The organism is Pseudomonas wenzhouensis, from assembly GCF_021029445.1.
Taxonomy (GTDB): Bacteria; Pseudomonadota; Gammaproteobacteria; order Pseudomonadales; family Pseudomonadaceae; genus Aquipseudomonas; species Aquipseudomonas wenzhouensis.
This window is the reverse complement of sequence record NZ_CP072610.1, coordinates 1,776,207-2,005,733: the sequence shown is the minus strand read 5'-3', so window position 1 is coordinate 2,005,733 and position 229,527 is coordinate 1,776,207. Positions and strand designations below refer to the sequence as shown.

Genomic DNA, 229,527 nt, shown 5'->3' with positions numbered 1-229,527 from the left:
ATCCAGAATCTGGGGGTCAAATACATCCACCAGCAGGATGACTGGAATCTGCAACTCGGCTACTACCTGAGCCCGGCCGATCAGGGCCAGGGAACCAGTCGTGGCGGCCGCACCTACTCGACCAGCGTGGCCACCGCCGACGACTATGTGGTCGATGGCAGCGACAACCACGAGCACGACATTTTTGTGGCGCGCCTGGCCCACAACGTGGCCCTGGGTCCCTGGCAATCGGAGATCGGCGCGTCATTGCTGAGTTCCACACTTGAAAACCAGGACACCCGCGACAGCGGTCGACGCAATGCCTTAGCGGCGCACTACATGGGCAAAAACGGACCGTGGGGCATTCAACTCCAGGCCACCCGGCAAGTGATGTCGCCGGACAATCCTGGCCGTGACGATCTGGTTAGCTTTGGCAGTTTCGACGGCACCTTTAACGTAGCGGCCAAGGGCAACTTGTATGTGGCCGACCTGAGCTACGACATTGCCGGCAACTTCGGCTGGGTCTCCGGCGTTAAGGTCTATGGCAACTACAGCCTCTTCGACAAGGACAAAGCCCGCTTTGAGGACTCCCAACGCTTCATTCTCGGTACGTCCTTCTCGGTGAAAGACCTGTGGATCGCCGTCGAGTGGCTGCATGGCAAACACGATCCCTACATCGGTGGCGGAAGTTACACCCAGAGCCTCGGTGAAGGCGGCAGCGACCGTTGGGAAAACCAGCTGTACGCCAACATCGGTTACTACTTCTGAGGCCATTGACCGGCATTCATGCCTCCTGATGCTCCTGTTTTGGCCAGCCTCGCGCTGGCTTTTTTATGTTGCCGCCGCCAATAAAAGCGCTTGGCTCCAATGCTTGCCACGGCTGCAGCGCAGATCAGCCAGCACGCCACAGGCCCCCGCTTTCATCATCGTCACCCCGCCGGATCAGTGCACCACACAGCAATAAACAGTGCGCCAGGCGACAAGCCAGTAATGCCCGCGCGGCGTAGTTTTAGCGGCGTGGGCAAGACATCCGTCACGGCCCTCACACGGACAAAAACAAGATTTGTGGTGACCCATGAGCACAGTAGATCCGATCACCCTGGCAGTCGTGCGCGGTGCACTCGAAACCGCCCAGCGAGAAATGACCCTGACGCTGGAGAAGACCAGTCGTTCGAGCGTGTTCAACCTCGCCCACGACTACTCCAATGCACTGTTTGACCATCTGCCGGAAATGATCCTGCAGGGCCAAGACATCCCCATTCACCTTGGCTCGCTGATTCCAGCCATGAAATGTGTGGCCGGCTTCTTCGGCGATGACATTGCCGAAGGTGACGTCATCTATCACAACGACCCCGCCTATAAAGGCAGTCACATCCTCGACTGCTGCATGTACAAGCCCGTTTTTTACAAAGGCGAGTTGGTATTCTGGACCGTCTGCAAGGGCCACCTGACGGATATCGGCGGCCCTGTGCCTGCAGGTTACAACCCGGATGCCAAGGAAATCTACGCTGAAGGTCTGCGTATTCCGCCGGTCAAGTTGTGGTCGCAGGGCAAGCGCCGCGAGGACGTGGTCAACCTGCTGCTGACCAACATGCGGGCGCGTGCTTATCAGGAAGGCGATCTGAATGCCCAGTACGGTGCCTGCAGCGTGGGTGAACGCCACCTGATCGAGCTGCTCGACCGCTATGGCGTTGAGCAGGTCCGCGCCTGCATCAGCGAGCTGAAGGACATGGCCGACCGCCATATGCGTGCCCTACTGCGCGAAGTACCGGACGGCTTCTACTCAGGCACCGCCGTTCTCGAAGACTCCGGGCATGGCCTGGGCGAGTTGGCGATCACGGCGCGTGTCGAGATCCGGGGTGATGAAGCCCATGTGCTAATCGAAAGCCCGCCTCAGGTGCCCTACTTTATCAACTCCTATGAGGGCAACTCCGTTTCCGGTGTTTATCTGGGCCTGATGATGTTCGCCCAGGTGCCGCCGCCGTATAACGAAGGCCTGTACCGCTGTGTCACGGTTGACCTAGGCCAACCCGGTACGCTGTGCAATGCCCAAGAGCCAGCGCCGCATGTCAACAGCACCACAACACCGATGGAAACCCTCGCCGACGCCGTGCGCCAGGCACTGGAACAGGCAGCACCGGAACGGGTCACGGCATCCTGGGGCCATGCAAGCGGCATCAACATCGCCGGTCACGACCCGCGCAACGGCAATCAAGAATACGTGACCATGGTGCTCGCCTCGATCATCTCCGGCGCCGGTGCCAACAAGGGCATGGATGGCTGGCCGGCCTGTGGTCCGCTGTGCTGCTTCGGGGCGCTGATGTCCGGGGATATCGAACTGCTTGAGTACTCCTACCCCATCCTGATCCATCGCTACAGCCTGATGGCCGACAGCGGCGGTGCCGGCGAATACCGCGGTGGCTCCGGTACCCGGCTGGAAATTGAACCGCTGCAACATGCCATGACTGTGGTGGGCTTCGGTGAAGGTCGCCAACTCCCGGCCGCCGGTGCTGCCGGTGCCAAGAACACCCTGATTGAACCCAAACTTGGCCGTCTGATTCACCAGCGTGCCGATGGCGAAGAAAGCCACTTCATCCAGAACACCATGCTCACCGCGCAACCGGGCGAGCGGGTTATCAACATCAACCCGGGCGGTGGTGGCTATGGCAACCCACTGCGACGACCGGTTGCTGCGGTACTCAATGATGTGCGCAACGGGCTGGTTTCACACGAAGGCGCTCGCCTGGAGTACGGCGTGGTCATCGACAGCCAGGGCCGTTTTGATGAACTCGCCACCCACGTCCTGCGCACGGCGCAGTGAGCACAGCAGAGGATAAGAGCATGACTAAACAACAATATCGCCTGGGCATCGATGCTGGCGGCACCTTTACCGATTTCATCCTCGCTGATCGCAGTGGCAATGTGCAGCTGTTCAAGGCCCCCTCCACCCCGCACGATGGCACGCTGGCAATCCGCAATGGCCTGGCTCAGATCGCCGATGCCATCGGCCGCAGCCCGGCTGAAATCATTGCCGACTGCGATCTGTGCATCAATGGCACCACGGTGGCGCTCAACGCCCTGATCGAAAAGACCGGGGTCAAGGTTGGCCTGCTGTGCACCGCCGGCCATGAGGACAGCCTTGAAATCCGCCTGGGCCATAAAGAAGACGGCCACCGCTATGACGCCACTTACCCACCGGCTCATATGCTGGTACCGCGCCACCTGCGCCGCCCTATCGGTGGGCGCATCCTCAGCGATGGATCCGAACACAGCGAGCTGGACGAAGCCGCCATCATGGCGGCCATCGATTACTTCCGCGAACAAGCGGTTGAAGCGGTCGCCATTTCCTTTGTCTGGTCAGTACGCAACCCCCGCCATGAACAACGCGCAATGGCCCTGGTACGTGCGGCACTGCCAGACGTTTTTGTTTGCTGTGGCCACGAGATATTCCCGCAGATACGTGAGTACACGCGCACCTCGACGGCCGTGGTCAACGCCTACCTGAGCCCGGTAATGGCTCGCTATATCGAGCGCATCGACTCGCTGTTCGTTGAGCTGGGCGCGCAGCAACCCACGCGTTACTTCCAATCCAACGGCGGTTTGGCGCCGGGTGTGGTGATGCGCACGCGCGCGGTCAACGCGATCAACTCCGGCCCCGCCTCCGCACCACAAGCAGGCCTGTGCGTGGCGCAGCCATTCGGTATCGATAACGTCATCACCGTGGACATGGGCGGCACCTCGTTCGACATCACCCTGAGCAAGGGCGGACGCACCAACTTCAGCAAGGACAGCGATTTCCTGCGCTATCGCATCGGTGTGCCGATGATCCAAGTGGAGACACTCGGTGCGGGGGGCGGCTCAATTGCGCATTTGGACGACTTCGGCATGCTTCAGGTCGGCCCACGCAGTGCCGGGGCGACACCCGGCCCGGTTTGCTATGGCAAAGGCGGTACAGAGCCGACCGTCACCGACGCCAATCTGGCGCTTGGCTACCTGCCTGACGGTGCCCTGCTCGGTGGCAGTATCCGCCTCGACCGCAAAGCCGCGATTGATGCCATTCGCAGCAAAATTGCCGAACCACTGGGTATCAGTGTCGAGCGAGCGGCAATTGGCATCATCACCCTGGTTAACCTGAACATGGTCAGCGGCATCCGTCGGGTTTCCGTTGAGCGTGGCTATGACCCGCGAGACTTCGCCCTGATCGGTGCCGGTGGCGCCGCCGGCATGCACGTGATGCGCCTGGCTGAAGAAATCGGCAGCAAAGTCGTCCTGATCCCCAAGGTGGCTTCCGGCCTATGTGCCTTCGGACAAATTCTTTCGGATATCCGCTACGATCAGCTGACGACTCTGCCGATGCTGCTCGATGACGCCCATGTCGATCTTGAGCTGCTGAACAAGACCCTGCATGACCTGCGTGAGCGCGGCTTGGCAAATCTGCGTGATGATGGTTTCAGCACCGGCAACCAGGTGGACTGCCAGTACACCCTGGAAATTCGTTATCTCGGCCAGATCCATGAATGCAACGTCGAGCTGAGCTGTGAGCAACTGGACCGCAACAGCCTGGCGGCACTGCGCGAAGCCTTCCATCAGCGGCATAAAGCGCTGTTCTCGTACAGCGAACCGGATAGCCCGGTTGAACTTGTCAACCTCGAATGCTCGGTTATTGCCCGCTTGCAACGACCGCCCCTACCTGAGCTGGAAGTTCCAGCACTGACCTGTGAAGCGGCGCCTGAAGGCCACAGGCCCATGTTGTTCAGTGCTGACGCCCCGTGGCAGGACACCCCGGTCTACAACGGTGATCGGTTGCGTGCCGGGCAAAGCATTCAGGGGCCCTGCGTGATTGAAGAGCCGACGACCAACATCGTCGTTCCGCCTGGCTGGCGCGCAACCCTGGAGCCCTCGGCAACCTATAGGCTGACACCCGGTGATTGACCCCGTCTAAGCACTGGGAAATGATGGCAAAACAGCGGCGCCGAGCCCATTAAGGCTCGGCGCTGTCCTCACAATAACAACAGACGAGGACTGGCCATGGCACATCAACTCTCCACCCGCTATTGGCCTGATAACGAACGCCAACCGCGTTGGGCAGAAGTCATCCGCCGTACCTACTTCCCGCTTTCGCTGGAATTTGCGCCCAATACGTCGTTCAGTGGCAGCCTGCAGATCTGGGAAACCAATAGCACAGCCCTGACGCTCTCACGCCTGCGCTCCAGTCAGCTCGGCTATTCGCGTAGCAAGGCCCAGGTCAGCAATGACCATGAGGCCTGCTATCTGGTCACGGTTCCAAGGCGCACCGAAGTGCACTTTGAACAGGATGGCCGTGAACTGCACTGCCAGCCGGGTGGCTTTATTTTCGAACGGGGTGACGCGCCCTATCGCTTCCACTACACCAGCGATAACGACCTCTGGGTATTCAAACTTCCCGAGCGTGCATTGCATGGACAACTGCGCGGGGCAGAACGCTACACGCGCTTCTGCTTTGACGCCAAAAGAAGCCTGGGGCGAATCTTTGTCGACCAGCTGGCGATGTGTGCTGCACGCTTTGACGAATGCGACCAAGCGGCTCGTCATATGTTGCTGGAACAGGCGCTTTCAACACTGCTGATGGCCCTAAGGCAAGATGAGCGGGTACTTAACAGCGAAAGCTCGAACCTGGCCGCCCTGCACCTTCAGCGTATCGAACACTATGTTGAGCAAAATCTGTGTTCGCCCGACCTCAGCCCGCAACAGGTAGCCAGCGCCTGTGGGCTTTCAGTACGTTATGTACACAAACTCTTCACAAGCACGCCGTACAGCCTGGGGGAGTGGATTCGCTTACAGCGCCTTGAGGCCATCTACCGCCGCCTACATGATCCGCAATGCCATTTTTCGATTGGTGATTTAGCCCTGCAATTGGGCTTTAGCGATCAGGCCCAGTTCACTCGCAGCTTCCGCAAGCATTTTGGATGCACGGCAAGTGAAGTGCGAGCAAGCATTTCGGCTAGAAAGCACGCTACACCAAAAGCAACTTAGTACTATTGCCCCTTCCGTGCTGAACTTGAGTTGAATCTGAAGCATCATGCCGCTTAGCCATGGCCTACTGCATCAGCTCACTCTTACCTTCGATGAGGCACTTGAAGTCAAGTGCTTACGCGGCCGTTTGTTCTGTTGTAATGCATCTGTGCCCTTGGGCAGATACTGGCGGAACAGGCCATTTATGTTTTCGTTGCTGCCGCGATACCGAGGACAGCGATGCGGACGCCACTTATGAGTTCAGAGGCCGCTACAAGCCATCCACGGATGGCAAGACCTACCTGGTGATTGAACACGATAACGGTGGTGGCTGCGGGTCGCTCTCGGTAGATGGCAATCGCTGGCCTCACCGGCTTCACGAGGCTGGGGAAGTCATGCCGGGGACGCGTACGATCCAGTGCGGCGGGGAGATCGATATCGAGATCAGACCCGGCAATATCTACTACTTCAATTATTGGGGGCCGTAGTAACCGGAGACACTAGCGCTGACGACTCTAGGTATCCGTCCGGCCAACACACCTTCCTGCCCCGACGCCAAAGGCGATGGTGTCCACCTGATTTAAGTGGACACCATTTCTAGGGTCTGTTGCCGTTTCGTGCTAACCAATTGATATATATGAGCAAACTCGTATCTTTGAAGCTCTGACCCAACATCGATACGAGTTTGCAATGCCCCGATTACTGCTCAGTGATGAGCATTGGTCGAAGCTGCGGGAAATTCTGCTGCACAAGGCCATCTACAACAAGCGTGATCTACGAATGACCGTGGAGGGCATGCTGTACCGCATGCGTACGGGATGCCCCTGGAGAGATCTACCCAAGGCGTTCGGGAACTGGAATAAGGTCTACAAACGCTTCAATGCGTGGTCCGCAACTGGAAAATGGCTCAAGGTTTTCAAGGTGCTTGTGGCGCAGCCTGACATGGAATGGGTGTTCATTGATGGCAGCTATGCCAAGGCTCACCAGCACAGTGCAGGTGCTGCCAGTGGCAACGATGAGGCCATAGGAAAAAGTCGAGCTGGCAATACCAGCAAGATTCACCTGGCAGTTGATGCTCATGGACTGCCCATCGAGTTTGAAATTACGGGCGGTCAAATCAATGATTGCACCCAGGCTCCCGCATTGATTGCCAAGCTCCCGGAGGCAGAAACCATCGTCGCGGATAAGGGCTATGACAGCGAGAGAGTTCGGGAGCAGATTGAGCAACAAGGGGCCAAGGCCGTGATCCCGAGAAGGCGTAACTCCGTGAAAGGCAACGCGGATCTGGACAGAGGTCTTTACCGCAATCGGCACTTGGTGGAGAACGCCTTCGCCCGGCTAAAGCACTACCGGGCTGTGGCATCTCGGTTCGACAAACTCAAGAGAAATTACGAAAGCGTCGTGGCCATGGCCTGTGCCTTTCTCTGGTTACCCATGTGAAACGGCAACAGACCCTAGCCTTTTAAGCGGGTCTTTCATGCAGCCACAACGCCGTTCCTACTCCAGATCCTTCAAGGCCCAGATTATTCAAGAGTGCGCCCAGCCCGGGGCCTCGATTGCCAGCGTTGCGCTGAGCCACAGCCTCAACGCAAACCTCGTCCATAAATGGATCCGAGTGCACACGCAGAAAGCCATGGCGCTGCAACCTGCTTTCATTCCTCTGTCTTTGCAGGCTATCGGGGCAAAGTCGGACTCCGCGTCATCGACTATCTGTCTGGAAATCCCACACCCGCGCGGTACCATCAAAGTGAACTGGCCGACCGAAAGCGCCGCTGCCTGCGCGACCTTTCTGCGAGATCTGCTGCGATGATCCGCATCGACTCCATCTGGCTTGCCACCGAGCCGATGGACATGCGTGCTGGCACCGACACCGCAATGGCGCGGGTGGTGGCGGTGTTCGGTGCGGCGCAGCCGCACTGTGCTTATCTGTTTGCCAATCGCCGCGCCAATCGGATGAAAGTGCTGGTGCACGACGGGTTGGGTATTTGGTTGGCGGCGCGGCGCCTGCATCAAGGCAAGTTCTTCTGGCCCGGTTCTCGACACGGCTCTCAGATGGAATTGGGTGCCGAACAACTACACGCCCTGGTGCTGGGTTTACCCTGGCAACGACTTGGCCCGGATAGCGCAATTTCTATTCTGTGATGCCTGCCATGGCCTGCCTGACCGTGCAATTGTCCGATGAGCCTCTCGTCGGGTTTAGCCTGCTCGGGCAAAATCGGCGGCATGACTTCGCTGCCCAATCTAGACCAACTGACCCCTGAACAACTGCGCGCTCTGGCGGCGCAGTTGATGCAACGTGTCGAGAGTCTCGATCAGAAAGTCGAGACAATGGGCAAGAAGATCCACCGCGACCAAACGCTTATCGAAAAGCTGACCCACGAGATTGCACAGCTCAAGCGCTGCAAGTTTGCCAAGCGCAGCGAGCAATTGAGCCCGGATCAAGTCAGTCTGCTTGATGACCTGGTCGACACCGACATTGCGGCCATCGAAGCAGAACTTGAAGCGCTGAAACCTGCTCCCGCTTCGACTGAGGTTCGGCAAAAACCTAAGCGCACCGCCTTGCCGCCACAGTTTCCACGCACTCTGATCCACCATGAACCCGATAACAGCCACTGCCAGTGCGGTTGCGCGCTCAAGCGTATCGGTGAGGATGTCAGCGAGAAACTCGACTACACACCGGGCGTGTTCACCGTTGAGCGGCACATCCGTGGCAAATGGGTCTGCGATCAGTGCGAAACCCTGATCCAGGCACCGGTTCCGGCTCAGGTGATAGACAAGGGCATCCCAACCGCCGGCCTTCTGGCTCACGTGATGGTGGCCAAATTCGCCGACCACTTGCCACTATATCGGCAAGAGAAAATCTTTGGCCGTGCCGGCCTGGCCATCGCTCGCTCGACACTGGCGCAGTGGGTCGGACAAACCGGCGTGCAGCTCCAGCCGCTAGTCGATGCCCTGCGCGAAGCCGTGCTGGGCCAACGCGTGATCCACGCTGACGAAACCCCGGTGCAAATGCTCACCCCAGGCGAGAAGAAAACCCATCGGGCTTACGTCTGGGCCTACAGCACCACACCCTTCGCCGATCTGAAGGCCGTGGTGTACGACTTCAGTCCCAGCCGTGCCGGCGAGCATGCGCGCAATTTTCTTGGTCAGTGGAATGGCAATCTGGTCTGCGACGACTTCGCAGGCTACAAGGCCAGCTTCGAGCAAGGTGTCACCGAGATCGGCTGCATGGCCCACGCCCGGCGCAAATTCTTCGAGCTACACGCCACCAATAAAAGCCAGCTTGCCGAGCAGGCCTTGAGGTACATCCAGCTGCTGTACGAAATCGAGCATGAAGTCCGCGACCTAGAACCGGATTTACGCCGCCGAATACGACAAGAGAAAGCCGTACCGGTGATGGACGCTTTGCATGCCTGGATGATCACCCAGCGCCTACTTGTGCACGATGGCTCGGCCATCAGCAAAGCATTGGATTACAGCCTCAAACGCTGGACGGCGCTGTCGCGCTATCTCGATGACGGCGCCGTACCCATTGACAATAATTGGGCAGAGAACCAGATCCGGCCATGGGCGTTGGGGCGCAAGAACTGGCTCTTTGCAGGTTCACTGCGCAGCGGTAAACGGGCAGCGGCGATCATGAGTTTGATCCAGTCAGCTCGACTCAACGGGCATGACCCGTACGCCTATTTGAAGGACGTCCTCACGCGCCTGCCGACGCAGCGGGCAAGTGAGATTGCGGAGCTGCTGCCGCATAGGTGGCGACTGGTTTAGTTGCGCAAGACGGGATGCCCAGACGCATACGACTCTAGATCCTGGCGCCGCAAAGGCCTCGCCCCAGGGCGGGGCTCCTATGTATGGACTCGCCCCCACTGTCAAACCTGCTTTTCAACACTGCTACCCGGCTGCATCTATGTATCAGGCCTATTCGAGGAAGCTGTCATCAGCTTCTGGCCAACATTGTGTGAGCTTGCGGTATGCCTATTACATTCAGACCTCGAAGGCCAGTAGGAGCCAAGGCATCAATCCGCAACGGTCTTACCTGGGGTCAATGTTTTCTAGCAGAGGTTGGAGCGACTTCGCGCCCCGGTGGCAGAACTCGGTGGATCAGTGACTCATTTCCGCCTGCCTGTCATTAACTGGCTGGCGTTGATAAGTCTGTTCATTCTGTAGCAGCACCCAGGCGATCCGTAGGTTGCGGTTGGCTAACCTCACCGCCGCCTCTTTGCGCCCCAGGCGACTCAGCCAGCCCAGCAAGCGGCGATCATCCGGTTGCTGCGAATCAGGCCGTAGTTGTCGGAGGACCGCATGCGCGCCCTGGATCATCAGGCTGCGCATGTAGCCATCGCCTCGCTTGCTCATCTTGCCCAGGCGGATCTTTTCTCCGCTGCTGTGCTGATCAGGCACCATGCCGAAGTAAGCCGCATATAAGCGGGCATTGGCGAAACGTTCAGGTTCGGTTTGCTTGGCCAGCAGCGCGGTGGCGATGATCGGGCCGACTCCGCGCACCGTCATCAGTCGTTTCGCGGTCTTGTCCGCGTTCGCAGCAGCTTCCAAGCGCCCGCTCAAGACGTTGATGCGTTCGCCCAATTGCCGCCATTCACCCAGCAATTCGTCGATCAACTCCCGCAGTATCTCCGGCAGTGGCTGCGTTGCATCTTCCAGCACCCTCGGTATCACGTGGCTGATAGCCGCATCGCCTTGCGCCAGAGCCACGCCGTGCTCCAGCAGCAAACCGCGCATCTGATTACTCATCGCCGTACGCCGACGCACATAACCCTGCCGAGCGCGATGCAGCGCCTGCATGGCCAGCGAGGCAGCGCTTTTGATGGGCACGGCTGAAATCTTGCTATCGCGACCGGCGCGCAAGATCGACAGGGCATCGTTACGATCATTCTTCGCACCGCTGCGGTGACCCTCGACGAGACGAGCCGGAAGAATCCGCGCCAGGTTGCCTTGCCCCTGTAGCTGCCGTGCCCACGCCTGAGCACCTGGGCCAGTTTCAACCAGCACGACGACACTCGGCGGCAACTTGCACAGAAACTCGTAGAACGCCTCACGCGACTTGATCCGCGCCTCGTAACGCACCTGACCAAGAACGTCTTCTCCCGCCACCTGAAAGACCCGCTTGGCAAGATCGACTGCCACTGTCGTGCAGGCCGATAGATCGTTTAAGGCCTGGGATTGATTAGTTGCTGTATGCTTTTTCATGGACTCGCCCTCGCTGCCGTTGGCTTCTTAGACTGCCACCGTGGCGCATTGACGCCTCGGCGTGGGCGAGTCCATGTAATTACTGCATAGCAGTCCAACCATAGAAGCCGCGCCTCGAATGGGGATCAAAGTCCAGCCAGTTTCAGCCAATGCGTGTAGAAACCCTCGGCCACCTGGTTCAGTGCCCTGACCTTCTCGCTCAGGCCTTCGCGCATCTCGTCGATACGTTGCTGGCTGGGCTGGCTGGCATCGAGCAGGTGTGCCCAGTGGTCGAGCCAGAGCGCGATCAACTCCTCAGTCATCTCCGGATGCCCTTGCAACGCCAGTACCCTGTCACCCCAGGCGAAGGCCTGGTTGTCGCACCAGTGGCTGCTCAGCAGCGGCTGGGCGCCGTCAGGCAGGGCAAAGGTGTCGCCATGCCACTGGAAGATGCTGAACGACTCGGGCAGATGCGCCAGCCAGGGACTGTCCGTTGCCTCTGAACGGCGCTGCATGCGCTGCCAACCGGCCTCGGTGTAAGGCATGCGGCGGATGCTGGCGCCCAGCGCCTTGGCCAGCAGTTGGCCGCCCAGGCAGTGGCCGATGATGGGTATGTCGCGCGCGATAAAATGCTGCAGCGCCGCCACTTCCTCGGCGATCCAGGGCAGCGGGTCGTTGACGCTCATCGGCCCGCCCATCACGGCAACTGCCTTGGGCCGCGCCAGGTCGTAACCGTGCAGTTCACCCAGGTCGACGCGCAGCACGTCGAAACTGCAGCCACGCGTCTGCAGCACCTGCGCCAGGTGAGCGGGCGGGCAATAATCGATATGCGTCAGGATCAGAACATCGGCCATACGTACCTCCGCCGCGCAGTCTGCGCGAGAAGGATGGGCAAGTCGAGATGGGCTGGGAATTGAAGCCATCGGCCGGCTGGCCGGCCGATGGTCTGAGCTAATGGACGCAACAGCAGTCCCTAAAGCATGGCTGACGCTTTCACCTCCTGGGTAACGCCCCAGCCGTCCATCTTGCCGCCCAGCGGGACGACGATGGATTCCAGGTCATGTTCGAACTCGCCGATACCGGCATGGGTGGCGTACATCACTTTGCTGATTTGCAGGTGCCAGATGCCGTCCTCACGGGCGGATATCTGGGCGTTGAGCGACTCGCCGCGAAAGTTTCTGGCGGCCAGCCTGGCCCGTTCTTCGTCAGGAAAGATGGCGTAGAACTCGATCGGGTGAAACTGGGCGAAGTCGAATCCCCCTTCTTTCATGCGACGCAACACCAGGGTGCTGGAGTCTTCGTGGAAGGCTGTGCTCATAAACGACCCCTCTCAGGCTATGGATGGATTAACCGCTTTCCCAATGCGACCGCCCCAAGGACGGTGTCGCGGCGCCTGGCGGGAACCCCTGAAACGACCTGCGTTTCAAAGCCCCCTTTGGCGCCGCCCCGAGAATCGAGCGGGTGCTCGATGTGTCTACTGCAAGCGTATCGACGACTGTCCGGCAGAACGCCGAACTGAAACCGTCATCCGTAGAATAGCCGCTGTGCGAGAGATGCGCGCTATGCAGAAAGGCCTTGTGACAAAGCCGGCGACCAGCGGCCATTGGCCCGTCTGCAAGCAGCGCCTGAAGTCATGGGCGGCTGAGCCAGGCCATGAGCAACCGATTGATCCAGCCTGGGGTGATCTGCCCGAGCGTGTGCAGCAGCCAGAATTGCATGCCTACGGGACGATGTACCTTACTGGCATGAGCTTGCTGCCAGGCCGCTTCGGCGATCTGCTCGGCTTCCAGGCGTACGCCCAGGCGACGCATCACCGGCGGACGCTGCGCCTGACTGCGGACCATCGGCGTGTCGACGAAGGGCGGCATCAGGTCACCGACAAGGATGCCATGCTCGCGCCACTCCAGCTCCAGCGCCTCGGTCAGCCCACGCACGGCGAACTTGCTGGCTGAATAGCTGGCCAGTTGCGGTACCCCGTAAAGCCCCGAAGCCGACCCCATATTGATCACCTGCGCCTGCGGCGTGACCTTGAGATAGGGATAGGCCGCATGGCAAAGGTTGAGCACGCCGAGCACGTTGATCTGTACCAGGCGCGCATGCTGCTCCTGCTCGATATCGGCGAAGGCGCCGGTGCGCAGGATACCTGCGCCATTGAACAGCAGGCGCAACTGGCCACCGCTCTGCGTGCAGAAGCTGGCCAGCACGGCCTTCACCGCTGCGCCATCGACCACATCCAGCGGCGCATGCCAGGCGCCGTCCAGCTCGGCGGCCAAGGCTGTCAGCGCCCGTTGATCGACGTCGAGCAGGCCGACGCGCCAGCCACGTGCGTGAAACAGGCGTGCAGTGGCAGCGCCAATGCCCGACGCTGCGCCACTGATAAGAATGTTGTACATCACATGCCCCGCTCACGAAGAAAGCTAGCCACGCGCTCGAGCGCGCGATCCGCCGCGCGCAGCATGCCGACATGCGCCTGGAATACGTGCCACAGCCCCGGGTAACGCTCCAGACGCACATCTGCACCGGCTGCCTCGGCGCGCGCGGCCAGACGCAGGCTGTCGTTCAGCAGCAATTCGTCTTCGCCGACCTGGATCAACGTTGGCGGCAGGCAGCTGAGATCAGCGAACAGCGGCGATAGGCGCGGATCATTGCGCGGCAGGTCGGCTGGGCAGTACAACTGCGCGGCCTGCTCAATCCAGCTGGGGTGGAGCAGCGGATCACCGGCGGGCGGCTCATGCATCTGCTCACCGGTGAAATCGGTGACCGGCGAGAAGCACACCAGCGCGGCAGGCGGCAGCAGGCCGAGCTCGACGATCTGCAGGCAACCGACGAGGCTCAGGTTGCCGCCGGCCGAATCGCCACCGATGGCGATCTGTTCGGGCCTGTAGCCGGCCTCCAGCAATGCCTGGTAAGCCGCCACCACATCATCGCGCGCCGCCGGATAGGGATGCTCGGGGGCCAGGCGATAGTCCAGCGCGCAGACGTCGAGGGCCGCACGCTTGGCCAGGCTGGCGCAGATACTGCGATGGGTATCCGGCCCGCCGATCATGAACGCGCCGCCATGCAGATAGAGCAGTACGCTGCCGCTGCTGACGAGCGGGCGATGCCACTCGCAAGGGCGCCCGGCCAGAGTCGCGCTGTTGCGGCTGACGCCGCGCGGCGTCAGGTTGATGGCAGTGAGTACACGCAATATCCGGCGCTGCCCGGCTACCGGCATCGGCGGACGCACCAGGCCGCGAAAGAACAGGCGCAGAAAGCCCCGCAGCAGGCTGCGCAACAGCCTCTGCTCGGCAGTGGGGGCCTTGAATTCAGCGGACGCAGTCATAGTCGGCAAGCTCCGGGCTACGGGTCATCAGGCGATAGGTAAAGGTAAAGCCCGGCCAGTTGTTGGTGTGCTTGCCGGTAGCGGTCTGATACCAGCTGTCGCAGCCCTGCGCCCAGATCGTGCGTTGGGTCGCGCGCTGCACGTCATCGTTAAAGTGACGCTGCACGGCCGGGCGTAGATCGAGATAACGCAGCCCCTGCTCGCGCAACGCCCGCAGGCAGCCCAGCACGTAGGCGTACTGGCTCTCCAGCATGTAGAGAATGGAATTGTGGCCAAGGTTGGTATTCGGCCCATACAGCAGGAACAGGTTGGGAAAGCCGCTGACACTGATGCCTTTGTAAGCCTCGGCGCCCTCCTTCCAGGCCTGGTTCAGCTCCAGCCCCTCGAGGCCGCGAATACGCATCGGCGCGAGAAAGTCGCTGGCCGTGAAGCCAGTGCCGTAGATCAGCACGTCGCAGAGATGCTCGCGGCCATCGGCGCTCACCAGCGAGTGTTCACGGATTTCACGAATGGCCGACTCGACAATCTCGACATTGGCCTGCGCCAGCGCCGGAAAGTAGTCGTTGCTGATCAGGATGCGCTTGCAGCCCATGGGGTAGTAAGGCTGCAGCTGTGCGCGCTTGTGGGCATCGGGCATCTGCCGCCGCAGATGACGGGTGAAACTGTGACGAAACAGGCGCATCAGCCAAGGAAAGCGGATAAAGGCCACGGCACGCCCCTCGTGATGCAGGTACTGCAGCAGCCGCTCGGTACGCAGCAACAGCGGGAAACGCTGTTTCAGGGCAATCTCCCACGGGCGATAGACACGGTCTGGCTTGGCCAGCACATAAGCCGCCGAACGCTGGAACAGGCTCAGGCTGGCGACCCTGGGCTGGATCTGCGGCACGAACTGGATCGCCGAAGCCCCCGTGCCGATCACCGCCACACGCTTGCCCGTCAAGTCGATATCGTGCCGCCAGCGCGCCGAGTGAAAAGCCTCTCCACGAAAGTTCGCCAGGCCGGGCAGCTTCGGGTAGGCCGGTCGATTGAGCTGGCCGCAGGCGCTGACCAACGCCTGCGCCTCGATCACTTCACCCCCGGCCAGCTCGACACACCAGACACCACGCGCGGCATCGAATTCGGCACCGAGCACTTCGCTGTTCAGGCGGATATGCGGACGAAAGCGGTACTTGTCTACGCACTGCAGGATATAGGCGTGGATTTCCGCCTGCGGCGCGAACTTGCGCGACCAGTCGTGCTTGGCTTCGAAGGAAAAGGAATACAGATGCGAAGGCACGTCGCAGGCAGCGCCCGGATAACTGTTGTCGCGCCAGGTACCGCCGACCTCGGCGGCTTTTTCCAGCAGCAGAAAGTCTTCTTCACCGGCCTTGCGCAACTGCATGGCAAGGCCAACACCGGCAAAGCCATTGCCGATGATCAACACACGCCAGGGCGCATTCGTACGGGGGTTGTTATTCATTGTGATGACCCGTGTATGACGATGAAGCGATGCTACTTGTCTCGCAGCAGCCAGGTTATGGCATAGTCGGCCAGGATATTGTGATTTTCGGACAATCTATGTCAGCCCCCTGGCCCGCACGCCGCAGCATCATCAGCATTCAGTTGCTCACCCAGCTGGGGCTGGACCTTGGCCTGAGCCTGGACGAATGCCTGCATGCAACAGGCCTCAGCCCGGTGCAACTCACCCGCCTCAATGGCGACGTCGAAGCCCGCAGCGAGTTGCGCCTGATCGCCAACCTGATCGAGGCGCTGCCCGCAGTCGCAGACCTGGGCCTGCAGGCCGGTCGGCGCTACCACCTGACCACCTACGGCGCCTGGGGTTATGCCATTCTCAGCAGTGCCACGGTACGTCAGGCCGCCGAGTTGGGCTTGCGCTATCACGGCCTGACCTATGCCTTCACTGACATCAGCCTGAACCTCGACAAGACCGTCGCCAACCTGAACTTCGACGACGGCGCCCTGCCCCCGGCGCTGCGTGATTTCATCGTACAGCGCGACATGCTTGGCGCCATGGTGGTCGTGCGCGAGTTGCTCGGCACTCCGCTGCGGCTGCTGAGCGTGGAACTACGCCAGACCGCACCAGAGGATGTGTCGCCCTTCATCGCCGCCTTCGGCCAAGTGCCGCGCTTCGGTGCAGCGCGCAATCGCTTGGGCTTTGCCGCCGATCTGCTGGACAACCCACTGCCACGGGCCAACCCGCAACTGGTCAGCGCCTGCGAACAACAATGCCAGGCGCTGCTGACGCGTCATCAATGGCATCTGGGTCTGGCCGGGCGCGTGCGTCAGTTGCTGTTGCAGTCGCCAGGGCAGATAGCCGATATGGAGCGGATCGCAGAGCATCTGCACCTGAGCAGCCGCACCCTGCGTCGTCGTTTGCTCGATGAAGGCACCAGCTTCCGCGCTCTGCAGGACGAAGTGCGCCAGGCGCTGGCTGAAGAGCTGCTGGCAGGCGGTGGCCTGAGCCTGGAAGAAATCGCCGAGCGCCTGGGTTATGGCGAACTGTCGAACTTCATCCATGCCTTCAAGCGCTGGAAAGGCATCACGCCGGGGCGTTATCAACGTGGCACCTAAGGGTTTGCGATGTCCCTGGTGCGCGCGACGCACCCTAGCAAAAGCTCATCCGTCCGAACCTTGGCCCTCCGATACGCGCTTCATGTAGGGTGCGCCATGCGCACCGGCCAAGCCGTCAGAGTTTGAAAGTCATCTTCACGCTGACAAGGCCCGAGCGCCGCGCTAGGGTGCCAGCCATGAACATCATCACGCTGCTTCTGCCCTATCAACCGCCCTGGGACTGGCAACAGTTCCACGGCCATTTCGCTCTGCGCGCAATTCCCGGGCTGGAGTCGCTGCGCGCGGACAGCTACAGCCGTGGCTTCAGCCTCGATGGCGCACCGGGCTGGTTCAGGGTCGCTCCGCTGCCTGGGCAGAACGCGCTGGAGTTGCGCTGTCGTCTGGCCTCGCCCGCTCACCTTGACCTGCTCGAACAGCGCGTGCGGCGTATGTTCGATCTCGACTGCGAGCCCGAAGCCATCACCCGTCACTTGAGCACTGACCCACTGCTCGCCCCGCTGCTGCAGCGCAACCCAGGCCTGCGCCTGCCGGTGGCGTTCGATCCGTTCGAGCAGGCGGTTCGCGCCATCGTCGGTCAGCAGGTCACGGTCAAAGCAGCGGTGACCATCAGCGGGCGCCTGGTGCAACGTCTCGGCACGCCGATCGAGACGCCGCAAACGCTGGGTATCAACCGCCTGTTCCCGACGCCGCAGGCATTGGCCGAAGCTGATCTGACCGGTATTGGCATGCCCGGTAAACGCGTGCAGTGCCTGCAGTATTTTGCCGCGTGCATCGCCGAGGGCAGCCTGAAACTCGATCTTGAAGAAGGCAGCGCGGTGTTGATCGAACGCCTCTGCGCCCTGCCCGGCATCGGCCCGTGGACGGCGCAGTACATTGCCCTGCGTGCTTTCGGTGAGGCCGACGCCTTTCCGGACAGCGACCTGGGCTTGCTCAAGGCACCGGTATGGGGAACAGAGGGCATCGATGCACGTCGCCTGAAAGCACGCGCCGAAGCCTGGCGCCCATGGCGCGCCTATGCTGCGGCGCATCTCTGGCACAGCTATTCGGGAGGCTGAGCATGCATTACCGCTACCACGACAGCCCCGTCGGCCCGCTGCTGATTGCAGCTGACGACAGCGGCCTGCAACTGCTGCTGATGGAGCTGGACAGCCGGCCCTGGCGCATCGAAGAACATTGGCAGCCCGCTGGCCGTGAACTGGATGCCGTGTGCCGCCAACTCGACGAATACTTCGCCGGCAAGCGTCGTCAGTTCGAGCTGCGCCTGGCCCCCAAGGGCACGGCATTCCAGCAGGCCGTCTGGCAGGCGCTGCTGGCCATTCCCTATGGCTGCACCTGCAGCTATTCGGAGCTCGCCAATGTCATCGGCAGGCCGCAGGCCGTGCGTGCGGTGGGAACAGCCAATGGCGCCAACCCGATTTCCATCATCGTGCCCTGCCATCGGGTGATCGGCCGGGACGGCAGCCTCACCGGCTATGCCGGTGGCCTGCCGCGCAAACAGCTATTGCTTGAGCTTGAGGGTGCCCTGCAACCGGCACAGACAAGGCTGCCCTGGTAAATCAGGGCGCACGGACACGAGCCAGTGGCTTGGTTTGCGGGCGCAGTGGTAAGGGCAGGATCAACCCTTCGCCCGAGGCCGGAAAGATGCCGGTCAGGGCCGTGATATTGACCTGATGGGAAACCAGCACCAGGGGTGCGCCGTCGGCTAATGCGTTGATTGCACGGATCAGTTCGGCGGTCTGTGCGGCACCATCCTCGGGCTGGCCGAAGAACGAATCCAGCGCTGCGAAGGCTTGTACCGGGCCGCGCTGCATGCCACTGGCGGTGTCCAGCGCGCGGCACCAACGACTGCTGAGAAGACGCGGCTGCTCGATCCCCTGGCGCGCAAGCAACTCACCCCAGCGCCGCGCCTCGGCGCGCCCCTGCTCGTTGAGGTTACGCTGGGTTGCGCATTGGCCAAGTCGGAAACCAGCCGGATCGCCGGTACCCGGCGCCGTGGCGTGACGCATCAACAGCAGCGCGCGGCCTTCACGCAGTGCCTGCCAGGCGTCGGTAGCTTCACTGGCCAGCGCCGGCAGCGGCAGCAGCAACAGCAACAGCGCCATGAGCCATATCGACTTCGCCGCACGCGCCCTGACGCGCCTGATCAGCGCCTGGCCATGGCGCAGTGAACTGCCCCGGCCACACGCAGCAATGAGGCTAGAGCCCATGCCGACACTCCTGAGAAAGGCAACTGGGATCAACAGAATAGTCGCAGGCCGGCCTAATCGCCCAGCCGTGCGAAGCGGCTGGCGATAGCCTCACCCGTGCGCTCCGGAGCCTCATCGCTGGTGCTCAGGCGCAGCGCCAGCACATGCGGTTCCTCGCCCAGATCGAACCAGTGCCGGGTGCCGGCCGGCAGGGTCAGCAGATCACCACGCTCGCCCTGCAGCACGTACACGTAGCCATCCAGATGCAGACTGAGCTGAGCGAAGCCGCCGATGAACAGCCAGGCACTCACGCTCTGCTGCGATTGCTCGTCCAGGTAACGCGCGCGCAGCTCCAGTTTCTGCGGGTGGTTACGCTGCAGGTTGAACAATTCCTGCTGCACATACCCTCCCTTGCCCATCAAGGCCTGCAGCCACAGACCATAAGCGGCATCGAACTCGGCCTGCTCGCAGCCGGGGCGCAGCGTGGCGGGCAACTCCAGCCGGCGATAGTCGATGCCTACCGCCGCCAGGGTGCTGGCGATGTCGTCGGCGTGGTTGAGTACCTTGTTCGGCAGGTCCGGTGAGGTATGCAGATGGACGGCGAGGCTGCTCATGACGGGTTCACTCGATTCAGGGCCGCTCGGGCGGCAGACGGGTGGCAATGATGAAGGCTGCGAGCAAGGCTACCAGACTGGCGATGGCGAAGGTCCAGGCCGGGCCCAGCCCCTTCCAGCTGTAACCGGCATACAGCGCGCCCACGGCACCACCAATGCCGGCCAGGCTGGCATAGAGCGCCTGCCCCTGGCCTTGCTGGCGGTCGGCGAAACTGCGCTGCACGAAATGAATACAGGCGGCATGAAAGGCACCGAAGGTGGCAGCGTGCATGCACTGCGCCAGCAGCAGCACGGGCAGATACTGCGCCAGGTTGCCCAGCAGCAGCCAGCGCAAGGCGGTAATCAGGAAGCTGGCCAGCAACACGGCGCGTAGCGAATAACGCTGTAGCAGGCGCGCCATGACCAGGAACAGCAGAATCTCCGCCACCACCCCCAGCGCCCAGAACAGCCCGATGGCGCTGCGACTGTAGCCAACACCCTCCAGGTGCAAAGTGAGAAACGTGTAGTACGGGCCGTTGCTCAGTTGCATCAGCCCGACGCTGACGTAGAAGGCCAGAATGCCGGGGCGCCGCAACTGGCGCAGAAAGCCGCCCTGCTCCGGCGTACTCGGTCGTTGCAGCGGCTGCGCATTGGGCACCCAGAAGCTGCCGGCGACGATACCCGCCATGATCAGCAGCAGCGCCGCCGGGTAGGCATCCAGGCTCAACCACTCGAACAACAGACCGAGGCCGACCACGGCGACGATAAAACCAATGCTGCCCCACAGGCGGATCTGGCTGTAGCGCGCCGCCTGTTCGCGCAGATGGGCCAGGGTGATGACCTCGAACTGCGGCAGCACCGCATGCCAGAAGAAGGCGTGCGTGGCCATGATCAGCGCCAGCCAGGCGTAGCTCTGGCTGATGAAGATGCCGGCGAAGCAGACCAGGGTACAGAGCGCGCCGAAGCGCACGATCAACAGGCGCTGGCCGCTGTAGTCGCCCAGCCAGCCCCACAGGTTCGGTGCCACGCAGCGCATCAGCATGGGAATGGCGATCAGCTCGCCGATCCGCGCCGGGGAAAAGCCCAGATGATCGAAGTACAGCGCCAGAAACGGCGCCGTACCCCCGAGCAGAGCGAAGTAGAAGAAGTAGAAGCCGGACAGCCGCCAGTACGGCAGGGCTGCGCTCATGCCGCCGCCCGGATCACAGCTGCGGCAGCACCGGCGTGGTGACGCGCACGTCGGCGTTCTGACCACGGTGACGCAGCAGGTGATCCATCAGCACGATGGCCATCATCGCCTCGGCAATCGGCGTGGCGCGGATACCCACGCACGGGTCGTGACGGCCTTTGGTGATCACATCCACCGGGTTGCCGTCGACGTCGATGGAACGCCCCGGTGTGGTGATGCTGGAGGTCGGTTTCAGCGCCAGGTGTGCAACGATCGGCTGGCCACTGGAGATACCGCCGAGGATGCCGCCGGCGTTGTTGGAGAGGAAACCCTCCGGAGTCAGCTCATCGCGGTGCTCGGTGCCGCGCTGAGCCACGCAGGCGAAGCCTGCGCCGATCTCCACGCCCTTGACCGCGTTGATGCTCATCAGCGCATGGGCCAGCTCGGCATCGAGGCGGTCGAAGATCGGCTCACCGAGGCCAGGCATGACGCCTTCGGCGACCACGGTGATTTTCGCGCCGACCGAATCCTGGTCACGGCGCAGCTGATCCATGTAGGCCTCCAGCTCAGGCACCTTATCCGGGTCGGGGCTGAAGAAGGCGTTCTCCTCCACCGAATCCCAGGTCTTGAACGGAATCTCGATGGGGCCGAGCTGGCTCATGTAGCCACGGATGACGATGCCCTGGCTGGCCAGGTACTTCTTGGCGATGGCCCCGGCCGCCACGCGCATGGCAGTTTCCCGCGCCGAGCTGCGGCCGCCGCCACGGTAGTCACGCAGGCCGTACTTGTGGTGGTAGGTATAGTCGGCATGGGCCGGGCGGAACAAATCCTTGATCGCCGAATAGTCCTTGGACTTCTGGTCGGTATTGCGGATCAGCAGGCCGATGGCGCAGCCGGTGGTCTTGCCCTCGAACACGCCGGAGAGGATTTCCACCTCGTCATCTTCCTGACGCTGCGTGGTATGGCGGCTGGTGCCCGGCTTGCGCCGGTCGAGGTCGCGCTGCAGGTCTTCCAGGGAAATCTCGACACCGGGCGGGCAACCGTCGACGATGGCGACCAACGCCGGGCCATGGCTTTCGCCAGCGGTGGTGACGGTGAACAGCTTGCCGTAGGTATTGCCGGACATGGGAAGACGCTCCGCGAAATTCAGCTCAGGCCCGGCGCTGTGCAGGCCCGATTCACAAGGTGGGCGAGTATACCTGCCGATAACGTGCAGTTCATCCCGAACCTTGCGATGCCAAACGCGTCAAAGATCAGTCTGCCACTACCCCTCTCTCATCATGCTGCGAGCCCTGCTCTTGTCTCTCACCCTGATTTCCGGCCTGGCTCAGGCCAACACCACCCGACAACTGCCCATCAGCCTCGATACCGACCAGGGCACCCTGTACGGCAGCCTGCTGGTGCCACAAAGCGACAGGCCGGTACCGGTAGCGCTGCTGATCGCCGGTTCCGGCCCCACCGACCGTGACGGTAACAACCCGGGAGGCGGGCACAACGATGCGCTGAAGAAACTGGCGCAGGTGCTGGCGCACAACGGCATCGCCAGCCTGCGCTATGACAAACGCGGTGTCGCCGCCAGCCGCACGGCCACCCCGGACGAAACAGACCTGACTATCGAGCGCTACGTAGCCGACGCCGAGGGCTGGGCCAGGCTGCTCAGGGACGATCCACGCTTCGACCGTCTGATTCTCATCGGCCACAGTGAAGGCGCACTGATCGCCAGCCTGGCTGCGCCGGATAGCCAGGCCAACGCCCTGGTGTCGATTGCCGGGCCTGCCTACCCCATCGGCCAGGTGCTCGACATGCAACTGGCCACACGCCTGCCGCCGCCGCTGCTGGCCGAGAGCCGGCACATCCTCGCCAACCTGATCCGCGGCACACTGCAACCGCACGTGCCCGAGGAGCTGCAAGCGATCTATCGCCCCAGCGTGCAGCCTTATCTGATCAGCCTGCTGCGCCAGGCCCCGGCAGAAAACTTCGCTGCACTGCAGATTCCCGCGCTGATCGTGCAAGGCACCCACGACGCCCAAGTCACCCCGGATAATGCCAACGTGCTCAAACAGGCCAGACCCGATGCCGAACTGGCGATGATCGCGGGCATGAACCATGTACTGCGCATCACCCCGGCGCCCTGGCACGAACAACTGGCGTCCTACAACGATCCGCAGCTACCCTTGGCGCGTGCGCTGGGCGAACGGGTCGTATCCTTTATCCGCTCCAGTGCCGAGGAAAGTGGCCGATAACGCATCCAAGGCCACCGAACAGCACACAGGACGCCCATGAGCGAACATCCAGCCCCGTCGACGCTAGCCACTGAAGGCGAAGCGGTGACAGACGAAACGTCCAGCGCGCCACATCCCTGGGCGGATCTGCCAGCCGAGCAGTTCAGCCTGCTGCGCCTGGCGCCGCTACCCGTAGACCGGGAAACCGGGCCGAGGCCGCTGCGCTTCGTCCAGATGGGCCGCGTGGAACGCCATGCCAGGGACATGAGCCTGCTGCGCCTGACCGTCCAGGTGCCCGGCCAACGCCTGCATCGTCAGACCAACCTGCTGGAAGTCTGGGCCGACCATCAGCGCAAGGAGGTTCGCTTCGGCCCGGACAAAGGCTTGAGCGTCGAGCCCGGCAATCGCGGCCTGGGGCGCTTTCTCATGGCGCAGGGCATCGCCTGGGCACGCAAGCAGTACGCGCATTACACCGTCGAGGACGCCGCCCTGCCGACCAAGGACAACTTCAACGAAGCCGCCCGCGCCCGCCGCGATCACGCCCTGAAGGCACAAGGCTTCACCATCGAATACAGCGACCCGTTACAGCTCAAGCCTTTCTACAGTGCACCGCGAGTCAGCTCGCTGCACGGCGACTGGCATGCCGAAAAGGTGCAGATCGTCGAGTTGCTCGACGCTGCGGCAATGCTGCAGCAGGCCGACCAGACGCTGCAAGAGCAGGATGTCAAACTGCGCAAGCTGGAAGACCGCGTCGAACGCTTCAAGCGCGAAGACAGCGGCCTGCGCTTCACCATCACCTGCCTGGTAGCGTTCAGCCTGTTTCAGGCGGGGTTGCTGATCTGGATCGCCACACGCTGACGGCCCTTGGTGCGCGCGGCGCACCCTACGTCAGCCGCAACTCCTGCAGGGGGCGCCGTGCGCACCGGCGAATCAGCCATTGATATGCGAACGAAACAACGCCTGATGCTCACGGCACTGCTTGGCCGCCAGCAGGAATACACCATGCCCGCCGCGCTGGAAGTCCAGCCAGGTGAAATCCACCTCCGGGTATAGCGCCTCGACGTGCACCTGGCTGTTGCCCACCTCGACGATCAGCACGCCATGCTCGGTCAGGTGATCCGCCGCTTCGGCCAGCATGCGCCGCACCAGATCCAGCCCATCATCTCCACAGGCCAGGCCCATCGCCGGCTCGTGCTGGTACTCGGCCGGCATGTCGGCAAAATCCTCGGCATCGACGTAGGGCGGGTTGGAGACGATCAGGTCGAAGCGCTGCCCCGGCAGCTCGGCAAAGCCATCGCCCTGCACGCAGTAGACCCGTTCCTCCAGCCCGTGGCGCTCGATATTGAGGTTGGCCACCTCCAGCGCGTCGAATGACAGGTCGCCCAACACCACTTCCGCCTCGGGAAATTCGTAGGCGCAGGCAATGCCGATGCAGCCGGAGCCGGTGCACAGGTCGAGAATGCGTGCAGGCTCGCTTGGCAGCCAGGGGGCGAAGTGACGGTCGATCAGCTCGGCGATAGGCGAGCGTGGCACCAGCACGCGCTCATCGACGACGAAAGGCAAGCCACAGAACCAGGCCTCGCCGAGCAGGTAGGCCGTGGGAATACGCTCCTCTATGCGACGCTTGAGCAGTGCCTGCAGATGAGCGTGCTCGTCATCTTCCAGGCGGCAATCGAGGTAGGCATCGGAAATTTCCCACGGCAGGTGCAACGCACCGAGCACCAGTTGGCGCGCCTCGTCCCAGGCATTGTCGGTGCCATGGCCAAAGAACAGTTGCTCGGCCTGAAAACGGCTGACGGCCCAACGGATGTAGTCACGCAGGGTACGTAAACGGGTAGTGAGAACGGTCACGGGCGGTCTCCGGCAGAAAAGTGCGGAAGTTTAGCCCAGTGCAGGTGGCTCGCGCATGAATGAAACGCTTAGGAACGCTCGCGCCTCTTGCGCAGCGACGCATCATCCGGACGGCGCAACTCACGCAGCACTGCGATGGACACGGCAAGCGAAAACAAGAACCAGAAAAACGGGGAAAACTGCGACCAAAGCGACATGGCAACTCTTTTTGCGTACGACCCTGAATCCCGCAGGGCAGTTTCGATTCTGCTCCCGAGCAACGCACTGAGCAAGCATTGGCGCAGATAGAGGTTCACAGAGCGCGCTGGCCAGCGGACAATGGCACATCATCACCATCAGCCAGGAGCCCGAGATGTCCCATCCGCAAACCATGTTCCAGCTCACCGGTCGTGGCCACGCACCGGCCAGCCTGAGCAATGCGACCCTGCTGATCATCGACGCCCAGGAAGAATACCGCAGCGGCGTACTGGTGCTGCCAGGCCTCGACCCGGCCCTGGAGCAGATCGCCAGCCTGCTGGCCGCTGCCCGCGCAGCCGGCACCGACATCGTACACGTCAAGCACCTCGGTATCCCCGGCGGCCTGCTCGACCCCAGCGGCCCGCGCGGTCGTCATCTACCGGAAGCCGCCCCGCTGGCGGGCGAAATCGTCGTGGAAAAACGCCTGCCCAATGCCTTCGCCGGCACCGAACTGCATGATCGCCTGCAGGCGCTGGGCCATCTCGACCTGATCGTCTGCGGCTTCATGACCCATTCCAGCGTCAGCACCACCGTGCGCGCCGCCAAGGACTATGGCTACCGCTGCACCCTGGTCGATGCCGCCTGCGCCACGCGCGACCTGCCGGCGCCGGATGGCAGCGTGATTGCCGCCGCCGAGGTGCACCGTATCGAGATGATCGCCCTCGGCGACAACTTCGCCACCCTGGTGCCGCACGCCAAATCCCTGGTGTGAAGCCGCCTGCAGTTACGCCAGCGCGCTGGAACCCGGGCGCAACCAGCCGGTCACACCAGCCATGACCTCGAGGAAATTGGCATGAGGCTGTCCGACGATTTCAATGCACGCCGCCTGCGCCCACGCCAGCCAGGAAACTGGCGCCTGCGCATCGGTGCTGGCCTGGGCGCTCTGTTCGCGGCCTTTGGCATTCTCCTGACGATGGCCGGGGTCGCCTCCCTGGTTGGTCGTGCTCCGGCGCTGGGTGCACTCAATGACTCCACTGGCGAAGCCATTACCCTGCTGTTGTTCGGCCTGTTTCTGTCCTGGGCCGGTATTACCTTCTGGCGTCGCTGCCGCAGGCGCCTGCGCCGCCCCAGCGATCTGAGCCTGTCGCCGTCACTGCTGAAAAAGCGCGACTGATCCCCACAAAACACACCACCCAATACCGTAGGAGCCGGCTTGCCGGCGATGCTCTTCGTTAATCGAATTGATGATCGCCCGCAAGCGGGCTCCTACAAATTCGTCTTTGTACGCTTACACCGCTGGCATTTGGGTAAAATGCCCGTCTGTTTCGCGGAGCCACCGATGCAAGACGACGATTTTTCCCTGTTCCAGGCCGAGCTGCGTGGCGTCAAGCCACTCCAGTACGACCGTGCCGACACCGGCAAACCCAAAGCTGACCGCAAGCAGTTCAACACCCTGCGCCAGGCTGCAACCATCAGCAAGGGCGAGACCAAGGTGGACGGGCTGTCCGACCAGTTCGTCATCGACGTCGGCGCCGAGGATGCCCTGTACTGGGCCGCCAACGGCATGCAGGAAGGCCAGATGCGCAAGCTCAAACTGGGCCAGATCCCCTTCGACGGCAGCCTCGACCTGCACGGCATGAGCGTCGAAAAGGCGCGCGATACGCTGTGGGAATTCCTCGCCGAGGCCACCAAGCTGGAGGTTCGCTGCGTACGCGTCACCCATGGCAAGGCCGTGCGCATGGACGGGCGCAAGCCGATGCTCAAGAGCCACGTCAACACCTGGCTGCGCCAGCACCCGCAGGTACTGGGCTTCAGCTCATGCCAGGCCAAACATGGTGGCACCGGCGCGGTATACATCATCCTCAAGCGCACCATGATGGATGGACGCGACGAGTAATGCGCATGCTCCGGCGCATTTGTCAGACACCTGACGATGCCCTACCCTGCGCCTCTCGATAGCCAACAGGATTTTCCATGTCCCTGGAACAACAGTACACCGCGATCCTTGGTCAGCTTGGCGAGGACGTTTCCCGCGAAGGCCTGCTGGACACGCCCAAGCGCGCCGCCAAGGCCATGCAGTACCTCTGCCGTGGCTACCAGCAGACGCTGGAAGAAGTCACCAATGGCGCGCTGTTCAGCTCCGATAACAGCGAGATGGTGCTGGTGAAGAACATCGAGCTGTATTCGCTGTGCGAACATCACTTGCTGCCCTTCATCGGCAAGGCTCACGTCGCCTACATCCCCAACGGCAAGGTGCTGGGCCTGTCCAAGGTGGCACGTATCGTCGACATGTACGCCCGCCGCCTGCAGATCCAGGAAAACCTCAGCCGACAGATCGCCGAAGCGGTCGAGCAGGTCACCGGCGCGCTGGGCGTGGCGGTGGTCATCGAAGCGCAGCACATGTGCATGATGATGCGCGGCGTGGAGAAGCAGAGCTCGTCCATGGTCACCTCGGTGATGCTCGGTGAATTCCGCAGCAACCCGGCGACCCGTGGCGAATTTCTCAATCTGGTTCGCTGAGCCCGCTCAAGACGATGGCCGCTCACTTCGCTGAACGGTCGTCGCCCTTTTAGCGTGAAAGTCGCACAACGACGCCCTCCTTGATGCCCTTCTCCCTCCGGGAGAAGGTGGCGCGAAGCGCCGGATGAGGGCGAGCAAGACCACCAAGACCCTCATCATTTGGTGTGCCGCCCACGGCATGCCCGTTCAGGAGTTAGAAATATGTTGCTCAAAGCCCTTCGTATCGGCCTGGGTCAGCTCGTCGTGTTCGTCGACTGGATCAGCCGTCCGCGCAGGCTCAAGCGCAGCCCCGAGGCGCAGGCCGAAGTCGAGCGCGCCACGGCCAATCTGGCGCTGTACCAGTTCCACGCCTGCCCGTTCTGCGTCAAGGTCAGGCGCACCCTGCACCGCCTCAACCTGCCGGTGCAGTTGCGTGATGCCAAGAATGACGCTGAACATCGTCAGGCCCTGGAACAGCACGGCGGCCGCATCAAGGTGCCGTGCCTGCGCATCGAGGAAAACGGCCAGAGCACCTGGCTGTACGAGTCCAAGGCGATCATCGCCTATCTGGATCAGCGCTTCGCGGGTTGAACCAGGCTTTTCGCAGGAGCCGGCTTGCCGGCGTGCCTCTGCGTAAAGGATCGCCGGCAAGCCGGCTCCTACAGGCTGAGAGCTCGACACCTACACTTCGTTCAGCCCTGTAGCCCGGATGCAATCCGGGAGCCTCAGAGCTCCTGCACCGGTCATTTCGCGGCTGAAGCCGCTCCTACACGAGCGGCGTACCTTCGCCTGACTCTTGTAGGAGCGAGCCCTGCTCGCGAACAGCCTATTAGGGTTCGATGCCGTAGACCTTGAGCTGGTCGAGGAACTGCGCTTCGTCCAGCACCTTCACCCCCAGCTCGCTGGCCTTGGCCAGCTTCGAGCCAGCGCCAGGCCCGGCCACCACGCAATGGGTCTTGGCCGACACCGAGCCGGCCACCTTGGCGCCGAGGCTTTCCAGCTTCTCCTTGGCCACGTCGCGGCTCATGACTTCCAGGGTGCCGGTGAGCACCCAGGTCTGGCCAGCCAGGGGCAGGCCTTCGGCGACCTTCTTCTCGCTTTCCCAGTGCATGCCGAAGTCACGCAACTGCTGCTCGATGGCGCGAGCCAGCTGGGCGTTTTCAGCGTTATCGAAGAACTCACGCACGGCCTTGGCCTGCTTCTCCGGCAGGGCCTGGCGCATATCCAGCCAATCGCCGGCGAGCACGCCGTCGAGACTGCCGAAACGCTCGGCCAGCTTCTGCGCCGCACCAGGACCGACACTCGGGATATTCAGCTTGTCGAGCATGCCGCCGAGCGTGGCCACGGCGGAGAACTCGGCGCTCAGCTCGCCCTCTTCCTGCAACTCAAGACCACACTCACCGAGCAAGGCGCTGATCACCTGCTGGTTGTGCGCATCCTCGAAAAAGCTGTGGATCTCGTGCGCAACTTCCAGGCCGATATCCGGCAGATAAGTCAGCACCTGCGGCTGCGCCTGACGCACGCGTTCCAGCGAGGCCAGGGAGCGCGCCAGCACCTTGGCAGTTTCCTCGCCCACATCGGGGATGCCAAGGGCGTAGATAAAGCGCGCCAGGGGCGGTCGCTTGCTGTCTGCGATGGCCGCCAGCAGCTTGTTGCTGGACACCTCGGCGAAGCCTTCCAGGCCGATGATCTGTTCGAAAGTCAGTTTGTACAGGTCGGCCGGTGAGGCGATCAGCTGCTCGTCCACCAGTTGCTCGATGGTCTTGTCGCCGAGGCCTTCGATGTCCATGGCGCGACGCGAGACGAAGTGGATGATCGCCTGCTTGAGCTGCGCCTGGCAGCTCAGGCGACCGACGCAGCGGTACACCGAACCTTCGCTGACCGACTCCTTGCCCTTGCTGCGCTTGACCAGTTGTGTGCGCTCCACCGCCGAGCCGCACACCGGGCAATGCTCGGGGATATGCACAGGGCGTGCATCGGCCGGGCGACGCTCCGGCACCACGGCCATCACCTGCGGGATCACGTCCCCCGCGCGGCGAATGATCACCGTGTCGCCGATCATCACACCCAGGCGCGCCACTTCGTCCATGTTGTGCAGAGTAGCGTTGGCCACCATCACGCCCGCCACCTTGACCGGGTTCAGACGCGCCACCGGGGTGACGGCGCCAGTGCGACCGACTTGGAACTCGACGTCGAGCAGCTCGGTGAGCTCCTCCTGCGCGGGAAACTTGTGGGCGATGGCCCAGTGCGGCGTGCGCGCACGGAAGCCCAGCTGCTGCTGGTCTTCGATATTGTTGACCTTGAACACCACGCCATCGATGTCATAAGCCAGGCTCATGCGCCGTTGACCGATATCGCGGTAGTAGTCCAGGCAGGCTTCAACGCCCTTGGCCAGCTTCAGTTCACGACTGATGGGCACGCCCCAGGCCTTGAGCTGCTGCAGCATGGCCACCTGGGTGCCCGGCAACTCACCACTGACCTGGCCGACACCGTAGCAGCAGAACTCCAGCGGACGGCTGGCGGTGATTTTCGGGTCGAGCTGACGCAAGCTGCCGGCTGCGGCATTGCGCGGGTTGGCGAAGGTCTTGCCGCCGCTCTCGGCCTGCCGCGCATTCAACTCCTCGAAGCCGGCCTTGGGCATGAACACCTCGCCGCGCACTTCCAGCACCTGCGGCCAACCCTCGCCCTGCAGCTTGAGCGGCACGTTACGGATGGTGCGCACGTTGCTGGTGATGTCTTCGCCGGTGCTGCCGTCTCCGCGCGTAGCGCCACGCACCAACTGGCCATTCTCGTAACGCAGGCTGACGGCCAGGCCGTCGAGCTTGGGTTCGCAGCTGTATTCGACCTCGGCGCCGCCACCGAACAAATCGCCGCCCTGTACGCCCAGGCCGTTCTGCACGCTGCGGTCGAAGGCGCGCAGATCCTCTTCCTCGAAGGCGTTGCCGAGGCTGAGCATCGGCACTTCATGGCGCACCTCGCCAAAGGCGCTGAGGGCCTCACCACCAACGCGCTGGGTTGGCGACTCGGGCGTGACCAGCTCCGGATGCTTGGCTTCCAGCGCCTGCAATTCACGGAACAGGCGGTCGTACTCAGCATCGGGAACGCTCGGTTCATCCAGCACGTAGTAACGATAGTTGTGCGCGTCCAGTTCCTGGCGCAGCGCGGCGATACGTTGGGCAGCGTCGGTCATGCTCGGTCTCTCAAACGAAAAGAGCAGCCTCGGCTGCTCTTTTGCAATGCACTGATGTTTCAGCGTTTCTGGGTCAACTGCCGGCGTTCGAATTCGACGATGCGCTGGCGATAGTGTTCGATGGTCTGCGCGGTCATCACGCTGCGCTGGTCGTCCTTCAGCTCACCGCCCAGTTCGTGGGCCAGCTTGCGCGCGGCAGCGACCATCACATCGAAAGCCTGCTTGGGATGGCGCGGGCCTGGCAGGCTGAGGAAGAAGCTCACCGCGCGTGTGCTGAAGCCTTCGATATCGTCCAGGTCGAAGGTGCCCGGCTTGAGCGCGTTGGCCATGGAGAACAGCACCTCACCGTTGCCGGCCATGCTCTCGTGGCGATGGAAGATGTCCATCTCGCCGAAGCGCAGGCCGCTTTCGAGGATGTTCTGCAACAGCGCCGGCCCCTTGAAGCCGAAGTCGTCGCGAGCGACCACGTTGATCACCAGCACCTCTTCCACCGGAGCTGCTTCGGCTGCCGGCTTGGCGGCTTTTTTCGTCTCTTGCGGTTGATCATCGACCGGGTTGAGCAGCGTCGGCACCGGCTCGTCGATGGCCAGATTGAGATCACCCTGCTGTGGCTCGTTGCGTACGCGGCGTGGCAGATCCTTGGCGCTCATCGATGGCAGGTCGTCTTCGTCCAGTTGCGGCCCGTGGTCGCGATTGACCACGCGCGGTGGGCTGAGCAGATCAGGGTCGCTGTCATCGTCCGGCATGTTGGCCAGGCTGCGATCGAGCTTGAACTTGAGCCGGCCCTTGCCGCCGCGCATGCGGCGCCAGCCGTCGAACAGAATGCCAGCGATAACGATGATGCCAATAACGATCAGCCACTCGCGCAGACCGAATTCCATGAAATACCTGACCCTTAACAATTCTGGTGAAAAAAAGATCCAATCGACCGGATCACAACTCGACTATAAAACGCGGCGCCAACTCCATGTTCTGTCTGACGTTTTCCGCGTGTAACAAAAGAGGGCAATAAGCTAGCACGACGAAAGGCAACTTTACACAGGGTCGCACACAAGGTTTTGCCTATGTTCAGTTAAATTCGCAGTGCCGTGCGTTACCCATCCACCATCGCCAACGCCTCCTCGACATCCACCGCCACCAGGCGCGAACAACCCGGCTCATGCATGGTAACCCCCATCAACTGATCAGCCATTTCCATGGCGATCTTGTTGTGGGTGATATAGATGAACTGCACGGTCGCCGACATCTCCTTGACCAGGCGCGCATAGCGCCCGACGTTGGCGTCATCCAGCGGTGCATCCACTTCGTCCAACATGCAGAACGGCGCCGGGTTGAGCTGGAAGATGGAAAACACCAATGCCAAGGCGGTCAACGCCTTCTCTCCACCGGAGAGCAAATGAATGGTGCTGTTCTTCTTGCCCGGGGGCCGCGCCATGATGGTCACCCCGGTATCGAGTAAATCTTCGCCGGTGAGTTCCAAATAAGCGTTGCCGCCACCGAAAACTTTTGGAAAGAGTGCCTGCAAACCACTGTTGATCTGATCGAAGGTGTCCTTGAAACGATTGCGCGTTTCCTTGTCGATCTTGCGGATGACGTTTTCCAGGGTTTCCAGCGCCTCGACCAGATCGGCGTCCTGCGCATCCAGATAACGCTTGCGCTCGGACTGCTGCTGATACTCGTCGATAGCCGCCAGGTTGATCGGCCCGAGACGGGCGATACGCGCGGCCATGCGCTCCAGCTCTTCTTCCCAGGCGCTTTCCGTGGCCTCGGCCGGCAGCGTGGCGATCACCCCATGCAGGTCGTAGTTGTCCTCGGCGAGCTGGTCGGCCAAGGCCTTGCGCCGCACGTTGAGCGACTGCCAGTCCATGCGCTGCTGCTCCAGCTGGCTGCGCAGCAGTTGCGCCTGCTGCTCGGCCTGGGTGCGGCGCTTCTCGGCATCGCGCAGTTCGCGATCGGCGTCCTCCAGGGCCAGGCGCGCCTGGCGCAGTTCGTCATCCACCGCCATGCGCCGTTCGAGCAGTTCTTCGAGCTTGATGCGCAGCTCTTCCAGCGGCGCCTCGCCCTCTTCCAGGTTCAGCGACAGTTGCTCGCGCCGTTCGTGCAGACGCTCGGCCTGCAGTTGCAGGCGCTCCAGCGCCTGGCGAGTGGAATCGTGCTGGGCCTTAAGCGAGCCGACGCGCACCGCCAACTGATGGGCGTGGTCCTTGTGCTGACGCGCTTCCTGGCGCACGCGATCGAGGCGTTCGCGCAGGCTGTCACGGCTGGCCAGTAGGCGTTCACGCTGCTCGTTATCCAGCGCCATGGCATCCAGTGCGTCCTGCAGTTGCAGACGCGACTCGCCCAGTTGCTCCTGCTCGATCTCGCGTTGTTCGGCCGCTTCCTGCAACTCGTCCTGCAGACGACGACGGCGCAGGCCCAGTTGCTCGGCTTTGGCCTGGCTGGCGGACAGCTTTGCCTTCAATTCGCTCAGCTGCCGCGCCAGCTCCTGGCCCTGACGGCGCTGCTGCTCGCGTAGCTCTTCCTGCCGGCGTTGATCATCGCGCAGCGCCAGCAAGCGTTCATCCAGTTGCGCCAGGGCCGCTTCACGCTCTTCGCGCTCCAGCTGCAGACGCTCCAGTTCCTGCCCCCGCGCCAGCACGCCGCTGTCAGCTTCGGCGGCGCGGCGCACACGCAGGAAGTGCCGGCCGACCCAGTAGCCGTCGCGGCTGATCAGGCTTTCGCCTTCGACCAGTTGCGCACGGGCGGCCAGCGCCTGCTCCAGCGACTCCACCGGGCGCACAGCGGCCAACCAGGGCGACAGGTCGTGGTTCGACTCGACCTTGTCCAGCAGGCTGCCGGGGCGGCGCGCACCGCCCGCAGGCGGGCTGGCCAGACGCAGTTCGCCCTGCTCCAGCGCCGAGAAATCCAGGCCGGCGAAATCATCCAGCAGCACGGCCTGCAGGTCGGCACCGAGCACGGTTTCCACCGCCAGTTCCCAGCCAGCCTCCACGCGCAGCCCTTCGGCCAGGCGCGGACGCTGCAGCAGATTCTGCTCGCGCAGCCACTCGCCGGCGCCCTGCCCCGGATCGAGCGCCGCCTGTTGCAGCGCCTCCAGCGACGCCAGGCGACCATTCAGGCGTTGCAGCTCACCTTGCGCCTGCTGCTGGGCCTGACCGGCCTGCTGCAGTTCCTCGCGCAAGTGCTGCAGGCGTTCGGCCTGTTGCTCTTCGGCCAGTTGCAGCGCTTCGTGCTCCAACTCGCCGACAGCCAGCTGTTCGTTCAGTTCGAGAATAGCGGCGTCTTCGGGATCAGCCGCCAGTTGCTGCAATTCTTCGTTCAAGCGGCGCTGGCGCTCGGCCAGGCGCTCCAGGCTCTGCTCCAGTTGGGCGATGCGCGATTGCTGCACTTCGGCCTGGCGGCGCGGTTCGGCGCTGCGCTGGTTGAAGCCGTCCCACTGCTCCTGCCAACCGTGCATGGCGGCCTCGGCCTCTTCCAGGCTGGCAGCGGATTCTTCGGCGGCAGCCGCAGTCATCTCCTGCTCGGGCAAGAGCATCTCCAGCTCTTCACCCAGGGTAGCGAGCAAGGTGCGGTCGTGCCCCAGGTGCGATTCGGTTTCCAGGCGCGCCTTTTCCGCCTCGCGCAGGTCGTCCTGCAACTGGCGCAGGCGCTGCTGGCCGTGCTGAATGCTCTGCTCGACGCGGGCGATATCGCCGCCCACCGAGTAGAAACGGCCCTGCACCAGGTTGAAGCGCTCGGAGAGTTCATGGTGACCATCGCGCAGGCGCTCGATGCTGGCATCGGCGCTGCGCTGCTCGGCCACTAGCGCCTCGAAAGCGACTTCCTGATCGCCGATCACCTGCTCGCGGCTACCGACCTGCTGGTTCAGGGTCTGCCAGCGCAGGGCCAGCAGTTGCGCCTTGAGCTGGCGTTCCTCTGCTTTGTATTCCTGATATTTCTCCGCAGCCTGGGCCTGGCGGTGCAGGCGTTCGAGCTGGCGTTCCAGTTCCTCGCGCAGGTCGGTCAGGCGCGCCAGGTTTTCCTGGGTGCGGCGGATGCGGTTCTCGGTCTCGCGACGGCGCTCCTTGTACTTGGAGATGCCGGCGGCTTCCTCGATGAAGTTGCGCAACTCCTCGGGCTTGGCCTCAATCAGCTTGCTGATCATGCCCTGCTCGATGATCGAGTAACTGCGCGGACCAAGACCGGTGCCGAGGAAGATATCGGTGATGTCGCGACGGCGGCATTTGGTGCCGTTGAGGAAGTAGGTGTTCTGCCCGTCGCGGGTCACCCGGCGGCGGATGGAAATTTCCGCGAAGGCCGCGTATTCGCCCACCAGCGAGTTATCGCTGTTGTCGAAGATCAGTTCGATGGACGCCTGAGTCACCGGTTTGCGCGTGTTGGAGCCGTTGAAGATGACGTCGGTCATCGACTCGCCGCGCAGGTTCTTCGCCGAGCTTTCGCCCATCACCCAGCGCACGGCGTCGATGATGTTGGACTTGCCGCAACCATTGGGTCCGACCACGGCCGCCATGTTGCTGGGAAAGCTCACCGTCGTCGGGTCGACGAAGGACTTGAAGCCCGCCAGCTTGATGCTCTTCAGGCGCATCGCGGCTTAGCGCTCGGCCAGGGTGGCCAGCACCAGCTGGCAGTTATGCTCACCGTAGGCCTGCAGCACCTCGCGGGCAAGCACGGGGTCGCGGGTGATGATCGCCTGCAGCAGACTGGCGAAGGTGTTCATGAACTGGCCCATCTCACCTTTGCGCCGTTCCAGCGCCAGGTGGTAGGTGCGGCTGATGGCCGGCAGCAGATTCTCCAGGGTTTCCTGCAGATAGGGGTTGTCGGCAAAGGGAAAGGCAGCGCGCATCACGTCGAAGCTGTTCTCGACAAAGGCGCTGATATCGTCGCGCTCAAGGCTGTCCTGCAGGCGATTTTTGATCTCGATGAACGGCGCCAGGTCGGCCTCCACCTGCCAGCGTTCGATCACCGCGCGGGCCAGCATGGCGTACAGCTCGATGCTCAGCGCATAGAGGCTGGTGACGTGGTGCGGGGTCAGTTCGCTGACCTGGGCACCGCGGCGCGGCAGGATCACGATCAGGTGGCGGCGCTCGAGAATGAGCAGCGCTTCGCGTACCGAACCACGACTGACGTTAAGGGCCTGGGTGACTTTCTGCTCCTGAATGCGCTCACGTTCCTTGAGCTCACCGCGAATGATGCGTTCGGCCAGGTAATGCGCGATTTGCTCGGCGAGGCTGTCCAGGGCCTTGAACGTCATGACATTCCTTATTTACGTCGATCCAGGGGCAGGCGGTCGAGTCTGAGAGCCGCGCCACGGCTGGGCGGGAGCAAGAAAATCTGGCGGCAAGTGTACCACAGGGCGTTACCGGGCCAAGCGTACGGCATGACACTTGCTGCACGAATCTTGGAGCGCCCTTCAGGGCGGAAGCCATCAAGCAGAATGCCCAGACTCACGGATCATGCTACCAAAAATAGACTGACTTTCAGGTCAGAAATTTATTGACCCAAAAGTCAGAAAACCCTAGATTGCCTCCATGACCAATCTCGCCCGGGCCTTGCAGTGCACGCAGATCACCCGGCGAGCCAACGATTCATAACAATAAAATGCCTGGAGGTCGTCCTTGATCCAGTTTTTACTCAACCGGGAGCTGCGCACAGAGCATGCCCTGGACCCCAACGTCACCGTGCTCAACTACCTGCGTGAGCACGTCGGAAAAACCGGAACCAAGGAAGGCTGCGCCTCCGGCGACTGCGGTGCCTGCACCGTGGTGGTGGGCGAGCTCGAGGGCGAGCGCGTACGCTATCGCACCCTCAATTCCTGCCTAACCTTCGTTTCCAGCCTGCATGGCAAGCAACTGATCACCGTCGAAGACCTCAAACACCAGGGCAAGCTGCACAGCGTGCAACAGGCGATGGTCGACTGTCACGGTTCGCAGTGTGGCTTCTGCACCCCCGGCTTCATCATGTCGCTGTTTGCCCTGCAGAAGAACTCCACCGGGTACGACAAGGGCCAAACCATGGAGGCTCTGGCCGGCAACCTCTGCCGCTGCACGGGCTACCGGCCGATCATCGACGCTGCCGAGCAGGCCTGCTGCCAGAAGCAGCCGGATCAATTCGATGCCTTCGAAAGCGCCACCGTCGCCCAACTCAAGAGCATCGCTCCGCGCGAAACCGCCGAACTCAACAGTGGCGACAAGCGCTGCCTGGTGCCGCTGACCGTGGCCGACCTGGCCGACCTCTATGCCGCCAACCCCGAAGCCCGCCTGCTCGCCGGCGGCACCGATCTGGCCCTGGAAGTCACCCAGTTCCACCGTGAACTGCCGGTGATGATCTACGTCGGCCATATCGAAGACATGAAACGCATCGACGTGACCGACAGCGCCATCGAAATCGGCGCGGCCGCCGCGCTGTCCGACTGCTACGCAGCGCTGTCACGCGAATACCCGGACTTCGGCGAGCTGCTACACCGCTTCGCCTCGCTGCAGATCCGCAACCAGGGCACCCTGGGCGGCAATATCGGCAACGCCTCGCCCATTGGCGACGCCCCGCCCCTGCTGATTGCCCTCGGTGCGCAGATTGCCCTGCGCCAGGGCAACACCCGCCGCATCCTGCCGCTGCAGGACTACTTCCTCGACTACAAGGTGACTGCCCGTCAGGAAGCCGAATTTATCGAGAAGATCATCGTGCCGCGCGCCCAGCCGAATCAGGCCTTCCGCGCCTACAAGGTGTCCAAGCGCCTGGACGACGACATCTCCGCCGTCTGCGCCGCCTTCAACCTGACCATCGAAGATGGCGTGGTGCGAGATGCGCGCATCGCCTTCGGCGGCATGGCTGCCATCCCCAAACGCGCAAGCGCCTGCGAGGCGGCGCTGGTCGGATCGGCCTGGTACCCGGGCGTGATCGAACGTGCCTGCGCGGCGCTGGCCGAGGACTTCACCCCGCTGTCGGATTTCCGTGCCAGCAAGGAATACCGCCTGCTGACTGCTCAGAACCTGCTGCGCAAGTTCTTCCTGGAACAGCAATCGCCCGAGGTCGAAACCCGGGTCACTGCCTACGCATAAGAGTTGGGGATAGAAAGATGTCCAGTCATATTCAGCACAAATCCCAGGAAGAGCTGGCCGAATTGTTCCGCGCCGGCATGACCAGCGGCGTTGGCCGCAGCGTCAAGCACGAAAGCGCAGACAAGCACGTCACCGGCGAAGCGGTCTATGTCGACGACCGCCTGGAATTCCCCAACCAGTTGCACGTCTACGCGCGCCAGTCCGATCGCGCCCACGCGCGCATCCTGCGCATCGACACCCGCCCCTGCTACGAGTTTCCGGGCGTGGCCATCGCCATCACCAAGGACGACGTACCGGGCCAGTTGGATATCGGCCCGGTGGTCGCCGGCGACCCGCTGCTAGCCGACGGCAAGGTCGAGTACGTGGGACAGGTGGTACTGGCAGTCGCCGCCGACAGCCTGGAAACCGCGCGCAAGGCGGCCATGGCCGCCATCGTCGAATACGAAGACCTGGAGCCGGTGCTCGACGTGGTCGAGGCCTACCGCAAGAAGCATTTCGTACTCGCCAGCCACACCCATCGCATCGGCGACTCGGCCAGCAAGCTGGCAAGCGCCCCGCGTCGCCTGCAGGGCACCCTGCATATCGGCGGTCAGGAGCACTTCTACCTGGAAACCCAGATTTCCTCGGTGATGCCGACCGAAGACGGCGGCATGCTGGTCTTTACCTCGACGCAGAACCCCACTGAAGTGCAGAAGCTGGTGGCCGAAGTGCTTGGCGTGCCGATGAACAAGATCGTCATCGACATGCGCCGCATGGGCGGTGGTTTCGGCGGAAAGGAAACCCAGGCCGCCGGCCCGGCGTGCCTGTGCGCAGTGATCGCCCATCTCACTGGCCGGCCGACCAAGATGCGCCTGCCGCGCATGGAAGACATGAGCATGACCGGCAAGCGCCATCCCTTCTATGTCGAGTACGACGTCGGCTTCGATGACGACGGCCTGCTGCACGGCATCGAGATGGACCTGGCTGGCAACTGCGGCTATTCGCCGGATCTGTCCGGCTCCATCGTCGACCGCGCCATGTTCCACTCGGACAACGCCTACTTCCTCGGCAACGCCACCATCAATGGTCATCGCTGCAAGACCAACACCGCCTCGAACACCGCCTACCGCGGCTTTGGTGGCCCGCAGGGCATGGTCGCCATCGAGGAAGTGATGGACGCCGTCGCGCGCAGCCTGGGCAAGGATCCACTGGAGGTACGCAAGCTCAACTACTACGGCAAAACCGAGCGCAACGTCACCCACTACCACCAGACCGTCGAGCACAACGTCATCCACGAGATGACCGCCGAGCTGGAGGAAAGCGCCGAGTACGCCAAGCGCCGTCGCGAAATCATCGAGTTCAACCAGAAAAGCCCGGTGTTGAAGAAAGGTTTGGCCATGACCCCGGTGAAATTCGGCATCAGCTTCACCGCCACCTTCCTCAACCAGGCCGGCGCGCTGATCCATATCTACACCGACGGCTCGATCCACCTCAACCACGGCGGCACCGAGATGGGCCAGGGCCTCAACACCAAGGTCGCACAAGTCGTGGCCGAAGTGTTCCAGGTCGATATCGAGCGCATCCAGATCACCGCCACCAACACCGACAAGGTGCCCAACACCTCGCCGACCGCTGCCAGCAGCGGCACCGACCTCAACGGCATGGCGGCCAAGAACGCGGCCGAAACCATCAAGCAGCGCCTGGTCGACTTCCTGGTGCGCGAGTACAAGGTCACCCCGGAAGACGTCGAATTCCGCAATGGCCAGGTGCGCGTGCGCGATCACTTCCTGTCCTTCGAGGAGGTGATCCAGAAGGCCTATTTCGGTCAGGTCTCGCTGTCTTCGACCGGCTTCTACCGCACCCCGAAGATTTTCTATGACCGGGACCAAGCGCGTGGCCGCCCCTTCTACTACTACGCCTACGGCGTGGCCTGCGTGGAAGTGCTGGTGGACACCCTGACCGGCGAATACCGCATGCTGCGCGGCGACATCCTGCATGACGTCGGCGACTCGCTGAACCCGGCCATCGACATCGGCCAGGTCGAAGGCGCGTTCGTTCAGGGCATGGGTTGGCTGACCACCGAAGAGCTGGTGTGGAACGCCAAGGGCAAGCTGATGACCAATGGCCCGGCCAGCTACAAGATCCCCGCCATCACCGACATGCCCATCGACCTGCGCGTGAAGCTGGTGGAGAACCGCAAGAACCCGGAAGACACCGTATTCCACTCCAAGGCCGTGGGCGAACCGCCTTTCATGCTCGGCATCGCCGCCTGGTGCGCGCTGAAGGATGCCGTGGCCAGCCTGGCCGACTACAAGGTGCAACCGCAGATCGACGCCCCCGCCACCCCCGAGCGCGTGCTCTGGGGCGTGGAGCAGATGCGCAAGTTGAAGGCCACGGCCAAGGCTGACAGCGCTGCCCAGGTCGAACCAGCCTGATTCGTAGCCCGGATGAAATCCGGGGAACTCTGCCCCCGGATTGCATCCGGGCTACGACCCAAAGCCAAGAGGTGTACAACAATGACAAAACACACCGAACCGAATAATCCACCCGCTCGCCCGGCGCCGGAGCCGATTCTCGATCCGTCGCCGAGCAACTGGCGCCTGCCGCGCCCGGGGCAGACCACGCCTTGCTGGAGGCTGAGCAAATGAGCTGGATCAGTGCCCTCGCCGACCTGCAGCAACAAGGTGAAGCCTGCGTGCTGGTGACCATCATCGAGGAACGCGGCTCGACGCCGCGCAATGCCGGTTCGAAGATGGTGGTCACCGCCGAACGCATCTTCGAGACCATCGGCGGCGGCCACCTGGAATACAAGGCCATGGAAATGGCCCGCGAGATGCTCGCCAGCCGTAGCCAGGACACCCGCCTGGAGCGCTTCTCCCTCGGCGCCAGCCTCGGCCAGTGCTGCGGCGGCGCCACCGTGTTGTTGTTCGAGCCCATGGGCCAGCCGCAGGCGCAGATCGCCGTATTCGGCGCCGGCCATGTCGGTCGCGCGTTGGTACCGTTGCTCGCCAGCCTGCCGTGCAAGGTGCGCTGGATCGACTCGCGGGAGAACGAATTCCCCGAGCAGATTCCCGCAGGCGTGGATAAGATCATCAACGACGAGGTGGTCGACGAGGTGGAGAACATGCCGCCCGGCATTTACTACATCGTCATGACCCACAACCATCAGCTCGACCTGGAGCTGACCGCAGCGATCCTCAAACGCGGCGACTTCGCCTATTACGGCCTGATCGGCTCGAAGACCAAACGCGTCAAGTTCGAGCACCGCCTGCGCGAACGCGGCTTCGCGGACACCCTGATGGCGCGCATGCGCTGCCCGATGGGCCTGGCCGAGGTGAAAGGCAAGCTGCCGGTGGAAATTGCCGTGTCCATCGCCGGCGAGGTGATCGCCACCTATAACGCCAGCTTCGGTCAGGACGTAAAGAAGGGTGAGTCCAGCGTCGCCAAGCTGCTGCCGGCCTCGCGTAGATCCTGACTATTGGTGCGCACAGCGCACCCTACGGGCCAAGATCGTAGGGTGTGCTGTGCGCACCGCCCCATTTTTCATGGTGCGCCCCGCGCGCCCACGTACGAGACTTTAATGATGAGCAACACCCGCAAAGCCTACCGCGCCGCCATTCTGCACAGCCTTGCCGACCCGGCCGTGGTCGGTGTCGAGCAGTCCTACGAATATTTCGAGGACGGCATGCTGCTGATCGAAAACGGCAAGGTCGCTCAGGTCGGCGCGGCTGCCGAGCTGCTACCGAAGCTGGCCGGCATCGAGATCCAGCACTACCGCGACGCGCTGATCACCCCCGGCTTTATCGACACCCATATCCACTACCCGCAGACCGGCATGATCGCTTCCTACGGCGAGCAGCTGCTGGACTGGCTCAATACCTACACCTTCCCCACCGAAAAACAGTTCGAAGACAAGGCGCACGCCAGCGATGTGGCGGCGATCTTCCTCAAGGAATTGCTGCGCAACGGCACCACCACCGCTCTGGTGTTCGGCAGCGTGCATGCGCAATCGGTGGATGCCTTCTTCGAGCAGGCCGAAAAGCTCAACCTGCGCATGATCGCCGGCAAGGTGCTGATGGATCGCAACGCCCCGGACTACCTGACCGATACCGCGGAAACCGGCTACGCCGAGAGCAAGGCGCTGATCGAGCGCTGGCACGGCAGGGGCCGCCTGCACTACGCCGTCACCCCGCGCTTCGCTCCGACCAGTACGCCGGAGCAACTGGAGCTGGCCGGCAAGCTGCTCCAGGAATATCCCAACCTGTATATGCACACCCACCTGTCCGAGAACCGCAAGGAAATCGAATGGGTCAAGGAACTGTTTCCCGAGCGCAAGGGCTACCTCGATGTCTACGACCACCACAAGCTGATCGGCCCGCGCGCGGTGTTCGCCCATGGCGTGCACCTGTGTGATGACGAGTGCAAGCGCCTGGCCGAAACCGGCTCGGCGGTAGCCTTCTGCCCGACCTCCAACCTGTTTCTGGGTAGCGGCCTGTTCGACCTGAACAAGCTGGAAGCCCATGGCGTGCGCGTCGGCCTGGGCACCGATGTCGGTGCCGGCACCAGCTTCAGCCAGCTGCAATCACTCAACGAGGCCTACAAGGTGATGCAGTTGCAGGGCAAGAAGCTCGACCCGTTCAAGTCGCTGTACCTGGCCACCCTCGGTGGCGCCAACGCCCTTTACCTGGACGACCAGCTGGGCAACTTCCTGCCCGGCAAGGATGCCGACTTCCTGGTGCTGGACTACAACGCCACGCCGCTGATCAGTTACCGCATGCAGCAGGCCACAAGCCTGGAAGAACGCCTGTTCGCCCTGACCATGCTCGGCGACGACCGCGCCGTGAAGGAGACCTTCGCCGCCGGCGTATCGGTGCATAAACGCGAGGCCTGACCGTAGGGTGCGCCGCGCGCACCAGCCATTCCCCGGTGGCCGTGGTGCGCACAGCACACCCTACCCGCAGCCAACGTAGCCCGGATGCAATCCGGGGCGATATCGCGACACCCCCGGATTGCATCCGGGCTACAGGCTGAAGCCGGCGATCTGCGTGCCCTCTTAGCCGCGGATTTATCCGCGATCAGGCTGTAGGCATGCCTGACAGCTTCGCGGCTGAAGCCGCTCCTACATAAACGCGCCTGGCCTTAGCCTCCCACATCGGGTAGGAGGCGGGGTCGCCCCGGCCGTCCTCCCACACCACCGTACATACGGTTCCGTATACGGCGGTTCCTGCCTACTGACAGACTGCGTCAGCGAGCTTGGTTCCGTTGATGTGTCGCCTGTGGTAACTAAGCGCCCAGACCGGCCCTCGGAGTTTCCGACTCCTACCTCCTGATGGTCTCGACCGCCGCTGTTCACGACGTTTCTGCTTTACGCTCCAACAGAGAGCACACCTGACTATCCACTCATGACAGGTTCAGCCCTTCATCGCTCCGGTTCCGAGCAACTACTACGGCCTCTGCTGACTTCTGTTCGCCCATCCCGCCACCTCTCGGTGCCGGTAGCACGTGGCAGGCCAAACAGATCTCCCAGGGTAATTCGCGCGACCTTCCTGCTTATGCCTGTCGGATTTACGTCGTAGCGTTCCGTGCAAGTATCGGGCTTTGGCAATCGTTGCTACCTCACCCCGCTACGCCGCCTCTATCCGCTTCCTGTTCGTCAGACCAGCATTTTGCCTCGGGCTTCCTTCAGATTCGCGGTCACCCGCGACACCCTTGCCTTCAGCTAACACTTCCCCTTGCCGGGTGTGTAGAGGACTTTCACCTCCAAATCGTCCGACTCACCACCACAGTGAGCCGAACAGCGCCAGTCACGGCACTACGCGCCATGCCTGGCGCACAACGAAAAAGCCCCGACGCGCGAGCATCGGGGCTTTCTTGTGACATGCAGGCTATCAGCGATTGGCGCCGTTGCGGCCTGGCTTCTTCTTGGTCTGCAACAGGTGCGAGAACACGGCGTGCAGGTCGTCCGAGGCGCTTTCCTCGTCGAGGTTGAGCTTGCTGTCGATGTGATCCATGTGATGCATCATCAGGTGCACCGCACGCTCGACATCGCGCGCCTCGATGGCATCGATCAGCTGATTGTGCTCGTCATAGGAGCAGTGCGAACGGCCGCTGCTTTCGTACTGGGCGATGATTAGCGAGGTCTGCGACACCAGGCTGCGCTGAAAGCTGAAGAGCGGCGCATTGCGCGCGGCCTCGGCCAGCTTCAGGTGGAACTCGCCGGAGAGACGAATACCCGCGCCACGATCACCCCGGGAAAAGCTGTCCTGCTCATCCCTGACCATCTGCCGCAGTTCGGCCAACTGCTCGGCTGTCGCGTGCTCGACGGCCAGTTCGGTGATGGCACGTTCGACCAGGCGACGTGCATAGAAGATCTGCCGAGCTTCTTCGACGCTCGGGCTGGCGACGACCGCACCGCGGTTCGGGCGCAACAGCACCACGCCCTCGTGAGCCAGACGCGACAGGGCGCGACGAATGATGGTACGACTGACACCGAAGATCTCACCCAGCGCCTCTTCGCTCAGCTTGGTGCCGGGCGCCAGACGCTGCTCGAGAATGGCATCGAAAATATGGGCATATACGACATCGTCCTGAGTCCCGCTGCGGCTGCTTTTGCCTGCACGCGGCTGCTTCTTCAGTGGCTGCAATTGATCGTTCATTCTGGCTCGCGTCAATGAGAGTCGGCGACACTGCGACTCTACTGTGTTCTACCCGGTAGCTGACAAGCACCGAGCGAAAAAACATCAGAAAAAAGTTAGGACAATTGTACACAAGTCAATCGACCGCCACATCACGAGTCGTATGACGTCCTGGAGCGATCTCGGGTTGCTCATCGGCTCAGCTCGAACGCGGCACGACCATTCCCTTGCTGATGGGCAGCTGCATTGCCAGTGCATTGACCACCCAGCACCTCATTTAACTGCTGGCCAGCCAAACAGGGGCTGTGCCTGGCAAACCGAACTCATCACCATCTCATTGTTTTAAAAGGATTTATCGCTATAAAAAGAAGGAGCAAAAAGCGCTCCGTACGCAATCTGAGCAAACCACCTGCGGCTTATGACGGCGTAAAACAAAAACATTAATTGCATTTTTTGTATACAACACCATAATCACGCCTGAGTGACTTCTTGACCGCTCGGTCAACAACTTAGCCAGGAAGCACTGCCAGAAACACCGCCTACCTCAGAGAGCATTGTCCTTGCGCAACGCTCTGGGCGGTACACAACAAGAGACATGAGGAGTACCCGCAGTGGAAAGCATCAAACAAGAACAACACGCGACTCAACTGGCAAGAGGAGGTCTGCTCGACCGCTTCTTCAAACTGACCGAGCACCGCACCACCCTCAAGACCGAACTGCTGGCCGGTCTGACGACCTTCGTCACCATGGCCTACATCATTTTCGTCAACCCCAACATCATGGCCACCGCCGGCATCGATCACGGCGCCGCATTCGTCGCCACCTGCATCGGTGCGGCGCTGGGCTGCTTCCTGATGGGGCTGTACGCCAACTGGCCGGTCGGCCTGGCACCGGGCATGGGCCTGAACGCCTTCTTCACCTACACCGTCGTCGGTGAAATGGGTTATAGCTGGCAGATCGCACTAGGCGCAGTATTCATCTCCGGCGTGCTGTTCATGATCATGAGCCTGTCGAAAATCCGCGAATGGCTGCTCAACAGCATCCCGATGAGCCTGCGCTTTGCCATGGGCGCCGGGGTCGGCCTGTTCCTCGGCCTGATCGGTCTGAAGACTGCCGGCATCGTCGTCGACAGCCCGGCCACCCTGCTGACCATGGGCTCGTTCGCCAACCCGTCGGCGCTGCTGGCCGCCATATGCTTCCTGCTGATCGCCGTGCTCAGCCACCGCAACGTGTTCGGCGCCATCCTCTTCAGCATGCTCGGCGTAACCGCCATCGGCTGGGCCCTGGGCCTGGTGGAATATGGTGGCCTGGTGTCGATGCCGCCGAGCCTGGCACCGACCTTCCTGGCCATGGACATCGCCGGCGCGTTCAACGTGGCGATGATCAGCGTGATCCTGGCCTTCCTCTTCGTAAACATGTTCGACACCGCCGGCACCCTGATGGGCGTCGCCCACCGCGCCAACCTGGTGGATGAAGACGGCAAGATCCAGAACCTGTCCAAGGCGCTGAAAGCCGACTCCACCTCCAGCGTGGTCGGTGCGATGGTTGGCTGCCCACCGGTGACCAGCTATGTGGAAAGCGCTGCCGGTGTCGCTGCCGGCGGCCGTACCGGCCTGACCGCCATCACCGTCGGTATCCTGTTTCTCGCCGCGATGTTCTTCGCTCCGCTGGCCGGCATGATTCCCGCCTATGCCACCGCAGGCGCGCTGATCTACGTGGCGATGCTGATGATGAGCGGCATGGCGCACATCGACTGGAAAGACCATACCGACACCATCCCGGCCATCGTCACCGTGGTGATGATGCCGCTGACCTTCTCCATCGCCAACGGTATCGCCCTGGGCTTTCTCACCTACGCCACACTCAAGCTGCTGACCGGCCAGCGTGACAAGGTATCGATCAGCCTGTACGTGCTGTGCGCGATCTTCATCGCCAAGTTCGCCTTCCTCTGACGGCAGAGACCACGAAGCCCCGGCCCTGTGCCGGGGCTTTTCGTTTGGTCTGGCAACGACAGGCAGACACCCTCGACCATGCCTATCGCCGGCCCCGAATTTCATCCGGGCTACGCGTCGCTCTACACGCGGACGAAAAAAAGCCCGCAGTGTGAGCGGGCATAGGGACTCAAACGAGTCTGAGGGTGACAAGCATTCGTCTGGCGGCTGCCCCGCCAGTCATCAGCTACCGCGATAGGTGGAGTAGCTGTAAGGCGAAATCAGTAGCGGCACGTGGTAGTGCTCCTGGCCGGCATCGATGCCGAAACGCAGCACCACAACATCGAGAAAAGCCGGTTCCGGCAGCGTCACGCCACGGGCGCGGTAATAGTCGCCGGCATGGAAATGCAGCTGGTAGACGCCCGTAAGGTAGTCATCGCCCTGCAGCACCGGCGCGTCGCAACGGCCATCGTGGTTGGTGGTAACGGTATTGATCAGCTCCAGCTGCGCGCCTTCGACGCGATACAGCTCGACCTTGATGTCACTCCCTGGGCAACCGTGTGCGGCGTCCAGTACATGCGTAGTCAAACGTCCCATGAGTCTCGGATGCTCGTGGCGATCAACGCCCGGCGAACACCACACCTCCTCTACTCTGTTGAAATCGGCTCGTCGCAGTGCTCCGACGCAATGGCAGGATAGCACGCAGCCAGAATATAAAACATTCCAAGCTGAAATTGTACACAATAAATTCAAATAAGGCGTTATAGATGCAGCCATTCAACCGCCATATGCGTTCATCGCAAGCCAGCAATCACGCACCACTCGGCGCGAATTACCGTCCACTCGGTCAACCTCTTCCGCGTTGCAAAGAATGCAGAAAATGATGAAAAGTCGATTTACAAACGGCAAACAACTTTGTATACAATTAGCCACCCCGGTCGCGCAGCCATTCATTGCCAGGCGCGCAGTGACCGCCACGCTCCAGATAGGAAGACTGCAGTGAATGCTGATTACCCACGCGATCTGATCGGCTACGGCGCAAACCCACCCCACCCCCACTGGCCGGGCGATGCCCATATTGCCCTGTCCTTCGTGCTCAATTACGAGGAAGGCGGCGAGCGCAACATCCTTCACGGCGACAGGGAGTCCGAGGCCTTTCTCTCCGAGATGGTCGCCGCCCAGCCGCTGCAGGGTCAGCGCAACCTGTGCATGGAATCGCTCTACGAGTACGGCAGCCGCGCCGGCGTCTGGCGCCTGCTCAACCTGTTCAAGCAGCATGACATCCCGCTGACCATCTTCGCCGTGGCCATGGCCGCCCAGCGCCACCCGGACGTGATCCGCGAGATGGTCGCCGCCGGGCATGAGATCTGCAGCCACGGCTACCGCTGGATCGATTACCAGAACATGGACGAAGCGACCGAGCGCGAGCACATGCTCGAGGCCATCCGCATCCTCACCGAGCTGACCGGCGAGCGCCCGCTGGGCTGGTACACCGGGCGCCTGGGCCCGAATACCCGACGCCTGGTACGCGAGGAAGGCGGCTTCCTCTATGACTCCGACACCTACGACGACGACCTGCCCTACTGGGACCCGGCCAGCACCGCAGAAAAACCGCACCTGGTGATCCCCTACACCCTGGACACCAACGACATGCGCTTCACCCAGGTGCAGGGCTTCAACAAGGGCGACGATTTCTTCGAATACCTCAAGGATGCCTTCGACGTGCTCTATGCCGAAGGTGAAGCCGGCGCACCGAAAATGCTGTCGATCGGCATGCACTGCCGCCTGCTCGGTCGCCCGGCGCGCCTGGCTTCGCTGGCGCGCTTCATCGACTACGTCAAAAGCCATGACAAGGTCTGGTGCGCCCGCCGCGTCGACATCGCCAGACACTGGCATGCCACCCACCCCTTCCGTGCGACCGAGCAAGAGAGCAGCAAATGAGCCGTTTCCAGACCCTGACCCCGTCCACGCTGAGCCGCGATGCGTTCGTCGCAGCCTTCGCCGATATTTACGAGCACTCGCCCTGGGTCGCCGAGAAGGCCTATGACCTCGGCCTGGACGAAAGCGTCGACGACATCGAGCGCCTGCAGCAGCGCATGGCCGATATCCTCCTGTCCGCCAGCCATGAGGCGCAGTTGGCGCTGATCAACGCGCACCCGGATCTGGCCGGCAAGGCGGCGGTGCGCGGCGAGCTGACCGCCTCCAGCACCGCCGAGCAATCCGGTGCCGGCATCCACGAATGCAGCGCCGAGGAGTTCGCCCGCTTCACTGAACTCAACGACGCCTACAAGGCCAAGTTCGGCTTCCCCTTCATCAAGGCCGTCAGGGGCAGCAACCGCCACCAGATCCTGGCAGCCTTCGAAGAGCGCATTCACAACACGCCGGAGCAGGAGTTCGCCACCGCACTGGCCGAGATCAACAAGATCGCCCTCTTCCGCCTGCAGCAGCTGTAAGCGCTGCAGCCCCTCAACTCGAACAAAACAAGTAGAACAGCCATGCGTAGCCTGACCATCGAGCCCCTGAGCAAAGAAGCCTTCGCCCCATTCGGTGACGTGATCGAAACCGACGGTAGCGACTTCTTCATGATCAATAACGGTTCCACCCGCCGCTATCACAAGCTGGCCACGGTGCAGACCGCGCAGCCGGAGGACCAGGCCATCATCAGCATCTTCAGCGCCGAAGCGCTCGAGATGCCCGTGACCATCCGCATGCTGGAGCGCCATCCGCTGGGCAGCCAGGCTTTCATTCCGCTGCTCGGCCACCCCTTTCTGATCGTGGTCGCGCCACTTGGCGATGCACCTGTATCAGGGTCCGTCCGTGCCTTCCTCAGCAATGGCAGGCAGGGCGTCAATTACCATCGCGGCGTCTGGCACCACCCGGTGCTGACGATCGAAAAGCGGGATGACTTCCTGGTGGTTGATCGCAGTGGTTCCGGCAACAACTGCGATGAGCATTTCTTCAATGAGGACGAGTTTCTTCTCCTCAACCCCCACCAATAAGAGAAGCCCGGGGCTGGCGTGCCTCCCCCGGGAAAAGAGGTACAGATCGTGGAAGCACATTTCACCGAATGGCTAAACCTGGGCATCCGCTGGATCCATATGATCACCGGTATCGCCTGGATCGGCGCATCCTTCTATTTCGTCTGGCTGGAGAACAACCTCAACCGGAGCAACCCACACGAGGGCCTGTCGGGCGACCTCTGGGCGATTCACGGCGGCGGCATCTACCACCTGGAAAAGTACAAGCTGGCTCCGCCGAAAATGCCGGAGAACCTGCACTGGTTCAAATGGGAGGCCTACTTCACCTGGCTGTCGGGCGTCGCCCTGCTGCTGGTGGTGTATTACCTCAACCCCAGCCTGTATCTGGTCAAGCCCGGCGTCGACCTGGCGCCCGCTGCGGCCATCGCCATCGGTCTTGGCTCGATGGCAGTCAGCTATGTGATCTATCACCTGCTCTGCGACTCCCCGCTGGGCAAGCGTCCGGCCCTGCTCGGCGCCGTGCTGTTCGTGCTGATCATCGCCGCCGCCTACGGCTTCAGCCAGATATTCAGTGGCCGCGCGGCGTACATCCATGTCGGCGCAATCATCGGCACCATCATGGTCGGCAACGTGTTCTTCACTATCATGCCGGCCCAGCGTGCACTGGTTAAGGCCATCGAAACCAACACCACGCCCGATCCGCTGCTGCCGGCCAAAGGTCTGCTGCGCTCGCGCCACAACAACTACTTCACCCTGCCGGTGCTGTTCATCATGATCAGCAACCACTTCCCGAGCACTTACGGCAGCCAGTACAACTGGGCGATCCTGGCCGGGATTGCGATCCTGGCGGTGCTGGTACGTCACTACTTCAACACCCGCCACGACAGCAGCAAGTACGTCTGGACCCTGCCAGCGGCAGCACTGGGCATGATCTGCCTGGCCTACGTCACGGCGCCGGCGCAACGCGCACCGGCCGCTGCTCCAGTCGCAGCCGTCGAGCAGCCGTCCAGCGCAGCACCGGCCAAGGTGGAAGAGGCAAGCCCGGCAGCCACACCTGCCGAGCAAGCCGCCAGCACAAACGGCACAGCAGCCGTCAGCGTCGGCGCGAGTGATTTTGCCAAGGTCGAAAGCGTGATTCACGAACGCTGCACCGTGTGCCACTCGGCCAGCCCCACCAGCCCGATGTTCAGCACGGCACCGGCCGGCTTCATGCTCGACACCCCCGAGCAGATGAAGGCACAAGCGGCAAAGATTCACGCACAGACCGTGGCCACGCAGATCATGCCCCTGGGCAATATCACCCAGATGACCCAGGACGAACGCGACCTGATCGGTAGCTGGATCGCCGAAGGCGCGCAGATCAACTGATTGCCACACATGTCGCGGCCGTGACTGGCCGCGGCATCTTTTTACAACCATGAACCGCCGGCAGCGTGAGCTGACCGGCGGTTCATCTTTTGTGCACAATCTACAAATAAATTGTTTTTATACATGTCTACAAATTGCTATAGTCAGAAAACCTGACCTGGCAGACAGACTTCTGTCACTCAGGACAGAGGCGCCGTGAAGCCTCGTGCAAGCCCATGACCGTATAAAAACAACTGGCAGGCTATGACATGACTACCGACCGTAACGCACCAGCTGCGCCCGATGCTCGCAGCGAACTGATCTACCAACTGGATGACACCCCCGACTTCCTCCCCGCCGTGTTCGCCGCGCTGCAGCATGTACTGGCCAGCTTCGTCGCCATCATCACCCCCACCCTGATCGTCGGCAGCGTGCTCGGCCTCGGCGCTCACGTGCCCTATCTGGTGAGCATGGCGCTGTTCGTCTCCGGCCTCGGCACCTTCGTCCAGGCCAAACGCATCGGCCCGGTCGGCTCCGGGCTGCTGTGCCTGCAGGGCACCAGTTTCGGCTTTCTCAGCGTGATCCTCAGCGCCGGCTTCATCGTCAAGGGCCGTGGCGGCAGCGAAGAAGAAATTCTCTCGACCATCTTCGGCGTGTGCTTCTGCGCCGCCTTCGTCGAGATCTTCTTCAGCCAGTTCATTGGCAAGCTGCGCAAGGTCATCACCCCGGTGGTCACCGGCACCATCATCTGCCTGATGGGCCTGTCACTGATCAAGGTGGGCATGACCGACTTCGCCGGTGGCTACGGCGCCGAGGACCTGGGCGCACTGCACCACCTGGCTCTCGGTGCCCTGGTACTGCTGACCATCGTCGTGCTCAACCGCGCCTCATCGCAGATGCTGCGCCTGTCTGCCGTGATCATTGCCCTGACGCTGGGCTTCGTCGTGGCCTGGCTGATGGGCCGGGTGGATTTCAGCGAGATGGCCGAAGTGCCGCTGATCAGCGTGCCGCAGCCGTTCAAGTATGGCTTCAGCTTCGACCTGGTGGCGTTCATCCCGATTGCGGTGATCTTCCTCATCACCCCGCTGGAGACCGCGGGTGATCTGACCGCCAACTCGATGATTTCCAGGCAGCCGGTCAAAGGGCCGCTGTACATGCAACGGATCAAATCCGGGGTGCTGGCCGATGGCTGCAACTCGGCGATGGCAGCCGTATTCAACAGCCTGCCCATGACCACCTTCAGCCAGAACAACGGGGTGATTCAGCTCACTGGCGTGGCCAGCCGCCATGTCGCGTTGTATATCGCCGCCATTCTGGTGCTGCTCGGTCTGTTCCCCATGGTCGGCGCGGTGCTGCAGCTCATGCCCAAGCCGGTTCTGGGCGGCGCCACGCTGATCATGTTCGGTACCGTGGCAGTGGCCGGTATCAAGATTCTCACCGAGGCTGGCCTGCATCGTCGCAACATGCTCATCGTTTCCATCTCCCTGGGTCTTGGCCTTGGCGTAGCGGCAGTGCCAGAAGCCCTGGCACAGATGCCGGAGATGCTGCGCAATATTCTCGGCTCACCCATTGCCATCGGTGCCTTCAGCGCCATCGCACTGAACATCTTCCTGCCGGAAGAACCGCTGGCCGAAGATGACTACGAGCCCGAGGCGCACCTGCATACCGTGCTGCAGAACCGCCAGGACGAGGCGAACGACGACAGCCTGAACACCCTCAGCCGCGACCTCGACCCGGCACCACGCTCCATCTGATCCCCAGCCTTGACCGAATACTCCCGGCGGCATTCTCCGCCGGGAGCAGATGCCTGCACCTCAACAATAAGGAAAAGCCATGAAACTCAAGCATCTACCCCACTGCCTCGCCCTGTCAGCCGGACTGTTCTCTGGTCAGCAGGCACTCGCTGGCGACCTGCTGCACTGGCAGGACAACAGCCTGTCATACCTGTACGGCGAAAACTTTCAGCGCATGAACTTCAATGGCGAAGAACAGCGTACCCAGACTACCTTTACCTTCGAGCACGCAAGCGGCTGGGCCTGGGGCGACCTCTTCTATTTCGTCGACTACATCCGTGCCGACAACGTGCAGTCGCGCGGCAGCTTCAACAACGGCACCTTCCGCCAGCATGACAAGGATTCCTTCTATTACATGGAATTCTCCCCGCGCATCAGCCTGAGCTGGCTGACCGGGCAGAAGCTGGCTGCCGGTCCGATCAAGGACGTCTACGCCGCCTTCACCTATGAAAAAGGCAATGGCGGCCCTGGCCCGGAGAACTACCTGTACGGCATCGGCCTGGACTGGGAAGTACCCGGCTTCACCTACTTCAAGACCAACCTGTACCAGGTCAAGATCAACAACCATACCTTCTTCGCCGACAGTAACAGCAACGGCTACGCCACTCAGCTGACTGTCAGTGCCGCCTACCCTTTCAGCCTGGGCGAACAGGATTTCGTCGTCGACGGCTTCATCGACTGGCGCTCGCCATCGCGCGATGCCGGCACGCAGACCTCGGTCGGCTCCTCGGTCCAGGTCAAGTGGGATGCGGGCAAGGCCCTGTTCGGCAAGGAGCGCCAGCTCTACGTGGGCACCGAGATCAACATGTGGCGCGCCAAATATGGCGTCAAACCAGTGGATGGCTCGGGTGATCGTTTCGACCAGACCGCCGTGCAGGCGCTGGTCAAGTATCACTTCTGACCATTGCCGCAATGGACCTGGCTGACGTCGGTAGGGACGGCGGCCGGGTAAAAAGGGGGATGGGCGTTCGCGCCCTTCCCCCCTTTTCCATGCGCGCAGCTTCTGTGTGGCGTCATCGTTGCGAACTGCGATGCAGTGCGTTGGCGCCAGCTCGACCTGTGCCGCCATTCACCGCCAAGGCCGCTCGCCCACTACTTCGATGCAGCTGGAGGCGCTAGGCGCTGATTGCCTTCGCCATCGGCTCGGCGCCCTCCATCACCCCGATCCAGGCGTCTGGCCCGAATCAGCTGCCCGACTCTACCTGGCAGATGGTCGCCGTGCCGCACCCTGGTCTGCTGCATACCCAGGTGCAGGCAGCGAAGCCTGCGCACGGCAACGTCCAGATCATCATCGATCGGAAGCAGTCGGCGCCTGGGCCTCGGCTCTGCCTTTCTGGCGTTCGAGAAAGTCCACCTTCCATTGCTCGAGCCCCATGTATTCGCTATCGAGATTGGCCTCGACCCGGTAGCTCGCCTTGAGCTGCGCCACCTGAGCCGCGCGCTCCGCAAGGAAGCGGTCGAAACCTGCGATAAGCTGTGGGTGACGCACGCTCGACAGGTGAAAGCTGCCACGGGTATGCGGCAGTTTGGGATCGAATACCAGCGCGCCTGGCCGAGCGCGAATGTTGTCCAAATAGTGCGTGGCCACTACTACATTGAAGTAAGCACCGTCAGTGTCATGCTTCAACGCCTGGCGGATCATCTGGCGTAAATCCTTGCTGTAGCTCAGCTGGATCAGCCCGCTGTCGATGGCCTGTTCATAGCCACGCGGCGTCCAGCCCTGCACCATGGCCAAGCGACGGATATTCTCCGGCGCCTGCCCCTGGCGCTGCGGCGCCACCAGCACGCCATCGACGTAATCGACTACCGCCTGGCTATAGTGCAGGGTCACGCCAGCCTTCTGAGCCGTGCCCCAGTGCGGGCTGTCGGGGTACTTGAAGTCGACCTCGCTGCGCAACAGGGCCGGCAGCAACTGATCCACCGGCAGCGGTTTGTAGATCAGGCTAATGCCGCTATTAGCAGCAAAGCTATCCAGCACTTCGCGGGCGAAGCCACGATAATGCCCTTCACTATCAAGACTGTAATGCGGTGCAAAGGCTATGTCCTCAACGCCAACCACATAGGTCTGGGCCAGTGCAGCTGGCGCCAGCAGAATGCTGGAACACAGGCACACGCATAACGGCTTCATACAGAGCCTCCCTATTGTTGTTATGGATATCCAGGTACCGGTCTATCCGCCGGTCATGCTCATGAAGCGCACCACCTGAACCTGCTCGTCGGTGGCAAAGTGGTGCCGCTCGGGCTTGAGGCGCAGCGCCTCAATCAGCGCCTGACGCAAGCGTTCGCCGTCACCGGGATGAGCACGCAACAGACGCTTGAGATCCAGTGCGTTGTCATGGCCAAGGCAGAGCACCAGCTTGCCCTCGGCCGTGACCCGCACACGGTTGCAGTCACCGCAGAAGTTGTGGCTGTGCGGCGAGATGAAACCGACCTGGGTCTGCGTACCGACCACCTGCCAATAGCGTGATGGTCCGCCAGTCACCTTGTTACTGCGCACCAGCGCATGGCGCTGCTCGATGCGTTGGCGCACCTCGTCGCTGGAGCAGAAGGTCTGCTCACGGCTGTGGCTGACCACGCTGCCCAGCGGCATTTCCTCGATGAAACTGATATCCAGGCCGCGCTCGATGGCGAACTCGACCAGATCCAGCACCTCGTCGTCATTGCGCCCGCTCTGCACCACGCTGTTGAGCTTGATACGCTCGAAGCCGGCCATACGCGCGGCTTCGATACCGGCCAATACCTGGTCGAGCCTGTCACGCCGGGTAAAGGCGGCGAAGCGCTCGCGCTGCAGCGAGTCCAGGCTGATGTTCAAGCGGCGCACACCGGCCGCACGCAACGCAACGGCCATCTCCGCCAGCTGTGAACCGTTGGTGGTGATCGCCAGATCATCGAGTTCGGTACGCCCTCCCAGGCGCTGCAGCAGGCTCAGCAAATTCTTGCGCACCAGGGGTTCACCGCCGGTGATGCGGATACGTCGCACGCCCAGACCGATAAAGGCGTCAGCCACCGCATACAGCTCTTCGAGACTGAGAATCTGTGAACGCGGCGCGAAGACCATGTCCTCGCTCATGCAATAAGTGCAGCGAAAATCGCAGCGATCGGTCACCGACAAACGCAGGTAGGTGATGCGCCGGCCAAAGGGGTCGACGAGTTGATGAGAGGGCACAGCAGGTCTCCTACAGCGTCAGGCGCCAGGACGTCTTGTCATGAAACTCGTTGCACAGGATAAAAACAGAAAAGCCATTTCCTGTATACAGTGATTTGACCCGCAAGTCAGTTAAACGCTGAACAGCCCGTAACCGCTGCCTTGAGGCTCGTACAAAGCCGATGCTAACATGCCCGTCCGCCGCCCGGCGGCAGAGGAAAACACAGGGCCTTATGACCAGCATTCGCGAGCGCAACAAAGAGCTCATCCTGCGCGCAGCCAGCGAGGAGTTCGCCGATAAGGGCTTCGCTGCCACCAAGACCAGTGATATCGCGGCCAAGGCAGGCCTGCCCAAGCCCAACGTCTACTACTACTTCAAGTCCAAGGAAAACCTCTACCGCGAGGTTCTGGAAAGCATCATCGAGCCGCTGCTGGCCGCCTCTGCGCCCTTCAACCAGCCGGGCCACCCGAGCGATGTGCTGAGCGCCTATATCCGCTCGAAGATCCGCATCTCCCGCGAGCTGCCGCACGCCTCCAAGGTGTTCGCCAGCGAGATCATGCACGGCGCGCCGCACCTGTCGCCGGAGCAGACCGAACAACTCAACGCCCAGGCCAAACACAATATCGCCTGCATCCAGCGCTGGATCGATCAACGCCTGATGGCCCAGGTCGACCCGCACCACCTGCTGTTCAGCATCTGGGCCGCGACCCAGACCTACGCTGACTTCGACTGGCAGATCTCCAGCGTTACCGGCAAAACCACCCTCGACGACAGCGACTACGAAGCCGCTGCTCAGACCATCACCCGCCTGGTGCTCAAGGGCTGTGAAGTCGCCCCTGCGCCATCGATGGCGTCCGAGCAGGTCAGCAGCGCCTAGCCATGATCCGCAGGCTGGGTCGCGCTTTACCGACCCGCCACCCCGCCGGATCTACCAGCTGATCTCCGCCCGACGCAAACCTGCAAATCGCGGCAGGCGCCGGACTGGCAATGCACGCCCCAGCGGTTCTTGCGCGGCGTGAAACCCTGGCCCGGGTGCAATCCGGGGCATGCTCCAACGGCGCTAAAGCCGGAACACACCCGAGCACCCACGATACCCTACGCCCCCGCATCCGCCCTCAACCCCAGTGACTCCAGGGCACTGACGGCACATTGCTCGTCAATGTCCGAGGTATCACCGGTGATGCCGACAGCACCGATCACGGCGCCGCGCTCGTCACGAATCAATACTCCGCCCGGTGCCGGCACTAGGCTGCCCTGGGCCAGATTGTTCACCGCACCGATAAAGGCCGGGCGCTGCTGTGCATCGGCAGCGATCAGACGCGACCCCTTGCCCAGCGCCAGCGCTCCCCAGGCCTTGCCGATGGCGATCTGTGGGCGCAGGAGGCTGGCGCCATCCTCACGCTGCAGGCTGATCAGGTGTCCGCGGCATCCAGCACCGCCACCGTCAGCGGCGCAGCACGCAGCTCACGCCCGACAGCAAGCGCGTGACGGGTAATGCTCACGGCAGTGGAGAGGTTGATTGCAGTCATAAGGATTCTCCGAAATCGAACAAAAAGTCGCCGCATGCGCCCATGGCGACATGCAACCTGAGAAAGCGCCTTATGCAATAGCTCAACGAATGGATTGTTTCAACAGGAAAACACAAAATAAAAATTAAATGTACACAATAAAATTATCAATTAAGTTCAATTCAGGTATCGAATAAACCCTCAAGCGCCTCGCCCATCCCAGTAGCCCGGCGTGTTGTAAATGGCCTTCAGGTAGTCGATGAAAAAGCGCACCTTGGCCGGTAGGTAACGCTGCTGTGGGTATACGGCCTGGATGTCATAGGCCGGGATCTCGTAGTCATCCAGCACCGTCACCAGCTCACCGGCCTTCAGCTCCGCCTGGATTTCCCAGGTCGAGCGCCAGCCGATCCCCAGCCCCTGCTTGACCCAGTCGTAGAGCAGCTCACCGTCGTTGCAGTCAAGATTTCCGGCCACCTTCACCGCCACCTGGCGACCATCGCGCAGGAAGGTCCAACCACGCTGCTGGCCGCCCTGCAGGTTGAACGCCAGGCAGTTATGCCGCGCCAGGTCTTCAAGGGTGCGTGGCACGCCATGCAGCTCGAAGTAACTGGGCGCACCACAGACCACGCGGCGATTGGGAAAGAGCTTGAGCGCGACATAGTTGGGGTCGGTCACCTCGCCGATGCGAATGCCCATGTCATAACCCTGGCGCACCAGGTCGACCAGGCTGTCGGTGAAGTTGAACGACAGCTTCAGATCCGGGTAGCGCTTGAGAAATGCCGGCGCATGCGGCGCGATATGCCGCCTGCCGAAGGCAGCAGGTGCAGACACCACCAGATGGCCTCGCACGGAGCGCCCGCCGCGAGCCACGCTGGCATCGGCCTCGTCGAAGTCCTTGAGCAGGGCGCGGGCGCGATCGAGGTACTGCTCGCCGAGGTCGGTCAACTGCAGGCCACGCGTGGAACGATGCATCAGCTTGACGCCCAGGTGGCGCTCCAGCGCATCCAGGCGGCGCCCCATGACCACGGGGGTAACGCCTTCGCTAAGGGCTGCTGCGGCGAAGCTGCCGTTATCGGCCACCAGAACGAAACTGCGGATGAGTGTATGGCGGTCCATTCGGTACTCCAAGTATCGACAGAACTGAAGTATCCACCAATTCCGTCGCATCGGTACAGCCGTCATCCTTGCTCCCAAGAAGAAAAACCACTGACTCGGAGAACAATGGTCATGGCCAGAATGAGAGCAATCGAGGCAGCCGTACTGGTGATGCGTCGCGAAGGCGTCGATACCGCGTTCGGCGTCCCCGGCGCTGCCATCAACCCCCTGTATGCCGCACTGAAAAAACTCGGTGGCATCGATCACGTCCTGGCCCGTCACGTCGAAGGCGCTTCGCACATGGCCGAGGGCTACACCCGCACCAACGCCGGCAACATCGGCGTGTGCATCGGCACCTCTGGCCCGGCTGGCACCGATATGGTCACCGGTCTGTACTCGGCCAGCGCCGACTCCATCCCGATTCTGTGCATCACCGGCCAGGCGCCGCGTGCGCGCATGCACAAGGAAGATTTCCAGGCGGTGGATATCACCAGCATCGTCGGCCCGGTGACCAAGTGGGCCACCACCGTGATGGAGCCCGGCCAGGTGCCGCGCGCCTTCCAGCGTGCCTTCTATGAAATGCGCAGTGGCCGCCCCGGCCCGGTGCTGATCGACCTGCCGTTCGACGTGCAGATGGCCGAGATCGAGTTCGATATCGACGCCTACGAGCCGCTGCCGGTGGCCAAGCCGAGCACCAGCCGCGTCCAGGCCGAGAAGGCCATCGCCCTGCTCAACGAGGCCGAGCGCCCGCTGCTGGTCGCCGGTGGCGGCATCTTCAACGCCGATGCGGCGGACAAGCTGGTGCAATTCGCCGAGCTGACCGGCGTGCCGGTGGTGCCGACCCTGATGGGCTGGGGCGCGATCCCCGACGATCACAAGCTGATGGTCGGCATGGTCGGCCTGCAGACCTCGCATCGCTACGGCAATGCCACCCTGCTCGCCTCCGATCTGGTATTCGGCATCGGCAACCGCTGGGCCAACCGCCACACCGGTTCGGTTGACGTCTACACCGAGGGCCGCAAGTTCATCCACGTCGACATCGAGCCGACGCAGATCGGCCGCGTGTTCAACCCGGATCTGGGCATTGTGTCCGATGCCGGCAGCGCACTGGATGCCTTCCTGGAAGTCGCCCGCGAGTGGAAAGCCGCCGGCAAGCTGAAGGACCGCAGCGCCTGGGTCGAAGCCTGCCGCGAGCGCAAGCGTACCCTGCAGCGCAAGACCCACTTCGATAACGTGCCGGCCAAGCCGCAGCGCGTCTACGAGGAGATGAACGAAGCCTTCGGCAAGGACACCTGCTACGTCAGCACCATCGGTCTGTCGCAGATCGCCGGCGCGCAGTTCCTCCACGTGTACAAGCCGCGTCACTGGATCAACTGCGGCCAGGCCGGCCCGCTGGGCTGGACCATCCCGGCAGCCCTCGGCGTGGTCAAGGCCGACCCGCAACGTCAGGTGGTGGCCCTGTCCGGCGACTACGACTTCCAGTTCATGATCGAGGAGCTGGCTGTGGGTGCGCAGTTCAACCTGCCGTACATCCACGTGCTGGTGAACAACTCCTACCTGGGCCTGATCCGTCAGGCGCAGCGCGGCTTCGACATCGATTACTGCGTGCAGCTGGCATTCGAGAACATCAACGCACCGGAGCTCAACGGTTATGGCGTCGACCACATCGCCGTGGTCAAGGGCCTGGGCTGCAAGGCGATCCGTGTGTTCGACCCGAACGAGCTGCAGAACGCCTTCGCCGAAGCCAAACGCCTGATGGCCGAACACCGCGTGCCGGTGGTGGTGGAGATCATCCTGGAGCGTGTCACCAACATCTCCATGGGCACCGAGATCAACGCCATCAACGAGTTCGAGGAACTGGCCGAGCGCGGCGTCGACGCCCCGACCGCCATCGCCCTGCTCGACTGACCCGCAGGGTGCGCCGCGCGCACCGCAACGCCCAACGCGTACCCCTGGTGCGCACGGTGCACCCTACGCAGACCGCAATTGCACCACGACAAGGAGCACACCATGCCCCGTTTTGCTGCCAACCTGTCCATGCTATTCACCGAGGTGGACTTCCTGGACCGTTTCGCCGCCGCCGCCGAAGCCGGTTTCAGCGGCGTGGAATACCTCTTCCCCTATGACTTCCCGGTGGAAGAGATCAAGGCCCGCCTGGACGCCAACAAGCTGGAACAGGTGCTGTTCAACCTGCCGGCCGGCGACTGGGCCAAGGGCGAGCGCGGCATCGCCTGCCACCCGGAGCGCATCGAGGAATTCCGCGCAGGCGTCGACAAGGCCATCGCCTATGCCAAGGTACTGGGCAACCAGCAGATCAACTGCCTGGCCGGCGTCCGCCCGCAGGGCGTCGACTGCGCCACCGTGGAGAAGACCTTCGTCGACAACCTGCGCTACGCCGCCGACAAGCTGGCCGCTGCTGGTATCCGCCTGGTGATGGAAGCGATCAACACCCGCGACATCCCCGGCTTCTACCTCAGCACCACCCGGCAGGCCCTGGACATTCGCGACAAGGTCGGCAGCAGCAACCTGTACCTGCAGTACGACATCTACCACATGCAGATCATGGAAGGTGACCTGGCGCGCACGGTCGAAAACAACCTGGCCGCGATCAACCACGTGCAGCTGGCCGACAACCCGGGCCGCAACGAACCGGGCACCGGCGAGATCAACTACCGCTTCCTCTTCGAGCACCTGGACCGCATCGGCTACCAGGGCTGGATCGGCTGTGAATACAAGCCGGCCACCACCACCGCTGCCGGCCTCGGCTGGCTGAAAAGCCACAACGCAGTCTGACGGCCGCACCTGTAGGAGCGGATTCATCCGCGAAAGCGACAGTGAACCCACCACTGCATTCGCGGGCAAGCCCGCTCCCACAGGCCCGCGTCGCTCCTGGCATCGAGACAGACAAATACAAAGAGGCAAATTCTCATGGCAAAAATCGGATTCATCGGCACCGGCATCATGGGCAAACCCATGGCGCAGAACCTGCAGAAAGCCGGACATACCCTGTTCCTCTCCGAGCACCACGACCCGGCTCCGGCCGACCTGATTGCAGCCGGCGCCATCGCCCTGGCCACCCCGCAGGAAGTCGCTCAGGAAGCTGAATTCATCATCGTCATGGTGCCGGACACCCCGCAGGTCGAAGACGTACTGTTCCGCGCCGATGGCGTTGCCGCGGGCGTTGGCGCCGGCAAGGTGGTGATCGACATGAGCTCGATCTCCCCCACCGCGACCAAGGCCTTCGCCGAGAAGGTCAAGGCCACTGGCGCTGCCTATCTGGACGCGCCGGTGTCCGGCGGTGAAGTCGGCGCCAAGGCCGCGACCCTGTCGATCATGGTCGGTGGCTGCCCGAACGCCTTCGAACGCGCCCTGCCGCTGTTCCAGGCCATGGGCAAGAACATCACCCGCGTCGGCGGCAACGGCGACGGCCAGACGGCCAAGGTGGCCAACCAGATCATCGTCGCGCTGAACATCCAGGCGGTGGCCGAAGCCCTGTTGTTCGCCGCCCGCAACGGCGCCGATCCGGCCAAGGTGCGTGAAGCCCTGATGGGTGGTTTCGCCGGCTCGAAGATCCTCGAAGTGCACGGCGAACGCATGATCAAGGGCACCTTCGATCCGGGCTTCCGCATCAGCCTGCACCAGAAGGATCTCAACTTGGCGCTGTCCGGCGCACGCGAACTGGGTCTGAACCTGCCCAACACCGCCAACGCCCAGCAGGTGTTCAGCACCTGCGCGGCTCTCGGCGGCAGTGGCTGGGATCACTCCGCCCTGATCAAGGGGCTGGAGCACATGGCCAACTTCAATATCCGGGGCGAGTAACAGAGCGCCCTCTCCCCCGGCCCCTCTCCCGTAAACGTGAGAGGGGAGACAAGCAGTTCGGCGTTACACGGATTTTCGGCGCACGCCGGACCAGTCCCCTCTCCCATTTATGGGAGAGGGTTAGGGAGAGGGGCTTTGCTTCTAGCACACCCTTTCGACCTTCCTGGCAGGAGGTGTCACGGCCCGATTGCCAGGTTGGTCGATTCCATTCCCCAGGTGCTGCCACGCGCCACCTGCGGACTGGAATCGACCCCCGAGAAAAAATTGAGGAGACGCCAGAGCGTCTCGCCAGGCGTTACCACGCGGAGCGTGGGAACGATCAGCAGCCAGAACAAGAGACCACCACCATGACCTTCGACCCGCAAAGCCTGCTGCGCGACCTGTTCGCCACCGCCATCGCTGCCGCGCATCCGCACCAGGTGCTGGCCGACTGTCTTCCCGCCGACCGCAGCGGTCGCGTCATCGTCATCGGCGCGGGCAAGGCTGCGGCGGCCATGGCCGAAGTGATCGAGCGGCAGTGGCAAGGCGAGGTCAGCGGCCTGGTAGTAACCCGCTACGAGCACGGCGCCGAGTGCAGGAAAATTGAAGTGGTGGAAGCCGCCCACCCGGTGCCGGACGATGCCGGCGAGCGCGTCGCCCGCCGCGTGCTGGAACTGGTGTCGAACCTCAGTGAGAACGACCGGGTGATCTTCCTGCTTTCCGGCGGCGGCTCCTCGCTGCTGGCGCTGCCGGCCGAAGGCATCAGCCTCCAGGACAAGCAAGCAATCAACAAGGCGCTGCTCAAATCCGGCGCCACCATCGGCGAGATGAACTGCGTGCGCAAGCACCTCTCGGCGATCAAGGGCGGCCGCCTGGCCAAGGCCTGCTGGCCGGCCACTGTGTACACCTACGCCATCTCCGACGTGCCCGGTGACGAAGCCACGGTGATCGCCTCCGGCCCCACCGTGGGCGACCCGACCACCTCGGCCGACGCCCTGGCGATTCTCGCTCGCTACGCCATCGACATACCGGCCAACGTGCGCAACTGGCTGCAAGACCCACGCTCGGAAACGGTCAAGCCCGGCGACCCGGTACTCGCCCGTAGCCACTTCCAATTGATCGCCACCCCTCAGCAATCGCTCGACGCCGCCGCAGCCAAGGCCGAAGCCGCCGGTTTCCCGGTGCTGATCCTCGGCGACCTGGAAGGCGAGTCGCGCGACGTGGCCAAGGTACATGCCGGTATTGCCCGCCAGGTGCAGTTGTATGGCCAGCCAATCAAACCGCCGTGCGTGATCCTCTCTGGCGGCGAAACCACCGTCACCGTACGCGGCAATGGCCGTGGCGGGCGTAATGCCGAATTCCTCCTCAGCCTCACCGAAAGCCTCAAGGGCCTGCCCGGCGTCTATGCGCTGGCCGGCGACACCGACGGCATCGACGGCTCCGAAGACAACGCCGGCGCCATCATGACGCCCTACAGCTACGCCCGCGCCGGCATCAAGGGCCTGAGCGCCCGAGATGAACTGGACGACAACAATGGCTATGGCTACTTCGCCGCCCTCGACGAGCTGATCGTCACCGGGCCGACCCGTACCAACGTCAACGATTTCCGCGCCATTCTGATTCTCGAGAAACCTGTCCAATGAACGCCGACAAGAAAGTGAAGATCCTCGCCACCCTCGGGCCGGCGATCCGCGACGCCGCACACATCCGCCAACTGGTGGAAGCCGGGGTCAACCTGTTCCGCCTCAACTTCAGCCATGGTGAACATGCCGACCACGCCCAACGCTACCAGTGGGTGCGCCAGGTGGAGCGCGAACTGAACCAGCCGATCGGTATCCTCATGGATCTGCAGGGGCCGAAGCTGCGCGTGGGCCGCTTCTCCGAAGGCAAGGTGCAACTGGTCAATGGCCATAGCCTGCGCCTGGATCTGGACGCCACGCCCGGCGACGCCAGCCGGGTCAACCTGCCCCACCCGGAAATCATCGAAGCCCTGCAACCAGGCATGAGCCTGCTGCTGGACGATGGCCGCCTGCGCCTGAAAGTGACTGCCAAGCAGAATGATGCGGTGATCACCGAAGTGATCGCTGGCGGCGAGCTGTCCGACCGCAAAGGGGTCAACGTACCCGAGGCAGTGCTGCAGCTGTCGCCGCTGACCGACAAGGACCGCCGCGACCTGACCTTCGGCCTGGAACTGGGCGTGGACTGGGTAGCGCTGTCCTTCGTGCAGCGCCCCGAGGACATCGTCGAAGCCCGCGAGCTGATTGGCGGCAAGGCCTTCCTCATGGCCAAGATCGAGAAACCCTCGGCGGTCACCCACCTGGAAGAAATCGCCAAGCTGTGCGACGCCATCATGGTGGCGCGCGGCGACCTGGGCGTGGAGGTGCCGGCTGAAAATGTGCCGCGTATCCAGAAGGACATCGTGCGCACCTGCCGCCAACTCGGCCGTCCGGTGGTCGTCGCCACGCAGATGCTCGAATCCATGCGCTTCTCCCCGGCACCGACCCGCGCCGAAGTCACCGACGTGGCCAACGCCGTGGCCGAAGGCGCCGATGCGGTGATGCTGTCGGCCGAGACCGCCTCCGGTGATTACCCGCTGGAAACTGTGCAGATGATGAGCAAGATCATCCGCCAGGTGGAAAACGGCCCGGACTACCAGAGCCAGCTCGACGTCGGTCGCCCGCAGGCAGAAGCTACTGCCAGCGACGCCATCAGCTGCGCCATCCGCCGCATCAGCTCGATCCTGCCGGTGGCGGCGCTGGTCAACTACAGCGAGTCCGGCGCCAGCAGCCTGCGTGCCTCACGCGAACGGCCGAAGGCGCCGATCCTCAGCCTGACGCCAAGCCTGAGCACGGCGCGCCGTCTGACCGTGGCCTGGGGCATCTATTCGGTGGTCAACGAGCGCCTGCGCAAGGTCGAGGAAGTCACCAGCACCGCGCTGGAAATCGCCCAGGCCCAGGGCATGGCCAAACGCGGCGAAACCGTGGTGATCACCGCCGGCGAACCCTTCGGCCAACCCGGCAGCACCAATAGCCTGAGGATCGAAACGCTGCATTGACTCGCCCCGTAGCCCGGATGAAATCCGGGCTACGCATATAGCCAACGCTGGATGTCGCGGAGCCGCCTGGGCCTTGCGCACCTGCTGATGCTGATTGCGCAACGCCGCGGCTACCCGCCTGCGGACATCGCCATCGGCCTGTACGGCTACAACGGCATCCTGCTCGGCCTGCTGCTCAGCCTTAAACTGCCGTGGACGCCGCTGCTGCCCGTGCTGATCATCGCCAGCGCCGCCCTCTCCAGCCTGCTGCTGGCGCCCTGGATGCGGCGCATGCGCCAGCATGGCTGGCTACCCGCCTTCACCTTTCCCTTCGTGCTGCTGAGTTGGCTGTTGCTGGCTCTGTTCGGTCAGCTCCAGCCGCCACTCGCTCCCCCGGCAGACATAGCCGCTACGCCTGAGCTGAACGCCCTGCAGTTATCGCTCGCCGTGCTATGCGGCCTGGGGCAGGTGATTTTTCTCGACTCACCATGGGCCGGCCTGTGCCTGCTGCTCGGATTGCGCCTGGCCGATGACCGCGCAGCGCTCTGGGCGTTGCTGGGTTCCAGCGACGGACTCATGCTGGCGATGGCCAATGGCTGGCCCACCGATGCCGCCCTGAGCGGCCTCTACGGATTTAACGCCAGCCTCGCGGCTATCGCCCTGAGCCAGGTGCATCGCTGCCCGCTGGCTCTCGGGGCAGGCGTGCTGCTCGCCCTGCTATTGCAATTCGGGTTCGCCAGCCTTGGCCTGTCCGTACTGACCCTGCCCTTTATCCTCGCCTGCTGGCTGATAAGAGTCGCCCTGCAAAGCTGGCATAGGGTGCTCAGGGACACCCCACCAACGGCCTAGAGTCGCACACGCAAGTGCCTTCATCGCGTTCCAGCCCGTTATTGACCAGGCAGCACCCTACGCAGGCACTTTTCTTACGGAACCTGACGGCCTTACTGAGCAACGCCATGCAGCCAGTGCTGCCCGTATTGCCGGCAACCACCCGCAATATGTGCAGCCGCTGCTCAGCAGAGCATTGCCAGGGCCATCGCCCTTCTGAAACAGGCTGAAGCAAAACCGGATAGCCATTGCGTGGTCATAAAGTCGCACCCTGGGCTATAAAGCCCGCCCTTTTGACAATAAGGAAGCGCGCCATGGCCGTTACCACCCATGAATCCACGGCTGCTGCCAAAGCCGCCTGGATTGGCCTGATCCTGGGTCCATTGCTACTGCTCCTGTGCCTGGTTACCGAACCACCAGCGGGGCTTTCCGAGACAGCTTGGGCCACCATTGGCCTGGCCTTGCTGATGGCAACCTGGTGGTCGACCGAGGCCATCCCGATTCCGGCCACCTCGCTGTTGCCAATCCTGTTGATCCCGGCGCTGGGCATCGACAGCCTCAACGCCGCGACCGCGCCCTATGCCAATCCGACCATCTACCTGTTCCTCGGTGGCTTCATCCTGGGCCTGGCCATGGAGCGCTGGAACCTGCACAAGCGCATCGCCTTGATGACGCTGCTGGCCATGGGCAGCAAGCCGAGCAGGCAGATCGCCGGTTTCATGATGGCCACTGCCTTTCTCAGCATGTGGGTGAGCAATACCGCCACCACCATCATGATGCTGCCCATCGGCCTGTCGGTGATCGCCATGCTCACCGGTGAAAATAAAACCAGCGAGACCGACCGTGAGCGCTTCGCCACCGCCCTGCTGTTGGCGATTGCCTATGCAGCAAGCCTGGGGGGGATCGCCACTTTGATCGGCACACCGCCCAATGCGCTGCTGGCCGCCTTCCTGGCCGACAACTACGACGTACAGATCGGTTTTGGTCAGTGGATGCTGCTGGGCGTACCGGTATCCGCGATGATGCTGATCTTTACCTGGTGGTGGCTGACCCGTGGCGGCTTCAACCTCAGCGGGCATGACAGCACTCAACTGATCCGCAGCGAGCTGGCCGAGCTGGGCCCGCTGAGCCGGGGTGAGAAGCTGGTGGCACTGGTGTTCGTGGTCACGGCACTGGCCTGGATATTCCAGCCGCTGATCGCCGACTGGGTATCGGGTGTGAACGACACCAGCATCGCCATCGCCGCTGCACTGGCGCTGTTCATCATCCCGGTAGACACCAAGAAACGTGTATTCCTGATGAACTGGGAAAGCGCCGGCAAACTGCCATGGGGTGTATTGCTGCTGTTCGGTGGTGGCTTGTCACTGGCCGGCGTGATCCGCAGCTCCGGCCTGGCCGAGTGGATTGCACAGAGTCTCGGCGCATTGGGTGCCCTGCCCGTGATCGCGATAATCGGCGTGGTGGTGCTGGTGATCATCTTCCTCACTGAAATCACCTCCAACACGGCGACTGCCGCCGCCTTCCTGCCGCTGCTGGGTGCGCTGGCCGTGGCTCAGGGGATGCCGGCCGAGCTGCTGGCGATTCCGGCCGCCATCGCCGCCAGCTGCGCCTTCATGATGCCGGTGGCGACACCACCGAACGCCATCGTGTTCGGTACCGGGCATATGAAGATACAGTCGATGATCAAGGCCGGCTTCGCCCTCAACCTGTTCGGCGTGGTGGTCGTCACGCTGGCCTGCTACCTGCTGGTGGGTTTGATCTGGGCGCATTGAGCCCGGAGCGAAGCTATCCGTCAGTCAAGCGTCAATGCGCCGCCCGTACAAGGGCGGCGCTGCACCGCGAATAGAGAGCGCCGCAACGGCAAAGCTTCGCCCCGGGGCGGGGCTCCTACACAGAAACCCGGAATACCCCCTACCCGTAGGAGCGGCGCCCCGCCGCGAATCGAGAGAATGCCGCAACGGCAAAGCTTCGCCACGGGGCGGGATTTCAACATGGATGCGGCACAGGAGCCTCGCCGCGCGGCGAATCAAGCACGGCGCAAAGCCACAATCTTCGCGCCGAAGCGCCTGCGAAAGACGACCTGAGAAGTCTTATCTGAAATGCGGCGGGTGGCTCCCGCCCTACCACGCGATCAGCGATTCTGATACTGGCGGAACAGCCCCGGAGGAATGCCGGAGCTGTTGGTATCCCGCCACGGCCCGCCGGCCTGTGGCGACCAGCTCCAGCCACCATCCCAGCGGTAGAAGATGCGCTCGCGGTAGTAGAGGTCTCGCGCGCCTTCGATCACATAAACCCCAAGCGCCGGGTTCCAGTGGCTGTTCACCCCGGGCGGCGGCGCGTAACGCGGGTGTGAGGGCTGTTGCACCGGTGGCAGATCACCGACCGGCGCACCCGGCGGCTGCAAGACGCAGCCACTCAGACCAAGGCCAAGCAGGCAAGTCAGTACCAGGCGTCTCACTGGGCCTGCCCGTCGCGGCTGTCGATCAGTAGCGTCTGTACATCAGTGGCCGTGTTGGCCACCGGACCGCTCTGGCCGATCCATTCACCCTGAGTGGCATTGCCGGCGCGCGATATACGTGCCACCAGTTGCACCTGGTCGAATTGGGAGATTTTCAGCTGTGGCATCATCGCGTCCACATCCGACAGGCTGACTTGCGCCGGCAGGTCGGAAACCTTCAGGCGCTTGACCGCCAACGGCATCGGCGGGCCACTGAGGGCACGGGCAAAGATGAACACGGCATCGTCCGGCTGCACGTTCTGCTGCACGTCGGGCGCCAGCGATACGCTGACCTGCAGCGCCTGAACCTTGGCGTCCGGCTCGGCTGCAGTGCTGGGCTGCTCGCCCTCAGCCATCTGCTGGCGGGCACGTTCGATACCACCGGCGATGGCCGCGCGGGACGGATCCTGCTCCGGCAACACGGCGACCAGACGCTCCCAGTAGCGCACGGCATCGGCATAGCGCTGGCTTTCGTAGGCAGCGATACCCAGCAGACCGAGACTGGTGACCTCTTCCGGATCAGCCTGCAGCGCTTCGTCGGTAAGCGCCTGCAGTCGCTCGTTCCACTGTTTGCCTTCGGCGAAATACAGCGCCTGCGCCCATTGACCGAGCAGCTCCGGCGCACGTCCGGCGACGTCCACGGCACGCCCGAAGGCCTTGGCAGCATCTGCGGCACGCTCCTGCGCCATGTAGGTACGACCGAGGAAATACCAGGCCTCGGCGGAGTCCGGCTGCTGCTGCACGGTCTGCTCCAAGCGCGCAGTCATCTCCTCGATGCTCTGCGGCTGCGCAGCGGCCAGTTGGCGCGCCTGCACGACTTCATCGGCAGCGCCCCAGTGCAGGTACAGAGCCACGCCAAGTACCGGCACCAGCAACGCCGAAATCAGCGGAATCTTGCCGCCCAGTACGCTGCTGCGACGCTGCACACCTTCGGTGTCATCGAGCAGTTCGCGCGCAGCCTCGGCGCGGCCGGCCTCCATCTGTGCATCGTCGAGCACGCCGGCCTGGCGCTGGGCTTCGAGCTCCTGCAGACGCTCCTGATAGAGCGTGACATTCAGAGCGGTACGGTCTTCCTCAGCCTGCAGCTTGCGAATGCGCAGCACGGGAATCAGTAGAAACGCCAGGGCAGTCAGCAACAGCAGCCCGGCGGGTAACCAGAAATCGATCATCGGTCTTTGTTGTCCTGAGAGTTTTGCTCGAGCAATGCGGCAAGGCGCGCCTGCTCATCGACGGAGAGACCAGCGGCTGAACGGTCTTTGTTCTGGCTGCGACGGCGCAGGAGAATCCCCCCCAGCACACCGAAGCCGATTACCAACATGCCGGCCGGGCCGTACCATAGCAGCAGCGTGCGGCTGGTCAGCGGCGGTTTGTAGAGGACGAAATCGCCATAGCGGGAAACCAGAAAATCGATGATCTCCTCGTTGCTCTTGCCCTCTTCGAGCATGCGGAAGATCTCGTTGCGCAGGTCCGTGGCGATCGGCGCATCGGAGTCGGCGATGTTCTGGTTCTGGCACTTCGGGCAACGCAGCTCTTCGATCAGGCTGCGGTAGCGCTGACGCTCGGCGTCGTTGGCGAACTCAAAGGTATCGATGGCGGCCTGCGCGCTGGCCAACAGCCCCAGCGCCAAACCGGCAGAAATCAACAGACGCTTCATGGCTGGGCCTCGTCAACCAATTGCTGGTAGATCGGCGCCAGCTTCTCACGCCAAACACGCTCGTCGATGGTGCCGACGAACTTGTGGCGAATGATGCCCTTGGCATCGACGAAGAAGGTTTCCGGCGCACCGTACACCCCCAGATCCAACCCCAGGCTGCCCTTGGCATCCTCGATATTGAGCTGATAGGGATTGTGCAGATCGCGCAGCCATTGCTGCGCCGGCTTGCGCTGATCCTTGTAGTTGACCCCATGGATCACCACGCCGGCCTCGGCCAGCTTGTTCAGCACCGGATGCTCGTGTCGGCAAGCCGGGCACCAGGTCGCCCAGACATTGACCAGCGCCGGCTTACCCTTGATGTCGGCCTCACTGAGCGTACGCTCGGGATCGTCCAGCGACGGCAGGCTGAAGGCTGGGAATGGCTTGCCGATCAGCGCCGAAGGCAGTTCGGACGGATCAAGGAACAGGCCGCGATAGAGAAATACGGCAATCGCCAGAAAGGCCAGCAGCGGCAACAGCAGCAGCAAACGTCTCATGCGCTGGCCTCCTGCATACCCAGGGCTTCCAGCACGCGGGTACGCACCTTGATCCGGTAGCGCTTGTCAGCGGCAGCCAGGAAGCCGCCCAGCGCCATCAGCAAACCACCCAGCCAGATCCAGCGGACGAAGGGCTTGATGTGGATGCGCACGGCCCAGGCACCCTGCTCCAGCGGTTCGCCCAGGGCGACGAACAGATCGCGGGTGAAGCCGGCATCGATACCGGCCTCGGTCATGGTGGTCTGTTGCACGGTATACAGGCGTTTCTCCGGATGCAGCACGCGCAGTTGCCGCTCACCGGCGAACACGCGCACCGTGCCCTTGTCCGACGTGAAGTTGGGGCCTTCGTGGTGCACCGCACCGTCGAACTGAAAACGATAGCCACCCAGCTCCACCGAATCGCCCGGCGCCATGCGCAGGTCGCGCTCGTAGCTGCCCAGGCTGGTCAGCACCACACCGACGGCGCAGACGGCAAAACCCAGGTGGGCGATCTGCATGCCCCAGTAACTGCGGCCCAAGCCCGGCAGCCCCTTGAGAAGGCCCTTGTGCCGGGTCTTGTCGAGAATGTCGCGCGCGCCTGCCAGGATTACCCAGAAGGCCAGCAGGCACACCGCAAGCACAGCCCAGTGGAAATCGCCATGCAGGAAGGTCGCGATCACCGCCAGCACCACGCTGGCCACCAGCACCGGCGCCAGCATGCCGGCCAGCCATTTCACCGGCGTATCCTTCCAGCGCACCAGTACGCCAACGCTGATCACCGCCATCAACAGCGCCATCAGCGGCAGGAACAGCGCATTGAAATAAGGCGGGCCGACCGACAGCTTGGCGCCCGTCAGGGCATCGAGCACCAGCGGATACAGCGTACCCAGCAGAATCATCGCCGCCGACACCACCAGCACGATGTTGTTGACCAGCAGCAGGGTTTCACGCGACCACAGGCTGAAGCCGACACGGCTCTTGACCACTGGCGCGCGCAGGGCGAACAGCGCCAGTGAACCACCGACCACCACCAGCAGGAAGGCGAGAATGAACACGCCGCGTTCCGGGTCGGTGGCGAAGGCATGCACCGAGGTGAGCACGCCCGAGCGAACCAGGAAGGTGCCGAGCAGGCTGAGGGAAAACGCGGCGATGGCCAGCAGCACTGTCCAGCTCTTGAACACGCCACGCTTCTCGGTGACAGCCAGCGAGTGAATCAGCGCAGTGCCCACTAGCCATGGCATAAAGGAGGCATTTTCTACTGGATCCCAGAACCACCAGCCGCCCCAGCCCAGCTCGTAGTAAGCCCACCAGGAACCCAGGGCGATACCGATACCGAGGAAAGCCCAGGCAACGGTAGTCCAGGGCCGCGACCAGCGCGCCCAGGCAGCATCGAGCTTGCCGCCGAGCAATGCGGCGATGGCGAAGGCAAATGCCACTGAGAAACCCACATAGCCCATATACAGCATCGGCGGATGGACGATCAGACCGAAATCCTGCAGCAACGGGTTGAGATCGCGGCCATCAGCCGGCGCATTCGGCAGCAGGCGCTCGAAGGGGTTGGAGGTGATGATCAGAAACAGCAAAAAACCAATGCTGATCATGCCCATCACTGCCAGTACGCGGGCCAGCATCTCCTCCGGCAGGTGGCGCGAGAAGATCGCCACAGCGAAGGTCCAGCCGGCCAGAATCAGCGCCCACAGCAGCAAGGAGCCTTCGTGCGCGCCCCATACCGCGCTGAACTTGTAGTACCAGGGCAGTGCCGTGTTGGAGTTGTTGGCCACGTAGGCGACGGAGAAATCGTCGACCATGAAGGCGTAGGTCAGGCAGATGAAGGAGAACAGCAGGAAGGCGAACTGGCCCCAGGCAGCGGGCTGCGCCAGGCTCATCCACTGGTGGTCACCGCGCCAGGCTCCGATCAGCGGCAGGGTCGCCTGCACCAGGCACAGGCACAGTGCCAGGATCATCGCCAGATGGCCAAGCTCGGGAATCATTGTGCGCTCTCCTGCTGATAGCCTTGTTTGGCGGCCTTGGCCTCATTGTGCTTCTGCATCATTCCGCTCTTTTCCAGGGCCTGCATGACTTCAGGCGGCATGTAGTTCTCGTCGTGCTTGGCCAGTACCTCGTCAGCCACCAGCACGCCCTCTGCATTGACACGCCCCAGAGCGACGATGCCCTGCCCCTCACGGAACAGATCCGGCAGGATGCCGCTGTAGCGAATGGTCACGCCATGGGCGCCATCGGTGACGACGAAGTCGACTTCCAGGGTATCGGGGGAGCGCTTCACCGAGCCTTCTTCGACCAGACCACCGGCACGAATGCGCGTGCCCTCGGGCGCCTCACCATTGGCGATCTGACTGGGGGTGTAGAACAGGTTGATGTTCTCCTGCAGCGCGGTCAGCGCCAGGGCGACGGCGATGCTGACACCACAGAGGATGGCCAGGACGATGTACAGGCGTTTCTTGCGAACCGGATTCACTTCGACTTCTCCCGGCGCAAACGACGCGCCTCGTCTTGCAGGTAACGGCGGCGCGCCAGGATTGGCAGCACCACATTCAACGCCAGGATTGCCAGGCTGATGCCGTAGGCACTCCAGACGAATACACCATGAGTGCCCATGGCGAGAAACTCGGAGAACGACGCGAAACTCATGCCTTGCCCTCCACCAATGTCTGCACTTCGGCTTTCACCCAACTGCTGCGCGCTTCACGCTTGAGCACTTCAAGACGCATGCGATAGAGCAACACGGCACCGAAGAAGCAGTAGAAACCCAGCACGGCCAGCAGCAGCGGCAGCCACATCTCGATCGGCATGGCCGGTTTTTCGGTGATCTTGAAGGTGGCGGTCTGGTGCAGTGAGTTCCACCATTCCACCGAGTACTTGATGATCGGGATATTGACCACGCCGACAATGGCCAGCACGGCGCAGGCCTTGGCGGCACTGTCGCGATTGCTGATGGCATTACCCAGGGCAATCACGCCGAAATACAGGAACAGCAGAATCAGCATCGAGGTCAGGCGCGCGTCCCACACCCAGTAGGTACCCCAGGTCGGTTTGCCCCAGATGGCCCCCGTGAGCAATGCGATGGCGGTCATCCAGGCGCCGATGGGCGCAGCCTGCTGCAGGGCGACATCGGCCAGCTTCATCTTCCACACCAGCCCGACCAAGCCGGCGATCGCCAGCGTGACGTAGATCGACTGGGCCAGGAAAGCCGCCGGAACATGAATGTAGATGATGCGAAAGCTATTGCCCTGCTGGTAGTCCGGTGGTGCGAAAGCCAGGCCCCAGACCAGACCGGCAACGATCAGCAACACGGCAGCGACACTGAGCCAGGGCAGCCAGCGGCCGCTCATCTCATAGAACCACTTGGGCGAACCCCACTTGTGAAACCACGTCCAGTTCATTCAGATCGCTCATCATCTACAGGTAGCCCGGCGGCAATCCGGGAGGCTATCGACAGCTCCCGGATTGCCTCCGGGCTACATCACGGTTCGTTTTTATTCGCCAACACTGATGGTCAGACCGGCGGCAATCGCAAAAGGTGTCAGGGTCACCGCCAGGGCAGTGAGGCTGGCCAGCCACAACAGGTGGCCGCTCGCCGGCAGTCCTTGCAAAGCCGCCTGCAACGCCCCGCTACCAAGAATCAGCACCGGGATGTACAGCGGCAGGATCAACAGCGCCAGCAGCAGACCACCGCGCTTCAGACCCACGGTAAGCGCCGCGCCTACCGCACCGAGCAGGCTCAGCACCGGCGTGCCGAGCAGCAGAGAAATCAGCAGTACCGGCAGGCAACGCCCGGGCAGACCGAGCATCAGCGCCAGCACGGGCGCCAGCAAAACCAGCGCCAGACCACTGAAAAGCCAGTGTGCCAGCACCTTGGCCAACACCAGAAGAGGCAGGGGGTGCGACGAAAGGACCCACTGTTCGAGCGAGCCATCCTCGAAATCACTGCGGAAAAGCCCGTCCAGCGAGAGCAGCACGGCCAATAGCGCTGCCACCCAGACCAGGCCGGGGGAAAGGGTTTGCAACAATTGCGTCTCCGGCCCTACCGCCAGCGGGAACAGCGCAATGACGATGGCGAAGAACACCAGCGGGTTGGCCAGATCGGAGGGACGGCGGGCAAGCAGGCGCATTTCGCGCGACAGCAGCTGAGTGAAGACGTTACTCATGCGGCGTGTTGCCCCAGATCCAGATCGCGGTAGGTAGCCGGCTTGTGCTGCAGGCTGTGGTGCGTGGTCAGCACCACGACGCCGCCGCGCTCGCAATGAGCGGCCAGGTGCGCTTCGAGTTGTGCCACGCCGCTCTTGTCCAGCGCGGTGAACGGCTCATCGAGCACCCACAAGGGCGGCGTGTCTTCCAGATACAGGCGCGCCAGGGCTACCCGACGCTGTTGGCCGGCGGACAGGGTGTGACAGGGAACGTCTTCGAAACCGCGCAGGCCGACCGCCTCCAGCGCCTGCCAGATCGCCTCGCGGCTCGCCGGACGGTGCAAGGCGCAGAGCCAGGCCAGGTTCTCTTCGGCGCTCAGCAGGCCCTTGATGCCGGCGGCATGGCCGATCCACAACAGGTTGCGTGCCAGCTCGCTGCGTTGCTCGTTCAGCGCCTGCCCCTGCAACAGAATATCGCCGGAAGTCGGCTGGCGCAGTCCGGCAATCAGGCGTAACAGGCTGGTCTTGCCGCTGCCGTTGGGGCCACTGATCTGCAGCATGTCACCGGGTTGCAGGGCGAAATGCAGCTGCTCGAAGAGCATGCGCCAGTCCCGCTCACAGCTGAGCGCCACGGCTTCGAGAAGGGGTACGGGACGGGTCATCGATACCTGGCAGGGTTAAAGTCGACGGTGCTCCGGCCGCTATACTGAAGCGGGCCGGAAGTGCGCTACGCAACGGGCCGTCATTATACATGGCGCATCACTGTCCCCGCAGTCAGCATTTTCGACAGGGTGTTAATCTGTGTCAGGTAAATCGACCATAGAGCCTGCTGGCATAGCGGTACGCCACAAGATACCCGAGAGCCCATGAGCGAAATCAGCAGCCCACGCCCGCTTCCCCCCTCTGCACAGGTGCTTCGCAACCCCGCGAACGCAGCGGATCTGGCCGTGCGACTGCTGCAACCGCTGGAGGGCATGCTGGCCGCTGGTGAGAGCGCCAAGGCCGAAGTCGTGGCGATTCGCGAGCAGGCGCAAAGCTTCCAGTTGCTGCTGAAACTGACGCTGGCAGGCGGCAAGCAAACCACGCTGCAGGCCGAAAGCGCCAGGCCGCTGGCTCAGGGCAGCGCGCTGGTGGTCACTGCGCTGTCCGATACACGCCTGGCCCTGGCCCTGCAGGCTGGCGGCGACAAGCCGCTGACCAGCCTCGATCTGCAGCAGTTACCGCCCGGCACCCTTATCCAGGGCAAGGTCATCAGCCGCGACGCCTTGCCGCCGCAAGGCGCGCAGACGCTCTATCGCTTGGTTGTGAACCTGCTCAATACACCACTGGCCGGCAGCAAACTGGCGCTCGACAGCCCCATGGCGTTGCCACTCGGCAGCCTGCTCAGCGCGCAGGTGCAAGGCAGTCAGAGCCTGAATTTTCTGCCGCTCAGTGGCCGCCTAGACCAATTGGTGCTGGGCCAGCAACTGGCCACCCAGCAGAATCGCCAGGCCTCGCTGGAGGGGCTGTTCAAAGGCCTGCAAAACCTCAACGCGGGCGACGAAGGCCTGCGCAACAGCATCGACAAACTGCTCACCGCGCTCCCCGACAGCAGCCAGCTGAGCACGGCCAAGGGCCTGGCCAAGGCTCTGGAAAGCAGCGGCATGTTGCTCGAAGCCAAATTGCTGCACGGCCAGACTGGCGCTCTGCCACAAGACCTGAAAGCCAACCTGTTGCGCCTGATCGCGCAGCTACTGCCGCAACTACCTGGCGCAGCCGGCACACTCGCCGGCTTGCAAAACGCCATCAACCAGAACCTGCCCGCGATGGCGCGACAGATGCTCGGCATCAGCAGCAACGGCTCAGCGCGGCAACAGGCGCTGAGCTTCCCCCTGCCCTCGCGCATGCTGCAGAACATGGAGGATGGTGAAGCCGATCTGGAGATGTTGCTGAAACTTGCCGCTGCGGCCATTTCACGCCTGCAGACCCACCAACTGTCGAGCCTGGCGCAAACCCAGGTCGATGCCAACGGCAATCTGCTGACCACCTGGCAACTGGAGCTGCCCATGCGCCATCAGCAGGACATCATTCCATTGCAGATCAAACTGCAGCGCGAAGAGCGCGAGGGCAACGCCGAAAAGGCCGAACCCAAAGAGCCGCTCTGGCGCATCGACCTGGCTTTCGATCTCCCCCACCTGGGCCCATTGCAAGTGCGCGCTCAACTGCTACGCGGCAGCCTGTCCAGCCAACTCTGGGCCGAACGTGCAGAAACCACCAGCCTGATCAATGCCGAGCTCGGTCACCTGCGTGAACGCCTGCTGGCTGCCGGCCTGGAAGTCGGTGAGCTGGCCTGCCGTCAGGGTATGCCGCCGCAGGGCCCGAAGACCTCGCTGGAACAACGCTGGGTGGATGAAACCGCATGAGCCGCAAGCCACAGCCCGAGCCGCGCCAGGCCATTGCCCTGAATTACGATGGACAAAGTGCGCCGGTACTCAGCGCCAAGGGCGACGACGAACTGGCCGAGGCCATTCTCGCCATCGCCCGCGAGTACGAGGTGCCAATCTACGAGAATGCCGAGCTGGTGCGTCTGCTGGCACGTCTGGAGCTGGGCGACGCGATTCCCGAGACGCTGTATCGCTGCATCGCTGAAATCATCGCCTTCGCCTGGTACCTGCAGGGCAAGGCACCACCAGGCTTCGAGACGGACACGGAGCGTGACGTCAGCCCTGCACTGCGCCAGCTCGAGGGGCCGGCGAACTGAGTGACGATGCGATTACTTCAGCCGCGCGCAGGCGAAAGCCAGTCTGGATGGGTGCCGGCGCGGAGAAAAGCCTGAGGGATCGGCACCGTAAGGGCTCTATTGCGCCTGGCCGGCCTTGGGCTTGTGCAGGCGACTGATCAGCTCGGCCTCGGCCTTGCTCAACCCACAGGACTGGGTCAGATCCTCGACGCTGGCGCCCATGCCCACCAGACGTGCGGCCTGCGTGAAGGACAGGCTACTGGGGTCGCGCTGCTCGATCTGGCTGACCTTGTCCGGCAGCGGCGCCACCACACGTCGCAACTCGTGCAACTCTTCGCCCATGCGAATGCTGCCGGTCAGGTAGGCATCCAGCCGTTTACCCAGCTCCTTGATCCGAGCATCGCGCACGGCATCACGCTTGGCCTGCTCAGCCAGCAGACGCTGCTGGTTGCGCTGCAGGCCATGGCAGACGATGCCCAATGCCACGCAGAGCAGCGCCACGAAGGCAAGGGCCGCAGCCAGCATGGCAAACTCGGACATGGCTCAGATGCTCTCCAGCTCCGACCACTCTTCTTCGGACATCATCTTGTCCAGTTCGACCAGAATCAGCAGCTCGCCGTTCTTGTTGCAGACGCCCTGGATGAACTTGGCCGACTCGTCGTTGCCGACGTTCGGTGCCGTCTCGATCTCGGACTGACGCAGGTAAACCACTTCGGCCACGCTGTCGACCAGAATGCCGACCACCTGCTTGTCCGCCTCGATGATGACGATACGGGTGTTGTCGGTCACCGGTGCCGAACCCAGACCGAAACGCTGGCGGGTATCGATCACGGTGACCACATTGCCGCGCAGGTTGATGATACCCAGCACGTAGCTCGGCGCGCCCGGCACAGGGGCAATCTCGGTATAGCGCAGGACTTCCTGAACCTGCATCACGTTGATGCCGTAGGTCTCGTTGTCCAGGCGAAAGGTCACCCACTGCAGAATCGGATCTTCGGCGCCTTGTGCAGAACTTTTCTTCATGTCCCTAGCCTCATCAAAAACCGCTCAGCGCGGCATGTGCGGGTCGACCCGCTTTTCATCAACTATAGAGCCCGTTGGCACGAACCCACCAATTCTCAATGCACTTTTCCGCCATGCAGGCGTTTCGCCGCGCCGCTGGCAATCAGCTCGGCCAGCGCCGCCACATCGAGCAAGGCACACATATGCTCGATCACCGTACCGGCCAGCCAGGGTCGCTGGCTGCGCTGGCTGCGCCACTTGACCTCGTCCGGATCCAGACGAATCGAGCGGCTGACCTGATGCACCGCCAGCCCCCACTCGTAGCCCTGCACCGAAATCACGTATTGCAGCCCTTCACGGAAGTCATCACGGTAACGATCCGGCATCACCCAACGCGCCGTATCCAGCACCTTCAGGTTACCGGACTGGCTGGGCAGAATACCGAGAAACCACTCCGGCTGACCGAACAGCGGCGTCAGCTCCTGGCCTTCGAGCGGGTAGATCGAGCCCAGGCAAATCAGCGGCACGGCCAGCGTCAGCCCCGCCACATCGAACAGCAGACACTCGAAGGGTTCCTCAGCCCAGGCCGGACGACCATCAGCCAGCAAGGCAGCCGGTTGCGGGGCCTGCCCGGCAGGGGTGGCGACCGCTGGCGGCGCATCTTCGATGGCCGGCGCCAATACGGGCGCAGGCAACTCTACCGGCACGGTGGCGACCTCAACCGGAGGCTCGACCACCGCTGCACGCATAACGGGCGCAACAGCAGGCGCTATCGCCTCGACCAGCCGGGCATCGCGCACCTGCTCCTCGAGCACCGCAGCTTCGAACTCATCGAGGCTGACAGACATCTCCAGTTCGGCAGCAGCCTCCTGCAGCAGGCCATCGAGATAGGACTGCAGAGCCAGCTGTGAACGTGTGGCAGTGGCGAGATCACGACTCATGACGGAAACCCGGGATAAGAGCTTGACAGCATATCGGCCGCAGCATGCCCAGACTTGAGACGAGCCAGTCGACACAGATGCTCATCTCAGGCCACCTGCGCTGCATTCTGATGGCTGAGCAGATGCTTGAGCAGTGCCCGATAGGCGATCACGCCACGGCTGCCCGCATCGAACTGCGAAGGCGTCCGCCCGGCCCGGCTGGCATCACGCAAGCGCGTATCCACCGGAATGTAGGCTGGCCACAGATGATCAGGGTAGGTATTGCGCAGCACCCGCAGGGTGCTCATGGAGGCCTGGGTACGACGGTCGAACAGCGTCGGCACGATGGTGTAGGGCAAGGCCTGCTTGCGCGAACGGTTGATCATCGCCAGTGTCGTGATCATCCGCTCCAGGCCTTTGACCGCAAGAAACTCGGTCTGCACCGGAATCACCAGTTGCTGGCTGGCGGCTAGTGCGTTGACCATCAGCACGCCAAGCAATGGCGGGCTGTCGATGATGGCGTGATCGAAATCCTCCCACAGCTGCGCCAGGCTCTTGGCGATCACCAGACCGAGACCACTCTGCCCCGGCGACTGGCGCTCCAGCGTGGCCAGCGCAGTGCTTGACGGCAGCAAGGCGATATTTTCATGGCTGGTGCTGTGCAACAGCTGCTTGGGCAGGCCTTGCGGCACGTTACCCTGGTGCAGGAACAGGTCGAAGCAACTGTGCTCCAGGGTATCGGGATCATGGCCGAAGTAACTGGTCATCGACCCATGCGGATCGAGATCGACCACGACTACACGCTTGCCGGCATCGGCCAACAGGCCTGCCAGGGCAATGGAGGTGGTGGTCTTGCCGACCCCTCCCTTCTGATTGGCTACTGCCCAGACTTTCATGTTCTCTTATCCTCCCGGCAAGAGGCGCTCAGGCCGAGAATGGCGTCACTGCCACGGAGCAAGCGACTGGAATTTGACGGCTTCACGACTGTGGAACCCCCGACGCAGACGGCGGTGCAGGTTGCGTGCCAGCCCCACTTTGCTGGGTCGCGGCAGGTCCATCACTGCGGCGTGTTTCGAGGTTGCGTGAAATCACCAGCACGACTCGGCGATTCCGCCCCCGGCCCTCGGCCGTGGCGTTGTCGGCTACCGGCTGGAACTCACCATAGCCGACAGCGGCAAGACGCGAAGGGTCGACACCATCCATCGCCAGCATGCGTACGATGCTCGCCGCCCGCGCAGCCGACAACTCCCAGTTGGTTGGATATTGAGCCGTCTGAATCGGCAGGTTGTCAGTGAAGCCCTCGACCTTAACCGGGTTTTGATAAGGCGCCAGAATCTTGGCCACCTTTTCGATGATATCGAACGCCTGGTTGTTCGGAATGGCATCACCGCTGGGAAACAGCAAGCTGGAACTGAGTTCGATCTCGATCCACATTTCGTTGCCGCGCACGGTCAGCTGATCGGCCTGGATCAACTCACCAAAGGCCTCACGCACGCTGGAGGCAATACTCTGCAGGGTCGAGTCCGAACTGGGATCGTCCATGGCGGTATCATCCGGCTGACTGGTACGCGGCCGCTCTTCGCCAACCGGAATTGGCTTGATCGAACGATCCGGCTGGTTGAACACGCCCGTCAGCGAATCGGAAAGAATCTTGTACTTGCCTTCGTTGATCGAGGAAATCGAGTACATCACCACGAAGAAGGCGAACAACAGGGTGATGAAGTCAGCGTAGGACACCAGCCAACGCTCGTGATTCTCGTGCTCTTCATGATGCCGCCTGCGTGCCATGCCATCCCTCCATCAGTCCATGAAGCCTTGCAGCTTCAGTTCGATGGAGCGTGGATTCTCTCCCTCGGCAATGGACAGGATGCCTTCGAGCAGCATCTCGCGGTAGCGCGACTGACGCATGGCAATGGCCTTGAGCTTGTTGCCTGCAGGTAACAGCAGCAGGTTGGCGAACCCCACACCATAAATGGTGGCGACGAACGCCACGGCAATGCCACTGCCGAGCATGCTCGGATCGGCCAGATTGCCCATCACATGAATCAACCCCATTACAGCACCAATGATGCCGATGGTCGGCGCGTAGCCGCCCATGCTTTCGAATACCTTGGCAGCCTGGATATCACGCGCTTCCTGGGTATAGAGGTCGACTTCGAGAATGCTGCGAATGGATTCCGGCTCGGCGCCGTCGACCAGCAACTGCAGCCCCTTGCGCGCATAGGGATCAGGCTCGGCATCGGCGACCGCTTCAAGCCCCAGCAGGCCTTCCTTGCGCGCCACCATGCTCCAGCCAACCACACGATTGATACCACCGGGCAGATCGATACGCGGCGGAAAGAAAATCCAGCGCAGGATCCCCATGGCCCGCTTGAATACCTGCACGGGCGCCTGCAGAAACGCTGCACCCAAGGTGCCACCGATGACGATCAGCGCGGCCGGGCCATTGAGCAAGGCACTAGCATGCCCACCCTCAAGATAATTGCCGCCCAGAATGGCAACGAACGCCAGGATGACGCCAATAAGGCTCAGTACATCCATGCGCAGGTTTCCGCATCAACACTGTTCACTGGCAGGCCTCGGTCAGATGCCGGCCAATGTCATCGAGGCTGTAGACGGCATCGGTCAGATTGGCCTTGACCACCGCCATGGGCATGCCATAAATCACGCAACTGGCCTCATCCTGCGCCCATACCTGGCTCCCGCCCTGCTTGAGCAGACGCGCACCCTCGCGGCCATCGGCGCCCATACCGGTGAGTACCACGGCCAGTACCTTGTCACCATAGGACTTGGCGGCCGAACCGAAGGTGATATCGACACAGGGTTTGTAGTTGAGACGCTCGTCACCCGGGAGGATTTTCACCGCACCGCGCGCATCGACCATCATCTGCTTGCCGCCAGGTGCCAGCAGCGCCAGACCAGGCCGCAGAATATCGCCGTCTTCGGCTTCCTTGACCTGAATGCGGCACAGCTTGTCCAGGCGCTCGGCAAAGGCCTTGGTGAACGCGGCCGGCATATGCTGGATGAGTACGATGGGCGCTGGAAAATTCGCCGGTAGCTGGGTCAGCACACGCTGCAGAGCCACCGGGCCACCGGTCGAGGTGCCGATGGCAACCAGCTTGTAAGCCTTGCGCTTGGGCGCGGATGACGTAGGGGCGGCACCACCGACAGATGATGCCGGACGCGCAGGAGCAGCGGGAGCCGGTGCAGCAGGTCGTGTCGAGACAGCAGGACGGCTAATCGGCGCCGCATTCGGGCTGGCCACAGTCGGCGCCGGCGCCACTGCAGCCGAGCTGAAACGCCGATTGCTGCGCGCGATGCTGTGCACCTTCTCGCACAGCATCTGCTTGACCTTCTCGGGGTTACGCGAGATGTCCTCGAAATTCTTCGGCAGAAAATCCACCGCCCCGGCATCCAGGGCATCGAGCGTGATACGAGCCCCTTCGTGCGTCAGCGAGGAGAACATCAGCACCGGCGTTGGACAGCGCTGCATGATGTTTCGCACAGCGGTGATGCCGTCCATCATCGGCATCTCGTAATCCATGGTGATCACGTCCGGCTTGAGCGCCAGCGCCTGATCGATGGCCTCACGCCCATTGGTGGCCGTACCCACGACCTGAATGCTGGAATCAGCAGACAGAATCTCCGAAACGCGCCGGCGAAAGAAGCCGGAGTCGTCCACCACCAGAACCTTGACTACCATACACACTCCTAAACGGCATGGGCCTCAGCCCATGCCGCGAAACATCAGAAACGTCGAGCGTAGCGCTTGAGCATGCTCGGTACGTCGAGAATCAACGCGATGCGTCCGTCACCGGTGATCGTGGCGCCGGACATGCCGGGCGTGCCTTGCAGCATCTTGCCCAGTGGTTTGATTACCACTTCTTCCTGACCGACCAATTGATCGACGACAAAGCCGATGCGATGGCTGCCCACGGTGAGGATCACCACATGGCCTTCGCGCTGTTCCTCCTGGAAAGCCTGCGGCACCAGCCAACGCTTGAGATAGAACAGGGGCAGCGCCTTGTCGCGCACGATCACCACTTCCTGGCCGTCGACCACGTTGGTGCGTGACAGGTCGAGATGGAAGATCTCGTTGACGTTGACCAAGGGGAAGGCAAAGGCCTGGTTCTCCAGCATCACCATCAGCGTCGGCATGATCGCCAGGGTCAGCGGCACCTTGATGATGATCTTCGAGCCCTGGCCCTTCTGCGAGAACACGTTGACCGTGCCATTGAGCTGGGAAATCTTGGTTTTCACCACATCCATGCCGACACCACGGCCGGATACGTCGGAAATCTCGGTCTTGGTCGAGAAGCCCGGAGCGAAGATCAGGTTGTAGCATTCGAACTCGTTCAGGCGATCAGCCGCATCCTTGTCCAGCAGGCCTTTCTCCACGGCCTTGGCGCGCAGCACGTCGGCGTCCATCCCCTTGCCGTCATCGGTGATCGACAACAAGATGTGGTCGCCTTCCTGCTCGGCAGACAGCACCACGCGCCCAGCACGGGACTTGCCAGCCTTCTCGCGCTCTTCCGGGGTTTCCACACCATGGTCGACGGCGTTGCGCACCAAGTGCACCAGCGGGTCAGCCAGCGCCTCGACCAGGTTCTTGTCGAGGTCGGTTTCCTCGCCCACCAGCTCGAGGTTGATTTCCTTCTTCAGGTTGCGCGCCAGATCGCGTACCAGGCGCGGGAAGCGGCCGAACACCTTCTTGATCGGCTGCATGCGGGTCTTCATGACCGAGGTCTGCAGATCGGCCGTGACCACATCGAGGTTCGACACGGCCTTGGCCATGGCCTCGTCGCCGCTGTTGAGTCCCAGGCGAACCAGACGGTTACGCACCAACACCAGCTCGCCGACCATGTTCATGATTTCATCGAGGCGTGCGGTATCGACCCGTACGGTGGTTTCCGCCTCGCTCGCCGCAGGCGCCTTGTCGGCAGCAGGTGCCGGCGCAGCAGGGGCACGGGCAGGCGCAGCAGGCTCGGCCCTGGCCGGGGCTGGCTTGGCCGGCGCGTCGGGCTTCGATGCCGCAGCAGGTTTGGCAGCAGCGGCAGCAGGTGCCGGAGCCGGATCACTCGGCGGCACGAACTTGCCCTTGCCATGCAACTGATCGAGCAACGACTCGAACTCATCGTCAGTGATATCGTCGCTCGCAGCGGCAGGCGTGCTGGCAACAACGTCCACCGGCTCAGCAGGTGCGGCCGGCACAGCGAACTGCCCCTTGCCGTGCAACTGATCGAGCAGTGCTTCGAACTCGTCATCGGTAATTTCATCACCGGCCGGGGCGGCAGCAGGCGCCGCAGCAACCTCGGCTGTGACGGTGAACTGGCCCTTGCCATGCAACTGGTCGAGCAGCGACTCGAACTCGTCGTCGGTGATCTCATCGGCCGCCGCACCTGACTCGGCCGTTTCAGCAGCCGGCGCCTCACCCAGCGCACCGAGCAGCTGTTCGAACTCACTGTCGGTGATGTCGCCCGATGCCACCGGCGCAGAGACCGGTTCAGCTTCGGGTTCCGCCTCAGCCGCAGCCGGCACTGCCGCCTCTGCCGCACCACCAGGCTCGGCAAGACGCGCCAGGGCTGCCAGCAGTTCTGGGGAAGCAGGCGTCGGCTCGCGGCGCTCACGCACCTCGCCGAACATGCCGTTGACAGCATCAAGAGCCTCGAGCACCACATCCATGAGTTCCGAATCGACGCGCCGCTCACCCTTACGCAGGATGTCGAAGACGTTTTCGGCGATATGGCAGCACTCCACCAACTCATTGAGCTGGAGGAAGCCCGCCCCGCCCTTCACGGTATGGAAACCGCGAAAGATGGCGTTGAGCAGGTTCATGTCGTCCGGCCGGCTTTCCAGCTCGACCAACTGTTCGGACAACTGTTCGAGAATCTCGCCGGCCTCTACCAGGAAATCCTGGAGAATCTCTTCATCGGCGCCGAAGCTCATATTGTGTGCTCCTTAAAAGCCCAGGCTGGACAGCAGGTCATCGACATCGTCCTGACTGGAGGCGACGTCATCACGCTTATCGGCATGAATCTGCGGACCTTCACCCCGCGATGGCTCTTTTGATTTTTCCCGTTCGGTACGCAGCGCTTCGTGGTCGTGCTGAATACCGGCAAAACGGTCGACCTGACTGGCCATGAGCATCAGCTTGAGCAGGTTGCTTTCGACTTCGGTCACCAGTTGCGTGACGCGTTTGATCACCTGACCGGTAAGGTCCTGGAAATCCTGCGCCAACAAAATGTCGTTGAGGTGCGCAGAGAGCTTGGCACCGTCGCGCTCGCTGCGGGCGAGGAACAGCTCGACGCGCTTGGCCAGCTCACGAAAACCGTCGGCACTGATTTCACGACGCATGAAGCGGCCCCACTCGATGCTCAGGCTCTGTGCTTCATCGCTCAGATCGTTGACCAGCGGGGCGCTCTGCTCGACCAGATCCATGGTGCGGTTGGCGGCTTTTTCCGTCATGGTCACGACGTAGTTCAGGCGCTCGGTCGCGTCGGCGATCTGTGACAGCTCCTGGGCATGCGGCATGCGCGGGTCGATTTGGAAATTGACGATGGAGTTGTGCAGCTCACGGGTGAGCTTGCCAACCTCATGATAGAGACCGTGATCACGAACCTTGTTGAGCTCGTTGATCAGCTGTATCGCGGCTCCGAAATTGCCTTGTTCGAGGCTATCTACCAGATCGCGGGCATTGCTTTTCAGGGTCGACTCGAGGTCGCCCACAGTGGAGTCATCGTGTTCCATAGCACCCTCGCGGCTGACATCAGCCGTTTACCCGCTCGAAGATCTTTTCGATCTTTTCCTTCAGCACCTGGGCAGTGAAGGGTTTGACCACATAACCGTTCACCCCGGCCTGGGCCGCCTCAATAATCTGATCGCGCTTGGCCTCAGCGGTCACCATCAGTACCGGCAGGTGCTTGAGGCGCTCATCGGCCCTCACCGCGCGCAGCAGGTCGATGCCAGTCATACCGGGCATGTTCCAGTCGGTCACCAGAAAATCGAAGCTGCCGCTTTGCAGCATCGGCAGTGCCGAGGTGCCGTCGTCGGCTTCTGCGGTGTTGGTAAAACCCAAGTCACGCAAGAGGTTCTTGATGATCCGTCGCATCGTCGAAAAATCGTCAACGATGAGGATTTTCATGTTCTTGTCCAAGTCGACCTCCGTACAGTCCCAAACGTATTGCGCGTGCAACTACGTTCTTTAATCGTGAAAACCGCTAATGCCTGAGAGCGTTGCCTTCAGCCTGTACGCCATTCACTCAGTCGCGAGCGCAAACGCGCCGCACACTGACTATGTATCTGACTGACGCGCGACTCGCTAACCCCCAGCACTTCACCGATTTCCTTCAAGTTCAGTTCTTCATCGTAATACAGCGCCAGCACCAGACGTTCACGCTCAGGCAGACCGGCAATGGCATTGGCCAAAGCCGCCTGGAAGCGTTCGTCTTCGAGGTCCCGCGAAGGTTCGAGGTGGGTATGCCCGGCGTCTTCGTGCAAACCGCCGTGTTCGCCGTCCTGCAGCAGGTCGTCGAAACTGAACAGGCGGCTGCCCAAAGTGTCGCCAAGGATGCCGTAGTAATCCTCCAGACTCAATTGGAGTTCGGCCGCAACTTCGTGATCTTTAGCGTCGCGTCCGGTTCTTGCTTCAACGACACGAATCGCGTCGCTGACCATACGGCTGTTGCGGTGTACCGAACGTGGCGCCCAATCGCCCTTGCGCACTTCGTCGAGCATGGAGCCGCGAATGCGAATACCGGCGAACGTCTCGAAACTGGCCCCCTTGCTGGAGTCGTATTTGCGCGAGGCTTCGAGCAGGCCGATCATGCCGGCCTGAATCAGGTCATCGACCTGCACACTGGCGGGCAGACGTGCCAGCAAGTGGTAGGCAATACGCTTGACCAGCGGCGCATAGCGCTCGATCAACTGGTGCTGGGAGTCCTGCGCCTGAGCCTTGTTATACATACGAAGTCCGGAGGCTGCTGTCATATGGCCGAGTCTGCAGTCGGTTGTTGCACCAGACGCTCGACGAAAAACTCCAGATGGCCACGGGGATTGGCCGGCAACGGCCAGGTATCGACCTTCTGAGCGATCGCCTTGAACGCCAGAGCGCACTTGGATCGAGGGAAGGCTTCATAGACGGCGCGCTGCTTCTGCACGGCCTTGCGCACACACTCATCGTAGGGCACGGCGCCAACATACTGCAGGGCGACATCGAGGAAGCGATCCGTCACCTTGGTCAGCTTAGCAAACAGATTGCGGCCTTCCTGCGGACTATGGGCCATATTGGCCAGAACGCGGAAGCGACTGATGCCGTGGTCACGGTTGAGCAGCTTGATCAACGCATAGGCATCGGTGATCGAGGTCGGCTCATCGCAGACCACCACGAGAATTTCCTGAGCGGCACGGACGAAGCTGACCACGGCATCACCGATGCCGGCGGCGGTGTCGATCACCAGCACGTCGAGGTTCTCGCTGATGTCGCTGAAGGCCTGGATCAGCCCGGCATGCTGCATCGGCGTGAGGCTGACCATGCTCTGCGTGCCGGAGGCAGCCGGCACGATACGGATACCGCCCGGCCCCTGCAGGAGGACGTCGCGCAGGTCGCACTCACCGGCAATCACATCGCCCAGGGTGCGTTTGGGGGTCAGGCCCAGCAATACATCGACATTGGCCAGGCCCAGGTCGGCGTCCATCAACATCACCCGACGACCAAGGTCAGCCAGGGCCATGGACAGATTGACCGATACGTTGGTCTTGCCAACACCGCCCTTGCCGCCGGTCACTGCGATCACCTGTACGGGATGCATACCCATGTTCTCTTTACACCTTGTCTAACTTCGACGTGGCCCTCGGGCCGTTCACTCCCACGCACCTGCGCGAGAGGGTGCAACACTGCCGCTATTTCAGCCGGCGCGCTGCGCCGGGTTGTGGTAGAGACCGGCGAACATCTGCGCCATGGCCTCTTCACTCGGCTCCTCGGCAGCCTGCAGACCGACTGCACGGCTGACCAGCTGATGACTGCGCGGTACCTGCAGATCGTCAGGAATGCGCGGACCATCTGCCACATAGGCTACCGGCAGTTGCTGGCCTATAGCCAGACCTAAAACCTCGCCCAGGCTTGCGGCCTCGTCCAGTTTCGTCAGTATGCAGCCAGCAAGACCGCAGCGCTTGTAACTATGGTAGGCGGCTTTGAGCACTTGACTCTGACTGGTTGCAGCCAGAACCAGATAATTCTTCGCCCTGATGCGCGGCGAGGCCAGGCTTTCCAGCTGGAGGCGCAGCGCCGGATCATTGCCGGGCAGGCCGGCAGTATCGACCAGCACCACACGCTTCTTGCTCAGGGGCGCCATTGCCTGCAGCAAAGACTGACCAGGGTCGATCTGAGTCACCGAAACACCAAGAATGCGCCCCAGGGTCTTGAGCTGCTCCTGCGCGCCGATGCGAAAGCTGTCCATGCTCACCAGGGCGACCTGTTGCGCGCCGTACTTAAGCACATAGCGTGCGGCCAGCTTGGCCAGTGTCGTGGTCTTGCCCATGCCGGCCGGGCCGACCAGTGCAATGACCCCACCCTCCTCCAACGGCTCCACCTTGGGTGTCTTGATCGCGTGTGCCAGGTGCGCCAGCAGCATGCGCCAGGCCTGGCGCGGTTCAGCCACGCCCGCCACCTTGCTCAGCAGGGCCTGCGACAGCTCGGCAGAAAGCCCCATGCGCTGCAGGCGACGCCACAGATTGGCCTGCTGCGGACGACGATTCTGCAGTTGTCCCCAGGCGATCGACCCCAGTTGCACCTCAATCAGCTCACGCAGGCCGTGCAGCTCGAAACGCATGGCCTCCAGGGCACGGGGATCGACCGCAGGCGCGGCAGGTGCGGCAACGTCTAGCGGGCGCTGCGGCTTGACCGGAGTTGCCGGCAGCTCGGGCGCCAACAACGACTCGTTGGCGAACAGTTGGCGATCCTTGCCGGCATCCTGTACTGCACGCGTGCTCAGCTCGGCCTGGGCACTGGCAATGCGTGCCTGGGTCTTGCGCAGCTCGGCTTCCAGCGCCGGGTTCGGACGCACGGGTGCCGGCACCTGATAATCCAGCGCAGCAGTCAGCTCGACGCCACCGGCGACACGGCGATTGCCGATGATCGCGGCATCAGCGCCCAGTTCGTCACGCACCAGTTTCATGGCGGTCCGCATATCGACAGCGAAGAAGCGTTTGACCTGCATGACCCTTTACCTCAGTTCTGGCCGACCGTAGCGACTATGGTGACCTGCTTGTTGTCCGGAATTTCCTGGTAGGCCAGCACATGCATGCTGGGTACCGCCAGCCGCGCGAAGCGCGACAACATCGCCCGGACGGGCCCGGCCACCAGCAGAATCACCGGCTTGCCGAGCATTTCCTGGCGCTGCGCCGCTTCCACCAGGGAACGCTGCAGCTTCTCGGCCATGCCCGGTTCGAGGAGGATGCCATCCTCGCTGCCCTGACCGGCCTTCTGCAGACTATTAAGCAATATCTGTTCCAACCTTGGTTCCAGGGTGATCACAGGCAGCTCCGGCTCTAGTCCCACGATGCTTTGCACGATTGCGCGGGCCAGCGACACCCGCACGGCGGCGACCATGGCGGCGGGATCTTGACTCTTCGGTGCGACGTTGGCGATGGCTTCGGCGATGGTACGGATGTCGCGTACCGGTACCTGCTCCTGCAACAGCGCCTGCAGCACCTTGAGCAGCGTCGACAGCGACACCAGGCCTGGCACCAGCTCTTCGGCCAGCTTCGGCGAACTCTTGGCCAGCAACTGCATGAGTTGCTGCACTTCCTCATGCCCGAGCAGCTCGTGGGCATGCTTGTGCAGGATCTGGTTGAGGTGAGTGGCGACCACCGTGCTGGCATCGACCACCGTGTAGCCGAGCGATTGCGCCTGATCACGCTGATTGGCGTCGATCCACACGGCCTCCAGACCGAACGCCGGATCCTTGGCGGCAATACCATTGAGCGGGCCGAACACCTGGCCGGGGTTGATCGCCAGTTCGCGATCCGGATAAACCTCGGCCTCGGCCACGCTGACGCCCATCAGCGTCAAGCGGTAGGCGTTGGGCGCCAGGTCGAGGTTGTCGCGAATATGCACCGAGGGCATGAGAAAGCCCATCTCCTGCGACAACTTCTTGCGCACCCCCTTGATTCGTGCCAGCAGTTGCCCGCCCTGGTTGCGATCCACCAGGGGAATCAGACGGTAGCCGACCTCCAGACCGACCATGTCCACGGGCGTGACATCATCCCAGCCCAGCTCCTTGACCTCCTGCGCCTTCTGCGCCGGAATCAGCTCCTGCTGCCGCTGCACCTCCTGCTGCTCGGCCTCCTGCGCCCTGCGCTTCTTGTTGGCGATCCAGTAGGCGGCGCCGCCAGCAATCAGGCCCAGGCTGATGAAGGAGATATGCGGCATGCCCGGCACCAGACCCATGACAATCAGGATGGCCGCCGCCACGGCCAGGGCACGCGGCGAAGCGAACATCTGCCGGTTGACCTGCTGCCCCATGTCCTCGGAGCTGGACACGCGGGTGACCATGATCGCAGCGGCAGTCGACAGCAGCAGCGAGGGGATCTGCGCCACCAGACCGTCACCGATCACCAGCAACGCGTAGATCTTGCTCGCATCGGCGAAGCTCAGGCTGTGCTGCAGCATGCCAATGGCCATACCACCGATCAGGGTGACGAACATGATCAACAGGCCGGCGATGGCATCGCCACGCACGAACTTGCTGGCACCATCCATCGAGCCGTAGAAATCCGCCTCCTGAGCTACTTCGCTACGCCGTTTCTTGGCTTCGTTCTGGTCGATCAAACCGGCATTGAGGTCGGCATCGATGGCCATCTGCTTGCCGGGCATGGCATCGAGAGTGAAGCGTGCGCTCACTTCGGAAATACGCCCGGCACCCTTGGTCACGACCACGAAGTTGATGATCACCAGAATGGCGAAAACCACCACACCGACCACATAGTTACCGCCGATCACCACCTCACCGAAAGCCTGGATGACCTTACCGGCCGCATGCGGGCCTTCCTGACCGTTCAACAGCACAACCCGGGTAGACGCCACGTTGAGCGCCAGACGGAGCAAGGTCGCGACCAGCAGGATGGTGGGGAATACCGCGAAGTCCAGTGGCCTGAGTGCGTAGACCGCGACCAGCAGCACGACAATCGACAGCGCGATGTTGAAAGTGAACAGCGTGTCGAGCAGCAGCGGCGGCACCGGCAGCGTGACCATGCCCAGCAACGCCAGCAGCAGCAGAGGAATGCCCAGACTGCCCTGGCGCAACCCTGCCAGGTTGCCACGAGCATCTCCGATGATCTGCGAGCGATTAATGTTGAATGCCACGTGACTACCCCAACCCATTCAATCTTTTGACGCGAGAGTGCGTCCTGAAGGGGTTATGGCAAGAAGCGTTCCACAAAGGCAGCTTTAAGCGGCAAGCCTCAGGTTGCCGCCTAAAACGTGGCACACCCGCGCTGACGCAGTGGTAACGCTAGGCGTCACGACGCAGATCCGGCGGGATGGGCAAATCCGGTAACGGGCCGGGGCGCTTGCCCTTGCCGGCCTGGTACTGACGCAACTGATAGACGTAGGCCAGCACCTGCGCCACCGCCAGATAGAGACCGGCAGGGATTTCCTGATCGAGTTCGGTGGAGTAGTAAACGGCCCGCGCTAGCCCCGGTGATTCCAGCACCATCACCTTGTGCTCCTGGGCGATCTCACGAATCTTCAGCGCCAGGAAGTCGCCGCCCTTGGCCAACAACAGCGGCGCCCCTCCCTTCTCCGGGTCGTACTTGAGCGCCACGGCGAAGTGCGTCGGGTTGGTAATCACCACATCGGCCTGCGGTACGGCCTGCATCATGCGACGCTCAGCCATTTCACGCTGCAACTGACGGATGCGTCCCTTGACCTCGGGTTTGCCCTCGGTGTCCTTGTACTCGTCGCGCACCTCCTGCTTGGTCATCTTCAGCTTCTGCTTGTGACTCCACAGCTGGAATGGCGCATCCACAGCGGCGATCAGGATCAGGCCACAGGACAGCCAAAAAGCGCTCCAGCCGACCACCTTCAGACTGTGCAGGATAGCCGGCTCGATGGGCTCATTGGCGATCGCCAGCAGATCATCTTCATCCACGGCCAGCACGACCAACGCTACCGCGAGAATCACCAGAAACTTGGCCAGTGCCTTGAGCAACTCGACCAGTGCCTGAACCGAGAACATGCGTTTGAGCCCCGCCAGCGGATTCATCCGGCTGGCCTTGGGCTGCAGTGCTTCCGTGGAAAATAGCCAGCCGCCCAAAGCGATAGGGCCGACGATGGAGGCGATCAGCAAGGCGATCAGAAATGGCTGCATCGCCAGCAGGGCTTCCTTGCCGGAAGCCAGCAGGTAAAGCGCCATACTGCGCTCGCTCATCAACACATCACGCGGCAGGCTGAAGTTGCCACGCATGATGTCCATCAGCACGTTGCCCATGTAGGCACCGAAGATGATCAGGGCCATGGTGCCGGTGAGGGTGACCGCCAGGGTATTGAGTTCCTTGGAACGAGCGATCTGGCCTTTCTTGCGCGACTCTTCAAGTCGCTTGCCTGTGGGTTCTTCGCTTTTGTCGGCACCGCTCTCGCTTTCGGCCATGGCTACCTCACCAGAGCGAATTCACCCAGCTGCTGCAAAGCATCGCTGGCCAGCGCCTGGAACAGGCTGCCGAAATCGGAAAGGCTTATCCAGTAGATCACCAGACCCAGGGCCAGCGTCAACGGAAAACCGATGGAAAAGATATTGAGCTGTGGCGCAGCACGCGTCATCACGCCAAATGCCAGGTTGATCACCAGCAACGCAGTCACTGCCGGCAAGGTTAACAGCAGGCCCGCGCCAATCACCCAACTCAGCTTGCCCGCCAGCGTCCAGTAATGGTTGACCATGAAGCCCTGGCCGTAAGGCAAGGTGACGAAACTCTCCGCCAGAATCTCCAACGCCACCAGATGACCGTTGATCGCCAGAAACAGCAGGGTCACCAGCATCAGCATGAACTGGCCAAGCACCGGCACCGACACGCCATTGGCCGGGTCCACCATGGAGGCGAAGCCCAGGCCCATCTGCATGGCGATAATCTGCCCGGCCACGGCAAACAGGTGGAAGAACAACTGCAGGATGAAGCCGAACATGGCGCCGATCAGCACCTGTTCAAGTATCAGCAACAGGCTGCGCAAGTTCAGCGCATCGACCTGCGGCATCGGCGGCAATACCGGCACCAGCACGATGGTGATGGCCAGCGCCAAATACAGACGCACACGGGTCGGTACCAGTTGAGTGCCGATGATCGGCATGACCATCAACATCGCGGCGATGCGAAACAACGGCAGCAGAAACTGGCCCACCCAGCTGCTGATCTGCGCATCGCTCAACTCCAACATGGCACCCTCAGCCGATCAGGTAGGGAATGTTCTGGATCAGCGTCTGGGTGTACTCCATCAGCTGACTGACCAGCCAGGGGCCGGCCCAGATCAGGGTAACCAGCATCACGATCAGGCGTGGCAGGAAGCTCAGCGTCTGTTCATTGATTTGCGTGGCCGCCTGGAACATGGCCACGATCAACCCAACCACCAGACTCGGCACCACGGCCAGACCGACGATCAGCACGATCAGCCAGAGCGCTTCACGAAACAGATCAACCGCAACCTCGGGAGTCATCATCAGCCTCGCTATAAGGTGCCGAAACTGGCGGCCAGTGTGCCCATGATCAGCGCCCAACCATCGACCAGGACGAACAGCATGATCTTGAACGGCAAAGAGATGATCAGTGGCGAGAGCATCATCATGCCCATTGCCATGAGGATACTGGCGACCACCATGTCGATGATCAGAAACGGGATGAATATCATGAAGCCGATCTGGAAGGCGGTCTTCAGCTCGGAAGTGACGAAGGCCGGCACCAGAATGGTCAACGGCACGTCTTCCACGCTGGCCAGGTCGGTGCGTTTGGACAGCCGCACGAACAGGGCCAGGTCGCTCTCACGGGTCTGCGCCAGCATGAAGTCGCGAATCGGCACCTCTGCCCGGCTCAGCGCTTCTTGAGCGATGATTTCCTCGTTCAGGTAGGGCTGCAGGGCATCGGTGTTAATCCGGTCGAAGATCGGCGCCATGATGAACATCGTCAGAAACAGCGCCAGGCCAACGAGAATCTGGTTCGAGGGGGTCTGCTGCAGACCCAGGGCCTGACGCAGAATGGAAAAGACTATGATGATGCGGGTGAAGCTGGTCATCAGCATGACGAACGCCGGGATGAAACTCAGCGCCGTCATGATCAGCAAAATCTGCAGGCTGACCGAATACTCCTGCTGCCCCTCGGCATCCGTCGACAGGGTAATAGCCGGGATCGACAATGGGTTGCTGCCCTGCTGAATCAGCGAACTGGTACCCGGCGGATCTTCGGCGAACGCCAGTGAAGCAGCCAGGCTCAGCAGCACTACCAGCAACAAACGCAACATCAGGATTTGTCCTTCTGATCCTTGCCCAGCAGCTCCATCAGGCGCTGGGCGAACTCCGGCGTAGCGGGCTCGGCATCGGCCAGGTGCACGGGCTCCTTGAGCACATGCAGAGGTGCGATACGCCCGGCAGACAATCCCAGCAGAATCTGCTCGTTGCCCACCTGCACCAGCACCAGGCGATCACGCGGCCCCAGCGGCTGCGTGGCCAACAGCTTGATCACCTGCCCGCTGCGTGGCGCCAGTTGCTGCACGCGGCGCAACAGCCAGGCCAGAACGAAGATCAGGCCGATGACCAGCAGCAACCCCAGCAGCAACTGCCCCAACTGGCCGGCCACATCGCTGCCGGCCATGGGCGTGGCGGCCTTGTCCGCAGGTTCGGCTGCCAGCGCAAACCCGGGCAGCGCAAGCAACAACGCTAAGAGTCGGGCCATGATCAGCGCAGCTTCTTGATACGTTCGCTGGGGCTGATCACGTCCGTCAGGCGGATGCCAAACTTCTCGTTGACCACCACCACCTCGCCGTGAGCGATCAGGGTGCCGTTGACCAGCACATCGAGCGGCTCACCGGCCAGGCGATCCAGCTCGATCACCGAGCCCTGGTTGAGCTGCAACAGGTTGCGGATGGTGATATCGGTGTTGCCGACCTCCATGGAAATGGACACCGGAATGTCGAGAATCACATCCAGGTTCGGCCCATCGAGATTGGCCGGCAGGTTGCTTGGCGGCGCACTGCCGAACTCTTCCATCGGCGCACGCGGAGCAGCCGGTGCCGCAGGCGCAGGAGTCTCCTGAGCAGCCAGCATCGCATCGATGTCGTCCTGCCCGGCATCGCCCGCCTCGGCCAGCGCTGCCGCCCACTCATCGGCCAGGGCCTGTTCCTCGCGAGAGGTATTTTCTTCGTCTGCCATCGTTTTTCCTCGCCTGGCTTCAGCTATTCGCTCACATCGGGCCTAGCAGCCCTGAAGCATGACCAGCACTTCAGCGCTGGCGTTCGATTGGTTCCAGCACCTGCAGGGCCAGATTGCCCTTGTGCGCCCCCAGCTTGACCTTGAAGGTCGGCACACCGTTGGCGCGCATGACCATATTCTCAGGCAGCTCCACCGGAATCACATCGCCCGGCTGCATGTGCAGGATGTCGCGCAACTTCAACTGGCGGCGCGCGACCGTGGCCGCGAGCGGCACGCTGACATCGAGGATGTCCTCACGCAGCGCCTTGATCCAGCGCTCGTCCTGATCGTCGACATCGGACTGAAAACCGGCATCGAGCATCTCGCGGATCGGTTCGATCATCGAGTACGGCATGGTGATATGCAGGTCACCACCACCGCCGTCGAGTTCGATATGGAAGGTCGACACCACCACCACTTCACTGGGGCTGACGATATTAGCCAGCGCCGGATTGACCTCGGAGTTGACGTACTCGAAATTGATATCCATCACGGCATGCCAGGCCTCGCGCAAATCGACGAAGGCCTGATCGAGCACCATGCGTACCACGCGCAGTTCGGTGGGCGTGAACTCACGGCCTTCGATCTTGGCATGACGCCCGTCGCCACCGAAGAAGTTGTCCACCAGCTTGAACACCAGCTTGGCGTCGAGGATGAACAGACCGGTGCCGCGCAGCGGCTTCATCTTCACCAGATTGAGACTGGTCGGCACGTACAGCGAATGCACGTACTCGCCGAACTTCATCACCTGCACACCACCAACCGCGACATCGGCCGAGCGGCGCAACAGGTTGAACATGCTGATACGGGTATAACGAGCGAAACGCTCGTTGATCATTTCTAGGGTCGGCATGCGTCCGCGGACGATGCGATCCTGACTGGTCAGGTCATACTGCTTGACGCTCCCGGGCTCCGCGGCGTCCTCGGTCTCGACCAGGCCGTCATCGACGCCATGCAACAGCGCATCGATCTCGTCCTGGGAAAGCAGGTCTTGCACGGCCATCTTCGGCTCCCGCTACTGCAACACGAAATTGGTGAACAGCACCTGCTCGACCACAGTGCTGCCGGTTTCTTTCTGCGCCAGCTCCTGCACGCTGGCCAGCGCCTGCTGCAAGAGCATTTCCTTGCCCAGCGGCGTTTGCAGCGCGGCAAAATCCTGACCGGACAGCAGCATCACCAGGCGATTACGCAGTACCGGCATGTGTACCTTGAGCTTCTCCATCCCTGCGGCATCGCGACTCATCAGGGCCATGCTCACCTGCAGGTAGCGGGTGCGATTCTGATAATTGAAATTGACCACGAAGGCCGGCATCAAGTCCTGGTAAATAGCTGGCTGGCGTACCGGAGCCGCTGGCGCGGCCGCTTCTGCCGGCTTGGCCTCCTCGCTCTTGTCACCCTTGCTGAGGATGAACCAGGTACCTCCCACGGAAAGACCGACGGCCAGCAGCAACCCCAGCACGATGAGGATGATCAGTTTGAGCTTGCTCTTGCCGGCGGGTTGCCCATCGCCAGCCGATGCCGCTTCTTTCTTAGCCATGCCAATAATCCGTCACTATCGGAGTTCATTCCGCATTCAAAGGGTTAGGAGCAAGTGTTATGCCAGCATATGAGCTGACTTGTCTAACTCCGGGCTGCGGATTTAACAGCGCCGCGCCCTTGCTGTCACCCAAAATACATACGCCCGGGCACCTTTCGATGACCCGGGCGAATGCAAGTCTAGCGGAGCAACGCCCATCGTCGGGCCATGCCGTATAACGCCATCCGGTGCGCGTGCCACTCAGGCGTAATAGTCAACCAGCCCACGACCGGCAACCAGTCGCTCGCCATGCACCTCCTGCTGAACACCAGTGAGCAATTCCTCACCGCCCAGTCGGTCATCGCGTCCAGCCGCACTGCCACGCCCCTCCTCGCCCTGCCCTTGCCAGCCGCGATTGAGCGACTGATCGGAAACATTGGCATCAGCCAGGTTCATACCCTGCTGGGCGAACAGCTCACGCAGGCGATGCATCTGACCTTCCAGCGCATCACGCACCGCGGCATTGGGGCTGGCAAACGTCACCTGGGCCTGATCCTGAGACAGATTCACCCGCACTTCGAGACGCCCAAGATCGGCAGGGTCCAGCTGAATCTCAGCCGACTTGAGGTTCTGACTGGACAGCCACATGACCCGATCCACCACCGCCTCGCTCCAGCCTGCCTGGTGCATGGCCACTGGTTGCCCCGGCACCAGCGGCATGCGCTGAGCTGCACCGACCTGATGGTTGAGCGCCTGGGTCAGAGCATTGAGCTTGCTGACGAACTGATCCGGGCGATTGGGCTGCACGCTGTCCTTGAGGCTTTCCAATGCTTCCTTGGCCAGGTTTTCCAGTGGCAGCTCAAGCATCGACTCTTCGCTGCTCTCAGCAAGCGGCTCGCCCTTGCCCATGGCTGCCATGGCGGCGGCGAAATCCGTACTGGTCGCCACTCGGGTACTTTTGACCGCTGCATCCTGTGGCGCCTGGGCCTTGCCTGCCTCCTCCATCGACTGCTTGAGCAGCGCCAGTGGGTCGAGCGCATCATTTTCCAGCACAGGTTCGCTCTGCTCGGCGGCAGCCGGGGCGACGCCGCTAATGATCAAAGCCGGCACATCCGGCGCCACTTCGGCTAACGGAGCCTCCTCCAGCGGAGCCTGAATACCACCCAGCGCCATCGCCAGAAGTGGATCGAGCTCTTCTTCCCCCCCTTCCTGGGCCGGCAAGGAATTGCCGGGCGCGGCAACCACAGGCTGCTCGGCGGCAGCCGGGGCAGCCTCGGTTTCTTCCCTGGCGGTATCAGCGCTCTGCTCCGGGCTAGTTTTTTCAGTGCTGCCAGCACCCTCCCCAGGCTTGGCCTGACGCTCCCTTGCATAGACCTCGGCAAAGCTGGAAGCACCGTTATTGCTGGGTTCCGGCGCTTTGGCCGGCTGCTTCGCTTTACTCTTCACCTCAGGCGTGGCCTGCAGGCGTAAATCGGGCAACGCGGACATGGACGCTCTCCGTCTGATTGGATCGTGACGGGATCAGAGCAAGGGACGGGCCAACTTTGGCAAAGGCCTCAGACGCGATAGCGCTGACGCTCGGATTTGAACAGGATGCGGACGATGGCGAACTCACGTTCGATCTGCTCGATCAGGGCCGGAGCCAGTTCCAGCGCCTCGCGCCGACCTGCATCCTCCAACTCCTTGCACAGGCCGGCCAACAACACCGCACCCATGTTGCTGCAACTGCCCTTGAAGCTGTGCGCAGCCAGGCGCAGCTCCTGTGCGTTACCCTCGTCCTGCGCCTGATGCAACAGACGCAAACGCTCTTCGGAGTCAACGACGAAGGTATCGAGCAATGTCGGGTATTCGTCTTCCATGACATCCTGCAAGGCAGCCAGCACAGCATCGTCGAGATGGATATCGGACACCGGGTCACTCCCTGAACATCAAGAGGCCGATTATGCCTCAGTGAGCCAGCAAAACTCCACGCGAACGCCACGGCCGTCGGGGTAAAGCTCGAGGCCATCGCTGAGCTCACGCACCAGAGCCAGCCCTCGCCCACACAGAGCATCGTCGGCCGCACTGGGAAGACCTGCCGGGTCGAAACCTGGCCCGCTATCCTCCACCTGTACGATCAGGCGGCCGCCCTGCTCCTGCGGCAACATCTGCAGGTGAAAGCGCACATACCCCTCATCCAGTGAGGCCAGGCGCAGACGCCGCTCCCGGTAGTACTCGGCAAAGCCACTGGCATCGCGCTTGAGCGAGGAATCCAGGTTCATCACCCCATGCTCCAGGGCATTGGAATAGAGTTCAGCAAGTACGGTATACAGCTCGCCGCCACGCGGGCGCAGCGCCCTGACATCGAGCAGCAGCTGCAACAGAAACGGCAGCGGATTGAAGTGACGAAGACTCAGCGCACGAAACTCGAAGCTGGCTGACCAGTCCATCACACTGACCTGTCCACTGTCGGCAAAGGCCAGCGGGCGGGGACGTTCCTCATCGTCGGCAAGCCCGACCTGAACCATGCTGACGTCGTCTTGCTGCTCGCCTCGAAAGGCCAGCAGTGCCTGCTGGATCTCATCGAACAATGCCTGCGGCTGCCGATTGGCTTGCAGCAACTCGAGCAGGCGCGCCTCACCGAACAACTGATCATGCCGGTCGCTGGCCTCGAGTACGCCGTCGCTGAGCAGAAAGATGCGATCCCCCGGCGCCAGTGGATAGACCTCGCAACGGTCACTGAAGGCTGCCTGTTCGAGAATCCCCAATGGCAGATGACGGGACACCAGCGGCTGCTGCGGGCGACCATCGGCATGCAGCAGGTAGCCATCGGGCAGCCCGCCGTTCCACACCTCGAGCAAACCGCGCTTGCTGCTGATATTGAGCAAGGTGGCGCAGCAGAAAACCCCCACCGGCAGGATACGCTTGAGCTTGGCATTGATCTCGCGGAGGATCTCGGCCAGCGCATGCCCCTTGGCGGTCATGCCATAAAACACCTCAGCCAGCGGTATGGCACCGATGGCGGCGGACAAACCATGACCGGTGAAGTCCCCCAGCATCACATGCATACCACCGGACGGCTTGTAGGCCGCCAGCAGCAGGTCGCCATTGAACAGCGCGAAGGGCGACTGCATGTAGCTGATGTTCGGTGCATCCAGGCAGCCGGAATGCGCCACCTTGTCGAATACCGCCTTGGCAACGCGCTGCTCACGCAGCAGATGCTCGTTGTGCCGGGCGATCAGGTCACGCTGTTGCAGTACGGTGTCATGCAGGCGGCGCAAACGATCCATTGCACCGATCTTCGCCTCGAGTATCACCTGGTTGTAGGGCTTGGCGAGAAAGTCGTCGCCACCGGCCTCGAGACAGCGTACCAACGCCTCACCCTCGGTCAGCGAGGTGAGGAAGATGATCGGCACCAGCGCTTCACCAGCCTTCTGCTTGATGCGCCGGGCGGCCTCGAAGCCATCCATCACCGGCATCAACGCATCCATCAACACCAGTTGTGGACGCGCCTGCTCGAACAGCGCGACGGCTTCCAGGCCATTGCTGGCGGTGAGCACACGATGCCCCTGACGACTGACGATGGTGGACAGCAGCATGCGATCGGCCGCATTGTCCTCGGCGATCAGCACCGCAAGACGGTCAGCCATCCTCAGTTGATCTGGAACAGCTGCTCGAAGTTAGAGATCGCCATGATCTTGCGCACGTCACTGCTGCAGTTGAACAGGCTGACCTGCGCCGAATCACCACCGGCATGGTCACGCAGCAGGAGCAACATGCCCAACGCCGAACTGTCGAGGTAACTGGTCTCGCTCAAGTCGACCCGATAACGCCTGGGCGTCACGCTGACGCGCTCATAGGCGTCACGAAAGGCCTGATGCGAGGCGAAGTCGAAGCGCCCGCGAATCACGATGGTCAGCTCTTGTCCGTCCGCCGACGGCTGCGAAGTGATGGCCATGTCTACTCCTTTGTCGAGACGTTGCCAGATGGGGCGGCGATTCACGTCTGAAGGTGTAGCATCTGGCAGACGGCGAAACAACTGCTATTACCGCTCAGTTGCGTTCGCTCAGGCGTTGCGCCAGTTCGTCGAGCAGTTTCTGCTCGCGCTTGTCCTCGGCCAAACGGGCTTCATCCAGGTAACGCTGCACCAGCTTGCGCAGCCCTTCGAGACGCGCATAACGCTGCTGCCATACTGCACGTACCTTCTCCAGGTTGGCGCGGTGCCATTCCAGGCTCTGCTGCTGTTGACCGACCGCCGTTTCCAGTTGCGACAGAAAGCGCTGGTAGTTCATCAACCACTGGCCGGAAACCCCTTTGCTGCCTTCAGTGATCCACTGCTGCTGGTAGTCGCCGCGAAAGCGCTCCAGCTCACCCAGCTTGGCCTCCGCCTGCCCCACCAGCCCCTGGCAATGGCCGAGTTGTCGCGCGGCCTCACGCTCGGCCTTTTCCGCCATGTCGATGACAGGCTGCAGGCGCTTGGCGCGACTCAGGCTCATATGCCGCCCATAGACCGGGGGCCGCCCGACCCGTCACCCTGGTAGGTTGAACCTGCCACACGACCTGCACTCACTGCCCCAGCACCCCGGCCAGTTGATCACGGCTTTGCGTCATGCCCACGCTTTCGTCCAGCCCCTGGCGCAGGTATTGAGCCATGATCGGCTGGCGGGCAATGGCCTGATCGGTATCCGCATCACCGCCAGGCACGTAGGCACCCACGCTGATCAGATCGCGGCTCTGCTGATAGCGTGACCACAGCTGCTTGAAGCGCTGTGCCTGCTTGAGCTGCTCCGGCGGCACGACCTGCGGCATGACCCGGCTGATCGAGGCCTCGATGTCGATCGCCGGATAGTGCCCTTCTTCCGCCAAACGGCGGGACAGGACGAAGTGTCCGTCGAGCACACCACGGGCAGCATCGGCGATGGGGTCCTGCTGATCATCACCCTCACTCAGCACCGTGTAGAACGCGGTGATCGAACCACCGCCGGCTTCGGCATTGCCGGCACGCTCGACCAACTTGGGCAGCTTGGCAAAGACCGAAGGCGGATACCCCTTGGTTGCAGGCGGCTCACCAATGGCCAGGGCGATTTCGCGCTGGGCCTGGGCGTAACGGGTCAGCGAATCCATCAGCAGCAGGACGTTCTTGCCCTTGTCGCGGAAATACTCGGCGATGCGCGTGCAGTACTGCGCCGCGCGCAGACGCATCAGCGGCGCTTCGTCGGCTGGCGAAGCAACGACCACGGAACGCTTGATGCCCTCCTCGCCGAGAATCTCGTCGATGAACTCCTTGACCTCACGCCCCCGCTCGCCGATCAGGCCGACCACGATAATCTCGGCCTCGGTAAAACGCGTCATCATGCCCAGCAACACCGATTTACCGACACCGGTACCGGCGAACAGGCCCAGGCGCTGACCACGGCCCACGGTAAGCAGACCGTTGATGGTACGAATGCCGACATCCAGCGGCTGACTGATGGGGTTGCGATTGAGCGGGTTGATGGTCGGGCCATCCAGCGGTACCCAGTCCTCGGCTTTCATCCCACCCTTGCCATCCAGCGCACGGCCGGCACCATCGAGTACCCGGCCAAGCATGGACATGCCCATGGGCAAACGTCCGGCATCAGGCAACGGCACCACGCGCGCCCCCGGTGCGATACCGGCGAGACTGCCCACCGGCATCAGGTAGATCTTGCCACCGGAGAAACCCATCACCTCGGCCTCGACCTGAACCGGGTGGTAACTGTCGTCGTTGATCACCAGGCAACGGCTGCCAACGGCTGCACGCAGGCCTTCGGCTTCCAGGGTGAGGCCAACCATGCGTAACAGACGGCCTTCGAGTATCGGCTGGCCGGGCAGGCTGATTGCGTCGCAGTAGCCCTCCAGACGCCGGGCGAAGCTCACCCGCTCAAGGCGCATCGCCGCTGTCCAGATCCAGGTTGATGTCCGCTTCCGGCAATTGCGTGCCCTGTGTGCGCTGCTGCTCGAACAGTTGCTTGAGCGCCTGCGCCATGCGCGTTTCGACACTGGCGTCGATCTGACTGTGCTCGGACTCGATACGGCAACCGCCGGGCAGCAGGCTGTCATCCTCGAGGATGCGCCAGCTTTCCTCGTGACGCTCACGCAAGGCCTTGATCGTTTCGAAATCCTGCGGATTGACCTGAATGCGCACGTTGTCCGCGCCCATTGGCAGCAGTTTGAGCGCCTCGCGCAGCACCTGGCGGATCTGGCTGGAGTCGGTGTTCAGCTCGCGCTGAATCACCTCACGCACCATATGGCTGACCAGGCGCACCATGGCCACTTCCATCTGCTGGTCCTGCTCGGCAATCGGATCGAGCAGTTGCGCCATGAGTTTTTCCAGGCTGCCGACCTTGACTGCCAGAGCGGCATCGGCCTCCTGCCTGGCCTTGATCTGACCGGAATGAAAACCATCCTTCTCGCCAGCGGCAAAGCCTTCGTTATAGGCATCCTGGCGGATGGCTTCCAGTTCATCGAGCGTCAGCGGTTTGACATCCTCGATGGCAATTTCTTCGACTTGCCCGCTGTCCTGGGGCTCGGCTTCGACGGGAGCTGGCGCGGGCTCTTCGGCCGAGGCCTCGGCAGCCTCTGGCTCTTCGCCGGGTGCGTCGAAGCTGGGCAGTGCCCAGCGGTCGAAGATGCCCAGATCCTTGGCGCGAATCAGCTCGCTCTCGGGCTCCTTGGCTGCCATGGCTTACACCATCTCCTCGCCACCCTTGCCACCAAGCACGATCTCGCCGGCCTCGGCCATACGGCGGGCAATGGTGAGAATTTCCTTCTGCGCCGCTTCCACGTCGCTGACCCGCACCGGCCCTTTGGCCTCCAGGTCGTCGCGCAGCAGCTCGGCAGCGCGCTTGGACATGTTCTTGAACACCTTCTCTTTGATCGCGTCGTCGGCCCCTTTGAGTGCCAGCACCAGCACTTCGGAGGAAACCTCGCGCATCAGCGCCTGGATGCCACGGTCGTCGACATCGGCCAGGTTGTCGAAGACGAACATCAGGTCTTCGATCTGCGTCGACAGGTCTTCGTCCACTTCGCGAATGGAGTCCATCAACTGGCCTTCCACCGAGCTGTCGAGGAAGTTCATGATGTCCGCCGCACGCTTGACGCCGCCCATGGAGGCGCGTGTGGTATTGGCGCTGCCGGAGAACTGCTTCTCGAGAATCTGGTTGAGTTCCTTGAGCGCAGAAGGTTGCACGGTATTGAGCGACGACACGCGCAGGATGATGTCCAGGCGTACCTTGTGATCGAAGTGGCTGAGCACCTCGCCCGCCTGGTCGGGATCGAGATAGGCGACGACGATGGCCTGGATCTGCGGGTGCTCGTAGCGAATCACATCGGCAACGGCGCGCGGCTCCATCCACTTCAGGCTGTCCAGACCACTGGTGCTGCCGCCAAGGAGAATGCGGTCGATGAGGTTGCCCGCCTTGTCCTCGCCCAGCGCCGCAGTGAGCATCTTGCGGATATAGCCGTCAGAGCCGACACCCAGGCTGGTCTGGTCGCCGACGATCTCGACGAACTCACCCATGACCTGCTCGACCTGCTCGCGGTGGATATTGCGCATGCCGGCCATGGCGACGCCGACGCGCTGTACTTCCTTCGGTCCGAGGTGGCGCAGTACCTGCGCGGCATCGGTCTCGCCCAGCGAGAGCAGGAGAATGGCGGCCTTGTCGACCTTGCTAAGCTTGGTAGCGGTACGATTGTCACTCATCGGCGTTGATCCACTCTTTGACGACCTGGGCTACGCGGCCAGGATCTTCCGCCACCAGACTCTTGATGGCGTTCAGCTGTGCATCATACCCCTCACTGGGGCTCGGCAACATGATGCTCTGCGGCCCGCCAAGGCTGACGCGATCATCGGACAGCTCGCCATCCAGCCCCGCCATCTCGCCCAGTTCCACATCGCCAGCACCGGCCAGCTCCTTGCCTTTGCCGCCGCCGGTGATGTTGTTGAGCACAGGGCGCAGCACACCGAAGACCAGCACCAGGATGAACAGTACGCCGAGCACCTGCTTGACGATGTCCCAGAACCAGGGCTGGGTGTAGAACGGAATATCCGGAATTTCCTCACCCAGCGAGGCGGTGAAGGGCGTGTTGATCACGCTGACGCTATCGCCACGGCTGGCATCGAAACCCACCGAATCCTGCACCAGGCGGGTAAAGCGCGCCAGATCATCGGCTGTCCACGGCACTCGGGTAGTCTCACCGGTGGCCGGATCGATGCGCACCTGATCATCCACCACGACAGCGACCGACAGGCGGCGCAGACGCCCCTGCTGTTGACGGGTGTAGCTGATGGAGCGATCCAGTTCGAAGTTGCGCGTCGATTGCTCGCGCTTGTCCGCCGGGTACGGTGCCAGCATCGGCTGGCCGGTCACCGGGTCGGTGATCTGCTGACCGTTGGCATCGACCAGCGGCTGCCCCGCCGCCACCGGGCCAGCCGGCGCAGCGGCGCTAGCGGCCTGCTGCGGCGCAGCAGCCGGACCGGGCGGCTGATTGGACAACGCGCCAGGTACACCCTGCGGCGGCAGGCTGCTCTGACGTTGCTCATTGACCTGCTGTTCGCTGCGCAGCGCCGGCTGGTCGGGGTTGAACATCTCCGAAGTGGACTCGACCGAACTGAAATCCACATCAGCCGAGACTTCCGCCTTGTAACGGCCAGTGCCCAGCACGGGCTGAAGAATATTGTGCACACGCTGGGTGAACAGGCCTTCCATGCGTCGCGTGTAGTCGAACTGTTTGCCGGCCATGCTCAGCTCGGACAGTTCCTGCTGGTCGGAGAGCAGATTGCCCTTCTGATCGACCACGGTGACCTGCCCCTTGTCCAGCTCGGGCACGCTGGTCGCCACCAGATTGACGATGGCCATCACCTGGCTGGGCTCCAGCGCGCGCCCTGGATAAAGCTCTACCAGAACCGAGGCGGAGGGCTTGCGCTCATCACGCACGAACACGGAGGCCTTGGGCATGGCCAGGTGGACACGTGCCGCCTTGACGTTATTGAGGCTGGCAACGGTACGCGCCAGTTCGCCTTCGAGGCCACGGCGATAGCGGGTCGCTTCCATGAACTGACTGGTGCCCAGCCCCTGCTCACGGTCGAGAATTTCAAAACCGACACTGTTATCCGTCGGTGCCACGCCGACAGCGGCCAGACGCAGCCGCGCGCGTGCCAGATCATCAGCCTTGACCAGCAGAGCACCGGAATTGGGTTCGATGGTGTAATCGATACCGGATGCCGTCAGGGTTTCGATCACCTGGGTCGCATCCATGCCGTTGAGGCTGCCGTAGAGCGGACGATAATCCGGCTGCTGCGACCAGAGCACCACGGCAAAGCCAATGGCCACGCTGGCCGCCAGGCCGACCAGCAGACCGAGCTGGCGCAGCACCGACATCTCGGCAAGATTTTCCAGAAAGCTCAACCCGAGCAGAGGCTTCTTGGGCTCACCTGCATCGGCCTTGGCCGGTACGTTTGCTACTGCTGCTTCAGCCATGAATCAATCCTCAGACCGGCATCTGCATGATGTCTTGATACGCCTGAACCAGCTTGTTGCGCACCTGAGTCATGGCCTGGAAGGAGACGCTGGCTTTCTGCGAGGCGATCATCACGTCGGTCAGATCGACCCCGCTCTGCCCCATCTCGAAAGCGGTAGCCAGTTTGTTGGAAGCCTGCTGGGTCTCGCTGACCTTGTTCACTGCCTGGCCGAGCATTTCCGAGAAGCTCGGTGCCCCCGGCGCCGGCTCGCTCGCAATAGGCTTCTGACGCGCCATGGCCTCAGCCTGCATGGAACGCATTTCCAGCATCAAGCGATTGAATTCGACACCTTGGCTCATGACTTCCTCCACTGCCCACTTTTTGACACTAGCGGCGCTATGTAGGGGTATTTGCAACAAGGATGCCAACAACGGGCAAGACTCAGACGACAGGCAGAAGCGCCCTGAAGTCGAGCGAATGCGAGGTAAAAGCGAAGAGGCAAACCAGACGCACAGAAGTGGCCCGGCTTACCCAAGAAGGTAGGAGCCAGATCAGCTGGCGTACAGATAAGCCTCGACATCCATACCGGCATCACGCATCTGCGCCAGCTTGTAACGCAGGGTGCGCGGGCTGATACCCAGGCGCTCGGCAGCTTCCTTGCGGCGACCGCGTTCGGCACGCAGGGTGTCGATGATGACCTGAAACTCGCGACGGCGAAGATCCTCACCCAGCGCCCCGGCATCGACCGCCCCCGGAGACTCCAGCGGTTGCGCCATTGGCGGCGCAACGCTCGGTACCACGGCCAGGCGCGGCGCCGCAGCTTGCACCGATTGGCCGATAGGCGAATGCAGGCAAAGGTCCTGCGCCTGAATCACCCCGCCCTGCTGCAGAATCAAGGCGCGCTGGATGGCGTTGTCCAATTCACGCACGTTGCCCGGCCACTGATGCTGAACCAGACTTTGCGCGGCCGATTCGGACAAACGCACCGGTGCCTGATTCATTTTTTTGACGTGCTTGGCCAGTAGCCGCTCGGCCAGCGGCAGGATGTCGGCAGGACGCTCACGCAGCGGACGCCAGGCCAGCGGGAAAACCGACAGGCGATAGTAAAGGTCCTCACGGAAACGGCCGGCAGCCACTTCACTGGCCAGATCACGGTTACTGGTGGCCAGCACGCGAATATCCAGGTTGATCGGCTTACGCGCGCCGACCCGCTCCACCTCGCGCTCCTGCAGCACCCGCAGCAATTTGGCCTGCAAGCCTAGCGGCATTTCGGAAATTTCATCGAGCAGAATAGTGCCGCCATCAGCCAGCTCGAACTTGCCGGGCTGCGCAGTGACAGCACCGGTGAAAGCACCCTTCTCATGGCCGAACAGCGTGGCCTCGAGCATGTTGTCGGGAATCGCTGCGCAGTTGATGGCGATGAACGGCCCGGATGCACGCGGCGACTGTTGATGAATATAACGCGCCAATACCTCCTTACCTGTGCCGGACTCGCCGGTGATCATCACCGTCGAATCACTCTGCGCCACTCGCGACGCCAGCTCCAGCAGCTGCATGCTGGCCGGCTCGACGGCTACCGGCCCATCGCGCTCACCCGCCGTCAACTTACCGAGGGCATGTTTGGCCACCAGCTCCAGCAGCGTGCGCGGTTCGAACGGTTTGACCAGATAATCGGCCGCCCCCTGGCGAATGGCATCCACCGCCCGCTCCACCGCGCCGAAGGCCGTCATCAACAGCACCGGCAATTGCGGATAACGATTGCGAATCTGCGCCAGCAACTGATGCCCGTCCATGCCCGGCATGTTGACATCACTGACCACCAGCCCGAAGGACTCCTCGCTCAGGGCAACCAGGGCCGCCTCGGCACAATCGACCGCCCGATAATGATGCCCGCCCAGGCACAGGGTATCGGCCAGGGCTTCGCGCAGCGCGCGATCATCTTCAACCAGCAGAATTTTGGCAGCCATGGGTTACTCCTGATTCGAGTGAGGCGCCGCAATTTGCAGCGGCAAAGAAACGATGGCGCAGGTGCCACGACCCGCGCGCGATTGCAGCAGTAGCTGGCCCTGATGAGCACGCGCCACGGCCTTGACCACCGCCAGGCCGAGGCCGGTTCCGGTGGTCTTAGTGGTGAAGAAGGGCTCACCCAGGCGGGCCAGGGTTTCCCGACTCATGCCTGGCCCGTTATCGCTGACGCACAGGCGCAGCTGGCTGTCGCGGCGATACAGATGAACCTTCAGTCGCGCATCGCGTCCGGCGGCCTGTATGGCGTTGTCGATCAGGTTGAGGACGGTGCCCACCAATGTGTCGCGGTTGCACAACAACTCGCCATCGCGCGCATCGCACTGCCAGCGCACGGCCATGCCACCGACATGCGCGTCGGCAGCCGCTCGCAGCGCATCGAACAGGGCCGACGGTGCCAGACGATCCGGCAATGGCAACTCACCACGAGCGAAAATCAGCATGTCACGCACCTGGTTCTCCAGCTCGTGCAGCCGCTCCTTCAGACGCCCGGCAAAACGCTGCTGCTGTTCGGCGGGCAGTACCTGCTCGTTCAGATGACTGGCGTAAAGCAACGCAGCAGAGAGTGGCGTGCGGATCTGATGGGCGAGTGACGCGACCATTCGCCCCAGCGCCGACAGGCGCTCATGGCGAGAGAGCTGATCCTGCAGGCGACGGGTTTCCGTCAGGTCCGTAAGCAGCACCAGCTGTCCCGGCTCGCCATGCAGGGATCGGGTGGCGATGGACAGACGACGACCATCGCGCATGGAAATTTCGTGGCCATCGTCTTCGCGCGGCGCGAAATTACGGGCAATCACCTGGCGCCAGAGCATGCCAACCAGCGGCTGACCAAGCAACGCGCGCGCCACGGGGTTGGCTTCACGCACGACGCCCTGGCCATCGATGACGATCACACCGCCAGGCAGCAGATCCAGAAGGCTTTGCAGACGGTGGGCCAAACGCTCCTTCTCCGCCAGCTCCTGCATGCGCTGGGCGCTGACCAGGGCCAATTGCCCCTTGAGCTCATTGACCCGCGCCTCGAGCAGGCTATAGGACTCACTGAGCTGATTGGACATCTGGTTGAACAGGGCAAAGGCATGCTCCAGTCCTTCACGGCTGGCTTGTTCGAGCGGCGCGGGAACACTCGGCTCGGCTGACTCGGTAGGACGAAGGTTGGCTTCCATCTGCTTCTCTCGTACGACGTACCGTCAGAAGACGGTCGGATACAAGAGCTTTAGCAATACCCGTGCCTACTTTTTTATTCTTATTTATCAAGCACTTGAAAAAACAAAGCCGGAGCTTGCGTCAAAGCTCCGGCTTTCATTGTGCTGTTTGACGCGGGGCCGCCGGTTCAATCCTCGTCCTGGCCATCCTCTTCGCGGCGGCTCATGCCGTACTTGCGCATTTTCTCGACCAGGGTGGTACGACGAATACGCAGGCGCTCAGCCGCACGCGCCACCACGCCTCCCGCATCATCCAGCGCCTGCTGAATCAAGCCCTGCTCCAGGTTGCCCAGATAATCCTTCAGATCCAACCCCTCGGGCGGCAGCATGGCCGGCGTATCCAGGCCCGGCAGACCCGCCATGATCGCCGCACGCTCTTCCATCTCGTCGCGCAGGCTGGCTGCCAGTTGCTCATCCTCGTCATCGACGTGACGGAATTTCTTCGGCAGCTCGCCAACACCGATCACGCCATAGGGATGCATGATGGCCATGCGCTCGACCAGGTTGGCCAGTTCACGCACGTTGCCCGCCCAGTCATGACGGCACAACGACATGATGGCGGCCGAGTTGAAACGAATGGAGCCGCGCTTCTCGTGCTCCATGCGCGAGATCAGCTCGTTCATCAACAGAGGGATATCTTCGATACGCTCGCGCAGCGGCGCCATCTCGATGGGGAAAACGTTGAGGCGGTAGTACAAGTCCTCGCGGAAACTGCCATCCTCGATCATCTTCTCCAGGTTCTTGTGCGTGGCGGCAATGATGCGCACATCAGCAGTCTGCGTCTTGTTACTGCCGACGCGCTCGAAAGTGCGCTCCTGCAACACACGCAGCAGCTTGACCTGCATCGGCAGTGGCATATCACCGATTTCATCCAGGAAAAGCGTGCCGCCATTGGCCAACTCGAAGCGCCCTGCCCGGCTGGTGATGGCGCCGGTAAAAGCACCCTTCTCATGTCCGAATAGCTCGCTCTCGAGCAGCTCGGCCGGAATGGCCCCACAGTTGACCGGTACGAACGGCGCCTCGCGACGCTTGGAGTGGTAATGCAGATTGCGCGCGACTACTTCCTTGCCGGTTCCGGACTCACCGAGGATCAGCACACTGGCCTCGGTATCGGCCACCTGCTGCATCATCTGCCGCACCTGTTGAATGGCGCGACTGGTGCCAACCAGGCTGCGGAACAGGTTGGGCTCGCGCTGCCGACCACGATCACGGGCCTGGTCGTACATCTCGCGATAGACCTGGGCACGGTGCAGCGAATCGAGCAGCTTGTTATAGCTGAGTGGGGTTTCCAGGCTGGCTAGCACACGCCTGCGCAAATCTTCCGGCCACTCGACGATGCTGGAGTCGCCAACCGTCAACAGCGGCAGGAACTCATCCCAGCCAGCAATCTGCTTGGTCAGCTCGAGCGCCCCACCCTTGGCCTCGACATCGCCCAGCAAGACACTGAGCACTTCGCGACTGGAAGCGAGCTCGGCCACAGCATTGCGCCAATCCTGGCTGGTACAGGCCAGATGCTCTTCCCCGAGAAAACTCAGAATGATCGCCAACTCGTGGCGGCGCGCAGCATTGTCATCGATCAACAGAATTTTGGTTTCACGCCACATCTTGTGTTTGTCTGACCCGAGGAGAGAGGGAAACTGCACGCCACTAGTTCGGCGCACACCGGCAACTTGCCACTAGTAAAGTCAAAAAATTGAAGCCAGTCAATTTTATGACGTGATTTTTTACCCGCTATTGGCTTCAGCCAAGCAGTCACGTCGAGACTTGAGCAATAAAAAGCACTAAACCCGAGAGGACGGGAAAGCGTAACAAGGAAGAGACCGAGCCAAACCACAGGGGCTTAGCTCGGTACATGCAGGCTGATTAACCGAAAAGCTGGTACACCTTGGCACCCTGACGGGATTGGTTGAGTTGCAACAACTCCCCAGCCAAACGTTGCTGTTCTGTCTGACAAACAGTGACCAGCTCACGGTACAGTGACAGCAGGTTCTCCAGGCCACTGCGCAGCTCTTCTTCGTCAGAGCTGTCGACCATGGCAGCATCGACCACCATGCGGCATTGCAAGTCGAGCTCACCTATGGCGGCCCAGTCCTGTTTAGCCAGAGCATCGCGCAAGGCAGAGCCAGTCGCTTGCAAACGCTGGACAGATGAACTCATTCGCTTCTCCTCCGATGCGCGCTCATCACTGAGCGATCGCATCCCAGCCCTGCTTGACGTTGCGCAGCAGCCCCGATACTTCCTCGAGAAGCTCTGGCTCGTTGCTGACATTGGCCTCGGTCAAACGGGCAATCATGTATTCGTACAGGCTATCGAGATTACCGGCCAGCTCGCCACCTTGCTGGTGATCGAGACTCTCACGCAAACCAGCAATGATGGCAATGCTTTTGCCAATCAACTCACCCTTCAACGCTGTCTGCCCACGCTCCATGGCGCCACGTGCCTGAGCAATGCGGGATAGGCCGCCTTCCATCAGCATTTGAATCAGGCGATGGGGGCTTGCCTCTGCCGCCTGGGCCTGGTTGTTGACGGTCTGATACTGCTTGAGGGCCGCCATTGCGTTCATATTCGCTCTCGCTCTACCGATGGGCTGATACTTCAGATATCGGCTATGTCGGATAAAGCTTTAGAACTTTGTACCGCGAAAAATACGTGCAGTACATGCAATGTGCCCTGCCCGACTATCAGCCAGCAGGCGCCGGTTCGACCTCGGGGCCAATGGCATCCCAGGCAGTTTTAATATCACCCAGCAGGGCTTGCACTTCTTCCAGGGTGCGCGGTGTATCGTCCAGGGCGACACCCGCCAAGCGGCGAGTCATATAGTCGTAAAGGGCATCAAGATTCTCGGCAATTTCACCGCCCAACTCTTTGTCCAGAGCCGCCTGCAGTACACCCAGAATGGTGATGGTACTACCGACAGCCATACCGCGAATTTCGGTATCACCTTCGGCCTGGGCCTGCTTGGCAAGCATCACACGCTGCAATGCGCCTTCGAGCAGGAGCTGTACGGTGCGATAAGGCGATACCTCCTGACTGGTCTTGACCTGTTTGTAGGCATCGATAGGGTTCTTGCTCATGAATTACTAATCCTTTTTGACGAAGCCTGGCAGGTTGGCGAGCATGCCGCCGAGGCTCTCACTGGTACGCTTGAGTTGCCCGACCAATGAATCCATGGCGTTGTATTGCGAGTAGAGGCGTTTTTCCAGACTCTCAATACGTTCGTTCAGCGCCTTGCGCTGCTTGTCGACATCCTGCTTGGTGACCTGCAAGGCATCGTTACGCTGCTTGAGAACACCATCAGTAGCAACGTAACCCGAGGTAAAGCTTGATAGACGCCCCATCAAGCCTTTATCACCAGCCAGATAGGCTCCTACCTGCTCGAAATTGTTATCCAGCGCAGTTGTCAGCTTGGTGTCATCCAGAGACAGCTTGCCATCCTTGCCCGTGGCGATACCCAACTGAGCCAGAGCCTGGATACCACTCGTCTGCCCGGGTGCGCTCACCAGTTCATTACGCATACCGGAAAGAAGACTGCGTACCGAGGTATCCCCAAACAAGGGGCCTGTGACAGGCGTCGAGCCATCTACCGGCACAAACGCAGTAAGCTGGGAGGTAGTGGAAATTAAAGCGTTATAGGCATCGACGAATTTTTGCAGACTGCTTTTCACGCTGCCCTTGTCGACCCCGACATTGAGACTGATGGTCTTACCATCGGCCAGCTCAGTACTGTTTTGCGCAGCCACGAGATCGAGAGTCACGCCCTCCAGGGCATCATCAATGCGGTTGCTACTACGCTCCACCTGCAAGCCGTCGATGGTCAGCTTGGCTGACTTGGCCTGCGCGATGACACCACCTGCTCCAGTGGTGGAGTCGGGCTTGAGAAAGGCACCCACATTATCTGGATCGGCAGTTGGCGCAAATGCCTGCGTGGTCAGCAGATTGTCACCCGTGGTCACGCCATCTTGGCTGACTACAACACTGAGATCATTACCCTGGCCAGTCTTGGTGGAACTGAGAACCAGACGAGACCCCGAGTCGTCGGTGATGATGGATGCGCTAATACCGCTATTCTTGCCCGCCTCATTGATAGCATCGCGCATTCCGGCCAAGGTGTTATTGGCTGCAGTGACTTCGACACTGATACTGGTGCTGCCCGCAGAGATCTCAAGCGTCCCACTGTTGAAGGTCGCGGTGGAGCCTCCTGCAACAGACTGTAGGGCTACCTTACTGCTAGTCGCCAGTTGCTGCACTTGGACGTTGTAGCTGCCAGCAGGCGCAGTTGAACTGGCTGTCGCCTTGAGTACGCCACCGTTGGAAGTACTGGCCGTACGTGCCTCGAACAAAGAAGATTTGTTCAACGAATCAACGGCTGTCTTGAATGTATTCAATGCGCCAGCCAAGGTGCCGACGGCCGAAATACGCGTAACGGTTTCTTTCTCAAGACGATCAAGCTGGTTGGTCTTGGGTGCCCGCTCGGAATTGACCAGTACATCGACGATGCTCTTGATGTCGATACCCGAACCGATTCCTGGAATGCCAGCCATATCGTGTTACCTCGTCAATAATTCGACTTCACCCATCCCGTGGATAGATAACAATCAAAACCCATGCCAAGGTTTACCACCTATGCCTCAGCCTTGAACAGCAAACTACGCACTTCTGACAGATTTTCTGCCAGTTTGAGCGCCTCTTCAGATGGAATTTGCCGTATCACATCACCAGACCCTGCATCGGTCACCTTGACAACAACCCGTCCAGAACCGTCTTCGACTGCAAAGTTGATGCTACGACGAACCGACTGCACGAACTCCTGAATAGTCGCTACCGCATCCTCGATCTGCTCACGACTTACCTCCTGAGTAGCTGTGACTACTCGGGTAGCAGCCTGCTCATCAGTATTCGAAACCGCTGTGGCTGTCGAGAGACCCTGCTTCTGCCGTGACTCTGCAGCGCTGGAAACGCCCCCCTCACGGACAACCGCAGCATTAACCTGGGACTTAATAGAACCGACGTCCATAAATTTCTCCTCACAAAGAGGTAACGGGAAGAAGAGCAAAGCCCTTCCCCCCGTAGTCTAGCGCCTTTGACCTTAGCCCAGCAGGCTGAGTACGGCCTGCGGCAACTGGTTGGCCTGAGCCAGGATCGCGGTACCGGCTTGCTGCAGGATCTGATTCTTGGTCAGTTCCGAGGTTTCGGCAGCGAAGTCAGTGTCACGAATCCGGCTACGAGCAGCGGAGGAGTTCTCAGCGATGTTCTGCAGGTTCGAGATGGTGTTCTCGAAGCGGTTCTGCACGGCACCGAGCTGAGCACGCTGGCTGTCGATGTTGGAGATCGCACCGTTGATGATACCCAGAGCATCCTGAGCCCCCGTCGCCGTACTGATGTCGATGCTATTCACCGCATCGAGCTCACTAAAGGAATCCGCACCCAGGCCAACTGTCATACCTGTTACCTGGAAGGCGTCAGCAGCTTCGAGCTGAACCTGACCGTCGGCACGAGCACCGTTACCCGCTGTAATGTTCTCTACACCACCGACATTCTCGTCACCAGCAAAATTCTTGGCCTGCAGATCGACTGCATTACCACTACCGCCTTGGAAGTTCTTGATCGCGATAGAATCGCCACGCGCGTTGACCAACTCGATCTTATCGCCTTTGGAAATCGCAGAAATCCCGGTTTTGCCAGTTTCCTTGTTAATAGCGTCGGCAAGAGCGCCCAGATTAGTAGTATCAGTAACTACCGCAGAGATGACAGCCTTATCAGTGTCTTTGGTGGTGCTATTAGCACCATACAGCTCAAAGGAAATAGTCCCGCTGGAAGTCAGATTGCTAAGTTCCGCAACAGTGCGAGAATTGGCAGTCACACCGGTTTCATCACTCTTGGCGTTTACGGCCGCAGCAACTTCGGCAGCAGAAGCGCCGCTTGCCGGTCCAGAAATAGTCACAACACCACCAGAGGCGGCGGTAGTAAATTTCGAAGAAATATCGAAAGTGGTATCGGAGTAGGATGTGGTACCAAACGCAGCAGCACCACTGGCACCGCTTGCAATTGCAGTAGCAGCACCGCCGGAGGTTGTCACACGATTGATGCCAATACGATCGGTAGCGGCCGAACCGATGGAAACATTGATCGTTTCGTAGGCGTTGGCGCCGACCTGGAAGCTCTGCGAGCCGAAGCTGCCGTCGAGAATCTTGCGACCACCGAAGCTGGTAGTGTCAGAAATACGGTTCAGCTCTTGCTGCAACTGAGCCACTTCCCCCTGAAGAGCGGCACGCTCGGTAGCACCGTTGGAACCGTTAGCCGATTGAAGCGCCAGGTCACGCATACGCTGCAGGATACCGGTGGACTGCTGCAGGGCACCTTCAGCGGTTTGCGCCAGGGAGATACCGTCGTTGGCGTTACGGGTCGCTACGCCCAGGCCAGTAATTTGGCTGGTCAGGCGGTTGGCGATCTGCAGGCCAGCAGCGTCGTCTTTGGCGCTGTTGATGCGGTAGCCGGTGGACAAGCGCTGGAGGGAAGTATCCAGGCCTTTGGACGAGGTGTTCAGGTTACGCTGAGTGTTGAGGGACGCAACGTTAGTGTTGACTGTAAGGGCCATGGTATTGCCTCCAGATGACCTAAGAACCGTTTGTCTGAGCTTGCGAGCTCGGGCCTGCATGCTCAGACGCCCAGAGAGTTCGCATTCGATTTTTGTATCGGCGCAGGAGGCAAGAGCTTTAGCAGTAAATTCCAGTTTTTTTGATGATCTTTTTCCGCCTTAAGAATCAATCAGTTAGACAGAAGCAAAGATCAGACTGGGATAACATCTCCGGCGGGCCCGTTGCAGACCCGCCGGTTCATGCCCCTCAGTCCGCGGTCCAGGCCTCACGCCAGAGCAGCAGGTTATCGCCTTCGAGCATCCAGTCACGCTGCACCGCACCGCGCAGACGATCACCAAGACGCGCGGTCTCGTCGAGGTCGGCAAGGTGCATGCGAATGGCCTCCACCCAATCTCTGAAACGGTTTTTCACCAGCGTCACGGGCAAGCCATCACCCTGGTAGCAGAGCACCTCGCTGCAAACCACCGGGAAGCCGCAGGCACCGTACTCCAACAGACGCAAATTGCTCTTGCAGTCGTTGAACAGGTTCTGCTCCACCGGAGCGAGAGCGAGATCCAGATTGAGCTGGGCCAGCTTCGCCGGGTAATCCCGGATGGGCACACCGGGGTGGTACTCATGCACATAGGGGCGCAGCTTGTCCGGGCACATGCCAAAGAACACCCATTCCACCTCGCTGGCCAGCTCCTTGACCACGTCGGCGATCATTTCGAGGTCGCCGGTATGGCTGGCACCACCGGCCCAACCCACCCGGGGTTTGGCAGAACAACGACGCTGGCTGTTCAAACCTCGCCACCAGCGCGTATCGAGACGGTTGTGAACCACCCGAATGTCGTCATGCAGACCAGCGAAGGCTTCGGCCAGCGGCTCAGTGGAAACCACGAAGCGATCGACGTAGCTCAAGCCACGGCGTAGCGTCCGAACAATATCCTTGGGCATATGGGCCTTGTGGATGCTCTTCATCGGCAGGTTGGGTAGATAGTCATCCAGCTCGAAGACCTTGAAGGCATTGGAAAACGCTTTCATGCGGCGCATGCCTTCGATCTGAGACTCGCCCACCTGGCGTTGCAATAAGATGCTGTCGGGCGCGAACCGCTCCAGCTCCGTCACGGACAGCTGGCTCCAGAGCAGCGTTCCGTCTATCAGACCCTCGCGATCCATCGCCTCCAACGGCTGGATCACCCGATAATGGCCGCAACCTTGCTGGTCTGCCGCATGCCCCAGAATCGTCGGCACCGGACGCCAGGATGAAAGAGGACGCCAGTTCATCTTGCTTGGCGCGATGCTGAACTCATCGCCCGAGCCCAACGAGAAGTTGGGGTTGTAGGCAGGGTCGCGAGCCAGCAACGGCAACCAGCGCGCGTACATGGCATCTTCCTGCTCAACCGTGACAGCCGGCTCCGGCTCTTCATTGATGAGCAGCGACGCACGCGGCGTCCATACGTTCAGGAAACCTGCCGAATGCAGGCGCAAGCAAAGATCTATATAAGCCCAGGGTGCCAGGTCAGGGGTCTCATCGAAACCGCCGGCGTCGAGGAACAGGCTCTTACGCAACATAAGGCATTTGCCACTGACAGCAGCGTAGTCCTGGTCGACCAGAAGGCGCTGGAGATAACCGGGGGCTTCCAACGGCTGACCGACGAATACACGGCCTACCGGCCCGTTAAGCCCCAGGATCACACCGGCATGGCGAATCGTGCGATCCCCCGCCAACAACTTGGCGCCCACGGCTCCAACTTCCTGGCGAGCAGCATGGTTGACCAGCTGATGCAACCAATCGGAATCCAGCACGGCGCTACCGACATCCAGCCACAACAGCAGCTCGCCTCTGGCCTGCCCTGCAGCCTGGTTGCTTACCTGCGTCAGCGACAACGCCTCGGGGAAACGCAATACGCGAATCGAATCCGTACCCAGCTGTTCGACACCGGTCAGCCAGCCTTGCAAAGCCGCGTCGTCGCCACTCTGATCCAGCAGCAGCACTTCGTAGGCTCGGTAGGTGGTTTTTTCGAGAATGGTCTCCATGCAGCGGCGCGCCTTCGCCATGCTGCCCTGGGTGTGCACGATAATGCTCACCAGAGCGCCATCGCCCACCCCATAGTCAAGATCGTAGTGCCCTGGCAGACGTGAGGTGACAGTGGCATCCGGGAACCCACGCGCGACCAAATGACGCTGAATGACGGCACGCTCATCGGGGCTGTCGCGTAGTGGAGACGCCTCACGAATCAGTATGGGTTCACTGATATGGCCCAGCTCTTCCAGACCCTTGTCTTCGACCAGGCGCAACAGGTAGTCCAGTTCGAACGCCTGCCCGGCCTCGTTACGGAAGCCGCCCATGTCCAGCCAAGTCTGGCAGTTGAACAACCAGTGGCTAGCCAGGGCATTGGGCAGGCTGAGCAGCATGTCCAGATTCAACCCTGGGCGCAAAGCCAGGCCCAGATCATTGGTCCCCTGACGCACCACTTCGTCGCCGTAGACGGCACGGCATCCCGGTGCACTGATCAGATCAAGCGCAGCGATCAGTAGGCCGCTGGTGGTGAACTCACAGCCCGCTTCCACGATCATAAACCAGTCGAAGCCACCCTCACGCACAGCTAGATTGATGCCCGTCAGTGGCTGCTCGGCATCGATACGCAGAAAACGCAGCTTGTTTTCGGCACTGGTCTGCGGCATATCCTGAGGGGTCAGGGCGACGATACGCAGCGCCGCATAGAGGTTGTTCTCCAGGCTCAGGCTCTTGATTGTCTTACCCAAACGCGCGGCATCACCGTCACGATCAAGCACCAGCACGCCAAGAGTCGGCGCGGTACTCGCCTGCAGATGCGCGGTTATCAGACGATGCTGGGCGTTGGTGGGCACGCGTTCACCCAGCCAGGCCTGCAGCGTGCGCTTGCTGGCAGTGGCAGCACGCGCATTGGCAAAACTCTGAGTAACTTCGATGAAGTGATCCAAAGCCGGCCAGAAGTCTTTCTGATGCTGTAATTGCCGCTCCCGCAACAAGGAGATCGTTTCTCTGGCGCGCTGAATTTCCTCTGGAGTATTACCCCAAGCTGTTCCATAACTACTGTACTCATGCTCGGATAACTTTTCAGGAGCCCATTGCCCAGGCAAAACGATACTCAAGCACCCGCACAGCACAGCCTCGCCGGCCAATGCCGAGCGCTCCCCCAAATAGAAGAATTCACATTGCTGGAAAAGGTCAACAAGCCCTTCCCAGGATTCAGGAAAGGTGGGGGTAATTTCTATCGCGTCCGGGGGCAGCAGTGCAGGATCTATCTGAGCCTGCCCACGCCGCCCTTGGTAATAACAGACCTTTCCCTGAACGCGTTTGCCTGGGTCTTCTGGAGGGCAAAATATTCTGAGGTCGATAGGCGGCAAGTGAAGGACCCTGTCCTGCCCCATACCCGGTCTCAAAAGCCCGCGTACATAGGCGAACAGCAAATCATCCTCACCGTATAGCCCCTGCCCCTCGACAAACCCCACTTGGTTAAGCAAGTAGCGCACAACGGTATTACCCTTCAGCGGGTTACCGTCGATAATCTCAGGGTAAACCACTATCGGTTCCAACCCTTGCTTACGGTGTAATTCGATAACCCCATCGGTAAGCTGCGGAGTAATCAACTCGGGATTGAGCACGTTGGCAGTGACATAGGCCTCCTGGCCCGAACGATTGAGTGCATCGCACAGCATGTGCATGACCCTAACCCCAGCAGAGCTGCGCCGATAATCGGGGGCATAGATGTAATATGGCTGCGGGCGCTTGGAGAACAGTTCACGCATCGCCTCTACCTCTCGTAACTAATTTAATTTGGCGAATAGTCGGATCAGATTTTCCTGAACTACCCAGTTCCACTTCAGTAGCAAATACGGGCCAACCGATCACGTACGTTTAGAGTTCTCCGCCCAACGCACCATACTGTCGATGGACTCATCCAGCGTCGTCCAGACATCCAATCCGAGCGCTCGTGCCCGTGTGATGTCCGGCACATAGAATGATCGGCCCGAACTCTCTGGACGCCCCATAATTCGCACAACCTTCTCCGGTGCCACCCGGGCCACAACTCGGTACGCCAGCTCAGCGATGGTGATTGCCTCGTCTGACCCGACATTGTATGCCTGCCCCGCTTTTCCACGGACCAGCAATGCCAACAGCCAAACGGCCAGATCGGCACCATGCAAATAGCTGCGTACCGCCGTACCATTTGAGTTGAGCACCACCTCTTGGGCATAAAGAGCATCACGCACGAAGTTGCCGATGGCAAAATGGCCATTCAAGGGAAGTCCGTAGCCGGAAAAAGCAAAGCAACGGGTCATGATGATATCAATGCCATAGCTCTCCGCATAAATTGCACCCAAGGTTTCCTGGGCTCGCTTTGCCTCACCGTAAGTGCTACCTACGCTGTTGCTCATGCAAGCGCCAGGATAACTTTCCGGTACGCCGACAGTATCGGGAATAGCGCCATATTGAGCACCGGAGCCAGTGATCAGGACACGCGCGCCATCACAACGCACGGCGAGATCAAACACCCGTCGAGCACCCTCGACAATAGTGTCGAACAACTCCAACGGACGGGTATGGGCAGTTGCTGAGGTATCGGCCGCAGCGTGCAGAATCAGGTCAACAGGACGCCCAGGCAGGTTCCGCAGCTCACGGATATCACCGGGTAGCCAGTTGAGCCATTTGCACTCCAGATAGGCAGGATGGCTGGATAAAAAAGTCGCAGGATTGCGTGACGTAAGCGTCACTTCAATCCCCGCCCCCTGGCGATTGAGTTCTGCCAACAGGGCCAGCAGCCAACGACCGAAGAACCCGGTTCCTCCGGTCAACAACAAGTGACGACCAGCCAGGGACTCAGCCAGGCCGAGACCGGCGAGAACACCGTACAAGTCACTCTTTTCTCCGGGTGACCCGGAAAAGCCTGTTGTAGTCATGGTGTTCAATACTTCGAGATCGAAATTTCCCGATACTCTGGTTCCTGCGTCGGATACTCGGCGAGCGTGGTGTTCTGCTTCGGCGTCTGCCAGTCACCGTAGACGAATGTCAGATAACCCTGGACGTCGTGAGGGGTATAAAACTGTGCACCGAGAAATTGCATCCGGTCCAGCGCGCGAAAATGTTGTTCAGGCGCGATGAACTCGGGCCCCGCCGACTTGGTGATCGACTTGCCAGCTTCAAAGACCCGCCGTACGAAACCGACTTCGAAGGGCACGATGGGCGTTGAGTCAGGAGCACTTTTGAATGTGGTAAGGACCCCGGTCACGACCCCCTCCGATCTGATGACGGAAATGTCGACGACAAGCCCCTCTCTATCAGGAAAGAACGACCTCAGCTCATCCAAATGCTCGACTATCAGCGGAAAATCGACATCATTGATGGATAAATCAATATCGTCATCCCACGCAATCAGGTCACCGTCACGAACCGCCCCCAGCAATGTACCGAAATCCAGCATGATCGGAATTTCGTGTGCAGCAGAAAAGCGAGAGACGCCCGACATCACTTCAACAGCCAATGCCTTGGTAACCGCATCGGAAAACGGTTTGACGCCACCGTTCACAGCCAACAGGTTCTTTGGCGGAAGAATGATTCGCTCTGCTGGAATACCGAGGTCGCGCAACTGTGAGGAGATACTATCCAACCAGCCAGTACTAATCATCACCAGATCGTAATCCAGTGAAGCAATATTCTCCGGCGCGATAATGGGCACATGGCCGACTAAAGTCCCTTGTTTCTTGGAATCATTATCGGCAAACGCAATAACATTCAATTCGGGGAAGATTGAGAAAAACCTCAATGCCACACGCCCCGCGCCAAAAAGGACCAGTCGTTTGTCTTTCAGGAAATCTGGAATCATGTTCACCCCTTAACCACAACGCAGCGACCGACCAAAGCATCCTCTTCGCCATACTTGGCAAAGCCACGCCCCTCTACTTCGTACTCGACACGAAAACCGACGGATTCGATTCGCCCAAGAACAGCACGGTGATCCAAATAGCGCCTGAAATGCCCGTCCCCAAACACTTTCTCCTGATCAGCATCCTCTATCGTCCGATATTCAAGGAATAAACGACTACCGCTAGGCAGCAGTGTACCCAGCAGAACGAGCAAAGCACGCTCTTCGCACTCCTCCACGGCATGCAGGAAGAAACGTGCATACACGGCGACTTTGCTTCTCCCGACAAGAAAGGCCGCAACCTCTTCCCTAACATCAACGGAACGACTCTGAACAAATTTTGCGTGACGGAAGCGGTTACGTGCCTGACACAGCTCGATGGCCTCGACCGAAGCATCAACCGCCAGCAGATTGAAGCCATGAGCCGCAAAGAAATCACTATCGCGGCCATTACCGCAACCGAACTCAATCACTCCATCCACCCCGGAGAACTCGTTTATCGCGAAGGCAGCAAACTGCGATGGATAGGTCGGTGCACCTACTTGAATGCAGCTGTAGAAATCATCCCAATAGTTGCCATTCGCCTCACTGCTCACTTCACTCATTCCATACTCCTTGCTGCAAAAGCACTGCTACCTTGGCCTGATTTCGTTGCTAATACATAGAGCACAGTCCCGAAGGCGCTATAAGCATGGCAGCGCAGAGAAAAAACCACGTACATAAGTTTGCTCAAAAAAACCATCGGCGCCCCAAAAAACCACTATATACAGGAGTACGCAGAAGGTCGGCTGCCCTGGTTGAGGACAGAGTCATGCCAGTGTTCATCAGGGCAATCTCGCCAAGACACCCATTACAGAACCTTTGCGCCCCCGCAACTCAACGGGGAGAATGTGGCTGTCCAACACCCTCAGCCCAACACGCTCAATCATTCGATACAGTGACACTTTAGAGAAAAAATTGATGTGCTCATGCCAGTAACGTTTCAATGGCGCCAATTGCAAACTATCAGGGTGCTCGCGCATCAAGATTTCAAGAGGAACTTCAAGATAGAACAAGGTCTCGGCTGACAATATCGGGACAATCTGGCTAATCAAATCAAGTGGCGCAGGTACGTGCTCTAGCACCTGGCTGCAAACCACCAAGTCATAGTGCTGCTGCCCAAACTTGAGCGCATCCGCTCTCTGAGCACCAGCAACCAGACCAACATCCGAGATATCGTGAATATGGTGCAAGCCTCCACGCCCGCGCAAAGGCGTATTGAGACCTGTCGCACCGCCCCAGTCCAATACCGCTGGAGCTGCAGGCAGGTGCGGTGCAAGCCAGGCTTCGATATCCGAAATGTAGGCAGCCCGCCCCTCGAAGCTTTTTGTAAGCGCAGTGTAGCCTGGCTCGTAGCGCTCACGCTCGGCGTTGTATCGCTCGTCACGATACCCCGCATAAAGCGCCGCCATTTGCTCATCGGTAAAGCGGTAATCCAGAAACAGGACACCGCACTCCTGGCATTGCAGTGAATTGCAAAGCGTATAGGCCATGCCTTGGCGCAGATCGCGCAAGCCCCAATCAGCAGTGATCTCAAGAGGTTCATGGCCGAATACGCGATGCGCAACGAAGGGCATCAGCACCGCCGAAGAACGTTGCAGTTGCTCGCCGCCACAGCAAATGCAATGCCGGGCTATCAGCTCACGGCTCACCATGTGCTGCGGCCTCCATCGATGACCAGATTGGCGCCGTTCATATAGGCGGAAGCATCCGAACACAGGAAGGCAATCGCACCGCGGTACTCGTCAGCTTCGGCCATGCGCCCCAATGGAATGAGCTGGGTCAACTTGCTGACGAACACATCGTTTTGCCCCGCATACACACCGCCAGGGGACAGCGCATTGCAGCGCACACCTTGCTCGCACCAGTAGGTAGCCAGGTACTTGGTCAGGCCGATCAGGCCGTGCTTGACCACCGAGTAGGTAACTGGCTTGACTGGTTGCTGGTCACTCTCGCGCCCATCGACCCGATACAAACGCTGATCAGGTGCAATCACGCCAAGATCGGAAGCGATATTGACGATGACGCCATGTCCCTGCCGGGCCATTTCAGCGCCGAACACCTTGGCGCAGTTGAAGGCACCACCGAGGCCAACGTCCAAATCGAGACGCCATTGCTCCCAGGGAAAGTTTTCGAGGCGGGAGAAGTCCCGATCGCCCACACTCTCCACCTTTGGATTGCGCGCAGCGTTGTTGAGCAGGATATCCACCCGCTCATGCCGGCCCATGATTTGCTCGGCAGCCAGAACCACCGCATCCAGGTCAGTGATATCAGCCTGCAGCGTCAATGCTTCGCAACCCGTCTCATCGAGCAGCCTGGCAGCGTTGTTCGCCAAGCCTTCAGCGTTGATGTCGAGCAGCACAGGCACGCCGCCCAGCTCGGCTATCGTTGCCGCATGCTGGTAACCCAGCAGTCCGCCGCCACCGGTGATAACGGCGACCCGACCGCGTAAATCGAACACCTTTGGCAGGGTAGGCTCTGCTCTAGTCATGATCTCAACTGACCTCCATCAACCACATAGGTAGCGCCAGTTATGAATCCCCCCAACGGGGATGCCAAATAGGCGGCAAGTCTTGCAACATCCTGCGGGGAACCCAGACGGGCCAGCGCGACGTCACGCTGCAACATCGACTCCACAGCATCACGGTCTTCCCTGAGCTTGCGCTGCCAGACGGAGCCATCGAACAGGATGTTGCCTGGCGCAATACTGTTGATGCGTACGCCGTGCTTGCCAAATGCACGCGCCGAGTTGCGCACGTAGCTTTCCACTGCGGCTTTGGCTGCGGCGTATGCCACTGGGCACCCGAGCGCCTCGATGCCGCAGATCGAAGAGATGCAAATGACATTGCCACGACTTGCTATCAGCGCATCGGTAGCGGCCCATACCGCCTGTGTTGTGGAATAGAGATTGAGCTCCAGCACCCGATGCCATTCCGCAGGGGTTTCCTTGCCTGGCGGCACGGAAGCGCCACTGCCGACATTGCACACCAGCACATCCAGACGACCATGCAGCTGAAGAACGTGCCGGACCAGCGCCTGACAGGCATCAGGGTCTCGAACATCCGCAACTACACCGCTGGAACCGGCAATTCGCTCTTGTGCCGCCTGCAAACGCTCGGGATCACGACCGTTGAGCACAACGTGGCAGCCTTCAAGAGCAAGCTGTTGCGCTACCTCGAAACCGATGCCGGCTGACGAGCCCGTAACGAGCACGACCTTGCCTGTCAGTTCAAGATTCATTGTCACGCCACCAGGCAAGGGTCATCGCACGATAACGATCGAGCGCACCGGCATGATCGCCGTCCGCACGCGCTGTCTGCAGGATGAAATCACCGCTATATCCCACGGCATGCAGAGCCCGGAAAACTTCCGGGAAATTCGCATTGCCAGTGCCCAGCGGTACGGTCGTACCGCCCAGGACACGGTCTTTGACATGCACGTTGTCGATACGCTGACCGTAGCTGGCGATCTCTGCCGACGCCGAGTAGCCAAGCGCCGCGCTGTTGCCAATATCGTAGTTCAGGCCAAAGGCATCTTCGGGGAAACGCGCGATAAAGCGGGCCAGGCGCTCAGGCTCGAAATCCGACTCGAACACTATTTTTAGCTTTGCGGCAGTCAGCACCCCATGCAGAGGGAGTAGCCCCTCGAGCAGAGCACTCTCCTCATCTGCTGACGTCAGCGAACCGTTGTCCACGAGAGGAATCAGCAGGTAGCGCAGGCCCAGATCGACGCACGCATCCACAATGGCATGCAGATCTCGCAGCAGGCCCTCTCGCTCCGCACCCGAAGCTTTGAAAAATGGCGCCTGCATAAAGCAATCGCCAGTGAGGGACAGTATCCGGACACCGTACCGCGACGACAGCTCACGAATGCGCTGACGACCAGGCGCGGTCATCAAGGGGTTCTCATACAGGCGTTCCTGATCAAGCGTCCACTCCATGAGTGGAATGCCCAGTTGTTGCGCTAGAGGAAACTCTTTTTCCCAATTGAGCCACGGGAAAGCCTGAATCTTTCCGTCCACCCGATCACAGAGACGGCCCTGCATGAATCCGATTTCCATCACAACCCCTTGGCCGACCAACCGCCATCAACCACCAGATCAGCGCCAGTCATATAGCTGCTTGCCGGTGAAGCCAGGAAAACAGCAGCGCCGGACAATTCCCCAACCGAGCCCCAGCGACCCAGCATCGTACGCTCGGCCCGTGCGGCATGAAGTTCGGGGTTCGAATAGCTGCCGTGCGTCATTGCGGTATGCACATAACCCGGAACGATGTTGTTCACCCGAATGCCGCGAGCCCCGTAATCCCTGGCCAGTGCCCGCGTCATCGCCGCAAGCCCCCCCTTGGAAGCGACGTACCCCGGGTTACCGGGAAAGCCCAATGCAGCGCCGATACTGGTGACATTGATGATGGAGCCGTAGCCGCCTGACAACATGTAAGGCAACGCCAGGTAACTGCACGCGAACGCCGCCGTCAGATTCAACTCAAGCGTGCGCTGAAACGTCGCAAGCGGGTCTGCCTCCATCTGATCAGGCATGGTGATGCCTGCCGCATTCACCAGGATGTCCAGCCGACCATGCGTTTCAACCAGTTCGGCCAGCAGGCGAGAGAAGCTTTCCTTATCCTGAATATCGCACTGGCGATACTGGAATACGCCCTCTTGCGCTTCGGTTTCTCCGGAGCGACCAATACCGTAGACGGTGGCGCCAGCCTCGCTGAGGCCCCGTGCAATTGCACAGCCAATGCCGCGCGATGCGCCAGTGACCAACGCCACTCGCCCATCCAGCTTGAATGAATCAAGGACACTCATGGCCGCTCAACCTCGTGGAGAATGAATGGAGTCATCAGCATCCCGTCTGGAAGATAGCGGCCAGTGTTCGGCCAGCTCTTCCCTCGGCAGGAAGGGATACAGATCCTCCAGGGCACCTGACTCTGGCTTGCCTTGCTCATTGATACGGGTCATCACGCGCGGAATGCGCGGCTCCTCGACCTGCACCATGACCTCGCAGAGCACCGGCCCTTCTCGCCCGAGCACTTCGAGCAGGCTTTCATCCAGCCCCTGATGCGAATCTATGCGGGCATAGCCGATACCATAGGCTGCGCACAGCGGACGCAAATCCGGCAAGTGCAGGCCGCTGCTGGAGTCAGCCCCCACCAGCAACTTGAAGTGCGCGTTCTGCGAAACCCGGATGGAGGCATAACCCTGGTTGTTGATGACGAAGCATTTGACCGGGAGCTTCAGCGCTACTAGCGTCGCAAGTTCCTGGATATTCATCTGCAGGCCACCATCGCCCTCGACGCACAGGGTCTGCCTACGCCCTGAGGCGAGACAGGCGCCAACGGCAGACGGAATGCCGAATCCCATCGACCCGGTGCCGCGATTGTGGAAGCAGCGCTGCCCCTTCTTGATACGCAGGTTGAGCAGAAACAGCTCTGCGGCGAACCCAGAACTGCCCGGGGCAATCACATCGCCCTCCTGCAACAGCTCGGAAAGGCGATCGGTGAAGAGGTACATGCTGACCCCCTGACTGTCGTCAGCATGCTCTGGCAGCAGCAAGGGATAGCGGGCGCGCCAGGCAGCGATCTGAGCTACCCAGGCGGAATAATCCGGCAGAGGATCAGCGGCGATCGTCTTGTCCAGTGCCTCGATAAAGGAACCTACGTCGGCGGTTACCGAAACCTCTATCGCCATCTGCAACTTGGCGATCTCGGCCGGATCGATGTCCACCACCACTTTTTTGGCATGGGGGGCAAAGTGGGCGTGGTTGTAAGCGGTCAGCGCCATGTCCAGGCGTGAACCCAGCACGATCAACAGATCGCAGTTCTGCAACGTGAAATTGGCCCAGCGGGGAGCGATGCCTCCGGGGCGGCCGCCGTACAGAGGGTGATCGTCCTCGATCAGGTCCATGGCCAGCCAGGTAGGCATAACCGGCACACCCGCGCGCTCAGCCAAGCGACGGAAAGCGTCTACCGCGCCCGCCATGCGAATACCGTTACCCGCGATGATGCCTGGACGTTTTGCAGACTTCAGAAGCTCCAACGTGCGCGCCACAGGTTCGTCCAACTCCACCGGCGCAACAGCGGCAGGGAGCCGGGCTCGGCGCAGCTTGGCAGGGTCGACCTGTACGGCCTGTACATCCAGCGGCACGTCCAGCCAGACTGGGCCTCGTCTGCCACTCAGCGCAGCGTGTTCAAGCTGGTCGAAGACCTCTGCAACCGCTTGAGGATCGGTAAGGGTAATGGCCGCCTTGGTAATCGGCTCGACGATCGAAACGATATCGGCCTCTTGCACGCCCAACATGCGCAGGCCGCTGCCAGCCTTCAGGTCAGCACTTTTGACTTGGCCAGAAACGAAGAACACCGGAGTGGAATCCAGCCAGGCGCCAAGCACGGCGGTAACCGTGTTGGTCGCGCCGGGGCCGCAGGTGGTCATGCACGCAGCCGGACCACCGGTGAGTTTACCAGCGGCCTCGGCAGCAATGGCTGCCGCCTGCTCATGCAAGCACAGCACCGGCTCCAGTTCGGGGTGACGCCCCAGAGCGTCGTTCAGGTGCATGGCGCCGCCGCCGGGCAGGAAGTAGACCTGACCAACGCCCAGACGGGCCAGGCGCTCCATGATGTAGTCGGCTACACGCATTTGATGTCCTTCTTCATTATCTCTATGTACGGTTGCGAACAAGGCCAGCTACAGGATGAAAACCTGGGCAAAACCGGCATCAGATAGGGTTTCGGCAATGGTTTCCGCCTGCCATGAGACGGCCACGACCACGGGGATCTGTGAGTGCTGCTCGGCGGCCTGGCCCAGGCCCATGAACGAATAGTCGGCGGCATGCCGGGATTCATTCAGGTCTCGCCAGCGGCGGTCGATCACCGCCAGGATATTCAGCTCGGACAACGGACCACCTGCCGCCCTGGCGCGGAAGAAATTGTCGCCGAAGCCATAGACCAGGATCTGAGGAAACGCCGCCAGGCGTGCCTGCCAGTACCGCGTCTTGTCCCGTTCGGCCTGTCGATAGCGCTCCAGCGCCGCAAGCAGCGGCTCTTTCAGCTCAAGAAGCAGAGGCACTGTGGGGGCCTGGCGGGAAGCCAGGATGGCGCGGGCCGGGTAGAGCTGGCCATCCTTGTACGGGAAGTCGTGGCAGCTGGACCAGTTCAGGGCGAGCCCCCAGCCTGCCAGCAGCTTCTCCAGCGACGCCATGCTGAAGTGGTTTATGTGCAGGCGATCGAAGTAATAGAGGTACTCCCGGCGAGGGAAATCGGCGTAGCGCGAGGCATCGGGCACTTCAACATAGAGAGAGCCGTCCGCTGCCAGCACCTCTAACACCGAAGAAAAGACCGCGAGGTCGACGACATGCTCCAGTGTATGGGACAGAATGATCAGGTCGAATGGCTGCGTCGAATCGTCCAGTTTGCGGCTGAACGTGACGCCTTGGTGCGCCGCACTAACGACCGTGTTGGGGTCGACCCCGTGGTAGCTATGCTGAGGGAAGGCGCGCTGCAGGGTATGGAGCAGGCCACCGCTACCGCAGCCGATATCCAGCACCCGCTTCGGAGCAGCTTCGGACAGCAGTGACGACAAGAAGCCAGCCTGGGTGTCGAAGCGCCGCTGCTCCGTCTCGCTGGGGTTGCTCACCGAAAGCAGGTCGTTGGTGGTCTCGGCGTAATAGTTCGCGTAATTCTCGGCGTCGACCGGACAAACGAAGGCGAAGTCGCAGGCGGCGCAGGATGCCACAGCGATAGTGCTGGGCAACCATCTGCGCTCGGCCAAGTGCAACTCCAGCACGCCATCCGCGGGCGCGGCACAGATAGGGCAACTGGCTTCAGGCAGCATTGAGCGTGCCATCAGTCACGCCCCTCCAGGCCCATCAGAAAGTCCAACGCCGACCAGAAGCCGGCACCATGATCCTTGTGCCCCTGCCAGACCTCGGGGATGAAGCTCACCTCAGAGTGCTGGCGAAGCTGCGCCCAGGTGGCCGGCCAGTCGATATCGCCGGTGCCCATCAGCACGCCTTCGCCATTGGTGCCCTTGGCATCGGCCACATGCAGGTGCGCCGAGTGCGGCAGCAGCAGAGCCAGCGCTTGCTGGAAATCGAGACCGAAGTGGAAGCAGGTCATTTGCAGGTGCGACAGATCCAGGCATAGGCGCAGACCGTGCTCGCGCGCTTGGGCGGCCAGTTCCTCGGGCATCATGAAGATGTTCTGGTGGCGCTGACCGCCGAAGTGCCAGGGGAACGGCGCCATGTTTTGCGGGATCAGTTCGGTGCCGGCGAAGTCCACCTGGCGGCAGGCTTCGTGGAAGCGCTCGTAGAGTTCAGGGCGCATAACCAGCGGGCGCGGTTCGTCGGCGGAGAACCCCCCAATATTGGCGACGATCAGCCGCGCATCGGCTTTGGGGAAAAACTCACCAATCTGCAGGGTGGCGTCCACTACCCGTTGCAGGTTGTCGATCGAGCGCTGGCGATAGGCCCGGTCGTCCGAGGCCAGATCCAGTAGTTCGCTGTTCTCGAACAGCTCCGGCGCGTGCACCACCAGGCGCGAACAGTCGACCTCGGCGAGAAACGGCTGCGGCTTGAGGCTGAGGTCACGATAGGACAGATGGAACTCGAACAGGTTCGGGCTGATCCGTCGGCGGTAGTCGAGGAAGTCGTGATAGCGCACGGGTACACCCCAGCGGATCGGCAATTCGAACGACAATTTCTCCTCGGTCTGTTGCTCGTTAAGGTCGCTGTCGAAAAGGAAATCGCCCAGAGCGATATCGCGCCCGGCCGGTTTGCCCAGCAGCTCCGGCAAACGATACGGCGGCAGGCCCTGGCCAGGGCTGGCGATACGCAGCATCGACGCTTCCATCACGGTGCCACGGGCGATATCGCACGCAGCGATCACGCTCTTGCCGAGGTTTTCACGGTTGAGCAGTTCGCCCTGGCTGGCATGGCGACCCGGCCCTTGCCAGGGCAAGGCCAGCTCCAGTTGGCGGATGCCGTCGACCAGTTGGCGGAACTCGCCCGGCTCCAGGCTGGCCAGGTGATCCGGCCCCTCCATCCCGCGATCCAGCGTGATGTGGCGCTCCACCAGCTTGGCGCCCAGCGCCACCGCACCTAGGGTAATGGCGATGCCACGCTCGTGGCCGGAATAGCCAATCAGGCCATGCAGCTCCTGCAAGCGCCGCAGATAACCGAGCTGGATATCCGACTCGGGCGCCGGATAAGCGCTGTTGCAATGCAGCAGGGCGAACGGCGTGCCAAGCACCTTGAGCTGCTCGATAGCGCGCACGATCTCATGTTCGAAAGACATGCCAGTGGACAGGATCAGCGGCTTGCCCAGGCTGGCCGCCTTGGCGATCAGGTAAGGGTTGCATAGATCCGCCGAGGCGATCTTCAACGCCGCGACATCGAAGCTGGCCAGCGCGTCAACGCTGGGTTCGTCCCAGGGCGTGCACAGGTAGGTGATGCCTTTCTGCGCGCAATAGGCGCGCACCTCACGGTGTTCTTCGAGGCTGAGTTCCACCTTATCCAGCAGATCCTGAATGTACTCGACGCCCAGATCCTCGGCGCGCGAGCCATCGGCTTTGCGCCGGTAAAGCGCCTCGCGATTGCGCAACTGGAACTTGACGCAATCGGCACCGGCTTCGATGGCGGCATCGACCAGTTGCCGAGCCAGCGCCAGCGAACCGTTGTGGTTATTGCCGACTTCGGCGATGACGTAGACACGCTCGCCGCCAAGCGGGAAGCCATCGATATGAAATGAGGTCATTGGATTTTTGTTCGCCATGAGGTCACGCCGCTTGATTCGAAGCGGAAGTTCTGGGTCTGACAGCCCAACGCGCCGACGGCGTTGAACACGCGTTGGCGATGCTGGGGTTGGACGTAAAACAGGAAGAAGCCGCCGCCGCCAGCGCCCAGCAGCTTGCCGCCACAGGCTCCGGCAGCAAGGGCGGCTGCATAGATGTCGTCGAGTCGGCCATCACTGATGGCCGAGGAAAAGCGTTTCTTCAATTGCCAGGCTTCGTCTAGGCAGGTGCCGAAGGCTTTGAGCTCGCCGCGAATGAGGAAGTGGTGCATGCGCCGGCACAGGGTCACGCTGGCGCTGAGCAGTTCGGTTTGCGACAGCTCGGCCGCGATTTCCTCGCGTTGCAATTCGTGCAGGCGCCCGGAGTCATGGGAGATGCCGGTGTCGCACAGCACCAGGCAGGACTCCAGTTCGTTGCGGATGGCGTCTTCCAGGCGAATGGGATGGACGAGATTGCGCTGGTTCTCGAACTCGATCAGGTTGAAACCGCCGAAGGCCGAGGCGTACTGATCCTGCCAGCCACCGGCGATACCGAAACACAGGCGCTCGGCCTGGAACGCCAGCTCGGCGATCTCGTAGGTGTTCCAGCGATCCTGACGCAGCTCGTTGAATACGGCGATGGTCGCGGTAGTCGCCGCCGATGAGCCACCCAGGCCAGAGCCCACGGGAAAGTCCGAACGCAGGTACAGATCAAAACCGTACTTGGGCTTGATCACTGCAACGATGGTGGCCAGCAGGCTCTTCTCCGGCGCGACCAGCAACTCGGCCAGGGAGTTGTAGTGCTCTTCGCGGCCAAGATCCTCGGCGTAGATGCTGATGCGCCCATCATCACGCGGGATCAGCGTGGCATGGGCATACAGACCGACGGTGCAACTGAGCACGGCCGCCGAGTGATCGATGAAGAAATAGGTGAGGTCTGCGCCACCACCACAGAAACTCATGCGCACGGGGGCACGGGCACGGGCCAGCACGGGCACCTCGGCGCTGGCAGCCATCTGCCGGGTGTACACCTCCACCAGGCGGCCCTGCTCATCCAGACCTGGCAAAGCGATGTACCCCAGGTCGAAGGTCTTGAGCAGATCCTCACGCGGCGCGCCAATGCGCACAGAACGAAATTCCTCATTCATGCAGGCGGTCACCGGCTCGTCCGTCTTGCCGCCCTGCAGCAAGTGGCGGCGCACGTCGCCGTTGGTGACCACGCCCAGCAGACGCATGTGATCGTCCACCACGAAAGCGATCTGCAGGGCGCCAGCCTCGATGCATTCAACGGCGTCTAGGATGCTCTGTTGTTCGCGGATGCTGAGGGTTTGCACAAGCAGGCTCATGATTGAGGTTCCATCCGAAAATCATTGGCATAGCGCTCAAGCGATTCCGGCGTGCCGATATCGATGAAGCGACCGCTGTACTCGATGACGCTCACAGCTTCGCCTGCCAGCAACTCAGGCAACAGTTCCTGCTCCATCGAACAGGCACGCACGGCTGTGCTCACGAACGTTTCACGGGTGAAAGCGTAGACGCCCGCATTGATCAGGCCCGGCCCTTCGCGGCCCTTCTCCAACAGCGCACGCAACTGGCCACCGGCATCGACCTCAAGACTGCCGAAACGGCTGCGGTCATCCACCTGCACACCTAGCAGCGCGCTGCCCTGCCCTTGCACCATCAGCGCGTAACCATCGGCATCGACAAAGGTGTCGGCATTGAGCACCAGATACCGCCCCTGTGGCGGTTGCTCGCGCAGCGCATTGAGCAACGCGCCGCCAGTGCCCATGGGGCTGGGTTCGACCACCAAGATCAATTGCAGCCCGGCATCCTGCGCCAGAGCTGCCAGTTGTTCAGCGACCTGCTCGGCGCGGTAATGCGCGCAGAGTACTGCTTCGCTGACGCCGGCACGCGCCAGTTGCCGCAGCACGCGCGCCAGGAAAGGCTCGCCATGTACCGGCACCAGCGCCTTCTGCGTGTCCGTTACGCTGCGCAGACGCGTGCCGAAGCCACCGCAGAGCACGTAGGCGCGCATCAGCGCAGCCTCCGTACATAGGTTTCCAGATGGCGCGCGGCGTGCTCCAGATGATCCTCGGAGAGCCCCGGCCAGAGACCGATCCAGAAGGTGTCCCGCATCACCTTGTCGGTGACTTTCAGCTCACCCGACACACGATATTGCTGGTTTTGCATATAGGGCTGGCGCGTCAGGTTGCCGGCAAACAGCAGACGCGTACCGACCCGCTGCTCGTCCAGATAACGCAGCAGATCGACACGCTCGACACCACAACCATCACGCATGGTCAGCGGAAAACCGAACCAGGAGGGATCGCTGCCGGGCGTGGCCTGCGGCAGGATCAGTTGCTCGGCGCAGCCGGCCAGACGTTCACTGAGCCAGGCAAAATTGCGCTTACGCGCCTTGATGAAGTCATCCAGGCGATCCATCTGCGCCAGCGCACAGGCGGCCTGCATGTCGGTGATCTTCAGGTTGTAGCCCAGGTGCGAGTAGGTGTACTTGTGGTCGTAGCCTTCCGGCAAATCACCCAGTTGCCAGCAGAAGCGCTTGCCGCAGGTATTGTCCTCACCCGGCGCGCAATAGCAGTCACGGCCCCAGTCGCGGAACGACTCGACGATGCGTTTGAGCAGTGGCGAGTCAGTGAACACCGCCCCGCCCTCGCCCATGGTGATGTGATGCGCCGGGTAGAAACTGAGCGTGCCGATATCACCGAAACTGCCCACCTGGCGACCTTCGTAGGTCGAACCGAGAGCGTCGCAGCAATCCTCGATCAGCCACAGGTCATAGCGATCACAGAGTTCACGGATGACCTTGAGGTTGAACGGATTGCCCAGCGTATGGGCTAGCATGATGGCCTTGGTGCGTGGCCCGATGGCCGCTTCGATCAAGGCCGGATCGATGTTGTAGGTGCCCAGTTCGATATCGACGAAGACCGGCACCGCACCGAACTGCAGGATGGGGTTGACCGTGGTAGGAAAACCAGCGGCCACGCCAATCACTTCATCGCCTTTGCGAATGGCCCGCTCGCCCAGACGCGGCGAGGTCAGCGCGGAGAACGCCAGCAAATTGGCCGAGGAACCGGAGTTGGTGGTCAACACGCAGCGGCGCCCAAGATAGCGAGCCAGACGCTTTTCGAAAGCCTCGTTGAAGCGCCCGGTGGTCAGCCAGCCGTCGAGTACGGCCTCGGTCATGTTTTTCAGCTCACCGGCGCCGATCACTTTGCCGGACGGTGGCACAGCATCGCGGCCAGCCTCGAAGGCGGTCGGTGCCAGTTGCAGTTCGGCATAACGCTCCACCAGCTCGGCGATCTGCTGACGCAGCGCTTGCGCCGTCTGTTCACTCATGAATTTCGCCTTGATAGGCCGCGATCTGCGCGCGGCTGAATGTCTGCATGTCCTCGCCAGCCTGCCAGGCCTGGTGCCAGTCGAGGGTTCGTTCGATGGCCTGCTGCAAGGTCCAGCGGGGGCGCCAGTTCAGGCGAACACGTGCCTGGCTGGAGTCCAGCGCAAGCAGGCCCGCCTCGTGCGGTTGCCCACTCGCCTCGACCGTCCAGCGCGCCTCACCCGGCCAGCGCTGGGCGAGCCGCTCGACCAGCTCGCCAACGCTTACCAGCCCCTCGTTATCGGGGCCGAAATTCCACGCCGAGGCCACCGCCTCGCCCTGCTCGACCAACGCCTGCGCCAAGCACAGATAGCCATGCAGCGGTTCGAGCACATGCTGCCAGGGGCGCACGGCCTGCGGGTAGCGCAGCGTCAGTGACTGCCCGGCCTGCCAGGCACGCAGGATATCGGGCAGCAGGCGATCGACCGACCAGTCGCCACCGCCGATCACGTTGCCGGCCCGGGCCGTGGCCAGCGCGATGCCGGACTCGCGCAGGAACGATTCGCGCCAGGAGGCGCACAGCAGCTCCACACAGGCCTTGCTGCTGCTGTAAGGGTCATGCCCACCGAGACCGTCACCTTCGCGGTACGGCCAGAGCCATTCGCGATTCTCATAGCACTTGTCGCTGGTCACCACCAGCACCGCGCGCACGCTGCCGCAGTGGCGCAGTGCCTCCAGCAGATTGACCGTGCCCATGACGTTGGTGGCGTAGGTTTCGGCAGGCGCGCGGTAGGATTCACGCACCAATGGCTGGGCCGCCAGGTGCAGGACGACTTCTGGGCGGAACGTCGCCACGGCCTCGGCGATGCGCTGAGCGTCTCGGATATCGGCCAGGGTTCCAGGCACACGCTCGGCCAGGCGCGCAGCCTGCCAAAGCGACGGTTCAGCAAGCGCCGGCAAGGCATAACCATAGACCTCAGCGCCCAGTTCCTTGAGCCACAGTGCCAGCCAGCCGCCCTTGAAGCCGGTATGCCCGGTCAACAGAACTCGACGCCCCGCCCAGAACGCCGCATTCATGGCCATACACGCCACTCCGCCTGACCGGTCTTCCAGCGATCTTCGAGCTGCACGCGGTCACGCAGGGTGTCCATCGGCTGCCAGAAGCCGCGATGCAGGTGACTCATAAGCTGGCCTTGCTCGGCCAATTGGCGCATCGGTTCGTATTCCCAGGTGGTTTCATCACCTTCGATGTAATCGAGTACACCAGGCTCAAGCACGAAGAAGCCGCCGTTGATCCAGCCACCATCACCCTGCGGTTTTTCCTGAAACCCCTGAACGCACTGCCCCTGTATGTCCAGCGCACCATAGCGGCCAGGTGGCTGCACGGCCGTCACAGTCGCAAGCTTGCCGTGACTGCGATGGAAGTCGATCAGTTGCGGGACGTCGATGTCGGCGACGCCGTCACCGTAGGTCAGGCAGAAGGTCTCGTCACCCAGGTACTCACGTACGCGCTTGAGGCGCCCCCCTGTGGCGGTGCTCTCGCCCGTATCGATCAGGGTCACACGCCACGGCTCGGCATGGCGGTTGTGAATGTGCATCTGGTTTTCCGCCATGTCGAAGGTCACGTCCGACATATGCAGGAAGTAGTTGGTGAAATACTCCTTGATCAGATAGCCCTTATAGCCCAGGCAGATCACGAAATCGTTGATGCCGTAATGGGAGTAGATCTTCATGATGTGCCAGATGATCGGCTTGCCGCCTATCTCGATCATCGGCTTGGGCCGCAGGTGAGACTCTTCGCTGATCCGCGTACCCAACCCACCGGCCAGAATGACTGTTTTCATAGATTCGCCCAGGTCGTCCGTACTGACCGACAATTCATTGACCTTACTCGACTCGCATGAGCCATCGAGCAAAATGCATGCCGCACCATAGGATAAGGCCAATGCGAACGCGACATGGCGTACATCATACGGCCACATCGGTAGCGAGCGTAACAGCCTTGGGCGGAAGGCGGCTAGGCTGGAAACTAACGTAACTGATTGAAAAGATTCAGCCCGGCAATCTTCACGTAGCTCTGCTGAGCCGCCTCCAGCACGATGGTCTGGAACGATAGACGCGACAATGCTTCAGCGTAATCCAGCTCACGCAACTCGGCCTGTACGGATTTGTTCACCAGGGTTACATCTTCGTTGTCGATGCCGGTGGTCTCGATCAGCCCCAGACGCGCGCCGATCTCGGTCTGCACCTCGTAGACGTTGCCCATGCCGTTATCGAGATTCTTCAGGGCGATGGCCACTTCGTTGCGCACCGCCAGGTTACCGGCTGGCGAGGTCGGTGAGGATTCCAGCGCCTGGCGCAGGCGCGAGATGGTGTTGAGGATGCCGCGCTGCTCCTGAAATTGCGGCTGTACACCAAACTCGTCGCCACCGGCAGCACTGGCTGGGCCGGACAGGGTGAACTCCACGCCATAGACGTTGAACGTCGACGGATATGGCCCAGCAGCCGTGCCCGTGGCCAACACTGTGCTGTTGGGGCCAACCGGCTGGGCATAAACCTCGTAGTTGCTGTCGTCGGTAAAGCGCAGCACCACGCCCGAGGTCGGAAACTGGCTGTCGAAAGTGGCCTGGTTGACGATGGTGCCACCGGCAACCACGGCCGCCGAGGCATTGGTCGAGGAGCGGGTCACAGCGAATTCAGTCGGCGCCGATTGCAAGGTAAAGCTGTGCGTGCCGGGCCCAGGCGAACCGGCCGTGGCCGGCGGCTGGATATCGGCCAGCAGGTTGTCCAGATCCTGTGCGTTGTCCCCTTCCTTGAGGGCTACATCGAGCTGAAAGCGCATGCCACGAAAGTTGATGGCATTGCCACCACTGACCAGTGGATCGATCTTGCCACCACCGGGAATCTCCGAGGTGACATCAGCCCCCGTGGCATCGTAGATGCGAAATTCGGTGCCACTGACGAACGCCAGTGAATAGGGCTCGCCATTGCGAAAGTCGGCATTGAAGGTGCGCTCGTCCTCTACCAGCCCGGGCGACATGAATACCCGTTGCTCATCCTCGGGAACGGCCGCGATGGTAGTCGCCGGCAGCGGCGGCGTCGGCAGTGCCGCATTGTTGACGCCGCCAGCGTTGATCACCCGATCGGCATTGGTGACATCCTCGAACAGGCGTTTGCCATTATCGTTGATCGCCACATTGGTCGAGCTGGCCACCTGCAGGCTGCGCTGACCTTCGTCACCAAAATAGGAGTAGGTGCCGTTCGGGTTACGCACGAAAGGCTCGGTCTTGCCCAGATTACCGGCGAACAGATACTCACCACGGGCATTGCGGCTGTTCATCAGGTTGAGCAGTTCGGCCTCACGCTCAGCCAGTTCCTTGGCAATGGAGTTACGGTCAGTTGCTGACAAAGCGCCACCACCGGCCTGTACGGCCAGTTCACGCACCCGCTGCAGCACGGTATCGACCGACTTGAGCGTGGTTTCTTCCTGAGACAGGCTGTTCTTGGCGGCAGTGAGGTTGTCGCTGTACTGCTTGAGCACCGACTGCTGCTGCTCGAGCTGCAGCAGGCGCACCGAGGCTACCGGGTCGTCTGCCGGGGTCAGGATACGGTTACCACTGCTGATCTGCTCTTGAGTGCGAATCACATTGGCATAGTTACGCCCGAGGCCGGAAACCCCGTTGTTGAACGCCTGGATGGAGGAGATGCGCATGACCATTGGACTTGCCTCTTACGTTGCCTGCTTGAGCTACAGGCGTCGCCCTGCCATTGAAGGAAAGGCGGCTATCAGAATGTATTGATCAGGGTATCGAACAGGTTACGGGCAACTTGAATGATCTGCGCGGAAGCCTGGTAGTACTGCTCGAACTGAATCAGTTTGGCGGCTTCTTCGTCCAGATTCACCCCGGATATCGAATCACGGTTGTCGGTGGCCTGCTTGAGAATTGCCGAAGTCGCCTGACCATCTACCCGTGCCTGACTGGTCAGGGTGCCAACCCGTTCGACCAGATCGCCGTAAGCATCGGAGAAGCTCGAGCCGGTGGTATCGGGTGCAGCCGGGTTGATGCCGATCACCGCTTGCTTTTGCAGGTTGACCAGGTTCAGGGCATTGCGGTTATCGGAAACCCCATTGGTATTGAACGAGATCGAAAAGTTGTCGCCCGCCGATGGCCGGCCACTGATACTGACCTGATACTCGAACGCTGCCGGAATGCCTGGCGGGTTGGCCGGCACGCTGATGGTCAACGCATTATCCTGCCCAGGCACGATATTGCCGGTATTGATCACGTTGCCGTTGATGTCCACCACGTTGTAGCTCTGCGTAGCGCCACCTGCAGCGCCCATGACGATACGCAGCGGCGGCGCATTACGCAGGCTGGTTTCCAGATCGGCCTGGGCAGCCGGGTCGTAGATATCGATCTCGGTCTTGAGCGTCGGCTGGCTGATCTTGCCGGTGCCGATATTGCCAGGGCTGGTTTCAGCTTTCAGCGGTGCGGCGAACGCCAGCTCCTCAGGGTTCTTCATGTCGGCACGAATGTCACGCCCGGCATTGCGCGTCGGCATGACCTGAAAGCGGTCACCGGCAGCGAATGTACCGGCCGCCACGCCCAGGCTGAAGCCATCGATTTCCGGTGCCGGCACCGTGGTGATATCGAAGGTGGCTGGCGTTGGCGGGAACAGGGTGCCGTCCGATTGTCGGCGTACCACGTATTCGGTGGCACTGGTGAACTGCACCTCGTAATCACTGGTGGTCAGTTGCGTCGTATCGGTGATGCTGACATTGAGGTTGGCCGTGGGGTCGCTGTTACCCACCCGTGCGAGGCTGCGCTGAGCGAGCAGCAGCGGATCATTGAGTGGGCGGAACAATTCGTTGCCGAACTGGCCGTTAAGATCCAGCCCTTGCCCCAGCTGGCTGTTGATCTGATCGGCAACCGACAACGCCAGGCGCCCGACTGCGTTCATCGAGACATCCAGCACGTCCTGGCGATAGCGCAGCAAGCCGCCCATCTCGCCCCCAGTGATCAGCGAAGTGACGTTCTGCTGCGAATTGCCGCTGACAAACTGAATTTCACTGCGTAACGGGTCGGACAGTCCAGGCGTGATTTGCAGCCTGGCAGCCGTGCTGCCCACGACCAGAGGCTGACCGGAACCGATGAACAGGTTGTAGGTGTTGTCGTCCTGCGGCACCACGGTCACACCCACGAACTCCGACAGCTTGCGCACCGCTTCTTCACGCGCGTCGAGCAGATCGTTTGGCGCCTGGCCATTGGCTGACGCAATGGCAATGGCATCGTTGTAACCGGCAACCGACGTCGCCAATTGGTTGACCTGATCGGTCACGGCCGACAATTGCTTGTTGATGAAACTGTTCTGCTCGAACAGGCGATCAAACACGGTATTGAAGCGCTTGGCCAACCCCTCGGCCTCGGACAACACCAATTGCCGCGCAGGAACGTTGGCCGGGTCTTCGGCAGCGGTCTGCAGTGCACTGAACAGCTTTTGCAGCCCCGGCGTAACACCCGTCGTACTCCCCGCCAGCAGCGAGTCGAGTTGGTTGATCTGGCTGAGGTAAGACTGCGTATCGGCGTTCAGCGCTGTGCTGCTGCGCACCTGAGTGGTGAGAAACTCGTTGTAGATGCGACGCACATCCGTCAGGGTCGTCCCCGAGCCGATATAGCCCGCGCCACTGAACTGCGGCGCACGCGTGGCCTGGATCGTATCCTGCCGGGAGAAGCCAGGCGTATTGACGTTGACGATGTTATGGCCGGTGACCGACAGCGACGTCTTGTTCGCCGACAGGCCGGACAGGCCGATATTCAGTAGGTCAGCCATGCTTCATCTCACGTCCTGGTGGTCGCGCCATCGGCAGCGGCGATGGTCTGATAGGTCTGCATCTTGCGCGCGATCTGCGAGATCTTGCGCGCGTAGTTCGGATCGGTCGCGTAACCGGCCTGCTGCAGCTCCTTGACGAAACGCTCCGGATTCTCGGTACTGCTCAGGGCTTTTTCGTAGCGACCGTTGTTCTGCAGGAAGCTGACGTAATCGTCGAAACTCTGTGCATAGGAGTCATAGGCGCGGAAGCTGGCCGCCTCCTTGACCGCCTTGCCGCCCTTGTATTCGGTGGTCAGCACGCGCGCCGACTCACCCTCCCAGCTACCGTGGGACTTGATGCCGAACAGGTTGTGACTACTATCGCCATCACGGGTGCGGATGATCGACTTGCCCCACCCCGTTTCCAGGGCGGCCTGGGCCACCAGGTAACGTGGGTCGACGCCAATCTTTTCGGCAGCCGCCTCCGCCATCGGCAGCATGGTGGCGACAAATTCCTGCGGCGAGCTGAACGCCGCCTTGCCCGGCGCCAATGGCGGCTGGGCGATACGACGGCCCGTCAGCGCATCGCTGTTGGCGAGACTGAGCGCCTGCTCCTTGGGTGCTGCATGGGTCTGCGCCGGAATCCAGTCATTACCTGCCAGGGCCTTACCCTCCGCAGCAGACGGCACAATGCCCGCCAATAGACGGTCGGCCAATTTCCCCGGCACAGCCAGGCGGCGACGGTTGAGCAGCGCCACGTCATCCCGGAAACCTTCGTTGCTGGCGACCTTGTCGGCTTTCGACTCGCTGACTGCAGCCACTGGCTGCTCGATCTGCGCGAAGGGGTTGGGACGGCTCGACGGCTGCTTGATCTTCGACATCTGCCGCACCAGCACGTCGGCCAGGCCGATGCCGCGCCCTTCCTTGGACAGCGTCACTGCCAACTGCTGGTCGTGCATGTCCTGGTAGGTCTTGCTCTCGTTGCTGTTCATGAAGTTGCCCTCGCCGAACGCGGCGTTGGCCGAACGCATGGCCTTGAGCATTTCGTTCATGAACAGGGATTCGAACTCCTGCGCGACCTTGCGGATGTTCTGCTCGGTATCGCCGCCCACCTTGAACTGGTTAAGGCGATTGATATCCGTGAAGGCGCCACTGTCGATGGGGCTCTTGCCGTTACCAAGCAGGCCTGCAGAGAGTCGGGAGTCCATACGCTGTACCTCTTTAAATCACGATCAGGTCAGCCTGCAGGGCGCCGGCTTGCTTGAGCGCCTCCAGGATGGCCATCAGATCGGAAGGTGCCGCGCCCACCTGATTCACCGCACGGACGATCTCGTCGAGACTGGTGCCGGGGCCGAACTTGAACATCGGCTTGGCCTCTTCTTCTGCCCCGACGCGCGAACGCGGAACCACAGCCGTCTGCCCACCGGACAGCGCCTCGGGCTGGCTGACGATGGGGTCTTCGGTAATGGTCACGGTCAGGCTGCCATGGGTCACGGCGGCAGGCTGCACTTTGACGTCCTGGCCGATGACGATGGTGCCGGTACGCGAATTGATGATGACCTTGGCCACCGCCTTGCCGGCCTCGACCTGCAGGTTCTCGAGAATCGACAGGTAGTCGACGCGCTGATTCGGGTCGAGCGGCGCGCTGACGCGAATCGAACCGCCATCGATAGCCTGCGCAACACCCGGGCCAAGCAGATCGTTGATCTGGTCGACGATATTCTTCGCCGTGGTGAAATCCGGGCGATTGAGATTCAGGGTCAGGTAGTTGCCCTGATCGAAACCACTCGGCACCGGCCGTTCAACGGTGGCGCCACCCGGAATGCGACCGGCAGACGGCACATTGACGGTGATACGCGAACCATCGGCGCCGCTGGCATCGAAGCCACCGACCACCAGATTGCCCTGGGCAATGGCGTAGACGTTGCCGTCGATGCCCTTGAGCGGCGTCATCAGCAGGCTGCCGCCACGCAGGCTCTTGGCGTTACCGATGGATGAGATGGTGATATCGATGGTCTGGCCAGGTTTGGCGAACGCTGGCAGGTCGGCATGCACCGACACCGCCGCGACGTTCTTCAACTGCACGTTGCCACCTGGCGGCACCTTGATGCCGAACTGCGCCAGCATGTTGTTGAAAGTCTGTACGGTGAACGGAGTCTGGGTGGTCTGGTCACCGGTACCGTTGAGACCGACCACCAGGCCGTAGCCAATCAACTGGTTACTGCGCACGCCCTGGATGGAGGCCAGATCCTTGAGACGCTCGGCCTGAGTCGGCAGGCTCAGCAGCAGGCAACCGAGCAGGGTCGCCAGCAACAGCCAGTCATTGGCACCACGACGACGGTAGCCCCGATGCGCAACCGCGAACTGTCGGCGGCATGCGCCGGCATGAGCTGCATCACGCCCGCGCCCACGCGCCGCCGGCTTGGCTGCCGAGGTGACGGCAAAGGCCTTGCGCGCCGAGCTACCGGCTGTCAGCCGCGCACACCAGCGGGACCATTGCACGAGCAAGAAGGACGGTGATTGATTCATCCAGGCTTTCATCTGCGACACCCCGAGATCAGAACGGCCACATCGGGCTGAGGAAGAAGCGGCTCAACCAACCCGGCTGACTGGCATCGGCAAAGGCGCCAGTGCCCGAATACGTGATGCGCGCATCGGCAATACGGGTGGAGGCCACGGTGTTATCGGTGGCGATATCGTCGGCACGCACCAGACCGGAAATACGCACCAGCTCGTCACCGGTATTGAGGGTCATCCACTTTTCGCCGCGCACGGCGAGAATGCCATTGGGCAGCACCTCGGCGACGGTTACGGTGATCGAACCGGTCAGACTGTTGCTCTGCCCGGCCTGGCCGGAACCGCTCGCCGCACGTTCGGCGTCCCAGCTCGCTTCCAGACTCAGATTGGGGTTACCCATGCCCAGGGCGCCAAGACTTCGCAGCGGATTGTCAGGGCTCACCGCCATGCCGAACAGATTGGGGGCACCGAGACTTGCGCTGCTGTCTTTCTGCAGATTGCTGTTGGCGTTCTTGCTGGCCTGGGTGCGCTCATTGAGCGTGATAGTGATGATGTCGCCGACACGAAATGCCTTGCGGTCGTCATACAGGCCGTTCTCGAAGCCTGCCTGATAGATCGAACCATTGTTCTGCGCGGCCGGCAGCGGCGTACGTGGCAATACAGGTGCGTAATAAGGGTCGTCCGGCTTGGCTGTCGGCGCCATGCAGCCGCTACTGAGCAGCAAGCCAGCCAACAGGGGGAAGCACACTAATTGCCGGTTCATAACCACTACCTCGCGGCGTTCACAACAGAGTCAATAAATCAGAGGTTCTGCGTCACGAAGGACAGCATCTGATCAGCGGTGGAAATCACCTTGGAGTTCATTTCGTAAGCGCGCTGGGTGGTGATCATGTTCACCAACTCCTCCACCACGCTGACGTTGGAGTTCTCCAGGGTGTTCTGCAGCGTGGTGCCCAGACCGTTCAGGCCTGGCGCTCCCACCTGCGGCGCACCACTGGAACCGGTCTCGAGGAACAGGTTGTTGCCGATGGCCTCGAGACCTGCCGGGTTGACGAAGTCAGCCAGCTGGATATTGCCGATGATTTGCGGCTGCGGGTTACCTGCAGTGGTGACCGACACGGTGCCGTCCTCACCCACGGTGAAGGTACGTACTTCAGCCGGCAGGACGATGGCAGGCTCCAGGGCGAACCCCTGAGAGGTAACGATCTGACCATCGGAGTTCAGGTGGAAACTGCCATCGCGGGTGTAGGAAACGGTGCCATCCGGCTGCAGAATCTGGAAGAAACCACGGCCATTGACGGCCATGTCCAGCGGCTGCTCGGTGGTTTGCAGACTGCCGGCGGTGAAGATCTTCTGCGTCCCCACCACACGCACACCCGTGCCGAGCTGCAGGCCGGAGGGCAGCTGACTGTCCTGGGTGGACTGACCACCCGGCTGGCGACGGATCTGATACAGCAGATCCTCGAACTCGGCACGGTCGCGCTTGAAGCCGGTGGTCGAGACGTTGGCCAGGTTGTTGGAAATGGTGGTCAGGTTCATGTCCTGAGCGGACAAACCGGTCTTGCTGACCCACAGTGCCGGAAGCATATCGTTTCTCCTCGGGCGCCGGTTTTACGGCGCCGCGTGCTGGTAATTAGCTAATCTGCAAAACCCGCGCCATGGCCGACGAATTGTCTTCAGCCGTGCGCATCATCTTCACCGACAGCTCGAACTGACGGGACAGGGAAAGCATCGCGGTCATCTCTTCCACGGCGTTGACATTGCTCGCCTCGAGAAAACCGGAGGTGACCTGAACAGTGGCATCGGCCGCCACCTCGGGCTGACTTTTGACGCGGATCAGGCCATCAGTGCCCTTCTCCATGCTTTTGGGATCAGGGTTGACCAGCTTGATGCGATCGACTTCGGCGAGCACATTGGGGTCTTCGCCCAGCGCACGGATGCTGATGGTGCCGTCCTGGCCGATCTCCACCTTTTGCTCCGGTGGCACGGCAATCGGCCCGGCATTGCCTATCACCGGCAAACCGTTGCCGGTGCGCAGCACACCCAGCGCGTCGATATTCAGGCTGGCGGTACGCACATAGGCTTCGCTGCCATCGGGCGCCTGCACGGCGATCCAGCCCTTGCCACCGACGGCCACATCCAGATCACGCCCGGTTTCCTGCAGCGAACCCGAACGAAAGTCAGTAGCCGGCCGTTCACTCATGGCGAACACACGCGCCGGAAAGGTTTCACCGAACAGCGGCATGGACCGCGCCTGCTCGAAATCACGACGAAAACCCGAGGTGGAAACGTTCGCCAGGTTGTTGGCATGGGCGCGCAGACCCAGGGTGTTGTTCTGCGCTCCGGTCATGGCGACGTACAGCATCTTGTCCATGGTCATTCTCCGAGTGGGCGACACGCCCTTGGCTCTTTGCAAGCAATTAAGCAAGCCCTGTGCCACATACGAAAAATAACAACAAGATACTGATTTAAAAGAATTTTTATTGACCCGGAAAGGGCATCCGAATCTCTCGACGGCGGGGTTTTGCCGCCCCCGAAACGGCAAAGCGGCAAGCCAGGCTTGCCGCTTTGTCTCTCCAGAGGATCATCAACGCAGGTTGATGATGGTCTGGGTAATGGCGCTTTCGGTTTCGATGGTCTTGGCGTTGGCCTGATAGTTACGCTGGGCGACGATCAGGTTCACCAGTTGATCGGACAGCTCGACGTTGGAATCCTCCAGCGCGCCGGCCTGCAGAGCACCCAGCGTACTGCTACGCGGCGTACCGATCACCGGCTCACCGGACTCGAACGACTGCGCCCAGGCCGTCTTGCCCACCGGAGTCAGACCCTGGACGTTGGCAAAGTTCGCCAGCAGCACCTGCCCCTGCACCTTGGACTGGCCATTGGTGTAACGGGCGAAGATCACGCCGGTGTCATCGATCTCGATACCGGCCAGTTGCCCGGTGGTATAGCCATCCTGACTGACAGCATTGACACCGAAAGACGCCGCATACTGGGTCGAACCGCGCATGTCGAACGTGAAGGACTCGCTGTCAGCGCCGTTGGGCACCAGGGTACCGGGATTCAGAGGGTCTTCCTCAGCAGGGATCCAATCGGTATCCGCCAGCGCAAAGATGCCGTTAGGTGTCAAGGCAGGGATTAAAGGCGCATCAAGGGCCGCGTTGGGAGGCGTGCTCGCCAAAGGCGTGATCGCTGGCGTGGCCAACTGCCCTGATGCATCGTAGTTCACCGCATAACTGAACGGCTGGGTGCTGCTGGGTTCCCGTGGATTGACGCCATCGATCAGCACATGCATGACCCAGCCATTATTGGCCGGTGCTTCGTTCTTGACGAAATACTGAGTCATCACATGGGCATTGCCCTGGGTATCGTAAATGTTGGTCGAAGTAGACCAGTTGAAAGACCGCGAATCGCTAGGGTCAAACGTAGGAGCTGCTGCAGGCCCGGCATTGACCGGACGTACGGCGTTGGAGTTGAGGTTGGTCACCTGAGTGACTGTCGTGGTCGCCCTGGGCTCTTGCTGGCCAGAGCTGACTCGCAGATCAGCCTGAACCGGCAAGATGTTGCCACTTTCATCCGCTGCATAGCCCTGCAGGCGGTAACCGAAATTATTGACCAGGTAGCCGTCGCGATCAGTGCCGAAGTAACCAGCACGGGTATAACCAATCTCTCCGTTGTTGCTGGTCACGAAAAAGCCATTACCGTTGATCGCCAGGTCCAGGGCGTTGTTGGTGTAGTTGATATTGCCCTGGTTGAACAGCTGCGATACGTCCGCCAGCAACACGCCGCTGCCCTGCGCATTCTTGCCGGTACCCAATACGGAGGCCGCATAGACATCGGCGAACTCGGCACGCGACTGCTTGAAGCCGGCAGTCCCGGCGTTGGCAATGTTATTACCGGTAACGTTGAGGTCGCTGGTCGCGGCACGCAGACCACTGAGACCAATATTGAACGACATGGAAGACTCCTTTGCCGGAACGCCCGGCGGCAATAATTACTGGCCGATGACCTGCACTTGGGAAAGCGGAACACTGCCCAGGCCGGCCAGGTTGAGCATCAGCTCATTGCCGCCCAGGGTGACGCTGTCGACGTTGGCCGGCAGCATGGTGTACAGCGCCTTGGTTTCACTGCCGTAGGTCGCCTGCGCCTCGAATTTGTAGGTGCCCGGCGGTGCCACGTTTCCGCTGGAGTCCTTGCCGTCCCAGATGAAGCTGACATTCCCCGCCGCCTGCTCACCCAGATTGACCCGGTTAACCAGTGCACCGGCGTTGTTGTAGACATTGACGTACACGTTGCTACTGCTCACCGGCAGCACGGTGCTGGCCTTGAAGCTCTCGCTGGTGTCGACTACCGCCTTGTCGCTCGGGATGATGACCTTGCGCCCGACCAATGAAGAGGCCTGCAACGCCTGCGAAGACTGGAAGCTGGAAAGCATCGAGCCCATGCTGGTATTGAGCTTCTCGATCCCCTCTACCTGACTGAACTGCGCCAACTGAGCAATGAACTCACCGTTGCCCTGCGGCTCCAGCGGGTTCTGGTTATTCAACTGCGCCACCAGCAGGTTGAGGAACTCGTTCTTGCCAAGCTCCTTTTTCTGAGTGGTTTCCTGCTTGATCTGGTACTGATCGAGTACCGAACTCGTGCCGCTTACTGTGCTCATCCCTCGTCTCCTCGATACGTTACTGACCCAGGGTCAGCACGCGCTGCAGCATCTGTTTGGCGGTATTCATCATTTCCACGTTGGTCTGAAAGGCACGGCTGGCAGAGATCATGTCGGCCATTTCCTCGACCACGTTGACGTTCGGGTAGTAAACGTAGCCATCGCCGTTGGCCATCGGGTGATCCGGCTCATAGCGCGGCATCAGGCTGCTCTGATCCTCGATCACGCCCAGCACCTGAACACCACGCCCGGCCTCGTCCTGCTCGGCGAACAGCGAACCCCGGTCACCACCCTGCGCTTGCTGAAACACGGTGGCGAATACCGGATGACGGGCGCGATAGGTCTGCTCAAGACTCGACGACACGGTCTCGGCATTGGCGATGTTGCTGGAAATGGTATTGAGACGCGTGCTCTGGGCACTCATGCCGGTTCCGGCGATATTGAAAACACTGGCAAGGGACATGGCCTGACTCCTTATTCGCCGCGCAGGGCTGCAGTCAGCCCTTTGAATTTGCTGTTGAGAAAGGTAAAACTGGCCTGGAACTGCACCGCGTTCTCGGCGTAGTTCGACTGCTCGATCTGCAGGTCGACGGTGTTCTGATCCAGCGAGGCATGGAACGGCGTGCGGTAAGGCAGCTCGGCCTCGCCACTGAGTACACCGTCGGCGGCGATATGACGGCTGTCGGTACGGTTCAGCGATACCGGGCCACGCTGCTGACGCGCGCTTTCGGCGGCCAGCACGCTGGCAAAGTCGAGATCACGCGCCTTGTAGTTAGGCGTATCGGCATTGGCGATATTGTTGGCCAGCACCTCGGCGCGCTGGGCGCGGAAACCGAGAGCCTGTTCATGGATACCGAGTGCTCTACCGAAGTTGATGCTCATGCTCTGAACCTTTGCCGCAGGGGCCGTCTGATCACTGTTGCCAGAGATAAAGCAAAGGCTGTGCCATATAAAAAATCACATATAAATCAACTGATTAGTGATTAATCCAGGCAAACAGAAGGGCAAAGCGGCAAGGACTTACCGCCCTCAGGCAAACAAGCGGCAAGGCCAGTCCGGCCAATTGCCGCCTGCAGCGCGCAAGCCCTACCCCTGAACAAGGGCCTGCCTGAAGGCTATTTCTACCGTTGATCACTCGCAGCAGGCGAGACGCGCAAGAAGGCGACGCTACCGGGCAGATGCGGCGAGCAGGCGGTCGATACGCTCGCAATCCTGCTCGCGGCGAACTTCGGCGAACAGCGCCACCGCCTCCGGGTAGGTTCGGGTCAGCATGGCCAGCCATTGCTTCAGGCGCCCCGGCGCATAGCGCGGAGCCAGCTTGCGCCGCGCCTGCTGCCAGAAATCGAGCAACAGAGGCTGCAGCTCTGCCCAGCTCATATCCTCAGGCTCCACGCCCGCCCGGACTGCGGCGACCTGCCGGGCCAAACCGGGACGCGACACCAGCCCACGCCCCAGCATGATGTCATCCACACCACTGATCTCACGGCAGCGACGCCAATCGTCCAGCGTCCACACTTCGCCATTGGCGAACACCGGCACGCTGACGACATCCTGCACCCGCGCCACCCATTCCCAGTGCGCCGGCGGCTTGTAGCCTTCGACCTTGGTGCGCGCGTGCACGACGATCTGGCTCGCCCCACCCTCGGCCAGTGCCCGCGCGCAATCCAGTGCACCCTCCTTGCCTTCGAAGCCCAGGCGCATCTTCGCCGTTACCGGAATCTCGGCCGGCACCGTACGGCGCACTTCACGAACGATGGCATGCAGCAGCTCCGGTTCCTTGAGCAGCACCGCACCACCGCGCGATTTGTTCACCGTCTTGGCCGGGCAGCCGAAGTTGAGATCGATCACCGGCGCGCCGAGCGTGCAGGCAAAAGCAGCGTTGTCGGCCAGGCACCTTGGATCGGAACCCAGGAACTGCACACGCATGGGCGTACCAGCGCGCGTGCGCGAGCCGTTGAACAACTCGGGGGCGAGCTTGTGGTAGGTGGCTGCCGGCAACAATCGCTCGCTGACACGGATGAACTCGGTGACGCACCAATCGATGCCGCCAATACGGGTCAGTACGTCGCGCAGAATATCGTCGACCAGCCCCTCCATGGGCGCCAGGGCGATTTGCATGAGCTTGTCCGGATAAATGGGGCGCACAGTTTAAGGGGTCGCACGCGCCGCGCAAGATCGCCGACACGGCTACAGACGCCAAAATAGAGGCCTGACCATGTGCCGGAGCATACTTGCCAGGCTCAGCCCTGGCGTGCACACCTGCCTGGATCTGACCAACGGCGAACGAAGCTTCACCACGGCCATGTCGCCCGATGGCTATTGCGCCGGTAGCGGATCGGCTGTCACGCAATCGGTGTTATTGCGCCCCGGTGAAACCTGCCATTTTTGCGGTGACGATCGGAGGGCAGCAGGTCTTTCTCGCGCCACTGACCGATTGAGCCGCCTTACAACTGCGAATAAGGCGGCATCAGCGCCTTGCCATAGCCCTCGACGAACTCCGGCGGCATGCGCTTGGGGCGACCACTGGACAGCTCGATACACACGAAGGTGGTTCTGGCACGCAGCAAGGTTGCACCGTCTTCCGGGCGCACCAGTTGAAAACGCCGATCCATCTTCAAACGCTGGTCCGACTCGACGATCCAGGTAGCCATCTGCAGTTGCTGCCCTTCATAGGCACTGGCCAGATAATCGATCTCATGGCGCACTACGGCCATGGCCCGGTCGAGACGGCGATACTCGACCAGATCCAGCCCCAGAAACTGCGAATGACGCCAGGCGCAGCGCTCCAACCAACTGACGTATACGGCGTTGTTGGCATGGCCAAGGCCATCGATGTCCTCGGCGCTCACCTCGATATCGATGACGAACGGGCTGGGCAATTCCCACTGCATGGCTATTTCTCCAGATTTACCGATCATGCTTCAGGCCGGGCCGCCCCGAACATGAGGGCCGTTAGCATACGCCGCACGGACGATCCCTGCAGCGCCAGGCTTTGATCGCACCCGCGCAGCACGCCATAATGCCGTGCATTCGCCTGAGAGCCCGAGAACGAGCAATTGATCCAGTGCGCGGCAAACCTCGCCCTTCAGGGCGGGGAAGGATAGCGCGGACGGCGTAGCCGTCCCCGTTTTTGCCTTTAATGAGGCGTCTGCTGCTGTTCGATGTACTGGCGGATGACTTCGATGGGCGCACCTCCGCAGCTGCCGGCAAAGTAGCTGGGCGACCACAGCGCGCCGCCCCACAGCTTTTTGCGGATGCTGGGGTAATTTTTCCTGCGGATCATGCGGCTGGAGACGCCTTTCAGGCTATTCACGAGGTTGGAGATGGCCACCTTCGGCGGATAGTTCACCAGTAGGTGCACATGGTCATCCTCTCCATCTAACTCAACGAGTTCCGCTCCGAAGTCGGCGCATACGCTGGCGAAGACGACGCGAAGGTCGTCGAGAATGGCTTGGGTGAAGACCTCGCGCCGATATTTCGTCACGAAGACCAAATTTACATGCATCAGGAAGACGCAGTGTCTACCGCGTCTAATATCGTTTTCAATGCCCATAGACCAAGAGTATAGTGCTGGGCATGCAGCGACTCCAAGCTTTCAAATACGAACTGATGCCGACCGGCGAACAGCAGCGCCTGATGCACCGCTTCGCCGGCTCCTGTCGGTTCGTGTTCAACCAGGCCTTGGCGTTGCAGCAAGCCAACCGCGAAGCCGGCGGCAAGTTCATCGGCTATGTGGCGATGGCCAGGCAGCTGACCGCCTGGCGCAACAGCACCGAAACGGTCTGGCTGAAAGAAGCGCCCGTTCATCCGCTGCAACATGCCCTCAAAGACCTCGAAAAAGCCTACAGGAACTTCTTCGAGCAGCGCGCCGACTTCCCACGCTTCAAGCGCAAGGGCCAGCGCGACAGCTTCCGTTACCCCGACCCGAAGCAAATCAAGCTGGATCAGGCCAACTGCCGGATCTTTCTGCCCAAGCTGGGCTGGCTGCGCTATCGCAACAGTCGGCCGGTGCTCGGCGAGCTGCGCAACGTCACCGTCAGCCTGAGCGCGGGCAAATGGCATGTCTCGATCCAGACCCGCCGTGAAGTGGAAACCCCGCTGCCGCAGGGCAGAGCCGTTGGCATCGACCTCGGTATTGCCCGCTTCGCCACCCTGAGCGATGGCACGGTCTACGCACCGCTCAATAGCTTCAAACGCCACGAAACCGCGCTGCGCAAGGCGCAGCAGGCCATGAGCCGCAAGGTGAAATTCAGCGTCAACTGGAAGAAGGCCAAGGCCCGAATCCAGCGCCTTCACGCCCGCATCGGCAACGCCCGGCGCGACTACCTGCACAAGACCTCGACCGCGATCAGCCAAAACCACGCGATGGTGTGTATCGAGGACTTGCAGGTACGGAACATGTCCAAATCAGCAGCAGGCACGACCGAACAACCGGGTAGAAACGTTCGGGCCAAGTCTGGCCTGAACAAGGCCATCCTCGATCAAGGCTGGTTCGAGTTCCGCCGCCAACTGGACTACAAGCTGGCATGGCGGGGCGGCTGGTTGGTGACGGTGCCGCCACAGAACACGAGCCGCACCTGTCCGTGCTGCGGCCATGTGTCGGCGGACAACCGCCAGACACAGGCCCGGTTCGCGTGTGTGGAATGTGGCTTCGAGGACAACGCCGATGTGGTCGGCGCGATCAATGTGCTAAGGGCGGGACACGCCCGGTTCGCCTGTGAAGTGAGCGGTGAGGTAATGCCGCCAGCAGCAGGAACCCACCGAAGCGACTCAGGGGCGGCTCAATGCCGCGCCTGAGCGCCGTAGGAATCTCCGGCCTTCAGGCCGGGGAGGATGTCAAGCTGGATCTGGATCACTTCAAGCAGGTCAATGACCACTATGGCCACCTGGCCGGCGATGCCTGCCTGCGTCATGCCAGCCAGCGCATCCAGCAACGCCTGCGTAGCAGTGACCTGCTGGCACGTTTCGGCGGCGAGGAGTTCGTGGTACTGCTTGAAGGCACCGACCTTACCGGCGCACTCGACCTCGCCGAACAACTGCGCGAAGACATCGCCCGTCACCCCTGCCACTACCAGCAACACTCGATACCACTAAGCCTGAGTATCGGCCTGCATGCCGGCATACCGAGCACCCCCAACTGCATCGAACACTGGCTCGAACTGGCTGACCGCGCGCTCTATCGCGCCAAGGCAGAAGGCCGTAATCGCGTTATCGGCTATCAGGACAACACCTGCGACGACGCTTGAGAGCAAGAGCCCGGTATTGCCTGCCAATCAGGCACAATCGGGTAGGAGGCGGGGTCACCCCCGCCGTCCTCCCACACCACCGTACATACGGTTCCGTATACGGCGGTTCCTGCCTACTGACAGACTGCGTCAGCGAGCTTGGTTCCGTTGATGTGTCGCCTGTGGTAACTAAGCGCCCAGACCGGCCCTCGGAGTTTCCGACTCCTACCTCCTGATGGTCTCGACCGCCGCTGTTCACGACGTTTCTGCTTTACGCTCCAACAGAGAGCACACCTGACTATCCACTCATGACAGGTTCAGCCCTTCATTGCTCCGGTTGCGAGCAACTACTACGGCCTCTGCTGACTTCTGTTCGCCCATCCCGTCACCTCGCGGCGCCGGTAGCACATGGCAGGTCAAACAGATCTCCCAGGGTAATTCGCGCGACTTTCCTGCTTATGCCTGTCGGATCTACGTCACAGCGTTCCGTGCAAGTATTGGGCTTTGGCAATTTTGGCTACCTTACCCCGCTGCACCGCCTAATCCGCTTCCTGTTCGTCAGGCCAGCATTTTGCCTCGGGCTTCCTTCAGATTCGCAGTCACCCACGACACCCTTGCCTCTGGCTAACACTTCCCCTTGCCGGGTGTGTAGAGGACTTTCACCTCCTAGTCGTCCAGCTCACCACCACAGTGAACCGAACAGCGCCAGTCACGGCGCTACGCGCCATGCCTGGCGCACCAACAAAAAGGGGCCGCTTCCTGAGAAGCAGCCCCTGGTTCCGCAATTGCGGCAAGAAAATGGCGTCCCCTAGGGGACTCGAACCCCTGTTACCGCCGTGAAAGGGCGGTGTCCTAGGCCACTAGACGAAGGGGACGAAACCTTCGAACGACAAGGCCAGCACTCGGCTGGCCTTGCGTGTGATTGGTGGCGGATGGTTGACCATGTGCCGACTGGCCTCCCGAGCTTATGAGGACTGGCGAGGGCTGCAGGGGGGTCAAGCGCCTAACAGGCGGCGAGCGAGTACGGATTGCATGTCACGACGTCCGCCCGCAATCAAGTAAATAAGGACCTGGTTGCCTGTGACACGATAGATCACGCGGTAGGGTTTGAAAAATGTCTGGCGGTATTCTTTGATCCCAAGGCCGACTAGTTCCTTCGGATAACTGCCGCGTTCCGGGAATTTCGACAGACTCTCCACAACGTCCATCAACTCATCCAATACATAGTTGGCGTTGGCGACGCAGTCGAATTCGGAGATGTAGTCGTGGATGGCCTCCAGATCCTGCTCCGCTCCCTCGGTGAGCAGGACCTCAAACTTGGCTGATGAGCCTGCCATCAGACTGAGGCTCGCTTGGCGCGGAGGCGGGCAACTACGTCAGCGACAGGCTTGACCTTGCCAGCAGCCATATCCTGATTGCCCAACGCGAGGATCTTTAGCAAGGCGAGTGTTTCTTGCGTCTCCTCGAACGAAGCGACGTCCTGCAGGACAGCCTTGGCTTCGCCGTTTTGGGTTATGACCATCGGTTCACGCTGCTCCGCGAGGTGCGTCAGGACCTCGGCTGCGTTGGCTTTGAGATAGCTGATCGGCTTGACTTGTGATGAGTAGCGCATGGCTGTGCTCCAGTTTTAACAAGACTGAATATAGTCCTTTTTTAGTCTCATAGCAAGGCGGCTGAATTGGATGTGCCAGTGCTTTGACATCCTCCCCCACCTTCGCGCTTTGCGCTCAGGAAGGGGATTCCTTTTCAGGTGTTAGCCGATCACTCGGCTAACAGGTTCCTGCTGCTGACGGCCTTACAGCGCCGTTCACTTCACAGGCGAACCGGGCTACGTCCAGCCCTTCGTTACTCAAGTGTGCCTCGCCACGGCGAAGCACGTTGATTGCGCCAACCACGTCCGCGTTGTTCGCATAGCCACACTGTACGCACAGGAACTGCGCTTGGGTCTTGCGGCTGTCTGCACTGACGTGACCACAGCACGGACAGGTGCGGCTGGTATTGTGGGCGGGTACAGCAATCAGCCAGCCACCGTTCCAGGCCAGCTTGTAATCCAGTTGGCGGCGAAACTCGTACCATCCCTGGTCAAGGATCGCTTTGTTAAGGCCTGACTTGGCTTTCACATTGCGACCTGGTTGCTCAGCCGTACCGACAGCCGATGCGCTCATGTTGCTGACCTGCAAGTCTTCGATACAGACCATCGCGTGGTTTTTGCTGATGATCGTTGAAGCCTTGTGCAGGAAATCACGGCGCACGTTGGCGATACGGTGATGGATGCGCTGAACGCGGGCCTTGGCCTTCGTCCAGTTGCTGCTGTACTTGGTTTTGCGGCTCATCTGCCGCTGGGCTTTAGCCAGTTGATCCTGGTGGCGCTTGAAGCTGTTCAGTGGCTCGCAATAGGTGCCATCGGATAGGGTGGCGAAGCGCTGAATGCCCATGTCGATACCGACAGCGCTGGTTGATTTCGGCAGCGGGTTATCAACTTCCCGTTCGGTCTGGAAACTGATAAACCAGTGGCCGGCATCGAAGTCTACGGTGCAGTTCTTTACCTCACCCAGGATGGCGCGGGACTGGCGAAACTTAACCCAGCCGATACCGGCTGGAAGTTTTACCCGGTTGCCGTCAAGGGCGCAGTATTTTGCGAAATTGACAAAGCGCACGCTGTCACGGCAACGACTTTTTTTCTTGAATTGCGGCCTGCCGGCGTCGGCGACCTTCTTGAAGAAGCGCTGCCAGGCGGTGTCGAGGTCTTTGAGCTTCTGCTGCAGGTTGTCGGTGTAGGCGTCTTTCAGCCACTCGGTATTGGCGTTGCGCTTCCAGGCGGTGACCCACTTGGCCATCGTTTCGTAGCGGGGCACGAACTGGCCTTCGGTGGCCAGCATCTGATTGCACTCGCTCAGGGCTTTATTCCAGACATACCGGGCATGACCACACAGCACACGCAAGCGGGCGCTTTGCGCCTCGTTGGTGTCCAGTCGGTATTTGAAGCCCTGGCGGATGATCATGAGACAATCATAACAAATACTGTTCATTCATACAGCATAATAAGAGTGCGGCAATGGTGAAATCGAGCTGGGCTGACGCCCTGCGCCGCATTCACCCCACACCTCCTTCGGTGTGGGTACCCTGCGGAAAGAAGGATGGAGGGAGCTGTATGAAACCGAAAGTGCAGACCTTGGGCGCAGCCATCGCCCGCGAACGCCGGGATGGCGGGCAGGTGAAACTATCGACCTTCATCCCGCTGAAGATCAGGAAGCGAGGCGGCAGCAAGGTGGTGGTGAGGCCGGACGGCCAGCTCGACGCGCCGGGCAAAGTGGTCACCCAAATCGACCAGCCCCTGCTGGTGGCTCTGACGCGGGCCTTCTACTGGCAGCAATTGCTTGACGATGGAGTGGTGGGCAGTGGCAGCGAGATCGTCCAGCGCGAAGGCCTGCACCACTCGACGGTCAACGAACTTCTGCGCCTGACGCTGCTTGAGCCTGCCATCATCCAGGCCATCTTGGCTGGCCAGCAGCCCCGGTGCATGAGCCCGCTGTGGTTCCAGCGCAATCCGCTGCCAACCAACTGGATGGCGCAGCGGGAGGTGGTGGCGGGGTTTGATGCCTGAAATCAGGCCATCACGATCTGAGTGTGCACCTCGACCTTGAGCGCACGCTTGATGGCCGCAAACACAGCCGAGATGTTGCTCATGGTCGGGTTGCCCGATTGCGACAGCATCCGATGCAGGCTCTTGGCAGGCTTGTGGATTTCCTCGGCCAGCGCCTCGAAGCCGAGCGTGGCGTTCACCAGGTCACGCAGGATCAGCTTGGCCGATTCCGGCTCGCCATTGACAAACAGGGTGATGGCCTCGTCCAGAAGCGCCTGCGCAAAGGCCGGATCGTTCTGCACGCGCGCGGCCACGGTCTCTTTGAAATCACGGGTCAGTGCCATGTTCACTTTCCTTTCTGGGTTGATGCCTTGCGGCGCTTGTAGTCTTCCCACAGCGTCACCGCTTGGTCGATGTCCTGCTGTTGACGCTTCTTGGTGCCGCCGCCGATCAGGATGATGATCTTCAGACCGTCCTTGGCCAGGTAGATGCGCAAGCCCGGCCCCCAGTCGATCTTGTATTCCCCAATGCCGCGAAACCACTCAACGTTGGACAGGTTGCCCTGTTCCATCCGGCTGACGGCTACGCGCACCTTGGCGGCGGCAACGGCATCCAGCGACCCGAACCACTCTGCGAAGGGGTTGCCTCCATCGTCCAGCAGGAGTTCTTTGATCTGGTAGCTCATGAGGTGAATGGTAACGTATAAGTTTCCATTTCACCAGTGTGACAGGTTCGATGCCTGACTGGCGGCCTTGGTTGACGGTGAACCGGCGCGCGTAAGTTGTTGATTTTGCGAGAGCCCCATCTGCGCCTACCCGCAGGCCAAACGGAGAACAGAGACGGCTCTGGCCGAGAAAGTGGCCGATTTCGAGCGTTTCGGCTGATGGCCACCCGCAGCACAGGTGGCCGGAACCCCGCGTGGTGCGGGGATCGCAGACGAAAAAAAAGGGCCCGGAGATTATCCGGGCCCTTGTGTATGGTGGAGCTAAACGGGATCGAACCGTTGACCTCTTGCATGCCATGCAAGCGCTCTCCCAGCTGAGCTATAGCCCCGAAACCTTGCGGTCGGCTCGCAACACTTGCGTGCAGCGACTGGAAAATGGCGTCCCCTAGGGGACTCGAACCCCTGTTACCGCCGTGAAAGGGCGGTGTCCTAGGCCACTAGACGAAGGGGACAAAACCTTCGAAGAACAAGGCCAGCACATGGCTGGCCTGGTCAGTGTTTGGTGGAGCTAAACGGGATCGAACAGTTGACCTCTTGCATGCCATGCAAGCGCTCTCCCAGCTGAGCTATAGCCCCGAAACCTTGCGGTCTGGCCGCAACGCCTGAGCGTTACGGCTGGAATAAATGGCGTCCCCTAGGGGACTCGAACCCCTGTTACCGCCGTGAAAGGGCGGTGTCCTAGGCCACTAGACGAAGGGGACGCAAGACCCTTATCGCGAACCGATTCACATCGATTCTGGCACTCCCGAAGGAGTCGAGATTGGTGGAGCTAAACGGGATCGAACCGTTGACCTCTTGCATGCCATGCAAGCGCTCTCCCAGCTGAGCTATAGCCCCATCTCGAGGACGGGGCGCATGTTAAGAGCGCCCCGATTGGCTGTCAACCAAATTTTTCCTGCCACCCAAAAGTTTTTACCACTAGAACAATTACTTAGGGATGTTCTGGAAAAACCATCAAGTGTCGCGCCCACGCAAGCGGTAGACAGGTGATTCGCAGCGTCTACAGGCTCGCCTGTAAGCGAATCCAGCCAGGCCGCTACCGATATCTGCGCCGCCCCGTGACCTCGAGTGCCAGCAAACGCATATCCGCTTCAGCCAGCACAGCCAGACGCTCGCCTTTGTCCAGGCGCTTCCAACCCTTGATTTGTGCTCGGCTACGACCACAACCGAGGCAGATATCCTTGTCGAACTCGCAGACCTTGATGCACGGACTCTTGCTCACTGGACCTCCTGAACCACCGGGAATCGAATGCAGGCAGCTTAAGGGCCGAACGGCAAACCGCGAGATTGAAGTATTCGATGAAAGGCTTAAACACGCTCAATGCAACGGCTGATCGCCTTCGAGGTCGGCCATGTCGTCTTCGCGAACCGCCTCTGCCTCGGCGTCTTCGACCAGGCGCAAGTCATCGAAATCGGTCTTGAGCCCCTGCTCCATGTCGTCCAGCTCGGCCAGCAGGCTGCGGAAGCTGGTTTCCTCGCGCGGCTCAGCGGCTTCACCATCTTCCTGCAAGGCCAGATCGGCGCGTGCTTGCAGACCGGCCGGCACCTCGGCGTCGTCATCCAGCGCCAGTTCGGGCTCCGACTCCAGTTCGCGCAAGGCAGCGAGCGGTGGCAGTTCGTCGAGACTTTTCAGGTTGAAGTGATCGAGAAAGCCCTTGGTGGTGGCGAACATCGCCGGGCGCCCCGGCACATCGCGATAACCCACCACGCGAATCCACTCGCGCTCGAGCAGCGTCTTGGTGATGTTGCTGTTGACCGCCACGCCGCGCACGTCCTCGATCTCGCCACGGGTGATGGGCTGGCGATAGGCGATCAGCGCCAGGGTTTCCAGCAGCGCACGGGAGTAGCGCTGCGGGCGCTCCTCCCAGAGCCGGCCCACCCAGGGCGCGAAGCGCTCACGCACCTGCAGGCGATACCCCGAGGCCACCTCCTTCAGCTCGAAGGCGCGGCCTTCACAGGACTGACGAAGCACCTCCAGTGCCGCCTTGAACTGCTCAGGCTCGGGCCGCTCGCCCTCCTCGAACAGCTCGAAGAGGCGCTCGAGCGACTGCGCCTTGCCGGAAGCCAGCAGAAAGGCTTCGAGCAACTGGGCTAGGTCTTTGGGGTCGTTCAGGTTCATTCGGCACGGGCTCGGACATGGATAACGGCGAAGGGCTCATTCTGCACCAGCTCGACCAGGGATTCCTTGATCAATTCGAGCACTGCCATGAAGGTCACCACCACACCAAGGCGCCCTTCCTCGGCGCTGAACAGCTCGACGAACGGTACAAACGCCCCACCCTTGAGACGCTCCAGCACTTCGCTCATGCGCTCGCGGGTGGACAATGCCTCGCGGGTAACCTGGTGGCTCTCGAACATGTCGGCGCGGCGCAGCACCTCGGCCATGGACAGCAATACCTCTTCCAGGCTGACGTCCGGCAGCAGCTTGCGCGCGCGGGCTTCGGGCGCATCCAGTTTGGGTACGGTGACATCACGGCCGACGCGCGGCAGCTCGTCGATACCTTCGGCAGCGGCCTTGAAGCGCTCGTACTCCTGCAGACGGCGAATCAGCTCGGCGCGCGGATCGTCCTCTTCCTCTTCGGCCTCTGCCGAGCGCGGCAGCAGCATGCGCGACTTGATCTCGGCGAGCATGGCGGCCATCACCAGGTATTCAGCTGCCAGCTCCAGGCGCACCGAATGCATAAGCTCGACATAGCCCATGTACTGTTTGGTGATCTCGGCTACGGGAATGTCGAGGATGTCGATGTTCTGCTTGCGAATCAGATACAGCAGCAGATCCAGCGGCCCCTCGAAGGCTTCGAGGAAGACCTCCAGCGCATCCGGAGGAATGTACAGGTCGAGCGGCAGTTCGGTGACCGCCTCGCCGTAAACCAGGGCGAACGGCAGCTCCTGCTGGGCGCCGGCCTGGCTGTCCGGGGGTGGCGTGACGGGCTCGCTCATCGACTGGGGCTCCTTCAGCGGTAATTCAGGCCCATGGCCATGCGTACTTCGGCCAGGGTTTCGCGCGCTTCGTCACGCGCGCGTTCGGCGCCTTCGGCGAGGATGCTGCGCACCAGGTCGGGGCTGTCCTCGTAATCGATGGCGCGCTGCTGCAGTGGCGCCAGCTCGGCTTGCAGGGCTGAGCACAGTGCGTTTTTGCAGTCGAGGCAACCAATCGAGGCGCTGCGACAGCCCTCGATCACCCAGTGCAACTGCTCGTCACTGGAATACAGCTGGTGCAGCGACCACACCGGACAACGCTGCGGCTCACCTGGATCATCACGGTGTACACGCGCGGGATCGGTGGGCATGCGCCGCAGTTTTTCCTCGAGCTCGGCATCGCTGTCGCGCAGGAATATGGCATTACCGCTGGATTTGGCCATCTTCTGTCCATCCAGGCCAGGCACCCGCGAAAACTCGGCAAGAATCGGCTGCGGCTCGCTCAGAATCACCTTGCCGCCACCTTCCAGATAGCCGTAAAGGCGTTCCTGGTCGCCGAGGGTGAGGCTGGTCTGCTCCTTGAGCAAAGCCCGCGCCGTCTCCAGCGCCTGGACGTCACCCTGCTCCTGATAGGCCTTGCGCAGGTTGCTGTAGAGCTTACCGAGCTTCTTGCCCAGCTTGCCGATGGCCGCCTCGGCCTTCAGCTCGAAATCCGGCTCGCTGCCATACAGGTGGTTGAAGCGGCGCGCCACGTCGCGGGCAAATTCGATGTGCGGCAACTGATCCGCACCGACCGGCACCTGGCCGGCGTGATAGAGCAGGATGTCCGCCGCCTGCAGCAGCGGGTAGCCAAGAAACCCGTAGGTGGAAAGATCCTTGCCGCTCTGTCGCTCCTGCTGCTCCTTGTAGGACGGCACGCGCTCGAGCCAGCTGAGCGGACAGATCATCGACAGCAGCAGGTGCAGCTCGGCATGCTCCGGCACCTGCGACTGCACGAACAGTGTCGCCGAGCTGGGACTGACGCCAGCGGCCAACCAATCCACCGCCATGTCCATGACATGTTGGGAAAGCTGGCTGGCCTCGGCGTAATCGGTGGTCAGCGCATGCCAGTCGACAATGCAGAAGAAGCAGTCGTACTCGTGCTGCAACTTGACCCAGTTCTTCAGCACGCCGTGATAGTGCCCAAGGTGAAGACGACCGCTCGGACGCATCCCTGACAGCACCCGACGCTCGGAGTCGTTAAGGCTCAAACCGTTCCATCCAAAGTCCAGACGAGGCCTGGCAGTATAGGACAGCTGCGCCCCAGGCGGAAAATCCGCCGTCAGAGATCACTGAACGGCGTCGCATCACCGCAACCGACGCGCAGCACTTGCGGGCTCTCATCAGCCAGACTGACCACGGTGGACGCTTCCAGCCCGCCAAAACCGCCGTCGATGATCAGATCGACCTGATGCTCGAGCACCTGGCGCATTTCGTAAGGGTCGGACATCGGCAGTTCATCGCCCGGCATGATCAGGCTGACGCTCATCAGCGGCTCACCCAACTGCTCCAGCAGCGCCAGCGCGATGGGATGGCTGGGCACGCGAATACCGATGGTACGGCGCTTGGGATGCAGCAGCATGCGCGGCACTTCGCGGGTGGCATTGAGGATGAAGGTGTAAGGGCCGGGCGTGTGATTTTTCAGCAGGCGAAAGGCAGCGGTGTCGACCTTGGCAAACAGTCCGATCTGCGACAGATCGCGGCAAACCAGGGTGAAGTTGTGCTTGTCATCGAGCTGACGCAGACGACGAATGCGCTCTACCGCATTCTTGTCGCCGGTCGCGCAACCCACTGCATAGGAGGAATCGGTCGGATAGACCACCACGCCGCCACCACGAATGATTTCCACGGCCTGTTTTACCAGGCGCGCCTGCGGGTTTTCCGGATGAATCTGGAAGAATTGACTCACGTTTGCTTCCTGCTCATGAAGTGACAGCGGATGGCTGTGCATGCTCGAAACGCTCCCAGAGCGCAGTCAGATCGTCGGGCAGCGGCCGGTACATACCCAGCTCGGACCAGTCGCCCGGCGCATGAAAATCACTGCCGACGCTGGCCATCAAACCAAACTCACGGGCCAGAATCGCCAGGCCGCCGACCTGCTCGGCCGGCTGCATGCCGTTGACCACTTCCAGCGCGTGGCCACCGGCTGCCGCGAAGTCGGCCACCAGACGGCGACGCTTACTGCGCGTGAAATCGTATTGCCACGGATGCGCCAGGCTGATCCAGGCCCCGGCCGCGCGCAAAGTGGCAACGGTTTCTTCCAGCATAGGCCAATGCTGCTTGACGTCACCCAATTTGCCCGAACCCAGCCACTTGCGAAACGCCTCGGCACGGTCGCGCACATGTCCGGCACGCACCAGAAACTCAGCGAAATGTGGACGTGCCGGCGCGTTACCGCTGTCGCCCAACGCCTGCTGGACAGCGCGCGCGCCCTCCAGAGCACCGGGCATACCCTTGGCGGCGAGGCGTCGGTCGATCTCCTCGGCACGCTGCCAGCGCCCGTGATGCAGGGCCTCGATGGCCGCACAGAGCGCCGGCGCCTCGCGTTCGAAGGCATAGCCCAAGACATGGATGGTGGCACCACCCCAGGTACAGGACAGCTCGATACCATTGACCAGCTTCACGCCCAATGGCGCTGCCGCCTGGCGCGCTTCATCGAGCCCTTCCAGCGTGTCATGATCGGTCAGCGCCAGCAGCCGTACGCCACGTTCATGGGCTCTGGCCACCAGAACAGCGGGCGCCAGGACGCCATCGGAGGCGGTACTGTGGCAGTGCAGATCGACAATCATGGCGGCGCTTTCGTTGACATTGATGTTTGTTATTATGCCTCACATCTGCGCCAAGGCTGTTACCGCATCGCGCAAATGCTCCCCGCCCTCGCTTCGACCCCACATAAGGATTGAGATGCTCTACGCCATCATCGCCACCGACGTCGAAAACTCCCTGGAAAATCGCCTGGCTATCCGCCCCGCTCACCTCGCCCGCCTGGAACAGTTGAAGCAGGAAGGTCGCCTGCTGCTGGCCGGACCACACCCGGCCATCGACAGCAACGACCCAGGCCCGGCAGGTTTCAGTGGCAGCCTGGTGGTCGCCGAGTTCGACTCGCTGGACGCGGCACAGAAATGGGCCGACGCAGATCCCTATCGCAGTGCCGGCGTGTATGCCAGCGTGTTGGTCAAACCGTTCAAGAAAGTGTTGCCCTGATCTGCTGCCATCCACGCCCCTTTCGTCCTATAAGGAATCGCAATGCGCTCACTCCCGCTGTCCCTGCTGGCCACCGTGATGCTGACTTGCGCGATGGCCCAGGCCGAAGAAGAGATTGCTCAGCCCGCAGCTGCTGCACCTGCAGTCGACAGTCAAAGTCAGGTGCTGCAACAGCGCCTGGAGCAAAGCGAGCAGCTACGCAACGAGCAACAAGCCAGCAGCGCCGTGCAACTGCAGCGCCTGCGCCAGGAAAACCAGCGCCTGCGCCTGCAACTCAAGGAAAGCCAGGCGCAGGCTCAGCCGCGACTGCTCAGTGAGGAGCAGACCTGGTTTGCCCTGGGGGCGGCCCTGAGCCTGGTTTCCATGGTATTCGGTGCCCTGCTGCGCGGGCGACGCAAGAGCCGTCGCGAGTGGATCAACTAGTACCATGAGCCGCTTACTGCTGATCGACGATGATCAGGAACTCTGTGAACTGCTGGGCAGTTGGCTGACCCAGGAAGGCTTCCAGGTCACGGCCTGTCATGAAACGGGTAGTGCTCGACAGGCGCTTGCAGCTCTGCCTCCCGAGGCCGTGGTGCTCGACGTGATGCTGCCAGACGGCAGTGGCCTGGAGCTGCTCAAGCAACTGCGCGGCGAGCACCCGGACTTGCCCGTACTGATGCTCTCCGCCCGAGGCGAGCCGCTCGACCGCATCCTCGGCCTGGAGCTTGGCGCCGATGATTACCTGGCCAAACCCTGTGATCCGCGTGAGCTGACTGCGCGCCTGCGTGCCGTACTGCGGCGCAGCACGCCTGCACCGGCGAGCAGCCAGTTGCAACTGGGCGACCTGAGCTTCAGCCCCAATCGCGGCGTGGTCAGCATCGGCGAACATGACATTCCCCTGACCCTCTCGGAAAGCCGCCTGCTGGAAGCCCTGCTGCGCCAGCCTGGTGAGCCGGTCGACAAGCAGGCACTGGCACAACTGGCTCTGGGTCGCAAACTGACCCTCTACGATCGCAGCCTGGACATGCACGTCAGCAACCTGCGCAAGAAGCTCGGCCCGCACCCGGACGGTCGCCCACGCATTCTCGCCCTGCGCAGTCGTGGCTATTACTACGCGCAGTGAGTGCTACCTGGCCCTTACGTAAACAGCCTGCAACATCGCCTTTACCCAGGCTTTACCCACACCTGACCGCCCTTGACCTTGAGCGCCGCATAATGAGCCCATCCGGTCGTTACCGGTTTCGAGACAAGGAGAATCACCATGCGCAAGACCCTCACCGCCCTGCTGCTCGCTGCCACCCTGCCGACACTGGCCTTCGCCATGCCCATGAAAGACGGCGGCCCACGTCATCATGACCGTGACCACGGCATGTTCAAGGAGCTGAACCTGAGCAAGGAGCAGCGCCAGGCGTTTCGCACGCTGATGGGCGAACAGATGAAGACCCATCGCGACATCACCAAGCGCTACCTGGACAAACTGCCGGAAGCCGAAAAGCAGGCCATGAAGAAGGAACTGGACAAGGCCCGCGCCGACCAACACAAGGCGCTGCGTGACCTGCTCAACCCCGAACAGCAGAAAGCCTTCGACGAGCACCAGAAGAAAATGGAAGCTCGCCGCGCCGAAATGGCCGAATTCAAGGCCTGGAAAGCCGAAAAGGACAGCAAAAGCAACTGATCCACTGCCCTGTTGACCCGCCGCCGCGCTCGCTGAGCCCGGCGGCTTTTGCATGAGGAATCACCGTGCGTTCACTGTTCTGGCGCATCCTGGCGACATTCTGGCTGGCCATTGCCCTGGTGGCTGGCCTGTCGCTATTGCTCGGCCGCGCCCTCAACCAGGACGCCTGGATTCTGAACCTGCACCCGGGGCTTGATGGTCTGGATAGCAAATGGGTCAAGCGCTACGAGCAACAGGGGCCGGCAGCCGCTCAGGACTTTCTCGAGCAGCGCAAACGCAAATACCGTATCGACACTCAGGTACTCGGCGAAAGCGGTCAGTTGCTGGGCAAAGGTACCTTTCCGTCGCGTGCTGCTGCCTTCGAGGCGCGTCATGGTGATGACCGACGCCTGCCCTGGCGCCGCCTGACCAGCGAATACACCAGCCCGACAAGTGGCGAAAGCTACCTGTTCATCTACCGTATTCCGCACCCGGAGCTGGCCGCCTGGCATCGCGGCAGCCTGTTCTGGCCACTTAGCGCCATCACCATCGCCCTGGTGGTGCTGACCTTCTTCAGTCTGATGCTGACCCTGTCGATCACCCGCCCACTCGACCGCCTGCGCAGCGCCGTGCACGACCTCGGGCAGACCGCTTACCAGCAAAACACCCTGGCACGCCTGGCCACCCGGCGTGACGAACTGGGCCTGCTGGCCAAGGACTTCAACCGCATGGGCGAGCGCCTGCAAGGGCTGATCGGCAGCCAGCGCCAGTTGCTGCGCGATGTCTCGCACGAACTGCGCTCGCCCCTGGCGCGTCTGCGCATCGCCCTGGCGCTGGCCGAGCGTGCCGACGCCGTCGAGCGGGAAAAACTCTGGCCGCGCCTGAATCAGGAATGCGATCGACTGGAAGCGCTGATCAGCGAAATTCTCGCCCTCGCTCGCCTGGATGCCGATCCCGGCGCCGCACAGCCGGTCGACCTGGCCGCACTGATCGGCAAACTAGAGGAATACGCCCGCCTGACTGCACCGCACCACCAGCTACGCATCGAGCTGGACCAGGATGCACGACTGCAAGGCTGGCCGGATATGCTCGAGCGCGCACTGGACAATCTGCTTCGCAACGCCCTGCGCTTCAGCCCGCCGGATCAACCTGTGCTGCTCAGCGTACAACGCCGGGGAAACCGGCTGATGCTCAGCGTGCGTGATCACGGCCCGGGCGTGGCCAGCGAATACCTGGAGCAGTTGGGCAAGCCATTTTTCCGCGCACCGGGCCAAAGCGGCTCAGGCCACGGCCTTGGTCTGGCCATCGCGCGACGGGCGGCGCAGCGTCATGGCGGCGACTTGCTGCTGGCCAATCACCCAGAGGGCGGTTTCGTGGCCACGCTAAGCGTGCCGATCACCCCACAGACCGCCTGATCAGCCCTCCCAGGCGCTGACAAACGCCTCGACGCTGACGTCCGGCACCCGGCGCAGCTCGCGCTCCGGCGTACCGAGATAGAGATAGGCGATGACCTGCTCGTGCGCAGCCAATCCCAGCCCTTTTGCCACATGGGCGTTATAGGCCATGTCACCGGTGCGCCAGACCGCGCCGATACCCTGAGCATGCGCAGCCAGCAGCATGCCATGCACGGCGCAGCCAGCTGCGATCACCTGCTCGGACGCCGGCACCTTGGGATGCTCCTGAACGCGGGCGATCACCACCACCAGCAGCGGCGCACGCAGCGGCATGCCACGCGCCTTGCTCAGAGCTTCGGCAGATGCCTGGGCATCGGCCACCTGCAACGCTTCGGCGAACAACTCGCCCATACGCTCACGCGCAGCGCCTTCGATGGTCAGAAAACGCCATGGCCGTAGCTGCCCATGATCCGGCGCCCGCAAGGCCGCACGAAACAGCAGCTCCCGCTGCGCCGCATTCGGAGCAGGCTCGACCAGACGCGGAACGGAAACACGATTGAGCAGAGCATCGAGGGCATCCATCAGCCATCTCCGGAGGACTTAAAGAGGGCGCATTCTCAATGCTGCAAGCGGCACGCTGCAAGCTCGGCTACATCCGGGTGACGTAGCCGCGCCTCGCGGCGAATCGAGAGAACGCCACAAAGCCAAAAGCTTCGCCCCGAGGCAGGGCTCCTACACAAATGCCGCAGACACCGTACCACCCCGCAGGAGCCGCACCCCGCGGCGAATCGAGAGAACGCCGCTAAACCAAAAGCTTCACCCCGGGGCGGGGCTCCTACACGCATGCCGCAGACACCGCACCACCCCGTAGGAGCCGCGCCCCGCGGCGAATCGAGAGAACGCAACAAAGCCAAAAGCTTCGCCCCGAGGCAGGGCTCCTACACGCATACCGCAAGCACCGCCCACCCTGTAGGAGCCGCGCCCCGCGGCGAATCGAGAGAACGCCGCAAAGCCAAAAGCTTCGCCTCGGGGCGGGGCTCCTACACCGGCACCTCGGCCCCATGCAGCAACATCAAACCTGCAACAACCGATCACGCAGCTTCTGAATCTCGTCACGCAACTGCGCCGCAGCCTCGAACTCCAGATCGCGCGCCAGGGCGTACATCTTCTCTTCCAGCTGACGAATACGTTTGGTGATCTCGCTCGGCGAACGCAGCTCGTTTTCGTAGCGTGCACTCTCCTCCGCTGCCTTGGCCATGCCCTTGCGCTTGTTGCTACGTGCACCCGGCACCACGGCGCCTTCGAGAATATCCTTGACGTCCTTCTGCACCCCCTTGGGCACGATGCCATTGGCCTCGTTGAAGGCGATCTGCTTGGCGCGGCGCCGCTCGGTCTCACCGATGGCACGCTGCATCGAACCGGTCATGTTGTCGGCATACAGGATCGCCCGGCCGTTGAGGTTACGTGCCGCGCGACCAATGGTCTGGATCAGCGAACGCTCGCTGCGCAGGAAGCCTTCCTTGTCCGCATCGAGGATCGCCACCAGCGAAACTTCGGGCATATCCAGGCCCTCACGTAGCAGGTTGATGCCCACCAGCACGTCGAAGGCGCCGAGGCGCAGATCACGAATGATCTCCACCCGCTCGACCGTATCGATGTCCGAGTGCAGGTAACGCACCTTGACGTCATGGTCGCCCAGATAATCCGTCAAGTCCTCGGCCATGCGCTTGGTCAGCGTGGTGACCAGCACGCGATCACCAGCCGCCACGCGCAGACGAATCTCCGAAAGCAGATCATCGACCTGCGTACGCGCCGGACGCACCTCGATCTGCGGATCGACCAGGCCAGTGGGACGCACCACCTGCTCGACCACACGTCCGGCATGTTCGCCCTCGTAAGGGCCGGGCGTGGCGGAGACGAAAATGGTCTGCGGGCAGGCGGACTCCCACTCTTCGAAGCGCATCGGCCGGTTGTCCAGCGCCGAGGGCAGACGGAAGCCGTATTCGACCAGGGTTTCTTTGCGCGAACGGTCGCCCTTGTACATGGCGCCGACCTGCGGCACCGAAACGTGGGACTCGTCGATCACCAGCAGGGCTTCGTCCGGCAGGTAGTCATAGAGCGTAGGCGGCGGCGCGCCAGCTGGGCGACCGGACAGGTAACGCGAGTAGTTTTCGATGCCGTTGCAGTAGCCCAGTTCGAGGATCATCTCCAGGTCGAAGCGCGTGCGTTGCTCCAGACGCTGCGCCTCCACCAGCTTGTTGGCGCCGCGCAGGTATTCCAGACGCTGCTGCAGCTCGACCTTGATGTGCTCCACCGCCTCCAGCAAGGTTTCGCGCGGGGTGACGTAGTGGCTCTTGGGGTAGAAGGTGAAGCGCGGCAGCTTCTGGATCACCTCACCGGTCAGCGGATCGAAGGCGCTGATGCTTTCCACCTCGTCGTCGAACAGCTCGACGCGAATGGCTTCCAGATCCGATTCCGCCGGGAAGATATCGATCACATCGCCGCGCACGCGAAAAGTCGCACGGGCGAAATCCATGTCGTTGCGTGTGTACTGCAGCTCGGCCAGGCGGCGCAGCAGCGCGCGCTGATCCATCTTGTCGCCACGGTCGAGGTGCAGCACCATTTTCAGGTACTCCTCGGGGCTGCCCAGGCCGTAGATCGAGGACACGGTACAGACCACGATCACGTCCTTGCGCTCGATCAGCGCCTTGGTCGCCGACAGGCGCATCTGCTCGATGTGGTCGTTGATCGAGGCATCCTTCTCGATGAAGGTGTCCGAAGACGGCACATAGGCTTCCGGCTGGTAGTAGTCGTAGTAGGAAACGAAATACTCCACCGCGTTGTTCGGGAAGAATGACTTGAACTCGCCGTACAGCTGCGCCGCCAGGGTCTTGTTCGGTGCCAGCACCAACGTCGGACGCTGTACCTGGGCGATCACGTTGGCGATGGAAAAGGTCTTGCCCGAGCCCGTCACGCCGAGCAGCGTCTGGTGCGAAAGCCCCGCCTCCAGCCCCTCGACCATCTGCCGGATCGCCTCAGGCTGATCGCCGGCAGGTTTGAAGCGGGTCACCAACTGAAATTCGGACATGCAGCACCTCGACAAACGACTGTGACGCGCCCTGCCGGGCGGCGTCAAAGCCATGAATTGCGGGGCGACTCGGCAATAGCTCCAGGTAGAGTCGAATTACCTGGCAAAAGGCCTTAATTCAGTGCTTTGCGCTGTCGCCCCCTGGATACAGGGTCGTTATACTAACGCCCCGTTTACGCGCCCCCTAGCGCTTTTGTCGGGGACGCCTGGCCACCCACCCCTCACTCGAGTTGCCGCATCCATCATGAGTCTCTTCTCTGCCGTCGAAATGGCTCCGCGCGATCCCATCCTGGGCCTCAACGAAGCATTCAACGCCGACACCCGCGCGACCAAGGTCAACCTTGGCGTGGGCGTCTACTACAACGAGGAGGGACGGATTCCGCTGCTGCGCGCCGTCGCAGAAGCCGAAAAAGCGCGTATCGAGGCGCACGCGCCACGTGGCTACCTACCCATCGAAGGCATCGCGGCCTATGACAAGGCCGTGCAGGAGCTGCTGTTCGGCAAGGGCGCAGCCCTGATCGAAGCCGGCCGTGTGATCACCACGCAAGCCCTGGGCGGTACCGGCGCACTGAAGATCGGCGCCGACTTCCTCAAGCGCCTGCTGCCGGACGCCACCGTGGCCATCAGCGACCCGAGCTGGGAAAACCACCGCGCCCTGTTCGAATCCGCCGGTTTCCCAGTGCAGAACTACCGCTACTACGATCCGTTCAGCAACGGTGTGAACCGCGGCGGCATGCTCGAAGACCTGCGTAACCTGCCGGCCCGTTCCATCGTCGTGCTGCACGCCTGCTGCCATAACCCGACCGGCGTCGACCTGCAATTGGAAGACTGGAAGGCCGTGCTGGACGTGCTGCGCGAGCGCGAGCACGTGCCCTTCCTCGACATCGCCTACCAGGGCTTCGGTGACGGCATCGACCAGGACGCCGAAGCCGTGCGTCTGTTCGCCGAGTCGGGCCTGGAGTTCTTCGTGTCCAGCTCCTTCTCCAAGTCGTTCTCGCTGTATGGCGAACGCGTGGGCGCTCTGTCGCTGGTCACCAGCAGCCGCGAAGAATCGACTCGCGTCCTGTCGCAGCTCAAGCGCGTGATCCGTACCAACTACTCCAACCCGCCGACCCACGGCGCCACCGTGGTCGCCAGCGTGCTCAACAGCCCCGAGCTGCGCGCCATGTGGGAAGCCGAACTGGGCGAAATGCGCGACCGCATTCGCAGCATGCGCCTGGCCATGGTCGAGCAACTGGCCGCACTGGGCGCCAAGCGTGACTTCGGCTTCGTCGCGCAGCAGCGCGGCATGTTCTCCTACTCCGGCCTCACCGTGGAGCAAGTGGAACGCCTCAAGGAAGAATTCGGCATCTACGCCGTCGGCACCGGCCGCATCTGCGTCGCTGCGCTGAACAAGGGCAACCTGGACAGCGTCACCCGCGCGATCCACGCCGTGCTGTAAGCCTCTGCAATAAACAAGAACGCCGGCCCATAAGCCGGCGTTTTTGTATGCATCAAATAACTGTGGAGCGGCGCCCCGCCGCGAATCATTCGGTAGAGCACCGCACAACCAAACGCTTCGCCCCGGGGCGGGGCTCCTACGCAAGCACCACAGGCACCACCTCCCCCTGTAGGAGCAGCGCCTCGCGGCGAATCGCAAGAACACCGCAAACCAAAAGCTTCGCCCCGGGGCGGGGCTCCTACGCAAGCACCACAGGCACCGCCTCCCCCTGTAGGAGCCGCGCCTCGCGGCGGATCACAAGAACACCGCACAACCAAACGCTTCGCCCCGGGGCGGGGCTCCTATGTATGGACTCGCCCCCACTGTCAAACCTGCTTTTCAACACTGCTACCCGGCTGCATCTATGTATCAGGCCTATTCGAGGAAGCTGTCATCAGCTTCTGGCCAACATTGTGTGAGCTTGCGGTATGCCTATTACATTCAGACCTCGAAGGCCAGTAGGAGCCAAGGCATCAATCCGCAACGGTCTTACCTGGGGTCAATGTTTTCTAGCAGAGGTTGGAGCGACTTCGCGCCCCGGTGGCAGAACTCGGTGGATCAGTGACTCATTTCCGCCTGCCTGTCATTAACTGGCTGGCGTTGATAAGTCTGTTCATTCTGTAGCAGCACCCAGGCGATCCGTAGGTTGCGGTTGGCTAACCTCACCGCCGCCTCTTTGCGCCCCAGGCGACTCAGCCAGCCCAGCAAGCGGCGATCATCCGGTTGCTGCGAATCAGGCCGTAGTTGTCGGAGGACCGGATGCGCGCCCTGGATCATCAGGCTGCGCATGTAGCCATCGCCTCGCTTGCTCATCTTGCCCAGGCGGATCTTTTCTCCGCTGCTGTGCTGATCAGGCACCATGCCGAAGTAAGCCGCATATAAGCGGGCATTGGCGAAACGTTCAGGTTCGGTTTGCTTGGCCAGCAGCGCGGTGGCGATGATCGGGCCGACTCCGCGCACCGTCATCAGTCGTTTCGCGGTCTTGTCCGCGTTCGCAGCAGCTTCCAAGCGCCCGCTCAAGACGTTGATGCGTTCGCCCAATTGCCGCCATTCACCCAGCAATTCGTCGATCAACTCCCGCAGTATCTCCGGCAGTGGCTGCGTTGCATCTTCCAGCACCCTCGGTATCACGTGGCTGATAGCCGCATCGCCTTGCGCCAGAGCCACGCCGTGCTCCAGCAGCAAACCGCGCATCTGATTACTCATCGCCGTACGCCGACGCACATAACCCTGCCGAGCGCGATGCAGCGCCTGCATGGCCAGCGAGGCAGCGCTTTTGATGGGCACGGCTGAAATCTTGCTATCGCGACCGGCGCGCAAGATCGACAGGGCATCGTTACGATCATTCTTCGCACCGCTGCGGTGACCCTCGACGAGACGAGCCGGAAGAATCCGCGCCAGGTTGCCTTGCCCCTGTAGCTGCCGTGCCCACGCCTGAGCACCTGGGCCAGTTTCAACCAGCACGACGACACTCGGCGGCAACTTGCACAGAAACTCGTAGAACGCCTCACGCGACTTGATCCGCGCCTCGTAACGCACCTGACCAAGAACGTCTTCTCCCGCCACCTGAAAGACCCGCTTGGCAAGATCGACTGCCACTGTCGTGCAGGCCGATAGATCGTTTAAGGCCTGGGATTGATTAGTTGCTGTATGCTTTTTCATGGACTCGCCCTCGCTGCCGTTGGCTTCTTAGACTGCCACCGTGGCGCATTGACGCCTCGGCGTGGGCGAGTCCATGTAATTACACCAATACCCGGACAGCGGTATTGCGCATGGGCTCTACCAGCGCTGTCGCGGCCAAAGCCTCGCCCACCAAACCAAACGCGTCGTGGCCAGATAGAAGTCACCGCAAAGTGTTGACTTCCCCTTTTTAATCAGTAACATACGCAACGTTGTTCCGCGATAGCTCAGTCGGTAGAGCAAATGACTGTTAATCATTGGGTCCCTGGTTCGAGTCCAGGTCGCGGAGCCAAATTCAAGAACCCAGCCTAGTGCTGGGTTTTTTATTACCTGCGGACTCTCACCAGGGACCACGTCCCAGGTTATTCGCTTCGCTCACCCCTTCGGGGCCGCGCTGAAGCGCGCTCAGCTGCGCTGTCGAGTCCAGGTCGCGGAGCCAAATTCAAGAGCCCAGCCTAACCGCTGGTTTTTTTATTGCCTGCAGACTCTCACCAGGGACAACGTCCCAGGCTATTCGCTTCGTTTGCCCCTCCGGGGCCGCGCTGAAGCGCGTTCAGCTGCGCTGTCGAGTCCAGATCGCGGAGCCAAATTCAAAAGCCTCGGCTGATCTTGTCCTGCTCAAGGCTCTGATTCTGCAATTGCAGGAAGAGAACGCCCTGCTGCACCACAAGTTGTTCTGTAACCGCTCCATAAACCCCACCTTCAACTGACCTGTCCGTTCCCGGATGCTGGGCTCCCCATTTTTTCCCGTGGAGCTCCGTCATGATGCGTCCCGACGCCAAGGTGCAGAAGGTCTATCTCTACCCAAAGCCCGTCGATTTCCGCAAATCCATCAACGGCCTGGCCGCTCTGGTCGAGCTGGACATCAAGGTGGAAGTGTTCAACCCCGTGCTGTTCGTGTTCCTCAACCGCACCCGCAGTCAGGTCAAGATCCTCTACTGGGAGCGCAATGGCTTCTGCCTGTGGCTCAAGCGTTTGGAAGCCGAACGCTTCAAGACCAAGCCCGATGCCGGCGACGAGGCCATCGAGCTGACGGTCGATGAGTTGAACTGGCTGCTCGACGGCATCGACCTGTGGCGCAACCGTCCGCACCAGATACTGACGCCGCGTTTCGTGACCTGAGCCGGTATAATCCACGGCCATGATCGCCGTGCCCGCCCCCCTTCCTGACGACCCAATCCTGCTCAAGCATTTACTGCTGCTGGCCAGTGAACAGGCGGCTGCGAAAGATGCTCGCATAGAACAACTTCAGGAACAGGTCGCCCTGCTGCGCCACAAGTTGTTCTCGCCCAAGTCCGAGCGCAGCCCTGAAGATACCGACTCGCCGCAGTTGGCCATGTTCAACGAGGCCGAAGAGCTGATCGAAGCGCTGTCCGCCGCGCCAAGCGAAGCCGAAGCCGAAGCCGAAGCCGAAGCCGAAGCCGAAGCCGAAGAAATCGTTGCGCCGGTCAAGCGCCGTGGCAAGCGCAAGCCGTTGCCGGCCAACCTGCCGCGTGTCGAGGTCATCCACGACCTGCCCGAGCACGAGCTGACTTGCGCCTGTGGCGCCTGCAAACAAGTCATCGGCGAGGAGACCAGCGAGCAGCTGGAGATCATCCCGATGCAGGTGCGGGTCATCCGCCATATCCGCAAGACCTACGCCTGCAAGGCCTGCGAAGCGGCGCCGATCACTGCCGACAAGCCGGCCCAACTGATCGAGAAGAGCCTGGCCAGCCCCAGTGTGCTGGCGATGCTGCTGACCACCAAATACGCCGACGGCATCCCGCTGTACCGCTTCGAGAAGATGCTCAGCCGCCACGGCGTCGAGATCCCGCGCCAGACCCTGGCTCGCTGGGTGATCCAATGCGGTGACTATCTGCAACCCTTGCTCAACTTGATGCGCGACACGCTGCTGGATTATCCGGTGTTGCACTGCGACGAAACCCGGGTGCAGGTGCTCAAAGAACCGGGGCGCGACCCGAGCAGCCAATCCTGGATGTGGGTGCAAACCGGCGGCCCGCCAGACAGGCCGGTGGTCCTCTTCGACTACACAACCAGTCGTGCGCAGGACGTACCCTTGCGCCTGCTCACCGGCTATTGCGGTTATTTAATGACCGACGACTACTCCGGCTACAACGCCGTGGCCGCGCAAGCGGGCATCGAGCGGCTGGCCTGCTGGGCCCATGCGAGGCGCAAATTTATCGAGGCGCAGAAGGTGCAGCCTAAAGGCAAAACTGGGCGAGCCGACATGGCCCTGAACCTGATCAACAAACTCTACGGTATCGAGCGCGAGCTGAAAGACGCCAGCGACGCTGAACGCCTGAGCGCCCGCCAACAGCGCAGTCAACCCGTGCTCGACCAGCTCAAAGCCTGGCTCGACAAAGCTCAGCCGCAGGTCGCCGGACAGACCTCCCTGGGCAAGGCGGTGAACTACTTGGCCAACAACTGGAGCCGCCTGGAGCGCTACATCGAAGGCGGAAACCTGCCCATCGACAACAACCGCGCCGAGAACGCCATCCGCCCGTTCGTCATCGGCCGCAAAAACTGGCTGTTCAGCGACACACCCAAAGGCGCCACGGCCAGCGCACAGATCTATAGTCTGATCGAAACCGCCAAAGCCAATGGCCAGGAGCCCTACGCCTACCTGCGCCACATCCTTGAGCGCCTGCCTCAGGTCAACAGCGTCGAAGGCTACGAAGCGCTGTTGCCGTGGAACTGCTCGCCAGCGCCAGCTGCTTCCTGAAAACAACCCCGTCCGCTAGGACGTAACCGCTCCATAAACCCCACCTACTGCTGATGGAGCGGGTCTGTCAGGATGCGCTCACTGGCGAGCAATTCCACGGCAGCAGCGCTTCGTAATCCTCGACGCTATTGGCGGCCGGCAGGCGTTCGAGGATGTGGCGCAGCCAGGCGTAAGGCTCCTGGCCATTGGCCTTGGCGGTTTCGATCAGGCTGTAGATCTGCGCGCTGGCCGTGGCCCCCTTGGGCGTGTCGCTGAACAGCCAGTTCTTGCGCCCGATAACGAACGGGCGGATGGCGTTCTCCGCGCGGTTGTTGTCGATCGGGAGATGTCCACCTTCGACGTAGCGCACCAGCTTTCTCCAGTTGCTGGCCAGGTAGTTCACCGCCCTGCCCAGCGCCGTCTGCCCGACGACCTGCGGCTGGGTCTTGTCCAGCCAGGTCTTAAGTTGATCGAGCAGCGGCTGGCTGCGTTGCTGACGGGCGACCAGGCGCTCGGTATCGCAAGCGTCCTTCAGGTCCCGCTCGATGCCGTAGAGCTTGTTGATCAGGTTCAACGCCATGTCGGCACGGCCGGTTTTGCCCTTGGGTTGCACTTTCTGCGCCTCGACGAACTTGCGCCGCGCATGCGCCCAGCAGCCGAGGCGTTCGATGCCTTCTTGCGCGGCCACGGCGTTGTAGCCGGCGTAGTCGTCGGTCATCAGGTAGCCGCGATAACCATCGAGCAGGCGCAGCGGCACCTCCTGCGCGCGGCTGGCGGTGTAGTCGAAGAGGATCACCGGCTTATCCGGTGGTCCACCGCTTTGTACCCACATCCAGGACTGCGCGGTGGGATCGCGTCCCGGTTCATGCAGTACCTGCAAGCGCGTTTCGTCGCAGTGCAAAACGGGGTATTCGAGCAACTTGTCGCGCAGCAGGTTGAGCAGCGGTTGCAGTTGCTCGCCGCTCTGGATCACCCAGCGCGCCAGGGTCTGGCGCGGGATCTCGACGCCGTGGCGGCTGAGCATCTTCTCGAAGCGGTACAGCGGGATGCCGTCGGCGTATTTGGTGGTCAGCAGCATCGCCAGCACACTGGGGCTGGCCAGGCTCTTCTCGATCAGTTGGGCCGGCTTGTCGGCAGTGATCGGCGCCGCTTCGCAGGCCTTGCAGGCGTAGGTCTTGCGGATATGGCGGATGACCCGCACCTGCATCGGGATGATCTCCAGCTGCTCGCTGGTCTCCTCGCCGATGAGCTGTTTGCAGGCGCCACAGGCGCAAGTCAGCTCGTGCTCGGGCAGGTCGTGGATGACCTCGACACGCGGCAGGTTGGCCGGCAACGGCTTGCGCTTGCCACGGCGCTTGACCGGCGCAACGATTTCTTCGGCTTCGGCTTCGGCTTCGGCTTCGGCTTCGGCTTCGGCTTCGGCTTCGCTTGGCGCGGCGGACAGCGCTTCGATCAGCTCTTCGGCCTCGTTGAACATGGCCAACTGCGGCGAGTCGGTATCTTCAGGGCTGCGCTCGGACTTGGGCGAGAACAACTTGTGGCGCAGCAGGGCGACCTGTTCCTGAAGTTGTTCTATGCGAGCATCTTTCGCAGCCGCCTGTTCACTGGCCAGCAGCAGTAAATGCTTGAGCAGGATTGGGTCGTCAGGAAGGGGGGCGGGCACGGCGATCATGGCCGTGGATTATACCGGCTCAGGTCACGAAACGCGGCGTCAGTATCTGGTGCGGACGGTTGCGCCACAGGTCGATGCCGTCGAGCAGCCAGTTCAACTCATCGACCGTCAGCTCGATGGCCTCGTCGCCGGCATCGGGCTTGGTCTTGAAGCGTTCGGCTTCCAAACGCTTGAGCCACAGGCAGAAGCCATTGCGCTCCCAGTAGAGGATCTTGACCTGACTGCGGGTGCGGTTGAGGAACACGAACAGCACGGGGTTGAACACTTCCACCTTGATGTCCAGCTCGACCAGAGCGGCCAGGCCGTTGATGGATTTGCGGAAATCGACGGGCTTTGGGTAGAGATAGACCTTCTGCACCTTGGCGTCGGGACGCATCATGACGGAGCTCCACGGGAAAAAATGGGGAGCCCAGCATCCGGGAACGGACAGGTCAGTTGAAGGTGGGGTTTATGGAGCGGTTACGCTAGGACGGGGTTTATGGAGCGCTTACGTTGTTCTCGCCCAAGTCCGAGCGCAGCCCTGAAGATACCGACTCGCCGCAGTTGGCCATGTTCAACGAGGCCGAAGAGCTGATCGAAGCGCTGTCCGCAGCACCAGCCGAAGCCGAAGCCGAAGCCGAAGCCGAAGAAGTCGTGGCACCGGTCAAGCGCCGTGGCAAGCGCAAGCCGTTGCCGGCCAACCTGCCGCGTGTCGAGGTCATCCACGACCTGCCCGAGCACGAGCTGACTTGCGCCTGCGGCGCCTGCAAACAGCTCATCGGCGAGGAGACCAGCGAACAGCTGGAGATCATCCCGATGCAGGTGCGGGTCATCCGCCATATCGGCAAGACCTACGCCTGCAAGGCCTGCGAAGCGGCGCCGATCACTGCCGATCACTGCCGAAACCGTGCCGAGAACGCCATCCGCCCCTTCGTCATCGGGCGCAAGAACTGGCTGTTCAGCGACACGCCCAAGGGGGTCACGGCCAGCGCGCAGATCTACAGCCTGATCGAAACCGCCAAGGCCAATGGCCAGGAGCCTTACGCCTGGCTGTGTCACATCCTCGAACGCCTGCCAACAGCACAGAACGTTGAGGAATACGAAGCGCTGCTGCCTTGGAACTGCTCGCTGGCTTCTTCTGCTCCTGCTTCCTGAAAATAAATCCCGTCCTGACGGGCGGGGTTTATGGAGCGCTTACTAAACGTCTCTGTAAGTACAACCAATCCACAATCTCACCGTCAGGCCGATAACCACTCACGGTTTCGCGCAATAACGCCCGAACCCGCTCGTAGTCCTCACGCCCAACTGCATCCTCCAAAGCAAGAAGCACTTTCCTGTACTCCTCCCAAGACAGCATTTCTTCGTTGGCACGCATGATCATCGGATGCTCGGTCGGGCTGACGTTATCGCCAATCAGCAACTCCTCATAGAGCTTCTCTCCCGGCCGGAGCCCTGTGAACTCGATAGCAATATCACCCTGCGGGTTTTCAGCAGAACGCACACTCAAGCCACTGAGATGAATCATCTTCTCTGCTAACTCGGCGATCTTCACCGGCTCCCCCATATCCAACACGAAGACGTCTCCGCCCTCCCCCATCGACCCCGCCTGAATCACCAACTGGGCAGCCTCAGGGATAGTCATGAAATAACGTGTAATATTTGGGTGCGTAACCGTCACAGGCCCACCACGCCGGATTTGCTCATGAAACAGGGGTATGACCGAACCGGACGATCCAAGCACATTGCCAAAGCGCACCATTGTGAAGCGGGTTTTGTTGACCTCCTTGAGCAGCTCGCCTTTACCAAAAAGTACCGGAGCCTGTTCGCGGCTAAGCGCCTGCAGTACCATCTCAGCCAAACGCTTGGTGCTGCCCATCACATTGGTGGGCCGCACAGCCTTGTCGGTCGAGATCAGCACGAAATGCGCAACTCCAGCCTTTAGAGCTGCCTGAGCGGTAAACAGGGTGCCGAATACATTATTCAGCACACCTTCAGCAATATTGTGCTCGACCATCGGCACATGCTTGTAAGCTGCCGCGTGATAGACCGTATTCACCGCCCAGCTCGACATCACCTCCTCGAGCCGCTCCGGGTTGCGAATTGAGCCCAGAATTGGAATCAACTGAATGGCCAAGGACTCACGCTTGGTGCGGCTTACTAGCTCGGAATGAATGTTGTAAAGATTGAATTCGCTGTGCTCGAACAGCAACAGGGTCTTCGGCTCATTGGACAGGATCTGTCGGCATAGCTCCGAGCCAATCGAGCCACCCGCGCCAGTCACCATGACCACCTGGCTACGTATGCAACGCTCAAACAAGGCCTTCTGCGGCGGTACCGGATCACGTCCCAGCAGGTCAGCAATATCGACCTCCTGCACCTCATCTACCTTAACCCGCCCACTGGCCAAGTCCATTAAACCTGGCACGCTACGTACGTGCAGGTTGTACTGGCCAAGCAATTCGAGGATCTCCCTGCGACGCGCACGCGAGGCAGAAGGCACCGCAAGCAGAATTTCCTGGGCGCCAGTTTCTTCGATCATCTGTTGGGTGTGCTTGGGCTTGTACACCCGCAACCCGGCAATCACCCGGTTGGCGATGGTTGCATCATCATCAATAAAGGCAACGGGCGCCAGCGAACGCCCCAAACGCAGGGCGGCCAGTAACTGATTCCCCGCCGCACCGGCCCCATAAATCGCAACGCGGGGCAAACCACGGTCCCCTGTAAGAAGACGGGGATGCTCAGCCGAATACCAATTACCCATAAAGTACTGACGCATCAGCAAACGCACCCCGCCAATCAACGTCAGGCTAAGCCACCAGAAATTCAGCACCATCGAACGTGGAATCAGCGCAGGCGCGTCGCGATACCAATAGATCGTCAACGCCAGGAATAACGCAGAGAGGGAAATTGCCTTAAAAATGCTCTTGAGCGCATCGTTACCGAAAAAGCGCATCACCGCGCGATACATGCCCATACGGATGAAAATGGGCACTGAAATCAAGGGCACAATTACAAAGATCCAGGCGTGATGGCCTAAAGGATCAACTGCTTTGAAGTCACCCAAGCGCACAATAAACGCCAGCCACAGCGCACACCAAAGCAACAGTACATCGACAATGACCTGCAGCACACGCTTCGAACGCCGTGGCAAACGGATCAAACGCTCACGCAGGCGATCTGCAGTCCTTAACATCAAAACCTCCCAATCCTTCACATACCGTACTGCGTGGCAATAACTGATTCCCGCACAAGCCGCTGCCACTAACTAGGTTCTGTACGAAAAGTCGTCGAGCGAAGGTCAGGCGAGGCAAAAATGGGTGAGGAAGCGGAGTTTACGAGCTGTAAATGAGCATTCCGAACCTATTTTTAACGAAGCATCACCGAGCGCAGGCACTTTTCGTACAGAACCTAAGACGGGCGTACCCGATCACCCGCGCCCTTACCAAGCACCGTCATCAGGATATATTTAAAATAATGAGCCAGGGTAAGCTCACGAATCATACGCTGATCGGTTTCAGCCAACAGTTTTGGCGTCGACATATCAATATCGCTAAGCTGTGCCAACCCGGTGATACCCGGGCGCACATCGAACACACCACGCTGAGCACGCTCAGTCGTTAACTCCTGTTGATTAAACAGCCCTGGGCGGGGGCCGACCAGACTCATTTCGCCTTTGAGCACATTCCACAACTGAGGCAACTCATCGAGCTTGGTTTTACGCAGGAAGGCACCCATGCGGGTAATCGAAGCACTGGACGCCAAATGACTGGCTACCGACGCGGTATCGATCTTCATCGTACGAAACTTAACCAACACAAATGGCTTCTGGTGTCGCCCTACTCGCTCCTGACGAAACAACGGCGAGCCGGTATCGAAAAGACCAAGTACATAAATAACCAACAACACCGGGAAAGCAATAATCAGCCCTAGCAAGGCAAAGGTAAAATCAAAAATGCGTAACACGTTATTGTTCCTTACTCATAAAATCGGCTACGGTCGCTTCAATACCCTGGCTTACCGTAAACGGCGGCACCCATTCTAGCAACGTACGGGCCTTGGAGGAATCCACCTGCAAATCACCCACTAAACGGTCTACCACACCCTGCTTACCAGTAACCGCACCCGCTAACTTAAACAACCACAATGGCACCGGCAGCAAACGCGGCGAACGGCCCAGGCACAAGCGAATGAAAGTAACCAGCTTACACAGTGAAACATCTTCACCGTCAGACACCAAAAAGGTATGGTTGGCAGCCATAGGGTGCTGAATGCAGCGAATAATAAAACTGACCAAATTACCCACATACACCATACTGCGGTTGTTATTCACAGAGCCAAAAGGCAAAGGCAACCCGGTAGCTGATAACTTAAGCAAACTTAAAAAATTGGCTTTAACACCCGGCCCATACACCAGCGGCGGGCGGATAATCACCACATCTAAACCGGTTTCCTCAGCCAGCAAACGCAAGCCTTGCTCCGCTTCGTGCTTAGAAATACCGTAAGGATCCTCTGGTTTCGCTGCATCGGCTTCAGTAAAGGCCGACAACCCGGTTGTGCTTTCGCCATTAACCTTAATAGAGCTGATGTAAACAAACCGCTTAACACCCGCAGCAACAGCCTGCTTAGCAAGGTTCAATGTACCTTCTACGTTTACCTTACGGTATTCCGCCAGTGGGTCTGCTACTTCATCACGCATAATGTGCGCACGCGCAGCAGAGTGAACCACTACATCAACACCGTTAAGTGCCGAGGAATAATCCGTAGTGCCGTCAATATCGCCAACCACAACAACATCATCAGACGCAGGCGAAACAGCAGAACGAACTGCAGAAACCACTCGAAAATCAGGTAATTTTTTAAGTTCAGCAAGCAAAGCTGAGCCGACAAAGCCAGTAGAGCCTGTTAGAAAAACCAAATTTTGATTGGACATTTAATAAACCCCTAATGCAAACATGGCTAGCAAGGCAAAAGCATCACGGGGCCGTCTTCGCAGCGCACGAAAATTGTAAATCCGAAAAACGTATCGATTAAAATCCTTTAGATGATCTGGAGCAACAACAGATAAAATCAAATTAACCTGATTCCGATACCAATGCTTAGTGACTAACTCAATGCGTTTCTTATAAGCCGTGAAGCCTGCATTAGTACCTACTTGATTATTAGCGTGCTGCCGGTAAAGCATCGAAGGCGCGGGGTCTATATACCACCTAAAAGCATTGTGTCGACAAAACGCATAAGCCAACCAGTCGTGCAACGAAACGGCTTGAATCCGTTCACCCAGCCCTATTAAAAAACGCTTAAACGCTAATGCTGCATCAATATTGAACACATAAGTACAGCCCGGGCCTGCTGCTTCAAAAAAATAATCGAATCGCTTCTGAGGCTGTGCTTTATCAATAAGCACTTGCTTACCGTCGGGCCAAAAGGCCGTCACATTGGACGAATAAACATCAGATTGCCCAGCCTGCAACAATGTACAAGCACGGTGCAGCTTGTCCGAAAACCAAATATCATCCTGATCAGCAAAAGAAACCGCATCAAAACCAGAGAAATCAACATCCCTGATCAAGCGAAAAAAATTAGGGCCGGCACCACCAAAACGCTGACCATAAGGCAACATAACCACATTACTGTGTTTCTCAGCTAATTTCTGAACCCACTGGTCTGTACCATCGGAAGAAAAGTCCACACTGACAAACAAAGTAACATCGACGCCCTGCTGGTTAAGAATGCTGTTTACCTGTTCTTCTATCCATTTCATGCCGTTATAGGCTGCTACTAACACAGCAACCTTAGGAAAATTATCGGTTTTCATAATCATCCAGAATGTATTATTTCAGCTGGTGCAGCACCGCTGAAAGCTCTTGCTGCCAACCAGGAACAGCACAACCTAGTAAGTTCACCAAGATAGAACCATCCATAACAGACCAAGCCGGGCGTTTAGCCGGTGTTGGGTGATCACTGGTTTTAATGGGATTTACCACTGGAGCCTTCTCAAGCAACCTAGCCGCTACTGCTTGTTTAAATATCTCACAGGCAAAACCATACCAAGTAGTTGCTGGTGAATTACTGAAATGGTAAACACCCCAAGGTAATTCACCCGCTTCGATAAATTTTTTCGCTAACTGCCACAGCACATTAGCAATACTGGCAGCACTGGTAGGGCAACCATGCTGGTCTGCAACTACGCCCAACGTATCGCGCTCTTTACCGATGCGAATCATGGTTGTAACAAAGTTATTGCCTTCTGCACCAAACACCCAGCTGGTACGCAGAATAATGTGCTTAACACCACTGCTGATTATTACCTGCTCACCAGCCAGCTTGCTGGCACCGTAAACGCCGGTTGGGCCAACCGGATCGGTTTCTTTGTAGGGGGCAGTCGCTGTACCGTCAAACACATAGTCGGTAGAAATATGGAAAACCGGGATACCCAAAGCCAAGGCTGCTTGAGCCAGGTTTTTAACGCCAATCTCATTTACGACATAAGCACGGTCAGCATCGCTTTCGGCTTTGTCTACAGCAGTGTACGCAGCGGCGTTAATAATAAGCGCCGGTACTTGCTCAGCTACTATCCGCTGAACCTGCTGGGCATTGGTAATATCCAACTCGCTTGAGTTGTAACCCACAGCATCAAAACCAGCCGGGGCCAGCTTAACCAGTTCACTGCCAACCTGCCCGGCTGCACCCGTAATTAATACCTTAACCATGTAAGTCTTTTAACCCCGGGTAGCGTTGGTCTTTTTCAGAAAGCTGAACGTCAGTAAGCGGCCAGGCAATGTTTAGCGTGGGGCAGTTCCAGGCTACACCACCTTCATCAGTAGGGTCGTAGTAGTCGGTGCATTTGTACACAAAATCGACTGCATCGGTTAATACCACAAAGCCATGGGCATAACCTGGTGGCACCCACAACTGGCGGTGGTTATCTTCCGACAACTCTACCCCAACGTATTGGCCGTAAGTGGGCGATGCCGGGTTAATATCAGCAGCTACGTCATACACCGCACCACGCACTACGCTAACCAGTTTTCCTTGCGGCTTGGTTTTCTGAAAATGCAGTCCGCGTAAAACGCCCTTACGCGAACGTGAGTGGTTATCTTGCACAAAGGCTAACTCAATACCCGCTTCATCGCGGTAACGCTGGGCGCTGAAGGTTTCCATAAAGAACCCGCGCGCATCACCAAACACTTTTGGCTCAATAATTTTCACACCGGCTAATGCTGTATCAATAACTTTCATACTTACCCCTTGTGCTCTTCAGCTAAACGAAGCAAGTATTGACCATAGCCGGTTTTCGCCAGTTTGTTACCCTGCGCAAGAAGCGCTTCACGGCTTAGCCAGCCATTGTGAAAACCAATTTCTTCTAAACAGGCAATTTTAAGCCCCTGACGATGCTCTACTGTTTGTACAAACATACCTGCTTCCAACAGGCTTTCGTGGGTACCAGTATCCAGCCAGGCAAAACCACGACCTAACAGTTCTACGTTTAAGTCGCCACGTTCCAGGTAAGCCTGGTTCACACTGGTAATCTCCAGCTCGCCCCTGTGTGAAGGCTTAACGGCCTTGGCAATCTGAACGACATCATTGTCGTAAAAATACAGCCCGGTAACGGCATAGTTAGATTTTGGCTTAGCGGGTTTTTCTTCAATACTTAACGCACGGCCATTAGCGTCAAACTCAACCACACCAAAACGGTTAGGGTCACTCACTAGGTACCCAAAAACCGTTGCGCCCCTCTCCATTGATGCTGCATGTTTTAATTGCCGGCTAAAGCTCTGGCCATAAAAAATGTTATCACCCAACACCAAACATACAGAATCAGTGCCGATAAACTCCTCTCCAATAATAAAGGCTTGTGCCAAGCCATCCGGTGACGGTTGTTCGGCATAACTCAGTTCAATACCGTATTCACTGCCATCACCCAGCAACTTTTTAAAATTGGGTAAATCTTCAGGTGTGGAGATAACCAGAACTTCCCGAATGCCAGCCAGCATAAGGACTGACAGCGGATAGTAGATCATCGGCTTATCGTAAATAGGCAACAGCTGTTTAGAAACACCCTTAGTAATGGGGTACAAACGAGTGCCAGAACCACCGGCTAAAATAATGCCTTTCATGCCTTTTCCCCTAAACGGCCTAGCTGATAATCACCATTCAAAACACGCTGCCACCATTCGCGGTTATTTAAGTACCACGTAACAGTCTTACGCAGGCCGGTTTCAAAAGTTTCCTCTGGCTTCCAGCCCAGTTCACGTTCAATCTTGCTGGCATCAATGGCGTAACGCACATCGTGACCGGGGCGGTCTTTCACAAAAGTAATTAAATCTTCATAACGGGTAACACCAGCAGGCTTCTTATCTGCTGCCAGCTCTTCCAGCAAACTGCACAGTGTACGTACAACTTCAATATTACGTTTTTCGTTATGACCACCGATGTTGTAGGTTTCCCCCACTACACCTTCGGTTACCACTTTCACCAATGCGCGGGCATGGTCTTCTACGTACAACCAATCCCGAATCTGGCTACCATCGCCATACACAGGCAGCGGCTTACCAGCCAGCGCATTCAATATCATGTGCGGTAACAGTTTTTCTGGGAAGTGATACGGACCGTAGTTATTGGAACAGTTGGTTACCAGTGTGGGCAAGCCATAGGTACGCTGCCAGGCACGAACCAAATGGTCGGAACTGGCTTTAGAAGCTGAATACGGCGAGCTGGGCGCGTATGGTGTGGTTTCGGTGAACAGATCGTCTGTGCCATGCAGGTCACCGTACACTTCATCCGTCGAAATATGATGAAAGCGGAAAGCGGCTTTACGCTCAGCCGGTAAGCATTGCCAATAGCTGCGTGCCGCTTCCAGTAATGTGTAAGTACCAACAATGTTGGTTTCAATGAAATCGGCCGGGCCATCAATTGAACGGTCAACATGGCTTTCAGCAGCCAGGTGCATAACCGCATCAGGTTGAAATTCAGCAAACACCTTATCTAACGCCACACGATCGCAGATATCCACCTGATAAAAACGATAGCGACCTGAACTACTTACTGTAGCAACAGAATCCAAATTGCCTGCGTAAGTGAGCTTGTCGACGTTTGCGACAACATGGTTGGTGCTTTCAATTAGGTAGCGAATAACAGCAGAGCCAATAAAGCCTGCGCCACCAGTTACTAACAACTTCATACACGGACCCATTTAGAAATTTCAAAATCAAATCTTTTAATAACTCTAGCAGGTGCACCGACCGCGATAGAATTTGCAGGAATGTCGGTAGTAACAACTGAATTAGCACCTATTACTGCCCCCTTGCCAATTGTTACACCGGGTAAAACACTAACGAACTCACCAATCCAGACATTGTCTTCAATAATTACTGGGCTCGAAATAATAGGTCTACTAGCTGGCGCAGTAAGTGGTGACGAATGAATATCACCTGAATAACCACCATGATTATGATCAGATATAAACACCTTACTTGCAATCAAAACATTATTTCCAATAACAACTTTCTCCATAGATGCAATATGAACATAGTCATTAATCTGGACATTATCACCGAAATAAATTTTAGTCTCATCAGCGTCTTCAACAAAAGCATCAATTCTACAACCAACACCTGTTGTCAAATTTCTTCCGAACGAAATATTATTTTTGTTCCTTATAAAAAATGGAATTCTTATCAATCTGGATTGTGGAGAAATCAGTAATGTTGAGACTTTGCTAAATAATAAATATATAAATGTAAAAAATCCATAACCTCTCATAATAACTTTCTCACACCAGTAATAAAAACACGACGCAAGTATTTAGAAAATAGCCAGCAACAGGAAAAAATAAAAAATGCGCGACTTATCTGATTACGTTCAAGGGCAGATTTAACAATATAAATTTCACCAACGAACATTTTTTTTAAATCAGAGGACAGCCCCTTTTCACCAAATCGTTGCTTACCAAACCCCATTGAAACAAGACCGCTGTTCAATATATATATCGGCGTAAACAACAAGCAACGTAGCCAAAGATCACAATCCTCACCACGCCTTTTTTTAACATCAAATAAACCAGCCCTGATAAAAATATCTTTTTTTGCAATAATTGTTGATGTCGGAGGGTACCATTTCAAAATCAATTCATTAGCATTAAGCTTGAACAATGATAACTTATTCTTACCAAAGAAAGGGTATCTTTCATCGTCAACATTTGCACCAAGAAATTCTATATGTGGAAGTTTCGATATTTCTAAGAACTGACGCTCGAGTTTTTCAGGATACCAAAAATCATCAGAATCTAGTAGCGCCACCCATTCCGTCTGCGCTGCCTTAATCCCCATATTACGAGCGGAAGATACACCACCATTTTCTTTATTAAATATGGTTAAAACCCTATTTGCTGGAAGCTCTTTAAATGCAGCCTCTAAAACCGCCAAGCTGTTATCTTTAGACCCATCATTTACAACAATAATATTAATCAAATCCTTATATGTTTGATCAACTACAGACTGCACACAGGAAACGATTGTATCGTGTGAGTTGTACATTGGAATAACAACTGAAATACCAAACATTAATAATACACCTGCCAGATAAAGTAGAACGGTAAATAGGGGCTATCACCAACATCATATAATGAAATCATTATTCTCAAAATATTAACAAACTCCAAAAAACCAAGAAAAAAAATAAACATCAACAACCAGATATTTTTTATGACAAAAAATCGGGTTTCAGATAATGAAAACAGCACAATTCTAAACATAAGAAAATATAAAATTGCACCAGTCATTCTTAAACCAGCGTAACTAAACGAGGAAATAAAAACAAAAGCAATAACAGAAGATATAAGAACAAAAAACTCTAGGTTTGAAATCGAATATACATTACGCAATATCAAAACGAGCGCTATTGAAATAAAAACCCTCAAAAACCCCGAATACAAATTTGGTGACTCATATTGAAGATATGCATAGTATTTAACAAGGAGATGCTCCTGAAACATAAAAAGAAAAATGCCTACTAGACAAATGCCAAAAACAACAATGTGGAAAGACATATTCCTAACAAACGACAAAAGAATAATAATTAAAGAAGAACTGTGTATAAACACTGAAGAAAACGCAGGAAAAACTGACTTGATATAATTTAACCCATAAATATATGCGATCGCAAAAGAAGCAATTAAGAACGACAAGCCATAACGAACACCATTCATTGTAAAATCATGAAAAAAAACCGGAAAAACCAACAACGAAAAAATCTGAACAGAACACTTCGTTCGCGAAAATAAAAAATAAAAAATCAAAAAAATTAAAAAAGTTATACATCGCAATATATATACTGGGTCACTAAAAACAACACTTAAAAACCGGACCAAAAACACAAAACCGGTTTCCACACCGACTGATTCACCCAATATAATATTAGATATTATACTTTCATATGTAGCGGTATCTACACCAACAGCCCCCCCTAAAAACAACTATCACAAATGATGGAATAAGCAAAATAAATAGAATTACCCTTAAAGAATTTAGCTCTATCTTGGGCGCCAAAAAACCCAGAGGTACAACAGCCATATACGGAAGAAAATAGTACAAAAAAGCATCTAAATACAATTAAAACCTCAGCATCATTTAAGGGTTCTTTTCGCTTGAAGCAATGCCTTCAAAATCCTAATATAAAAAATAAATGTTAAAAGGTATTTATTGACTCCCAACTCTAACAAAATACGATATAACTCCGTTATTATTCCAATGGCATCTAGGGAGCTAACTCCACCATCACCGAATACTCCAGTAACAACATTTATCTCTTTAACAACAGCCCCACCTAGATAAGCCTTGATCATAAAGTATTGATCAGCAGCAATTGGAAACCTTTTTGAATAATAGCCAAACTTTTCATGAAGAGATTTCCTGAAAATGGAACCAACAGCATGGCCTGAACAAAATGCAGCAGAGGCAGTCAACCACATAGGGCCACGATTAGCTTTAAAGAGCTTTCCCGCATGATAAAAATTTGATGTTATTATATCAATATTATTATTTATCGCTTTCTTATATTCTGAAACTGCATCTACTGTTAAAGAATCATCAGCACCTAAAACCAAATAAAACTCACCAGATGACGCCTTTATTCCGCGATTCAGTGCATCATAAATACCAAAATCCTCTTGGGATATAAGCTTCAAATTAAGATCGGTAATTGATTTTAGATAATCAACCGTACCATCAGTTGAAGCGCCGTCAGCCACTACCCATTCAAAATCTTTGTCTGTCTGTTTTCTTAAGCTTTCAACCAAATCTGGTAAATGCTGTATAGCATTATAGGTTGCTGTTATAACACTTAATTTCATTATTTATTTATCACTCCTTTAAACAAAAATCACACACTAGCAGCGCCCATAACTATCCTTCAGCCTTACAATATCATCCTCTCCCAAGTAAGAACCTGACTGAACTTCAATCAGCTCTAATGGAATTTTACCGGGGTTTTCCAAGGCGTGTATTTCACCAATCGGAATATAGGTGGATTCATTTTCAGTTACCAAAAAAGTCTTGTCGCCATTGGTTACTTTAGCTGTACCGCTTACTACTACCCAGTGTTCAGCACGGTGGTGATGCATTTGTACAGACAGCTTGGCACCTGGCTTTACTGTAATGCGTTTTACCTGGTAGCGCTCTCCTGACTCAATAGAATCGTAAACCCCCCAAGGGCGATAAACCTCGCGGTGGTTCATGTGTTCGTGGCGGCCATCTTTTTTAATGGCATCCACTACTTTTTTAACGTCTTGCACTTTGTCTTTGTGCACAACCAAAACAGCGTCTTTGGTTTCTACAACCACCAGGTTGTCTACCCCCACTGTGGCGACCAGTTTGTGTTCTGCATGTATCAGGCTGTTGGTGGTGTTAATGGCCAGTACATCACCTTTGCTAACATTGCCGTGCTCGTCTTTGGTACCAATATCCCACAGGGCTGACCAGGAACCGACATCGCTCCAGCCTGCTTCCAGTGGCACAACGGCAGCGGCCTGGGTTTTTTCCATTACGGCATAGTCGATAGAGTCTTCCGGGCAATCTTTAAAAATGGTGGCATCGACACGGGTAAAATCCATATCTTGGGTGCCAGCCTGAAAGGCGCGGGTGCAGAAATCGAGAATATCCGGCCGAAACTCTTTCAACGCGGCCAGGTAAACACTGGCTTTGAACATAAACATACCGCTGTTCCAGTAGTAATCACCGGATTGCAAATAATTTGCTGCCGTTTTGGCATCTGGCTTCTCTACAAAACGTGCGACTTGGTAGCCTTGAACAGGCAGAACGCTACCCCGCTGAATATAGCCATAACCTGTTTCAGCATGGGTTGGCACAATACCAAAGGTCACTAACTTGTTAGCCTCGGCCAGGCTGGTTGCTACCTGTACGGCTTTTTGAAAGGCAGCCTGGTCGGCAATGTAATGGTCTGCGGCCAATACCAATAAAACAGGGTCATGCCCTTTTGCGGTAGCGCTGAGGGCGGCCAGTGCAATAGCCGGAGCCGTATTGCGCCCTACCGGTTCCAGAATAATGCTGGAATTTGCTACGCCGGCCTGACGCAGTTGTTCGGCGACTAAAAAACGATGGTCTTCATTACAAATAATGGCAGGTGCTGTTATCTCCAGCCCATCCAGGCGCGCCAGTGTTTGTTGCAGTAGGGTTGTATCGCCACAAAGTTTTAAAAACTGCTTGGGGTTTAACTGACGTGACAACGGCCATAACCGAGAGCCGGTGCCACCGGCCATAACAACAGGGGTAAGCATGATTTTATAGCCCGTTAAAATAGAGTTTGGTGTATTGGTGAACATTTGGATTAGCCAATATGGCATTGGTTTTTAACCACTGCGTATTGTTGTGCTGCTGTGCACTTAGCTGCACGCTTTCAGCGGGCAGTACCAGTTGGTAAGCCAGTGCAATATAGTGCGTTGACGGCTGTTCACCGAAAACAGAATCCGAATAAAAATGCTCGTACACACCTTTAAATATTGCCTGTCTTCTTTCCACCGTTATACCCAACTCTTCGGTGGTTAAGCGCTGGAAGGCGGCATCCAACGTTTCATTTTTTTGAACCCGCCCCCTGGTACAAACCAATAACCCTGAGCAGGACGATTATTTCGTAAACCGAGCAGATATTCGCCTTGCTCATTTTCTACCAGCAAGTCAATTGAAATCAGTGGTGTGGAATGCACCACTGTTGCAAAGGTATCGGCATCCAGCCAGCCTGGGGGATTAATGTCCATAATAGTTCCGCTCACAGCTTATTTATTAACCGCGTAAATGCGACTGGTGTTGTAAAAACCAGTCATAAGTATCGGTAAGGCCAGCTTCTAAACTGATGCGGGCTTGCCAGCCCAACGCTTTAAGGCGGCTAACATCCATTAATTTGCGTGGTGTGCCATCGGGTTTGGTAGTGTCAAACACTATTTCACCTTCAAAGCCAACCACTTTTTGCATGGTTTCTGCTAATTCGCGAATGGTGCAGTCAACCCCTGTGCCCACGTTAATGTGCGATAGCATGGGTTGCGTATTGGCCTGATAAATATCGTTCGCCAGGTTCATTACATGCACACTGGCAGCGGCCATATCTTTTACATGCAGAAACTCGCGCATCGGCTTACCACTACCCCACACCACCACTTGCTTGTCACCCGCCTGCTTGGATTCGTGGAAGCGGCGCATCATGGCAGGAATAACATGGCTGTTTTGCGGGTGGAAGTTATCATTTTCGCCATACAGGTTAGTAGGCATTACGCTACGGTAATCTCGCCCGTATTGGCGGTTGTAACTTTCACACAGTTTAATCCCAGTAATTTTAGCAATGGCATAGGGTTCGTTGGTGGGTTCCAGCGTACCGGTTAATAACGCCGCCTCTGTCATCGGCTGTTCGGCCATTTTGGGGTAGATGCAGGAGGAGCCTAAAAACAATAACTTCTGCACACCCGCTTTGTGCGCAGCATGAATGATGTTGGCTTCAATCATCAGGTTTTCGTAAATAAACTCAGCAGGGTATTCATTGTTAGCGTGAATGCCCCCTACTTTGGCAGCAGCCAGGTATACCTGATCAATCCGTTCGTGCTTAAAAAACTGCTGAACAGCTTGCTGATCCAATAAGTTCAACTCGCTGCGATTACGAACTACCAGCTGAATTTCCGGGCTTCTATCTAACTGGCGTACCAGGGCAGAGCCAACCATCCCATTATGGCCCGCAATAAAAATACGTTGTTTTGCCATAACCATCAGTTCTCTACCGATACCGGTACTTCGTAGCCGTGCAGCTTAAGCAGTGCATGGCGCTGTGCGGTTTTCAGGTCTTCTGCGACCATTTCGGCACACATTTCCTGCACGGTAATTTCCGGTACCCAACCCAATTTGGCTTTGGCGTTGCTTGGATCACCTAACAGGGTTTCTACTTCTGCCGGACGGAAATAGCGCGGGTCTACCCGTACAATAGTGTCACCTACTTTCAAGGCCGGTGCTTTATCGCCCTCAATGGCAGTAATAACTGCTACTTCATCGACACCTTTGCCATCAAAACGCAGAGTAATGCCAAGCTCTTTGGCGGACCATTCAATAAACTGTCGTACTGAATACTGCACCCCGGTGGCAATAACAAAATCTTCTGGTTTTTCTTGTTGCAGCATCATCCATTGCATACGCACGTAATCTTTGGCATGGCCCCAGTCACGCAGTGCATCCATATTCCCCATGAACAAGCACTGTTCTAAACCCTGAGCAATGTTTGCCAAGCCACGGGTAATTTTACGGGTAACAAAGGTTTCACCACGGCGCGGGGATTCGTGATTAAACAAAATGCCGTTACAGGCATACATGCCGTAGGCTTCACGGTAGTTCACGGTAATCCAATAGGCGTACAGTTTTGCCACCGCATAGGGTGATCGCGGGTAGAAAGGCGTAGTCTCTTTTTGCGGAATTTCCTGTACCAAACCATAGAGTTCAGATGTAGAAGCCTGATAGAACTTTGTTTTCTTTTCCAGGCCCAGCAAACGAATGGCTTCCAGAATACGCAGCGTACCCATCGCATCCACATCGGCGGTGTATTCTGGTGATTCAAACGAAACCGCTACGTGCGACTGTGCACCCAGGTTGTACACTTCGTCGGGCTGCACTTCCTGCAAGATACGGGTGAGGTTAGAAGAGTCAGTTAAATCACCGTAGTGCAGAATAAAATTCTGATTATGAACATGAGGATCCTGGTAAATATGATCTACCCGCTGTGTATTAAACAATGATGCACGGCGCTTAATACCATGAACTTGGTAACCTTTTTCCAGCAGAAACTCTGCCAGATAAGAACCGTCCTGGCCAGTTACACCAGTAATAAGTGCTTTTTTCATCTCAACCATCCAGTTAAACTTATGAAAAATCTATATATATTTTAAGTTAAAAACGAAGTACTCGCTTTAACCTTCTAACAACCCTATATAAATAAGACTTGACACTATACTCATCATAAAAAATATCATCTATCAATACCATCTCATCAAGTAGAATAAGAGGTTCCGTGAGTATAAAATCAGAATTCCCAATACGAGATGCAAGGGATTTACTATCAAAAGTATGTGTTGCATCCTCTCCAAAACCTAGATTTTTGACTAAATTCACACTCGGATACAAATTATATAAAGACTCAGAAAAGCTCAAAAACATCGCTTGATAATCCCATGTATTTATGGATGCCCCTTTCATTTTATTAAGTATATCAATCCAATACCGAAGGCCACCCCTATAATTTAAAAAGCTATAGTTCTTTAAAAACTCATCTCCTTCTAGATCAAAAAAATCCACACTGTATTTTTGCCACTGGTGTCGCCAAGTAGCCCAACCCCACATATTAAAAAAATGACTTCTGTAAACACCTCCACCTGATAGAACCTCATAATTTTCGCGCAGGTTACCTGAAATGGAAAATACCCTTTTTTCTTCCCCATAATGATTCAGTAAGGATTCGCAATACCAGAAAAAACTCTGGCTGGGCAGGCAGTCATCTTCCAGAATGATTCCTTGCTCTTCATTCTCAAAGAACCAGGTGATTGCACCACTTACTGCATATTTGCAGCCGAGGTTTTTTTCTCTGAAAAGAGTTTTAACTTCACAGTCCCAGTCGATGTTTTCCATCACATACTCACGTACAGCCTGTACTTTTTCAGCTTCGCCTTCTTTTGTTTCTCTGGCACCGTCTGCTGCTATGTAGAGTCTGGGTGGTTTGGCTTGGCGAATCGCTTCAAAAACTTGTTTGGTGGTATCCAAGCGATTGAATACGAGAAAAAGCACAGCAGTATTGAGTGGATGCGGCGGTGTAAACGGCTGAGGGGTTGTCATTATTTAATCCAGTTGTTTTCTTTCAAATGTGCAATGTAGTCTGCCAGTCTTCTTTTGGGTGACCAGCCTAATGCTTGTGTCTTGTCTGTGACCACGTCGGCAGTCATACGGTTGCCTTTACGCTCTGGCAGCATTTCGATCTTGCCACCGAATAGCTCAGCCACTTCAAGGATGGTGAAGGACTCAGGGCTACCAATGCCAAACTCATCACCATAACCATTCTCACCGACCATCACCAAACCATCGACGATGTCATCCACATGGGTGAAGTTACGCTTTTGCGTACCTGGGCTAACAATGGTAAGGGTCTCGTTAGCTTTCATTTTTTCGGTAAAAAGGGCAATCAGGGTGGCGTACTTACCTGTTGCAATCTCGCGTTTACCGTAAACATTGTAAAAATAAACAATGGCGTAAGGAATGTTGAACCAGTCGCCGTAGTTTTCGACCAGTTCAGTATTGCTGGCTTTTGTCCAGGCATAGGGGCTTTGGCTTCTACCCAGACCACCATCACCAAACTTGGTGCTGCTACCAGCATAAATGAGTTTGGCACCTGTTTTTCTACAAAACTGCAGAACTGCAAAAATACCCTGCTTGTTGAATGCCCAGACTTTTTCGATATCGTCAAAGCTCTGTTCTACACGCGAATATTCACCCAGGTGGTAGATGTAGTCAGGTGTGAAGTCAATCAGTTCATCAATTTGTGCTGTAGAGCCACGAATATAGGTGACACCAGGAACGTGATTGGCCTCACTGCCTGTAAAGTAGTTATCTAGTGACACTACCAGGCTGTTTGGGTCTTGAGCCAGGCGCTCGCACAGGTGACTACCAACAAAGCCAGCACCGCCAGTAACAAGAATTTTATTAGTCATGTTTCAGTCCTTACCAAAAAGATCGCGGCTATATACTTTGTGCTGATGCGCTAGCAGGCTTTCATCCGAACGGTTGGCAATGATGACATCGGCCTGACTTACAAAGGCATCAAAGTCATTGATGACTTGAGCATCGTGGAACAGCGCTTCATCCAGTTCCGGCTCATAGATCACCAATTCAATGCCCTTGCCCTGTAAGCGGTGCATAACACCCTGAATGGCAGAGGCTCTGAAGTTGTCGGAACCTGCCTTCATGATCAGCCGATACACCCCCACTTTATGTGGGTTGCGCTCCAGAATCTGGTGGGTAATGAAATCCATACGGGTATCATTCGCTAGCACGATAGCCTCAATGATTTTCTGAGGCACCTGTTCAAAATTGGCTAAGAGTTGTTTGGTGTCTTTGGGTAGACAATAACCACCATAACCGAATGATGGGTTGTTGTAGTGATTGCCGATACGCGGATCTAATGACATTCCTTCAATAATCTGCCGGGTATCCAGGTTGTTCACTTCTGCATAGGAGTCCAGTTCATTGAAGTAGGCCACGCGCATCGCCAAGTAGGTGTTGGCAAACAGCTTGATGGCTTCTGCTTCTGTGCTGTCTGTAAAGAGTACGGGCATATCCTTTTTGATGGCTCCCTCTACCAATAAGCCCGCAAACGTTTCAGCGCGTGCTGAACGCTCACCAACAATAATTCGGGATGGATAGAGGTTGTCGTAAAGTGCCTGGCCTTCCCGCAAGAACTCTGGTGAAAAAATTATGTTATCAATACCAAACTTTGCTCTGACTTGATTGACATAACCGACAGGGATGGTGGATTTTATCACCATCACCGCATCAGGATTGATTGCCAGCACATCCTGAATCACCGCTTCGATTGAACGAGTATTGAAGTAATGGGTTTCAGGATCGTAGTCAGTTGGGGTGGCGATAATGACAAACTCTGCACCCTCATAAGCTTTATGCTTATCCAGCGTAGCAGCCAGGTTCAAAGACTTGCTCTGCAAAAAATCTTCAATCTCGGCATCATGAATGGGTGACTTGCCTGCATTGATCAGATCAATTTTTTCTGGAATCAAATCCAAAGCAACAACCTGGTTGTTCTGAGACAGCAAGACAGCCATGGAAAGACCCACATAACCTGTACCTGCTACTGCTATTTTCACTTTATAATCCTTCTAAATAAAAACTTTATAACATCAATGGGAAATAAACATAAAGGCTTGTAACCTGTCGTGTAAATAGTTAGCTTTCTTGCCTTTTCCGAGTTTAGTTTAATTAAAAATTGCGTAAAAAAGTCATAATTTAACATTTTATTTATACTGTTAAATTTACACTTGCTAAAATTAACTTCCTCAAAATTAGATGCCAAAGACAATTTTGCAACTTTAATATAGTCATAAGAGTCTTTTATATGCTGAACACCTATTTCCTGTATTTCTTTTCTGACGTGTATAGATTTATTAAAATAGCTTACAATAGAAAGCTCTACTTCTTTTATATTTTTACACAAGAACTCTTTTTGATCTAAACCAACGACCTCGAGCTGACTATTATCTGCCCAAGGTGTGCTTAATGTTACAACAGGTGTTCCACAAAGTATTGACTCAGGTATTACCATACCAAAGCTTTCTCCCTGTTCAACAATAACGACTGTAAGATCAAATGCAGAATAGGCAAGCTGTAAATTCTCATCACCGATTATTTTATCAATTACGGTTATTGATTTTTTATAAGGCGAATCATCGATTGCAAGCAAAATGGATTTAGGCGGATTAACTACCACTAAATGATAGCTATCGTCTTCTTTTTTTAGCTCATTAAAAACTTTAATCAAACCAACGGACCACTTACCATCAAAAGCCTGACCAATACGTCCCAATAATTTAGCACTCTTATCTATATCATATTTTTCACAAAACAGCTCTCTACATTCTAACTTATCAAAGTTAGCAAAGCTCTCTGTTTTAACGGGATAGGGAACAATTGCCGACTTATATTTTGACCCGCCTCTCAGATTAAATATCCAATTTGCCCAGAATGACAATTGAAAACTTGTATCTACAAAACTTGCCCAAGGCGAAGGAACAGAGAAAACATTAGTTTCTATAATTTTTGCTTTTTTACACTTTTCTATCAACAGTAAAATATCTTCATACTTGGGCCCATGACTATGAATATGAATCAGATCTGGATCCCAGTCTTGAATTTCGTTAATTGTGCCAATTCCATCATATACTTTACATTTTTCTTTAACTTCTTCATACCTTGAGCCAAGCCCATATAAAGATAAAATACGGGAATCATGATCAAGTAAGCAATAAGCCTCAGCAAAATTTTGTGCTGCTCTCTGCGTACCGCCCTTATCTAAATTTAAAACAACCGTCAGTATTTTCAAATCACCACCCTATTATTGCTTTCACCTTTAACAAACCAAACACCCTGTTTCTTTTGAAAATAATATCCATAAAAACTGATATTATTAAATCTGAAAGCAATGTTGCTATAGCTGCCCCTATTACACCGTATTTTGGTATCAATATAAAATTTAGGGATACATTTATGAGGAGCAATGCAAACTGACGCCACATTACATCAGCTGCCTTATTTTCTGCCGTCAAGACCTTTGATGTAATTATATTCAAATATGTAAATGGAATTGAGAAAATCAGTATTGCAAGAACTGCATCCGATTCTTTATACTCCATTCCAAACAGTAAAAAAATAATTTCTGAAGATAGAAATGCTACTATGGCAGCCAAAAAAATTAGACCGTAAAAACCTGCTCGAATTAGAATCTTAATATCATTATAGCTTTTCGAATAAACCCGTTTAATTATCATTGGATATAAGCTTGTAGAGACCACAACTGCGAGTATTGCCAGCCCCTCTGCAAGTCTTACCCCAGCACTATATATACCGACTTCGTAATCACCTTGAAACTCTGATATCATAATCTGATCTATTCGCATAGCCAAACCAACACTAAATGCACTAAAAATTAAAGGCCACGAATCTTTGAGCAGTTGCTTGGCAATACTGATATTAAAGCATTTAAAAAAACTAACATTTCCTCTGATTTTGTAGGCTACAAAATAGCTAACACCAAGACTGAAGGTGTCAAACGCAGTAACAAATACAAACCAGAAAAGTTCCGCCTGAGTAACAACCAGGTAAATTTTGATCAGTGATGAAAGGATAAGCTGGGTTACTTTGCAGATGGATACTATTTTGGCAAGGACTTTGGACTGAAAGTAAAACTCCACCACCTCAAAGCTTTGGAAAACTAAGCCTGCTGTGATTATGAATATATAGAGATTGGTAGTGGAATCGTTAGATGTAAAGGGGACAACGGCAGCCATAATGGCCATCACCACAAAGGCACCTATTACTTTAAGCCAGAATGCGGTGCCTAAATAAACATCACGCCCTTGAGGATGATTGATAAGCTCGCGAACTAATATGCCGTCCAACCCTAACTTGGCTATGCCGGCAAAAATGGCGGTAAAGGCCAACACATAGCTGAACAAGCCAAACTGCTCTGGGCCAAGGTAACGGGCAACCCAAATTCCGACCAACAAACCGGCAACGATACGCAGCATTTGCTCAGCCATCATCCAGGATGTGTTGGCAGCATAACGTCTGAAACCCTGATGCTGAACCAGGCTTTTTATTTTATTGATGATCGCCATATCTAAGCAGTCTGCTGTAGCAGTGTTGTTATTGCTTGCAGCTGTTGTTGTACCAGTGCTGAATCGGCTTTGGTTTCAATATTCAGCCTAAGCAGCGGCTCTGTATTGGAACCACGAATATTCATTCGCCAATTGCCAAAATCCATACTCACACCATCGGTTTCATCGATTGTTGGATTTTGGTTGGCATAGTAATTTTTTACAGCATGAATGCAGGCTTTTACATCCGCTACTTTAAAGTTGATTTCACCGCTACATGGGTAAGCTTGCTGGCGTTCGCTTACCAGTTGCGATAAGGGCTTACCGGCTAAACTGATCAGTTCAGCGACTAATAACCATGGAATCATGCCACTGTCGCAGTAGGCAAAATCACGGAAGTAGTGATGTGCGCTCATTTCCCCGCCGTAAATGGCGTTTTCTTTACGCATCCGCTCTTTGATGAAGGCGTGGCCCGTTTTACTTTGAATGGCCTGCCCGCCGTTTTGCTGGCAAATATCGATGGTGTTCCAGGTTAAACGGGGGTCGTGGATAATTTTTTCGCCCGGATGTTTTTTCAGGAAGGCTTCGGCCAATAAGCCAACGATATAATAACCTTCTATAAAACCGCCTTGTTCGTCGAACAGGAAGCAGCGGTCGAAGTCGCCATCCCAGGCAATGCCCATATCGGCGTTGTATTCTATAACGGCGTTGGCTGTTGCTGCCCGATTTTCTTCCAACAATGGATTAGGAATGCCATTGGGGAAAGTTGGGTCTGGCGTGTGGTGTACCTTAATAAAGGTGATGGGTACACCATTTTGTTGCAATTCAGCTTCTATGGCATCCAGTACCGGGCCTGCGGCACCGTTACCCGCATTAACCACAATGGTTAGTGGCTTGATGTTGCTAGGGCTAATGTAGCCCAGCAAATGCTGCACATATTCAGAGCGCAGGTTGTGCTGTAACTTTCTGCCTTGGCGAGCTGGAGGGGTGAATGTCTGGTTTTCAGCCAAAGCTTTGATGTCGTTAAGCCCAGTATCACCACTGATGGGCTGTGCGCCCCGCTTTACCAGTTTCATGCCGTTAAAGTCGATAGGATTATGGCTGGCGGTTACTTCGATACCACCATCTACATCCAGATGAAAGGCAGCAAAGTAGATTTCTTCGGTGCCGGTCATTCCTAAATCAATAACGTCACAACCAGCATCCATAATGCCTTGGGCCAATGCTTGTTTGAGTGATTCGCTGGTTGCACGTACATCACCACCGACAACAACCTTTTTGGCATTCAGGTATTGTGCGTAGGCCCGGCCAATGCGGTAGGCGATTTGTTCGTTGAGTTCTTCGCCCAGGCGGCCACGAATGTCATAGGCTTTAAAACAGGAGAGGGTCATGGGTGTCCTTGTTTAACTTCTAAGCGCTGATCGCGACAAAAATGTCGCTCCTACAATAGATCCGTTGGGCGTTCCGGGTTGAGCGCTGCGCGATGTTAGTTAATCACTACCGAACAGGTCGCGGGTGTATACCTTGTTGGCTACGTCTTCCAGCTCTGCCGATGGGCGATTAGCCACAATAACGTCTGCAAGCTGTTTAAATTCCGTTAAATCGTTAATTACCCGCGAATTAAAGAAGCGCTCTTCTTCCAATACAGGTTCGTACACTACCACTTCAATGCCTTTGTCTTTGATGCGTTTCATTACGCCCTGTATGGCCGAAGCGCGGAAATTGTCAGAGCCGCTTTTCATCACCAGGCGGTATACGCCCACTACCTTGGGGTTACGGCGGATGATGGATTCAGCAATGAAGTCTTTGCGGGTGGTGTCACCACTGATCGGCTGGGCGCCACGAAGCACCAGTTTCATGCCGTTGAAGTCGATGGGATTGTGGCTGGCGGTTACCTCGATGCCACCATCGACATCGAGGTGAAAGGCAGCGAAATAAACTTCTTCGGTACCGGTCATGCCCAGGTCGATCACATCGCAGCCAGCATCCATAAGACCATTGGGCAGAGCCTGCTTGAGGCCTGCAGTGGATAGACGCATATCGCCACAGATCACGATGCGGTTGGCATCGAGGAACTGCGCATAGGCACGGCCAATGCGGTAGGCGATGTTCTCATTTAGCTCAGCGCCGAGCTGGCCGCGGATGTCGTAGGCTTTGAAGCAGGTTAGCGTGGTCACGGTGAGTAATGCTTCTCGATCGAGTGCAGCAACACCCTGCATTGCCATGCAGCAGGGCGATACGTGAATCAGGCGCTTCGCGTACGGTTCTCGATAAATACGTTGCGAATCAGCGCGACGAATACGCCGAGCATACCGCCGAGCACCAAGCCCAATGCAAGAATAAGTTTTTTATTGGGCATAGCTTCAGTACTTGGTAGTGACTCCACGCTGTAAAATTCACGCGCCTTTATTGAACTCTTAACGCCAACGGCCATCATTAAGGACTGAAATTCTTGCGCCGTTATCTTTGATGCATGCTCAATATAACCACTAAGTGCAAGGAGTGAATCCCCTTTATCTGGACAAGTCACTGAAACAACAACTTTATTTCGAGTTTGGCTGATTGCGCTCGCACAGCCTGCGAAACTCGGATTCTCTGAGATAAAAGCAGCCTGCGTTGCTGGTGCAAGCAGATTTCTACTAAGGAGCACCATAACATTGTCACTTAACTTCAACGCAACACCTAGCACATCAACTGTTGAGTCTGAACTAACTTTCACATCCTGCACAAATGGTGCAAAAGTAGTAATCGATGGCGCCGCCAATATAGTTTTTGATTCAAATTTCTGGGGAGTGAGATAAGCATAGCCCGCAGCACTGACAACGCCACAGAAGGTAATAAATAAAATTATAAACTTCTGAGCCCATAGCTTTTGCACCAATTCAACCAAGTCGATTTCATCATCATTTCTCCCTGGTTTTAAAGGGGATATTTGCTTTTCACTCATTCAATAACTGCCTTGATTAAATTGATTCTGGCACTACAGTTTTCACGAACTGACCCTGTACCTGATAGCACTTTCGCAAACACTCGGCCAACTGTGCTTTGGCCTCAGGTTCACCATGCACGATACGAATTTCTGACGGCCAGTGAGTCATCCGGGTAACAAAGCTCACCAGACCCTTTTGATCTGCATGGGCAGAATAACCGCCAATGGTATGCACCTGAGCCCGAATGTCATAGCGCTGACCGTCAAATTCCACATAGCCACTACGCGGAGCAAAGCGCTGGATCTGTCGCCCGGGCGTACCTTCAGCCTGGTAGCCGACAAAGAGCACGTCATGCCGCTCGTCACCCAGCATCGCTTTTAGGTAGTTGACGATACGCCCGCTGGAGCACATGCCGTTACCGGCGATAACAATAGCCGGCTGAGTGGTTTGGGCCAGACGGTTGACCATAGCCAGGTGAGCCTGGTGACTGTCGACCGTGAGCAGGTTACGGAAAGCCAATGGATTACGGCCATTGGCCAAACGCGCCCTCGCCTCTGCGTCCCAGAAATGATCGAGCTCGCGGTACACCGCTGTAAAACGGCTGGCCAGCGGAGAGTCGAGAATGATGGGCAGATTCGTCCAGTCGAGCGTTGCAACTTTGCTGGTGCCCGGTTTTGAAGCACTTGACTGAGCTTTGGCAGATTCTTTCAGCGCTCTGCGATGGATGATGTCTTCCAGCTCATAGAGCAACTCTTGGGTGCGACCAATACTGAAGGCGGGTATCAGCACTGTGCCCTGGTTACTCAGCGCGTGCTCGAGCACTTTTTCCAGTCGCGCACGACGACTGCGGCGGTCTTCGTGCAGGCGGTCACCGTAAGTGCTTTCGATAACCAGAATATCGGCTTTGTAGGGAGCTTTCGGCGCCGGCAGGATTGGCGCATGGGGTGCGCCGAGGTCGCCGGAAAACACAATGCGCTTCTTCTCGCCCGACTCGGGGTAGTGCAGGTCTACCTCGACGTAGGCCGAACCAAGGATATGGCCAGCACGCTGTAGACGAATCCGCGCGTTGAGTTGTGGCGTGTCGATCAAGCTGAACCATTGCCTGTAGGGCAAAGCGACGATGCGCTGCTCGATTAGCTTGAGGTATCGCTCGACTTGTTTCTGATCGCGACTAAAACCGAGCTTGAAGGCATCCTCGAGGACGATGGGCAACAACTTGGCAGACGGTTCGCTGCAGAGGATCGGGCCTTTGAAGCCGGCTGCAAGGAGGTAGGGTATGCGGCCCACGTGGTCGATATGGACATGAGTCGCAACCAGAGCCTTGATGCCGTCCAGAGAGAAGTCGATTGCGAGCTTGTCTGCGCCTGCACGGCCTTCAGGGGAAGTTTCGGCGCCTTGAAAGAGGCCGCAGTCAATCAGCAGCGCATGCTCATCGTCCATCTGCAACTGATGGCATGAACCCGTCACGCCGGTTACGGCACCGTGATGAACAATGGAGGGGTACCGCACGAGTCAATCCCTTAACACTAGCTCTATCTAAAGGGACTCAGGCCGAGAATGCGCAATACGTACACACACGACTAAACGAGAACCAACCTAAAGCAACATCAAAAAGCCACCAGCGTGAAAGCCCGCACATTTTGACGGATTTTTTCTGCTTGGCAAGCATAACGAAATTCTGACGCCGCCAGGCCGACTCCATCTGCGCGAACATCACTCATCCTCATTGACCCGATCGCGCAACTCCTTGCCCGGCTTGAAGTGCGGTACGAACTTGCCATCCAGGCGCACCGACTGGCCGGTTTTGGGGTTACGCCCTACGCGCGGAGCACGATAGTGCAGCGAGAAGCTGCCAAAGCCGCGAATCTCGATGCGATCCCCCGTCGCCAGCGCCTGGGACATTTGTTCCAGCATGGTCTTGATGGCCAGCTCGACATCCTTGGAGGACAGCTGACCTTGATGGGTGACAATTCTTTCGATCAACTCCGACTTGGTCATGGTTTTCCCTTCTTTTTCAAGCGGCTAGAAGACTCGACGGCTCGGTTTTAGCACGCTGATCAGCTTTTGAACAGCCCAAAAAAACAAGGTGTTAGCGAGTTTTGCAGTTAGTTGTGATAACAGGGGCTTTGCGTAGGAGATCTACCTTGGGGTGAAGCTTTTGGGTATTGGTTCGATATTGCGGGATGGCCACCATTCGCTGCGGGGCGCAGCTCCTACAGAGAGCGCCGACTGGCGCATTCGTGTAGGAGCCCAGCCTCGGGGCGAAGCTTTTGCGCATGAGCGCGACATTGCGGGGTGACTGCTATTCGCCGCGGGGCGCGGCTCCTACAGGGGGAGCATTGTTTTGCGGTTTGGTGTGGGGGCCCTGCATCGGGGTGAAGCTTTCACGGGCTCTGATTCTGGCTCGACTATGCTGAACTGGCGAACGCTAACGGAAGGGAATCCGATGACTGAGAAACGCTATGCCGCGCATAAGCTTCGCGATGGACGCTGGTCCAGTAGCGGGCAAATCTATCTTGTCACCACCGTGACCAAGGACCGTGTTCCTGTGTTTGCCGATCTCTCTGCAGCGCGCACGCTCATCCAGATCATTCGTCAGGACGAGATGCTTGGGTCGCACCAAACGCTTTGCTTTGTTGTGATGCCGGATCATCTGCACTGGCTGCTGCAACTACATGACGAAGCATTGCCCCGATTAGTGGGCAGAGTTAAATCAATATCCGCCAAACGCCTGGGTCAGCCTATATGGCAAAAAGGCTTTCATGATCACGCACTACGCCGGGAGGAGGATGTTCGGAGTATGGCGAGATATGTGGTGGCAAACCCCTTGAGAGCCGGGCTTGTGAAGCGCGCAGGTGATTATCCACACTGGGATGCAGTGTGGATATGAGCGTGGCAGGACGAAGCCTTTAGCAGGCCGTTGAAAAACTCGGCTTCAACTGCCCCAACCCGTCCGGTTTGGCGCTTTTTCAAGCGCTTTGGCCTAACGGAGTCCACACAAGGCCTGACTTCAGGCCTTTTTGACAGGTTTCAGCACCACGTTCACGCCTTTCGGCGTTTTTTGGGCGTAACTCGCCCTATACATGCGATCCTCGCCACCAACCCGACAGGCTACCCAGTCGGATCAGGTTGTAGACCGAGAAACCCAGCAATAACTGAGCACTCAGCTTGGCGCGACCGATCAGCTTGGTCTTGCGCAGGCCGCCAACCGTCTTCAGCCAGCCAAAACCTTCTTCGATCCGCTTGCGGATCTTCTGGCTGGCGGCATACCCCGGATGCCGCGTGGTGCGCCCATCGATGGCGCTGCCCTTGCGCTTCTGCGCCACATGCGGTGTCACTTTCAGCTCGCGCGCCCTCTGCACGAAACGCTTCTGGTCGTAATTCTTGTCTGCACCTACCGTGCTGCCCGGCTTGGCCGTGCGCTCCAGCATCTCCAGCGCCGCCTCTACCTCGGCACGTCCATTGAACTCGGTGCATTCCACATCCACGATCAGACCGTTGCGGTGCTCCATCATCGTGTGGGCCATGTGCGCCAGACGACTGGCATCGCCATTGCTCTTGCGCGCCAGCCGGGCCTCGGGATCGCTGGTCGATTGGTGGGTCGCGTTGCTGCGCTTCTCGCCCTTGAAGTCGGCATCGGGGTTGCGCGTGCCATCCTCCGGTGGGTCGCCGCCATCCTTCTTGATAAAGGACTTGTGCGAGGCCCAGGCGTCGATCAGCGTGCCATCGACGCTGAAATGCTCGTTGCTGGCGTACTCGGACCATGCGGCCAGCGACTTGATGCGCTGGAAGAACAGCCGCGCTACATCCTGGTTGAACAAGCGGTCACGGTTCTGGCTGAAGGTCGAGTGATCCCACATGCGCTCGTCCATCGACAAGCCGACGAACCAGCGAAACAGCAGGTTGAAATCAATCTGCTCGACCAACTGCCGCTCGGAGCGAATGGTGTAAATCACCTGCAGCAACGAGGCGCGCAGCAGCCGCTCCGGCGCAATCGAGGCCCGTCCCAGGGTGGAGTACAGCCCGTCGAAGTCCCGATCCATCGAAGCCAGAACGGTATCGACCAGGCCTCGCAGGGGACGCAGCGGGTGATCGTTCGGGATGCGCTGCTCCAGCGTCGTATAACTGAACAGCTCGTTTTGTTTGAGGTCGAGTCCACGCATCGGCTTGGGCTGGCTTCGGCAGAAGAGGATGGCCGCCATTTTGCCAGAGCCACGCGGGCTCTGGCTTTTTTCAACGGCCTGTTAGGTATTGGTTCGGTATTACTGGATGGCCGCCGTTCGCCGCGGGGCGCGACTCCTACAGAGGGAGCGTCGGCGGCGCATGCGCGTAGGAGCCCCGACTCGGGGCGAAGCTTTTAGGTATGGGCTCGATATTGCGGGATCGCCGCCATTCGCCGCGGGGCGCGGCTCCTACAGGGGGGAGCGTTGTTTTGCGGTTTGGTGTGGGAGCCCCGTCTCGGGGCGAAGCTTTCTCTGGCGCCTGGCTCGGTAAGCTAAGCTGAACTGGCGAACGCTAACGGAAGGGAATCCGATGACTGAGAAACGCTACGCCGCGCATAAGCTTCGTGATGGACGCTGGTCCAGTAGCGGGCAAATCTATCTTGTCACTACCGTAACCAATGGTCGCATCCCTGTCTTTGCTGATTTCTCAGCGGCGCGCACGCTCATACAAATCATTCGCCAGGATGAGCTGCTTGGATCGCACCAAACGCTCTGCTTTGTCGTGATGCCTGATCATCTGCATTGGCTGTTGCTACTGCAGAGTGAGGACCTGACCCGCTTGGTGGGCAGGGTCAAATCCATTTCCGCCAAGCGCCTGGGTAGGCCGATATGTCAAAAGGGATTCCATGATCATGCGTTGCGCCGGGAGGAGGATGTTCGGAGTGTGGCGAGATATGTGGTGGCAAATCCCTTAAGAGCCGGGCTCGTGGAGCGAGCGGGTGATTATCCGCATTGGGATGCGGTGTGGATATGAGGGCGGTTTGGCGACGTTATTGGGCATAGGCTTGGCATTGCTGGATGGCTGCCATTCGCTGCGGGGCGCAGCTCCTACAGAGAGAGCGTCGACTGGCGTATTCGCGTAGGAGCCCCGCCTCGGGGCGAAGCTTCTGGGTATGGGCTCGGTATTGCTGGATGGCCGCCATTCGCCGCGGGACGCAGCTCCTACAAGGGGAGTGTTGTTTTGCGGTTTGGCGTGGGAGCCCCGCCTCGGGGCGAAGCTTTGGGGTTGCGCTCGGGATTGCGGGATGGCCGCCATTCGCGGCGGGGCGCCGCTCCTACATGGGCGGTGGCGTTACGGAAACGAAAAAGGCGACCCGAAGGTCGCCTTTTTTGATGAATTACCCGAACTTAGTTCTGGTTTTCCATCTGAGCACGGATCAGATCACCAATGGTGGTCGGGCCGGTGCTTTCAACGTCTTGCTTGTTACGCAGTTCCTTCATCGCGTCCTTCTCGTCTTCAACGTCTTTCGACTTGACGGACAGGCTGATGACACGGGACTTGCGGTCGACGCTGATGATCTTGGCTTCTACTTCGTCGCCTTCTTTCAGGACGTTGCGCGCGTCTTCAACGCGGTCACGGCTGATTTCGGAGGCTTTCAGGGTAGCTTCGATCTCGTTGCCCAGGTCGATGATGGCGCCCTTGGCGTCTACTTCTTTCACAACGCCACGGACGATGGTGCCCTTGTCGTTGATGGAGACGTAGTTGCTGAACGGATCGTCTTCCAGCTGCTTGATGCCCAGGGAGATGCGCTCGCGCTCCGGGTCAACCGACAGGATGACGGTTTCCAGCTCGTCGCCCTTCTTGAAGCGACGCACGGCTTCTTCGCCGGCTTCGTTCCAGGAGATGTCGGACAGGTGAACCAGGCCGTCGATGCCACCGTCCAGACCAATGAAGATACCGAAATCGGTGATCGACTTGATGGTGCCGGAGATCTTGTCACCCTTGTTGAACTGACCGGAGAAGTCTTCCCACGGGTTGGTCTTGCACTGCTTGATACCCAGGGAGATACGACGACGCTCTTCGTCGATGTCCAGAACCATGACTTCCACTTCGTCGCCGACGTTGACGACTTTCGACGGGTGGATGTTCTTGTTGGTCCAGTCCATTTCGGAAACGTGTACCAGGCCTTCCACGCCCTCTTCCAGCTCGGCGAAGCAGCCGTAGTCGGTGAGGTTGGTGACGCGGGCAACAACGCGGGTGTTTTCCGGGTAACGAGCTTTGATGGCAACCCATGGGTCTTCGCCCAGTTGCTTCAGGCCCAGGGATACGCGGTTACGCTCGCGATCGTACTTCAGAACCTTGACGTCGATCTCGTCGCCAACGTTGACGATCTCGGACGGGTGCTTGATGCGCTTCCAAGCCATGTCGGTGATGTGCAGCAGGCCATCTACGCCGCCCAGGTCAACGAACGCACCGTAGTCGGTGAGGTTCTTGACGATACCTTTGACTTGCTGGCCTTCCTGCAGGGATTCCAGCAGAGCTTCGCGCTCGGCGCTGTTCTCGGCTTCCAGGACGCTACGACGGGAAACGACAACGTTGTTGCGCTTCTGGTCCAGTTTAATGACCTTGAATTCCAGCTCTTTGCCTTCCAGGTGAGTGGTATCACGCACCGGACGGACGTCAACCAGGGAACCCGGCAGGAACGCGCGGATGCCGTTGACGTCAACAGTGAAGCCGCCTTTGACCTTACCGTTGATAACGCCCTTGACCACTTCTTCAGCGTTGAACGCAGCTTCCAGAACCAGCCAGGATTCAGCGCGCTTGGCTTTCTCGCGGGACAGCTTGGTTTCACCGAAGCCATCTTCAACCGCGTCCAGCGCAACGTGGACTTCGTCACCGACCTTGATGGTCAGCTCGCCTTGTTCGTTGAAGAACTGGTCGAGCGGGATGACGCCCTCGGACTTCAGACCGGCGTGAACGGTAACCCAGTCACCGTCGATGTCGACCACGATGCCGGTGATGATGGCACCCGGCTGCATGTCGAGGGATTTCAGGCTTTCTTCAAATAGTTCTGCAAAGCTTTCGCTCATGTTGATTCCTGTTGATCAAGGGCGGGGATTCGCCCAAACCACATTCCAGACCATGTGGGTTCGTTCATATAAAAAGAGGCCTACGGGACAAGGACTGGTCTCCCGTATGCCTCCTTGCGGACTCTTCGATTTAGAGCAACCGAAAGTCCTTACCCGGCCAGGTCGCGATCAGCGACCTCGCTCAGAATTCGTTCAAGCACCTGCTCGATGGACAGCTCGGTGGAATCCAGCACGATTGCGTCGGCTGCCGGCTTCAGCGGAGCCACCGCGCGCTGGGTATCGCGCTCGTCGCGCGCCCGTATCTCGTCGAGAAGACTCGCGAGATTAACATCATCGCCCTTGCCCTTCAACTGCAAGTAGCGGCGATGGGCACGTTCCTCGGCGCTGGCGGTGAGAAAGATCTTCAGCGGCGCGTCGGCGAATACCACGGTGCCCATGTCGCGGCCATCGGCCACCAGGCCGGGCATTTCGCGAAAGGCACGCTGACGCTGCAGCAGCGCTTCCCGTACAGCCGGCAGCGAAGCGACCATGGAAGCACCGGCGCCGATCTGTTCGTTGCGGATGGCGTCGGTCACCTCCTCGCCTTCGAGGATGATGCGCTTATCGATGAACTGCACATCCAGATGTGCGGCCAGTTGCTTGAGCGACTCTTCGTTGGTCAGATCGATACCGTGGTTGCCGGCAGCGAAGGCCAGCAGGCGATAGAGCGCACCGGAGTCAAGCAGGTTCCAGCCCAGCTGCTTGGCCAGCAAGGCGCACAGCGTGCCCTTGCCCGACCCGCTCGGCCCATCGACGGTGATTACCGGGGCATTCATGCCTTGCCCTCTACAGCCACGTTGATGCCGACTTCAGCCGACAAGGCCAGGAAGTTGGGGAAGGAAGTGGCGACGTTGGCACAGTCATGAATGCGGATCGGCGCAGTGGCGCGTAGCGAGGCGACGCTGAAGGACATGGCAATACGGTGGTCGCCATGCGCCCAGACTTCGCCACCGCCGACGCTACCGCCTTCGATGATGATGCCATCCGGGGTCGGCTCGGCCTTCACACCCAGCGCGATCAGGCCGTCAGCCATGACCTGGATACGATCAGACTCTTTCACCCGCAGCTCTTCGGCGCCGCGCAGCACGGTACGGCCTTCGGCACAGGCGGCGGCAACGAACAGCACCGGGAATTCATCGATAGCCAGCGGCACCAGGTCTTCCGGAATGTCGATACCCTTGAGCTTGGCCGCTCGCACGCGAATGTCAGCTACCGGCTCGCCGCCGACTTCACGCTGGTTTTCCAGGGTAATGTCGCCACCCATCAGCTTGAGGATATCGATCACGCCGGTACGGGTCGGGTTGATGCCAACGTGCTCCAGCACCAGCTCGGAGCCTTCGGCGATGCTGGCAGCGACCAGGAAGAACGCCGCCGAGGAAATATCTGCCGGCACTTCGATACGCGTGGCGGTCAGCTTGTGCCCGGCCTCGACACTGACGGTACTGCCTTCGACGCTCACCGGGTAGCCGAAGCCGCGCAGCATGCGCTCGGTGTGGTCACGGGTCGGCGCCGGCTCGGTCACCGAGGTGCTGCCAGCGGCGTACAAGCCAGCCAGCAGCAGGCAGGATTTAACCTGGGCACTGGCCATCGGCATGTCGTAGGCCATGCCGGTCAGGCGCTGACCGCCCTTGATAGCGAGTGGCGGACGGCCTTCCGGGCCGGTCTCGATCACCGCGCCCATTTCACGCAGCGGCTTGGCCACGCGGTTCATCGGGCGCTTGGACAGCGACGCATCGCCGGTCAGCGTAGTGTCGAACGGCTGCGCGGCCAGCAAGCCGGAGAGCAGGCGCATGGAGGTGCCGGAGTTACCCATGTACAGCGGGCCAGCCGGCGCTTTCAGACCATGCAGGCCGACGCCATGGATGGTCACGCGGCCGTGGTGCGGGCCTTCGATGACCACGCCCATGTCGCGGAAGGCCTGCAACGTAGCCAGGGCATCCTCACCCTCGAGGAAGCCTTCGACCTCGGTGGTGCCTTCGGCCAGCGAACCCAGCATGATCGAACGGTGCGAGATGGATTTGTCACCCGGTACGCGGATACGTCCAGCCAGCGAGCTACCAGGTTTTGCCAGGAAAATCAGATCGGTCGAGTGCATAGCGTCCACATAGGCCCTGCGGGCCAGAATTTTGCTGAAATGTTCGCGGGCCACGCGGGCGCGGGTGAACACGCCCAGCAGTTGATGCCCATCCCCGGCGTCGACCGCATCGCGCAAGGCGTCGAGGTCGTCGCGAAACGTATCCAGTGTGCGCAGCACGGCCTCACGGTTGGCGAGGAAGATATCGTGCCACATCACCGGATCACTGCCGGCGATCCGCGTGAAATCGCGGAAACCGCCAGCGGCATAGCGGAAAATCTCCAGGTTCTCGCTGCGTTTGGCCAGCGAGTCGACCAGGGTAAAGGCCAGCAGGTGCGGCAGATGGCTGGTGGCGGCGAGCACCTGGTCGTGATGTTCGACCTCCATCGCCTCGACATCCGCCCCAAGCTCGCGCCACAACGCCTCGACCAGCGCCACAGCCGCTGCATCACTGTGTTCACTGGGCGTGAGAATAACCTTGTGGCGGCGGAACAGTTCGGCGTTGGCCGCCTCCACCCCGCTCTGCTCGGAGCCGGCAATTGGATGCCCCGGTACGAAACGCACTGCCTGACCGGCAAAGGCCAGACGCGCCGCACGCACGACATTGCCTTTGGCGCTGCCGACGTCAGTCAGCACGGCATTGCCGAGATCGAGCCTGGCCAGTTGAGCCAGCAGCTTCTCCATGGCCAGGATAGGCACTGCCAACTGAATGACATCCGCTCCCTGACAGGCGGCAGCCAGATCACTCTCGCAGCGGTCGACAACCCCCAACTGCACTGCCAGGCGACGCGATTCAGCATCCAGATCGACCCCCACCACCTCCCGGCACAGCCCGCGCTCACGTAGCCCCTTGGCGAAGGAGCCACCGATCAAGCCGAGGCCGACCACCACCAGGCGGCCGATCTTAGGGGTATTGGATTGCACTGCGGTGACAGTCACGCCGACAGCACCTTGGCCAGTGCCTCGAGGAATCGCGCATTCTCGCGCGGCAAACCGATGGAAACGCGCAGGAAATTCGGCATGCGGTAACCGGCCATGGGTCGCACGATGACGCCTTCACGTAGCAGCGCCTGATTGATCGCGGCGGTGTCGCGCCCGAAATCAACAGCGATGAAGTTGGCCCTGGAGGCAATCCAGCTCAGCCCCAGGGCACGCAAGCCCTCTTCTAGCTGCTGCATGCCGGCGTCGTTGAGGCGACGGCTCTCGGCCAGGTACTCGACATCGGCCAGCGCGGCGCAGGCGGCGGCCAGCGCGAGGCTGTTGACGTTGAACGGCTGGCGCACGCGGTTGAGCACATCGGCGATGGCCGGCGAGCTGATGGCGTAACCGACGCGCAGCGAGGCCAAGCCATAGGCCTTGGAGAAGGTGCGCGAGACCAGCAGGTTCGGGTAGCGCGCCAGGTAGTCCAGACCGTCCGGCAGCTCGTCGCCTTCGGCGTATTCGATATAAGCTTCGTCCAGCACCACCAGCACCGACTCCGGCACCTTGGCCAGGAAAGCCTCCAGTGCGTCGGGGCCGAACCAGGTACCGGTGGGGTTGTTGGGGTTGGCGATGAATACCACGCGGGTGTTGCCGTCGATGGCGGCAAGCATCGCCTGCAGGTCGTGAGCGTAATCCTTGGCCGGCACGATCTTGCCCTGCGCGCCGACTGCCTGGGTGGCGATGGGGTAAACCGCGAAGGCGTAGTCGCTGAACACGGCGTTGAGACCAGGTGCCAGATAGGCACGGGCAACCAGCTCAAGGATGTCGTTGGAGCCATTGCCCAGAGTGACCTGCGCAGCGTCGACGCCGTAACGGGTAGCCAGTGCGGTTTTGAGGGTGAAGCCATTACCATCCGGGTAGCGGGTCAGTTCGTCCAGTTCAGCGCGAATCGCTGCCAGCACCTTGTCGCTCGGGCCGAGCGGGTTCTCATTGCTGGCCAGCTTGACGATACCGGCCGGATCGAGGCCCAGCTCACGGGCCAGCTCATCGACTGGCTTGCCGGGTACGTAGGGGGACAGCTTTTGCACGCCTGGCTGGGCCAGGGCGATGAAATCGCAACTCATGTACAAACCTCTTCAATCCAATTGCTCGCAGAACGCCCTACCCTCACCCCTAGCACCTCTCCCAAGGGGAGAGGGGAACCGAGCGGCTGCGACTGTAAGACCGCGTTCCGCAGGCTACATCCCAAATTAGAGATGCCTGCGATTCGCTCCCCTCGCCCTCCGGGAGAGGGGTTGGGGGTGAGGGGCTTTCAGCGATCAGAAGCAATCCGCTCGCTAGCCACCCGATAAATCTCCTGCAACACGGCCTCGGTTTCCTTCAAGGCCTGATCATTCCAAAAACGCAGCACCATGATGCCTTCACGCTCTAATTTCAATGTCCGTGCAGCGTCGTCTTCACCACCGTGCTGCGAACCATCCAGTTCCACCGCCAGTTTCGCCGCCTCGCAGTAAAAGTCGAGGATGTAAGGCGGCAACGGGTGCTGCCGACGAAACTTCAAACCACCCAACCGCCCCGAGCGCAGGCAATACCACAGGCGAACCTCGGCATCGGTTGCCGTCGTGCGCAGCTCCCGCGCACGCTGCTTATGCCAGGCGGGAAGCGGTTTGTGCTTGAGTGGCATCCTTGCCCTCTCTTAAATTGTGGTGACTCCTGCCCTCACCCCCGGCCCCTCTCCCGAGGGAGAGGGGAGGTGTACGGTGAACGTTTGATCAATCACGTGCAGCCAGTACGATCGTTAGCCTGGACATAGATTTCAGCCCCGCGCCGTTTTGCTTGTCTCCCCTCTCCCTCCGGGAGAGGGGCCGGGGGTGAGGGGCTTTACCTCAGAGCACCGCCTTCGGATAAGAACCCAATACCTTCAGCGCCACAGCTTCCTGAGCGAGCTTCTCCAGCACATCCTTGATCAGCGGATCGCGGTGATGGCCGACGAAGTCGATGAAGAACACGTAGGTCCACTTGCCGCTGCGCGACGGGCGGGTCTCGATGCGGGTCAGGTCGATACCGTTGTTGTGGAACGGCACCAGCAATTCATGCAGCGCACCCGGCTTGTTGCGCATGGAAACGATGATCGAAGTCTTGTCGTCGCCAGTCGGCGGCACTTCCTGGCTGCCGATGATAAGGAAGCGCGTGGAGTTGTCCGGGCGATCCTCGATCTTCTCGGCCAGCTTGGTCAGGCCATACAGATTGGCTGCCATGTCACCGGCAATCGCCGCACTGTTCCACTCGCTCTTCACGCGTCTGGCCGCATCGGCGTTGCTGGAGACCGCCACGCGCTCGACATTCGGGTAGTGCGCATCGAGCCACTTGCGGCACTGCGCCAGCGACTGGGCATGGGAGTAGATGCGGGTGATCTTGTCGGTCTTGGTGGTTTCACCGACCAGCAGGTGATGGTGAATCCGCAGCTCGACTTCGCCGCAGATGACCATGTCGTGCTCGAGGAAGCTGTCGAGGGTGTGGTTGATAGCACCTTCGGTGGAGTTCTCCACCGGCACCACGCCGAAGTTGACCGCGCCGGCAGCCACTTCGCGGAACACTTCGTCGATGGCGGCCATTGGCACGCTAATCACCGCGTGACCGAAATGCTTCATCGCTGCCGCCTGGCTGAAGGTGCCTTCAGGGCCGAGGTAGGCGACTTTCAGCGGGTTCTCCAGCGCCAGGCAGGAGGACATGATTTCACGGAACAACCGCGCCATTTCCTCATTGCCCAGCGGCCCCTGGTTGCGCTCCATCACGCGCTTGAGCACCTGAGCCTCGCGTTCAGGGCGATAGAAGATCGGCGATTCGCCTTCCTTCAACTCCTTCATCTTCACGCGGGCGACTTCTTCGGCGCAGCGCGCGCGGTCGCTGATCAGCTCGAGAATGCGCTCGTCGAGGTTATCGATGCGCACGCGCAGCGCTTGCAGTTCCTGCTCGGACATATCAGGCGTGCTCCTTCTCGAACTCGGCCATATAGGCCACCAGCGCCTCGACCGCATCCAGGCCAACGGCGTTGTAGATGGAAGCACGCATGCCACCGACCGAGCGATGGCCTTTCAGGTTGAGCAGGCCGCGCTCGTCGGCACCGGCCAGGAAAGCCTTGTCCAGCTTCTCGTCAGCCAGGCGGAACGGCACGTTCATCCAGGAGCGCGCATTGTGGGCGATGGGGTTGCTGTAAAAGTCGCTGCTGTCGATGGCCTTGTACAGCAGTTCCTTCTTGGCGCGGTTGATGCGCTCCATGGCCTCGACGCCGCCCTGCTCCTTCAGCCACTGGAAGACCAGGCCGGACAGGTACCAGGAATAGGTCGCCGGGGTGTTGTACATCGAACCGTTATCGGCGGAGATCTTGTAATCGAGCATGGTCGGGCAGCTGGAACGGGCGCGGCCGAGCAGGTCTTCGCGGACGATCACCACCACCAGGCCGCTGGGGCCGATGTTCTTCTGCGCGCCGGCGTAGATCAGGCCGAACTGCGACACGTCGATGGGGCGCGAGAGGATGTCCGAGGACATGTCCACCACCAGCGGGGTATCGCCGGCCTGCGGCACCCAGTCGAACTGCAGGCCGCCGATGGTCTCGTTGCTGCAGTAGTGTACGTAAGCGGCGTTCTTCGACAGTTTCCAGTCGTTCTGCCCGGGGATGGCGAAGTAATCATGCGCCTTGGCGCTGGCAGCCACGTTGATGGCGCCATAGCGACGCGCTTCCTCGATGGCCTTCTTCGACCAGATGCCGGTCTCGACGTAGTCGGCCACGCCATCCTCCGGCAGCAGGTTCAACGGAATCTCGGCGAACTGCTGGCTGGCACCGCCCTGCAGGAACAGCACTTTGTAGTCATTGGGCACAGCGAGCAGATCGCGCAGATCCTGCTCAGCCTGGCTGGCGATGGCTACATACTCGTCACTGCGATGGCTCATCTCCATCACCGAGAGGCCCTTGCCTTGCCAGTCGAGCATCTCGGCCTGGGCACGTTGCAGTACAGCGGTCGGCAGCGCGGCCGGGCCGGCGCAGAAGTTAAAAGCTCGCTTGCTCACGTCTGTCTCTCTCAGATTCACAGAACGCCACCACCTGGCGATGGCATGTCCACACTGCCGATGGGTATCGCTGCGCTCAACCCACCCTACGCTCTGTGGGAGGCGCTTCAGCGGCGACAGTCGCGGCTAAAGCCCCTCCCACGGAGCCCGGCTTTATTCCTCGCTGCCTTCCTCGGCGTCGGCGACCGGCGCTTCGGCGTTTTCGGCAACTTCAGCGCCCTCTTCGCCTTCGACCAGTTCGTCCTCTTCCACCGGCGTCGGCTCCTGCACACGCTCCAGGCCGACCAGGGTCTCGTCCTTGGCCAGCTTGATCAGGGTCACGCCCTGAGTGTTACGACCGGAGCTGGAAACTTCGTCGACACGGGTACGCACCAGGGTGCCCTGGTCGGAAATCAGCATGATTTCCTCGCCGTCCTGCACCTGAATGGCGCCGACCAGCTTGCCGTTACGCTCACTGGTGACCATGGCGATCACGCCCTGGCCGCCGCGACCGCGACGGGGAAACTTGCCCAGACCGGTGCGTTTGCCGAAGCCGCGCTCGGAGGCAGTGAGAATCTGCGCGCCGGACTCCGGAATCAGCATGGAGATCAGTTGCTGATCCTTGCCCAGACGCATGCCGCGCACACCGCGCGCGGTACGGCCCATGGTGCGCACCTTGCTTTCGGCGAAGCGCAGCACCTTGCCGGCATCGGAGAACAGCATGACTTCCTTGGCACCGTCGGTGATGGCGGCGGCGATCAGGGTGTCGCCCTCTTCCAGTTTCAGGGCGATCAGGCCGGCGCTGCGCGGACGGCTGAACTGCACCAGCGGGGTCTTCTTCACGGTGCCGAAAGCAGTGGCCATGAAGATGTAGGCGCCGGTCGGCTCGGCGACCAGCTCAGGGGTTTCACCCTCGACTTCTTCGACTTCCTCGGCCTCGACCACCTCGGTGGCCTCACCTTCGATCACCACGCCTTCGTCGTCCAGGTCTTCGTCGGCACCGGCGCTCTGTTGCAGTGCTTCGAGGTCGATCTGCAGCATCGCGGTGATGCGCTCACCCTCGTCCAGCGGCAACAGGTTGACCAGCGGGCGACCACGGGCAGCACGCGAAGCCTCGGGAATCTCGAAGGTACGCAGCCAGTACACCTTGCCCTTGCTGGAGAACAGCAGCAGCGTGGCATGGCTGTTGGCAACCAGCAGGTGCTCGACGTAGTCCTCGTCCTTCACGCCGGTGGCGGATTTGCCCTTGCCACCGCGACGCTGCGCCTCGTAGGCGGCCAGCGGCTGGCTCTTGGCATAGCCACCATGAGAGATGGTGACGACGCGCTCTTCCTCGGTGATCAGGTCGGCAATGGTCAGGTCCTGACGCGAGGCGACGATCTCGGTACGACGCTTGTCGCCGAACTCGGCCTTGACCTTCTCCAGCTCCTCGCGGATGACTTCCATCAGGCGCTCGGGGTTGGTCAGGATGCGGATCAGCTCGCCGATCAGGCCAAGAATTTCCTGGTACTCGGCCAGCAGCTTCTCGTGCTCCAGGCCGGTCAGGCGGTGCAGGCGCAATTCGAGAATGGCCTGGGCCTGCTCGGGCGACAGGAAGTACTTGCCATCGCGCAGACCGTATTGCGGATCAAGCCCTTCCGGGCGGCAGGCGTCAGCACCAGCGCGCTCGACCATGGCTTCCACAGCGGACGATTCCCAGGCCGTGGCAATCAGGCGCTCCTTGGCCTCGGCCGGCGTCGGCGACGCCTTGATCAGCTCGATCACCGGATCGATGTTCGACAGCGCAACGGCCTGACCTTCGAGGATGTGGCCACGCTCGCGCGCCTTGCGCAGCTCGTAGACGGTACGCCGGGTCACCACTTCGCGGCGGTGACGGACGAACACCTCAAGCATGTCCTTGAGGTTCATGATCTTCGGCTGACCATCGACCAGCGCCACCACGTTGATGCCGAATACGCTCTGCATCTGGGTCTGGGCGTACAGGTTGTTCAGCACCACGTCCGGTACTTCGCCGCGACGCAGTTCGATCACCACGCGCATGCCATCCTTGTCGGACTCGTCACGCAGCTCGGTGATGCCTTCGATCTTCTTCTCTTTGACCAGCTCGGCGATCTTCTCGATCAGACGCGCCTTGTTCAGCTGATACGGCAGCTCGGTGATCACCAGTTGCTGGCGGTTGCCGGCCTTGTCGATATCCTCGACCTCGACGCGGGCACGCACATAGATGCGGCCACGGCCGGTACGGTAGGCCTCGATGATGCCGGCACGACCGTTGATGATGCCCGCCGTGGGGAAATCCGGGCCGGGGATGTACTGCATCAGGTCATCGACGGTCAGTTCGGCGTTGTCGATCAGCGCCAGGCAACCATCGATCACCTCGGACAGGTTATGCGGCGGAATGTTGGTGGCCATGCCCACGGCGATACCGCTGGAACCATTGATCAGCAGGTTCGGCACCTTGGTCGGCATGACCGCCGGAATCTGCTCGGTGCCGTCGTAGTTGGGCACCCAATCAACGGTTTCCTTGTCCAGGTCGGCCAGCAACTCATGGGCCAGCTTGGTCATGCGCACTTCGGTGTAGCGCATGGCCGCAGCGTTGTCGCCATCCACCGAACCGAAGTTGCCCTGACCGTCGACCAGCAGGTAACGCAGGGAGAAGTCCTGCGCCATGCGCACGATGGTGTCGTACACCGCCGTATCACCGTGCGGGTGGTATTTACCGATCACGTCACCGACCACACGGGCGGATTTCTTGTAGGGCTTGTTCCAGTCGTTGCCCAGCTCGCTCATGGCATAGAGCACACGACGGTGGACCGGCTTCAAGCCATCGCGCGCATCCGGCAGGGCACGCCCGACGATCACGCTCATCGCGTAGTCGAGGTAGGACTGTTTCAGCTCGTCTTCGATATTGACCGGGAGGATTTCTTTGGCCAGTTCGCCCATGAGAAGCCTGGTTCCTTTTTTCTGGTGAAACTCCACGCCATTCTTCCTGAACGCCCTGAAGTTCGTCGCCATGGCGTTGAGCCATTAACGACACACGACAAATCAACGAGTTACGTCACGATTCGATGCAGTGAAGGCGGCCGCAGTCAGCCCCCTTGAAAACTGCCGGAGATTACCACAAAGCGTGCCACACACCTACCCCGACACCTTATGAAGCGCCGGAGCAGGCAGCATGGCAAAAAGCGCAACGACAACGCGCTCGGGGAGAGAAAGCCGCATCAACATGGCGGAGGCATTGCGACCCAGCTCAATCGCGCAGGCACAGCGAATGCGCGATAAGTCGCAAGGACCACACCAGGGTTGGGCGACGCAGAAACGACAAATGATAAAACGAGCTCCCCGAGCGACCAAGCCATCTGATCGACAGCATTATGCGGGGAGCCGTCCTTGGACGCTCAATCAGCTCAGCTTTCCAGCGCGGGTCGCTGACTGCCGATGGGGATACGCTTGGCTTTGGCTTCTTCCGGCACGATGCGCTGCAACTCGACATGCAGCAGACCATTGGCCAGGTTGGCACCCTTGACCTCGATATGGTCAGCCAGGCGGAAAGACAATTTGAACGCACGCTGAGCAATCCCCTGATGCAGGTAGCTGATGCTCTCGGCGCTACGATCACGCTTGTGACCCGCCACGGTCAGCACACCGCGCTCGACCTGCAGTTCAAGATCGTCTTCCTCGAAGCCGGCAGCCGCAACCACGATACGATAGTGGTCTTCGCCATGCTTCTCGACGTTGTAGGGCGGGTAGGAGCTGCCGGCGTCGTTGCTACGCAGGGCAGACTCGAAAAGATCATTGAACCGGTCGAAACCGACGGACTGGCGGAACAGAGGGGCCAGGGACAATACGTTGCTCATGAGTGTTCTCCTGAAATCAGCAAGTGTCACGGAGCGGAACCCGACTTCGGCATCCCGCAGTCACTGATCTAGGGTCGAGCAGAAGAATTTCAAGTGCTTACGCCTCATGCAACGCCGCGCCGCTCATCGACGAGCACGCACACTGCCCACACAACACCTGAGACTGACCGCACATTACCCTGCACGCAGATACACAAACGGGAGGCCTATGGCCTCCCGCTGCTGATTACGAGCATACCTTGCGCTTACTTGGCCTTGTAGATGATGCCGGGGCTGCACTGCACCATCTGGTACTTGTCGGGCAAGCCGTTGAGCGCCTCGGAGGCCCCCAGAAACAGGTATCCACCCGGTTTCAACGTGGCATGAATGCGCGTGAGAATGTCCTTCTTCACCTCGGCGGAGAAGTAGATCAACACATTGCGGCAAAACACGATGTCGAACTTGCCCAGGGCCGTGTAGCTATCGAGCAGGTTGAGCGGGCGAAACTCGACACGGTTCTTGATCGGCGCCTTGACTTGCCAGCGCCCCGGCCCTTTCGGATCGAAAAAGCGCTGCAGACGCTCCTGCGACAGGCCGCGCCCCATCGCCAGGCTGTCGTACTCGCCGGACTTGCAGTTGGCCAGCATCGACGGCGACAGATCGGTGGCAACGATCTGAATACCCGCCTTGAGCTGCCCCAGGTTGCTGCGCTCGAACTCATCGATGGACATCGACAGCGAGTAAGGCTCCTGCCCCGACGAGCAGGCCGCCGACCAGATGCGCAAACGCTGGCCAGGGTAGGCCTTGATCAGCTCAGGCAGCACACGGTTCTTGAGCACTTCGAAGGGATAGGTGTCACGAAACCACAACGTCTCGTTGGTGGTCATGGCATCCACCACCTGCTCACGCAGACCGCTACGCGGCTGGCTCTGCATGCGCTGCACCAGCTCACCCAGGGTTTTGATGCCGTTCTGCTCCATCAGCTTATTCAGACGACTGGAGACCAGATACTGCTTGTTACTGCCAAGCAGAATACCGCAGGCCTTTTCCAGAAAAGTCCGGAACTGCTCGAAATCCACATTACCTGAAGACACTAATGCCGCCTCACCAATCATAACGTTCGCCAAAGGTTACCCCTCAGCCCCCATCCGCCACACGAATGCGATCGACCACTCGCGCCGCCAGATCATCCGGCTTGAACTTGGCCAGGAAGTCATCGGCGCCGACCTTCTTCACCATCGCCTGGTTGAACACACCCGAGAGCGAAGTATGCAGGAGGATGTGCAGCTTCTGCATGCGCGGATCACTGCGAATCTCGGTGGTCAACGTGTAGCCGTCCATCTCCGGCATCTCGATGTCGGAAATCAGCATCAGCAACTCTTTGTCGGGGAAACGCCCCTCATCCGCCATCTTCTTCAGATAATTGAGCGCCTCACGCCCATCGTTCAGCGCCGTGACTTCGACACCAACGGTCTGCAGGCAACGCGAAACCTGCTTACGTGCCACTGAAGAATCATCGACGATCAACACATGCTTGGTCACCGCCTGACTCTGCACCTCATCATCGATGACACCCGCGGAGATCACCTCGGAGGCCGGCGCGACCTCGGCGAGAATCTTCTCGACGTCGATGATCTCGACCAACTGCTGATCGAGCCGCGTGACGGCCGTCAGGTAGTGATCACGCCCGGTTCCCTTGGGTGGCGGATGGATCTCTCCCCAGTTCATGTTAACGATGCGCTCGACCGAACGCACCAAGAATCCCTGAACCTTGGTGTTGTACTCGGTGATGATCACGAAGCTGGTCTTGAGATTTTCCAGCGGCGCTCGCCCGGTAGCGATGGACAGATCAAGAATCGGGATGGTGCCACCACGAATGTTGGCCACGCCCCGCACCACCTGGCTGGACTTGGGCATGATGGTGAGATTCGGGCACTGCAGCACCTCTTTCACCTTGAATACGTTGATACCGTATAGCTGCGGGCCTTCCAGGCGAAACAGCAACAGCTCCAAACGGTTTTGCCCCACCAGCTGCGTGCGCTGGTTAACCGAATCCATCAACCCGGCCATGCCCGGTCTCCTTCTCTTCTAGTGACGCCAACCCCGTTGAGCCTAGCAGGCGGCACGGGGCTTGCTTTGCAATTCTCATGAAACAGATAACGTCATCTTTCCGTCAGCTACTGGCAAAGTGCCTTGCCCCTTTGTCCGTTTTACTCGCTTTGCCATCACTCGGCTACAGCGATACGGCGACCTTTACCAGCACTGAACAGCTTATCGGCGCCACGGAGTCCTTTCTTGAGCAGGCGACAACAGAATATCTACAGCGTAGCGAAATTCAGGGCCGCCATGAGGTTCGCGTCAATCGGCTCGACCCACGCCTGCGTCTGCCCCTGTGCGACCAACCCCTGCGCACGACCCTGGAAAGCCCGGCACAGCCGCTTGGCCGCGTAACCACTCGCGTACGCTGCGAAGGCAGTGCCCCTTGGACCGTATTCGTGCCCGCCGAGGTACGCCTGTACCGCCCGGTCGTCGTGCTGACTCGCCCTCTCAAGCGCATGAGCATAGTCAAAGCCACTGACGTGAGCCTGCAGGAGCATGACGTCGGACAGCTGGGGCAACACTTCCTGACCGACCCACAGATGGCCATCGGCAAGAAATTGACGCGACAACTGGGCAGTGATCAGATTCTGCTCTCGACTCACCTGCAGGTGGCGGAGGTGATTCGCCGGGGCGACCAGGTGGTAATCAGTGCCCGGGGGTCCACCGTCAATGTACGCATGCCCGGCGAAGCCCTGACGGACGGTGCTCCGGGCCAACAGATCAACGTGCGCAACTTGCGTTCGCAGCGCGTGGTCAGAGCACGTGTAATCGGCCCTGGCCAGGTAGAAGTAGCGCTGTAGGCACGCTTCTTGTAGCGTGAAAGCCAGGCGATTCCCTACACTATTCAACGACGCAGTGAAATTAGTCCTAAAGTTTTCCCAGCAGTGGCCGAAAAGCCTGGCAAGCGTCCACCATATCGTCTGAGGTTCTGCATCATGGTCATCGACTTCAACCGGCTGAACAATGCCAATACGCCCGCCAACGCAGGGCGTACCGGCGCGACTCAGGCTGGCAATCGCAATGAGTCGGCACAGCCGAAACAGGCGACTGTCACCGGTGCCGATGAACAAACCAACGCCAAAACCGGCGAATCCGTGCAACTGAGCCGTCAGGCACAACAGTTGCAATCGATCAGCGAGAAGCTGCGTGATCAGCCTATCGTCAACAAGGAGCGCGTGGCCCAACTGAAACAGGCCATCGCTGACGGCAGCTATCAGGTCGACAGCAAGCGCGTCGCCGAGAAACTGCTCAACTTCGAATCCCAGCGCTAGTCCAAGGGCTGCGCTGGGGGTGTTGGACGCCCGACCCCCAAGAGCCCGCCATGTACGACACAGCCCTGCTTGACCTGTTCACTTCCGATATCGGCACCGCCGAGCAACTGCTTGAGCTGATCGATAACGAATTTCAAGCCCTCAGCAAACGCGACCTCACCCGCCTGGACAGCCTACTGAGCGAAAAACAGCCTCTGCTTGCCCTGCTGCAACAGCACGGCAGTGAGCGCAGCCGTCTTCTTCAGGACGCAGGCTTGAGCGCTGACCGCGACGGCCTGACCGCACTGGCGGGCAACTCCTCAGTCGGCGATCAGTTGCTGGAGCGCAGCGAAGCGCTATCGACTCTGCTGCAGCGCTGCCAGGAAGGCAATTTGCGTAACGGCCGTCTGATCCGCGCCAATCAGGCTTCTGTTCGCAGCGTTCTGGGCATTCTGCGTGGTGGCGAGACTCCGGGCCTCTATGACAGTCGTGGCAGTGCCGCTAGAATCGCGCAGCAAAGACCCCTCAGCGAAGCCTGAGCCCACAATTCTAAAAAGCACGGGCATATGCAGGCACTTTGCCATTATGCTAGTGCCATTTGCAGTCATGACTCGGAGAGTTCCGGCCTGTGTCCAGCGCGTTCAACGACGAAAGCGGCCCTCAACCGCCCAAGATGCTCAAGACATCCGTCGAGATCATTGCCACCCTGCGTCAATTGCAGCAGAACCATGACCCACTGATCATCCAGTTCAAGGATCGTGGCCAGCGTTTTCAGAGTTACCTGGTCGAAATCGACAAAGACCGCGCCCGCGTAGCCCTGGATGAAATCATCCCAACTGATGGTGAGCGCTTCCTCAAGCAAGGCGAAACCTTCAATGTCGAGGCATTCCGCGACGGCGTACGGGTAGCCTGGACCTGCGATCACGACGTATTGCCTGGCGAGCTAGAGGGCGCCCCCTGCTACTGGGCACCGCTGCCCAATGAAGTGATCTACCACCAGCGCCGCAGTGCCTTCCGCGCACCGCTGAAGCAGAGCGACCTGGTCAAGGTGGTTCTCAATGGCGACAAGTTGCGTGATCCGATACCCGGACACTTGCTGGACATCTCGGCCACCGGCTGCAAGTTGCGCTTCGCCGGCAATCTGACCCAGCAACTGAACAATGGCCAGGTGCATGAGCGACTCACCGCTTATCTGCCCTTCGGCAATATGACCTGCCCTGTGGAGCTGCGCCACGTGCAGTACGATGAAAAAGTCGACATGACCTTCGTCGGCACGCGCTTTCATCGTATGAACGGTCTGGAGCAACGCCAGGTCGAGCGCTTCGTCTACCAACTGCAGCGCGAGGCACGTCGCACCGAGAGCGACGGCCCCCTCTGAATTTGGCAGCCCTTACTGGGCTGCCTGTGTTTTCTGCTGTTCCTCTTGCGCTGCAGCCGCTGCAACAGCTGGCTCCTGCATCTGTTCCTGCACGGTTTGCTCGTCGACCCTCGGGTCTAGCGCTGCAACCAGCGGTGAACTGGTGACATTACCGGGCATGGCCATATGCTGCAGTGGCGCATCATCGACCTGATGCTGATGGGTGACGACCTCTGGGCGAATACGCCAGACCAGGATCAGCGCGCAGACACTGACGAACACATAGAGCATGTTGGCGCCGTAAAAACGCATCAAGACACCCGCCAATAATGGCCCGATGCAGGCACCAACACCGAATGTCACCAACAGCATGGCCGTCAGTGACACCCGCCGCTCCGGCTCGACATGGTCATTGGCCAGGGCCACGGCCAGTGGGTAGAGGCTGAATTGCATCATGCTGACCAGAAAGCCGACACCGAACAGCAGGCCGAGAAATACCTGCGGCAGTGCCGCCAACGGCAAGGCAGCCAGCAGCAACAAGACCGAGCAGCCGCGAATCAGGCGCACGCGGTCATGTCGATCGGAAAGCCAGCCCAGCGGCCACTGCACCAGGAGACCTGCCAGGATGCAACTGCCCATGAAAAGCCCCACCTGCTCGGTCGATAGCCCCATCCGAGTGGCGTACAAAGGCGCCAGGCCATAAAAAGAACCGATCAACAGGCCAGCCACGACGATAGTGGTCAGCGACAGCGGCACGCGACTGAGGAAGAAGCGCAGCTCCAGCGGTGCCGGATGCAAGGGCGCCGGGTGTAAACGCCGGGTCAGCGCTACGGGCACCAGGCACAAGGCAAAGCACAGGGCGACCAACATGAGCAATTCCAGGCCCAGCGTCGGATGCACCACCAGCGCCAGCTGCCCCAGAATCAGGCCCAGGTAGGAAGCCCCCATGTACCCGCTGAACACCAGACCACGCTGCCTGGCTTCGGCCTGCTCGTTGAGCCAGCTCTCGATGACCATGTACTGACACATCATGCCCAGGCCCACCAGCATGCGCAGGAACAGCCAGAATGGCAGCCACTCGACCAGCCCATGGCCCAGCACAGCCGCCGTGACCACGCCAGCACAGGCCACGTAAGCACGGATATGCCCCACCCGACCGATCAGCCGATGCCCCAGCTTGCCGCCGAGCACAAGGCCAAAGTAATTGGCCGCCATCAGCGCACCGACCCAGAGACCATCCACGGTGTCAGCCAGACGCAGGGCCAGGTAGGTACTGAGCAGGCCAGAGCCGAGCAACATCAGCAAGGTGGCGAAATAGAGCGAGCGGAATGACTTCCAGATCAAGCGCATTGACGGGTAAAGCTCCTTGTACGGTAACCGGCATGGCGGCGGGCCTGCGCGGCTAGGACGGCGCCCCTGGGGCGTGCGGGCGATGCAACTTTCGATGCCCTGGAAAACGAACAGTTCGATTGCCAACTCATCACGATTCAGACGCTCGCTTGCGCCGCACAGGGTACAGCATAGCGTCAATTCTTCCTGTTCTTCGAGCGACCACGGGTCACACCCTGCCAGCCGCAGGTTTGCTGATCCGCCCCGGCAGCTACCTGGCATAGCCAGCAGACAAGCCTTGTAGAGATGCGACATGGGCTTGCGCCCTGTCGTCCAGATGCCCGCCCAGCGCACGAACCCCGATCAGGCTGTGCTAGAGTCGCGCGCTATTTTTTCGGCCTGCTTTCCATGGCACTACCGAAAAACCTCTCGAACCAGGCCCGACGCCACTTGCAACGCGCCCAGCAACCAGAGAACTCGCGATGTCCCAAGCCCTTCACCCTGCCCTGCAGCTACTCAACCGCACCAGCCTGGTGACACAGATCATCATCGGCCTGCTGGCAGGTATCGCCCTGGCCGTAATCGCTCCGCAGGCGGCACTGTCCGTCGCATTCATCGGCAACGTATTCATCTCTGCGTTAAAGGCCGTCGCTCCGGTACTGGTGTTCATCCTGGTGATGTCATCCATCGCCAACCACCAGCAAGGCCAGCAGACTCACATTCGCCCGATTCTGCTGATGTACCTGCTCGGCACCTTCAGCGCCGCCCTGGTCGCGGTAGTGGCCTGCTTCCTCTTCCCTTCCTCGCTGGTGCTGAGTAGCCAGGCCGCCGAGCTGACGCCCCCTGGCGGCATCGGCGAAGTCCTCAAGACGCTGCTGATGAACGTGGTCGACAACCCGGTCAATGCCCTACTGAAAGGTAACTTCATCGGTATCCTGGCCTGGGCTATCGGCCTCGGCTTCGCCTTCCGCCATGCCAGCGCCGGTAGCAAGCAACTGCTGAGCGACCTGTCCAACGGCGTGACGGCCATCGTCAAGCTGGTGATCCGCCTGGCGCCGCTGGGCATCTTCGGCCTGGTCGCCGCCACCCTCGCCGAATCCGGCTTCGACGCCCTGCTCGGTTATCTGCACCTGCTGGTGGTGCTGGTCGGCTGCATGCTGCTGGTGGCCCTGGTGGTCAACCCGGCGCTGGTGTACTGGAAGATTCGTCGCAACCCCTACCCGCTGGTGTTCACCTGCCTGCGCGAAAGCGGCATCACCGCTTTCTTCACCCGTAGCTCGGCCGCCAACATTCCGGTCAACCTGCAACTGAGCCAGCGCCTGGGCCTGCACGAAGAAACCTACTCGGTCTCCATTCCGCTAGGCGCCACCATCAACATGGCCGGTGCCGCCATCACCATCACCGTACTGACCATGGCTGCAGTACACACCCTGGGCATCCCCGTCGATCTACCCACCGCCCTGCTGCTTAGCGTGCTGGCTTCGATCAGCGCCTGCGGCGCCTCGGGTGTGGCCGGTGGCTCGCTGCTGCTGATCCCGCTGGCGTGCAGCCTGTTCGGCATTCCCAACGACGTGGCCATGCAGATCGTCGCAATCGGTTTCATCATCGGCATCGTTCAGGACTCGGCGGAAACCGCACTGAACTCCTCCACCGATGTGCTGTTCACAGCCGCCGCGTGCATAGCGCAAGAACAGCGCAAGGGCTGATGCGAACGGGTGGAAGGCTTGCATGACGAGCAAGCCTTCCACCTCGGAAGCAGTCGCATCCGCTCCCACAAAAATGCATAACGCTGAGCGCACTGGTTGAATGGATGCCTTCACATCGCTGCGCATACGCCTGCTTGTTAGCCTCGCAAGACGTCAGTCACAGTACAGCCTGCTGCCTTCTCTGAATCTGCACGTCGATGGCGGGCGCCTGGTCGGCCCGATTACCCCAACGGCTGGCCAAATACCCGTGCTTGCATGGCTTAGCCGTGCATCGCACATAGCCGCTCGGGCTGTGCGGTGCTGATCCGTAGCGCAAGGAAGGGGAGCGCGTCGCCTACAATGGGCACGCAAAGGAAAGGAAAGGAAAATGGCGTCCCCTGCAGGAATCGAACCTGCAACTAGCCCTTAGGAGGGGCTCGTTATATCCATTTAACTAAGGGGACACGGCCGCATTGGCAAGGGCCGGGCCGCATCTTAGCGGCGACACGCGCATTTGTCATGTCGCCACCGCCCACTTCCTAGCGCTGCCAGCCCTGGGAAACTACCTTCGAGTTCAATGCAGCGCGCATCGGCTGCAGGCCACCGCGCAAGCGCTCCAGCGCCATGCGGTCGGCAATCGCGGTGGTGGTCGCGCCCTCGCGCTCGGCGCGCTGGAATATTTCCGTCAGCGTCGGGCCAATCTCTTCGATATGCGCCTTGAGCTGCGCGGCGCTGCCACCGGTGCGCTCGTAGCAGACATCGATGATGCCGCCAGCATTGATCGCGTAGTCCGGCGCGTACAGGCACTCACGACGACGCAGCAGCTCGGCCAGGCTGGCATCGGCCAACTGATTGTTGGCCGCGCCGGCGATGATCGGCGCGCGCAACGCCTCCAGCGTCTGCAGGTTGATGATCGCGCCTA

General features: G+C 59.7%; 219 protein-coding genes, 8 tRNA genes and 4 pseudogenes (2 of these 231 running past the window's edge). 60 read left to right on the top strand and 171 right to left on the bottom strand.

Features of this window, described 5'->3' with window-relative positions:
• From J7655_RS09250 to J7655_RS09235, 4 genes are all read left to right on the top strand, one after another.
• Positions 1-747 carry the 3' portion of a porin gene (locus J7655_RS09250; protein ID WP_230927499.1) on the top strand. 432 nt of this gene lie to the left of the window's left edge, so only the last 747 of its 1,179 coding nucleotides appear in the window; its start codon lies beyond the left edge, outside the window; it ends in the stop codon at positions 745-747.
• A 307-nt stretch (positions 748-1,054) separates the two neighbouring features.
• Entirely contained in the window at positions 1,055-2,800 is a 1,746-nt protein-coding gene (gene capB / locus J7655_RS09245) for a caprolactamase subunit beta (RefSeq protein ID WP_420850920.1), read from the top strand.
• A 20-nt stretch (positions 2,801-2,820) separates the two neighbouring features.
• Positions 2,821-4,911, top strand: coding sequence for a caprolactamase subunit alpha (gene capA / locus J7655_RS09240; RefSeq protein WP_230927498.1), 2,091 nt, complete (start codon positions 2,821-2,823; stop codon positions 4,909-4,911).
• Between the two features lie 96 nt (positions 4,912-5,007).
• Positions 5,008-5,991, top strand: a complete 984-nt coding sequence (locus tag J7655_RS09235; RefSeq protein WP_230927497.1) for an AraC-like ligand-binding domain-containing protein — start codon at positions 5,008-5,010, stop codon at positions 5,989-5,991.
• A 64-nt stretch (positions 5,992-6,055) separates the two neighbouring features.
• On the opposite strand, the pseudogene J7655_RS09230 reads toward J7655_RS09235, so the two are convergent.
• A pseudogene (locus tag J7655_RS09230) lies at positions 6,056-6,216 on the bottom strand (IS30 family transposase); the annotation flags it as partial.
• A 444-nt stretch (positions 6,217-6,660) separates the two neighbouring features.
• Between J7655_RS09230 and J7655_RS09225 the strand changes: the two are divergent.
• The 4 genes from J7655_RS09225 to tnpC (J7655_RS09210) all read left to right on the top strand — a co-directional run bounded on the left by J7655_RS09225 (position 6,661) and on the right by tnpC (J7655_RS09210) (position 9,741).
• Positions 6,661-7,410 (top strand): IS5 family transposase, encoded by a 750-nt coding sequence (locus tag J7655_RS09225; RefSeq protein ID WP_181087221.1) that lies wholly within the window; start codon positions 6,661-6,663, stop codon positions 7,408-7,410.
• A gap of 37 nt (positions 7,411-7,447) precedes the next feature.
• Positions 7,448-7,780, top strand: coding sequence for an IS66-like element accessory protein TnpA (gene tnpA, locus J7655_RS20995; protein ID WP_420850919.1), 333 nt, complete (start codon positions 7,448-7,450; stop codon positions 7,778-7,780).
• Positions 7,777-8,112 carry an IS66 family insertion sequence element accessory protein TnpB gene (tnpB, locus tag J7655_RS20990; protein WP_034023023.1) on the top strand — a complete coding sequence of 112 codons (336 nt, stop codon included), beginning with the start codon at positions 7,777-7,779 and terminating at the stop codon, positions 8,110-8,112. Before tnpA (J7655_RS20995) ends, tnpB (J7655_RS20990) begins: the two co-directional genes overlap by 4 nt.
• An 81-nt stretch (positions 8,113-8,193) precedes the next feature.
• A complete protein-coding gene (tnpC, locus tag J7655_RS09210) occupies positions 8,194-9,741 on the top strand; it encodes an IS66 family transposase (protein ID WP_230927703.1) in 1,548 nt (515 codons plus the stop codon).
• Positions 9,742-10,074: 333 nt separating this feature from the next.
• Here the strand turns inward: tnpC (J7655_RS09210) and J7655_RS09205 are convergent, their stop codons facing one another.
• The 6 genes from J7655_RS09205 to J7655_RS09180 all read right to left on the bottom strand — a co-directional run bounded on the left by J7655_RS09205 (position 10,075) and on the right by J7655_RS09180 (position 15,938).
• On the bottom strand, positions 10,075-11,178 hold the full coding sequence (locus tag J7655_RS09205; protein ID WP_230924828.1) for an IS110 family RNA-guided transposase: 1,104 nt from the start codon (positions 11,176-11,178) through the stop codon (positions 10,075-10,077).
• 125 nt (positions 11,179-11,303) lie between these two features.
• Positions 11,304-12,011: a type 1 glutamine amidotransferase gene (locus tag J7655_RS09200; RefSeq protein ID WP_230927496.1), complete on the bottom strand. Its 708-nt coding sequence runs from the start codon at positions 12,009-12,011 to the stop codon at positions 11,304-11,306.
• 119 nt (positions 12,012-12,130) lie between these two features.
• Positions 12,131-12,475, bottom strand: coding sequence for a ribonuclease E inhibitor RraB (locus tag J7655_RS09195; protein WP_230927495.1), 345 nt, complete (start codon positions 12,473-12,475; stop codon positions 12,131-12,133).
• Positions 12,476-12,788: 313 nt separating this feature from the next.
• A complete protein-coding gene (locus J7655_RS09190; RefSeq protein ID WP_230927494.1) occupies positions 12,789-13,550 on the bottom strand; it encodes an SDR family oxidoreductase in 762 nt (253 codons plus the stop codon).
• Complete coding sequence (locus J7655_RS09185; protein WP_230927493.1) at positions 13,550-14,479, bottom strand: alpha/beta hydrolase; 930 nt, start codon at positions 14,477-14,479, stop codon at positions 13,550-13,552. The genes J7655_RS09190 and J7655_RS09185 overlap by 1 nt, the downstream gene beginning before the upstream one ends.
• On the bottom strand, positions 14,463-15,938 hold the full coding sequence (locus tag J7655_RS09180) for a flavin-containing monooxygenase (protein WP_230927492.1): 1,476 nt from the start codon (positions 15,936-15,938) through the stop codon (positions 14,463-14,465). Before J7655_RS09180 ends, J7655_RS09185 begins: the two co-directional genes overlap by 17 nt.
• 98 nt (positions 15,939-16,036) lie before the next feature.
• Here J7655_RS09180 and J7655_RS09175 point away from each other — a divergent pair, with 98 nt between their 5' ends.
• The 3 genes from J7655_RS09175 (at position 16,037) to J7655_RS09165 (ending at position 18,605) form a co-directional block, all read left to right on the top strand.
• Positions 16,037-17,050 carry an AraC family transcriptional regulator gene (locus J7655_RS09175; protein ID WP_230927491.1) on the top strand — a complete coding sequence of 338 codons (1,014 nt, stop codon included), beginning with the start codon at positions 16,037-16,039 and terminating at the stop codon, positions 17,048-17,050.
• A gap of 176 nt (positions 17,051-17,226) precedes the next feature.
• Positions 17,227-18,105: a DNA-3-methyladenine glycosylase family protein gene (locus J7655_RS09170; protein ID WP_230927490.1), complete on the top strand. Its 879-nt coding sequence runs from the start codon at positions 17,227-17,229 to the stop codon at positions 18,103-18,105.
• Positions 18,106-18,107: 2 nt separating this feature from the next.
• Positions 18,108-18,605: a methylated-DNA--[protein]-cysteine S-methyltransferase gene (locus tag J7655_RS09165; RefSeq protein ID WP_230927489.1), complete on the top strand. Its 498-nt coding sequence runs from the start codon at positions 18,108-18,110 to the stop codon at positions 18,603-18,605.
• A 1-nt stretch (position 18,606) separates the two neighbouring features.
• Here the strand turns inward: J7655_RS09165 and J7655_RS09160 are convergent, their stop codons facing one another.
• From J7655_RS09160 to aroC, 4 genes are all read right to left on the bottom strand, one after another.
• Complete coding sequence (locus tag J7655_RS09160) at positions 18,607-19,152, bottom strand: histidine phosphatase family protein (RefSeq protein WP_230927702.1); 546 nt, start codon at positions 19,150-19,152, stop codon at positions 18,607-18,609.
• Between the two features lie 158 nt (positions 19,153-19,310).
• On the bottom strand, positions 19,311-19,850 hold the full coding sequence (locus J7655_RS09155; RefSeq protein ID WP_230927488.1) for an acireductone dioxygenase: 540 nt from the start codon (positions 19,848-19,850) through the stop codon (positions 19,311-19,313).
• Positions 19,851-19,866: 16 nt separating this feature from the next.
• Entirely contained in the window at positions 19,867-21,018 is a 1,152-nt protein-coding gene (locus J7655_RS09150) for an MFS transporter (RefSeq protein WP_230927487.1), read from the bottom strand.
• A 13-nt stretch (positions 21,019-21,031) separates the two neighbouring features.
• Positions 21,032-22,123, bottom strand: coding sequence for a chorismate synthase (aroC, locus tag J7655_RS09145; RefSeq protein ID WP_230927486.1), 1,092 nt, complete (start codon positions 22,121-22,123; stop codon positions 21,032-21,034).
• Positions 22,124-22,277: 154 nt separating this feature from the next.
• Here aroC and J7655_RS09140 point away from each other — a divergent pair, with 154 nt between their 5' ends.
• Together J7655_RS09140 and J7655_RS09135 are read left to right on the top strand one after the other, a co-directional pair.
• Complete coding sequence (locus J7655_RS09140; RefSeq protein ID WP_230927485.1) at positions 22,278-23,240, top strand: alpha/beta hydrolase; 963 nt, start codon at positions 22,278-22,280, stop codon at positions 23,238-23,240.
• A 36-nt stretch (positions 23,241-23,276) separates the two neighbouring features.
• Positions 23,277-24,077, top strand: coding sequence for a hypothetical protein (locus J7655_RS09135; protein ID WP_230927484.1), 801 nt, complete (start codon positions 23,277-23,279; stop codon positions 24,075-24,077).
• Positions 24,078-24,149: 72 nt separating this feature from the next.
• Here J7655_RS09135 and prmB read toward each other — a convergent pair whose 3' ends face one another.
• On the bottom strand, positions 24,150-25,070 hold the full coding sequence (prmB, locus tag J7655_RS09130) for a 50S ribosomal protein L3 N(5)-glutamine methyltransferase (protein WP_230927483.1): 921 nt from the start codon (positions 25,068-25,070) through the stop codon (positions 24,150-24,152).
• Between the two features lie 352 nt (positions 25,071-25,422).
• Here prmB and J7655_RS09125 point away from each other — a divergent pair, with 352 nt between their 5' ends.
• The 5 genes from J7655_RS09125 to J7655_RS09105 all read left to right on the top strand — a co-directional run bounded on the left by J7655_RS09125 (position 25,423) and on the right by J7655_RS09105 (position 28,337).
• Positions 25,423-26,019 carry a cysteine hydrolase family protein gene (locus J7655_RS09125; protein ID WP_230927482.1) on the top strand — a complete coding sequence of 199 codons (597 nt, stop codon included), beginning with the start codon at positions 25,423-25,425 and terminating at the stop codon, positions 26,017-26,019.
• 81 nt (positions 26,020-26,100) lie between these two features.
• Positions 26,101-26,421: a hypothetical protein gene (locus J7655_RS09120; RefSeq protein ID WP_230927481.1), complete on the top strand. Its 321-nt coding sequence runs from the start codon at positions 26,101-26,103 to the stop codon at positions 26,419-26,421.
• 165 nt (positions 26,422-26,586) lie between these two features.
• Positions 26,587-27,144 (top strand): Smr/MutS family protein, encoded by a 558-nt coding sequence (locus tag J7655_RS09115; RefSeq protein WP_230927480.1) that lies wholly within the window; start codon positions 26,587-26,589, stop codon positions 27,142-27,144.
• 77 nt (positions 27,145-27,221) lie between these two features.
• Positions 27,222-27,767 (top strand): GTP cyclohydrolase I FolE, encoded by a 546-nt coding sequence (gene folE / locus J7655_RS09110; RefSeq protein ID WP_230927479.1) that lies wholly within the window; start codon positions 27,222-27,224, stop codon positions 27,765-27,767.
• Positions 27,768-27,968: 201 nt separating this feature from the next.
• Positions 27,969-28,337 carry a glutaredoxin family protein gene (locus J7655_RS09105; RefSeq protein WP_230927478.1) on the top strand — a complete coding sequence of 123 codons (369 nt, stop codon included), beginning with the start codon at positions 27,969-27,971 and terminating at the stop codon, positions 28,335-28,337.
• A 238-nt stretch (positions 28,338-28,575) separates the two neighbouring features.
• Here the strand turns inward: J7655_RS09105 and ligA are convergent, their stop codons facing one another.
• The 4 genes from ligA to J7655_RS09085 form a co-directional block, all read right to left on the bottom strand.
• Positions 28,576-30,936, bottom strand: coding sequence for an NAD-dependent DNA ligase LigA (gene ligA, locus J7655_RS09100; protein WP_230927477.1), 2,361 nt, complete (start codon positions 30,934-30,936; stop codon positions 28,576-28,578).
• A gap of 59 nt (positions 30,937-30,995) precedes the next feature.
• A complete protein-coding gene (gene zipA, locus J7655_RS09095; protein ID WP_230927476.1) occupies positions 30,996-31,817 on the bottom strand; it encodes a cell division protein ZipA in 822 nt (273 codons plus the stop codon).
• A 212-nt stretch (positions 31,818-32,029) separates the two neighbouring features.
• Positions 32,030-35,518, bottom strand: a complete 3,489-nt coding sequence (gene smc / locus J7655_RS09090; protein ID WP_230927475.1) for a chromosome segregation protein SMC — start codon at positions 35,516-35,518, stop codon at positions 32,030-32,032.
• A 6-nt stretch (positions 35,519-35,524) separates the two neighbouring features.
• The gene (locus J7655_RS09085) at positions 35,525-36,184 is read right to left on the bottom strand and encodes a GntR family transcriptional regulator (RefSeq protein ID WP_230927474.1); all 660 of its coding nucleotides are present in this window, start codon (positions 36,182-36,184) and stop codon (positions 35,525-35,527) included.
• A gap of 364 nt (positions 36,185-36,548) precedes the next feature.
• On the opposite strand from J7655_RS09085, the gene xdhA reads away from it, so the two are divergent.
• The 4 genes from xdhA to guaD all read left to right on the top strand — a co-directional run bounded on the left by xdhA (position 36,549) and on the right by guaD (position 42,858).
• A complete protein-coding gene (gene xdhA / locus J7655_RS09080) occupies positions 36,549-37,988 on the top strand; it encodes a xanthine dehydrogenase small subunit (RefSeq protein ID WP_230927473.1) in 1,440 nt (479 codons plus the stop codon).
• A 17-nt stretch (positions 37,989-38,005) separates the two neighbouring features.
• On the top strand, positions 38,006-40,402 hold the full coding sequence (xdhB, locus tag J7655_RS09075; protein ID WP_230927472.1) for a xanthine dehydrogenase molybdopterin binding subunit: 2,397 nt from the start codon (positions 38,006-38,008) through the stop codon (positions 40,400-40,402).
• 209 nt (positions 40,403-40,611) lie between these two features.
• The gene (gene xdhC, locus J7655_RS09070) at positions 40,612-41,442 is read left to right on the top strand and encodes a xanthine dehydrogenase accessory protein XdhC (RefSeq protein ID WP_230927471.1); all 831 of its coding nucleotides are present in this window, start codon (positions 40,612-40,614) and stop codon (positions 41,440-41,442) included.
• A gap of 108 nt (positions 41,443-41,550) precedes the next feature.
• Positions 41,551-42,858: a guanine deaminase gene (gene guaD, locus J7655_RS09065; RefSeq protein ID WP_230927701.1), complete on the top strand. Its 1,308-nt coding sequence runs from the start codon at positions 41,551-41,553 to the stop codon at positions 42,856-42,858.
• A 997-nt stretch (positions 42,859-43,855) separates the two neighbouring features.
• Here the strand turns inward: guaD and J7655_RS09060 are convergent.
• Positions 43,856-44,623: a GntR family transcriptional regulator gene (locus tag J7655_RS09060; RefSeq protein ID WP_230927470.1), complete on the bottom strand. Its 768-nt coding sequence runs from the start codon at positions 44,621-44,623 to the stop codon at positions 43,856-43,858.
• Positions 44,624-45,213: 590 nt separating this feature from the next.
• On the opposite strand from J7655_RS09060, the gene J7655_RS09055 reads away from it, so the two are divergent.
• Positions 45,214-46,554: an NCS2 family permease gene (locus J7655_RS09055; RefSeq protein WP_230927469.1), complete on the top strand. Its 1,341-nt coding sequence runs from the start codon at positions 45,214-45,216 to the stop codon at positions 46,552-46,554.
• Positions 46,555-46,776: 222 nt separating this feature from the next.
• On the opposite strand, the gene uraH is transcribed toward J7655_RS09055, so the two are convergent.
• Entirely contained in the window at positions 46,777-47,130 is a 354-nt protein-coding gene (uraH, locus tag J7655_RS09050) for a hydroxyisourate hydrolase (RefSeq protein ID WP_230927468.1), read from the bottom strand.
• Positions 47,131-47,532: 402 nt separating this feature from the next.
• On the opposite strand from uraH, the gene puuE reads away from it, so the two are divergent.
• The 6 genes from puuE to J7655_RS09020 all read left to right on the top strand — a co-directional run bounded on the left by puuE (position 47,533) and on the right by J7655_RS09020 (position 53,552).
• Positions 47,533-48,474 (top strand): allantoinase PuuE, encoded by a 942-nt coding sequence (gene puuE / locus J7655_RS09045; protein WP_230927467.1) that lies wholly within the window; start codon positions 47,533-47,535, stop codon positions 48,472-48,474.
• Positions 48,471-48,986 (top strand): 2-oxo-4-hydroxy-4-carboxy-5-ureidoimidazoline decarboxylase, encoded by a 516-nt coding sequence (uraD, locus tag J7655_RS09040; protein WP_230927466.1) that lies wholly within the window; start codon positions 48,471-48,473, stop codon positions 48,984-48,986. The genes puuE and uraD overlap by 4 nt, the downstream gene beginning before the upstream one ends.
• A gap of 42 nt (positions 48,987-49,028) precedes the next feature.
• Positions 49,029-49,532 carry an ureidoglycolate lyase gene (locus J7655_RS09035; RefSeq protein ID WP_230927465.1) on the top strand — a complete coding sequence of 168 codons (504 nt, stop codon included), beginning with the start codon at positions 49,029-49,031 and terminating at the stop codon, positions 49,530-49,532.
• Positions 49,533-49,580: 48 nt separating this feature from the next.
• Entirely contained in the window at positions 49,581-50,879 is a 1,299-nt protein-coding gene (locus tag J7655_RS09030; protein ID WP_230927464.1) for a urate hydroxylase PuuD, read from the top strand.
• 248 nt (positions 50,880-51,127) lie between these two features.
• Positions 51,128-52,612: a uracil-xanthine permease family protein gene (locus tag J7655_RS09025; protein WP_230927463.1), complete on the top strand. Its 1,485-nt coding sequence runs from the start codon at positions 51,128-51,130 to the stop codon at positions 52,610-52,612.
• Between the two features lie 79 nt (positions 52,613-52,691).
• Positions 52,692-53,552 carry an outer membrane protein OmpK gene (locus J7655_RS09020; protein WP_230927462.1) on the top strand — a complete coding sequence of 287 codons (861 nt, stop codon included), beginning with the start codon at positions 52,692-52,694 and terminating at the stop codon, positions 53,550-53,552.
• Between the two features lie 387 nt (positions 53,553-53,939).
• Here J7655_RS09020 and J7655_RS09015 read toward each other — a convergent pair whose 3' ends face one another.
• The gene (locus J7655_RS09015; RefSeq protein ID WP_230927461.1) at positions 53,940-54,779 is read right to left on the bottom strand and encodes a type 2 periplasmic-binding domain-containing protein; all 840 of its coding nucleotides are present in this window, start codon (positions 54,777-54,779) and stop codon (positions 53,940-53,942) included.
• A 42-nt stretch (positions 54,780-54,821) separates the two neighbouring features.
• Positions 54,822-55,817, bottom strand: a complete 996-nt coding sequence (gene moaA, locus J7655_RS09010; protein ID WP_230927460.1) for a GTP 3',8-cyclase MoaA — start codon at positions 55,815-55,817, stop codon at positions 54,822-54,824.
• Between the two features lie 212 nt (positions 55,818-56,029).
• Between moaA and J7655_RS09005 the strand changes: the two genes are divergently transcribed.
• On the top strand, positions 56,030-56,674 hold the full coding sequence (locus tag J7655_RS09005) for a TetR/AcrR family transcriptional regulator (protein ID WP_230927459.1): 645 nt from the start codon (positions 56,030-56,032) through the stop codon (positions 56,672-56,674).
• Between the two features lie 218 nt (positions 56,675-56,892).
• Here the strand turns inward: J7655_RS09005 and J7655_RS09000 are convergent.
• Positions 56,893-57,326: pseudogene (locus J7655_RS09000) on the bottom strand (GlcG/HbpS family heme-binding protein).
• Between the two features lie 180 nt (positions 57,327-57,506).
• On the bottom strand, positions 57,507-58,421 hold the full coding sequence (locus tag J7655_RS08995) for a LysR family transcriptional regulator (protein ID WP_230927458.1): 915 nt from the start codon (positions 58,419-58,421) through the stop codon (positions 57,507-57,509).
• Positions 58,422-58,532: 111 nt separating this feature from the next.
• Between J7655_RS08995 and gcl the strand changes: the two genes are divergently transcribed.
• From gcl to J7655_RS08980, 3 genes are all read left to right on the top strand, one after another.
• Positions 58,533-60,308: a glyoxylate carboligase gene (gene gcl, locus J7655_RS08990; protein ID WP_230927457.1), complete on the top strand. Its 1,776-nt coding sequence runs from the start codon at positions 58,533-58,535 to the stop codon at positions 60,306-60,308.
• A gap of 102 nt (positions 60,309-60,410) precedes the next feature.
• Positions 60,411-61,193, top strand: a complete 783-nt coding sequence (gene hyi, locus J7655_RS08985; protein ID WP_230927456.1) for a hydroxypyruvate isomerase — start codon at positions 60,411-60,413, stop codon at positions 61,191-61,193.
• A 96-nt stretch (positions 61,194-61,289) separates the two neighbouring features.
• On the top strand, positions 61,290-62,219 hold the full coding sequence (locus J7655_RS08980) for a 2-hydroxy-3-oxopropionate reductase (protein ID WP_420850940.1): 930 nt from the start codon (positions 61,290-61,292) through the stop codon (positions 62,217-62,219).
• 176 nt (positions 62,220-62,395) lie between these two features.
• Here J7655_RS08980 and J7655_RS08975 read toward each other — a convergent pair whose 3' ends face one another.
• The gene (locus tag J7655_RS08975; RefSeq protein ID WP_230927454.1) at positions 62,396-62,554 is read right to left on the bottom strand and encodes a hypothetical protein; all 159 of its coding nucleotides are present in this window, start codon (positions 62,552-62,554) and stop codon (positions 62,396-62,398) included.
• Positions 62,555-62,566: 12 nt separating this feature from the next.
• Here J7655_RS08975 and J7655_RS08970 point away from each other — a divergent pair, with 12 nt between their 5' ends.
• From J7655_RS08970 to J7655_RS08955, 4 genes are all read left to right on the top strand, one after another.
• Positions 62,567-63,841, top strand: coding sequence for a glycerate kinase type-2 family protein (locus tag J7655_RS08970; RefSeq protein WP_230927453.1), 1,275 nt, complete (start codon positions 62,567-62,569; stop codon positions 63,839-63,841).
• Positions 63,838-65,253: a pyruvate kinase gene (gene pyk, locus J7655_RS08965; protein ID WP_230927452.1), complete on the top strand. Its 1,416-nt coding sequence runs from the start codon at positions 63,838-63,840 to the stop codon at positions 65,251-65,253. Before J7655_RS08970 ends, pyk begins: the two co-directional genes overlap by 4 nt.
• 51 nt (positions 65,254-65,304) lie before the next feature.
• Positions 65,305-66,081 (top strand): urea transporter, encoded by a 777-nt coding sequence (locus tag J7655_RS08960; RefSeq protein WP_230927451.1) that lies wholly within the window; start codon positions 65,305-65,307, stop codon positions 66,079-66,081.
• 293 nt (positions 66,082-66,374) lie between these two features.
• Positions 66,375-67,832, top strand: a complete 1,458-nt coding sequence (locus tag J7655_RS08955) for an SLC13 family permease (RefSeq protein WP_230927450.1) — start codon at positions 66,375-66,377, stop codon at positions 67,830-67,832.
• A gap of 359 nt (positions 67,833-68,191) precedes the next feature.
• On the opposite strand, the gene J7655_RS08950 is transcribed toward J7655_RS08955, so the two are convergent.
• The 10 genes from J7655_RS08950 to ccmA form a co-directional block, all read right to left on the bottom strand.
• Positions 68,192-68,518 (bottom strand): hypothetical protein, encoded by a 327-nt coding sequence (locus tag J7655_RS08950; protein WP_230927449.1) that lies wholly within the window; start codon positions 68,516-68,518, stop codon positions 68,192-68,194.
• Positions 68,515-69,726: a c-type cytochrome biogenesis protein CcmI gene (gene ccmI / locus J7655_RS08945; protein WP_230927448.1), complete on the bottom strand. Its 1,212-nt coding sequence runs from the start codon at positions 69,724-69,726 to the stop codon at positions 68,515-68,517. Before ccmI ends, J7655_RS08950 begins: the two co-directional genes overlap by 4 nt.
• A complete protein-coding gene (locus tag J7655_RS08940) occupies positions 69,723-70,211 on the bottom strand; it encodes a cytochrome c-type biogenesis protein (protein ID WP_230927447.1) in 489 nt (162 codons plus the stop codon). The genes ccmI and J7655_RS08940 overlap by 4 nt, the downstream gene beginning before the upstream one ends.
• Positions 70,208-70,747, bottom strand: a complete 540-nt coding sequence (locus tag J7655_RS08935; RefSeq protein ID WP_230927446.1) for a DsbE family thiol:disulfide interchange protein — start codon at positions 70,745-70,747, stop codon at positions 70,208-70,210. The genes J7655_RS08940 and J7655_RS08935 overlap by 4 nt, the downstream gene beginning before the upstream one ends.
• On the bottom strand, positions 70,744-72,717 hold the full coding sequence (locus J7655_RS08930) for a heme lyase CcmF/NrfE family subunit (RefSeq protein WP_230927445.1): 1,974 nt from the start codon (positions 72,715-72,717) through the stop codon (positions 70,744-70,746). The genes J7655_RS08935 and J7655_RS08930 overlap by 4 nt, the downstream gene beginning before the upstream one ends.
• Complete coding sequence (gene ccmE / locus J7655_RS08925) at positions 72,714-73,202, bottom strand: cytochrome c maturation protein CcmE (protein WP_003460799.1); 489 nt, start codon at positions 73,200-73,202, stop codon at positions 72,714-72,716. Before ccmE ends, J7655_RS08930 begins: the two co-directional genes overlap by 4 nt.
• On the bottom strand, positions 73,199-73,375 hold the full coding sequence (ccmD, locus tag J7655_RS08920; protein WP_108232973.1) for a heme exporter protein CcmD: 177 nt from the start codon (positions 73,373-73,375) through the stop codon (positions 73,199-73,201). Before ccmD ends, ccmE begins: the two co-directional genes overlap by 4 nt.
• Positions 73,372-74,127, bottom strand: coding sequence for a heme ABC transporter permease (locus J7655_RS08915; RefSeq protein WP_230927444.1), 756 nt, complete (start codon positions 74,125-74,127; stop codon positions 73,372-73,374). Before J7655_RS08915 ends, ccmD begins: the two co-directional genes overlap by 4 nt.
• Before the next feature lie 93 nt (positions 74,128-74,220).
• Positions 74,221-74,892 carry a heme exporter protein CcmB gene (ccmB, locus tag J7655_RS08910; RefSeq protein WP_003460796.1) on the bottom strand — a complete coding sequence of 224 codons (672 nt, stop codon included), beginning with the start codon at positions 74,890-74,892 and terminating at the stop codon, positions 74,221-74,223.
• Complete coding sequence (gene ccmA / locus J7655_RS08905; RefSeq protein ID WP_230927443.1) at positions 74,889-75,533, bottom strand: cytochrome c biogenesis heme-transporting ATPase CcmA; 645 nt, start codon at positions 75,531-75,533, stop codon at positions 74,889-74,891. The genes ccmB and ccmA overlap by 4 nt, the downstream gene beginning before the upstream one ends.
• A gap of 204 nt (positions 75,534-75,737) precedes the next feature.
• On the opposite strand from ccmA, the gene fliK reads away from it, so the two are divergent.
• Both fliK and J7655_RS08895 read left to right on the top strand, forming a co-directional pair.
• Entirely contained in the window at positions 75,738-77,273 is a 1,536-nt protein-coding gene (gene fliK / locus J7655_RS08900; RefSeq protein ID WP_230927442.1) for a flagellar hook-length control protein FliK, read from the top strand.
• A complete protein-coding gene (locus tag J7655_RS08895; RefSeq protein ID WP_108232976.1) occupies positions 77,270-77,611 on the top strand; it encodes an EscU/YscU/HrcU family type III secretion system export apparatus switch protein in 342 nt (113 codons plus the stop codon). Before fliK ends, J7655_RS08895 begins: the two co-directional genes overlap by 4 nt.
• 96 nt (positions 77,612-77,707) lie before the next feature.
• On the opposite strand, the gene J7655_RS08890 is transcribed toward J7655_RS08895, so the two are convergent.
• The 72 genes from J7655_RS08890 to tnpA (J7655_RS08535) all read right to left on the bottom strand — a co-directional run bounded on the left by J7655_RS08890 (position 77,708) and on the right by tnpA (J7655_RS08535) (position 152,319).
• Entirely contained in the window at positions 77,708-78,130 is a 423-nt protein-coding gene (locus J7655_RS08890) for a DUF2802 domain-containing protein (protein ID WP_147810698.1), read from the bottom strand.
• Between the two features lie 3 nt (positions 78,131-78,133).
• Positions 78,134-78,613 (bottom strand): chemotaxis protein CheW, encoded by a 480-nt coding sequence (locus J7655_RS08885; protein WP_003243242.1) that lies wholly within the window; start codon positions 78,611-78,613, stop codon positions 78,134-78,136.
• 95 nt (positions 78,614-78,708) lie between these two features.
• Positions 78,709-79,533 carry a CheW domain-containing protein gene (locus J7655_RS08880; RefSeq protein ID WP_230927441.1) on the bottom strand — a complete coding sequence of 275 codons (825 nt, stop codon included), beginning with the start codon at positions 79,531-79,533 and terminating at the stop codon, positions 78,709-78,711.
• Between the two features lie 86 nt (positions 79,534-79,619).
• Positions 79,620-80,408 carry a ParA family protein gene (locus J7655_RS08875; RefSeq protein ID WP_230927440.1) on the bottom strand — a complete coding sequence of 263 codons (789 nt, stop codon included), beginning with the start codon at positions 80,406-80,408 and terminating at the stop codon, positions 79,620-79,622.
• Positions 80,409-80,490: 82 nt separating this feature from the next.
• A complete protein-coding gene (motD, locus tag J7655_RS08870) occupies positions 80,491-81,300 on the bottom strand; it encodes a flagellar motor protein MotD (RefSeq protein WP_230927439.1) in 810 nt (269 codons plus the stop codon).
• A 12-nt stretch (positions 81,301-81,312) separates the two neighbouring features.
• A complete protein-coding gene (locus J7655_RS08865) occupies positions 81,313-82,053 on the bottom strand; it encodes a flagellar motor protein (protein ID WP_230927438.1) in 741 nt (246 codons plus the stop codon).
• Between the two features lie 25 nt (positions 82,054-82,078).
• The gene (locus tag J7655_RS08860; RefSeq protein WP_230927437.1) at positions 82,079-83,215 is read right to left on the bottom strand and encodes a protein-glutamate methylesterase/protein-glutamine glutaminase; all 1,137 of its coding nucleotides are present in this window, start codon (positions 83,213-83,215) and stop codon (positions 82,079-82,081) included.
• A gap of 44 nt (positions 83,216-83,259) precedes the next feature.
• Entirely contained in the window at positions 83,260-85,458 is a 2,199-nt protein-coding gene (locus J7655_RS08855) for a chemotaxis protein CheA (protein WP_230927436.1), read from the bottom strand.
• Between the two features lie 12 nt (positions 85,459-85,470).
• The gene (locus tag J7655_RS08850; RefSeq protein ID WP_230927435.1) at positions 85,471-86,259 is read right to left on the bottom strand and encodes a protein phosphatase CheZ; all 789 of its coding nucleotides are present in this window, start codon (positions 86,257-86,259) and stop codon (positions 85,471-85,473) included.
• 19 nt (positions 86,260-86,278) lie between these two features.
• Entirely contained in the window at positions 86,279-86,653 is a 375-nt protein-coding gene (locus tag J7655_RS08845; RefSeq protein WP_169968482.1) for a chemotaxis response regulator CheY, read from the bottom strand.
• A 98-nt stretch (positions 86,654-86,751) separates the two neighbouring features.
• Positions 86,752-87,498 (bottom strand): RNA polymerase sigma factor FliA, encoded by a 747-nt coding sequence (gene fliA / locus J7655_RS08840; RefSeq protein ID WP_230927434.1) that lies wholly within the window; start codon positions 87,496-87,498, stop codon positions 86,752-86,754.
• Complete coding sequence (gene fleN / locus J7655_RS08835) at positions 87,495-88,325, bottom strand: flagellar synthesis regulator FleN (RefSeq protein ID WP_230927433.1); 831 nt, start codon at positions 88,323-88,325, stop codon at positions 87,495-87,497. The genes fliA and fleN overlap by 4 nt, the downstream gene beginning before the upstream one ends.
• A gap of 90 nt (positions 88,326-88,415) precedes the next feature.
• Positions 88,416-89,726: a flagellar biosynthesis GTPase FlhF gene (flhF, locus tag J7655_RS08830; protein ID WP_230927432.1), complete on the bottom strand. Its 1,311-nt coding sequence runs from the start codon at positions 89,724-89,726 to the stop codon at positions 88,416-88,418.
• Positions 89,727-89,737: 11 nt separating this feature from the next.
• Complete coding sequence (gene flhA / locus J7655_RS08825) at positions 89,738-91,861, bottom strand: flagellar biosynthesis protein FlhA (RefSeq protein ID WP_230927700.1); 2,124 nt, start codon at positions 91,859-91,861, stop codon at positions 89,738-89,740.
• A 160-nt stretch (positions 91,862-92,021) separates the two neighbouring features.
• Entirely contained in the window at positions 92,022-93,158 is a 1,137-nt protein-coding gene (gene flhB, locus J7655_RS08820) for a flagellar biosynthesis protein FlhB (RefSeq protein ID WP_230927431.1), read from the bottom strand.
• Between the two features lie 2 nt (positions 93,159-93,160).
• Positions 93,161-93,937 carry a flagellar biosynthetic protein FliR gene (fliR, locus tag J7655_RS08815; protein WP_104728626.1) on the bottom strand — a complete coding sequence of 259 codons (777 nt, stop codon included), beginning with the start codon at positions 93,935-93,937 and terminating at the stop codon, positions 93,161-93,163.
• Positions 93,938-93,944: 7 nt separating this feature from the next.
• Positions 93,945-94,214 (bottom strand): flagellar biosynthesis protein FliQ, encoded by a 270-nt coding sequence (gene fliQ / locus J7655_RS08810; RefSeq protein WP_003460763.1) that lies wholly within the window; start codon positions 94,212-94,214, stop codon positions 93,945-93,947.
• 11 nt (positions 94,215-94,225) lie between these two features.
• Entirely contained in the window at positions 94,226-95,011 is a 786-nt protein-coding gene (gene fliP / locus J7655_RS08805; protein ID WP_096826228.1) for a flagellar type III secretion system pore protein FliP, read from the bottom strand.
• Positions 95,011-95,442, bottom strand: coding sequence for a flagellar biosynthetic protein FliO (fliO, locus tag J7655_RS08800; protein ID WP_104728624.1), 432 nt, complete (start codon positions 95,440-95,442; stop codon positions 95,011-95,013). The genes fliP and fliO overlap by 1 nt, the downstream gene beginning before the upstream one ends.
• 2 nt (positions 95,443-95,444) lie before the next feature.
• The gene (fliN, locus tag J7655_RS08795) at positions 95,445-95,918 is read right to left on the bottom strand and encodes a flagellar motor switch protein FliN (RefSeq protein WP_230927430.1); all 474 of its coding nucleotides are present in this window, start codon (positions 95,916-95,918) and stop codon (positions 95,445-95,447) included.
• 70 nt (positions 95,919-95,988) lie between these two features.
• The gene (fliM, locus tag J7655_RS08790; protein ID WP_230927429.1) at positions 95,989-96,960 is read right to left on the bottom strand and encodes a flagellar motor switch protein FliM; all 972 of its coding nucleotides are present in this window, start codon (positions 96,958-96,960) and stop codon (positions 95,989-95,991) included.
• Between the two features lie 12 nt (positions 96,961-96,972).
• A complete protein-coding gene (gene fliL, locus J7655_RS08785; protein ID WP_230927428.1) occupies positions 96,973-97,494 on the bottom strand; it encodes a flagellar basal body-associated protein FliL in 522 nt (173 codons plus the stop codon).
• A gap of 240 nt (positions 97,495-97,734) precedes the next feature.
• Positions 97,735-98,961 (bottom strand): flagellar hook-length control protein FliK, encoded by a 1,227-nt coding sequence (locus tag J7655_RS08780; RefSeq protein ID WP_230927427.1) that lies wholly within the window; start codon positions 98,959-98,961, stop codon positions 97,735-97,737.
• Between the two features lie 68 nt (positions 98,962-99,029).
• Complete coding sequence (locus J7655_RS08775; RefSeq protein WP_230927426.1) at positions 99,030-99,383, bottom strand: Hpt domain-containing protein; 354 nt, start codon at positions 99,381-99,383, stop codon at positions 99,030-99,032.
• 30 nt (positions 99,384-99,413) lie between these two features.
• Positions 99,414-101,102: an ATP-binding SpoIIE family protein phosphatase gene (locus J7655_RS08770; protein WP_230927425.1), complete on the bottom strand. Its 1,689-nt coding sequence runs from the start codon at positions 101,100-101,102 to the stop codon at positions 99,414-99,416.
• 2 nt (positions 101,103-101,104) lie between these two features.
• Positions 101,105-101,410 (bottom strand): STAS domain-containing protein, encoded by a 306-nt coding sequence (locus J7655_RS08765; RefSeq protein ID WP_230927424.1) that lies wholly within the window; start codon positions 101,408-101,410, stop codon positions 101,105-101,107.
• Between the two features lie 94 nt (positions 101,411-101,504).
• A complete protein-coding gene (fliJ, locus tag J7655_RS08760; RefSeq protein WP_230927423.1) occupies positions 101,505-101,948 on the bottom strand; it encodes a flagellar export protein FliJ in 444 nt (147 codons plus the stop codon).
• A gap of 70 nt (positions 101,949-102,018) precedes the next feature.
• A complete protein-coding gene (gene fliI / locus J7655_RS08755; RefSeq protein WP_230927422.1) occupies positions 102,019-103,365 on the bottom strand; it encodes a flagellar protein export ATPase FliI in 1,347 nt (448 codons plus the stop codon).
• Positions 103,355-104,155, bottom strand: coding sequence for a flagellar assembly protein FliH (fliH, locus tag J7655_RS08750; protein ID WP_230927421.1), 801 nt, complete (start codon positions 104,153-104,155; stop codon positions 103,355-103,357). The genes fliI and fliH overlap by 11 nt, the downstream gene beginning before the upstream one ends.
• Before the next feature lie 3 nt (positions 104,156-104,158).
• Complete coding sequence (gene fliG / locus J7655_RS08745; protein WP_230927420.1) at positions 104,159-105,175, bottom strand: flagellar motor switch protein FliG; 1,017 nt, start codon at positions 105,173-105,175, stop codon at positions 104,159-104,161.
• Positions 105,168-106,952 carry a flagellar basal-body MS-ring/collar protein FliF gene (gene fliF, locus J7655_RS08740; RefSeq protein WP_230927419.1) on the bottom strand — a complete coding sequence of 595 codons (1,785 nt, stop codon included), beginning with the start codon at positions 106,950-106,952 and terminating at the stop codon, positions 105,168-105,170. The genes fliG and fliF overlap by 8 nt, the downstream gene beginning before the upstream one ends.
• Positions 106,953-106,962: 10 nt before the next feature.
• A complete protein-coding gene (gene fliE / locus J7655_RS08735) occupies positions 106,963-107,292 on the bottom strand; it encodes a flagellar hook-basal body complex protein FliE (protein ID WP_230927418.1) in 330 nt (109 codons plus the stop codon).
• Between the two features lie 192 nt (positions 107,293-107,484).
• Positions 107,485-108,900, bottom strand: coding sequence for a sigma-54-dependent response regulator transcription factor FleR (gene fleR, locus J7655_RS08730; RefSeq protein WP_230927417.1), 1,416 nt, complete (start codon positions 108,898-108,900; stop codon positions 107,485-107,487).
• A gap of 3 nt (positions 108,901-108,903) precedes the next feature.
• A complete protein-coding gene (locus J7655_RS08725; protein ID WP_230927416.1) occupies positions 108,904-110,118 on the bottom strand; it encodes a sensor histidine kinase in 1,215 nt (404 codons plus the stop codon).
• 167 nt (positions 110,119-110,285) lie between these two features.
• Positions 110,286-111,761 carry a sigma-54 dependent transcriptional regulator gene (locus J7655_RS08720; RefSeq protein WP_017679155.1) on the bottom strand — a complete coding sequence of 492 codons (1,476 nt, stop codon included), beginning with the start codon at positions 111,759-111,761 and terminating at the stop codon, positions 110,286-110,288.
• 259 nt (positions 111,762-112,020) lie between these two features.
• On the bottom strand, positions 112,021-112,314 hold the full coding sequence (gene fliT / locus J7655_RS08715; protein WP_084341018.1) for a flagellar protein FliT: 294 nt from the start codon (positions 112,312-112,314) through the stop codon (positions 112,021-112,023).
• Positions 112,315-112,339: 25 nt separating this feature from the next.
• Positions 112,340-112,720, bottom strand: coding sequence for a flagellar export chaperone FliS (fliS, locus tag J7655_RS08710; protein WP_024307695.1), 381 nt, complete (start codon positions 112,718-112,720; stop codon positions 112,340-112,342).
• Positions 112,721-112,838: 118 nt separating this feature from the next.
• Positions 112,839-113,231, bottom strand: a complete 393-nt coding sequence (gene fliS, locus J7655_RS08705; protein WP_230927415.1) for a flagellar export chaperone FliS — start codon at positions 113,229-113,231, stop codon at positions 112,839-112,841.
• Positions 113,232-113,237: 6 nt separating this feature from the next.
• A complete protein-coding gene (gene fliD, locus J7655_RS08700) occupies positions 113,238-114,698 on the bottom strand; it encodes a flagellar filament capping protein FliD (protein ID WP_230927414.1) in 1,461 nt (486 codons plus the stop codon).
• 80 nt (positions 114,699-114,778) lie between these two features.
• The gene (locus J7655_RS08695) at positions 114,779-115,171 is read right to left on the bottom strand and encodes a flagellar protein FlaG (RefSeq protein WP_230927413.1); all 393 of its coding nucleotides are present in this window, start codon (positions 115,169-115,171) and stop codon (positions 114,779-114,781) included.
• 72 nt (positions 115,172-115,243) lie between these two features.
• Positions 115,244-116,752, bottom strand: coding sequence for a flagellin (locus J7655_RS08690; protein ID WP_230927412.1), 1,509 nt, complete (start codon positions 116,750-116,752; stop codon positions 115,244-115,246).
• Positions 116,753-116,999: 247 nt separating this feature from the next.
• Positions 117,000-120,527, bottom strand: a complete 3,528-nt coding sequence (locus tag J7655_RS08685) for a glycosyltransferase (RefSeq protein WP_230927411.1) — start codon at positions 120,525-120,527, stop codon at positions 117,000-117,002.
• 99 nt (positions 120,528-120,626) lie between these two features.
• Complete coding sequence (locus J7655_RS08680; RefSeq protein ID WP_230927699.1) at positions 120,627-121,679, bottom strand: NAD-dependent epimerase/dehydratase family protein; 1,053 nt, start codon at positions 121,677-121,679, stop codon at positions 120,627-120,629.
• 5 nt (positions 121,680-121,684) lie between these two features.
• Complete coding sequence (locus J7655_RS08675) at positions 121,685-122,602, bottom strand: LicD family protein (protein ID WP_230927410.1); 918 nt, start codon at positions 122,600-122,602, stop codon at positions 121,685-121,687.
• Positions 122,603-122,604: 2 nt separating this feature from the next.
• Positions 122,605-123,246 (bottom strand): class I SAM-dependent methyltransferase, encoded by a 642-nt coding sequence (locus J7655_RS08670; protein WP_230927409.1) that lies wholly within the window; start codon positions 123,244-123,246, stop codon positions 122,605-122,607.
• A 219-nt stretch (positions 123,247-123,465) separates the two neighbouring features.
• On the bottom strand, positions 123,466-124,335 hold the full coding sequence (locus J7655_RS08665) for a class I SAM-dependent methyltransferase (RefSeq protein WP_230927408.1): 870 nt from the start codon (positions 124,333-124,335) through the stop codon (positions 123,466-123,468).
• Complete coding sequence (locus tag J7655_RS08660; RefSeq protein WP_230927407.1) at positions 124,329-125,171, bottom strand: SDR family oxidoreductase; 843 nt, start codon at positions 125,169-125,171, stop codon at positions 124,329-124,331. Before J7655_RS08660 ends, J7655_RS08665 begins: the two co-directional genes overlap by 7 nt.
• A complete protein-coding gene (locus tag J7655_RS08655) occupies positions 125,168-125,920 on the bottom strand; it encodes an SDR family NAD(P)-dependent oxidoreductase (RefSeq protein ID WP_230927406.1) in 753 nt (250 codons plus the stop codon). Before J7655_RS08655 ends, J7655_RS08660 begins: the two co-directional genes overlap by 4 nt.
• Positions 125,910-126,740, bottom strand: coding sequence for a sugar phosphate isomerase/epimerase family protein (locus J7655_RS08650; RefSeq protein WP_230927405.1), 831 nt, complete (start codon positions 126,738-126,740; stop codon positions 125,910-125,912). The genes J7655_RS08655 and J7655_RS08650 overlap by 11 nt, the downstream gene beginning before the upstream one ends.
• Positions 126,740-127,489 carry an SDR family oxidoreductase gene (locus J7655_RS08645; RefSeq protein WP_230927404.1) on the bottom strand — a complete coding sequence of 250 codons (750 nt, stop codon included), beginning with the start codon at positions 127,487-127,489 and terminating at the stop codon, positions 126,740-126,742. The genes J7655_RS08650 and J7655_RS08645 overlap by 1 nt, the downstream gene beginning before the upstream one ends.
• A gap of 6 nt (positions 127,490-127,495) precedes the next feature.
• The gene (locus J7655_RS08640) at positions 127,496-129,316 is read right to left on the bottom strand and encodes a thiamine pyrophosphate-binding protein (protein ID WP_230927403.1); all 1,821 of its coding nucleotides are present in this window, start codon (positions 129,314-129,316) and stop codon (positions 127,496-127,498) included.
• A 48-nt stretch (positions 129,317-129,364) separates the two neighbouring features.
• Positions 129,365-130,510, bottom strand: coding sequence for a class I SAM-dependent methyltransferase (locus tag J7655_RS08635; protein ID WP_230927402.1), 1,146 nt, complete (start codon positions 130,508-130,510; stop codon positions 129,365-129,367).
• An 11-nt stretch (positions 130,511-130,521) separates the two neighbouring features.
• Positions 130,522-132,429, bottom strand: a complete 1,908-nt coding sequence (locus tag J7655_RS08630; protein WP_230927401.1) for an N-acetylneuraminate synthase family protein — start codon at positions 132,427-132,429, stop codon at positions 130,522-130,524.
• Complete coding sequence (locus tag J7655_RS08625) at positions 132,426-133,790, bottom strand: GHMP family kinase ATP-binding protein (protein WP_230927400.1); 1,365 nt, start codon at positions 133,788-133,790, stop codon at positions 132,426-132,428. Before J7655_RS08625 ends, J7655_RS08630 begins: the two co-directional genes overlap by 4 nt.
• Positions 133,787-134,479, bottom strand: a complete 693-nt coding sequence (locus J7655_RS08620) for a sugar phosphate nucleotidyltransferase (protein WP_230927399.1) — start codon at positions 134,477-134,479, stop codon at positions 133,787-133,789. Before J7655_RS08620 ends, J7655_RS08625 begins: the two co-directional genes overlap by 4 nt.
• On the bottom strand, positions 134,479-135,801 hold the full coding sequence (gene rfbH / locus J7655_RS08615) for a lipopolysaccharide biosynthesis protein RfbH (RefSeq protein WP_230927398.1): 1,323 nt from the start codon (positions 135,799-135,801) through the stop codon (positions 134,479-134,481). Before rfbH ends, J7655_RS08620 begins: the two co-directional genes overlap by 1 nt.
• The gene (gene rfbG, locus J7655_RS08610; RefSeq protein WP_230927397.1) at positions 135,794-136,861 is read right to left on the bottom strand and encodes a CDP-glucose 4,6-dehydratase; all 1,068 of its coding nucleotides are present in this window, start codon (positions 136,859-136,861) and stop codon (positions 135,794-135,796) included. The genes rfbH and rfbG overlap by 8 nt, the downstream gene beginning before the upstream one ends.
• Positions 136,852-137,622, bottom strand: coding sequence for a glucose-1-phosphate cytidylyltransferase (gene rfbF / locus J7655_RS08605; protein WP_230927396.1), 771 nt, complete (start codon positions 137,620-137,622; stop codon positions 136,852-136,854). The genes rfbG and rfbF overlap by 10 nt, the downstream gene beginning before the upstream one ends.
• A gap of 185 nt (positions 137,623-137,807) precedes the next feature.
• Positions 137,808-139,490: a flagellar hook-associated protein 3 gene (locus tag J7655_RS08600; RefSeq protein WP_230927395.1), complete on the bottom strand. Its 1,683-nt coding sequence runs from the start codon at positions 139,488-139,490 to the stop codon at positions 137,808-137,810.
• Positions 139,491-139,564: 74 nt separating this feature from the next.
• Entirely contained in the window at positions 139,565-141,610 is a 2,046-nt protein-coding gene (gene flgK / locus J7655_RS08595) for a flagellar hook-associated protein FlgK (protein WP_230927394.1), read from the bottom strand.
• Between the two features lie 8 nt (positions 141,611-141,618).
• Complete coding sequence (gene flgJ, locus J7655_RS08590) at positions 141,619-142,797, bottom strand: flagellar assembly peptidoglycan hydrolase FlgJ (protein ID WP_230927393.1); 1,179 nt, start codon at positions 142,795-142,797, stop codon at positions 141,619-141,621.
• A gap of 13 nt (positions 142,798-142,810) precedes the next feature.
• Positions 142,811-144,130, bottom strand: a complete 1,320-nt coding sequence (locus tag J7655_RS08585) for a flagellar basal body P-ring protein FlgI (RefSeq protein WP_230927392.1) — start codon at positions 144,128-144,130, stop codon at positions 142,811-142,813.
• 16 nt (positions 144,131-144,146) lie between these two features.
• Entirely contained in the window at positions 144,147-144,869 is a 723-nt protein-coding gene (gene flgH, locus J7655_RS08580; RefSeq protein WP_230927391.1) for a flagellar basal body L-ring protein FlgH, read from the bottom strand.
• Between the two features lie 38 nt (positions 144,870-144,907).
• Positions 144,908-145,693, bottom strand: coding sequence for a flagellar basal-body rod protein FlgG (gene flgG / locus J7655_RS08575; protein ID WP_230927390.1), 786 nt, complete (start codon positions 145,691-145,693; stop codon positions 144,908-144,910).
• Positions 145,694-145,739: 46 nt separating this feature from the next.
• Positions 145,740-146,480, bottom strand: a complete 741-nt coding sequence (locus tag J7655_RS08570; protein ID WP_230927389.1) for a flagellar basal body rod protein FlgF — start codon at positions 146,478-146,480, stop codon at positions 145,740-145,742.
• Between the two features lie 213 nt (positions 146,481-146,693).
• A complete protein-coding gene (gene flgE, locus J7655_RS08565; RefSeq protein ID WP_230927388.1) occupies positions 146,694-148,064 on the bottom strand; it encodes a flagellar hook protein FlgE in 1,371 nt (456 codons plus the stop codon).
• Between the two features lie 36 nt (positions 148,065-148,100).
• A complete protein-coding gene (gene flgD / locus J7655_RS08560) occupies positions 148,101-148,766 on the bottom strand; it encodes a flagellar hook assembly protein FlgD (RefSeq protein ID WP_230927387.1) in 666 nt (221 codons plus the stop codon).
• A 19-nt stretch (positions 148,767-148,785) separates the two neighbouring features.
• Positions 148,786-149,229 (bottom strand): flagellar basal body rod protein FlgC, encoded by a 444-nt coding sequence (gene flgC / locus J7655_RS08555; protein WP_230927386.1) that lies wholly within the window; start codon positions 149,227-149,229, stop codon positions 148,786-148,788.
• A gap of 11 nt (positions 149,230-149,240) precedes the next feature.
• Positions 149,241-149,648, bottom strand: coding sequence for a flagellar basal body rod protein FlgB (gene flgB / locus J7655_RS08550; RefSeq protein ID WP_230927385.1), 408 nt, complete (start codon positions 149,646-149,648; stop codon positions 149,241-149,243).
• A 285-nt stretch (positions 149,649-149,933) separates the two neighbouring features.
• Positions 149,934-150,884: a tRNA dihydrouridine synthase gene (locus tag J7655_RS08545; protein WP_230927384.1), complete on the bottom strand. Its 951-nt coding sequence runs from the start codon at positions 150,882-150,884 to the stop codon at positions 149,934-149,936.
• 326 nt (positions 150,885-151,210) lie between these two features.
• Positions 151,211-151,657, bottom strand: coding sequence for an acyl-CoA thioesterase (locus J7655_RS08540; protein ID WP_147810736.1), 447 nt, complete (start codon positions 151,655-151,657; stop codon positions 151,211-151,213).
• Positions 151,658-151,902: 245 nt separating this feature from the next.
• Entirely contained in the window at positions 151,903-152,319 is a 417-nt protein-coding gene (gene tnpA, locus J7655_RS08535; RefSeq protein ID WP_230927383.1) for an IS200/IS605 family transposase, read from the bottom strand.
• Between the two features lie 23 nt (positions 152,320-152,342).
• Between tnpA (J7655_RS08535) and J7655_RS08530 the strand changes: the two genes are divergently transcribed.
• Positions 152,343-153,563: an RNA-guided endonuclease InsQ/TnpB family protein gene (locus J7655_RS08530; protein WP_230927382.1), complete on the top strand. Its 1,221-nt coding sequence runs from the start codon at positions 152,343-152,345 to the stop codon at positions 153,561-153,563.
• A complete protein-coding gene (locus J7655_RS08525; RefSeq protein ID WP_230927381.1) occupies positions 153,551-154,012 on the top strand; it encodes a GGDEF domain-containing protein in 462 nt (153 codons plus the stop codon). Before J7655_RS08530 ends, J7655_RS08525 begins: the two co-directional genes overlap by 13 nt.
• 778 nt (positions 154,013-154,790) lie before the next feature.
• Here J7655_RS08525 and J7655_RS08520 read toward each other — a convergent pair.
• The 4 genes from J7655_RS08520 to J7655_RS08505 form a co-directional block, all read right to left on the bottom strand.
• Positions 154,791-154,866 (bottom strand) — tRNA-Glu (locus tag J7655_RS08520).
• Positions 154,867-154,986: 120 nt separating this feature from the next.
• On the bottom strand, positions 154,987-155,328 hold the full coding sequence (locus tag J7655_RS08515) for a type II toxin-antitoxin system RelE/ParE family toxin (RefSeq protein WP_147810737.1): 342 nt from the start codon (positions 155,326-155,328) through the stop codon (positions 154,987-154,989).
• Positions 155,328-155,603 (bottom strand): type II toxin-antitoxin system Phd/YefM family antitoxin, encoded by a 276-nt coding sequence (locus J7655_RS08510; RefSeq protein ID WP_147810738.1) that lies wholly within the window; start codon positions 155,601-155,603, stop codon positions 155,328-155,330. The genes J7655_RS08515 and J7655_RS08510 overlap by 1 nt, the downstream gene beginning before the upstream one ends.
• 157 nt (positions 155,604-155,760) lie before the next feature.
• The gene (locus J7655_RS08505) at positions 155,761-156,993 is read right to left on the bottom strand and encodes an RNA-guided endonuclease InsQ/TnpB family protein (protein WP_230927380.1); all 1,233 of its coding nucleotides are present in this window, start codon (positions 156,991-156,993) and stop codon (positions 155,761-155,763) included.
• A gap of 149 nt (positions 156,994-157,142) precedes the next feature.
• Here J7655_RS08505 and J7655_RS08500 point away from each other — a divergent pair, with 149 nt between their 5' ends.
• The gene (locus tag J7655_RS08500; protein WP_230927379.1) at positions 157,143-157,595 is read left to right on the top strand and encodes a site-specific recombinase resolvase; all 453 of its coding nucleotides are present in this window, start codon (positions 157,143-157,145) and stop codon (positions 157,593-157,595) included.
• 2 nt (positions 157,596-157,597) lie between these two features.
• Here J7655_RS08500 and J7655_RS08495 read toward each other — a convergent pair whose 3' ends face one another.
• The 13 genes from J7655_RS08495 to J7655_RS08435 all read right to left on the bottom strand — a co-directional run bounded on the left by J7655_RS08495 (position 157,598) and on the right by J7655_RS08435 (position 164,045).
• Positions 157,598-157,918, bottom strand: coding sequence for a helix-turn-helix domain-containing transcriptional regulator (locus J7655_RS08495; RefSeq protein ID WP_147810741.1), 321 nt, complete (start codon positions 157,916-157,918; stop codon positions 157,598-157,600).
• Between the two features lie 2 nt (positions 157,919-157,920).
• A complete protein-coding gene (locus J7655_RS08490) occupies positions 157,921-158,259 on the bottom strand; it encodes a type II toxin-antitoxin system RelE/ParE family toxin (RefSeq protein ID WP_230927378.1) in 339 nt (112 codons plus the stop codon).
• Between the two features lie 292 nt (positions 158,260-158,551).
• A tRNA-Ala gene (locus J7655_RS08485) sits at positions 158,552-158,627 on the bottom strand.
• 47 nt (positions 158,628-158,674) lie between these two features.
• Positions 158,675-158,750: transfer RNA gene (locus tag J7655_RS08480), tRNA-Glu, on the bottom strand.
• A 48-nt stretch (positions 158,751-158,798) separates the two neighbouring features.
• Positions 158,799-158,874: transfer RNA gene (locus J7655_RS08475), tRNA-Ala, on the bottom strand.
• A gap of 49 nt (positions 158,875-158,923) precedes the next feature.
• Positions 158,924-158,999 (bottom strand) — tRNA-Glu (locus tag J7655_RS08470).
• A gap of 60 nt (positions 159,000-159,059) precedes the next feature.
• Positions 159,060-159,135: transfer RNA gene (locus J7655_RS08465), tRNA-Ala, on the bottom strand.
• Positions 159,136-159,334: 199 nt separating this feature from the next.
• Positions 159,335-159,520 (bottom strand): DUF1289 domain-containing protein, encoded by a 186-nt coding sequence (locus tag J7655_RS08460; RefSeq protein ID WP_230927377.1) that lies wholly within the window; start codon positions 159,518-159,520, stop codon positions 159,335-159,337.
• 96 nt (positions 159,521-159,616) lie between these two features.
• Positions 159,617-160,417, bottom strand: coding sequence for an SMC-Scp complex subunit ScpB (scpB, locus tag J7655_RS08455; protein ID WP_230927376.1), 801 nt, complete (start codon positions 160,415-160,417; stop codon positions 159,617-159,619).
• A complete protein-coding gene (locus tag J7655_RS08450; RefSeq protein WP_187272792.1) occupies positions 160,414-161,112 on the bottom strand; it encodes a segregation and condensation protein A in 699 nt (232 codons plus the stop codon). Before J7655_RS08450 ends, scpB begins: the two co-directional genes overlap by 4 nt.
• Before the next feature lie 140 nt (positions 161,113-161,252).
• The gene (locus J7655_RS08445; RefSeq protein ID WP_420850918.1) at positions 161,253-162,467 is read right to left on the bottom strand and encodes a tryptophan--tRNA ligase; all 1,215 of its coding nucleotides are present in this window, start codon (positions 162,465-162,467) and stop codon (positions 161,253-161,255) included.
• A 71-nt stretch (positions 162,468-162,538) separates the two neighbouring features.
• Positions 162,539-163,165: an L-threonylcarbamoyladenylate synthase gene (locus tag J7655_RS08440; RefSeq protein ID WP_230927375.1), complete on the bottom strand. Its 627-nt coding sequence runs from the start codon at positions 163,163-163,165 to the stop codon at positions 162,539-162,541.
• 13 nt (positions 163,166-163,178) lie between these two features.
• Positions 163,179-164,045, bottom strand: coding sequence for a PHP domain-containing protein (locus J7655_RS08435; RefSeq protein ID WP_230927374.1), 867 nt, complete (start codon positions 164,043-164,045; stop codon positions 163,179-163,181).
• Between the two features lie 115 nt (positions 164,046-164,160).
• Here J7655_RS08435 and J7655_RS08430 point away from each other — a divergent pair, with 115 nt between their 5' ends.
• From J7655_RS08430 to J7655_RS08410, 5 genes are all read left to right on the top strand, one after another.
• Positions 164,161-164,460, top strand: a complete 300-nt coding sequence (locus tag J7655_RS08430) for a YciI family protein (protein WP_230927373.1) — start codon at positions 164,161-164,163, stop codon at positions 164,458-164,460.
• Between the two features lie 42 nt (positions 164,461-164,502).
• Positions 164,503-164,883 (top strand): translation initiation factor 2 (IF-2, GTPase), encoded by a 381-nt coding sequence (locus tag J7655_RS08425; RefSeq protein ID WP_230927372.1) that lies wholly within the window; start codon positions 164,503-164,505, stop codon positions 164,881-164,883.
• A gap of 4 nt (positions 164,884-164,887) precedes the next feature.
• Positions 164,888-165,565, top strand: a complete 678-nt coding sequence (locus tag J7655_RS08420; protein ID WP_147810751.1) for a response regulator transcription factor — start codon at positions 164,888-164,890, stop codon at positions 165,563-165,565.
• Positions 165,566-165,703: 138 nt separating this feature from the next.
• The gene (locus J7655_RS08415; RefSeq protein WP_230927371.1) at positions 165,704-166,117 is read left to right on the top strand and encodes a Spy/CpxP family protein refolding chaperone; all 414 of its coding nucleotides are present in this window, start codon (positions 165,704-165,706) and stop codon (positions 166,115-166,117) included.
• A gap of 65 nt (positions 166,118-166,182) precedes the next feature.
• The gene (locus J7655_RS08410; protein ID WP_230927370.1) at positions 166,183-167,511 is read left to right on the top strand and encodes a sensor histidine kinase; all 1,329 of its coding nucleotides are present in this window, start codon (positions 166,183-166,185) and stop codon (positions 167,509-167,511) included.
• Here J7655_RS08410 and J7655_RS08405 read toward each other — a convergent pair whose 3' ends face one another.
• A complete protein-coding gene (locus J7655_RS08405; RefSeq protein WP_230927369.1) occupies positions 167,512-168,072 on the bottom strand; it encodes an NAD(P)H nitroreductase in 561 nt (186 codons plus the stop codon).
• A 490-nt stretch (positions 168,073-168,562) separates the two neighbouring features.
• Positions 168,563-170,578 (bottom strand): excinuclease ABC subunit UvrB, encoded by a 2,016-nt coding sequence (gene uvrB / locus J7655_RS08400; protein ID WP_230927368.1) that lies wholly within the window; start codon positions 170,576-170,578, stop codon positions 168,563-168,565.
• 244 nt (positions 170,579-170,822) lie between these two features.
• Between uvrB and J7655_RS08395 the strand changes: the two genes are divergently transcribed.
• On the top strand, positions 170,823-172,019 hold the full coding sequence (locus J7655_RS08395; RefSeq protein WP_230927367.1) for an amino acid aminotransferase: 1,197 nt from the start codon (positions 170,823-170,825) through the stop codon (positions 172,017-172,019).
• 597 nt (positions 172,020-172,616) lie between these two features.
• Here J7655_RS08395 and J7655_RS08390 read toward each other — a convergent pair.
• Positions 172,617-173,720 carry an IS110 family RNA-guided transposase gene (locus J7655_RS08390; RefSeq protein ID WP_230927366.1) on the bottom strand — a complete coding sequence of 368 codons (1,104 nt, stop codon included), beginning with the start codon at positions 173,718-173,720 and terminating at the stop codon, positions 172,617-172,619.
• A gap of 234 nt (positions 173,721-173,954) precedes the next feature.
• Here J7655_RS08390 and J7655_RS08385 point away from each other — a divergent pair.
• Positions 173,955-174,030: transfer RNA gene (locus J7655_RS08385), tRNA-Asn, on the top strand.
• 298 nt (positions 174,031-174,328) lie between these two features.
• Here J7655_RS08385 and J7655_RS08380 read toward each other — a convergent pair.
• The gene (locus tag J7655_RS08380) at positions 174,329-174,502 is read right to left on the bottom strand and encodes a hypothetical protein (protein ID WP_230927365.1); all 174 of its coding nucleotides are present in this window, start codon (positions 174,500-174,502) and stop codon (positions 174,329-174,331) included.
• Between J7655_RS08380 and tnpB (J7655_RS08375) the strand changes: the two genes are divergently transcribed.
• Both tnpB (J7655_RS08375) and tnpC (J7655_RS08370) read left to right on the top strand, forming a co-directional pair.
• Entirely contained in the window at positions 174,501-174,860 is a 360-nt protein-coding gene (tnpB, locus tag J7655_RS08375; RefSeq protein WP_003460146.1) for an IS66 family insertion sequence element accessory protein TnpB, read from the top strand. The two genes, J7655_RS08380 and tnpB (J7655_RS08375), sit on opposite strands and share 2 nt — an antisense overlap.
• 19 nt (positions 174,861-174,879) lie before the next feature.
• On the top strand, positions 174,880-176,460 hold the full coding sequence (gene tnpC, locus J7655_RS08370) for an IS66 family transposase (RefSeq protein ID WP_230927364.1): 1,581 nt from the start codon (positions 174,880-174,882) through the stop codon (positions 176,458-176,460).
• Between the two features lie 67 nt (positions 176,461-176,527).
• On the opposite strand, the gene tnpC (J7655_RS08365) is transcribed toward tnpC (J7655_RS08370), so the two are convergent.
• Positions 176,528-178,111, bottom strand: a complete 1,584-nt coding sequence (gene tnpC, locus J7655_RS08365) for an IS66 family transposase (protein ID WP_230925302.1) — start codon at positions 178,109-178,111, stop codon at positions 176,528-176,530.
• Between the two features lie 19 nt (positions 178,112-178,130).
• A complete protein-coding gene (gene tnpB, locus J7655_RS08360; RefSeq protein ID WP_003460146.1) occupies positions 178,131-178,490 on the bottom strand; it encodes an IS66 family insertion sequence element accessory protein TnpB in 360 nt (119 codons plus the stop codon).
• 113 nt (positions 178,491-178,603) lie between these two features.
• Here tnpB (J7655_RS08360) and J7655_RS21160 point away from each other — a divergent pair.
• Positions 178,604-178,984: pseudogene (locus J7655_RS21160) on the top strand (transposase domain-containing protein); the annotation flags it as partial.
• Positions 178,985-178,993: 9 nt separating this feature from the next.
• A pseudogene (locus J7655_RS21155) lies at positions 178,994-179,245 on the top strand (transposase domain-containing protein); the annotation flags it as partial.
• Between the two features lie 28 nt (positions 179,246-179,273).
• Here the strand turns inward: J7655_RS21155 and J7655_RS08350 are convergent.
• The 28 genes from J7655_RS08350 to ihfB all read right to left on the bottom strand — a co-directional run bounded on the left by J7655_RS08350 (position 179,274) and on the right by ihfB (position 204,931).
• Complete coding sequence (locus J7655_RS08350; RefSeq protein WP_230927362.1) at positions 179,274-181,283, bottom strand: polysaccharide biosynthesis protein; 2,010 nt, start codon at positions 181,281-181,283, stop codon at positions 179,274-179,276.
• A gap of 215 nt (positions 181,284-181,498) precedes the next feature.
• On the bottom strand, positions 181,499-182,053 hold the full coding sequence (locus tag J7655_RS08345; protein ID WP_230927361.1) for a sugar transferase: 555 nt from the start codon (positions 182,051-182,053) through the stop codon (positions 181,499-181,501).
• Between the two features lies 1 nt (position 182,054).
• Entirely contained in the window at positions 182,055-183,020 is a 966-nt protein-coding gene (locus tag J7655_RS08340; RefSeq protein ID WP_230927360.1) for a UDP-glucose 4-epimerase family protein, read from the bottom strand.
• Positions 183,021-183,905: a glycosyltransferase gene (locus J7655_RS08335; protein ID WP_230927359.1), complete on the bottom strand. Its 885-nt coding sequence runs from the start codon at positions 183,903-183,905 to the stop codon at positions 183,021-183,023.
• 16 nt (positions 183,906-183,921) lie between these two features.
• On the bottom strand, positions 183,922-184,800 hold the full coding sequence (gene rfbD, locus J7655_RS08330; protein WP_230927358.1) for a dTDP-4-dehydrorhamnose reductase: 879 nt from the start codon (positions 184,798-184,800) through the stop codon (positions 183,922-183,924).
• On the bottom strand, positions 184,793-185,329 hold the full coding sequence (gene rfbC, locus J7655_RS08325; RefSeq protein WP_230927357.1) for a dTDP-4-dehydrorhamnose 3,5-epimerase: 537 nt from the start codon (positions 185,327-185,329) through the stop codon (positions 184,793-184,795). The genes rfbD and rfbC overlap by 8 nt, the downstream gene beginning before the upstream one ends.
• Positions 185,330-185,331: 2 nt before the next feature.
• Positions 185,332-186,207: a glucose-1-phosphate thymidylyltransferase RfbA gene (gene rfbA / locus J7655_RS08320; RefSeq protein ID WP_230927356.1), complete on the bottom strand. Its 876-nt coding sequence runs from the start codon at positions 186,205-186,207 to the stop codon at positions 185,332-185,334.
• A complete protein-coding gene (rfbB, locus tag J7655_RS08315; RefSeq protein WP_230927355.1) occupies positions 186,204-187,271 on the bottom strand; it encodes a dTDP-glucose 4,6-dehydratase in 1,068 nt (355 codons plus the stop codon). Before rfbB ends, rfbA begins: the two co-directional genes overlap by 4 nt.
• Entirely contained in the window at positions 187,268-187,852 is a 585-nt protein-coding gene (locus tag J7655_RS20815; RefSeq protein WP_275948860.1) for a DapH/DapD/GlmU-related protein, read from the bottom strand. The genes rfbB and J7655_RS20815 overlap by 4 nt, the downstream gene beginning before the upstream one ends.
• Positions 187,849-188,652 carry a glycosyltransferase family 2 protein gene (locus J7655_RS08305; RefSeq protein ID WP_230927354.1) on the bottom strand — a complete coding sequence of 268 codons (804 nt, stop codon included), beginning with the start codon at positions 188,650-188,652 and terminating at the stop codon, positions 187,849-187,851. The genes J7655_RS20815 and J7655_RS08305 overlap by 4 nt, the downstream gene beginning before the upstream one ends.
• Positions 188,652-189,563 (bottom strand): EpsG family protein, encoded by a 912-nt coding sequence (locus tag J7655_RS20985; protein WP_420850917.1) that lies wholly within the window; start codon positions 189,561-189,563, stop codon positions 188,652-188,654. The genes J7655_RS08305 and J7655_RS20985 overlap by 1 nt, the downstream gene beginning before the upstream one ends.
• Positions 189,564-189,713: 150 nt before the next feature.
• Positions 189,714-190,439, bottom strand: a complete 726-nt coding sequence (locus J7655_RS08300; RefSeq protein ID WP_230927353.1) for a glycosyltransferase — start codon at positions 190,437-190,439, stop codon at positions 189,714-189,716.
• A 36-nt stretch (positions 190,440-190,475) separates the two neighbouring features.
• Positions 190,476-191,882, bottom strand: a complete 1,407-nt coding sequence (locus J7655_RS08295; protein ID WP_230927697.1) for a mannose-1-phosphate guanylyltransferase/mannose-6-phosphate isomerase — start codon at positions 191,880-191,882, stop codon at positions 190,476-190,478.
• 4 nt (positions 191,883-191,886) lie between these two features.
• Positions 191,887-192,171 (bottom strand): NUDIX hydrolase, encoded by a 285-nt coding sequence (locus J7655_RS20855; RefSeq protein WP_338052731.1) that lies wholly within the window; start codon positions 192,169-192,171, stop codon positions 191,887-191,889.
• Complete coding sequence (locus J7655_RS20850) at positions 192,147-192,359, bottom strand: NUDIX hydrolase (protein WP_338052730.1); 213 nt, start codon at positions 192,357-192,359, stop codon at positions 192,147-192,149. The genes J7655_RS20855 and J7655_RS20850 overlap by 25 nt, the downstream gene beginning before the upstream one ends.
• A 25-nt stretch (positions 192,360-192,384) precedes the next feature.
• Entirely contained in the window at positions 192,385-193,350 is a 966-nt protein-coding gene (gene fcl / locus J7655_RS08285; protein ID WP_230927352.1) for a GDP-L-fucose synthase, read from the bottom strand.
• A gap of 5 nt (positions 193,351-193,355) precedes the next feature.
• Positions 193,356-194,474, bottom strand: a complete 1,119-nt coding sequence (gmd, locus tag J7655_RS08280) for a GDP-mannose 4,6-dehydratase (protein WP_230927351.1) — start codon at positions 194,472-194,474, stop codon at positions 193,356-193,358.
• A 46-nt stretch (positions 194,475-194,520) separates the two neighbouring features.
• Positions 194,521-195,459, bottom strand: coding sequence for a hypothetical protein (locus J7655_RS08275; protein WP_230927350.1), 939 nt, complete (start codon positions 195,457-195,459; stop codon positions 194,521-194,523).
• Entirely contained in the window at positions 195,459-196,328 is an 870-nt protein-coding gene (locus J7655_RS08270; RefSeq protein WP_230927349.1) for an NAD-dependent epimerase/dehydratase family protein, read from the bottom strand. The genes J7655_RS08275 and J7655_RS08270 overlap by 1 nt, the downstream gene beginning before the upstream one ends.
• A gap of 3 nt (positions 196,329-196,331) precedes the next feature.
• Complete coding sequence (locus J7655_RS08265; RefSeq protein ID WP_230927348.1) at positions 196,332-197,498, bottom strand: nucleotide sugar dehydrogenase; 1,167 nt, start codon at positions 197,496-197,498, stop codon at positions 196,332-196,334.
• Positions 197,495-198,730, bottom strand: coding sequence for a glycosyltransferase (locus tag J7655_RS08260; RefSeq protein WP_230927347.1), 1,236 nt, complete (start codon positions 198,728-198,730; stop codon positions 197,495-197,497). The genes J7655_RS08265 and J7655_RS08260 overlap by 4 nt, the downstream gene beginning before the upstream one ends.
• Before the next feature lies 1 nt (position 198,731).
• Positions 198,732-200,024 carry a flippase gene (locus tag J7655_RS08255; protein ID WP_230927346.1) on the bottom strand — a complete coding sequence of 431 codons (1,293 nt, stop codon included), beginning with the start codon at positions 200,022-200,024 and terminating at the stop codon, positions 198,732-198,734.
• Positions 200,025-200,026: 2 nt separating this feature from the next.
• A complete protein-coding gene (locus tag J7655_RS08250; protein ID WP_230927345.1) occupies positions 200,027-201,394 on the bottom strand; it encodes a phosphohexomutase domain-containing protein in 1,368 nt (455 codons plus the stop codon).
• Between the two features lie 99 nt (positions 201,395-201,493).
• Positions 201,494-202,222: a UDP binding domain-containing protein gene (locus J7655_RS20980; protein ID WP_420850939.1), complete on the bottom strand. Its 729-nt coding sequence runs from the start codon at positions 202,220-202,222 to the stop codon at positions 201,494-201,496.
• 26 nt (positions 202,223-202,248) lie between these two features.
• Positions 202,249-202,950, bottom strand: a complete 702-nt coding sequence (locus J7655_RS20790) for a Wzz/FepE/Etk N-terminal domain-containing protein (RefSeq protein ID WP_267914160.1) — start codon at positions 202,948-202,950, stop codon at positions 202,249-202,251.
• A gap of 16 nt (positions 202,951-202,966) precedes the next feature.
• On the bottom strand, positions 202,967-204,442 hold the full coding sequence (locus tag J7655_RS08230) for an MBL fold metallo-hydrolase RNA specificity domain-containing protein (protein ID WP_230927344.1): 1,476 nt from the start codon (positions 204,440-204,442) through the stop codon (positions 202,967-202,969).
• A 37-nt stretch (positions 204,443-204,479) separates the two neighbouring features.
• Positions 204,480-204,647, bottom strand: coding sequence for a hypothetical protein (locus J7655_RS08225; RefSeq protein ID WP_230927343.1), 168 nt, complete (start codon positions 204,645-204,647; stop codon positions 204,480-204,482).
• Complete coding sequence (gene ihfB, locus J7655_RS08220; protein ID WP_003243558.1) at positions 204,647-204,931, bottom strand: integration host factor subunit beta; 285 nt, start codon at positions 204,929-204,931, stop codon at positions 204,647-204,649. The genes J7655_RS08225 and ihfB overlap by 1 nt, the downstream gene beginning before the upstream one ends.
• A 448-nt stretch (positions 204,932-205,379) precedes the next feature.
• Between ihfB and J7655_RS08215 the strand changes: the two genes are divergently transcribed.
• Complete coding sequence (locus tag J7655_RS08215; protein ID WP_099525376.1) at positions 205,380-205,823, top strand: REP-associated tyrosine transposase; 444 nt, start codon at positions 205,380-205,382, stop codon at positions 205,821-205,823.
• Between the two features lie 187 nt (positions 205,824-206,010).
• On the opposite strand, the gene J7655_RS08210 is transcribed toward J7655_RS08215, so the two are convergent.
• Positions 206,011-207,096 (bottom strand): IS5-like element ISPst12 family transposase, encoded by a 1,086-nt coding sequence (locus J7655_RS08210; RefSeq protein WP_011913346.1) that lies wholly within the window; start codon positions 207,094-207,096, stop codon positions 206,011-206,013.
• A 370-nt stretch (positions 207,097-207,466) separates the two neighbouring features.
• Between J7655_RS08210 and J7655_RS08205 the strand changes: the two genes are divergently transcribed.
• Complete coding sequence (locus J7655_RS08205; RefSeq protein WP_230927342.1) at positions 207,467-207,910, top strand: REP-associated tyrosine transposase; 444 nt, start codon at positions 207,467-207,469, stop codon at positions 207,908-207,910.
• A 374-nt stretch (positions 207,911-208,284) separates the two neighbouring features.
• Here J7655_RS08205 and rpsA read toward each other — a convergent pair whose 3' ends face one another.
• The 11 genes from rpsA to J7655_RS08150 form a co-directional block, all read right to left on the bottom strand.
• The gene (gene rpsA / locus J7655_RS08200; protein ID WP_061239651.1) at positions 208,285-209,967 is read right to left on the bottom strand and encodes a 30S ribosomal protein S1; all 1,683 of its coding nucleotides are present in this window, start codon (positions 209,965-209,967) and stop codon (positions 208,285-208,287) included.
• Between the two features lie 149 nt (positions 209,968-210,116).
• Positions 210,117-210,782, bottom strand: coding sequence for a (d)CMP kinase (gene cmk, locus J7655_RS08195; RefSeq protein WP_230927341.1), 666 nt, complete (start codon positions 210,780-210,782; stop codon positions 210,117-210,119).
• Complete coding sequence (locus tag J7655_RS08190) at positions 210,779-213,019, bottom strand: bifunctional prephenate dehydrogenase/3-phosphoshikimate 1-carboxyvinyltransferase (RefSeq protein WP_230927340.1); 2,241 nt, start codon at positions 213,017-213,019, stop codon at positions 210,779-210,781. The genes cmk and J7655_RS08190 overlap by 4 nt, the downstream gene beginning before the upstream one ends.
• Positions 213,016-214,125: a histidinol-phosphate transaminase gene (hisC, locus tag J7655_RS08185; RefSeq protein ID WP_230927339.1), complete on the bottom strand. Its 1,110-nt coding sequence runs from the start codon at positions 214,123-214,125 to the stop codon at positions 213,016-213,018. The genes J7655_RS08190 and hisC overlap by 4 nt, the downstream gene beginning before the upstream one ends.
• Before the next feature lie 188 nt (positions 214,126-214,313).
• On the bottom strand, positions 214,314-214,685 hold the full coding sequence (locus J7655_RS08180; RefSeq protein ID WP_230927338.1) for an endonuclease domain-containing protein: 372 nt from the start codon (positions 214,683-214,685) through the stop codon (positions 214,314-214,316).
• 202 nt (positions 214,686-214,887) lie between these two features.
• Positions 214,888-215,982: a prephenate dehydratase gene (pheA, locus tag J7655_RS08175; protein WP_128578376.1), complete on the bottom strand. Its 1,095-nt coding sequence runs from the start codon at positions 215,980-215,982 to the stop codon at positions 214,888-214,890.
• A 1-nt stretch (position 215,983) separates the two neighbouring features.
• Complete coding sequence (serC, locus tag J7655_RS08170; protein WP_230927337.1) at positions 215,984-217,069, bottom strand: 3-phosphoserine/phosphohydroxythreonine transaminase; 1,086 nt, start codon at positions 217,067-217,069, stop codon at positions 215,984-215,986.
• A 153-nt stretch (positions 217,070-217,222) separates the two neighbouring features.
• Complete coding sequence (gene gyrA / locus J7655_RS08165) at positions 217,223-219,991, bottom strand: DNA gyrase subunit A (RefSeq protein WP_230927336.1); 2,769 nt, start codon at positions 219,989-219,991, stop codon at positions 217,223-217,225.
• 464 nt (positions 219,992-220,455) lie between these two features.
• Positions 220,456-220,905, bottom strand: a complete 450-nt coding sequence (locus J7655_RS08160) for an Hsp20 family protein (protein ID WP_230927335.1) — start codon at positions 220,903-220,905, stop codon at positions 220,456-220,458.
• A gap of 245 nt (positions 220,906-221,150) precedes the next feature.
• On the bottom strand, positions 221,151-221,978 hold the full coding sequence (gene cheR, locus J7655_RS08155) for a protein-glutamate O-methyltransferase CheR (RefSeq protein ID WP_230927334.1): 828 nt from the start codon (positions 221,976-221,978) through the stop codon (positions 221,151-221,153).
• 43 nt (positions 221,979-222,021) lie between these two features.
• Entirely contained in the window at positions 222,022-222,954 is a 933-nt protein-coding gene (locus J7655_RS08150) for a chemotaxis protein CheV (protein WP_230927333.1), read from the bottom strand.
• Positions 222,955-223,031: 77 nt separating this feature from the next.
• On the opposite strand from J7655_RS08150, the gene flgA reads away from it, so the two are divergent.
• The 4 genes from flgA (at position 223,032) to J7655_RS08130 (ending at position 225,612) form a co-directional block, all read left to right on the top strand.
• The gene (flgA, locus tag J7655_RS08145) at positions 223,032-223,784 is read left to right on the top strand and encodes a flagellar basal body P-ring formation chaperone FlgA (RefSeq protein ID WP_230927332.1); all 753 of its coding nucleotides are present in this window, start codon (positions 223,032-223,034) and stop codon (positions 223,782-223,784) included.
• A gap of 135 nt (positions 223,785-223,919) precedes the next feature.
• Entirely contained in the window at positions 223,920-224,255 is a 336-nt protein-coding gene (flgM, locus tag J7655_RS08140; RefSeq protein WP_230927331.1) for a flagellar biosynthesis anti-sigma factor FlgM, read from the top strand.
• A gap of 50 nt (positions 224,256-224,305) precedes the next feature.
• A complete protein-coding gene (locus J7655_RS08135; protein WP_230927330.1) occupies positions 224,306-224,773 on the top strand; it encodes a flagella synthesis protein FlgN in 468 nt (155 codons plus the stop codon).
• Positions 224,774-224,862: 89 nt separating this feature from the next.
• On the top strand, positions 224,863-225,612 hold the full coding sequence (locus tag J7655_RS08130) for a flagellar brake protein (protein WP_275948859.1): 750 nt from the start codon (positions 224,863-224,865) through the stop codon (positions 225,610-225,612).
• Positions 225,613-225,624: 12 nt separating this feature from the next.
• Here J7655_RS08130 and J7655_RS08125 read toward each other — a convergent pair whose 3' ends face one another.
• Positions 225,625-226,941, bottom strand: coding sequence for an MFS transporter (locus J7655_RS08125; RefSeq protein ID WP_230927329.1), 1,317 nt, complete (start codon positions 226,939-226,941; stop codon positions 225,625-225,627).
• A 461-nt stretch (positions 226,942-227,402) separates the two neighbouring features.
• Between J7655_RS08125 and sstT the strand changes: the two genes are divergently transcribed.
• Entirely contained in the window at positions 227,403-228,626 is a 1,224-nt protein-coding gene (gene sstT, locus J7655_RS08120) for a serine/threonine transporter SstT (RefSeq protein ID WP_230927328.1), read from the top strand.
• A gap of 368 nt (positions 228,627-228,994) precedes the next feature.
• Here sstT and J7655_RS08115 read toward each other — a convergent pair.
• Both J7655_RS08115 and J7655_RS08110 read right to left on the bottom strand, forming a co-directional pair.
• Positions 228,995-229,069 (bottom strand) — tRNA-Arg (locus J7655_RS08115).
• Between the two features lie 75 nt (positions 229,070-229,144).
• Positions 229,145-229,527 carry the 3' portion of a Leu/Phe/Val dehydrogenase gene (locus tag J7655_RS08110; protein WP_230927327.1) on the bottom strand. It continues 730 nt past the right edge of the window, so the window shows 383 of its 1,113 coding nt (coding positions 731-1,113); the start codon falls outside the window, past its right edge; its stop codon occupies positions 229,145-229,147.

What these genes read in the sequence shown, in the direction of transcription:
- ccmI (WP_230927448.1), bottom strand. Translation starts at nt 69,726, where the DNA reads ATGATCGATTTCTGGTTACCCGCCGGGCTGCTGTTGCTGACTGCCCTG.
- J7655_RS09160 (WP_230927702.1), bottom strand. Translation starts at nt 19,152, where the DNA reads ATGGCGCTGTTGCTGTTGCTGCTGCCGCTGCCGGCGCTGGCCAGTGAA.
- J7655_RS09185 (WP_230927493.1), bottom strand. Translation starts at nt 14,479, where the DNA reads ATGACTGCGTCCGCTGAATTCAAGGCCCCCACTGCCGAGCAGAGGCTG.
- flgJ (WP_230927393.1), bottom strand. Translation starts at nt 142,797, where the DNA reads ATGGACTCCCGACTCTCTGCAGGCCTGCTTGGTAACGGCAAGAGCCCC.
- motD (WP_230927439.1), bottom strand. Translation starts at nt 81,300, where the DNA reads ATGGCACGCAGGCGGCATCATGAAGAGCACGAGAATCACGAGCGTTGG.
- fliO (WP_104728624.1), bottom strand. Translation starts at nt 95,442, where the DNA reads ATGGCCCGACTCTTAGCGTTGTTGCTTGCGCTGCCCGGGTTTGCGCTG.
- J7655_RS09020 (WP_230927462.1), top strand. Translation starts at nt 52,692, where the DNA reads ATGAAACTCAAGCATCTACCCCACTGCCTCGCCCTGTCAGCCGGACTG.
- J7655_RS09015 (WP_230927461.1), bottom strand. Translation starts at nt 54,779, where the DNA reads ATGAAGCCGTTATGCGTGTGCCTGTGTTCCAGCATTCTGCTGGCGCCA.
- flhF (WP_230927432.1), bottom strand. Translation starts at nt 89,726, where the DNA reads ATGCAGGTCAAACGCTTCTTCGCTGTCGATATGCGGACCGCCATGAAA.
- rfbC (WP_230927357.1), bottom strand. Translation starts at nt 185,329, where the DNA reads ATGAAAGTTATTGATACAGCATTAGCCGGTGTGAAAATTATTGAGCCA.
- fliK (WP_230927442.1), top strand. Translation starts at nt 75,738, where the DNA reads ATGAGCGAAATCAGCAGCCCACGCCCGCTTCCCCCCTCTGCACAGGTG.
- J7655_RS08855 (WP_230927436.1), bottom strand. Translation starts at nt 85,458, where the DNA reads ATGAGCTTCGGCGCCGATGAAGAGATTCTCCAGGATTTCCTGGTAGAG.
- J7655_RS08895 (WP_108232976.1), top strand. Translation starts at nt 77,270, where the DNA reads ATGAGCCGCAAGCCACAGCCCGAGCCGCGCCAGGCCATTGCCCTGAAT.
- capA (WP_230927498.1), top strand. Translation starts at nt 2,821, where the DNA reads ATGACTAAACAACAATATCGCCTGGGCATCGATGCTGGCGGCACCTTT.
- hisC (WP_230927339.1), bottom strand. Translation starts at nt 214,125, where the DNA reads ATGAGTTGCGATTTCATCGCCCTGGCCCAGCCAGGCGTGCAAAAGCTG.
- J7655_RS09205 (WP_230924828.1), bottom strand. Translation starts at nt 11,178, where the DNA reads ATGAAAAAGCATACAGCAACTAATCAATCCCAGGCCTTAAACGATCTA.
- J7655_RS08425 (WP_230927372.1), top strand. Translation starts at nt 164,503, where the DNA reads ATGCGCTCACTCCCGCTGTCCCTGCTGGCCACCGTGATGCTGACTTGC.
- ccmA (WP_230927443.1), bottom strand. Translation starts at nt 75,533, where the DNA reads ATGACCCGTCCCGTACCCCTTCTCGAAGCCGTGGCGCTCAGCTGTGAG.
- J7655_RS08860 (WP_230927437.1), bottom strand. Translation starts at nt 83,215, where the DNA reads ATGGTAGTCAAGGTTCTGGTGGTGGACGACTCCGGCTTCTTTCGCCGG.
- fleR (WP_230927417.1), bottom strand. Translation starts at nt 108,900, where the DNA reads ATGGCTGCCAAAATTCTGCTGGTTGAAGATGATCGCGCGCTGCGCGAA.
- rfbH (WP_230927398.1), bottom strand. Translation starts at nt 135,801, where the DNA reads ATGAGTGAACAGACGGCGCAAGCGCTGCGTCAGCAGATCGCCGAGCTG.
- J7655_RS08600 (WP_230927395.1), bottom strand. Translation starts at nt 139,490, where the DNA reads ATGCGCATCTCCTCCATCCAGGCGTTCAACAACGGGGTTTCCGGCCTC.
- J7655_RS08350 (WP_230927362.1), bottom strand. Translation starts at nt 181,283, where the DNA reads ATGTTAAGGACTGCAGATCGCCTGCGTGAGCGTTTGATCCGTTTGCCA.
- J7655_RS08500 (WP_230927379.1), top strand. Translation starts at nt 157,143, where the DNA reads ATGAAACCGAAAGTGCAGACCTTGGGCGCAGCCATCGCCCGCGAACGC.
- tnpC (WP_230927703.1), top strand. Translation starts at nt 8,194, where the DNA reads ATGACTTCGCTGCCCAATCTAGACCAACTGACCCCTGAACAACTGCGC.
- rfbD (WP_230927358.1), bottom strand. Translation starts at nt 184,800, where the DNA reads ATGGTTAAGGTATTAATTACGGGTGCAGCCGGGCAGGTTGGCAGTGAA.
- gyrA (WP_230927336.1), bottom strand. Translation starts at nt 219,991, where the DNA reads ATGGGCGAACTGGCCAAAGAAATCCTCCCGGTCAATATCGAAGACGAG.
- J7655_RS08495 (WP_147810741.1), bottom strand. Translation starts at nt 157,918, where the DNA reads ATGGCACTGACCCGTGATTTCAAAGAGACCGTGGCCGCGCGCGTGCAG.
- J7655_RS09135 (WP_230927484.1), top strand. Translation starts at nt 23,277, where the DNA reads ATGAGCGAACATCCAGCCCCGTCGACGCTAGCCACTGAAGGCGAAGCG.
- J7655_RS08505 (WP_230927380.1), bottom strand. Translation starts at nt 156,993, where the DNA reads ATGATCATCCGCCAGGGCTTCAAATACCGACTGGACACCAACGAGGCG.
- J7655_RS09155 (WP_230927488.1), bottom strand. Translation starts at nt 19,850, where the DNA reads ATGAGCAGCCTCGCCGTCCATCTGCATACCTCACCGGACCTGCCGAAC.
- flgH (WP_230927391.1), bottom strand. Translation starts at nt 144,869, where the DNA reads ATGAACCGGCAATTAGTGTGCTTCCCCCTGTTGGCTGGCTTGCTGCTC.
- J7655_RS08995 (WP_230927458.1), bottom strand. Translation starts at nt 58,421, where the DNA reads ATGGACCGCCATACACTCATCCGCAGTTTCGTTCTGGTGGCCGATAAC.
- J7655_RS08685 (WP_230927411.1), bottom strand. Translation starts at nt 120,527, where the DNA reads ATGCGTGAACTGTTCTCCAAGCGCCCGCAGCCATATTACATCTATGCC.
- tnpB (WP_034023023.1), top strand. Translation starts at nt 7,777, where the DNA reads ATGATCCGCATCGACTCCATCTGGCTTGCCACCGAGCCGATGGACATG.
- J7655_RS08160 (WP_230927335.1), bottom strand. Translation starts at nt 220,905, where the DNA reads ATGAGCAACGTATTGTCCCTGGCCCCTCTGTTCCGCCAGTCCGTCGGT.
- pyk (WP_230927452.1), top strand. Translation starts at nt 63,838, where the DNA reads ATGAACGCCGACAAGAAAGTGAAGATCCTCGCCACCCTCGGGCCGGCG.
- J7655_RS08305 (WP_230927354.1), bottom strand. Translation starts at nt 188,652, where the DNA reads ATGTTTGGTATTTCAGTTGTTATTCCAATGTACAACTCACACGATACA.
- J7655_RS08655 (WP_230927406.1), bottom strand. Translation starts at nt 125,920, where the DNA reads ATGAATCTTGAACTGACAGGCAAGGTCGTGCTCGTTACGGGCTCGTCA.
- rpsA (WP_061239651.1), bottom strand. Translation starts at nt 209,967, where the DNA reads ATGAGCGAAAGCTTTGCAGAACTATTTGAAGAAAGCCTGAAATCCCTC.
- flgG (WP_230927390.1), bottom strand. Translation starts at nt 145,693, where the DNA reads ATGCTTCCGGCACTGTGGGTCAGCAAGACCGGTTTGTCCGCTCAGGAC.
- J7655_RS08720 (WP_017679155.1), bottom strand. Translation starts at nt 111,761, where the DNA reads ATGTGGCGTGAAACCAAAATTCTGTTGATCGATGACAATGCTGCGCGC.
- xdhC (WP_230927471.1), top strand. Translation starts at nt 40,612, where the DNA reads ATGAGCTGGATCAGTGCCCTCGCCGACCTGCAGCAACAAGGTGAAGCC.
- J7655_RS08970 (WP_230927453.1), top strand. Translation starts at nt 62,567, where the DNA reads ATGACCTTCGACCCGCAAAGCCTGCTGCGCGACCTGTTCGCCACCGCC.
- J7655_RS08250 (WP_230927345.1), bottom strand. Translation starts at nt 201,394, where the DNA reads ATGACCCTCTCCTGTTTTAAAGCCTATGACATTCGTGGCCGCCTGGGC.
- J7655_RS08135 (WP_230927330.1), top strand. Translation starts at nt 224,306, where the DNA reads ATGTACGACACAGCCCTGCTTGACCTGTTCACTTCCGATATCGGCACC.
- ihfB (WP_003243558.1), bottom strand. Translation starts at nt 204,931, where the DNA reads ATGACCAAGTCGGAGTTGATCGAAAGAATTGTCACCCATCAAGGTCAG.
- J7655_RS09035 (WP_230927465.1), top strand. Translation starts at nt 49,029, where the DNA reads ATGCGTAGCCTGACCATCGAGCCCCTGAGCAAAGAAGCCTTCGCCCCA.
- J7655_RS08890 (WP_147810698.1), bottom strand. Translation starts at nt 78,130, where the DNA reads ATGTCCGAGTTTGCCATGCTGGCTGCGGCCCTTGCCTTCGTGGCGCTG.
- J7655_RS09025 (WP_230927463.1), top strand. Translation starts at nt 51,128, where the DNA reads ATGACTACCGACCGTAACGCACCAGCTGCGCCCGATGCTCGCAGCGAA.
- gcl (WP_230927457.1), top strand. Translation starts at nt 58,533, where the DNA reads ATGGCCAGAATGAGAGCAATCGAGGCAGCCGTACTGGTGATGCGTCGC.
- uraH (WP_230927468.1), bottom strand. Translation starts at nt 47,130, where the DNA reads ATGGGACGTTTGACTACGCATGTACTGGACGCCGCACACGGTTGCCCA.
- J7655_RS08295 (WP_230927697.1), bottom strand. Translation starts at nt 191,882, where the DNA reads ATGCTTACCCCTGTTGTTATGGCCGGTGGCACCGGCTCTCGGTTATGG.
- J7655_RS20815 (WP_275948860.1), bottom strand. Translation starts at nt 187,852, where the DNA reads ATGAGAGGTTATGGATTTTTTACATTTATATATTTATTATTTAGCAAA.
- xdhB (WP_230927472.1), top strand. Translation starts at nt 38,006, where the DNA reads ATGTCCAGTCATATTCAGCACAAATCCCAGGAAGAGCTGGCCGAATTG.
- J7655_RS08645 (WP_230927404.1), bottom strand. Translation starts at nt 127,489, where the DNA reads ATGAGTGTCCTTGATTCATTCAAGCTGGATGGGCGAGTGGCGTTGGTC.
- fliN (WP_230927430.1), bottom strand. Translation starts at nt 95,918, where the DNA reads ATGGCAGACGAAGAAAATACCTCTCGCGAGGAACAGGCCCTGGCCGAT.
- J7655_RS09060 (WP_230927470.1), bottom strand. Translation starts at nt 44,623, where the DNA reads ATGAACGATCAATTGCAGCCACTGAAGAAGCAGCCGCGTGCAGGCAAA.
- J7655_RS09235 (WP_230927497.1), top strand. Translation starts at nt 5,008, where the DNA reads ATGGCACATCAACTCTCCACCCGCTATTGGCCTGATAACGAACGCCAA.
- ccmB (WP_003460796.1), bottom strand. Translation starts at nt 74,892, where the DNA reads ATGAGTAACGTCTTCACTCAGCTGCTGTCGCGCGAAATGCGCCTGCTT.
- J7655_RS08885 (WP_003243242.1), bottom strand. Translation starts at nt 78,613, where the DNA reads ATGAAGAAAAGTTCTGCACAAGGCGCCGAAGATCCGATTCTGCAGTGG.
- fliT (WP_084341018.1), bottom strand. Translation starts at nt 112,314, where the DNA reads ATGAGTTCATCTGTCCAGCGTTTGCAAGCGACTGGCTCTGCCTTGCGC.
- J7655_RS08525 (WP_230927381.1), top strand. Translation starts at nt 153,551, where the DNA reads ATGCCGCGCCTGAGCGCCGTAGGAATCTCCGGCCTTCAGGCCGGGGAG.
- flgC (WP_230927386.1), bottom strand. Translation starts at nt 149,229, where the DNA reads ATGTCCCTTGCCAGTGTTTTCAATATCGCCGGAACCGGCATGAGTGCC.
- rfbA (WP_230927356.1), bottom strand. Translation starts at nt 186,207, where the DNA reads ATGAAAGGCATTATTTTAGCCGGTGGTTCTGGCACTCGTTTGTACCCC.
- J7655_RS08625 (WP_230927400.1), bottom strand. Translation starts at nt 133,790, where the DNA reads ATGAGCCTGCTTGTGCAAACCCTCAGCATCCGCGAACAACAGAGCATC.
- J7655_RS08680 (WP_230927699.1), bottom strand. Translation starts at nt 121,679, where the DNA reads ATGACTACAACAGGCTTTTCCGGGTCACCCGGAGAAAAGAGTGACTTG.
- fliL (WP_230927428.1), bottom strand. Translation starts at nt 97,494, where the DNA reads ATGGCTAAGAAAGAAGCGGCATCGGCTGGCGATGGGCAACCCGCCGGC.
- tnpB (WP_003460146.1), bottom strand. Translation starts at nt 178,490, where the DNA reads ATGATGCGTCCCGACGCCAAGGTGCAGAAGGTCTATCTCTACCCAAAG.
- fliH (WP_230927421.1), bottom strand. Translation starts at nt 104,155, where the DNA reads ATGGCAGCCAAGGAGCCCGAGAGCGAGCTGATTCGCGCCAAGGATCTG.
- J7655_RS08630 (WP_230927401.1), bottom strand. Translation starts at nt 132,429, where the DNA reads ATGACCTCATTTCATATCGATGGCTTCCCGCTTGGCGGCGAGCGTGTC.
- J7655_RS09190 (WP_230927494.1), bottom strand. Translation starts at nt 13,550, where the DNA reads ATGTACAACATTCTTATCAGTGGCGCAGCGTCGGGCATTGGCGCTGCC.
- capB (WP_420850920.1), top strand. Translation starts at nt 1,055, where the DNA reads ATGAGCACAGTAGATCCGATCACCCTGGCAGTCGTGCGCGGTGCACTC.
- zipA (WP_230927476.1), bottom strand. Translation starts at nt 31,817, where the DNA reads ATGGAATTCGGTCTGCGCGAGTGGCTGATCGTTATTGGCATCATCGTT.
- tnpA (WP_230927383.1), bottom strand. Translation starts at nt 152,319, where the DNA reads ATGGGCATTGAAAACGATATTAGACGCGGTAGACACTGCGTCTTCCTG.
- fliD (WP_230927414.1), bottom strand. Translation starts at nt 114,698, where the DNA reads ATGGCTGGCATTCCAGGAATCGGTTCGGGTATCGACATCAAGAGCATC.
- J7655_RS08670 (WP_230927409.1), bottom strand. Translation starts at nt 123,246, where the DNA reads ATGAGTGAAGTGAGCAGTGAGGCGAATGGCAACTATTGGGATGATTTC.
- flgD (WP_230927387.1), bottom strand. Translation starts at nt 148,766, where the DNA reads ATGAGCACAGTAAGCGGCACGAGTTCGGTACTCGATCAGTACCAGATC.
- J7655_RS08225 (WP_230927343.1), bottom strand. Translation starts at nt 204,647, where the DNA reads ATGTTCGCGCAGATGGAGTCGGCCTGGCGGCGTCAGAATTTCGTTATG.
- J7655_RS09085 (WP_230927474.1), bottom strand. Translation starts at nt 36,184, where the DNA reads ATGACGTTCAAGGCCCTGGACAGCCTCGCCGAGCAAATCGCGCATTAC.
- J7655_RS08430 (WP_230927373.1), top strand. Translation starts at nt 164,161, where the DNA reads ATGCTCTACGCCATCATCGCCACCGACGTCGAAAACTCCCTGGAAAAT.
- hyi (WP_230927456.1), top strand. Translation starts at nt 60,411, where the DNA reads ATGCCCCGTTTTGCTGCCAACCTGTCCATGCTATTCACCGAGGTGGAC.
- J7655_RS08690 (WP_230927412.1), bottom strand. Translation starts at nt 116,752, where the DNA reads ATGGCCCTTACAGTCAACACTAACGTTGCGTCCCTCAACACTCAGCGT.
- J7655_RS08875 (WP_230927440.1), bottom strand. Translation starts at nt 80,408, where the DNA reads ATGAAAGTCTGGGCAGTAGCCAATCAGAAGGGAGGGGTCGGCAAGACC.
- J7655_RS08415 (WP_230927371.1), top strand. Translation starts at nt 165,704, where the DNA reads ATGCGCAAGACCCTCACCGCCCTGCTGCTCGCTGCCACCCTGCCGACA.
- fliP (WP_096826228.1), bottom strand. Translation starts at nt 95,011, where the DNA reads ATGTTGCGTTTGTTGCTGGTAGTGCTGCTGAGCCTGGCTGCTTCACTG.
- J7655_RS08340 (WP_230927360.1), bottom strand. Translation starts at nt 183,020, where the DNA reads ATGTCCAATCAAAATTTGGTTTTTCTAACAGGCTCTACTGGCTTTGTC.
- J7655_RS08530 (WP_230927382.1), top strand. Translation starts at nt 152,343, where the DNA reads ATGCAGCGACTCCAAGCTTTCAAATACGAACTGATGCCGACCGGCGAA.
- J7655_RS20980 (WP_420850939.1), bottom strand. Translation starts at nt 202,222, where the DNA reads ATGCAGGGTGTTGCTGCACTCGATCGAGAAGCATTACTCACCGTGACC.
- J7655_RS08545 (WP_230927384.1), bottom strand. Translation starts at nt 150,884, where the DNA reads ATGCAAATCGCCCTGGCGCCCATGGAGGGGCTGGTCGACGATATTCTG.
- J7655_RS09200 (WP_230927496.1), bottom strand. Translation starts at nt 12,011, where the DNA reads ATGGCCGATGTTCTGATCCTGACGCATATCGATTATTGCCCGCCCGCT.
- rfbF (WP_230927396.1), bottom strand. Translation starts at nt 137,622, where the DNA reads ATGAAAACAGTCATTCTGGCCGGTGGGTTGGGTACGCGGATCAGCGAA.
- J7655_RS09180 (WP_230927492.1), bottom strand. Translation starts at nt 15,938, where the DNA reads ATGAATAACAACCCCCGTACGAATGCGCCCTGGCGTGTGTTGATCATC.
- folE (WP_230927479.1), top strand. Translation starts at nt 27,222, where the DNA reads ATGTCCCTGGAACAACAGTACACCGCGATCCTTGGTCAGCTTGGCGAG.
- J7655_RS09165 (WP_230927489.1), top strand. Translation starts at nt 18,108, where the DNA reads ATGCATTACCGCTACCACGACAGCCCCGTCGGCCCGCTGCTGATTGCA.
- rfbB (WP_230927355.1), bottom strand. Translation starts at nt 187,271, where the DNA reads ATGAAGTTGTTAGTAACTGGTGGCGCAGGCTTTATTGGCTCTGCTGTT.
- J7655_RS08405 (WP_230927369.1), bottom strand. Translation starts at nt 168,072, where the DNA reads ATGGATGCCCTCGATGCTCTGCTCAATCGTGTTTCCGTTCCGCGTCTG.
- fliI (WP_230927422.1), bottom strand. Translation starts at nt 103,365, where the DNA reads ATGCGCCTTGAGCGGGTGAGCTTCGCCCGGCGTCTGGAGGGCTACTGC.
- J7655_RS08865 (WP_230927438.1), bottom strand. Translation starts at nt 82,053, where the DNA reads ATGGATGTACTGAGCCTTATTGGCGTCATCCTGGCGTTCGTTGCCATT.
- fliJ (WP_230927423.1), bottom strand. Translation starts at nt 101,948, where the DNA reads ATGAGCCTGAGTCGCGCCAAGCGCCTGCAGCCTGTCATCGACATGGCG.
- J7655_RS08215 (WP_099525376.1), top strand. Translation starts at nt 205,380, where the DNA reads ATGACTGAGAAACGCTATGCCGCGCATAAGCTTCGCGATGGACGCTGG.
- J7655_RS08510 (WP_147810738.1), bottom strand. Translation starts at nt 155,603, where the DNA reads ATGCGCTACTCATCACAAGTCAAGCCGATCAGCTATCTCAAAGCCAAC.
- J7655_RS20850 (WP_338052730.1), bottom strand. Translation starts at nt 192,359, where the DNA reads ATGGACATTAATCCCCCAGGCTGGCTGGATGCCGATACCTTTGCAACA.
- J7655_RS09150 (WP_230927487.1), bottom strand. Translation starts at nt 21,018, where the DNA reads ATGAGCGCAGCCCTGCCGTACTGGCGGCTGTCCGGCTTCTACTTCTTC.
- fliF (WP_230927419.1), bottom strand. Translation starts at nt 106,952, where the DNA reads ATGGCTGAAGCAGCAGTAGCAAACGTACCGGCCAAGGCCGATGCAGGT.
- J7655_RS08640 (WP_230927403.1), bottom strand. Translation starts at nt 129,316, where the DNA reads ATGCGTGTAGCCGACTACATCATGGAGCGCCTGGCCCGTCTGGGCGTT.
- fcl (WP_230927352.1), bottom strand. Translation starts at nt 193,350, where the DNA reads ATGGCAAAACAACGTATTTTTATTGCGGGCCATAATGGGATGGTTGGC.
- J7655_RS08390 (WP_230927366.1), bottom strand. Translation starts at nt 173,720, where the DNA reads ATGAAAAAGCATACAGCAACTAATCAATCCCAGGCCTTAAACGATCTA.
- tnpC (WP_230925302.1), bottom strand. Translation starts at nt 178,111, where the DNA reads ATGATCGCCGTGCCCGCCCCCCTTCCTGACGACCCAATCCTGCTCAAG.
- fliS (WP_024307695.1), bottom strand. Translation starts at nt 112,720, where the DNA reads ATGAACGCAATGGCGGCCCTCAAGCAGTATCAGACCGTCAACAACCAG.
- J7655_RS08765 (WP_230927424.1), bottom strand. Translation starts at nt 101,410, where the DNA reads ATGGCCATCACTTCGCAGCCGTCGGCGGACGGACAAGAGCTGACCATC.
- uvrB (WP_230927368.1), bottom strand. Translation starts at nt 170,578, where the DNA reads ATGTCCGAATTTCAGTTGGTGACCCGCTTCAAACCTGCCGGCGATCAG.
- fleN (WP_230927433.1), bottom strand. Translation starts at nt 88,325, where the DNA reads ATGGGTATGCATCCCGTACAGGTGATCGCAGTGACCGGCGGCAAGGGC.
- J7655_RS08420 (WP_147810751.1), top strand. Translation starts at nt 164,888, where the DNA reads ATGAGCCGCTTACTGCTGATCGACGATGATCAGGAACTCTGTGAACTG.
- J7655_RS08275 (WP_230927350.1), bottom strand. Translation starts at nt 195,459, where the DNA reads ATGACAACCCCTCAGCCGTTTACACCGCCGCATCCACTCAATACTGCT.
- J7655_RS08940 (WP_230927447.1), bottom strand. Translation starts at nt 70,211, where the DNA reads ATGAAGCGTCTGTTGATTTCTGCCGGTTTGGCGCTGGGGCTGTTGGCC.
- J7655_RS08255 (WP_230927346.1), bottom strand. Translation starts at nt 200,024, where the DNA reads ATGGCGATCATCAATAAAATAAAAAGCCTGGTTCAGCATCAGGGTTTC.
- tnpB (WP_003460146.1), top strand. Translation starts at nt 174,501, where the DNA reads ATGATGCGTCCCGACGCCAAGGTGCAGAAGGTCTATCTCTACCCAAAG.
- tnpA (WP_420850919.1), top strand. Translation starts at nt 7,448, where the DNA reads ATGCAGCCACAACGCCGTTCCTACTCCAGATCCTTCAAGGCCCAGATT.
- flgB (WP_230927385.1), bottom strand. Translation starts at nt 149,648, where the DNA reads ATGAGCATCAACTTCGGTAGAGCACTCGGTATCCATGAACAGGCTCTC.
- tnpC (WP_230927364.1), top strand. Translation starts at nt 174,880, where the DNA reads ATGATCGCCGTGCCCGCCCCCCTTCCTGACGACCCAATCCTGCTCAAG.
- J7655_RS20790 (WP_267914160.1), bottom strand. Translation starts at nt 202,950, where the DNA reads ATGAGTGAAAAGCAAATATCCCCTTTAAAACCAGGGAGAAATGATGAT.
- ligA (WP_230927477.1), bottom strand. Translation starts at nt 30,936, where the DNA reads ATGACCGACGCTGCCCAACGTATCGCCGCGCTGCGCCAGGAACTGGAC.
- ccmD (WP_108232973.1), bottom strand. Translation starts at nt 73,375, where the DNA reads ATGAGTTTCGCGTCGTTCTCCGAGTTTCTCGCCATGGGCACTCATGGT.
- J7655_RS08125 (WP_230927329.1), bottom strand. Translation starts at nt 226,941, where the DNA reads ATGCGCTTGATCTGGAAGTCATTCCGCTCGCTCTATTTCGCCACCTTG.
- flgK (WP_230927394.1), bottom strand. Translation starts at nt 141,610, where the DNA reads ATGGCTGACCTACTGAATATCGGCCTGTCCGGCCTGTCGGCGAACAAG.
- J7655_RS08270 (WP_230927349.1), bottom strand. Translation starts at nt 196,328, where the DNA reads ATGACTAATAAAATTCTTGTTACTGGCGGTGCTGGCTTTGTTGGTAGT.
- J7655_RS08205 (WP_230927342.1), top strand. Translation starts at nt 207,467, where the DNA reads ATGACTGAGAAACGCTACGCCGCGCATAAGCTTCGTGATGGACGCTGG.
- J7655_RS08515 (WP_147810737.1), bottom strand. Translation starts at nt 155,328, where the DNA reads ATGGCAGGCTCATCAGCCAAGTTTGAGGTCCTGCTCACCGAGGGAGCG.
- rfbG (WP_230927397.1), bottom strand. Translation starts at nt 136,861, where the DNA reads ATGGCCATGAATGCGGCGTTCTGGGCGGGGCGTCGAGTTCTGTTGACC.
- J7655_RS08620 (WP_230927399.1), bottom strand. Translation starts at nt 134,479, where the DNA reads ATGCGCGCCTACGTGCTCTGCGGTGGCTTCGGCACGCGTCTGCGCAGC.
- guaD (WP_230927701.1), top strand. Translation starts at nt 41,551, where the DNA reads ATGAGCAACACCCGCAAAGCCTACCGCGCCGCCATTCTGCACAGCCTT.
- J7655_RS08955 (WP_230927450.1), top strand. Translation starts at nt 66,375, where the DNA reads ATGGCCGTTACCACCCATGAATCCACGGCTGCTGCCAAAGCCGCCTGG.
- fliQ (WP_003460763.1), bottom strand. Translation starts at nt 94,214, where the DNA reads ATGACTCCCGAGGTTGCGGTTGATCTGTTTCGTGAAGCGCTCTGGCTG.
- J7655_RS08490 (WP_230927378.1), bottom strand. Translation starts at nt 158,259, where the DNA reads ATGAGCTACCAGATCAAAGAACTCCTGCTGGACGATGGAGGCAACCCC.
- J7655_RS09225 (WP_181087221.1), top strand. Translation starts at nt 6,661, where the DNA reads ATGCCCCGATTACTGCTCAGTGATGAGCATTGGTCGAAGCTGCGGGAA.
- J7655_RS09140 (WP_230927485.1), top strand. Translation starts at nt 22,278, where the DNA reads ATGCTGCGAGCCCTGCTCTTGTCTCTCACCCTGATTTCCGGCCTGGCT.
- fliR (WP_104728626.1), bottom strand. Translation starts at nt 93,937, where the DNA reads ATGTTGGAGTTGAGCGATGCGCAGATCAGCAGCTGGGTGGGCCAGTTT.
- flhB (WP_230927431.1), bottom strand. Translation starts at nt 93,158, where the DNA reads ATGGCCGAAAGCGAGAGCGGTGCCGACAAAAGCGAAGAACCCACAGGC.
- J7655_RS08660 (WP_230927407.1), bottom strand. Translation starts at nt 125,171, where the DNA reads ATGACTAGAGCAGAGCCTACCCTGCCAAAGGTGTTCGATTTACGCGGT.
- J7655_RS08915 (WP_230927444.1), bottom strand. Translation starts at nt 74,127, where the DNA reads ATGAACTGGACGTGGTTTCACAAGTGGGGTTCGCCCAAGTGGTTCTAT.
- fliA (WP_230927434.1), bottom strand. Translation starts at nt 87,498, where the DNA reads ATGACAGCAGCCTCCGGACTTCGTATGTATAACAAGGCTCAGGCGCAG.
- J7655_RS08335 (WP_230927359.1), bottom strand. Translation starts at nt 183,905, where the DNA reads ATGAAAACCGATAATTTTCCTAAGGTTGCTGTGTTAGTAGCAGCCTAT.
- J7655_RS09170 (WP_230927490.1), top strand. Translation starts at nt 17,227, where the DNA reads ATGAACATCATCACGCTGCTTCTGCCCTATCAACCGCCCTGGGACTGG.
- J7655_RS09125 (WP_230927482.1), top strand. Translation starts at nt 25,423, where the DNA reads ATGTCCCATCCGCAAACCATGTTCCAGCTCACCGGTCGTGGCCACGCA.
- scpB (WP_230927376.1), bottom strand. Translation starts at nt 160,417, where the DNA reads ATGAACCTGAACGACCCCAAAGACCTAGCCCAGTTGCTCGAAGCCTTT.
- J7655_RS08150 (WP_230927333.1), bottom strand. Translation starts at nt 222,954, where the DNA reads ATGGCCGGGTTGATGGATTCGGTTAACCAGCGCACGCAGCTGGTGGGG.
- uraD (WP_230927466.1), top strand. Translation starts at nt 48,471, where the DNA reads ATGAGCCGTTTCCAGACCCTGACCCCGTCCACGCTGAGCCGCGATGCG.
- J7655_RS08725 (WP_230927416.1), bottom strand. Translation starts at nt 110,118, where the DNA reads ATGGAAGCCAACCTTCGTCCTACCGAGTCAGCCGAGCCGAGTGTTCCC.
- J7655_RS08930 (WP_230927445.1), bottom strand. Translation starts at nt 72,717, where the DNA reads ATGATTCCCGAGCTTGGCCATCTGGCGATGATCCTGGCACTGTGCCTG.
- J7655_RS09005 (WP_230927459.1), top strand. Translation starts at nt 56,030, where the DNA reads ATGACCAGCATTCGCGAGCGCAACAAAGAGCTCATCCTGCGCGCAGCC.
- J7655_RS08935 (WP_230927446.1), bottom strand. Translation starts at nt 70,747, where the DNA reads ATGAGACGTTTGCTGCTGCTGTTGCCGCTGCTGGCCTTTCTGGCGATT.
- J7655_RS08585 (WP_230927392.1), bottom strand. Translation starts at nt 144,130, where the DNA reads ATGAAAGCCTGGATGAATCAATCACCGTCCTTCTTGCTCGTGCAATGG.
- J7655_RS08210 (WP_011913346.1), bottom strand. Translation starts at nt 207,096, where the DNA reads ATGCGTGGACTCGACCTCAAACAAAACGAGCTGTTCAGTTATACGACG.
- J7655_RS08180 (WP_230927338.1), bottom strand. Translation starts at nt 214,685, where the DNA reads ATGCCACTCAAGCACAAACCGCTTCCCGCCTGGCATAAGCAGCGTGCG.
- J7655_RS09105 (WP_230927478.1), top strand. Translation starts at nt 27,969, where the DNA reads ATGTTGCTCAAAGCCCTTCGTATCGGCCTGGGTCAGCTCGTCGTGTTC.
- J7655_RS08960 (WP_230927451.1), top strand. Translation starts at nt 65,305, where the DNA reads ATGTCGCGGAGCCGCCTGGGCCTTGCGCACCTGCTGATGCTGATTGCG.
- fliM (WP_230927429.1), bottom strand. Translation starts at nt 96,960, where the DNA reads ATGGCCGTGCAAGACCTGCTTTCCCAGGACGAGATCGATGCGCTGTTG.
- J7655_RS08635 (WP_230927402.1), bottom strand. Translation starts at nt 130,510, where the DNA reads ATGCTGCCTGAAGCCAGTTGCCCTATCTGTGCCGCGCCCGCGGATGGC.
- J7655_RS08570 (WP_230927389.1), bottom strand. Translation starts at nt 146,480, where the DNA reads ATGGACAAGATGCTGTACGTCGCCATGACCGGAGCGCAGAACAACACC.
- fliG (WP_230927420.1), bottom strand. Translation starts at nt 105,175, where the DNA reads ATGAGTGACAATCGTACCGCTACCAAGCTTAGCAAGGTCGACAAGGCC.
- fliE (WP_230927418.1), bottom strand. Translation starts at nt 107,292, where the DNA reads ATGAGCCAAGGTGTCGAATTCAATCGCTTGATGCTGGAAATGCGTTCC.
- J7655_RS08650 (WP_230927405.1), bottom strand. Translation starts at nt 126,740, where the DNA reads ATGGAAATCGGATTCATGCAGGGCCGTCTCTGTGATCGGGTGGACGGA.
- J7655_RS09195 (WP_230927495.1), bottom strand. Translation starts at nt 12,475, where the DNA reads ATGAGCACAGCCTTCCACGAAGACTCCAGCACCCTGGTGTTGCGTCGC.
- flgA (WP_230927332.1), top strand. Translation starts at nt 223,032, where the DNA reads ATGAAACAGATAACGTCATCTTTCCGTCAGCTACTGGCAAAGTGCCTT.
- J7655_RS08880 (WP_230927441.1), bottom strand. Translation starts at nt 79,533, where the DNA reads ATGAGTCGTGATCTCGCCACTGCCACACGTTCACAGCTGGCTCTGCAG.
- J7655_RS08540 (WP_147810736.1), bottom strand. Translation starts at nt 151,657, where the DNA reads ATGCAGTGGGAATTGCCCAGCCCGTTCGTCATCGATATCGAGGTGAGC.
- J7655_RS08435 (WP_230927374.1), bottom strand. Translation starts at nt 164,045, where the DNA reads ATGATTGTCGATCTGCACTGCCACAGTACCGCCTCCGATGGCGTCCTG.
- J7655_RS08300 (WP_230927353.1), bottom strand. Translation starts at nt 190,439, where the DNA reads ATGAAATTAAGTGTTATAACAGCAACCTATAATGCTATACAGCATTTA.
- sstT (WP_230927328.1), top strand. Translation starts at nt 227,403, where the DNA reads ATGTCCCAAGCCCTTCACCCTGCCCTGCAGCTACTCAACCGCACCAGC.
- J7655_RS08380 (WP_230927365.1), bottom strand. Translation starts at nt 174,502, where the DNA reads ATGACGGAGCTCCACGGGAAAAAATGGGGAGCCCAGCATCCGGGAACG.
- smc (WP_230927475.1), bottom strand. Translation starts at nt 35,518, where the DNA reads ATGCGCCTGAAGAGCATCAAGCTGGCGGGCTTCAAGTCCTTCGTCGAC.
- aroC (WP_230927486.1), bottom strand. Translation starts at nt 22,123, where the DNA reads ATGTCCGGCAATACCTACGGCAAGCTGTTCACCGTCACCACCGCTGGC.
- cmk (WP_230927341.1), bottom strand. Translation starts at nt 210,782, where the DNA reads ATGAATGCCCCGGTAATCACCGTCGATGGGCCGAGCGGGTCGGGCAAG.
- J7655_RS08780 (WP_230927427.1), bottom strand. Translation starts at nt 98,961, where the DNA reads ATGTCCGCGTTGCCCGATTTACGCCTGCAGGCCACGCCTGAGGTGAAG.
- J7655_RS09115 (WP_230927480.1), top strand. Translation starts at nt 26,587, where the DNA reads ATGCAAGACGACGATTTTTCCCTGTTCCAGGCCGAGCTGCGTGGCGTC.
- J7655_RS08850 (WP_230927435.1), bottom strand. Translation starts at nt 86,259, where the DNA reads ATGGAACACGATGACTCCACTGTGGGCGACCTCGAGTCGACCCTGAAA.
- J7655_RS08695 (WP_230927413.1), bottom strand. Translation starts at nt 115,171, where the DNA reads ATGGACGTCGGTTCTATTAAGTCCCAGGTTAATGCTGCGGTTGTCCGT.
- gmd (WP_230927351.1), bottom strand. Translation starts at nt 194,474, where the DNA reads ATGAAAAAAGCACTTATTACTGGTGTAACTGGCCAGGACGGTTCTTAT.
- J7655_RS08770 (WP_230927425.1), bottom strand. Translation starts at nt 101,102, where the DNA reads ATGGCTGACCGTCTTGCGGTGCTGATCGCCGAGGACAATGCGGCCGAT.
- flgE (WP_230927388.1), bottom strand. Translation starts at nt 148,064, where the DNA reads ATGTCGTTCAATATTGGTCTCAGTGGTCTGCGTGCCGCGACCAGCGAC.
- J7655_RS08665 (WP_230927408.1), bottom strand. Translation starts at nt 124,335, where the DNA reads ATGGTGAGCCGTGAGCTGATAGCCCGGCATTGCATTTGCTGTGGCGGC.
- flgM (WP_230927331.1), top strand. Translation starts at nt 223,920, where the DNA reads ATGGTCATCGACTTCAACCGGCTGAACAATGCCAATACGCCCGCCAAC.
- pheA (WP_128578376.1), bottom strand. Translation starts at nt 215,982, where the DNA reads ATGTCCGAGCAGGAACTGCAAGCGCTGCGCGTGCGCATCGATAACCTC.
- J7655_RS08675 (WP_230927410.1), bottom strand. Translation starts at nt 122,602, where the DNA reads ATGATTCCAGATTTCCTGAAAGACAAACGACTGGTCCTTTTTGGCGCG.
- J7655_RS08395 (WP_230927367.1), top strand. Translation starts at nt 170,823, where the DNA reads ATGAGTCTCTTCTCTGCCGTCGAAATGGCTCCGCGCGATCCCATCCTG.
- fliS (WP_230927415.1), bottom strand. Translation starts at nt 113,231, where the DNA reads ATGAGCAAGAACCCTATCGATGCCTACAAACAGGTCAAGACCAGTCAG.
- J7655_RS09175 (WP_230927491.1), top strand. Translation starts at nt 16,037, where the DNA reads ATGTCAGCCCCCTGGCCCGCACGCCGCAGCATCATCAGCATTCAGTTG.
- J7655_RS08845 (WP_169968482.1), bottom strand. Translation starts at nt 86,653, where the DNA reads ATGAAAATCCTCATCGTTGACGATTTTTCGACGATGCGACGGATCATC.
- J7655_RS09120 (WP_230927481.1), top strand. Translation starts at nt 26,101, where the DNA reads ATGAGGCTGTCCGACGATTTCAATGCACGCCGCCTGCGCCCACGCCAG.